This window comes from uncultured Flavobacterium sp., from assembly GCF_963975515.1.
Taxonomy (GTDB): Bacteria; Bacteroidota; Bacteroidia; order Flavobacteriales; family Flavobacteriaceae; genus Flavobacterium.
Genome location: NZ_CAXBGY010000002.1, coordinates 115343 through 346028, shown reverse-complemented (window position 1 = coordinate 346028; position 230686 = coordinate 115343). Strand labels below are relative to the sequence as shown.

202 protein-coding genes, 4 tRNA genes and 1 pseudogene (2 of these 207 cut by a window edge) are annotated in these 230686 nt (G+C 30.3%); 95 read left to right on the top strand and 112 right to left on the bottom strand.

The window, feature by feature from the left end; translation table 11 throughout:
* Positions 1-856, bottom strand: the 5' portion of a protein-coding gene (locus tag AAC008_RS03980; RefSeq protein ID WP_339887553.1) for a mevalonate kinase. It extends 83 nt beyond the left edge of the window; only the first 856 of its 939 coding nucleotides appear in the window; the start codon lies at positions 854-856; its stop codon lies beyond the left edge, outside the window.
* Between the two features lie 35 nt (positions 857-891).
* On the bottom strand, positions 892-1968 hold the full coding sequence (gene mvaD, locus AAC008_RS03975; protein WP_339887552.1) for a diphosphomevalonate decarboxylase: 1077 nt from the start codon (positions 1966-1968) through the stop codon (positions 892-894).
* Between the two features lie 80 nt (positions 1969-2048).
* Between mvaD and AAC008_RS03970 the strand changes: the two genes are divergently transcribed.
* Both AAC008_RS03970 and AAC008_RS03965 read left to right on the top strand, forming a co-directional pair.
* Positions 2049-2525: a TspO/MBR family protein gene (locus AAC008_RS03970; protein ID WP_339887551.1), complete on the top strand. Its 477-nt coding sequence runs from the start codon at positions 2049-2051 to the stop codon at positions 2523-2525.
* A gap of 115 nt (positions 2526-2640) precedes the next feature.
* On the top strand, positions 2641-3201 hold the full coding sequence (locus tag AAC008_RS03965) for a hypothetical protein (RefSeq protein ID WP_339887550.1): 561 nt from the start codon (positions 2641-2643) through the stop codon (positions 3199-3201).
* Positions 3202-3231: 30 nt separating this feature from the next.
* On the opposite strand, the gene AAC008_RS03960 is transcribed toward AAC008_RS03965, so the two are convergent.
* The 13 genes from AAC008_RS03960 to AAC008_RS03900 form a co-directional block, all read right to left on the bottom strand.
* Positions 3232-4443 (bottom strand): NAD(P)/FAD-dependent oxidoreductase, encoded by a 1212-nt coding sequence (locus tag AAC008_RS03960; protein WP_339887549.1) that lies wholly within the window; start codon positions 4441-4443, stop codon positions 3232-3234.
* Positions 4444-4636: 193 nt separating this feature from the next.
* Positions 4637-5317 carry a glycerophosphodiester phosphodiesterase family protein gene (locus tag AAC008_RS03955; RefSeq protein WP_339887547.1) on the bottom strand — a complete coding sequence of 227 codons (681 nt, stop codon included), beginning with the start codon at positions 5315-5317 and terminating at the stop codon, positions 4637-4639.
* A gap of 1 nt (position 5318) precedes the next feature.
* Positions 5319-6305: a phosphatase PAP2 family protein gene (locus tag AAC008_RS03950; protein WP_339887545.1), complete on the bottom strand. Its 987-nt coding sequence runs from the start codon at positions 6303-6305 to the stop codon at positions 5319-5321.
* A gap of 72 nt (positions 6306-6377) precedes the next feature.
* Positions 6378-7121, bottom strand: coding sequence for a phosphatase PAP2 family protein (locus AAC008_RS03945; RefSeq protein WP_339887544.1), 744 nt, complete (start codon positions 7119-7121; stop codon positions 6378-6380).
* On the bottom strand, positions 7108-7821 hold the full coding sequence (locus AAC008_RS03940) for a hypothetical protein (protein ID WP_339887543.1): 714 nt from the start codon (positions 7819-7821) through the stop codon (positions 7108-7110). Before AAC008_RS03940 ends, AAC008_RS03945 begins: the two co-directional genes overlap by 14 nt.
* A gap of 3 nt (positions 7822-7824) precedes the next feature.
* The gene (locus tag AAC008_RS03935) at positions 7825-8574 is read right to left on the bottom strand and encodes a hypothetical protein (protein ID WP_339887541.1); all 750 of its coding nucleotides are present in this window, start codon (positions 8572-8574) and stop codon (positions 7825-7827) included.
* A gap of 184 nt (positions 8575-8758) precedes the next feature.
* Complete coding sequence (locus AAC008_RS03930) at positions 8759-10201, bottom strand: alpha-amylase family glycosyl hydrolase (RefSeq protein ID WP_339887539.1); 1443 nt, start codon at positions 10199-10201, stop codon at positions 8759-8761.
* A gap of 7 nt (positions 10202-10208) precedes the next feature.
* Complete coding sequence (locus tag AAC008_RS03925) at positions 10209-12044, bottom strand: glycoside hydrolase family 13 protein (RefSeq protein WP_339887538.1); 1836 nt, start codon at positions 12042-12044, stop codon at positions 10209-10211.
* A gap of 50 nt (positions 12045-12094) precedes the next feature.
* Positions 12095-14206 (bottom strand): glycoside hydrolase family 97 protein, encoded by a 2112-nt coding sequence (locus AAC008_RS03920; protein WP_339887536.1) that lies wholly within the window; start codon positions 14204-14206, stop codon positions 12095-12097.
* Positions 14207-14210: 4 nt separating this feature from the next.
* On the bottom strand, positions 14211-16505 hold the full coding sequence (locus AAC008_RS03915; protein ID WP_339887535.1) for a glycoside hydrolase family 65 protein: 2295 nt from the start codon (positions 16503-16505) through the stop codon (positions 14211-14213).
* A 60-nt stretch (positions 16506-16565) separates the two neighbouring features.
* Positions 16566-17231: a beta-phosphoglucomutase gene (pgmB, locus tag AAC008_RS03910; RefSeq protein ID WP_339887534.1), complete on the bottom strand. Its 666-nt coding sequence runs from the start codon at positions 17229-17231 to the stop codon at positions 16566-16568.
* 10 nt (positions 17232-17241) lie between these two features.
* A complete protein-coding gene (locus AAC008_RS03905; protein ID WP_339887533.1) occupies positions 17242-18648 on the bottom strand; it encodes an MFS transporter in 1407 nt (468 codons plus the stop codon).
* Between the two features lie 208 nt (positions 18649-18856).
* Positions 18857-19876 (bottom strand): LacI family DNA-binding transcriptional regulator, encoded by a 1020-nt coding sequence (locus tag AAC008_RS03900; protein ID WP_339887532.1) that lies wholly within the window; start codon positions 19874-19876, stop codon positions 18857-18859.
* A 227-nt stretch (positions 19877-20103) separates the two neighbouring features.
* On the opposite strand from AAC008_RS03900, the gene AAC008_RS03895 reads away from it, so the two are divergent.
* The 4 genes from AAC008_RS03895 to AAC008_RS03880 all read left to right on the top strand — a co-directional run bounded on the left by AAC008_RS03895 (position 20104) and on the right by AAC008_RS03880 (position 28727).
* Complete coding sequence (locus tag AAC008_RS03895) at positions 20104-23022, top strand: TonB-dependent receptor (protein ID WP_339887531.1); 2919 nt, start codon at positions 20104-20106, stop codon at positions 23020-23022.
* A 5-nt stretch (positions 23023-23027) separates the two neighbouring features.
* Complete coding sequence (locus AAC008_RS03890; RefSeq protein ID WP_339887530.1) at positions 23028-24638, top strand: RagB/SusD family nutrient uptake outer membrane protein; 1611 nt, start codon at positions 23028-23030, stop codon at positions 24636-24638.
* A 17-nt stretch (positions 24639-24655) separates the two neighbouring features.
* Positions 24656-25789 (top strand): SusE domain-containing protein, encoded by a 1134-nt coding sequence (locus AAC008_RS03885; protein WP_339887528.1) that lies wholly within the window; start codon positions 24656-24658, stop codon positions 25787-25789.
* A gap of 64 nt (positions 25790-25853) precedes the next feature.
* Entirely contained in the window at positions 25854-28727 is a 2874-nt protein-coding gene (locus AAC008_RS03880) for an alpha-amylase family glycosyl hydrolase (protein ID WP_339887526.1), read from the top strand.
* Between the two features lie 116 nt (positions 28728-28843).
* On the opposite strand, the gene AAC008_RS03875 is transcribed toward AAC008_RS03880, so the two are convergent.
* Positions 28844-28925 (bottom strand) — tRNA-Leu (locus tag AAC008_RS03875).
* 125 nt (positions 28926-29050) lie between these two features.
* Between AAC008_RS03875 and AAC008_RS03870 the strand changes: the two genes are divergently transcribed.
* From AAC008_RS03870 to AAC008_RS03845, 6 genes are all read left to right on the top strand, one after another.
* Positions 29051-30439, top strand: a complete 1389-nt coding sequence (locus AAC008_RS03870; RefSeq protein WP_339887525.1) for a dipeptidase — start codon at positions 29051-29053, stop codon at positions 30437-30439.
* A 452-nt stretch (positions 30440-30891) separates the two neighbouring features.
* Entirely contained in the window at positions 30892-37362 is a 6471-nt protein-coding gene (locus tag AAC008_RS03865; protein ID WP_339887523.1) for a T9SS type A sorting domain-containing protein, read from the top strand.
* Positions 37363-37689: 327 nt separating this feature from the next.
* Positions 37690-38061 carry a BlaI/MecI/CopY family transcriptional regulator gene (locus AAC008_RS03860; RefSeq protein WP_339887522.1) on the top strand — a complete coding sequence of 124 codons (372 nt, stop codon included), beginning with the start codon at positions 37690-37692 and terminating at the stop codon, positions 38059-38061.
* Positions 38058-39698, top strand: a complete 1641-nt coding sequence (locus AAC008_RS03855) for a M56 family metallopeptidase (RefSeq protein ID WP_339887521.1) — start codon at positions 38058-38060, stop codon at positions 39696-39698. The genes AAC008_RS03860 and AAC008_RS03855 overlap by 4 nt, the downstream gene beginning before the upstream one ends.
* Before the next feature lie 187 nt (positions 39699-39885).
* Entirely contained in the window at positions 39886-40986 is a 1101-nt protein-coding gene (locus tag AAC008_RS03850) for a DUF4407 domain-containing protein (RefSeq protein WP_339887520.1), read from the top strand.
* A 73-nt stretch (positions 40987-41059) separates the two neighbouring features.
* Positions 41060-43240: a choice-of-anchor L domain-containing protein gene (locus AAC008_RS03845; protein ID WP_339887519.1), complete on the top strand. Its 2181-nt coding sequence runs from the start codon at positions 41060-41062 to the stop codon at positions 43238-43240.
* A gap of 71 nt (positions 43241-43311) precedes the next feature.
* On the opposite strand, the gene AAC008_RS03840 is transcribed toward AAC008_RS03845, so the two are convergent.
* The 8 genes from AAC008_RS03840 to ruvC form a co-directional block, all read right to left on the bottom strand.
* On the bottom strand, positions 43312-44016 hold the full coding sequence (locus AAC008_RS03840) for a PH domain-containing protein (RefSeq protein WP_339887709.1): 705 nt from the start codon (positions 44014-44016) through the stop codon (positions 43312-43314).
* Positions 44017-44147: 131 nt separating this feature from the next.
* Positions 44148-45092 (bottom strand): zinc metalloprotease, encoded by a 945-nt coding sequence (locus AAC008_RS03835; protein ID WP_339887518.1) that lies wholly within the window; start codon positions 45090-45092, stop codon positions 44148-44150.
* Between the two features lie 157 nt (positions 45093-45249).
* A complete protein-coding gene (locus tag AAC008_RS03830) occupies positions 45250-45621 on the bottom strand; it encodes an MmcQ/YjbR family DNA-binding protein (protein WP_339887517.1) in 372 nt (123 codons plus the stop codon).
* A gap of 20 nt (positions 45622-45641) precedes the next feature.
* On the bottom strand, positions 45642-45995 hold the full coding sequence (locus tag AAC008_RS03825) for a VOC family protein (RefSeq protein ID WP_339887515.1): 354 nt from the start codon (positions 45993-45995) through the stop codon (positions 45642-45644).
* Positions 45989-46747: a cyclase family protein gene (locus AAC008_RS03820; protein ID WP_339887514.1), complete on the bottom strand. Its 759-nt coding sequence runs from the start codon at positions 46745-46747 to the stop codon at positions 45989-45991. The genes AAC008_RS03825 and AAC008_RS03820 overlap by 7 nt, the downstream gene beginning before the upstream one ends.
* An 88-nt stretch (positions 46748-46835) precedes the next feature.
* A complete protein-coding gene (hemW, locus tag AAC008_RS03815; protein ID WP_339887513.1) occupies positions 46836-47969 on the bottom strand; it encodes a radical SAM family heme chaperone HemW in 1134 nt (377 codons plus the stop codon).
* Between the two features lie 31 nt (positions 47970-48000).
* On the bottom strand, positions 48001-48873 hold the full coding sequence (locus AAC008_RS03810) for a DUF6252 family protein (protein WP_339887512.1): 873 nt from the start codon (positions 48871-48873) through the stop codon (positions 48001-48003).
* A gap of 32 nt (positions 48874-48905) precedes the next feature.
* Positions 48906-49460 carry a crossover junction endodeoxyribonuclease RuvC gene (ruvC, locus tag AAC008_RS03805; protein ID WP_339887510.1) on the bottom strand — a complete coding sequence of 185 codons (555 nt, stop codon included), beginning with the start codon at positions 49458-49460 and terminating at the stop codon, positions 48906-48908.
* Between the two features lie 104 nt (positions 49461-49564).
* Between ruvC and AAC008_RS03800 the strand changes: the two genes are divergently transcribed.
* Both AAC008_RS03800 and AAC008_RS03795 read left to right on the top strand, forming a co-directional pair.
* Positions 49565-50440, top strand: a complete 876-nt coding sequence (locus AAC008_RS03800; RefSeq protein ID WP_339887508.1) for a hypothetical protein — start codon at positions 49565-49567, stop codon at positions 50438-50440.
* Positions 50437-51540 (top strand): glycosyltransferase, encoded by a 1104-nt coding sequence (locus AAC008_RS03795; protein WP_339887507.1) that lies wholly within the window; start codon positions 50437-50439, stop codon positions 51538-51540. The genes AAC008_RS03800 and AAC008_RS03795 overlap by 4 nt, the downstream gene beginning before the upstream one ends.
* A gap of 169 nt (positions 51541-51709) precedes the next feature.
* On the opposite strand, the gene AAC008_RS03790 is transcribed toward AAC008_RS03795, so the two are convergent.
* The 8 genes from AAC008_RS03790 to AAC008_RS03755 all read right to left on the bottom strand — a co-directional run bounded on the left by AAC008_RS03790 (position 51710) and on the right by AAC008_RS03755 (position 57131).
* On the bottom strand, positions 51710-52186 hold the full coding sequence (locus AAC008_RS03790; protein ID WP_339887506.1) for a hypothetical protein: 477 nt from the start codon (positions 52184-52186) through the stop codon (positions 51710-51712).
* Between the two features lie 31 nt (positions 52187-52217).
* Positions 52218-53339, bottom strand: coding sequence for a tetratricopeptide repeat protein (locus AAC008_RS03785; RefSeq protein ID WP_339887504.1), 1122 nt, complete (start codon positions 53337-53339; stop codon positions 52218-52220).
* A 6-nt stretch (positions 53340-53345) separates the two neighbouring features.
* Positions 53346-54626: a M56 family metallopeptidase gene (locus tag AAC008_RS03780; RefSeq protein WP_339887503.1), complete on the bottom strand. Its 1281-nt coding sequence runs from the start codon at positions 54624-54626 to the stop codon at positions 53346-53348.
* Entirely contained in the window at positions 54619-54984 is a 366-nt protein-coding gene (locus tag AAC008_RS03775) for a BlaI/MecI/CopY family transcriptional regulator (RefSeq protein WP_339887501.1), read from the bottom strand. Before AAC008_RS03775 ends, AAC008_RS03780 begins: the two co-directional genes overlap by 8 nt.
* 176 nt (positions 54985-55160) lie before the next feature.
* Complete coding sequence (locus tag AAC008_RS03770) at positions 55161-55598, bottom strand: energy transducer TonB (RefSeq protein WP_339887500.1); 438 nt, start codon at positions 55596-55598, stop codon at positions 55161-55163.
* A 6-nt stretch (positions 55599-55604) separates the two neighbouring features.
* Positions 55605-56090 carry an energy transducer TonB gene (locus AAC008_RS03765; protein WP_339887499.1) on the bottom strand — a complete coding sequence of 162 codons (486 nt, stop codon included), beginning with the start codon at positions 56088-56090 and terminating at the stop codon, positions 55605-55607.
* A 2-nt stretch (positions 56091-56092) separates the two neighbouring features.
* Positions 56093-56671, bottom strand: coding sequence for an energy transducer TonB (locus AAC008_RS03760; RefSeq protein ID WP_339887498.1), 579 nt, complete (start codon positions 56669-56671; stop codon positions 56093-56095).
* 13 nt (positions 56672-56684) lie between these two features.
* Entirely contained in the window at positions 56685-57131 is a 447-nt protein-coding gene (locus AAC008_RS03755) for an energy transducer TonB (RefSeq protein WP_339887497.1), read from the bottom strand.
* Positions 57132-57200: 69 nt separating this feature from the next.
* On the opposite strand from AAC008_RS03755, the gene AAC008_RS03750 reads away from it, so the two are divergent.
* Positions 57201-57698 carry a DUF456 domain-containing protein gene (locus tag AAC008_RS03750; protein WP_339887496.1) on the top strand — a complete coding sequence of 166 codons (498 nt, stop codon included), beginning with the start codon at positions 57201-57203 and terminating at the stop codon, positions 57696-57698.
* Positions 57699-57761: 63 nt separating this feature from the next.
* On the opposite strand, the gene AAC008_RS03745 is transcribed toward AAC008_RS03750, so the two are convergent.
* From AAC008_RS03745 to AAC008_RS03710, 8 genes are all read right to left on the bottom strand, one after another.
* Positions 57762-58181 (bottom strand): T9SS type A sorting domain-containing protein, encoded by a 420-nt coding sequence (locus AAC008_RS03745; protein WP_339887495.1) that lies wholly within the window; start codon positions 58179-58181, stop codon positions 57762-57764.
* A 71-nt stretch (positions 58182-58252) separates the two neighbouring features.
* Positions 58253-58708, bottom strand: a complete 456-nt coding sequence (locus AAC008_RS03740) for a hypothetical protein (RefSeq protein ID WP_339887494.1) — start codon at positions 58706-58708, stop codon at positions 58253-58255.
* A 230-nt stretch (positions 58709-58938) separates the two neighbouring features.
* Positions 58939-59012 (bottom strand) — tRNA-Asp (locus AAC008_RS03735).
* An 86-nt stretch (positions 59013-59098) separates the two neighbouring features.
* Positions 59099-60025, bottom strand: coding sequence for a DUF58 domain-containing protein (locus AAC008_RS03730; protein WP_339887493.1), 927 nt, complete (start codon positions 60023-60025; stop codon positions 59099-59101).
* 356 nt (positions 60026-60381) lie between these two features.
* On the bottom strand, positions 60382-60699 hold the full coding sequence (gene trxA / locus AAC008_RS03725; RefSeq protein ID WP_026717477.1) for a thioredoxin: 318 nt from the start codon (positions 60697-60699) through the stop codon (positions 60382-60384).
* Positions 60700-60817: 118 nt separating this feature from the next.
* Positions 60818-61402 (bottom strand): peroxiredoxin-like family protein, encoded by a 585-nt coding sequence (locus tag AAC008_RS03720; RefSeq protein ID WP_339887492.1) that lies wholly within the window; start codon positions 61400-61402, stop codon positions 60818-60820.
* A gap of 69 nt (positions 61403-61471) precedes the next feature.
* The gene (gene dnaE, locus AAC008_RS03715; RefSeq protein ID WP_339887491.1) at positions 61472-66007 is read right to left on the bottom strand and encodes a DNA polymerase III subunit alpha; all 4536 of its coding nucleotides are present in this window, start codon (positions 66005-66007) and stop codon (positions 61472-61474) included.
* A gap of 152 nt (positions 66008-66159) precedes the next feature.
* A complete protein-coding gene (locus AAC008_RS03710) occupies positions 66160-66612 on the bottom strand; it encodes a DUF6252 family protein (protein ID WP_339887490.1) in 453 nt (150 codons plus the stop codon).
* Positions 66613-66789: 177 nt separating this feature from the next.
* On the opposite strand from AAC008_RS03710, the gene AAC008_RS03705 reads away from it, so the two are divergent.
* Genes AAC008_RS03705 through AAC008_RS03695 form a run of 3 tightly spaced genes read left to right on the top strand, consistent with a single transcriptional unit; the run spans position 66790 to position 68657 of the window.
* On the top strand, positions 66790-67353 hold the full coding sequence (locus AAC008_RS03705) for a 30S ribosomal protein S16 (protein WP_339887489.1): 564 nt from the start codon (positions 66790-66792) through the stop codon (positions 67351-67353).
* 12 nt (positions 67354-67365) lie between these two features.
* A complete protein-coding gene (rimM, locus tag AAC008_RS03700; protein WP_339887487.1) occupies positions 67366-67890 on the top strand; it encodes a ribosome maturation factor RimM in 525 nt (174 codons plus the stop codon).
* 59 nt (positions 67891-67949) lie between these two features.
* Positions 67950-68657 carry a methyltransferase gene (locus AAC008_RS03695; RefSeq protein ID WP_339887486.1) on the top strand — a complete coding sequence of 236 codons (708 nt, stop codon included), beginning with the start codon at positions 67950-67952 and terminating at the stop codon, positions 68655-68657.
* 163 nt (positions 68658-68820) lie between these two features.
* Here AAC008_RS03695 and AAC008_RS03690 read toward each other — a convergent pair whose 3' ends face one another.
* The gene (locus tag AAC008_RS03690) at positions 68821-69222 is read right to left on the bottom strand and encodes a hypothetical protein (RefSeq protein WP_339887485.1); all 402 of its coding nucleotides are present in this window, start codon (positions 69220-69222) and stop codon (positions 68821-68823) included.
* Between the two features lie 558 nt (positions 69223-69780).
* Entirely contained in the window at positions 69781-70278 is a 498-nt protein-coding gene (locus tag AAC008_RS03685) for a hypothetical protein (RefSeq protein ID WP_339887484.1), read from the bottom strand.
* A gap of 254 nt (positions 70279-70532) precedes the next feature.
* On the opposite strand from AAC008_RS03685, the gene AAC008_RS03680 reads away from it, so the two are divergent.
* The 3 genes from AAC008_RS03680 to AAC008_RS03670 all read left to right on the top strand — a co-directional run bounded on the left by AAC008_RS03680 (position 70533) and on the right by AAC008_RS03670 (position 73669).
* Complete coding sequence (locus tag AAC008_RS03680; RefSeq protein WP_339887483.1) at positions 70533-71711, top strand: acyl-CoA dehydrogenase family protein; 1179 nt, start codon at positions 70533-70535, stop codon at positions 71709-71711.
* 217 nt (positions 71712-71928) lie between these two features.
* Positions 71929-72711 (top strand): DUF3050 domain-containing protein, encoded by a 783-nt coding sequence (locus AAC008_RS03675; protein WP_339887482.1) that lies wholly within the window; start codon positions 71929-71931, stop codon positions 72709-72711.
* A gap of 61 nt (positions 72712-72772) precedes the next feature.
* Positions 72773-73669: a metallophosphoesterase gene (locus AAC008_RS03670; RefSeq protein ID WP_339887481.1), complete on the top strand. Its 897-nt coding sequence runs from the start codon at positions 72773-72775 to the stop codon at positions 73667-73669.
* 79 nt (positions 73670-73748) lie between these two features.
* On the opposite strand, the gene AAC008_RS03665 is transcribed toward AAC008_RS03670, so the two are convergent.
* The 11 genes from AAC008_RS03665 to AAC008_RS03615 form a co-directional block, all read right to left on the bottom strand.
* Positions 73749-74078 carry a ferredoxin gene (locus AAC008_RS03665; RefSeq protein WP_339887708.1) on the bottom strand — a complete coding sequence of 110 codons (330 nt, stop codon included), beginning with the start codon at positions 74076-74078 and terminating at the stop codon, positions 73749-73751.
* Positions 74078-74662 (bottom strand): hypothetical protein, encoded by a 585-nt coding sequence (locus tag AAC008_RS03660; protein ID WP_339887480.1) that lies wholly within the window; start codon positions 74660-74662, stop codon positions 74078-74080. Before AAC008_RS03660 ends, AAC008_RS03665 begins: the two co-directional genes overlap by 1 nt.
* Before the next feature lie 7 nt (positions 74663-74669).
* A complete protein-coding gene (locus AAC008_RS03655) occupies positions 74670-75728 on the bottom strand; it encodes an NAD(P)/FAD-dependent oxidoreductase (RefSeq protein ID WP_339887479.1) in 1059 nt (352 codons plus the stop codon).
* An 81-nt stretch (positions 75729-75809) separates the two neighbouring features.
* Positions 75810-76049 carry a NifU family protein gene (locus tag AAC008_RS03650; RefSeq protein ID WP_339887478.1) on the bottom strand — a complete coding sequence of 80 codons (240 nt, stop codon included), beginning with the start codon at positions 76047-76049 and terminating at the stop codon, positions 75810-75812.
* A 1-nt stretch (position 76050) separates the two neighbouring features.
* Positions 76051-77193, bottom strand: a complete 1143-nt coding sequence (locus tag AAC008_RS03645; RefSeq protein ID WP_339887477.1) for an Mrp/NBP35 family ATP-binding protein — start codon at positions 77191-77193, stop codon at positions 76051-76053.
* A 128-nt stretch (positions 77194-77321) separates the two neighbouring features.
* On the bottom strand, positions 77322-78614 hold the full coding sequence (locus AAC008_RS03640) for a TolC family protein (RefSeq protein ID WP_339887476.1): 1293 nt from the start codon (positions 78612-78614) through the stop codon (positions 77322-77324).
* The gene (locus AAC008_RS03635) at positions 78607-81039 is read right to left on the bottom strand and encodes an ABC transporter permease (protein WP_339887475.1); all 2433 of its coding nucleotides are present in this window, start codon (positions 81037-81039) and stop codon (positions 78607-78609) included. Before AAC008_RS03635 ends, AAC008_RS03640 begins: the two co-directional genes overlap by 8 nt.
* 18 nt (positions 81040-81057) lie before the next feature.
* Positions 81058-83487 carry an FtsX-like permease family protein gene (locus tag AAC008_RS03630; RefSeq protein WP_339887474.1) on the bottom strand — a complete coding sequence of 810 codons (2430 nt, stop codon included), beginning with the start codon at positions 83485-83487 and terminating at the stop codon, positions 81058-81060.
* A 49-nt stretch (positions 83488-83536) separates the two neighbouring features.
* A complete protein-coding gene (locus AAC008_RS03625) occupies positions 83537-84337 on the bottom strand; it encodes a DUF2807 domain-containing protein (RefSeq protein ID WP_339887472.1) in 801 nt (266 codons plus the stop codon).
* 10 nt (positions 84338-84347) lie between these two features.
* Complete coding sequence (locus tag AAC008_RS03620) at positions 84348-85049, bottom strand: ABC transporter ATP-binding protein (RefSeq protein ID WP_339887471.1); 702 nt, start codon at positions 85047-85049, stop codon at positions 84348-84350.
* A 17-nt stretch (positions 85050-85066) separates the two neighbouring features.
* Positions 85067-86311, bottom strand: a complete 1245-nt coding sequence (locus tag AAC008_RS03615; protein WP_339887469.1) for an efflux RND transporter periplasmic adaptor subunit — start codon at positions 86309-86311, stop codon at positions 85067-85069.
* Positions 86312-86449: 138 nt separating this feature from the next.
* Between AAC008_RS03615 and AAC008_RS03610 the strand changes: the two genes are divergently transcribed.
* Positions 86450-87799, top strand: coding sequence for a sigma-54 dependent transcriptional regulator (locus tag AAC008_RS03610; protein WP_339887467.1), 1350 nt, complete (start codon positions 86450-86452; stop codon positions 87797-87799).
* A 4-nt stretch (positions 87800-87803) separates the two neighbouring features.
* Entirely contained in the window at positions 87804-89132 is a 1329-nt protein-coding gene (locus AAC008_RS03605; RefSeq protein ID WP_339887466.1) for an ATP-binding protein, read from the top strand.
* Between the two features lies 1 nt (position 89133).
* On the opposite strand, the gene AAC008_RS03600 is transcribed toward AAC008_RS03605, so the two are convergent.
* From AAC008_RS03600 to trmB, 3 genes are read right to left on the bottom strand one after another with little or no spacing between them, the layout of a single operon-like run.
* Entirely contained in the window at positions 89134-89469 is a 336-nt protein-coding gene (locus tag AAC008_RS03600) for an MGMT family protein (RefSeq protein ID WP_339887465.1), read from the bottom strand.
* Between the two features lie 4 nt (positions 89470-89473).
* Positions 89474-90100 (bottom strand): LysE family transporter, encoded by a 627-nt coding sequence (locus AAC008_RS03595; RefSeq protein ID WP_339887464.1) that lies wholly within the window; start codon positions 90098-90100, stop codon positions 89474-89476.
* A 9-nt stretch (positions 90101-90109) separates the two neighbouring features.
* Positions 90110-90784, bottom strand: coding sequence for a tRNA (guanosine(46)-N7)-methyltransferase TrmB (trmB, locus tag AAC008_RS03590; RefSeq protein WP_026717507.1), 675 nt, complete (start codon positions 90782-90784; stop codon positions 90110-90112).
* 102 nt (positions 90785-90886) lie between these two features.
* Here trmB and AAC008_RS03585 point away from each other — a divergent pair, with 102 nt between their 5' ends.
* Both AAC008_RS03585 and AAC008_RS03580 read left to right on the top strand, forming a co-directional pair.
* Positions 90887-91705, top strand: coding sequence for a UDP-2,3-diacylglucosamine diphosphatase (locus AAC008_RS03585; protein ID WP_339887463.1), 819 nt, complete (start codon positions 90887-90889; stop codon positions 91703-91705).
* Positions 91706-91726: 21 nt separating this feature from the next.
* The gene (locus AAC008_RS03580; protein ID WP_339887462.1) at positions 91727-92770 is read left to right on the top strand and encodes a glycosyltransferase; all 1044 of its coding nucleotides are present in this window, start codon (positions 91727-91729) and stop codon (positions 92768-92770) included.
* On the opposite strand, the gene AAC008_RS03575 is transcribed toward AAC008_RS03580, so the two are convergent.
* Together AAC008_RS03575 and AAC008_RS03570 are read right to left on the bottom strand one after the other, a co-directional pair.
* Positions 92753-93796, bottom strand: a complete 1044-nt coding sequence (locus AAC008_RS03575; protein ID WP_339887461.1) for an ATP-binding protein — start codon at positions 93794-93796, stop codon at positions 92753-92755. The two genes, AAC008_RS03580 and AAC008_RS03575, sit on opposite strands and share 18 nt — an antisense overlap.
* Positions 93786-94478, bottom strand: coding sequence for a response regulator transcription factor (locus AAC008_RS03570; RefSeq protein WP_339887460.1), 693 nt, complete (start codon positions 94476-94478; stop codon positions 93786-93788). The genes AAC008_RS03575 and AAC008_RS03570 overlap by 11 nt, the downstream gene beginning before the upstream one ends.
* A gap of 177 nt (positions 94479-94655) precedes the next feature.
* Between AAC008_RS03570 and AAC008_RS03565 the strand changes: the two genes are divergently transcribed.
* The 5 genes from AAC008_RS03565 (at position 94656) to AAC008_RS03545 (ending at position 101237) form a co-directional block, all read left to right on the top strand.
* On the top strand, positions 94656-97424 hold the full coding sequence (locus AAC008_RS03565) for a TonB-dependent receptor (protein ID WP_339887459.1): 2769 nt from the start codon (positions 94656-94658) through the stop codon (positions 97422-97424).
* Positions 97425-97572: 148 nt separating this feature from the next.
* Positions 97573-98718, top strand: a complete 1146-nt coding sequence (locus AAC008_RS03560) for a hypothetical protein (protein ID WP_339887458.1) — start codon at positions 97573-97575, stop codon at positions 98716-98718.
* A 108-nt stretch (positions 98719-98826) separates the two neighbouring features.
* Positions 98827-99165, top strand: a complete 339-nt coding sequence (locus tag AAC008_RS03555; protein WP_339887457.1) for a T9SS type A sorting domain-containing protein — start codon at positions 98827-98829, stop codon at positions 99163-99165.
* Positions 99166-99270: 105 nt separating this feature from the next.
* A complete protein-coding gene (locus AAC008_RS03550; RefSeq protein ID WP_339887456.1) occupies positions 99271-100116 on the top strand; it encodes a T9SS type A sorting domain-containing protein in 846 nt (281 codons plus the stop codon).
* 140 nt (positions 100117-100256) lie between these two features.
* A complete protein-coding gene (locus tag AAC008_RS03545; protein WP_339887454.1) occupies positions 100257-101237 on the top strand; it encodes an acyl transferase in 981 nt (326 codons plus the stop codon).
* A gap of 28 nt (positions 101238-101265) precedes the next feature.
* Here the strand turns inward: AAC008_RS03545 and tyrS are convergent, their stop codons facing one another.
* The gene (gene tyrS / locus AAC008_RS03540; protein WP_339887453.1) at positions 101266-102573 is read right to left on the bottom strand and encodes a tyrosine--tRNA ligase; all 1308 of its coding nucleotides are present in this window, start codon (positions 102571-102573) and stop codon (positions 101266-101268) included.
* A gap of 168 nt (positions 102574-102741) precedes the next feature.
* Between tyrS and AAC008_RS03535 the strand changes: the two genes are divergently transcribed.
* A complete protein-coding gene (locus AAC008_RS03535) occupies positions 102742-103737 on the top strand; it encodes an NAD-dependent epimerase/dehydratase family protein (protein ID WP_339887452.1) in 996 nt (331 codons plus the stop codon).
* Here the strand turns inward: AAC008_RS03535 and AAC008_RS03530 are convergent.
* Genes AAC008_RS03530 through AAC008_RS03520 form a run of 3 tightly spaced genes read right to left on the bottom strand, consistent with a single transcriptional unit; the run spans position 103712 to position 106179 of the window.
* A complete protein-coding gene (locus tag AAC008_RS03530) occupies positions 103712-104107 on the bottom strand; it encodes a DUF4296 domain-containing protein (protein ID WP_339887450.1) in 396 nt (131 codons plus the stop codon). The two genes, AAC008_RS03535 and AAC008_RS03530, sit on opposite strands and share 26 nt — an antisense overlap.
* Before the next feature lie 6 nt (positions 104108-104113).
* A complete protein-coding gene (locus AAC008_RS03525; protein ID WP_339887448.1) occupies positions 104114-105457 on the bottom strand; it encodes a dihydroorotase in 1344 nt (447 codons plus the stop codon).
* Positions 105457-106179 (bottom strand): polyprenol monophosphomannose synthase, encoded by a 723-nt coding sequence (locus tag AAC008_RS03520; protein ID WP_339887447.1) that lies wholly within the window; start codon positions 106177-106179, stop codon positions 105457-105459. Before AAC008_RS03520 ends, AAC008_RS03525 begins: the two co-directional genes overlap by 1 nt.
* 103 nt (positions 106180-106282) lie before the next feature.
* Here AAC008_RS03520 and AAC008_RS03515 point away from each other — a divergent pair, with 103 nt between their 5' ends.
* Together AAC008_RS03515 and AAC008_RS03510 are read left to right on the top strand one after the other, a co-directional pair.
* The gene (locus AAC008_RS03515) at positions 106283-106948 is read left to right on the top strand and encodes a DUF4271 domain-containing protein (RefSeq protein ID WP_339887446.1); all 666 of its coding nucleotides are present in this window, start codon (positions 106283-106285) and stop codon (positions 106946-106948) included.
* A gap of 12 nt (positions 106949-106960) precedes the next feature.
* A complete protein-coding gene (locus AAC008_RS03510) occupies positions 106961-107719 on the top strand; it encodes a uroporphyrinogen-III synthase (protein ID WP_339887445.1) in 759 nt (252 codons plus the stop codon).
* 70 nt (positions 107720-107789) lie between these two features.
* On the opposite strand, the gene pckA is transcribed toward AAC008_RS03510, so the two are convergent.
* The gene (gene pckA / locus AAC008_RS03505) at positions 107790-109415 is read right to left on the bottom strand and encodes a phosphoenolpyruvate carboxykinase (ATP) (protein ID WP_339887444.1); all 1626 of its coding nucleotides are present in this window, start codon (positions 109413-109415) and stop codon (positions 107790-107792) included.
* A 73-nt stretch (positions 109416-109488) separates the two neighbouring features.
* Positions 109489-109872, bottom strand: coding sequence for a DUF423 domain-containing protein (locus AAC008_RS03500; protein ID WP_339887443.1), 384 nt, complete (start codon positions 109870-109872; stop codon positions 109489-109491).
* Positions 109873-109992: 120 nt separating this feature from the next.
* Here AAC008_RS03500 and AAC008_RS03495 point away from each other — a divergent pair, with 120 nt between their 5' ends.
* Entirely contained in the window at positions 109993-111363 is a 1371-nt protein-coding gene (locus tag AAC008_RS03495; protein WP_339887442.1) for a saccharopine dehydrogenase C-terminal domain-containing protein, read from the top strand.
* Between the two features lie 103 nt (positions 111364-111466).
* Positions 111467-111937: an Lrp/AsnC ligand binding domain-containing protein gene (locus AAC008_RS03490; RefSeq protein WP_339887441.1), complete on the top strand. Its 471-nt coding sequence runs from the start codon at positions 111467-111469 to the stop codon at positions 111935-111937.
* Positions 111938-111997: 60 nt separating this feature from the next.
* Here the strand turns inward: AAC008_RS03490 and AAC008_RS03485 are convergent, their stop codons facing one another.
* The 4 genes from AAC008_RS03485 to AAC008_RS03470 form a co-directional block, all read right to left on the bottom strand.
* Positions 111998-112690 (bottom strand): zinc metallopeptidase, encoded by a 693-nt coding sequence (locus AAC008_RS03485; RefSeq protein WP_339887440.1) that lies wholly within the window; start codon positions 112688-112690, stop codon positions 111998-112000.
* A 118-nt stretch (positions 112691-112808) separates the two neighbouring features.
* A complete protein-coding gene (locus AAC008_RS03480; protein WP_339887439.1) occupies positions 112809-113474 on the bottom strand; it encodes a hypothetical protein in 666 nt (221 codons plus the stop codon).
* Positions 113475-113543: 69 nt separating this feature from the next.
* Positions 113544-114140, bottom strand: coding sequence for a hypothetical protein (locus AAC008_RS03475; protein ID WP_339887438.1), 597 nt, complete (start codon positions 114138-114140; stop codon positions 113544-113546).
* Between the two features lie 256 nt (positions 114141-114396).
* Positions 114397-117411 (bottom strand): class I tRNA ligase family protein, encoded by a 3015-nt coding sequence (locus AAC008_RS03470; RefSeq protein WP_339887437.1) that lies wholly within the window; start codon positions 117409-117411, stop codon positions 114397-114399.
* Positions 117412-117586: 175 nt separating this feature from the next.
* Between AAC008_RS03470 and AAC008_RS03465 the strand changes: the two genes are divergently transcribed.
* From AAC008_RS03465 to AAC008_RS03430, 8 genes are all read left to right on the top strand, one after another.
* Positions 117587-118462: a permease-like cell division protein FtsX gene (locus AAC008_RS03465; RefSeq protein WP_339887436.1), complete on the top strand. Its 876-nt coding sequence runs from the start codon at positions 117587-117589 to the stop codon at positions 118460-118462.
* An 80-nt stretch (positions 118463-118542) separates the two neighbouring features.
* On the top strand, positions 118543-118788 hold the full coding sequence (locus tag AAC008_RS03460) for a DUF3098 domain-containing protein (RefSeq protein ID WP_339887435.1): 246 nt from the start codon (positions 118543-118545) through the stop codon (positions 118786-118788).
* A gap of 76 nt (positions 118789-118864) precedes the next feature.
* Positions 118865-119662: an undecaprenyl-diphosphate phosphatase gene (locus tag AAC008_RS03455; protein ID WP_339887433.1), complete on the top strand. Its 798-nt coding sequence runs from the start codon at positions 118865-118867 to the stop codon at positions 119660-119662.
* Entirely contained in the window at positions 119662-120351 is a 690-nt protein-coding gene (gene truB, locus AAC008_RS03450) for a tRNA pseudouridine(55) synthase TruB (protein WP_339887432.1), read from the top strand. Before AAC008_RS03455 ends, truB begins: the two co-directional genes overlap by 1 nt.
* A gap of 70 nt (positions 120352-120421) precedes the next feature.
* Complete coding sequence (locus AAC008_RS03445; protein ID WP_339887430.1) at positions 120422-120589, top strand: hypothetical protein; 168 nt, start codon at positions 120422-120424, stop codon at positions 120587-120589.
* The gene (locus tag AAC008_RS03440; protein WP_339887429.1) at positions 120562-120894 is read left to right on the top strand and encodes a type II toxin-antitoxin system RelE/ParE family toxin; all 333 of its coding nucleotides are present in this window, start codon (positions 120562-120564) and stop codon (positions 120892-120894) included. Before AAC008_RS03445 ends, AAC008_RS03440 begins: the two co-directional genes overlap by 28 nt.
* Before the next feature lie 5 nt (positions 120895-120899).
* Positions 120900-121436 (top strand): hypothetical protein, encoded by a 537-nt coding sequence (locus AAC008_RS03435; protein ID WP_339887428.1) that lies wholly within the window; start codon positions 120900-120902, stop codon positions 121434-121436.
* Positions 121436-122053, top strand: coding sequence for a YiiX/YebB-like N1pC/P60 family cysteine hydrolase (locus AAC008_RS03430; RefSeq protein WP_339887427.1), 618 nt, complete (start codon positions 121436-121438; stop codon positions 122051-122053). The genes AAC008_RS03435 and AAC008_RS03430 overlap by 1 nt, the downstream gene beginning before the upstream one ends.
* Before the next feature lie 19 nt (positions 122054-122072).
* On the opposite strand, the gene AAC008_RS03425 is transcribed toward AAC008_RS03430, so the two are convergent.
* The gene (locus AAC008_RS03425; RefSeq protein WP_339887426.1) at positions 122073-122678 is read right to left on the bottom strand and encodes a thioredoxin family protein; all 606 of its coding nucleotides are present in this window, start codon (positions 122676-122678) and stop codon (positions 122073-122075) included.
* 87 nt (positions 122679-122765) lie between these two features.
* On the opposite strand from AAC008_RS03425, the gene AAC008_RS03420 reads away from it, so the two are divergent.
* The 8 genes from AAC008_RS03420 to AAC008_RS03385 all read left to right on the top strand — a co-directional run bounded on the left by AAC008_RS03420 (position 122766) and on the right by AAC008_RS03385 (position 133798).
* A complete protein-coding gene (locus AAC008_RS03420) occupies positions 122766-123545 on the top strand; it encodes a patatin-like phospholipase family protein (protein ID WP_339887425.1) in 780 nt (259 codons plus the stop codon).
* A 120-nt stretch (positions 123546-123665) separates the two neighbouring features.
* Entirely contained in the window at positions 123666-124373 is a 708-nt protein-coding gene (gene pyrH, locus AAC008_RS03415) for a UMP kinase (protein ID WP_339887423.1), read from the top strand.
* A gap of 82 nt (positions 124374-124455) precedes the next feature.
* Entirely contained in the window at positions 124456-125019 is a 564-nt protein-coding gene (frr, locus tag AAC008_RS03410) for a ribosome recycling factor (RefSeq protein ID WP_339887422.1), read from the top strand.
* 69 nt (positions 125020-125088) lie between these two features.
* A complete protein-coding gene (locus tag AAC008_RS03405) occupies positions 125089-127572 on the top strand; it encodes a DUF5686 family protein (protein WP_339887421.1) in 2484 nt (827 codons plus the stop codon).
* Between the two features lie 75 nt (positions 127573-127647).
* Positions 127648-130065, top strand: a complete 2418-nt coding sequence (locus AAC008_RS03400) for an efflux RND transporter permease subunit (protein WP_339887420.1) — start codon at positions 127648-127650, stop codon at positions 130063-130065.
* A gap of 30 nt (positions 130066-130095) precedes the next feature.
* Entirely contained in the window at positions 130096-131541 is a 1446-nt protein-coding gene (gene asnS, locus AAC008_RS03395) for an asparagine--tRNA ligase (protein WP_339887419.1), read from the top strand.
* 182 nt (positions 131542-131723) lie between these two features.
* A complete protein-coding gene (gene rpoN, locus AAC008_RS03390; RefSeq protein ID WP_339887418.1) occupies positions 131724-133181 on the top strand; it encodes an RNA polymerase factor sigma-54 in 1458 nt (485 codons plus the stop codon).
* 119 nt (positions 133182-133300) lie between these two features.
* Positions 133301-133798: a hypothetical protein gene (locus AAC008_RS03385; protein ID WP_339887417.1), complete on the top strand. Its 498-nt coding sequence runs from the start codon at positions 133301-133303 to the stop codon at positions 133796-133798.
* Here the strand turns inward: AAC008_RS03385 and AAC008_RS03380 are convergent.
* From AAC008_RS03380 to AAC008_RS03330, 11 genes are all read right to left on the bottom strand, one after another.
* Positions 133793-134467, bottom strand: a complete 675-nt coding sequence (locus AAC008_RS03380; protein ID WP_339887416.1) for a porin family protein — start codon at positions 134465-134467, stop codon at positions 133793-133795. The genes AAC008_RS03385 and AAC008_RS03380 overlap by 6 nt on opposite strands.
* A 75-nt stretch (positions 134468-134542) precedes the next feature.
* Positions 134543-135019, bottom strand: a complete 477-nt coding sequence (locus AAC008_RS03375) for a biopolymer transporter ExbD (RefSeq protein ID WP_339887415.1) — start codon at positions 135017-135019, stop codon at positions 134543-134545.
* Between the two features lie 13 nt (positions 135020-135032).
* Entirely contained in the window at positions 135033-135653 is a 621-nt protein-coding gene (locus AAC008_RS03370; RefSeq protein ID WP_339887414.1) for a biopolymer transporter ExbD, read from the bottom strand.
* Between the two features lie 4 nt (positions 135654-135657).
* Positions 135658-136083: a hypothetical protein gene (locus AAC008_RS03365; RefSeq protein WP_339887413.1), complete on the bottom strand. Its 426-nt coding sequence runs from the start codon at positions 136081-136083 to the stop codon at positions 135658-135660.
* Positions 136084-136106: 23 nt separating this feature from the next.
* Positions 136107-136916, bottom strand: coding sequence for a MotA/TolQ/ExbB proton channel family protein (locus AAC008_RS03360; RefSeq protein WP_339887412.1), 810 nt, complete (start codon positions 136914-136916; stop codon positions 136107-136109).
* A 76-nt stretch (positions 136917-136992) separates the two neighbouring features.
* Positions 136993-137080 (bottom strand) — tRNA-Ser (locus tag AAC008_RS03355).
* A 71-nt stretch (positions 137081-137151) separates the two neighbouring features.
* A complete protein-coding gene (locus tag AAC008_RS03350) occupies positions 137152-138183 on the bottom strand; it encodes an asparaginase (RefSeq protein WP_339887411.1) in 1032 nt (343 codons plus the stop codon).
* A complete protein-coding gene (locus AAC008_RS03345; RefSeq protein ID WP_339887410.1) occupies positions 138170-139309 on the bottom strand; it encodes a 1-acyl-sn-glycerol-3-phosphate acyltransferase in 1140 nt (379 codons plus the stop codon). Before AAC008_RS03345 ends, AAC008_RS03350 begins: the two co-directional genes overlap by 14 nt.
* A 65-nt stretch (positions 139310-139374) precedes the next feature.
* Positions 139375-140157 (bottom strand): TatD family hydrolase, encoded by a 783-nt coding sequence (locus tag AAC008_RS03340; RefSeq protein WP_339887707.1) that lies wholly within the window; start codon positions 140155-140157, stop codon positions 139375-139377.
* 23 nt (positions 140158-140180) lie between these two features.
* Positions 140181-140912: a tetratricopeptide repeat protein gene (locus tag AAC008_RS03335; RefSeq protein ID WP_339887409.1), complete on the bottom strand. Its 732-nt coding sequence runs from the start codon at positions 140910-140912 to the stop codon at positions 140181-140183.
* Positions 140913-140916: 4 nt separating this feature from the next.
* Complete coding sequence (locus AAC008_RS03330) at positions 140917-141498, bottom strand: sigma-70 family RNA polymerase sigma factor (protein ID WP_339887408.1); 582 nt, start codon at positions 141496-141498, stop codon at positions 140917-140919.
* Between the two features lie 233 nt (positions 141499-141731).
* Here AAC008_RS03330 and AAC008_RS03325 point away from each other — a divergent pair, with 233 nt between their 5' ends.
* The 7 genes from AAC008_RS03325 to AAC008_RS03295 all read left to right on the top strand — a co-directional run bounded on the left by AAC008_RS03325 (position 141732) and on the right by AAC008_RS03295 (position 151955).
* On the top strand, positions 141732-142175 hold the full coding sequence (locus AAC008_RS03325; protein ID WP_339887407.1) for a hypothetical protein: 444 nt from the start codon (positions 141732-141734) through the stop codon (positions 142173-142175).
* A gap of 105 nt (positions 142176-142280) precedes the next feature.
* Complete coding sequence (locus AAC008_RS03320; RefSeq protein WP_339887406.1) at positions 142281-142871, top strand: hypothetical protein; 591 nt, start codon at positions 142281-142283, stop codon at positions 142869-142871.
* Positions 142872-142910: 39 nt separating this feature from the next.
* Positions 142911-143909: a hypothetical protein gene (locus tag AAC008_RS03315; protein ID WP_339887405.1), complete on the top strand. Its 999-nt coding sequence runs from the start codon at positions 142911-142913 to the stop codon at positions 143907-143909.
* Between the two features lie 83 nt (positions 143910-143992).
* On the top strand, positions 143993-145999 hold the full coding sequence (locus AAC008_RS03310) for a PKD domain-containing protein (RefSeq protein WP_339887404.1): 2007 nt from the start codon (positions 143993-143995) through the stop codon (positions 145997-145999).
* A 128-nt stretch (positions 146000-146127) separates the two neighbouring features.
* A complete protein-coding gene (locus AAC008_RS03305; RefSeq protein ID WP_339887403.1) occupies positions 146128-148710 on the top strand; it encodes a CHAT domain-containing protein in 2583 nt (860 codons plus the stop codon).
* Positions 148679-149116, top strand: a complete 438-nt coding sequence (locus tag AAC008_RS03300; protein ID WP_339887401.1) for a retropepsin-like aspartic protease — start codon at positions 148679-148681, stop codon at positions 149114-149116. Before AAC008_RS03305 ends, AAC008_RS03300 begins: the two co-directional genes overlap by 32 nt.
* 64 nt (positions 149117-149180) lie before the next feature.
* Positions 149181-151955 carry a T9SS type A sorting domain-containing protein gene (locus AAC008_RS03295; protein ID WP_339887400.1) on the top strand — a complete coding sequence of 925 codons (2775 nt, stop codon included), beginning with the start codon at positions 149181-149183 and terminating at the stop codon, positions 151953-151955.
* 100 nt (positions 151956-152055) lie between these two features.
* On the opposite strand, the gene odhB is transcribed toward AAC008_RS03295, so the two are convergent.
* Together odhB and AAC008_RS03285 are read right to left on the bottom strand one after the other, a co-directional pair.
* Positions 152056-153282 (bottom strand): 2-oxoglutarate dehydrogenase complex dihydrolipoyllysine-residue succinyltransferase, encoded by a 1227-nt coding sequence (gene odhB / locus AAC008_RS03290; protein ID WP_339887399.1) that lies wholly within the window; start codon positions 153280-153282, stop codon positions 152056-152058.
* A gap of 60 nt (positions 153283-153342) precedes the next feature.
* Entirely contained in the window at positions 153343-156114 is a 2772-nt protein-coding gene (locus tag AAC008_RS03285; RefSeq protein WP_339887398.1) for a 2-oxoglutarate dehydrogenase E1 component, read from the bottom strand.
* Between the two features lie 166 nt (positions 156115-156280).
* Here AAC008_RS03285 and AAC008_RS03280 point away from each other — a divergent pair, with 166 nt between their 5' ends.
* Positions 156281-156802, top strand: a complete 522-nt coding sequence (locus tag AAC008_RS03280) for a hypothetical protein (RefSeq protein WP_339887397.1) — start codon at positions 156281-156283, stop codon at positions 156800-156802.
* Between the two features lie 3 nt (positions 156803-156805).
* Entirely contained in the window at positions 156806-157525 is a 720-nt protein-coding gene (locus AAC008_RS03275) for a hypothetical protein (protein ID WP_339887396.1), read from the top strand.
* On the opposite strand, the gene AAC008_RS03270 is transcribed toward AAC008_RS03275, so the two are convergent.
* Together AAC008_RS03270 and AAC008_RS03265 are read right to left on the bottom strand one after the other, a co-directional pair.
* Complete coding sequence (locus AAC008_RS03270; RefSeq protein ID WP_339887395.1) at positions 157522-157872, bottom strand: hypothetical protein; 351 nt, start codon at positions 157870-157872, stop codon at positions 157522-157524. The genes AAC008_RS03275 and AAC008_RS03270 overlap by 4 nt on opposite strands.
* Positions 157873-157878: 6 nt before the next feature.
* A complete protein-coding gene (locus AAC008_RS03265) occupies positions 157879-158853 on the bottom strand; it encodes a polyprenyl synthetase family protein (protein ID WP_339887394.1) in 975 nt (324 codons plus the stop codon).
* A gap of 235 nt (positions 158854-159088) precedes the next feature.
* On the opposite strand from AAC008_RS03265, the gene AAC008_RS03260 reads away from it, so the two are divergent.
* The 4 genes from AAC008_RS03260 to AAC008_RS03245 all read left to right on the top strand — a co-directional run bounded on the left by AAC008_RS03260 (position 159089) and on the right by AAC008_RS03245 (position 165344).
* Positions 159089-159697 (top strand): TetR/AcrR family transcriptional regulator, encoded by a 609-nt coding sequence (locus AAC008_RS03260; protein ID WP_339887392.1) that lies wholly within the window; start codon positions 159089-159091, stop codon positions 159695-159697.
* Complete coding sequence (locus tag AAC008_RS03255; RefSeq protein ID WP_339887391.1) at positions 159697-161037, top strand: TolC family protein; 1341 nt, start codon at positions 159697-159699, stop codon at positions 161035-161037. Before AAC008_RS03260 ends, AAC008_RS03255 begins: the two co-directional genes overlap by 1 nt.
* A 7-nt stretch (positions 161038-161044) precedes the next feature.
* A complete protein-coding gene (locus tag AAC008_RS03250) occupies positions 161045-162106 on the top strand; it encodes an efflux RND transporter periplasmic adaptor subunit (protein WP_339887390.1) in 1062 nt (353 codons plus the stop codon).
* Positions 162107-162173: 67 nt separating this feature from the next.
* Entirely contained in the window at positions 162174-165344 is a 3171-nt protein-coding gene (locus AAC008_RS03245) for an efflux RND transporter permease subunit (RefSeq protein WP_339887388.1), read from the top strand.
* Between the two features lie 132 nt (positions 165345-165476).
* Here the strand turns inward: AAC008_RS03245 and AAC008_RS03240 are convergent, their stop codons facing one another.
* Positions 165477-166232: a TlpA disulfide reductase family protein gene (locus tag AAC008_RS03240; protein WP_339887386.1), complete on the bottom strand. Its 756-nt coding sequence runs from the start codon at positions 166230-166232 to the stop codon at positions 165477-165479.
* A 70-nt stretch (positions 166233-166302) separates the two neighbouring features.
* Between AAC008_RS03240 and AAC008_RS03235 the strand changes: the two are divergent.
* A pseudogene (locus tag AAC008_RS03235) lies at positions 166303-166992 on the top strand (efflux RND transporter permease subunit); the annotation flags it as partial.
* 459 nt (positions 166993-167451) lie between these two features.
* Here AAC008_RS03235 and AAC008_RS03230 read toward each other — a convergent pair.
* The gene (locus AAC008_RS03230; RefSeq protein WP_339887385.1) at positions 167452-167898 is read right to left on the bottom strand and encodes a DUF1573 domain-containing protein; all 447 of its coding nucleotides are present in this window, start codon (positions 167896-167898) and stop codon (positions 167452-167454) included.
* Between the two features lie 149 nt (positions 167899-168047).
* On the opposite strand from AAC008_RS03230, the gene AAC008_RS03225 reads away from it, so the two are divergent.
* Together AAC008_RS03225 and AAC008_RS03220 are read left to right on the top strand one after the other, a co-directional pair.
* Positions 168048-169319, top strand: a complete 1272-nt coding sequence (locus AAC008_RS03225; protein ID WP_339887384.1) for a HAMP domain-containing sensor histidine kinase — start codon at positions 168048-168050, stop codon at positions 169317-169319.
* Positions 169312-169995 (top strand): response regulator transcription factor, encoded by a 684-nt coding sequence (locus tag AAC008_RS03220; RefSeq protein ID WP_339887383.1) that lies wholly within the window; start codon positions 169312-169314, stop codon positions 169993-169995. Before AAC008_RS03225 ends, AAC008_RS03220 begins: the two co-directional genes overlap by 8 nt.
* 1 nt (position 169996) lies before the next feature.
* Here AAC008_RS03220 and AAC008_RS03215 read toward each other — a convergent pair whose 3' ends face one another.
* The 3 genes from AAC008_RS03215 to hemB form a co-directional block, all read right to left on the bottom strand.
* A complete protein-coding gene (locus AAC008_RS03215) occupies positions 169997-170413 on the bottom strand; it encodes a c-type cytochrome (protein ID WP_339887382.1) in 417 nt (138 codons plus the stop codon).
* Between the two features lie 75 nt (positions 170414-170488).
* The gene (locus AAC008_RS03210; protein WP_339887381.1) at positions 170489-170998 is read right to left on the bottom strand and encodes a DinB family protein; all 510 of its coding nucleotides are present in this window, start codon (positions 170996-170998) and stop codon (positions 170489-170491) included.
* The gene (hemB, locus tag AAC008_RS03205) at positions 170998-172011 is read right to left on the bottom strand and encodes a porphobilinogen synthase (RefSeq protein WP_339887380.1); all 1014 of its coding nucleotides are present in this window, start codon (positions 172009-172011) and stop codon (positions 170998-171000) included. The genes AAC008_RS03210 and hemB overlap by 1 nt, the downstream gene beginning before the upstream one ends.
* Before the next feature lie 151 nt (positions 172012-172162).
* Here hemB and AAC008_RS03200 point away from each other — a divergent pair, with 151 nt between their 5' ends.
* Together AAC008_RS03200 and AAC008_RS03195 are read left to right on the top strand one after the other, a co-directional pair.
* Positions 172163-172795 (top strand): hypothetical protein, encoded by a 633-nt coding sequence (locus tag AAC008_RS03200; protein ID WP_339887379.1) that lies wholly within the window; start codon positions 172163-172165, stop codon positions 172793-172795.
* A gap of 8 nt (positions 172796-172803) precedes the next feature.
* Entirely contained in the window at positions 172804-174657 is a 1854-nt protein-coding gene (locus tag AAC008_RS03195; protein ID WP_339887378.1) for a hypothetical protein, read from the top strand.
* Positions 174658-174710: 53 nt separating this feature from the next.
* Here AAC008_RS03195 and hemF read toward each other — a convergent pair whose 3' ends face one another.
* The 7 genes from hemF to hemA form a co-directional block, all read right to left on the bottom strand.
* Entirely contained in the window at positions 174711-175613 is a 903-nt protein-coding gene (gene hemF / locus AAC008_RS03190) for an oxygen-dependent coproporphyrinogen oxidase (RefSeq protein WP_339887376.1), read from the bottom strand.
* A 173-nt stretch (positions 175614-175786) separates the two neighbouring features.
* A complete protein-coding gene (gene hemE / locus AAC008_RS03185) occupies positions 175787-176812 on the bottom strand; it encodes a uroporphyrinogen decarboxylase (protein WP_339887375.1) in 1026 nt (341 codons plus the stop codon).
* 45 nt (positions 176813-176857) lie between these two features.
* Positions 176858-177514, bottom strand: a complete 657-nt coding sequence (locus AAC008_RS03180; RefSeq protein ID WP_339887374.1) for a uroporphyrinogen-III synthase — start codon at positions 177512-177514, stop codon at positions 176858-176860.
* Positions 177515-177517: 3 nt separating this feature from the next.
* Entirely contained in the window at positions 177518-178225 is a 708-nt protein-coding gene (locus tag AAC008_RS03175) for a TrkA family potassium uptake protein (protein WP_339887373.1), read from the bottom strand.
* Between the two features lie 11 nt (positions 178226-178236).
* Positions 178237-179979: a potassium transporter TrkG gene (locus tag AAC008_RS03170; RefSeq protein WP_339887372.1), complete on the bottom strand. Its 1743-nt coding sequence runs from the start codon at positions 179977-179979 to the stop codon at positions 178237-178239.
* A gap of 49 nt (positions 179980-180028) precedes the next feature.
* On the bottom strand, positions 180029-180952 hold the full coding sequence (gene hemC, locus AAC008_RS03165; protein ID WP_339887371.1) for a hydroxymethylbilane synthase: 924 nt from the start codon (positions 180950-180952) through the stop codon (positions 180029-180031).
* A gap of 4 nt (positions 180953-180956) precedes the next feature.
* Entirely contained in the window at positions 180957-182213 is a 1257-nt protein-coding gene (hemA, locus tag AAC008_RS03160; protein ID WP_339887370.1) for a glutamyl-tRNA reductase, read from the bottom strand.
* A gap of 229 nt (positions 182214-182442) precedes the next feature.
* Between hemA and AAC008_RS03155 the strand changes: the two genes are divergently transcribed.
* The 6 genes from AAC008_RS03155 to AAC008_RS03130 all read left to right on the top strand — a co-directional run bounded on the left by AAC008_RS03155 (position 182443) and on the right by AAC008_RS03130 (position 188646).
* Positions 182443-183315 (top strand): helix-turn-helix transcriptional regulator, encoded by an 873-nt coding sequence (locus tag AAC008_RS03155; protein ID WP_339887369.1) that lies wholly within the window; start codon positions 182443-182445, stop codon positions 183313-183315.
* A 122-nt stretch (positions 183316-183437) separates the two neighbouring features.
* Positions 183438-184475, top strand: a complete 1038-nt coding sequence (gene hemH / locus AAC008_RS03150; protein ID WP_339887368.1) for a ferrochelatase — start codon at positions 183438-183440, stop codon at positions 184473-184475.
* Complete coding sequence (locus AAC008_RS03145; protein WP_339887706.1) at positions 184475-185827, top strand: MATE family efflux transporter; 1353 nt, start codon at positions 184475-184477, stop codon at positions 185825-185827. Before hemH ends, AAC008_RS03145 begins: the two co-directional genes overlap by 1 nt.
* Positions 185817-186359: a CopD family protein gene (locus AAC008_RS03140; protein WP_339887367.1), complete on the top strand. Its 543-nt coding sequence runs from the start codon at positions 185817-185819 to the stop codon at positions 186357-186359. The genes AAC008_RS03145 and AAC008_RS03140 overlap by 11 nt, the downstream gene beginning before the upstream one ends.
* Before the next feature lie 15 nt (positions 186360-186374).
* Positions 186375-187844, top strand: coding sequence for an ATP-binding protein (locus tag AAC008_RS03135; RefSeq protein WP_339887366.1), 1470 nt, complete (start codon positions 186375-186377; stop codon positions 187842-187844).
* A gap of 25 nt (positions 187845-187869) precedes the next feature.
* Positions 187870-188646 (top strand): enoyl-CoA hydratase-related protein, encoded by a 777-nt coding sequence (locus AAC008_RS03130; RefSeq protein WP_339887365.1) that lies wholly within the window; start codon positions 187870-187872, stop codon positions 188644-188646.
* 36 nt (positions 188647-188682) lie between these two features.
* Here the strand turns inward: AAC008_RS03130 and AAC008_RS03125 are convergent, their stop codons facing one another.
* From AAC008_RS03125 to AAC008_RS03100, 6 genes are all read right to left on the bottom strand, one after another.
* Positions 188683-189327, bottom strand: coding sequence for an HD domain-containing protein (locus AAC008_RS03125; RefSeq protein WP_339887364.1), 645 nt, complete (start codon positions 189325-189327; stop codon positions 188683-188685).
* Between the two features lie 69 nt (positions 189328-189396).
* A complete protein-coding gene (locus tag AAC008_RS03120) occupies positions 189397-190386 on the bottom strand; it encodes an acyl-ACP desaturase (protein WP_339887362.1) in 990 nt (329 codons plus the stop codon).
* A gap of 3 nt (positions 190387-190389) precedes the next feature.
* Positions 190390-191124, bottom strand: a complete 735-nt coding sequence (locus tag AAC008_RS03115) for a lysophospholipid acyltransferase family protein (protein WP_339887361.1) — start codon at positions 191122-191124, stop codon at positions 190390-190392.
* 91 nt (positions 191125-191215) lie between these two features.
* On the bottom strand, positions 191216-191662 hold the full coding sequence (locus AAC008_RS03110) for a hypothetical protein (RefSeq protein ID WP_339887360.1): 447 nt from the start codon (positions 191660-191662) through the stop codon (positions 191216-191218).
* 109 nt (positions 191663-191771) lie between these two features.
* Positions 191772-192182, bottom strand: a complete 411-nt coding sequence (locus tag AAC008_RS03105; protein ID WP_339887359.1) for a BrxA/BrxB family bacilliredoxin — start codon at positions 192180-192182, stop codon at positions 191772-191774.
* A gap of 137 nt (positions 192183-192319) precedes the next feature.
* On the bottom strand, positions 192320-193486 hold the full coding sequence (locus AAC008_RS03100; protein ID WP_339887357.1) for a lycopene cyclase family protein: 1167 nt from the start codon (positions 193484-193486) through the stop codon (positions 192320-192322).
* Between the two features lie 115 nt (positions 193487-193601).
* Between AAC008_RS03100 and AAC008_RS03095 the strand changes: the two genes are divergently transcribed.
* The gene (locus AAC008_RS03095; protein ID WP_339887355.1) at positions 193602-194087 is read left to right on the top strand and encodes a PAS domain-containing protein; all 486 of its coding nucleotides are present in this window, start codon (positions 193602-193604) and stop codon (positions 194085-194087) included.
* Positions 194088-194108: 21 nt separating this feature from the next.
* Here AAC008_RS03095 and AAC008_RS03090 read toward each other — a convergent pair whose 3' ends face one another.
* Entirely contained in the window at positions 194109-196355 is a 2247-nt protein-coding gene (locus AAC008_RS03090; RefSeq protein WP_339887354.1) for a TonB-dependent receptor, read from the bottom strand.
* Between the two features lie 89 nt (positions 196356-196444).
* Here AAC008_RS03090 and AAC008_RS03085 point away from each other — a divergent pair, with 89 nt between their 5' ends.
* From AAC008_RS03085 to AAC008_RS03070, 4 genes are all read left to right on the top strand, one after another.
* Positions 196445-197092 carry a metal-dependent transcriptional regulator gene (locus tag AAC008_RS03085; protein ID WP_339887353.1) on the top strand — a complete coding sequence of 216 codons (648 nt, stop codon included), beginning with the start codon at positions 196445-196447 and terminating at the stop codon, positions 197090-197092.
* A gap of 2 nt (positions 197093-197094) precedes the next feature.
* Positions 197095-197913, top strand: a complete 819-nt coding sequence (locus AAC008_RS03080; protein WP_339887352.1) for a ZIP family metal transporter — start codon at positions 197095-197097, stop codon at positions 197911-197913.
* Positions 197914-198023: 110 nt separating this feature from the next.
* Entirely contained in the window at positions 198024-198431 is a 408-nt protein-coding gene (locus AAC008_RS03075) for a hypothetical protein (RefSeq protein WP_339887351.1), read from the top strand.
* A gap of 31 nt (positions 198432-198462) precedes the next feature.
* A complete protein-coding gene (locus AAC008_RS03070) occupies positions 198463-198816 on the top strand; it encodes a hypothetical protein (RefSeq protein ID WP_339887350.1) in 354 nt (117 codons plus the stop codon).
* A gap of 10 nt (positions 198817-198826) precedes the next feature.
* On the opposite strand, the gene AAC008_RS03065 is transcribed toward AAC008_RS03070, so the two are convergent.
* The 4 genes from AAC008_RS03065 to AAC008_RS03050 all read right to left on the bottom strand — a co-directional run bounded on the left by AAC008_RS03065 (position 198827) and on the right by AAC008_RS03050 (position 202088).
* Positions 198827-198949, bottom strand: a complete 123-nt coding sequence (locus tag AAC008_RS03065; RefSeq protein WP_339887349.1) for a FeoB-associated Cys-rich membrane protein — start codon at positions 198947-198949, stop codon at positions 198827-198829.
* 1 nt (position 198950) lies between these two features.
* Positions 198951-201068 (bottom strand): ferrous iron transport protein B, encoded by a 2118-nt coding sequence (gene feoB / locus AAC008_RS03060; RefSeq protein WP_339887348.1) that lies wholly within the window; start codon positions 201066-201068, stop codon positions 198951-198953.
* A 1-nt stretch (position 201069) separates the two neighbouring features.
* The gene (locus tag AAC008_RS03055) at positions 201070-201303 is read right to left on the bottom strand and encodes a FeoA family protein (RefSeq protein WP_339887347.1); all 234 of its coding nucleotides are present in this window, start codon (positions 201301-201303) and stop codon (positions 201070-201072) included.
* 89 nt (positions 201304-201392) lie between these two features.
* The gene (locus AAC008_RS03050; protein ID WP_339887346.1) at positions 201393-202088 is read right to left on the bottom strand and encodes an SCO family protein; all 696 of its coding nucleotides are present in this window, start codon (positions 202086-202088) and stop codon (positions 201393-201395) included.
* A 120-nt stretch (positions 202089-202208) separates the two neighbouring features.
* Here AAC008_RS03050 and AAC008_RS03045 point away from each other — a divergent pair, with 120 nt between their 5' ends.
* The 3 genes from AAC008_RS03045 to AAC008_RS03035 are packed head-to-tail and all read left to right on the top strand — an operon-like array spanning position 202209 to position 210510.
* The gene (locus AAC008_RS03045) at positions 202209-205604 is read left to right on the top strand and encodes a T9SS type A sorting domain-containing protein (RefSeq protein ID WP_339887345.1); all 3396 of its coding nucleotides are present in this window, start codon (positions 202209-202211) and stop codon (positions 205602-205604) included.
* A gap of 4 nt (positions 205605-205608) precedes the next feature.
* Positions 205609-208437 carry a M4 family metallopeptidase gene (locus AAC008_RS03040; RefSeq protein ID WP_339887343.1) on the top strand — a complete coding sequence of 943 codons (2829 nt, stop codon included), beginning with the start codon at positions 205609-205611 and terminating at the stop codon, positions 208435-208437.
* Positions 208438-208440: 3 nt separating this feature from the next.
* A complete protein-coding gene (locus AAC008_RS03035) occupies positions 208441-210510 on the top strand; it encodes a M13-type metalloendopeptidase (protein ID WP_339887342.1) in 2070 nt (689 codons plus the stop codon).
* 59 nt (positions 210511-210569) lie between these two features.
* Here AAC008_RS03035 and AAC008_RS03030 read toward each other — a convergent pair whose 3' ends face one another.
* Together AAC008_RS03030 and AAC008_RS03025 are read right to left on the bottom strand one after the other, a co-directional pair.
* Positions 210570-210914, bottom strand: a complete 345-nt coding sequence (locus AAC008_RS03030; RefSeq protein WP_339887341.1) for a membrane-binding protein — start codon at positions 210912-210914, stop codon at positions 210570-210572.
* A 156-nt stretch (positions 210915-211070) separates the two neighbouring features.
* On the bottom strand, positions 211071-212066 hold the full coding sequence (locus AAC008_RS03025) for a TlpA disulfide reductase family protein (protein ID WP_339887340.1): 996 nt from the start codon (positions 212064-212066) through the stop codon (positions 211071-211073).
* A gap of 136 nt (positions 212067-212202) precedes the next feature.
* Here AAC008_RS03025 and aspS point away from each other — a divergent pair, with 136 nt between their 5' ends.
* The 5 genes from aspS to umuD all read left to right on the top strand — a co-directional run bounded on the left by aspS (position 212203) and on the right by umuD (position 216379).
* Complete coding sequence (aspS, locus tag AAC008_RS03020) at positions 212203-213954, top strand: aspartate--tRNA ligase (RefSeq protein ID WP_339887339.1); 1752 nt, start codon at positions 212203-212205, stop codon at positions 213952-213954.
* Complete coding sequence (locus AAC008_RS03015; protein ID WP_339887337.1) at positions 213955-214188, top strand: hypothetical protein; 234 nt, start codon at positions 213955-213957, stop codon at positions 214186-214188.
* A gap of 76 nt (positions 214189-214264) precedes the next feature.
* A complete protein-coding gene (locus AAC008_RS03010; protein WP_026717616.1) occupies positions 214265-214465 on the top strand; it encodes a cold shock domain-containing protein in 201 nt (66 codons plus the stop codon).
* 118 nt (positions 214466-214583) lie between these two features.
* The gene (locus tag AAC008_RS03005) at positions 214584-215849 is read left to right on the top strand and encodes a Y-family DNA polymerase (protein WP_339887336.1); all 1266 of its coding nucleotides are present in this window, start codon (positions 214584-214586) and stop codon (positions 215847-215849) included.
* A 101-nt stretch (positions 215850-215950) separates the two neighbouring features.
* Positions 215951-216379, top strand: a complete 429-nt coding sequence (gene umuD / locus AAC008_RS03000) for a translesion error-prone DNA polymerase V autoproteolytic subunit (RefSeq protein ID WP_339887335.1) — start codon at positions 215951-215953, stop codon at positions 216377-216379.
* Positions 216380-216413: 34 nt separating this feature from the next.
* On the opposite strand, the gene AAC008_RS02995 is transcribed toward umuD, so the two are convergent.
* Positions 216414-216493: transfer RNA gene (locus tag AAC008_RS02995), tRNA-Leu, on the bottom strand.
* 148 nt (positions 216494-216641) lie between these two features.
* Between AAC008_RS02995 and AAC008_RS02990 the strand changes: the two genes are divergently transcribed.
* The 3 genes from AAC008_RS02990 to pth all read left to right on the top strand — a co-directional run bounded on the left by AAC008_RS02990 (position 216642) and on the right by pth (position 218961).
* Positions 216642-217583, top strand: coding sequence for a ribose-phosphate pyrophosphokinase (locus AAC008_RS02990; protein WP_339887334.1), 942 nt, complete (start codon positions 216642-216644; stop codon positions 217581-217583).
* A 27-nt stretch (positions 217584-217610) separates the two neighbouring features.
* Positions 217611-218213 (top strand): 50S ribosomal protein L25/general stress protein Ctc, encoded by a 603-nt coding sequence (locus AAC008_RS02985; protein ID WP_339887333.1) that lies wholly within the window; start codon positions 217611-217613, stop codon positions 218211-218213.
* A 181-nt stretch (positions 218214-218394) separates the two neighbouring features.
* A complete protein-coding gene (pth, locus tag AAC008_RS02980; protein WP_339887331.1) occupies positions 218395-218961 on the top strand; it encodes an aminoacyl-tRNA hydrolase in 567 nt (188 codons plus the stop codon).
* Positions 218962-219013: 52 nt separating this feature from the next.
* Here pth and AAC008_RS02975 read toward each other — a convergent pair whose 3' ends face one another.
* Positions 219014-221722: a reprolysin-like metallopeptidase gene (locus AAC008_RS02975; RefSeq protein ID WP_339887330.1), complete on the bottom strand. Its 2709-nt coding sequence runs from the start codon at positions 221720-221722 to the stop codon at positions 219014-219016.
* Between the two features lie 138 nt (positions 221723-221860).
* Between AAC008_RS02975 and AAC008_RS02970 the strand changes: the two genes are divergently transcribed.
* From AAC008_RS02970 to AAC008_RS02955, 4 genes are all read left to right on the top strand, one after another.
* Positions 221861-223915: a M43 family zinc metalloprotease gene (locus tag AAC008_RS02970; RefSeq protein WP_339887328.1), complete on the top strand. Its 2055-nt coding sequence runs from the start codon at positions 221861-221863 to the stop codon at positions 223913-223915.
* A 97-nt stretch (positions 223916-224012) separates the two neighbouring features.
* Positions 224013-224945, top strand: a complete 933-nt coding sequence (locus AAC008_RS02965) for a bifunctional riboflavin kinase/FAD synthetase (protein WP_339887327.1) — start codon at positions 224013-224015, stop codon at positions 224943-224945.
* Entirely contained in the window at positions 224945-226237 is a 1293-nt protein-coding gene (locus tag AAC008_RS02960; RefSeq protein WP_339887326.1) for an HTTM domain-containing protein, read from the top strand. Before AAC008_RS02965 ends, AAC008_RS02960 begins: the two co-directional genes overlap by 1 nt.
* Before the next feature lie 74 nt (positions 226238-226311).
* Positions 226312-226755 carry a hypothetical protein gene (locus AAC008_RS02955; RefSeq protein WP_339887324.1) on the top strand — a complete coding sequence of 148 codons (444 nt, stop codon included), beginning with the start codon at positions 226312-226314 and terminating at the stop codon, positions 226753-226755.
* A 66-nt stretch (positions 226756-226821) separates the two neighbouring features.
* Here the strand turns inward: AAC008_RS02955 and AAC008_RS02950 are convergent, their stop codons facing one another.
* On the bottom strand, positions 226822-230686 hold the 3' portion of the coding sequence (locus tag AAC008_RS02950) for a GEVED domain-containing protein (protein WP_339887323.1). 1199 nt of this gene lie beyond the right edge of the window; the window shows 3865 of its 5064 coding nt (coding positions 1200-5064); its start codon lies beyond the right edge, outside the window; its stop codon occupies positions 226822-226824.

The window sequence follows — 230686 nt, the reverse complement described above, 5'->3', positions numbered from 1 at the left end:
ATCCGCCACCACCAGAACCACAAAGTTTTAAGTAATAATCGTTTGTTTCAATTCCGTTTTGCCACAGTGTGTGAAATTGTTCTGGTATCATAGGTTTAAAGTGGTTTAAAACTACTTTCGATAATTTCTTTGTATTAGCAAATAAAGATTTGATATCACCATGTAAAAAGTTTTCTACACAAGCATCTGTATGTTTAATGAATTGAGATTTTAACATTTTTCTGAAACCTTGATCTTTTAAGTTTTCCATGAAAATACTAACCATTGGTGCAGTTTCTCCTACGATTCCTGAATCTAGTAAAAATACAGCTCCTTTCCCATTTATACTTTGCGTTGGAATTCCAGTAGCTTCAATATTATCTTTTGAATTGATAAGAATTGGCAAACTCAAATAGCTATTTAAAGGATCTAATCCCGAACTTTTTCCATGGAAAAATGATTCCATATTAGAAAAAATTGCCTTTAATTGTAATAATTTATCTCTAGTTAAATTTTCTAAAACTGTAATTTTATCGAAAGCATATTTATCATAAATAGCAGCTACTAAAGCACCACTACTTCCAACACCATATCCTTGTGGAATACTTGAGTCAAAGTACATTCCGTTTGAAACATCATTATTTAAAGCTACATTGTCAAACTGAACTAATGATGGTTGCTCAACTTGCAATTGAGTTAAATATTCAGCAAAACGCACTAGACTTTTATTTGAATTTATAGCTTCTTGAGATGGGTTTGCATCTGTTTTTAAAGCTCCATTATAAAAATTATAAGGAATTGAAAGCCCTTTTGAGTCTTCAATAATTCCGTATTCTCCAAAGAGTAATATTTTTGAGTAAAATAATGGTCCTTTCATATTCTTTTTAGATTGGGTTATGTAAAGTTACAAAATTATTTTGATTCTGCACCATTTCCAATTTGGTCGCAAATATACTGCCCATTTTGACAAAAGGCAACTAATTCATCCTTAATAAATTGTAAAACATTTAAACTAACGTTTTCGGGATACAATACATGTACATTAGCTCCAGCGTCTAACGTAAAACAAACTGGAATATTATTTTCGTTTCTAAATTTCCAAATTCTATTTATGATTTCTAGTGTATTTGGTTTCATCAAAATAAAATAAGGGATTGAAGTCATCATCATAGCATGAAGTGTTAAAGCTTCACTTTCAACAATTTTAATAAACTCTTCTATATTTCCTTCTGATAGAATTTTAGTAATTTTAGCTAAATTATCATGAGCTTGTTCAAAACGCTTTTCAGCATAAGGATGACCAAACATTAATTCATGTCCAACAGTGCTTGAAACTTGTTTTTCTCCTTTATCAACTAACAAAATTGTGTCTTGATAGTTTTTAAAATTTTCATGAATATCATTAAATTCAACTCCAAATAAATCAGAACTTTCCTTAATAGTCTCATTTTTTCCCCAAGCTACAACTTGTCCTTTTATACTTCTGCAAGCGCTTCCACTTCCTAATCGAGCTAAAAAAGATGCTTTTTTGGTAAATAAATCTTCTGTTAAATTTGGGTTTATTTCTTTTTCCAAAAGCATTACATTCATCGCTAAAGCTGCCATTCCTGATGCAGAAGAAGCAATTCCAGAACTATGTGGAAAAGTATTTTCAGTATCAATAACAATATGATATTCCTTTAAATAAGGGCAATACTTTTCAATTCGTTGAAAGAATTTTAAAATTTTTGGTTTAAAGTCTTCTTTTGGCTTTCCTTCAAATAACAAATCAAATGAAAAATCATAATTTGTCACTTTTTTGGTAAAATTTACTTTAGTAATAGTTTTGCAATTGTTTAACGTAAAACTTATTGATGGATTAGCTGGAATCTGATTTTCCTTTTTTCCCCAATATTTTACTAGAGCAATATTACTTGGAGCGCTACACTCAAAAGCAATGTGGTCAAGACTTGAATAATTTGAAACAATAAAATCCTTTTCGGAAAACATAGTATAAAATTTTTACAAAGATACTTTATTTGTCTATTTATTAAATTGATATTTCGTTAATTTGTACAAAACATTTTAAGATGAACAAATACGTTAAAATAATAATTACAGTTGCAATCTGTTTAACCGTTGGATATTTATCTTCAATGGTTACCCAATCAAGTATTTCAACTTGGTATCCTACAATAATAAAACCATCTTTTAATCCACCAAATTGGGTTTTTGCACCTGTATGGACTTTACTTTTTATTTTAATGGGAATTTCAGCTGGATTAATTTGGGATAAAATTGATTTAGATAAAGAATTAGTAAAAAAAGGGTTGTTCTTTTTTGGAGTTCAATTGGGTTTAAATGCTATGTGGAGTTATTTGTTCTTTGGGTTAAATAATCTTTTATTAGCGAGTCTTGAAATAGTTCTACTTTTACTTATCATTTATGAAACGTTTCTGATTTTCAAGAAGGTAGATAAAAAAACATCTTATTTACTTATTCCTTACATGTTGTGGGTTGCTTTTGCTACACTTCTAACCGTTACAATTTATTTTCTTAATAGATAATTACAGAAAACAAACATCATCTGTTTAATTTTCAGATATTTAGTGTTGTTGTTTTGAGTTTTTTTCATATTTTTATAGTGTCTAATTTATTTAAATACATTTATATATAAAATTTATGGAAACAACTTGTTTAATAATCGCATTAATCCTAGGGGTAATTTGCGGAATTGTTGGATACTTTATTGGCAAAAGCAATCAAAAATCTTTTAAAAATGAAGGTTACAGCTACAAAAGTGATTTAGATGCTTGTAATCAAAAAAATAGCCAACTTCAAATTAATATTGACTCTTTAAAAACTCAATTAAATCAACCAACAATACAAAAATCTAATATTGTTTCTGAAACAACTAAATCTGCAAAATCAGCAATAATTGTATTTAATGCAGATGCCGCAAAAGCCGTTTTTGGAAAGAAAATTAAACAGGATGACTTAAAACTCGTAGAAGGAATTGGACCAAAAATTGAAGAGTTATTTAAAACTTCTGGAATACTATCTTGGAAAGCTCTAGGAGAAACATCTGTAGATAGATGTAACAAAATACTTCATAAAGCAGGGGAAAGATATAGAATACATGACCCAGGAACTTGGCCTAGACAAGCAAAATTAGCTTATGAAGGCAAATGGCAAAAACTAAAAGATTGGCAAGACAAACTTGACAAAGGAAAAGAAAAATAAAACATGAAACCTTGTGAAAGCAAGGTTTTTTTACGCAATTGATTGAGCTACAATAAATCCACCAGTCCAAGCATTTTGAAAATTGAATCCACCAGTTATAGCATCAATATTTAGAATTTCTCCAGCAAAATATATGTTTGGAATTACTTTACTTTCCATAGTTTTGAAGTTGACTTCTTTTAAATCGATTCCACCAGCTGTTACGAACTCTTCTTTGAAGGTGCTTTTTCCGTTTACTTGAAATTCTCCAGCAGTTAATTGATTTGCTAAAGCGTTTAATTCAGTTTTATTACAATCTGCCCAAGTAGTTTCTGCTGAAATCCCTGATGCTAGAACTAAACGTTCCCACAAACGGTTTGGCATTTCTATTGGTGACTTTTTCGAGATTACTTTTTTAGCATTTTCTAATTTAATATCTTTTAATAAATCAATTGCTTCTTCAAAAGTTGCTTCGTTCAACCAATTAACTAAAATGGCAAAATGATAATTTTTGTCAAATAACTCTCTTGCTCCCCAAGCCGAAAGCCTTAATATTCCTGGCCCAGACATTCCCCAATGTGTGATTAATAAAGGCCCTGAAGCTTCTAATTTTGATTTTTTTACTTTGACAGATGCAAATGTTGACAATCCCATTAAATCTTTTAATCTTGCATCTTTAATGTTAAATGTAAACAAAGAAGGAACGGCTGAAACAATTGAGTGACCAAGTGATTCAAGCATTTCCCACATTTTTGGGTTGCTTCCTGTTGTTATTACCACTTTTTCTGCTAAAAAAGTATCCGTTTTAGTCTGAACTTTAAAATCAGTTTCTGTTTTATAAATTGACTGTACACTTTGACTAATTAAAATATCAATCCCTAAATCTTGAGTGGCTTTTGTAAAACAATCGATTATGGTTTCTGAAGAATCTGATTCTGGAAACATTCTTCCATCTTCTTCTATTTTTAGAGTTACACCGTGCTTTTCGAACCATTCAATTGTATCTCCAGAACAAAATTGATGAAATGGTCCACGTAATTCTTTTTCACCTCTTGGGTAAAATTTGACTATATCATTCGGCACAAAACACGCGTGCGTAACGTTGCACCTTCCTCCACCGGAAATTCTGACTTTTTCCAAAGTCGTTTTTCCTCTTTCGAGAATTGCTACTTTTAAACTTGGGTTGTTTTCAACAATATTGATTGCTGTAAAAAATCCTGCTGCTCCACCACCTATGATAACTATGTCGTAATTAGAATTCAATGTTTTATTTTTTTTGCAAATATCGTGATTTATAAACGAATTATGCGCTGGATAGTAATGAAAAGCCCGTAAAGAACAAAAACCAATAGAACTTGACTTGGAAAAGCGACCAAAGGAAGCTCTTTGCAAGGCTTAGTTATATGATTTTTGTTCTGCGGACTTGTAATGTATAGCCAGATGAAGCTCTAAAAAACTAAAGACAAGCATGAATTCTGTCTGGAAAATTGCAAAACATTCCGTCTACACCAAAATATATTGCTTCTTTAATATCTATTATTTCGTTTACTGTGTAGGTATAAACTAGAAATCCATTTTTATGAATTTCTTCTACTTCATGCTTTGTTAAAGTGTAAAACCATGGGTTTATTGCAATAGCTTTTAGTTTTTTTGCCAAAGGAATTGCAATCAAGTGATTCTGTTGAGATAAAAGTGCAATAGGAATTTTAGAATTTATTTTTCGCATTAGTTCTAATTCATTCCATTGAAAACTTGAAATTAGAAAATGATGGTTTGGGTAATTCTCCAAAATTTTATGAGTTGGCAAAGCAGTATTTTCTCCTTTTAACTCGATATTTATAGGAACCCTTTTATTGATAAATTCAATTACCTCGATTAGTGTTGGAATTTGATGATTGCCAATTAAATTGATATTTTTTACTTCTTCTAAAGTTAAATCTTCGATGTTTTCTAAGGAAGAAGCTAAACGTTTTAGGGTTTTATCATGAAAAACTACTAACTCACCAGTTTTGATAAGATATACATCAATTTCTATCATATCTACAAATAAGTCTAATGCTTTTTGAAAAGACAACAATGTGTTTTCGGTTTCGTATCCCATTGCTCCGCGATGTCCTATAATTAATGGTTTTTTCATATTAAAATGTCATAGCAACTCCAACTACACTAAATTGATTTGTCTTTTTAAAAGAATAATCAAATTTATAAGTAGTTTTATTTTCTAGATTATTTTTATTAACTTCTTTAATAATTCTTCTATTGGCAACGGTTTTTCCCATAACATATCCAATTAAAACTGCAATTGGATAATCGGATGTCCAATGTACTTTACCACTGACCATATTGAATGCTAAAATACCACCTAAAGTATAGCCAACAGGTTTTATCCATTTTATTTCTGGATAATTTGTAGATATTACGGTAACTGTTGCAACATAAGTAGCTAAATGACCAGAAGGCATTGCATCATAATCTGGAGTGTTTTTTTGAAAAGCATTAAAGCTTGGGAATGGTTTCCAATCACCTCCATCATTTCCATCTCTAATGGCTGCATTTGGACTTTGCCTGCCTGTTATTCTTTTAATTGTTTGAGTTGTTACTCCAACAGATAATAAAACTTCAATTAATTCATTTGAAGTATTTAATGCTCTATAATCGTCTTTTCCTATTTTTCCAATGGCGTAAAACATTCCACTTAGAAGCATCGTTGTTCCACCATTTCCAACATAATAAACGCCAGAAGGTATGTTTTTAGGAATAATTCTCAATACTCCAAAAACTTTATGATATTGTGCATCTTCATCCCAACTACCTAATTTTTCACCAAAAGCACCTGCATCATCTAATATTTTTTGATCGTAAGGTAAAAGAACTAATGTTGACCCTAATACCAATGCATCATATTTTAGATTTTCTTTTTGAACTGTAAATCTTCCTAATTGATACAAATCATCTGGAATGTATTTAAACATTTGCCATGTGGTTGGCTTTTTATAACCATAAGTTACCTCATCGTTAATTCTAAATTTTTGGATTTCAACAGAAGTGGTGTCTGATTGTTGTGCCGAAAGTTGACAAACAAACAATATAAAGAACATTTGAAATAAAGTTGTTAATTTATCCATATATTAAATTAATAGTTAAAAATACAAATTAAAACTTATAATTATATCCTATTTATGAACTAGCTTTCATTTTTAAAATTGAATTGTACATGATAAACCCGCTTGTTTTCCATTATAAAAAGGTATCGCTAAAGCCGTTTTATTTTTTGCTTTGAATATTTTTTCATTAATAACTGGAAACAACCAATAAGCTGCTTTTGTGCTTAAAATTCCGATTCCTGCTCCCATTGCAACATCAGTAAGCCAATGTTTATTGTTATACATTCTAAAAGCTCCTGTTCCTGCTGCAACAACATATCCAGAAACTCCATACCAAACCGATTTGTCTTTATATTCTTGCCACATAAATTCGGCTCCAACAAATGCAGTTGCAGTATGTCCTGAAGGAAATGAATCAAAATTACTTCCATCTGGTCGCTCTACTTTAGTTAAGTGTTTTAAACTTGTTACCGTAGTTGCCATAATTAAATAAGAAGTCCCTAGAATAATAGTTCTGTCTTTAATATTGTTTTTTCCTTGAATTCCTGCTAAATTTAGTCCATAAACTGCTGCGGCTGGTGCATATTGAGAGAAATCATCAATAGATGTTTTTTTATCAATATCATCAATAACTTCTTCTCTAATGTTTGTGTTATAAAGTTTTATTTGATCACTTTCTATGCCTATAATAGCATAAGTCATTAAGGCACTTGGAATTATTAATTGCTTAAAATTAAATTTATTGTCTTTATTAATTTCTGTACTATCAATTGATTGTTGAGCAAAAGATAATTGTAAGCCTAAAAGACAAATTATGTATAATTTATATTTGTTCATTGCTTTGTTTATTAGTAAAATAGGTGATTGAAAATAATGCAATAAGAAAAATACTTGTATATACATTTCCTAAATCTAATCCTTGTGGTTTTGAAATGTAATTTCCGAATGTTGCTCCTATTGGATGAATTAATATAATTGTAATCCAGTAGAAAACTTCTTTTGAAATCTTTTTAAGAAATAAAAGCACAACAAAAATAAGCAGTAGTATTACAAGTAAAATTGTTCCTCCTGCTGCACCTAATGAAGTATCGTTAGAGAGAAAATCTCCTGAAGTAGTTCCAAAGGTGCTTGAAAACAAAATAGCTAACCAATATAAAAACTCAACTTTCATCTCAGTAAAAGGATTTTTACTTTTAGACAAAAAATGAATTCCTATTAAAACAAGAAACAAAGTTGAAATTACTAGCAATGAGCCATAGATTGTTCCTAAATCTAATTGAATACAAATTAAATCAGCAACATTTGTTCCTGCAATATTTCCTACTATTATAAGAAACCAATATAATAAAAGCCTGTGTTTTTTGTTTTTAATTTCATAAATAATTAATGCAACGAACAATGAAACTAATATAATAGAACCAACTTTGTAACCTAATTCTAAATCTCGTGAAATATAATTGCCTACAATTTCTCCAGTTGTTGTTGCAATAATCATTAATAGCCAGTAGATAATATTGACTTGGGGTATATTTTTCATTTTTTAACTATGAGTTTTTTTTAATTGTTTATGAGAAAAATAAATCATGATTACCATAATAAATATAGAAACTAATGAGGCTTGCAACGTTCCTAAATCCAATCCTCCTTTTGCAATTGGTTTCGTTAAAAAGTCACCAAATGTTGCACCAAAAGGACGAGTAAAAACGAATGCTAACCAAAATAAAAATACTTCATTCAACTTGGTTAAATAATGTAATAAAACCACTATAATTATGATTAGAGCTGTTAACAATGCTCCTTGCAAATAACTCAACCCAATTACATCACCTAAATAATCCCCAAAAGCAGTTCCTAAACTATTAGAAAACAGTACAGCTATCCAAAAGAAAATTTCTTTTTTATTTTCAATGATTTGACTAACTTTTAGATTCTTATATTTATTATACCAAAAACATAATGTGATTATCAAGCCAAAAAACAAAAGTAAACTTCCGTAGGTATACCCTAAATGCAAACTTCTGTCGATAAAATCTGAGATTTCAGTTCCTAATGTTGTAGTAGCAATTATTAATAACCAAAAAATTATCGGTTTGTAATTTGTGGCCTTTAATTGAATAAATAGCAATGCTAAAAAAAAGATTCCAGTAATAACAATTCCAGTTGAATAACCTAAATTTAGTGTCATTGAAATAAAGTCACCCAAAGTTTCTCCAAGTGTTGTGGCCACAATTTTCATTAGCCAAAATAAAAGTGTTATTTCTGCTACTTTATTTATTGTTTTTGTTCCCATAATTTAAGCTTATTGCTATTCTTAAAAAGTATATTTATCACTCTTTAGAATACCAAAATTATGTTTATATTCGGGTGAAGTCCTTAAAATTGACTTAAGATTAAACTATGATTTGCTTAAAATAAAAAAGGGGCAATAAAAAAGCACCAACTTTAATTGGTGCTTTTTTTATTATAAGTGTAAATTATTCTGTTAATATATAATATTGCCAAGGTTTTAAAGGATAAATTTGTTTTTCATCTAGCCCAATAGTTTCACCCGTAACAACATCTTTAAAAGTTCCTTTTAATGGGATACTTACATCCACTGGTTTTGAAGATAAATTTGCCATATAAATTACTTTTTTACCTTCTTTTTCTCTTTCAAAAACTAATACTTGTTCGTCTTTCGAAGATTTTATTCTAGTATAAGTTGCTTTGTTTTTTCCACCATTTAAGGCAATGTTTGTATTTCTTAAAGTTCCTAATTTCGCTCTCAAGTCCCATTCTTTTCCTTTTGTTTTTGGAATAGAATCTTTTTCAAAGAATTTTAAACTGTGGTTTAATCCGTATTCATTTCCGTTATAAATTAATGGCATTCCTGGTGTTAAGTATGACAAAGCTGTCATTGCTTCTTCTGCTTTTCCTAATCTACTTTGAACAGTTCCACTCCAAGAATTCTCATCGTGATTGTCCACAAAACTCATAAGAATATCATTTGCTTCATATTTTTTAATATCTTCCAAAATAAAATTATCCCAGTCTTTTACGCTTTTTTTGCCTTGAGCAATGTCTTTCATTAAGTGATGACTTGTCCAGTTATAAGCCATATCGAATAAACCTTCTTTAAGCAATTCAGGTTCCCAAGCTTCGGCTAACATAAAAATGTTTTTCTCTTTTCGCAATGCTGGAATCGTTTCTTGCCAAAAATCTAAAGGTACATTACTTGCCACATCACAACGGAAACCATCAATGTTTTCGTTTTTAATCCAATGCATCATATCGGCAGTCATAGCTTTACGCAAATCTTTATTGTCGTAATTCAAATCAGCAACATCTGTCCAACCCCAAGATTTTCCTGTTTCTGGGTTGATTGGATCTATAATTTCTCCTTTTGCATTTTGAGTGTAATATTCAGGATGTTGTTTTATCCAAACATGATCCCAACCTGTGTGATTTGGCACCCAATCCAAAATAACATACATTCCGTTTTCGTGAGCTGTTTGAACCATTTTTCTGAAATCTTCAATTGTTCCAAATTCTGGATTTACTGCTTTGAAATCAGAAACTGCATAATAACTTCCTAAATATTTATGTTGCTCTTCTTTTGGCATTTCTGAAGCAAATTTGCTATCATCTCCACCAGTTGCTTTTCTTTTAGTTTCTGAAATAGGAAAAATAGGCATTACCCAAATAATTTTAACTCCTAATTCTTTTAATTTCGGAATGTCTTTTGTGAATTCGTTAAAAGTTCCTTCAGGTGAATATTGACGAATATTTACTTCATAAATCACTGCGTTTTCTTCGACTTCTGGAGAAAATTGAGCGATTTCTGAATTTACGTTTTCCGTTGTATTTGATTCTTTGTTTTCTTTTTTACAACTAATTAAAGTTGTCAAAAGTAATGCTGTTATAAGTATTTTTTTCATGCTATATTTATTTCAATTCTAGTATTAAACTTGATTTTCCTTCAATGGATACTTCATTTTTCAAATCGAAATTTTGATTGGACAAAACGTCTTTTCCTGAAGTATAATTTTTTAAATTTTCTTCAAAACGTAAAAGATTTAATTTCTGAACATCTTTTGAATTATTGACAATTACCATCACACTTTCTGAATCATTATAACGAAAATAAACATAAACATTGTTTTCTGGAATGTAGTGCGTTAGTTTTCCTGTGTGAATTACGGCTTTGTTTTTTCTCCAATTCAATAACTTTTTAGAGAAATCGAAATATTGTTTTTGAGAAGTTGTTCTACCTGAATTTGAAAAAGCATTGTTAGTATCTGCTTTCCATCCACCAGGAAAATCTTGACGAATGTCTGCATCACCTTTTCCTTTATCTCCAGCCATTCCAATTTCTGAACCATAATAAATCTGAGGAATTCCTCTCATGGTAGCGATTATCGTCATTGCTAATTGATACTTTGTAAAGTCATTTTTATAGATTTCATTAAAACGTCCTGTATCATGATTTTCAAGAAAAATTAATAAATTATTTGGATCTGCGTACAAAAAGTCATTTACAAAATTCTCGTAAAACTTAATCATTCCATCACTCCAAGATGGATTATCTTCATAAAAAACATTTCCAAAAACATCATGTAACGTAAAATCCATTACACTTGGTAAATAGGAATTATAACTTTGAATTTTAGCAATTGGACTGTCTTTTTGCCAATACGAAATTTGGGCTTGATCGTGCATCCAAACTTCTCCAACTATATTAAAATAAGGGTATTCATCCATAACAGCTTTGGTCCATTTTGCAATTCCATCTTTATCACAATACGAATATGTATCTACTCTGAAACCATCTAGATCAGCAAATTCAACCCACCAAATCGCATTTTGAATAAGATAATTTAACACCAAAGGATTAGTTTGATTTAAATCGGGCATACTTGGCACAAACCAACCATCCATACAATATTTTGCATCTCGTTTTGAACCATTAATATCATACTGAGTAGTCATGCGATAATTACTTTGTTTGTAACCAGGGAATTGATGAAACCAATCGTATGTTGGCATATCTTTAAACATCCAATGTTCTGCTCCCCAATGATTGGTTACGTAATCTTTGATTAATTTCATATCACGTTTGTGCATTTCAGAAGCTAATCGTTTGTAATCATCATTTGAACCGTAACGAGCATCTATTTGATATACATCAGATTGTCCGTATGTATGATACGAATACCCTTTATCGTTATCTTCACACATTGGTGTGCTCCAAATAGCTGTTGCTCCTAATTCGTTGATATAATCTAAATTATTTATGATTCCTTGCACATCACCACCGTGTCTTCCTCCAGGCAATTCTCTGTTTGCCTTTTCTTGTAATTTTGAAGAAGAATCGTTGGATTCATTTCCGTTGGCAAAACGATCAGGCATTAATAAATAAATAACATCTGAAGCATCAAACCCTTTTCTTAAAGCCGAATTTTCTCTACGTTTTTTGATTTCAAAATCTTTAGTAAATGATTTTTTACCGTTTTTGAATATGAATTTTAAAGTTTGAGCCGCGACGTTTTTGGTATCAATAGTTACGAAAAGGTAATTTGGATTTTCGGTTTTTGTCACATTTGTTATAACTACACTATTTGAAACTGAAACTGTATTTTCGGCAATATTTTTTCCGTAAAATAACACTTGAACTTCACTTTTATTCATGCCTTCATACCAAAATGGTGGTTCCATCTTGTCGATTTGGGCAAATGTGAAAGTTGTTATTAAAAGGAATAAAATTATTATTTGTTTTTTCATGATTAACTATTTTAGATGCTGAATCGAGTTCAACATGACAAAGGTGTAAATTATTTTACCTCAACAATACTAATTCCGTAACCACCAGCTGCAGCTGAAGTCATTTTTAATTTTGACTTACTAGTTACTTTTTGTTTTGTGATTTTATAAGCTTGTGGATTGGTTTTATAATCAGCATCTTTTGCATCAGCATAAATTGTTGCTTCGTATTTTTTTCCTTTTTCAAGGAAATCTAATTTTATGGTTGATGTTCTTGCATTGTTTCCGTTTGAATTTCCAACAAACCAATTGTTTGATTTTTTGTCTTTTCTAGCAATTGTGATGTAATAACCTGGTTCAGCTTCTAAATATTTTGATTCTGACCATTCAACTGGAACATCTTTAATGAATTGAAAAGCATCAAGAAAACGATTATAATTTTCTGGCAAATCTGCTGCCATTTGAAGTGGTGAATACATCACAACATATAATCCCAATTGATTGGCTAAAGTTGTGTTTACGTGCGAATTATTGTTTGGGTTTAATTTTGCAATATCCATTTCAAAAACTCCAGGTGTGTAATCCATTGGTCCACCCATTAATCTTGTAAATGGTAAAATGGTTGTGTGATTTGGTTTTGAACCTCCAAAAGCTTGAAATTCTGTTCCACGAGCTGATTCATTTCCAATTAAATTTGGATAAGTTCTCGCTATTCCTGTTGGACGAACTGCTTCGTGAGCATTGACCATGATTTTATAATCTGCTGCTTTTTCAAGGGCATATTGGTAATGATTGATAATCCATTGGCTGTAATGATGTTCTCCTCTTGGCAACATATTTCCAACGTAACCGCTTTTTACCGCATCATATCCGTTGTCTTTCATAAACTGATATGCTTTATCCATGTGACGTTCGTAGTTTCTTGCAGAACCTGAAGTTTCATGATGCATAATCATTTTAATTCCTTTTGATTTTGCGTAAGCGTGAATTTCTTGCACGTTAAAATCTGGATAAGGAGTTACAAAATCAAAAACATAATCTTTTGATTGACCAAACCAATCTTCCCAACCTTCATTCCAACCTTCCACTAAAACAGCATGAAATCCGTGAAGTGCCGCAAAATCTATGTATTCTTTTACATGTTTGTTATTGGCTGCGTGTGTTCCGTTTGGTTTTGCTTTTGAATAATCGGTTACACCTAATTGAATTGCTGGAAAATCATTTGTATAGGACCATGAACTTTTTCCGGTAATCATTTCCCACCAAACACCAATATATTTTACTGGTTTTATCCAAGAAGTATCTTCAATTTTACAAGGTTCGTTTAAGTTTAAAGTCATTCTTGAAGCTAAAATATCTTTAGCATCATTGCATATAACCATTGTTCTCCATGGAGAAACACAAGGTGCTTGCATGTACCCTTTATCTCCTTTTGCATCAGGAGTTAAGTGTGATTGAAAAACAAATGTTTTGTCATTCAAATCTAAACTCATGCACGAATAATTAATCAAAGCTGCTTCGTGAAGATTGATGTAAATTCCGTCTACAGTTTTCATCATTAAAGACGTTTGAACTCCAGTATCAGAAAATTGTTTTTGGGAAGCGTTATCAGTTACAGCTTTTTTGAATAAACCTCTAATTTCAGATAATTTGCTTTCAGTATAATCATATTCTTGCGTATCATAATCTCCTGGAATCCAAAAAGCAGTGTGATTTCCTGTCATTGCAAATTCAGTACGTTCTTCTTTTATGATAAAATATACTAGGTTTTTTTGTTGTGGAAATTCATATCTAAATCCTAAACCATCATTAAATAAACGAAAACGAATAATCATTTCTCTTTCTGTTTGGTTTTGTTTTAAACTGATTGCTAGTTCATTATAATGATTTTGAATTTGCAATTCTTCTCCCCAAACTGTGTTCCAAGTTTCATTGAAAGTTGAAGGTGTTGAACTAACAACTTTGAAATCATTCAACAATGATTTAGTATCGTTTTTTAATTCCAATCCTAACTTACTTGTTTTTACAACTTCCTTATTTAAATAGAAAAGTTGATACGTTGGCGTTCCATCATTTAATAAAGAAAATTTCATGGTGAAATTTCCGTTTGGTGATTTGAATTCTTGTGCGTTTCCAAAAATTGAAACTAGGATTGTGAAAATTAAAACTAAAAACTGCTTCATTGTATTATAATTTAACTAATTGTGATTTTCCGTTTACTAAAACTTCAATTTCTTGATTGCCTTCAATGCTTACTTTTGTTTCCTTGTGATTAACTTCAACTTTAACAATCGAACTTCTGAAATTCACTTTGAACGAATAAGCTTTCCATTCTTTAGGGATTTTTGGTTCAAAATGTAGCGCGTTATTTTTAACTCTCATTCCTCCAAAACCTTCTACAATACTCATCCAAGTCCCAGCCATTGATGTGATGTGTAAACCTTCATGAACCTCTTTATTATAATCATCTAAATCCAAACGTGATGTTCGTAAATAGAATGTATAAGCTTGTTCCATTCGACCTAAAACAGCAGCTTGAATGGAATGCACACAAGGAGAAAGTGAACTTTCATGAACAGTAAAAGGTTCGTAAAAATCGAAATGCTTTTCTAATTGTTCTTTGGTAAAATGATCTTCAAAAAAGTAAAAGCCTTGTAAAGTATCAGCTTGTTTTATATATGGTGAACGCAAAATTCTATCCCAAGACCATTTTTGATTTATCGGTCGTTGTGACTTATCTAAATTAGCAACCGTTATTAAATCTTTGTCTAAAAATCCGTCTTGTTGTAAAAATACCCCATGTTCTTCTGAATAAGGAAAATACATATTATCCGCTACTTTTTTCATTTCTGAAATTTCAGCAGCAGCTAGATTTACCTTATTTAAAATTCGAGTGTAATCTGATGGATATTCCTTTTCGATTTTTTGAATTTGTTCAATCGTATAATCGATACACCATTTAGCAATGTAATTTGTGTACCAATTGTTGTTTACGTTGTTTTCGTATTCATTTGGACCAGTCACACCCAAAATTACATATTGATTTTTAGCTGTTGAGAAATTAGCTCTTTGATGCCAAAAACGTGCAATTCCGATTAAAACTTCTAAACCTTTTTCTGGAATGTAAGAGTAATCTCCTGTATAACGATAATAGTTAAAAATTGCAAAAGCAATAGCACCATTTCTGTGAATTTCTTCATGTGTGATTTCCCATTCATTGTGACATTCTTCACCATTCATGGTAACCATTGGATATAAGGCAGCACCATTTTTGAATCCTAAATTATCTTTAGCATTTTCGATGGCTTTTTCCAGATGATTATATCTATATTCTAATAAATTCCTTGCTACTTTTTGATCTTTTGTAGCCATATAAAACGGAATACAATAGGCTTCTGTGTCCCAATAAGTTGAACCACCATATTTTTCACCAGTAAATCCTTTTGGTCCAATATTTAATCTAGAATCTTTTCCTAAATAGGTTTGATTTAAATGGAAAATATTGAAACGAATTCCTTGTTGTGCTTTGACATCACCATCAATGGTAATATCACTCATTTCCCAAATTTTTGCCCAAGCATCGATTTGATTTTGTAATAATTTTTCATAACCTAGTTCAAGACCTTTATCAATTATATCCTGAGAAGCTTTAACTAATTGTTGTTCGTCGTGATTTGTAGAAACTGTATAACCTCCTAATTTTTGAATAGCTATAGTTTGTCCTGTTGTTGCAGCAAATTCATAGGAGAATTGTGTTTTGGTTTCTGTTTTTTCAATGTTTGTAGGATTTACATCCGATATTTTTCCATTTACCACAAAGGTATTGTGCATAAACGTACAAGCAGAAAAATTAGTCTTCAAGGTTTTTGATATAATAAATCCTGAATTTTGTTTGTTTTTGATTTCTAAAATATCCCAAAATTTATCATCCCAATTGGTGTCTTCATTAGTGATTCCAGCATCAACATAAGGTTTGAAAACTATTTTCGCATCTTGGTTCAGCGCTTTTACTTCGTAATTAATTACACCTAATTCGTCTAAATCTAAAGATAAAAATCGCTTTACATTTACACCAACTTGCGTACCGTTTTGCAAAGTAGCTTCAAAAGAACGTGAATAAACACCTTCTTTCATATTTAATTCTCTTCTAAAGTTGTTCACTTCAGAACAAGTTGCCAGATCTAGATGTTCACCGTTGATTTCGATATCAATTCCGATCCAATTTGGAGCATTTAACACTTTGGCAAAGTATTGTGGATAACCATTTTTCCACCAACCTACTCGAGTTTTATCTGGATAATAAACTCCAGCAATATAACTTCCTTGAAATGTTTTACCTGAATATGATTCTTCAAAATTAGCACGTTGCCCCATCGCACCGTTACCAATACTGAATAAACTTTCAGATGATTTTACTCTACTTGCATCAAATCCTTCTTCAATGATGGACCAATTATCTGGTTTTATATAATCTTGGTTCATTCTATTTCTTTGTTTAATTGTTTATTTGTTTAACTGTTTAATTGATAAAACATTTAAATTTTAAACACATTTTTCATTTATTAAATTTTCTATAAAGCTTAAGTCTATAAAAGTAAAGTCGTTGAAGATGTAATCTGCTTCGTGAAGCACATTAGTTTCACCTATTCCAATACTTATCATATTGGCTAAATTTGCCGCTTGAATTCCAGCTACAGAATCTTCAAATACAATACAGTTTTCAGCTATATCATTTACTTTTTTTGCTCCTTGAAGAAATACTTCAGGATCTGGTTTTGCATTGGACACATCATTCCCATCTACAATAGCATCGAAATAGTGCATAATTTTTGCTTTTTCTAGAATTGGTTTTGCATTTTTACTAGCAGAACCTAATACTATATTTTGTTTGTGTTGTTTTAAATACTCTAGCACTTGCATAACACCTGGAAGAATTTCACTTTCGTCCATTTCTTCTATATATGTAAGATATTCTGTGTTTTTTTGAAGTAGCCACTCATTTTTTTGGGTTTGAGTAGCTTCAATATTTCCTAAAGCTAAAATTAGATCTAATGATCTTACACGACTAACTCCTTTAAGTTGTTCGTTGTGTTCTGGTGTAAATTCGATTCCTATTTGAGCCGCTAATCGTTGCCAAGCCAAAAAATGATATTTTGCTGTGTCAACAATTACTCCGTCAAGGTCGAATATGAATGTTTTTTTACTCATTGTTTAATTTTTAACCTGAAATTGCGTTTTTGTCTGTGATAAATAAATTGCAAAATCCTGCAATAATTAATGAAATTCCAGCCAACAGCATAGCATTTATGTGTTCGCTCCCAATTAATTTATATAAAAAGTTTATCCCTCCAAGTGCAGCAATAATTTGTGGGACAACAATAAACATATTGAACAATCCCATCATCATTCCCATTTTTTTAGGATTTACTGAACTTGACAACATGGCATAAGGCATTGAAAGAATACTTCCCCAAGAAAAACCTATTAGTATAAAAGAATATAGTAAGGTTGATGGCGTTGCATAAAACATATAAATAAATCCTAAACCTCCTAAAATTAGTGAAGCCATATGAATAAATTTTCTATTAATTTTGTTTTTCATAGTGTAAAAAGACAATAACAATGCAAAAGCCATTGAAGAAAGTCCGTAAACACCTGTTGAAGAACCAACTAAGTCGGCTGCATCATTATAAACTTTATCTTTTCCCTTATATTCTATTTCTTTTTCTGAATTTAAGAAAAGAGGTTCTTTTTTTTCGTCTTTTATAACTTCTCCATCCAAATTTAATTCTGCATATTCTTTAATATCCGGCTTTGGTGCATTATAGACATGTTCTGTTAAAGCAGGCATAGATAAGCTCCACATCGTAAAAAAGGCAAACCAACTGAAAAATTGAATTAAACCTAATTTCTTCATAGTTGAAGGCATATCTTTTAAACTTGCCAATAAATCTGGAATAAATCTAGCCTCTTTTTTTTCCGAAAGAAATTCTTCTAAATTTTCTGGTGGATCTTCTTTTGTAGTTAATAGTGTATAGACGATACTTGTAACAAATACAAAAGCACCAATTGAAAATGCAACTACAACAGATTGTGGAATAACTCCCGCAGAAGCCTCATTTGAAACTCCTAATTTGTTTACTAACCAAGGTAAATTACTAGCAACCCATGTTCCAATTCCGATAATTAATGTTTGAACAACAAATCCATTTGAACGTTGTGATTCAGGAAGTTTATCAGCTACCAAAGCACGAAAAGGTTCCATGCTAATATTAATGGAAGAGTCTAAAACCCATAATAATCCTGCAGCAATCCATAATGCTGGGGAATGTGGCATGAAAAACAAAGTGATTGAAGCTAAAATGGCTCCGATAAGGAAATAAGGTTTTCTTCTTCCAAATCTTGGGCTCCACGTATTATCAGATAAATATCCTATTATAGGCTGAACTACAAGCCCTGTTAAAGGTGCAGCAATCCATAAACCTGGAATATCATCTACTTCGGCACCAAGAGTTTGAAAAATTCGAGACATGAATCCACCTTGTAAGGCAAATCCAAATTGTATTCCTAGAAACCCGAAACTCATGTTCCAGATTTGCCAAAAATTTAACTTACGCTTCTCCATTATCGTATTTTATTGATTAATAAAACGATAAGCGTTTTTTAATTGCTTATCAAAACTTAATTTTATTTTCGAAGTAAAGTTATAAGCTTTGATGTCACAAATATATATTTTATTTTAATTGAAAAAACATTTTAATGAGATTTAACAAATCCATTTTGCATATAAAATATTTATATATAATTGAATAACAGTATTTTAAAAAACACTATCACGTTGTAGTAGATTCTCTTAAAACCAACTCTGTTTCAATTATTTCTGTTGTGTAAAGCTCATCTTCTTCTTCTTTTTCGAGTCTATCAATTAGCATTTTTGCGGCTTTTCTCCCCATCTTAATCCCGTTTTGACTTACTGTTGAAATACTTGGCGTTGAAAATTGAGAAATAATTCCATCTGTAAAACCAATAACCGAAAAATCATCCGGAACTTTTTTACCTTGCTTATTGGCTAATTTAATGGCTGTTACAGCAAAAAGCTCATTTACTGCAAACAAAGCATCAAATTCTTGATTTTTAATTAGTGATTCAATCTTATTAGAACAATTATCTATGTCTTCAATTTTTACTATTAAATCTTCATTTATTGGAATGCTGTTTTCTTTTAGCGCTTTTAAATAACCATCTGTTCTTAATTTACCAACACTAACATAATCTACCGTTGTTAGTAATGCTATTTTTTTAAATCCTCTAGAAATAAAAAATTGAATAGCATCATAAGCAGCTTGTTGATCATCAATTATAACTTTATCACAGAAAACATCATTGGTAACTCTATCAAACATTACAACAGGCATTCCTTGACTAATAATTTCTTGAATGTGATGAAAATCTTTTTTTTGTTGGGTCTCTTTCGAAAGTGATAAAATAAAACCATCTGTACTTCCATTGGCTAAAAGTTCCATATTAATTACTTCTTTATCGAATGACTCATCAGACAAACAAACAATTACATTATACCCATTTTCGTTAGCTACTTGTTCAATTCCGCTAATTACTGTTGCAAAAAAATGATGCACAATTTCGGGAATAATTATACCAATCGTTTTAGTTTTTTTGTTCTTTAAGCTTAAGGCTATGTTGTTTGGTTTATAGTTGTATAATTTTGCGAAAGCTTGGACTTTTTGCCTCGTGTCTTCACTAATTTCATGACTATCTTTCAATGATTTAGAAACCGTTGAAATAGAAACATCTAATTCTCTAGCTATTTGTTTTAAAGTGACTTTTTTTCTCATTATGCTCTTTGAGGACAATTAATATAACACTAAAAGTAGTTTATATTTTTCATATTCAAAATTTTAGTAAGGAATATTGCAGAAATTAATAAAGTTTTCAACACTATAACGTTTTCGTTGCTATGTAAATGGATTGTCGTTTTATTATCTCAGTATTTTACATAAATTTAACATTCGAAGTAAAGTTATTAAGCAATTTTTAACAAAAACTAACTTAAACAAATTGTATGAAGACAATACAAAAAAAACTATTCATTCTACTATTTATTTTGCCTTTAAGCATCTTTGCTCAAAGTACTTTAAAAGGTACTATCTTAGATAACTTAGGGCAAACTTTACCTGGTGTGAGTGTTGTAGTTAAAGGAACCACAAATGGTGTTGCAACAGATTTTGATGGTAATTTTACGCTAACAAATCTAAAAAAAGGAGATGTTGTTTCCTTTTCTTATGTAGGATTCACAACACAGGATTTAGTGTATAACAATCAAAAAGAAGTATCCATAACTATGTTAGAAGACGCTACACAATTAGCTGATGTAGTTGTAATAGGATATGGAACTGTTAAAAAGTCTGACGCTACAGGATCAGTTGCCACTGTTACTACAAAAGACTTTGTAAAAGGTCCTGTTGTTTCGGTTGACCAAATGATACAAGGTAAAGTTGCAGGTTTACAAATTACTAATGGAGGTGGCTCTCCTGGTGAAGGTTCTACTATTAGAATTAGAGGTGGCTCATCATTAAACGCAAATAATGACCCTTTAATTGTTATTGATGGATTACCAGTAGATGGTGGATCAAGTGGTGGAAGAAATTTCTTATCTACCATTAATCAAAATAATATTGAATCAGTAACCGTTTTAAAAGATGCATCAGCAACTGCAATTTATGGATCAAGAGCTTCAAATGGTGTAATTATCATAACTACAAAAAAAGGTAAAGCTGGTGAATTAAAAATAGAATATAACGGCAACTTTTCTTATAGTGAATTAGTAAAACAAGTTGATGTATTAAGTGCTGATCAATTTAGAAATTATGTTAATGCCAATGGCAACACAAGCCAACAAGCATTATTAGGGGCTTCAAACACAGATTGGCAAAATGAAATTTATCAAACCGCAATAGGAACTGACCATAATATTGCTTTATCTGGTGGAGTTGATAATGTAACTTACAGAGCATCTGCTGGATTCACTGATATGAATGGTATTTTAAAAAGAGATAATTTCCAAAGAACTTCATTAGGTCTTAGTTTAGTTGGAAAATTCTTCGACAATCATTTAAAAGTAGAAGTAAATAATAATACTGCTTCTATGAAAAACAATTACAGTAATAGAGGTGCTATTGGATCTGCTGTTTCTTATGACCCTACTCAAAATCCTTATAATGCTGATGGAACTTATTTTCAATGGTTCAATCCAAATGGAGAAATTAACACTTTAGCTGGTAGAAATCCTTTAGGTGAACTTTATCAAAATAATAATTTAGGAAATCAATTTAGAAGTGTTGGAAACATTCAAACTGAATATAAATTACACTTTTTCCCTGATTTAAAAGTAGTAGCTAATCTTGGTTATGATGAGATTTCTGGAAGAACTTATGGAAATACATCTCTTGATTATGCATATAATTCTGCTGGTAATTACTATGACAACAATGACACATTCAATAATAAATTAATGGATTTATTCTTTAATTATAATAAAGATATAAAATCAATTGATGCTGTTGTAGATTTTACTGCAGGTTATTCTTATCAAGATTTTAAATTTAAAAATGCAGGAGAAAATTATGAAGCCGCAAATAATATATTAAAAGTAAATGCCACTTCAAGAGGAAGAAGAAATTTACAATCATATTTTGCTAGAACAAATTTAAATTTTGCAAATAAATATTTACTTACGTTATCTTACAGAAGAGATGGGACTTCTCGTTTTACTGAAGAAAACAGATGGGGTAACTTCCCTGCAGCTGCTTTAGCTTGGAAATTAAACGAAGAAACGTTTATTAAAGATATAAGAAGTGTCTCTACATTAAAATTAAGATTAGGATGGGGAATTACAGGTCAACAAGATGTTGGAAACAACTATCCTTCTATTCCTTTATATCTAACTTCAGATGTTAATTCTCAATACCAATTTGGGAATCAATTTTACTCTACGGTAAGACCTCAACAATACAATAAAAATCTTAAATGGGAAGAAACTGAGACAAGAAACATCGGTCTTGATTTTGGCTTCTTAAAAGATAGAATAAGTGGTTCTGTAGACATCTATGAAAAAAGAACTAAAGATTTAATTGCCTTTGTTCAAAATCCAGCTTTCTTTGGGTTTTCAAATGCTGATAATTACAATATAGGTAAAATGAATAATAAAGGAATTGAAATTTCAGCAGCAGTTATTCCTATAAGAACTGATACTTTTAATTGGACAATTGGAGGAAATATTACATTACAAAACTCTGAAGTTGATGATTTATTTTTAGATCCTAAGTTTTTCAATGGTGTAGCTACAGGTGGATATTCTGGTGGCGTAGGAAACACAATACAAAATCATCAAGTAGGCTATGCACCTAGCTCTTTCTACGTATACGAACAAGCTTATAATGCTAATGGACAACCAATTGACGGTGTTTTTATTGACAGAAATAATGATGGCTCAGTAAACGAACAAGATAAATATAGATACAAAAAACCTGCATCAGATGTATTCTATGGCTTTTTTACCAATTTAAGTTATAAAAATTGGGACATGTCAATGTCTTGGAGAGGAAGTTGGGGTAATTACAATTACAACAATGTAGACTCTCAATATGGCTGGAGTAATCAGGTTTTAATTAGAGATACGGATTTAGGAAATGGAGTAACTAATTTATTAGAAACTAATTTTACTTCTGCTGATTCAAAAAGATACGAATCAGATTATTATATTCAAGATGCTTCTTTTGTCAGATTAGACAATGTTACAATAGGATATAATTTTACTAATTTCTTAAATACTAAAGCAAATGCAAAACTTTCTTTAGGAGGTCAGAATTTATTATTATTTACTAATTATAAAGGTATAGATCCTGAAATATCCGGCGGTATAGATAATAACTTATATCCAAGACCAAGAATGTATACATTAGGATTAAATGTTAATTTTTAAAAAAAATGAAAATGAAAAGAACAAAAATAAAACTACTTAGTATTGCTGCTTTTTTCTTGATTATATTAGGTACTTCTTGTACAGATGATTTGAATCAAGTTCCTGAAAGTAGTAATCAACAAAGTGACGAAGAATTATTTAGTAATCCAGATTCTTATAAACAGTTTTTAGCAAAATTGTATGCTGGATTAGCTACAACTGGACAAGAAGGACCTGCAGGAGCAGCAGACATTTCTGGTATCGACGAAGGTTTTAGTCAATATTTAAGAGGATATTGGCAAATGCAAGAATTAACAACTGATGAAGCTATTATTGCGTGGAATGATCAAACAATTAAAGATTTTCATAATCATTCTTGGACATCTTTAGATGTGTTCATCAATGCTACCTTTAACAGATTAGCGTTTCAAGTTAATGCTTGTAATGAGTTTCTAAGACAAACTACCGATGAAAAATTAGATAGTAGAGGAGTTACAGGTGCTTTAAGAGATGAAATTAAAACTTTTAGAGCGGAAGCAAGATTCTTAAGAGCATATAGCTATTGGAATTTAGTTGATTTATTTGGTGGGGCTTCAATAGAAACCGAAGAATCATCAACAGAATATCATGTCCCAACTTATGCTTCAAGAGCAGAAATTTTTCAGTATGTTGAAACTGAACTTGCAGATTTGGTAAATGATTTAAAAACACCTAATTCAAACGAAAAATACAGAGTTGATAAAGCTGCAGCTTGGATGTTACATGCTAAACTTTTAATGAATGCACAAGTTTATATTGGAACTGATAGATATGTAGACGCAAAAGCATTAGTAAGTAAAGTTATTAATGAAACAACTTACTCTACTCACTCTAATTACGAACAATTATTTTTCGCAGATAATGACCTAAATGGTGCAGAAAAAGAATTTATATTCTCAATTGCTTTTGATGGAATCAACACAAAAACTTTTGGAGGAACTACCTATTTAACTCATGCCCCTGTTGGAGGAAGTATGCCAGCAGCATCTTTTGGTATAAACGGTGGATGGGCAGGAATTAGAACAACTTCTGCTTTTGTAAATAAATTCCCGAGTTCTGGAAATGATGTTAGAGGAAATTTCTACACAACTGGACAAACTCTTGAAATTGCAAGTGTTGGTACTTTTACTGATGGTTATGCAATTCAAAAATTTAGAAATATTGATGTAAATGGAAATCCTGGTTCTGATGCTTCTGGCGATTTTGTTGACATTGATTTTCCAGTATTCAGATTAGCAGATGCTTATTTAATGTTAGCTGAATGTGAACTTAGAACTGGTGGAAGTGTTTCGCAAGCAACAGTTGATAATATAAACGACTTAAGAGTTAGAGCTTATGGTGACACTAGTGGAAATATATCAGCAGGTCAAATAAATTTAAATTTTATTTTAGACGAAAGAGCACGAGAGTTACATTGGGAAGGTCATAGAAGAACTGATTTAATTCGTTTTGGAAAATTTACAGGAAGTTCATATATATGGCCTTGGAAAGGTGGTGTAGCTACTGGCGCACCAACTTCAGCTTTTAGAAATTTATTTCCAATACCTTCTTCAGCTTTATCTACAAATCCTAACTTACAACAAAACCCTGGTTATTAATAAAAAATTATATAAAAATGAAAAATATAACAAAAACAATTTTTGCTTTTTTAGCAGTTTTAACAATTGCTTGTACTACAGATGACGTACAAGACAGACCAGTAATTGAGGGTATTGACGCACCTCAAATTACAGCACCAGAAAGTGGTGCAATATATGTTTTATCTCCAGGAAATGAAAGCTTACAAGCAGATAGATTTGTTTGGACTAAAGCAAATTATAATGGAGATGTAGTTATTAACTACACATTAGAAATTGATAATTCTGGTGGCGATTTTTCTGCTCCACAAACTTTAGGTGGTACAGTTGGTGATCTACAGTTGTCAGTTGATGAAGGTACTTTAAACCTAGCTTGTTTAAATTTGGGTGCAACTCCATTTGTTGCCAACAATTTTGATGTACGTATTGTTGCTGATGCAAATGGCTTTTCACCAATGGCTTCAAATGTAATTTCTATTACAGTTACTCCATCTGGTTGTTTAGGTCAGTATGCTGTAGGTGCTGGAATCCCATCTGCTGGATGGGGATGGGATTCTCCTTTAACTCTTAATTGCAACAATAATGTTCTAACAGCTAAAACTGATTTAATTAATGATACTTTTAGATTTTTTACAACTGAAGGAGATTGGAGCTCAGGAAGAAATTTCCCTTATTATCAAGATTTAGGATATGTTTTTTCATCTGTTTTAATAAATGCAGGAGATGGAGATAATAATTTTATGTTTACTGGAACTCCTAATTCTTATCGATTAAAAATTGATGAAAATAAAAAAACAATAACTGTTGCTAGAAGTACGGTAAGTTCAGGTTTCGAACCAACATCAACATGGTTAGTTGGAGCTGCAACTCCAGGAGGTTGGTCGTGGTCTGATGACAATGAAACGGAATTTCCTTTAATTTCAGACAATGTCTATGAAGTACCAGTAATACTTACTTCTGGAGAATCTTTCAGAGTCTTTTTAGGAAATGATGGTGGTGATAGTTGGGGATTAGGTGACAGAAATTATCCTTGGTATGTTAACCAAGGGTACACAATAAGCACTGAACTTGAAAATGCTTTAGATGGAGATAGTAACTTTAGATATACTGGACCTACTGGTATGAGATTATTAAAAATTGATGCAACAGCAAAAACAATTACCTTAAATTAATTGTTTAAATTTTAATTCAAATATGGGCTGTTTTTACAGCCCATATTAATATAAATAAATCGCTATGAATAAAAAAATACTCTTAATATTTGTTATTTTTATAACATCTCTATCAAATGCTCAAGTAACCATTACACCTTCAAGTTTTAATGTAACTGATCCAATAACTATTACAGTTAACTTAGCTCAAAGCAGTTGTAATTCAATACCAACTTCTTCGACCAAAGTTTACATGCATGCAGGAATAGGAGATGATACAAATGCCTTTGGATTTTCCGTAGTTGGAAACTGGGGACAAGATGACGGAATAGGATTAATGACCAATCAAGGTGGCGGAATTTGGAGCATAACAATTACACCAAGTACTTATTTTAATTTGAATACAACACAACAAACTAATGCTACTAAACTTGGTTTAGTTTTAAGAAATGCTGCAGGAAATCAAGAAATGAAAAAAGCACCTAGTTGTTCTGATTTTATTTTTAATGTGGGAACTTTTCAAGTTAATTTAACTTCTCCAACTAATAATAGTACAAGCATAATTACTTCTGGAGGAAATTTAAATATTACAGCTACTAATACAAGTGGAAATGCTTCCTATAATTTAATGGCTAACGGAGTTTCAATAAACACAAATGCTGCAACAGCAAACTATTCATTTAATCATACTAATATTACTGAAAATACTAACTATGAATTAGTAGTTACACAAAATTCAACCGTAATAAATAGGAACTTCAATATAATTGTAAACCCAACTACAATTACACAAGTAATACCTTCAGGCTTAGAAGATGGAATTAACTATAACTCATCAGATGCAACTAAAGCAACTTTAGTATTGGATGCACCAAATAAAGATTTTGTTTATGTTGCCGGTAGTTTTAACAATTGGCAACCCAATGCAACCTATGCCATGAAAAAAGATCCTAGTTCTACTAAATTTTGGTTAGAATTAACAGGATTAACTTCAGGTCAAACTGAAACTTATCAATATTGGGTAGTTGATCAAACTCCTATTGCAAATTCACCTTTATTGGTTAAAACTGCTGACCCATACTCTACTCTTGTTTTGTCTCCTTATGATGATCCTTATATTTCAGCTGCTTCATATCCAAATATGCCAACTTATCCAGCTGGACAAGAAAGAGAAGTTACAGTATTAAAAACAGGACAAACTGCTTACAATTGGCAAGTAACTAATTTTACTAAACCAAATAAAGATAACTTAGTAGTCTATGAAGTGTTGATTAGAGATTTTGATGCCAATAGGAATTTTCAAGATTTAATTAATAAAATTGACTATTTCAAGAACCTAAAAGTTAATGCTATTGAATTATTACCTGTCATGGAATTTGAAGGTAATGAAAGTTGGGGTTATAACACTTCTTTTCACATGGCATTGGATAAATTTTATGGAAATGGTGATAAATTAAAAGAATTTGTAGACTTATGCCATCAAAATAACATAGCTGTAATTCTTGATGTTGCCTTAAATCATGCTTTTGGAAGAAATCCAATGGTAAGAATGTGGATGAATGATCCAGATGGTGATGGTTGGGGAAGTCCAAGTTCAGAGAGTCCTTATTTTAACCAGGTGGCAACACATAGTTATAGCGTTGGAAATGATTTTAATCACCAACAAGCAAGAACAAAAAACTATGTAAAAAGAGTTGTTAAACAATGGATTCAAGAATATAAAATTGATGGATTTAGATGGGATTTAACCAAAGGATTTACTCAAAATGCCACAGGAAGTGATTCTCAAACAAATGCTTACCAACAAGACCGAGTTGATGTTTTAAAAGAATATGCTGATTATTCATGGTCACTTGATCCAACTCACATTGTAATTTTCGAACATTTAGGACAAGATAATGAAGAACAACAATGGGCTAATTATCGTTTAAATGAAGGGAAAGGAATCTTAATGTGGGGTGAATTATTTGAACCTTACAAGCAACTAGAACTAGGTTATACTTCCAATGCAAGTATTACAAGAATGGGACATGTTAGTAGAGGCTTTAATGGTAAAAGATTAATTGGATATCCAGAAAGTCATGATAAAGATAGATTAGTATATGAAGCCATAACTTATGGAAATAGTAGTGGAGCAAACCCAGTTAATGGAAATCTAACAAACTCAATAATGAGAATGTCTGCTATTGGAGCAACTAGTATTTTAATTCCTGGTCCAAAAATGATTTGGCACTTTGGTGCATTAGGAATGAATAATTCAATATATACTTGTTCAAACGGAACAGTAAACACAGAAACTGATACAACACCTGGAAATTGTAAATTAGATACAAAACCACAACCACAATGGACCAATAACTGGTTAACAGATCCAGTTAGAAGCGTTGTATATAATAATTGGGCAAAATTCATTGACTTTAAGAAAAACCTACCTGTTTTTAATGGTGACTACACCATTAGCCCTGATGGAAATAATTTTAAACAAAGAATATATGTTTATGACAATTCATTACCCTCTACAGAATTAAAAAACGTTGTAATATTAGCTAATTTTTCAGTAGATGCACTAGATGTAACTCCTAATTTCCCTTATATTGGAACATGGTACAATCTAATGGACAACTCTCCTTTGAATATTACAAGTACTTCTGCCGTTATCAACATTCCATCTGGTGGGTTTAGAATATATGGTAACCAACCTGCAATCTTAAAAGATGAAAACTTTAATTTTGATACTAGTTTCATAGTGTATCCAAATCCAGTTAGTGACTCATTTGCAGTTTCTATTAATACAAAAAAGATTGAAATTTATAATGTGGCAGGACAACTAGTAAAAACATTTACTAATAAATTTAGTGATGAATCATTATCGGTTTCAGATTTACAAAAAGGAGTTTATCTAGTTAAAGTAATTGATAACAACAATAATCAAGCAACTAAAAAATTCATCAAACAATAAAATAAATGTCGAGTTAGTTTATTTTAAACGCAAAACCTTCTAAGAAATTAGAGGGTTTTGTCTTTTTAAACACTTTTATAAATTAAAAAAGTCCAAACTTTCGTTTGAACTTTCTGTGCGGGTAATAGGACTCGAACCTACACGCCTTGCGGCACCAGATCCTAAGTCTGGCATGTCTACCAATTTCACCATACCCGCTAATATTGGTTTCTCGTATTATGAGGGTGCAAATATAAAAATAATTCTTATATATAAATTAAGAAATGTAAATTTTTTTACCATCTATTTTTTTGTATTTTTGACATTATCATTAAAACCTCAAAATGAACAACATAAAACAATACGTTCAAGAAAATAAAGAACGCTTTCTAAACGAATTAATCGAACTATTAAAAATTCCATCAGTAAGTGCAGATAGTGCTTATTCTCACGATGTTATTGCAACTGCTGACGTTGTTAAAGCAAGTCTAGAAAAAGCAGGATGCGACTTTGTAGAGATGTGCGAAACTCCTGGTTATCCTATCGTCTATGGAGAAAAAATAATCGACAAATCATTACCAACTGTTTTAGTTTATGGACACTATGACGTTCAACCACCAGATCCAATTGAATTATGGACTTCTCCTCCATTTGAACCTGTAATTAAAACTACAGATATTCATCCAGAAGGTGCCATTTTTGCTCGTGGTGCTTGTGATGACAAAGGTCAAATGTACATGCACGTAAAAGCATTCGAATACATGATTGCTAATGACTGTTTACCTTGTAACGTAAAATTTATGATTGAAGGTGAAGAAGAAGTGGGTTCAAAAAGCTTAAGTTGGTTCGTAGAACGCAATCAAGAAAAATTAGCAAATGATGTTATTTTAATTTCTGACACAGGAATGATTTCTAACCAACAACCATCAATTACAACTGGTTTACGTGGTTTAAGTTATGTTGAAGTGGAAGTTACTGGTCCAAATCGTGATTTACATTCAGGTTTATATGGTGGTGCAGTTGCGAATCCTATAAATATATTGACAAAAATGATTGCTTCTCTTCATGATGAAAACAATCACATTACAATTCCAGGTTTCTATGATAATGTTGAAGAATTATCATTAGAAGAAAGAGCCGAAATGGCAAAAGCCCCATTTTCATTAGAAAAATATAAAAAATCTATTGACATTGGAGACATTCATGGTGAAGCAGGATATACAACAAACGAAAGAAACTCAATTCGTCCTACATTAGATGTAAACGGAATTTGGGGTGGCTATACAGGTGAAGGTGCAAAAACAGTAATTGCAAGTAAAGCCTTTGCTAAAATTTCAATGCGATTAGTGCCAAACCAAGACTGGCAAGAAATCACTGAATTATTTAAAAAACATTTTGAAAGCATTGCTCCAAAAAGTGTAACCGTTTTAGTAAAACCTCATCACGGTGGACAAGGTTATGTAACACCAATTGACAGCATTGGGTACAAAGCTGCAAACATGGCTTATACAGAAACATTCGGAATTCCAGCAATTCCTGTTCGTTCAGGAGGAAGTATTCCTATTGTTGCCTTATTTGAAAAAGAATTAAAATCAAAAACAATCTTAATGGGCTTTGGTTTAGATTCAGATGCAATTCATTCACCAAACGAACATTTTGGAGTTTTTAATTACTTAAAAGGTATTGAAACAATTCCTTTGTTTTATAAATATTTTGTAGAACTTTCTAAATAAAACCAATCTGTCATTCTGAAATTGATTCAGAATCTAAAAATAAAATCCGTTTATTCTTTATTGAGTAAACGGTTTTTTTTTATTTGGGCGTTACCTTGTTGTTCAAACCCAAAGTAAAATGCAAAATAGTTTTACAACAAGGTCAGGCTATACGCACTCGCTTTTATTGTTTTAACAAACAATAAAGAGCTCAAACAATTGCTCTTATCCTTAACGCAGAATCGTTATTAAATACATTTATTTATATCTTATGGAAAAAAGAAATAATTATATAAAAAATAAATCGCATTTTCTTACAAAAATTAATTAGTAAATATTCGAAAAAAATTAACTTATATTTTAAAGAGTTCGTATTTATTGATGCTTTAGATTCCTTAAAATATATTTTTTACTTTATTAAATTGAAAATGATTTAACATTACATTTGCGATATACACTAATTATCATCAAATATGACAAAAAATTACGATTCCGTTGTAACTCGATTATTGAAGAGTTCAACAATTTCTTCTAAACAAGAAGTAACATCGTACAACACAAAAAAAAGAACCTATCTTTCTTTTTTAACTGTGTTTGTAATGTTGTTTTCTTTTGCTTTTTCTCAAGCTCAATCAATATCTAACTACGCTTTTAGCTCTGCTAACAATGCAAGTTTAGAAAACTTGACAACAGGTGCAACATCTATATTGACAGGAAATCAAGACGATGTAGCAACAACTATTCAAACAATTGGGTTTGATTTTTATTTTATGGGTAATAAATACACTCATTTTAGCGCAAACTCAAATGGTCAAATAAGACTTCATGCATCTGCAACTGAAACAGCAATTTCTGGGGGTGGAGTTTCATCTTATGTTGCTAATACAGTTACTCTTGCACCAATGGCAGGTGACAATGAAGTTAATGACGGTATAAAAATGAAATTGATAGGAACCGCACCAAATAGAAAATTGGTAGTAGAATGGACACAATTTTATGCACAATACAATAATATTACTAATGCTGGTAACATGCAGCTTTCATTAAATGAAACAAGCAATGTAATAGATTTCATTTACGGAGAAATTTACAACTCTACCACTTCAAGTCAATCAAGATCAATTTTTATCTCTTCTGGAAATACAGCTACAGCTTCTGGACATGTTTTAGTTGGAGCAATTCCAACTTTTACAGCCGCAACTACTCCTGTTACAAATGCATTTGCTGCAAGTACAGTTACTACAGGTGTTGCATCACCATTAATTGCTAATTTAGGATCATCAGCAAATGGAAGTAGATTAATTTATACTTTCACACCTTTTGTTGGAAATCCAAATCCACCTATAACATTTACAACCACAGCTGTTTCTCAAATTGCAACAACTGTAAATTGGGTTGATAATTCTACAAATGAAGGGTACTTCACAATTGGAAGATCAACTTCTGCAAGTGGGCCATTTATTATTGTTGGAAATGTAAATTCAACAACAGGTAATAGTATTGGTACATCATATGGCTATACCAATACAGGATTAGTTGAAAACACGACTTATTATTACGAAATAAAAGCTCAAAATGAAAGTGGAGGAAAATCTAGTGCACTAACGGGCTCAGAGATTACTTTATCAGCAGGAAATGTTTCAGCAATTGCAACTGGACTTTGGAGTGAAACCTCAACTTGGTCAACGGGTCTAGTACCTACAGCAACAGATAATGTAACTATTCCAACAGGTCTAATTGTAACACAAGACGTTACAGCAGCAGCTGCTTATTCATTATTAGTACAAGGAGATTTAATTTATACAGCAATTACAGCAAGAATACTTACTGTTACTACAAATACAACAGTAGCAATAGGTGGATCAATTAAATCCGCAGCAACAGGAACTGTTACAACACACTCTTTAGTTGTCGGTGGAAATTTGACAAATAACGGAACAATTGATTTTAGCACAAATACAAATACTGCAGGAGCAACTATTACTTTTAATACTGCTGGAAATGCAAACTTTACTTTAGGAACAACCTCTATTACCAATTTAAGAAATAGTGCAGGTATTACCCTAAACAAAGGAACAAACATAACTAATATTTTAACATTTAGCCCTGGCGGAACCTTAACGGTTCAAGGAGCAAATGCACTTGGTTTTATGGTAATTACTAATGGATTACTAAAATTAGATGGTACAAATACTTTTAATAATCCTTTATTTGCAACAAACGGTTATTCAATAGCTGCAACAGCTGGTTATTGGCAAAATAACCCTAATGCAACAGTTATTGGGCTAGGTGGGTCTCCAACTATTACAGGTTTATTTAGATTATCAAGTGGAACTTTTAATATTGGAACTGGAACTGGAAATTCAATGGGATTTGGCACCAACAGTACAATAATTATTGAAGGTGGTATAATAAATGCCGCTTCAAGATTTGGAACAACTGGATCAACTACTTTAATTAATTATACACAAACTGGTGGAGTTATTAATGTTAACCTTGTAGGAAACACAAGTACAACCCTTGCTTCATTTGACTTAGGTACAAATGCCGCTTCTGTTATTAACTTTACAGCTGGAACAGTAAATGTGGTTTTAACTAATACTGCAGCTTCTGGTCCAAGAGACGTAAGAGGAACAAGTGTTTTTACACCTAATTATGTTGGAAATGGTATGATAAACTTTGGTACTGCAACCTCAGGAGCAACTCCATTAACTTATTATGTTTCTGGTGCGGTACCTGCTTTTACCATAAGTACTACATCTGCAATTCACAATTTATCAGTTGCAGCTGCTAATACTCAATCTTTTGGAAATGTTACTATTCCAACTGGATCAACTTTTAATTTAAATGGATTTCAATTTATATTAAGAGGAACTAATGTAATAAATAATGGTACATTAACAGGAACAACTACTGGAAGTAGTCTTTACTTCTTTGCAGGAACTTCTCCACAATCTTATAGTGGGTCAGGAGTTTGTACTGCTGGTCTTTTATCACTATCTATTGACACTGGGGTAAATACATTTACAATAGACACAGCATCTTCAGGATTGAATCCTTTACGTGTGAATATGTTTTCTGGAAACATAATAAATAGTAATAAAATTACAATTGGGACTGGTCTTGCATTATCTACAGCCATTCAGACTGGCGCAACAGCTTCAACTAACCCTGGAGGTAGTTTTGATGTCTCTCCTACTTGGAATTTAGGAACTGGAACTCATACTTTGCTTTATTCACAAGAATCAGTAGCAAGAATTTCAGGATTTGAAGTAAATCCAACAAGAATTGTAAATGCATTATCTGTAGACAATACAAATGGTGTTACAATAACTGGTGGGGATTTAACAACAATTAACACTCTTGCACTAACAAATGGTATTGTATCAACAGGTGTAAACACATTAACTGTTGGAAACATAACAACTGTTGGAACATTAACAGGTGGTAGCGCTACTGCTTATGTAAATGGATCTTTATCAAGATCGATAGCCAATGCAAATGCTAATACTACTTATGTAACGTTTCCTATCGGAAAATCTGGCATTTATACACCTATTGCTTTAGCACCTGCTACTACTTCTATTGCTTTATTTAAAGCAGAATCGTTTGGAAGTAATACAGGTACTTCTGACGCTTCTATTATAGGACTTTCTACTACCAGAAGATTTCAAGCTTTACCAGTTTCAGGAACATTTACAGATATTAATGTTCGTTTAGCGGATGCATCTATTTCTTCAACTAATATTCCTGTACAAGCGCCAACTGCTGCTGGGTCATATAGTGCTGCTTTTGGTAGTGTTGCTACATATACAGCTGGAACACCAAATACAATTCAATCTAATTTTCCGGCAACTAGTGCAAACTATACTGGGTTTTTATCATTTGCTAATTCTAATGCATGTAGTGGAACTCCAGCTCCTGGAAATACAGTTGCTTCTTCAACAAGTATTTGTTTCGGAGAAAGTGTTACTTTAAGTTTACAAAATACAACAAATGGTTCTGGAGTAACTTATCAATGGAAATCTTCTTTAGATGGAACTACTTATTCTACTTTAGTAGGAGAAACAAATTCTACATTAACTGTTAGTCCAACTGAAGTTACATATTATATTTGCGATGTAACTTGTTCAACTGGTCCTTCTACTGGAACTTCAGTTGCAGTTCAGGTTACTTTTACAAATAGCATTACAGCTACAACACCTGGAACGAGATGTGGAACTGGGACTGTGGATTTAGTTGCAACACCAAACACTGGAGCTTCAGTTAATTGGTATGCTGCTCAAACAGGTGGTTCATTATTAGGTTCAGGAACAACATTTACTACACCAAGTATTACAGCTACAACAACTTATTACGCAAGTGCTAATACTGCTACACCAGGAAATGCTACAATTGGAACTGGTACTGCTCTAACAGGATCAACTTCTCAAAATAGCATCTTCTGTAATTATTGGGCTACTGGTTGGAGACAAATGGTATACACATCTGCAGAACTTTCTGCTGCTGGATTATCTGCTGGAAACATAACTTCGTTGACTTTTAATATAGCTTCATTACCTAATCCTGCAACTGTAAATAATTTTGCTATTCAATTAGGTTCTACAACTAATTCAACCTTAACAGCGTTTACTACAACAGGTTTAAGCAGCGCATTTGGACCAGTTAATTATACTCCTGTATTAGGATTGAATACAATTACTTTATCAACTCCTTATAATTGGGACGGTGTGTCAAATATTCTTATAGATATAAGAGAAGATGGTCAATATGCTAGTGCAAATAGTCAAACATATGTTACGACAACTGCAACTAACACAGTAGTACATGGATACGCTAGTGGAACTACACCTAATCCTGCATATTACACATCAAGTCCTACAGCTACTGCTAGCAACACAAGACCTAATGTTATTTTTAACGGCCAAGTTGCTTGTTCTTCTATAAGAGTACCTGTTATCGCTACGGTATCATCACCTCCAGCATTAACATTAAGTGCAGCAACAACTACTATTTGTGAATCAGACACTTCGACTTCTGTTACAATAACATCTGTAATAGGAGATTATAACACTTATGTTTGGTCTCCATCTACTGGAGTAACAGGTAATGAAACAACTGGTTGGACATTTAACCCAAGTGTTACAACTATGTACACATTAACAGCTACTCAAACAAGTGGTAGTTTATGTTCTACAACTGCAAACTTTACTGTTACTGTAAACCCAAGACCTTCTATAATGACTGTTGCTGACGCAACTGTTTGTGTAGATGCAATTCAAAGTTTAGTTTTATCTGGAGGTACAATTGGTGTTGAAGGAAAAGTAGGTTCAGGAACTTCTACAAACACGGCTTCTACACCTTTCAGAGGTTTTTACGGTGGCTCTAAAACTCAAGCTTTATATACAGCATCTGAATTAACCGCTTTAGGAATGGTTGCTGGACAAAACATCAATACTATAGGATATGTTGCTTTATCAGGAACTCCGTTAGTGTTGAATGATTTTACAATTAATGCAGGATTTGTAGCTAGTTCTACTTTAGGGTCTAGTTTTATTGCTGGAGCAACAAATGTGGTTTTAGCACCCGTAAACTATACTCCAACAACTGGAACAGGTAATTTAGATTTTACTTTATCAACACCATTAACTTGGGATGGAGTTTCTAATTTATTAATTGAGACTTGTTTTAATAATAACAATGGTGGTGGTGCTTCTGCAAATTCTATATCATTAGAATCTACAATTGTTGCTTCTGGTTTAAATTTATACCGCTCACAAGACAACACTGTAGATGTTTGTTCAAACACTGCAACTACTACATCAACAACTACAAGACCTAACCTTAGAATTTCTTCGATAGAATCAGCTAATACTACTTGGTCACCAGTTAATAATTTATATACTGATGCTGCTGCAACTTTAGCTTATGTGGCTAATTCTAATGCAACAACAGTTTATTTTAAATCTTCAACTGCTGCAGCTGCAACAACGTATACTATTACTTCTACAACTTCTCTAGGATGTTTTAGAACTACAACTGCAAATGTTACTGTTAATGCATTAACATCAAATAGTACTACAATATCAGCTTGTGACTCTTATACTTGGGCTGAAAACGGTATGACTTATACTGCAAGTGGAACATATACATCAGTTACTGGTTGTAATACAGAAACTTTAAATTTAACAATTACAACAGGTTCATCATTACCAAACGAAGTTGTATCAGCATGTGATACGTATACTTGGGCTGCTAATGGAACTGTTTACACAACTGGCGGAACTTATACTTCTACTACAAATTGTGTAACAAGAACTTTAAACTTAACAATTAATGCAAGTTCTACTTTACCAAATGAAGTTGTAGCAGCTTGTGATACTTATACTTGGGCTGCTAATGGAACTGTTTACACAACTGGTGGAACTTATACTTCTACTACAAACTGTGTAACAAGTACATTAGACTTAACAATCAATGCTTCACCAAGTAACGCAACTACGCAATCAGGTGATACATTATCTGCAACTGAAACTGGAGCAACATACCAATGGTTACTTTGTGATGGATCGTTTACTCCAATTAGTGGAGCAACATCTCAATCTTACTTAGTTACAGCTATTGGAAGTTATGCAGTTGATATAACTAAAAACGGTTGTACTGTTAGAAGTGCATGTGTTAACGTTACTGCTTTAGGTAATGCTACTTTTGATTTAACAAAATTAAGTTACTATCCTAACCCAGTTTTAGATATGTTTACTGTTCGTTATTCTGAAAACATTACTTCTATTGATGTATATGATTTAAGCGGAAGAAGAGTAAAAAATAGTACTTCAAACAATACTGAAGTTACACTTTACATGTCTGATTTAGCTGCTTCAGTTTATGTCGTAAAAGTCTTTACAGAAGGCAAATCGTCAGAATTTAAAATAGTTAAAAAATAAAACTTGAATAATGACTTTGTAAGAACATAGTCAAAATTAAATATTTTAAAATCCGTTTATTCTTCATTGAGTAAACGGATTTTTTTATTTGGGCGTTACCTTGTTGTTCAAACTTAAAGTAAAATTCAAAATAATTATACAACAAGGTCAGGCTATACGCACTCGCTTTTATTGTTTTGACAAACAATAAAGAGCTCAAACAATTGCTACTATCCTTAACGCAAAATCATTTTCAAGTGAAATTAAATGTTAAATTTTGACTCTACACTTGTAGAATCAAAATATTATTCTACATTTGTAGAGTTAATTCTAAAAACATAGAGCAAAATGCAATTATCAAACACAGAAGAACAACTAATGGAACACCTTTGGAAACTTGAAAAAGCTTTCATGAAAGATTTATTAGAAGCATATCCTGAACCAAAACCAGCTACAACAACAATTGCAACCTTATTAAAAAGAATGACGGATAAAAAATTTGTAGCTTATACTCTATTTGGAAACTCGAGAGAATATTATCCTTTGGTAAAAAAATCAGATTATTTCTCTAAACATGTAAATGGATTAATCAAAAACTTCTTTAACGATTCGGCCTCTCAGTTTGCTTCGTTTTTCACCAAAGCAACGAATTTATCTGAAAAAGAATTAGAAGAATTAAAAAAAATAATTGATGTAGAACTTCAAAAAAAGAAAAAATGATAAATTTCCTTTTAGAATCAACCGTTAGTTTAATTGCATTTTTAACATTCTATCATTTGTTTTTAGAACGCGAAAAGATGCATCAATTTAATCGATTTTACTTATTATTTTCAATCGTAATTTCTCTTATTATTCCTTTTATTTCTATCGAAATTATTCAAGAAATTGAGAATATTCCATTAGCAACAAATTTTCCAATATTTATTGATTCCGAAAATAATATTCCAATAAATGAAACTACAAACTACACTCCTATTCTATTATGGAGTTTATATATCATAATCTCTTTCGTTCTACTATTTAGATTTCTAAAAAACATTCTTTACTTCAAGAAAACAATTCAATCTAATGAAACTGTAAGCTATAAAAATGCCACTTTAGTTTTATTGAATCAAGAAACAATTCCGCATACATTTCTAAATTATATTTTTATAAACAAAGAATCATATAAAAATAGAACTATCGAAAATGAATTATACGATCACGAATTAACGCACGTAAATCAAAACCATAGTTATGATATTTTAGGAATAGAATTCTTGAAAATTATCTTTTGGTTTAATCCAGTGTTTTATATCTACAAAAAAGCTATCCAACTCAATCACGAATTTATTGCAGATGAGAAAGTTGTTAAAACACATAAAAACGTTTCATTTTATCAATCTTTATTGTTGAATACAAATGGAAACGCAACCTATTACTTGGCCAGTAATTTGAATTATTTAATCACTAAAAAACGTCTTATTATGATGACAAAAACCACTTCCAAATTTTCTGGTTTTATAAAAAAAGCTGGAATCATTCCATTATTGACTTTAATGATTTATTTTCTTTGTACGGATTTAGTTGCACAAGAAAAAAAACAACCTGATTCTAATTTACTTAATAAAGAATTAGATTCTTATTACGATGACACGAGAGTAATTATCAAAGATAAAGATGGGAAAATCATCACAGATAAAAAATATTCTGAATTATCTGAAGAAGAAAAAATGCAAGTTCCTCCACCACCACCAAAACCTGAAAAGTTAGTAGTTTCTGAAACTCAATTTAAAGATTTTAAAAACCAAACAAAATATGCCATTTGGATTGATGGAAAACACGTAAATAACTCTGAATTAAATAAATATAATTCTTCAGACTTTGTGTATTTTAACAACAGTCATGTTTATAAAAATGCAAGAAGCAAAAAATTTCCTCAAGAAAATCAGGCTAGTTTATATACTGAAAAAGGATTCTCAGAAGCATTTGAAATGCAAAACGACAAAATGGGTGGAACAATTGAAATTAGTGAAAATAAAATTAATTTATATCCTAAAATTGAAAAAGTTAAAAAAATAGAAGTAGCTAAAGACACTAATAAAGTTGGTTATATTTCTTCAAATGAAAAATTAGACTCAGAAAACATAAAAGTGAAACCTGCAACTTTAGATGAAACAGAAAAAGCTAATATTTTAAAAGTAGACAAGCTTAGTGATTTTGACACAAAAGACAAAAAAGAAGGTTATATTTATATGAATAATGCTACTTACTTTTTTTCCAAAAACGATAAGGGTGAAATAGAATACTTTAACCGTTGGGGAAATCGAGTAAACGAAAAAGGAGAAAAATTAGCTGAAACAAATAATAAAAAATAAATTCTTATAAACAAACTTAACTGGTTTTTGAAATCTTTTAGTTTTAGAATTTAAATCCGTTTATTCTTCATTGTGTAAACGGATTTTCTATTTCCAAAAAACTAATTATCAACAATTTACAACATCTCGTAACTTTTGGCGTTAAATTTGTACTAATCATTATCAATCAAATCAAAAATCAATCCTTATGTTAAAACGTTTTTTTATTCTTTGCTCTGGTGTCGATAAAGACATTGTTCAAAATTGTTCTGATGGAGAACAAAACAAATATGCCGGAATTGGAGCCACTGTTTTCTTTACAGCAGTTATGGCTTTCATAGCTGGTTCTTATGCGCTTTACACTGTTTTTGACGACTATTATGTTGCTGTTTTCTTTGGTTTAATTTGGGGCTCACTAATCTTCAATTTAGACAGATTTATCGTTTCAACAATCAAGAAACGTGATAATTTTATGGATGAATTTATTCAGGCAACTCCACGAATTATATTAGCTGTTATTATTGCTATTGTAATTTCAAAACCTTTAGAAATCAAAATATTTGAAAAGGAAATTAACACGGTTTTATTGAAAGAAAAAAATGCTATGATGTTGGCCAACAAAAAAGAAGTTGCCAATTATTTTCAAACGGATTTAGACAAAAACAAAGCTCAAATTGATAGTTTAAAATCAGACATATCTAAAAAAGAAAAAGAAGTTAACGATTTATATACAGTTTACATTACAGAAGCTGAAGGAACTGCAGGAACAAAAAAATTAGGAAAAGGTCCTGTTTACAAAGAAAAAAGGGATAAACATGATGCTGGTTTACAAGATTTAGCGGCTTTAAAAACAACTAATCAAGCAAAAATTACTGATTTAGAAGCTAAAGCAAAATTACTTCAAGTAGATTTGGATAAAAAGATAACAGAAACGCAACCAATCATTGATGGTTTTGATGGTTTAATGGCAAGAATAAATGCTTTAGACAAATTACCATGGTTGCCTTCGTTTTTTATAATGTTGCTGTTTTTAGCTATTGAAACGTCTCCTATTATTGCAAAATTATTATCTCCAAGAGGTGAATATGATTTCAAGCAAGAAGACAAAGAAATGGGAATCATAAATGTCTTAGCTCAGAACAAATACCAAAGCGAATTGCAAAAGAAAACCGATGCTGAAATTTATGATAAGGTTTACGCTGATATTAAAGACGACAAAGAACTTTATAATTACAAGAAAAAAGGTGCAATGGAATTGCTAAAACTTCAAGCTGATGGTTTTGTAGACAAACAGAAAAAAAGTATGTGATTTATATTACATAAAATTTTATAGTTGTTTGAAGGATAATATTTTATATATTTGATATTCAAATAACTATTTTATGAAAACAAAACTACTTCTTCTATTATTTGTAACTTCTTTTGCTTTTTCACAAGCAGTTCAAATTACTCCCTATAATAGTTCTGTTCCTATGCAGGATTTAGTCAACAATGTGTTTATAAATACCAATTGTGCTATTGCAACAAATGTTCAAAGTCAAGGAGTTTGTGGAATTGGGATATTTACTAATACAAATCCGAATTTTCCTTTTCAGAACGGATTAGTTTTAAGAAATGGTAATGCTTCTTTTTCTTCAGGTCAATATACTAGTGCTAATACCTCATCTATTTGTTCAAATCTTGGAGATGTTGATTTATTAGCAATTAGTCAAGCTAATGGAAATACAGGAAGTATTAATGATGTTACTTATCTAAAATTCGATTTTATTGCTCAAACTAATGCTTTTAATTTCAATTTCGTATTTTCATCAAATGAATATGGTTTATATCAATGTTCCTTTGCTGATGTTTTTGCTTTTATTTTAACCGATTTAACAACAGGAATAAGTCAAAACTTAGCTGTTATTCCAGGAACAACAACTCCTGTTTCTGTCACTAACATTAGAGACGTAGCATACAATGCTAGCTGCAGTTCTGTTAATCCAATATTTTTTGACACCTATACTCTAAATCAACCAGCTACTTCAACGGTTATGAATATGAAAGGCTATACTGTTCCAATGTCAGTTTACGCTAATATAGTTCCAAATAATCCATATTCAATTAAGATGGTTATTGGAGACTACAATGACACTGCTTTTGATTCTGCTGTTTTTATTGAAGGTGGTAGTTTTAATGCTGGTAATGTTATGTGTAACAATGATTTAATAAATATGATTTCCTTTTTAGATTCGAATAATAATGGAACAAAAGATGCTGGAGAACCAAATTTTTCTTTAGGAAGTTTTGTGCATGAATTAAATAACAATGGAAATCCAATGCAACTATTTTCTCCTTTTGGAAACAGTTATTTATTTCCTATTAATTATTCAGATACACATGATTTAAGCTATCAAATTGATTCAAATTATGCTGGTTTTTACACAACTTCTACAACATATAATGACTTTTTAATAGCTCAAAATAGTGGAATTACTACTTATTATTTTCCTATCGTAAATACTGTTCCTTATAGTGATGTTGCTGTTGCTATCTCACCAAATGTTAGTGCAGTTCCTGGTTTTACACAAATAAATACCGTTTCATATACAAATTCTGGAACAACTGCTGCAAATGGAACGATTACTTTAAATCATTCATCAAATGTGTCTATTTTAAGTGTTTCAGAATCTGGAGCAATTTCAACTGCAACTGGATTTACTTTCGATTACACCAATTTATTACCTCTAGAAACAAGAACAATTGATGTTATATATAGTATTCCTACAATTCCAACTGTTAATTTGGGAGATATGGTTACAACTGATGTTTCTATAACTTCTAGTTCAACTGAAATTAATTCTAACAATAATATTTTTCAATTGAATGAAGTTATTGTTGGTTCTTATGACCCAAACGATATTATGGAATCTCATGGTGAATTAATTGAAGTATCTGAATTTGATTCTTCAGATTATTTATATTACACAATACGTTTTCAGAATACTGGAACTGCAAATGCGAATAAAATAAGAATTAAAGATATTTTACCTGCTGGATTAAATAAAGAAAGTATTGTGATGGTAAATGCAAGTCATGATTACACTTTAACAAGGTCAAACAATGAATTAGAATGGTTTTTTAATAATATATTTCTAGTTCCACAAATAGTAAGTGATGAATTAAGTCAAGGTTTTGTAACTTTTAAAATTAAACCAACTGCTGGTTTTACAACTGGAACAACAATTGATAATTCAGCTGAAATTTATTTTGACTTTAATCCTGCAATTATTACTAATACTTTTCAAACTCAATTTGTAAATGCTTTAAATGTTGAAAACAAAACTTTATCAAATTTTGTGATTTATCCAAATCCTACAAATGACATACTAAATATTCAAAATAGAGAGAATTCAATTATCACTAAAGTAAATGTGATTGATTTATTAGGTAAAACTATTTTTACTTCTAAATATGAAATTTCAAATGTAACTGTTGATTTATCAAACTTAAATTCAGGAATTTATTTTGTTGAAATTTATTCTAATGATTTAAAAACGGTTCAAAAAGTAATTAAGAAATAAGTCATAATTCATATCAAACAAAAAACCCGATAACTAAAATTATCGGGTTTTTTTATATCTTTTTATACAGTCTACATGTGGCTCAAAACCTCTTTTTTTAAGGCATCATATTCTCCTTGCATAATTAATCCATTATCAAGTAAACGTTTATAATTTTGAAGCTTTTCAAACAATTCGTCTTGAGATAATTCGCTTAGTTTTTTTTCTGATGCAGTAGTAGTTGCTGGTTCTTCATACGTTTCATAAGTTGGTGTTTCTTGAGCAACAGGTACGATTTCAGCAAAATGAGTCACTTCTTCTGCGACTACATCTTCAACAACATCTTCTTGTTCAATAACTGGTGTTTCTAGTGTTTCCGTATTTGAATTGTTTATTGATGAATTTTTTAAAGCATCTAATTGTTCTTTTGCGAAAGTATAAAGTTTACGTGCTTGATTTTTTGGCAAATAATCAATATTCAACGTCAAGTCTGATTTTGTATTGAATGTAAAATCTGAACCTAATAATCCTTCTTTTACGAACGTTCCGGCAATATCATCCCAATCATAGTCAATGAATTCCATTGATAAGCCTAAATTCTTAGGTTTACAGATAATAATTCTCTTATTAGTAACCACAACACTATCAGGAAAAACAGTAATCGCAGGTTTTTTTTGAACTGCAATATAACCTACCTCTTCATTAGTCATTAAAAGATTTTCTAATTTTGAAGTAATTTTCTCAATCGCTTTTGGATCTTGGTCTTCGTTCAATATTTTCTTTAAATTATCTAGCATCATATCTTAATTTGTAAAGCAAAAGTATCTCTATTTTTTTACATTTTTATATTCACCTAACACTTTTAATAAAAAAAACCGAATAATTATTTACAATCAAACGGTTTAATGGGTATTTAAGGTATTAAAGATTATCTAAAAGAAGCTCTAGGTCCGGTTGAACCAAAAGCTGCAGCCATTCTTGAAACTTGACCACTAGAAAACATATACATTCCTCTATCATCTGTATAATCCATATAATTCATATACATTTCTAAAGGTTGTCCAGAACAGGTACTTCTATGACCAACCGCAGGAACACCTGAATTTGCATCATTATGAGTAGGAGTATCTGAAACTAAGTCGCTTCCACAAGTAGTATCTCCCCAAATATGACGTAAATTCATCCAATGTCCAACTTCATGAGTTGCAGTTCTTCCTAAATTAAATGGAAATGCAGCCGTTCCGTTTGTTCCAGTATATTTTGAATCTACAACAACACCATCCGTAGCAGAAGCACCACCTGGAAACTGAGCATATCCTAAAATTCCACCTCCAATAGTACAAACCCAGTAGTTTAATTTTGTAGTTGGAGAAGTTGGGTTAAGACCTCCTTGACTAGATTTTTTCATCGCGTCATTAGTTCCCCATGAAGTTTTTGTAGTTGATTTTCTGTAAACAGCATCTAAAACAAATCTAACATTTATAGCACCTCTTACGCTATTATAAGGATTGCTTGAATTATAATCCGTGTTTGTTCCAGTAAAATCTTTATTTAATACATCAATCTGTGATTGTAATTGTGCTTGAGAAATGTTTTCTGCACTAGTTCTATATAAAACATTAAATACAACAGGAATTTCTAAAACCCCATTTACAATTCTGTTTTCCTTTATAAACTTCTCTGCTTCGATCTCAAATTGCGCCATACGTTCAGCTAATTTTGGATCATTTTGTAATTGCTTCTCAAGTATTTCGTGAGAAGCACATCCTCTATGGGCATTTGCATCTTCAGTAACTACAGCATTAGTGTTTTCGTCGTTGCTACAAGAAAAAAGAACTACTAATGCAAGTGCCGATAAAATAATTTTTTTCATAATTAAAAATTTGGTTAGGTTAGTATTTTAATTATGCAATCTTATAACTAAATTTTTGATTATATAATACTAATATTAAAATAAAACTGTTGTATGTTAATTATTTTTATCATAATATTGCGGATTTGTTAGTTTCTTTAAAAGAAAAACATAACAACTAATTTTCTACATGTTCAATTTCAGTTTTAATTTTTTTAGTCAAGCTACTAAATACCAATTCGTACGAATGGTTTATTAAATGTATAACTTTTTCATCTGGAACATCTTGATTAATTGTGACGGTATTCCAATGCACTTTACTCATGTGAAACCCAGGATTTATACCTTCAAATTTTTCTCTTAAATCTAAAGCCACCTTTGGATCACATTTTAAATTTATAGCTGGAATTTCTTTTTCCCAATTGGATAACGAAGTTAAGGCAAACATTTTTCCTCCAACTTTAAAAACCAAAGTATCTTCATCAAAGGGAAAGTGTTCAGTTACTCCTTTTTTGGATAAACAAAATTCGTAAAGTTGTTGGATGTTCATAATAGATTATTGAATATAAATTAAACTGATTGCCCAAAAGTTAACAAAGTTCCATTTGGATCAATGATTGCAAACTCCTTTTGATTCCATGGTTTTGTTTCTAATGTTCCGTTTGGATAAATTTCTACTTCTAATTTTTGTAATTTTTGATAATAGTTTTCAATGTCAGAATCTATTCGTAGATAAATCATAAAATCTGATTTTTCTGGAATTAATGTTGGAAAGGAAAAGAAGTGAATTTCAATAGTATCACAACTCAAAAGTATATAATCTCCATAATCTGAAAGCAATGAAAAACCCATTTGATTAACATAAAAATCAATCGTTTTCTGCTTATCAATAAAAGGCAATTTTGGAATTACTTTTGTTAACATAATCTATACAATATTGGTTTACTTGGACTTGCATCATTTTCAAACGAAGCGAATTGTAGATTTAATAAATACTTACCATCATTTACATTTTCGTCAATGTAAATTAGCTCAGTTATAGTGCAATCCATTCTTACATCATCATTCAAATTATTGACGTCTTTTACATTCCAAAATGCTTTGTGAGCCATTAATTTCCCTTCATCATGTTCTTTGTCTACACTTGGCAAATCAATTAATAAATGCTGAATTCCTTTTTCTCTAATAAAAATTGCAACTTCTTCAGCTAAATAAGGTGGATTGGTGTTAGAATATTTTAAATGTTTTTTACTTTCAGAATTTGGAAGGGTTCTGATGATGATTGCTTCAGAAAAATTTCCGTTTAAAGCTTTTTCAACTTGAACTTTGGTGATGATTAAATCTTCTCCTATTTTTTCTGGTTGAACCGAAATGACATCAGCTAAAAAGAAAAACTGCTTCAAACATTGATTAATGCTATAAAAATCTCTTGTAATATGTCCTAAACATTCTGTATGCGTTCCATGTGCATGAGGATTAAAGAAAATATTATTGAAATTGGTAGATGATTTTCCTTCAGAAACTTTACCTATCCAATCGTCCATTTTTACAGGTTCAATTTCTGGTTTTCCTTGATACCATGCAATTGGATTTTCATCGTTGTTGGTTAATGGAATTGATATATCAATTGGTTTTGATAGGTCGATTGTGTATTTATTGTCAATAATAGCTTTCATTTTAACGCAAAGTTTTTAAAGTCTTTCGCAAAGTTTACAAAGCTATTTCTAATACTTTGCGAAAACCTTTGTGTTCTTTGCGTTTAAACTAATCCAAATTTACTAAAAACAAATCACTTGCAATTCCATCACATAAAAATTTTCCCTTTTTAGTCGTTTTTAGAATATTATTTTCGATTTCCAACAAACCATCATTAATAAATCGTTGACTTTGTATATTCAAATAATTTAGAAATTCTTGTCCGAATTCTGATTCAATACGTCCTAAAGAAACACCCCAAATTGTTCGTAAACCTGTCATTACATATTCATTATAACTGTCTTCCCTAGTTAGTTTTTCTGAAGTTAAAGGCAATTTGTTATCTTGAATAGATTTGATATATAATGTGTTATTGGCAACATTCCAACTTCTTGAAGTTCCATTAAAACTATGTGCTGAAGGACCAATTCCAATATATTTTTTTCCTAACCAATAACTCGAATTGTTTTTTGAAAAATAATTCTCCTTTCCAAAATTGGATAATTCGTAATGAATGAATCCTTTTTCTTGAAGGGTTTCGACTAAAATATGAAAATGTTCTTGAGCAACTTCATCTTTTGGTGCTGAGATGATTCCTTTTTTGATGAAAGTATCTAAAGCTGTTTTGGGTTCAACCGTTAAAGCATAACTCGAAATATGTGGAATATTAAAAGAAAGTGCTTTTTCAATGTTTTGCTTCCATTTATCATTACTCATTCCTGGAATTCCGTAAATTAAATCTAAAGAAATATTATCGAAGTATTTTGTTGCAATTTCTAAACAATTTGAAGCTTCATTAGAATTATGAGCGCGATTCATCATCTTTAAATCATCTTCAAAGAAAGATTGAATTCCTATGGAAAGTCGATTAACTCGATTATTAGATAATTCGATTATTCGTTCTTCTGTTAAATCATCTGGATTTGCTTCAACCGTAATTTCTGGATTTTCTGCTATGTTGAAATGTTTGTAAACTTCATCAATCAAAAATCTCAAATCTGCAATCTCCAATATACTCGGAGTTCCACCACCAAAATAAATGGTTTCAATACTTTCATTTTCAGCTTCATTTTTACGTAAAGCAATTTCTTTAGCTAATGCCAAAATCATTTCGTCTTTCTTCTTTAAACTAGTAGAAAAATGAAAGTCGCAATAATGACATGCTTGCTTGCAAAAAGGGATATGTATGTAGATACCTGACATAAAAAAAGCAAGTTAAACTTGCTTTATTAAATTAGTAATTAGAATATACTGTTTTAAAAGTTCCATTAGTAACTTGTGTCTGATTACTATTTACTGGATTTGTTGCGGTAAAACTAAAAGTTCCTGCTAAAACTGTAAGTTGAGATCCTACTGTTTTCTCAGTAATTGTCAAAGTTCCTGAACAATTATAATCATCATGATAATCTGTTGCAGTATTATAAACTGATAAAATAGCTTTATTATTAGTTGAATTTGACGTAAAAGTATAAGTGCTTGCTGTTGTATTGTTCTGATTTACAATTATTGCAATATTATTTTTATCCGAATTATAGAAATTTAATCTAATGTCTGAACCTGGGAAAAATCCTCCTTCTTGGTCTTCGCTTGAACTATACCAATCAACATTATCAATTTTAGTTCCCATTTTCAATCCTGAAATCGATGGAATAATTACTGTATATTTTACCAGAAAACTTCCAGAAATATTTACATAGGGAGATGATAAATCATGTTCATCTTCATAAATTTTACCTGAAAAATTTACTTCAATAGTTTTATTTGTTTCATCAAAATTGACCATTTCAAAATTAAATGATTCCTGAGAGTAATATGCTTGAGAATATCTAGATGGTATAGAAAAGTCAGATGAATAAGTACTAGCGCTTCCTAAATTTCCTTGTGCATTAAATTCAAATTGCAAACTTTTTCCTTGAGAAGTAGAAGCAGTTACAGCTAAACTATTTTCACTTCTAAAAGCTTGCCAAGATGTTACTGACAATACTTCATTATCGTCTGTATAATTAAAATATTCTGTTGCTGATTGTGGATCGTTGTCACTATCAGATGAACAAGAAAAAACTGAAATGGTTAATGCAATAAAAAGAATTAATTTTAAATGTTTCATATATGTATATATTTATTTTTATCAAATATATATTATTTTTTAACTCTATTCTCATTTTGTTTTACAAAAGCATCCCAACCCGTATAACTTTTTTCTCCAACGGTTTTTCCTGAATTGAAAAAGTGACAAACGGCTGCTGCTAATCCATCAGTTGAATCTAGATTTTTGGGTAAGGTTTTTAAACCTAATAATTGTTGGAGCATTTTGGCTACTTGTTCTTTGCTGGCATTTCCGCTTCCGGTGATGGCCATTTTTATTTTTTTAGGTTCGTATTCTGTAATGGGAATATCTCTTGAAAGTCCAGCTGCCATAGCAACTCCTTGTGCTCTTCCTAACTTTAACATGGATTGCACGTTTTTACCAAAAAAGGGTGCTTCAATGGCAATTTCATCTGGATGATAGGTTTCTATTAGTTCAATTGTTCGTTCAAAAATGATTTTTAATTTTTGATAATGGTTGTCGTATTTGGACAATTGCAATTCATTTAGTTGCAAAAATTCCATTTTTTTGTTGACTATTTTTATCAATCCAAATCCCATGATGGTTGTTCCTGGATCAATTCCTAATATGATTCTTTCGTTTGACACTTTTTCTATTTCACAGAGTTACACAAAGAAAGCACAAAGTTTCACAGAGTTTTCTTTTCTTTGCAGCAATGATTGCTATTTCTCACAAAGCTAAACAATTCTTTTTGGTTACTGTCAAACTTTTGATTGTAAGTGGAGCAATTTATTATATCTATTGGCATTTTAATGGTGATAAGAAAGTTGATTTCAATCAGATAAAAGGTTACTTGGATTTAAAAACTCTTTTAATTTTAACTGCTTTTTCAAGTGTGAATTGGATTTTAGAAATTTTTAAATGGAGGCATTTGGTTTCATCATTCAAAGAAATTTCATTTATTGAAGCCATGGAACAAAGTTTAGGTTCCTTAACTGCATCAATTTTTACTCCAAACCGAATTGGTGAGTATGGTGCTAAAGTTTTATATTTTCCTAAAGAAAACACTAAACAAATTGTGCTTTTAAATTTTATTGGCAATAGTAGTCAAATGTTTGTCACAACGGTTTTTGGTTTAATTGGGATTTTAATTAGCGACTTTAAGTTTGAAGTTTTTAATTGGTTTTTGGTTTTTGCAGTGATTGTAATTATTTGTTTACCATTGTTATATTTCTTCAGAAATGTTGAAGTTTTTGGGTTTTCTATTCGAAAAATAATTTCATTCTCATTTGATTTTCATCTAAATAATCTTAGATTTTCAATTGTTCGTTATTTAGTATTCTCTTTACAATTTTTGTTTCTATTATTGCTTTTTGACATAAATCTTGACTTTACAACTGCAATTGGAACTATATTTACCATGTATTTTTTAGCTTCTATAATTCCGACTATTCATTTTTTGGATGTTGCCATAAAAGGAAGTGTTGCTTTGTTTTTATTTGGACAACTAGGAATTGATGACTGGAAAATTGCTGCGATTATTTCTATTATGTGGATTTTTAATTTGGTTATACCTTTGCTATTTGGAAGTATTTTTGTTCTTAACTATAAACCATTGAGAAAATGATTTTAATTGGATTTTATACTATTCTATTTATTTATGTGCTTTTTATAGGTGCATTTATTTATGGATTTGGTAAGATGAAGTCTAAAAATCAAATGAATGTAAATCCAAAAACAAGTTTTTCTATTGTTGTGCCTTTTAGAAATGAAGCTGAAAATTTACCTCAACTTTTGCATTCAATTTCGTTGTTGGATTATCCGACAGAATTGGTTGAAGTTATTTTGGTTGATGACGAGTCTGAAGAGGAATTTAGAATTCATAATTTAGAATTTAGAATTCAGATAATTAAGAATATTCGAAAAACTAATTCACCTAAGAAAGATGCTATAAATACAGCGATTGTAGTTGCAAAAAATGATTGGATCATTACAACTGATGCAGATTGTTTGGTGCAAAATGATTGGTTGAAATCTATTGATAATTTCATTCAAACTGAAAATAAAAAAATGGTTGCTGCTGGAGTTTCCTATTTACCAAAGAAAGGATTTCTACATCAATTTCAGAATTTGGATTTTTTGAGTTTACAAGGTGTCACGATTGGAAGTTTTGGAATTGAGAAACCGTTTATGTGCAATGGTGCTAATTTTGCTTATGAAAAAGCATTTTTCAAAGATCTAAATGGCTTTGAAGGAAACTCAGAAATTGCAAGTGGTGATGATGTTTTTCTATTGCAAAAAGCGTTACAATTTGATTCTAAAAATGTTGGATTTTGCACCAATAAAGAAAGTATTGTTGCTACAAAAAGTGTTTTGAGTTGGAAGGAATTGTTTTTTCAGCGTGTTCGTTGGGCAAGTAAATCGAGTGCTTATGTGGATTGGTTTTCTAAGAGTTTAGCACTTGTGGTTTTCTTAACGAATTTGTTTTTTGTTGTAAGTTGCATGTTGTGGGTTGTAGGTTTATTTCGTTATGAAAATCTGCTTTTTTATTTTGGAATTAAGTTTTTGGTGGATTTTATTATGATAATGAAATCGGCTAACTATTTTAATCAACGTATTCGATATGTTTTGATTTGTAGTTTGGTTTATCCCTTTTTTACTAGTGCTGTTGCTTTGTATTCTTTGTTTGGAAAGTATTCTTGGAAAGGAAGAAGTTTTAGAAAATAGTTATCTGTTGTCTAAAATAGCCCTGATAAGAATGGAAAGACTTTTGTGAAAGAGTGCTATTTTTTGTTGTTATAAAAAAGCGACCTAAGAAGCTCTTTTTATGACTTACAAAAAAAGTATTGTTTGCAAAAGCTTGTAATGGATAGCAGGAAATAGCTTCAAAAAAAAACTACTTTTTCTTAATAATTACAGGTAAAATAAATTGGGTTTTGACTTTTACTCCTCTTTTACTTGCCGGCTCAATGGGTGGAAAATTGGCTAATTTATTTTGAATTATACTGTCAATTTCTTTGATATCATATTCTAAACTGTCTTTTGAATGTTGGGTTTCAAAAACGGTTGTTCTATCAGGAAAAACGGTTACTTTTACTTGAATAGTGTCGATATTTGGGTAAAGCATTTGAATGGAATCAACACTGATTTTTTGCTGAATTTCTTGTGACAAATACTTGAAAAAACATTGCTTTTGGGCTTCTTTATTTTGCATGGTATCGCAAGCGTAAACCGATGGATATTCGTCCACTTCGCTCCAATTTATTTTTTGAAGTTCTTGTTGCAATAATTCGGTTTCATCTGGTACTTTTTTATCAAAAAGCTGACAGGAAACTATAAAAAAGAATAAAAATGTGATTCCGATGTTTTTCAAATCTTTTTTTTGTAAAAATACTATCTTTTTTTTATTGCATGTGTAATTCTTGCTTTAATTGAGAAATTCTTTTGGTTATATAATCTGTTTTTGAAGAATGAGCTTTTGGAAATTGTTTTAAAAATCGTTCAAATACTGGTAACACTTTTTTCTTATTGACTTCTTTATAGTCTGTAATGACACATATTTGATAATAAGCCTCTTCGTTTTCTCTGTTCTCATTAAATGCTTTATTATAAAACTTTAAAGCGAAATCTAATTGAATATTTCTCTGATAATAAACAGCCTTGTAGAAGTATTCACTTTCAAAAGTAACTTGTTTTAATTCAATGGTTTTATCTAAATCGTTTTGTGCTTTTTTAAAGTCATTTAAATTACCAAAACACAAAGCCCTTTCAAAATAATAATTAGAATCTTCTGGGTTTAATTCTAATAAATGATCATATATTTCTATTGCTTTTTTATAATTATTTAGCTTAAAATAAGCTTTTGCAATGTCTTTATAAATAAATTCATCGTCTTGATTTAATTTTAATAACCTTTCATAATCCATAATTGCATTTGAATAATCATTAAGAATATAATATAGCTGAGCTCTTAATTTTAGCATATCGATATCATCTGAATTTTGCTTGATGAATCTGTTGCAAATTTTTATTCCTTCTTCTTCTTGTTTAATTTGCGAATAAAAATAAGCTAATTTATAATTGCTTTTATGGTAAGTTGAATCTATATCACTAGCTAATTTATAATTTTTAAATGCTTTTCCGGGTTCGTTTAGTTTTTCAAATGAAAGTCCTAAATAATATAGAAAAATGGGATTACTTTTTTGATTTTGAACCAATTTATCAAATACAATTTGTGCTTTATCATACTTTGAAACCTCTAAAAGTAGTAATCCAAAATCAAAATTTACTGGAATAGAAGTTGAATCTAACCTAATATAATTTTGATAGTATTTTAGAGCTTCATTTTTGTTTCCTTTGGCTTCAAAAACTTTGGCAATTTTATAATTCTTACTATTTTCTGAAGCTAATTTATAAGTGTTTATAGCTTCATTGTATTTTCCTATTGCAACTAAACTATCGCCCAAAATTATGTTTTGAGCATAACTTTGAAGCGATAGTATAAATAGTACTAAAATATATTTCATCGAAAATTACTTTTTAGCAGGCTCAATTGTTGGAGGTGGTGGTGGCGCAATTCTGAACATAATAGGCTGAGCATAAGAAACTTTTACAGCTTTACCTTTATACATTCCAGGTTTAAATTTTGGTAATAATTTTATTATTCGAATAGCCTCCTCGTCTAATAATTTTCCATTTTCAGTCCCTAATACTTTATCAATACTAACGTTTCCATTTGTATCAATAATAAACACAACAACAACTCTTCCCTCATTGTTTTTATCGAGAGCTACTTTTGGATATTGAAAATTTGTTCTAATATGCTCATTCATAGCATTCATAAAACATTCTTTTGCTTCTTTACCTTTGTTTGTCGAACAACCTTCAAATTGTGGAATTTCATCTATAACAGCAAAAGGAATTTCATTGGTTTCCTTAACTGTCTTACTGTTTTTCTCTTGAGCGATTGCAGTTGTTGAAAACAACATAAGTGACACTACTGTCATAGGAACAACTACTAAATACTTGATCATTCCTGCTTTTTTGGATTTTGATTTTTGTAACATAACTAAACGTTTTTTGATTAATGATTGATTGTAAAAATTATTGGTTAATGAAATGGAATTCACTTCAAAAATTTGACATATAAGCGTTTCATAATAACTGCTTTTATTTTCGGAAACACTGTTAGAATCAGCTTCAAATTCATGTATTTCAACAATTCTTTTTTGATAGATGTAAATTATTGGGTTGAACCAAAACACGATCTTCAATATTTCTAAAAACAATAAATCTAAAGAGTGTAATTGTTTTTGATGTACTTTTTCATGTTTTATTATTGCACTTAAATTCTGGTTTTCCTTACCTATGAATATATAATTTAAAAAAGAAAATGCTTGATTTGAATTTTCAATTCTATACACTTTAGCTTTTTCTAAAACTTCAATAGTTGCTTGTTGTTTTACTTTTAAAATTTTAACTAATTTGACTATAAAAAATGTCAGAAATAGTAAAAATCCAATTCCGTAAATAAAATTTAAGCTTGTTAAAAAAGATATATTTGTAAATTGATTTTCTACTAAATCATTATTTGTCAATACAATTTCCTTTAATTGAAAAAAATAGTGTTGTTGTACATTTCCTTCTATCGGAATTTTTATCAAAGGAATTAAAAGTGATAAAACTGTACTTCCTAAAAGATAAAATCGATTGGCTTTAAAAAAGGTTTCCTTCTTGAAAAACAATTCAAAAACTAACAAAAAAAGCAATTGCAAAACAATTGTTTGTAGACTATAAATTAAAAAATCATTCATCTTCTTTATGTTTAATTTCTTTAATAATTTGTTCAATATCTGCTAAATCAACATCATTTTTCTTAACAAAAAAAGAAACCATATCTTTAAATGAACCTTGGAAATAGTTTTCGACTAATTTATTTATAGATGAGTTACTGTATTCATTTTTCTTTAGAATAGGAAGATAAATATAGCCTTTTCCTTCTTGCTTATGATTCACAAAACCTTTAGTTTCAAGTATTCTTATGATCGTTGAAACAGTGTTGTAAGCAGGTTTTGGTTCAGGTAACTTATCTATAATGTCTTTTACATTAGATTCTTTTAAATCCCACAAAACGTGCATTATTTCTTCTTCTGCTTTGGTAAGTTGTTTCATCTTATGCTGAATTTATATCAGTATCTTTTTTATGTTATTATTAGTTTTTTTTGAACTAAGTTTTTAGTTTGATAATTCAAATGTAAACTAAATATTTAGTTTAAACTAATTTTTTAGTTGAATAATGTATAAAAAAAGCATCAAAATTATTTAATGCTTTATTTATGAGGATATTACTATAATTTAAAAACAATTGGCTGAGCATAAAAGACACCTACAGGATTACCTTTTTGCATTCCTGGTTTGAATCTTGGCAAAAGGTTTATGATTCTTTCTGCTTCTTCCGACAATAATTCACACCCTTCTGATGCTATTGTTTTTGAAATAACAACATAACCTTCATGGTTAATAAGAAACCTTACAGTAACTCTTCCCTGAATATTGTTTCTTACAGCTCTTTTTGGATACTTAAAATTCAATTTAATGTGATTATTCATTTCTTGCATAAAACAATTTTTTTCTTCACTTTTCGGAATATCATTACAATTTGGAAACATAGGAATTTCTTCCAAAACTGCAAAAGGAACAGACTTACCTTCTTCCTCTTGAGAGAAACAATTTACCGATAACAAGAATATCAAAATTAATGTAGCTGCTTTAAAAACTGATTTCATGATTGATTATTTTTTCTTTTTTGACGGTTCATCTAATTTAAATCTTATCGGTAAAGAGAAAGACACATTTACTGGTTTTCCGCGTTGAATTCCGGGTTTGAATTGAGGTAATAAATTAACAATTCTCATTGCTTCTTCTTCTAATATGCTGGCTCCACTTGGGCCTCTAGCTTTTACTTTTGTTACATTGCCTTCAAAATCAATTACAAATGCAACATAAACTTTTCCTTGTATGTTTTGTTCTCGTGCTTCATCTGGATACACTAAATATTTACGAATATGATTTTGAATTTGTTCATTAAAACAAGCTCTTAATTCATTTGACTTCAAACCTTCACAACCTTCAAATTCTGGAATTTTTTCTATTATTTGAAATGGTATTTCAGGTTCTGATTCAGATTCGGGAACTACAATTTCTTGCGAATAACTTATACCAATATTTAAAATAAATAGAAAAAAAACGATTTTTGAAAAATAATTTAAATTATTCATCTTTAATTCAACTTAAACATTATTGGAATAGACATAGTAACTTTTACTGCCGTTCCTCTTTGTATGGCTGGTGTTTGAGCTTTTGGAACTAAACTCAATATTCGAATGGCTTCTTCTTCTAGAATCAAACCATACTTTGGTCCGTTAACATTTTTAATATGAAAGTTTCCTTCTTGATCTATTTCACAATAAGTATTTACTTTTCCTTGAATTTCGTATTCTTGAGCGAATTCTGGATATTTAAAATTCTTTAAAATATGAGCTTGAATAAATTCATTAATATCAACTAAATTTTCTTTTAACATATATTTTGGAGTAGATTCTGTTTGAATTGAATCTGAACGATCTACTACATTATATACTTTATTATAATCAATTGTTGGTTGGGTTTTACTTTTTACATCATTTGTAAAAGCCTTTTTTTGGGAACTATTTTCTTTTATTTTAATTAAATAATTTTGCCAAACAACATCTTTTTCACTTCGAGGTTCTATACCTTTCTTTACAAAACTATTGTTATGTTTATAACCCGAACAACTAATAAAAAAAGACAATATTATTGATAAAAAAACTATTCTCATAATTGGTATTTTATTAATTCAACTTAAAATTTATTGGTTGTGCATAACTAACTCCAACAGGTTTTCCTTTTTGCTCTCCTGGTTTAAATTTTGGAAGTAGTTTAATAATTCTAATTGCTTCATCTCTTAATAATTCACATCCAACAGGCGTCTTTGTATCTATTATAGAAACATTCCCTTCAAAATCTATTAAAAATAAAACGAATATTCTTCCTTGTATATTGTCTCTTCTAGCTTTTTTAGGGTAGTTAAAATTGTTCATTACATGATCAAACATCTCTTGATTGAAACACTCTTTTGCTTCTTTAATTGAAGCATCAATACATTTAGGAAATCTTGGTATATCTTCTATTACAGCAAATGGAACATTTATGGATTCTTCTTGTGAAAAACAAGTTAAAGAACAAAAAAACATCAATATCAAAAATAAATTCCTTGATGAAAACAATAAACTATTCATAAATTATCTTTAAATTAGGTAATAAAACAAATATATACTTTTTTTGTAATAAAATAAATCAATTCTACTATGGAATATGTTTTGCTGATTTTTGGTTTAGTCTTAATTCTTTTTGGAATTATTGGAAGTATTTTACCTGCTTTACCAGGAGCACCTATTAGTTGGGTTGGGCTTTTACTTATTTATTTGATACCTGAAATTAAAATTAATTATTGGATTTTAGGAATTACGTTACTTCTCACAATTATTATTGCTGTTTTAGATTATATCTTACCCTCTAAAGGAACAAAACATTTTGGAGGAACAAAATATGGAATTTGGGGAACAAACATTGGATTGATTGTAGGATTATTTTTTCCACCATTCGGATTTGTAATTGGTCCTTTTTTAGGAGCTTTTGCCGGAGAACTTATATATAACTCAAAAGACACTAAAGGTGCTTTTAAAGCTGCCGTAGGTTCGTTTTTAGGCTTGTTAGCTTCAACTTTTATGAAAGTACTTTTTTGTTTGTTGTTGCTTGGAATTTACCTTGTAGTATTCTTTTCAAATTTGGAAGTCTGGTTTTAAACAAAAAACCACCTAAAATTTTCATTTCAGATGGTTTTTTAAAACTTAACTTAATCTAAATTCTTAATTCACAATTAGCTTGCGCTTGACAACTAATTTGTTTTGTTTTTCTATTTCAATGAAATAAATTCCAGTATTTAATGAAGATAAATCTATTGATTTAGTTACTTCATTTACTTTATTTAATTGAATTACTTGTTTTCCTAGTATGTCAACCACGCTTATTTTTTCAATAATTTCATTTGTGTTGTCTAATGAAATTGTTACTTGATTTTTAGCAGGATTTGGATACATTGTAATATTACTTTCATTAAAAGTATTTGTTTGCAAAGAACAAGTGCTTGACTGAACTACAGTAAAACTTGTCGAACCCAAACATCCTAAAGAGCCTGAACTTGTAGCATTAACACTATAATCTCCAGGATTTACCGTTGTTATTTCATACGTAGCATTTGTTGCTCCTGATATTGCTATTCCGTTCAACGACCATTGATATGTGTAATTTGAACTAGATGATAGTCCACTATCTAACGTTAAGCTGCTAACAAGATTTCCTATGCTATTATCAATACAAATAATATAGAACCTGTATTTGATGTAATTACTGGTTCAGGTAACAAACCTACGGTTACTGTGAATTCTGTTGTAACATAATATTCTGGTGAGGTATTCCAAGGGTCATCATGTGCTCGCTCTACTCTAACATAAATACTTTGCGGATTTGATGTATTTTGAAATGAAGCTAGATTATTTATAGAGTTACCTCCAAAGTTTGCATCTATAAAGTTTGTGTGTAAAGAAATAGATATTGGTGGAACTGTTTGAGTTCCTAAAACATCTGGTATTACAGCAGTTAAATCAAACTGTTCAATACTATCATTGTTTCCAAAATAGTCACATTTTGTAAAAGTATCTAAAACTGCTTGTGAAATTGGATTTGCTACTGGAATTATTTGAGCAAAAATATTGGTAAATGCAAAAAAGAAAAATAAGAGTAATGTTTTTTTCATGTCTTTAGGTTTTAATTTGCTAATATATATATTTATACAGGTACAAATAAAAAATTAAAATTTCTATAAAAAACAAAAAAGCCATTCCGAGTTAACGGAAAAGCTTTTCATCGGTTTAACTACTAAACCATGGTCAACGTTACAAAGGCTGACCAAACAACACAACTAATCTTTGATACTTATTTTGGGCAAAAAAGCGATTCATTTCTGAATCGCTTCTCCCAATTTCGCGGTCTGGACGGGACTCGAACCCGCGACCCCCTGCGTGACAGGCAGGTATTCTAACCAACTGAACTACCAGACCATTGCTTCATTGCGGTTGCAAATATAGGACGCTTTTTTAATTATACAAACGTTTTGATGAAAAAAAATCAATTATTTTTTATCTTTTTATCCAAACTTTTGTTTCTCAATAAGATATGTGGTTAAAATTTTTTCAAATCCTTCTTCAATAGAAACAGGAATGTACTGAATTTGGTATTGCATACATGTATTTGCTATTGTCTTATTGTATTCAACTATCTTTTTTTCGTATTCTTCTTTGATATTTTCTGCAAAAAGGTTGATTTCTTCTCCAGTTTCTACGTCAATAAATTTTCTTGGCTTGTTATCGTAGTCAAAATCTACCTCCGTTTTCTTATCATATACATGAAACAAGACCACTTTATGCTTATTATGCTTTAAATGCTGTAGTGCTTTGAATATTTTTTCTTCGTCTTCTTTTTGAAACATATCAGAAAACAATATAATCATAGACCTACGATGAATATTCTCTGCGATCTGATGTAAGAACGTAACTGTATCGGTTTGTTTCTGCTCTGGCTTGCTTATTAAAATTTCTTCCAGCTTGCTTAAAATCATTCTGTGATGTCTATCACTTCCTTTTTCTGATGCATAATATTCGTAGTTATCAGAATAAACACTAATTCCGACTGCATCGCGTTGCTTTTTTAATAAATTCATTAAGACAGCTGAAGCTAAAACTGAAAAACCTATCTTATTCTTGTAAAATAAGTCGTTCTCTGCCAGTTTTGGGTAATGCATGGAAGAAGAGTTGTCCAAAATTAAATGACAGCGCAAATTGGTTTCTTCTTCGTAGCGTTTAGTATAAAGTCGATCTGTTTTTGCAAAAAGCTTCCAATCGATGTGACGAGTACTTTCTCCTGGATTATAAATTTTGTGTTCGGCAAACTCGGCAGAAAACCCATGAAAAGGTGATTTGTGCATTCCAGATATAAAGCCTTCTACAATTTGATTGGCTAAAAGCTCTAAATGTTCAAAACTTGCTATTTTTTGGATTTGGGATTCTATCTTCATGTCTCAAAGATAATTAAAGTTTTTTGGATTATGGATTTTCGGATTGTGGATTTTCGGACACTTAATAAATAAACAAATGACAACTCTTTTAGCCCTGATGGGAATGGCATCCTTTTATTGCGAAACGAATTATTGTTTAAAAGATCACTTCGTTCCTCGTAATAAATATAGAATGGACAGCAGGAATTACATTGGCAAGTACAAGACGACGATTTGCTTCTGAAGGGATTAAGGTTTTATTTATTGCCAATGGTTATGAAAAGCCACCCCGCCCTTTGGGCACCCCTCCAAAGGATGGGAATAAAAAAAAAGGCTCAACTTTCGCTGAACCTTTTAATACTATTAATCTTTAAATATTATAGTAATGCATCAATTGCATCAGTATACGTTTTCTTTGGAGCTACTCCAACTTGACGACCTACTACTTCTCCGTTTTGGAAAATTAATACCGTTGGAATGTTACGAACTCCGTATTTTGCAGCAAATTCTTGGTTTGCGTCAACATCAACTTTACCAACTACTGCTTTTCCTTCATATTCTGAAGAAACTTCATCGATAACTGGTCCAACCATTCTACATGGTCCGCACCAAGCTGCCCAAAAATCTACTACTACTGGTTTATCTGATTTTAAAACTACTTCGTCAAAAGTAGCATCTGTTATTGCTAATGCCATTTCTTTTATTTTTAATGTGGTTATTAATTAGTTTTGAGTTGTTTCGAACTGAAATACAAAGTTAGAAATAAATATACCAACTTTTTATAATTTGCATAAATTTTACTTATAGTTTTATTTATAAATTCTTTAAAACCGCTAATAAAAGTTCTCCTTTTAAACGTGTTGCATAATTTGGATTAATATACATGAATTCGATTTCTTGTTTTTCGTTTAAAACATAAACTGTAGGAACTGGTAAAAACGAAGTGTTTTTGTCATCTGAATATTTACCTAACATTTTTCCGTATTTTTCTGGCGCTGCAAATGCAATTCCAATGGCTTGAGAAAATTTTCCTTCACTGTCTGAGTATAAAGCGTAGTTTAATTTATCTTTTGTTTCTGTTTCTTTTAGAAAACTTGGTGAATCTGGACTTATAGCTACTATTTGGTACCCTAAACTTAAAATATCGCTTTCAATTTCTTGCATATCTGCTAGTTGATTGTTGCAATATGGACACCAACCCCCACGATAAACAACCAAAACTGTTTTTTTATTGAATATTTTATCTGTTTTTACTTTCTTTCCATCAATACCAGATAGCTCTGTATTTGGGATTTTTTCTCCAATTAAAAGTGGACTTACATTTTCTGGTGCATCTGCAATTTGTGCCTGAGAAGTTAATGCTAAACTAAATAACACTATAGCTGCTAATTTTTTCATGGTTTTTGTTTTATTTATATTTGACAAAGATAAAGTCTTCTTCTTTTTTATGATGTTTGATGGCTAACATTAATTCAACTTAAAGTTGATTTGCATTTTTTCTAGCTCAGCTAACAACTCATTAGAAATTTGAATTTTCAGCTTTCTACTTGGCATACTCAACTTAGTTACGACTATAATTTCTTCTTCAATAGTCGTTTCTACAACTGTTGCGGTTTCCTCTTCGTCTGTTCCTTCGCTAAGTAGTAATTCTTCTTCATTTTCATCATCAGAAGGTTCAAAAGCTTGAATTTCCGAAACCACTTCTTTTTTGATTTTCTCTAATTCCATAACCTCAATCGTGACTTGATGATCTCCTTTTGCAGTTGAAAACAACTCAGATAAAGATTGAATCATTTTTTCTTGAAGTTCTACAATACTGAACTGTAGGATTAATTTTTTAGCATACGTCGTTAAAACATCTTGAAGCATTTTGACTTCTAGAAACTGTAATCTTGGATCTCCTTTTTTCCCTTCTTGATTTGTCCAACCTTCTTTTACATTGAATCGAATAAAAGTGAAGTTATTTTGAATTAAAAAATGTCTAAATTTTAAATATTCTTCTCCAAAAATCCTAAAATCAAAACTTTCATCATACCCTTCTAACGAAAACATAGCCCAGCCTTTTCCGTTTTTTGCAACCCTATGCTCCACTTTTGTAATAATTCCTCCAACACTAATGTTTTTTCCGACCTGGGTATTTAAATCATTAAGTTCTTGTAATTTAGTAGGGCAATAATATTTCATTTCGTATTTATAATCGTCAAGCGGATGACCCGAAATATAAATTCCGACTACTTCTTTTTCTTGTGCTAATTTTTGCATAGTATTCCACTCTTCACAAGGTGGGACAACTGGTTCTGCAATTTGCACTTCTGAAGCATCACCAAACAAACTTACTTGGGAAGAATTTTCATTTTCCTGAAATTTAGCTCCATATTTTATGGCTTTTTCGAGAAATGTAATTCCATCTCCTTCATCATGAAAATATTGAGCCCTATGTGTTTCTGCGAAACAATCAAATCCACCAGCTAAGGCTAAACTTTCGAAAGCTTTTTTGTTAGCTGCTCTTAAATCAATCTTCTTAGCCACATCAAAAATAGATTTGTATGGTGCGTCTTTTCTGTTTTCTACAATTGTATCAACTGCATTTGCTCCAACACCTTTTACTGCACCAATTCCAAAACGGACGGCATAATTTTCGTTTACCGTGAATTTGTAATAGGATTCATTAACATCTGGGCCAAGAACTTCTAACCCCATTCGCTTACATTCTTCCATGAAAAATGAGACTTGTTTGATATCATTCATGTTATTGGAAAGTACCGCAGCCATATATTCTGCTGGATAATGTGCCTTTAAATAAGCTGTCTGATAAGCAATCCAAGCATAACAAGTTGAGTGCGATTTATTGAAGGCATAACTTGCAAAAGCTTCCCAATCTTTCCAAATTTTCTCTAAAACCGTTGCATCGTGACCTTTTGCAGAAGCTTGTTCCACAAATTTAGGCTTCATTTTATCAAGAACTTCTTTTTGTTTTTTACCCATTGCTTTACGCAAGACATCGGCTTCACCTTTCGTAAAATCAGCTAGTGATTGTGACAAAAGCATGACTTGTTCTTGGTAAACTGTAATTCCGTATGTTTCTCCTAAATATTCTTCACAAGCATCTAAATCATATTTTATTTCTTCTTCACCGTTTTTTCTTCTAACAAATGATGGAATATATTCCAATGGCCCAGGACGATATAATGCATTCATGGCAATTAAATCTCCAAAAACTGTTGGTTTAAGATCCTTCATGTATTTTTGCATTCCAGGAGATTCGTATTGGAAAATACCAACTGTTTCTCCTCTTTGGAATAACTCATATGTTTTTTCATCATCAATAGGAAATTCATCTGGATCTAATTGAATTCCTGTTCGATATTTAACAAGTTTAACCGTGTCTTTAATTAAAGTTAATGTCTTTAATCCCAAGAAGTCCATTTTCAGCAATCCAGCGCTTTCTGCAACCGAGTTGTCGAATTGTGTAACATATAAATCAGAATCTTTTGCTGTTGTAACCGGAACGAAATTGGTAATATCTGAAGGCGTAATAATAACTCCACAAGCATGAATACCTGTGTTTCGCATTGAACCTTCCAAAATTTTTGCTTGTTGAATGGTTTCTCCAGCTAGATCTCCATTATTAGCAATTGCTATTAATTCTTTTACTTTATCAAACTCATCGGAACGTAATGCTTTTTTAACATCCTCTTCTTTTTCAGAAATAAACCTTGCTAAATTCCATTTTGAAGGCATCATACCAGGAATTAACTTGGCAATTCTATCTGCTTCAAAAAGTGGTAAATCTAGCACACGAGCTGTATCTCGAATAGCTGATTTTGTTGCCATTTTACCATAAGTAATAATTTGAGCAACCTGATTTTTTCCGTATTTATTAATTACATAATCCATTACACGGCTACGACCTTCATCATCAAAATCAATATCAATATCAGGCATAGATACACGATCAGGGTTTAAGAAACGCTCAAAAAGTAAATCGTATTTAATTGGATCAATATTTGTTATTCCTAAACAATAAGCTACTGCTGAACCAGCGGCTGAACCACGTCCTGGACCAACAGAAACATCCATTTTTCGTGCTTCTGCAATAAAATCCTGTACAATTAAGAAATAACCTGGATAACCCGAATTTGAAATCGTTAATAATTCAAAATCTAATCGTTCTTGAATTTCAGGTGTGATTTCGCCATATCGTTTTTTAGCACCTTCTATCGTAAGACTTCGTAAATAATCATTTTCCCCTCTTACTCCATTATCATTTACATCTTCTGGATTTATAAATTCTTCTGGAATATCGTATTTTGGAAGTAATACATCTCTATAAAGTGAGTAAATTTCGACTTTATCTACAATTTCTTGAATATTAACTATGGCTTCTGGTAAATCAGAAAAAAGTTTTTTCATTTCGTCTTGTGACTTGAAATAATATTCCTGATTTGGCAATCCATAACGATAACCACGTCCACGTCCAATTGGTGTAGCTTGTTTTTCACCGTCTTTTACACACAATAAAATATCGTGTGCATTAGCATCTTCTTTATTTAAGTAATATGTATTGTTTGTTGCAATTAATTTGACCTTATGTTTTTCAGCAAACTCAATCAAGGTTTTATTCACACGATTTTCATCTTCTTGATTGTGACGCATAATTTCTAAATAAAAATCAGCTCCAAATTGTTCTTTCCACCAAATTAAGGCTTCCTCTGCTTGATTTTCACCAATATTTAGAATTTTACTCGGAATTTCACCATATAAATTCCCAGACAAAACCATAATATCTTCTTTGTATTGCTCAACAACTTTTTTATCTATTCTTGGTACATAATAGAATCCTTCAGTGTAAGCAATGGAAGACATTTTAGCTAAATTGTGATACCCTTTTTTATTTTTAGCCAATAGCACAACTTGATATCCATTATCTTTTTTGGTCTTATCCGCGTGATTTTCACAAATGTTGAATTCGCATCCAACAATAGGTTTTATTTCTGTTTCTGAATGTTCTTCACCAGCTTCAATGGCTGCTTCAATTTTAGCTTTCGCTGCTTTATTATGATTCATAACAGCACTTACAAAATGGAAAGCTCCCATCATGTTTCCAGTATCTGTTATGGCAACAGCTGGCATTTTATTTTTGGCAGTTTCAACAACTAAACCAGGAACACCAATAGTAGATTGTAAGACTGAAAATTGGGAATGATTGTGTAAATGAACAAATTTAGCTTCTTTTAAATCGCTTTTATCTGTTTCTGAAACAGTAGTTTGCGTGTTTTCTTGTTCAATTTTTTGAAGTCGCTTTCTAATATCTTCAGAAGCTTTCTTTAAATTGATATGTTTCAATCCAATTAACTGAATTTCTCCTAAATTATGTTCTTTGAATCTATGAAAATAATCAGGACTTACATCTAATTGTTCTTTTGTAAAAACTTCACGTTTAATTAATTCTAAAAAACAACGTGTTGTTGCTTCTACATCGGCAGTTGCGTTATGTGCTTCTGAAAAAGGTTGATTGAATAAGTATTGATGTAGTTCAGTCAATGTTGGCAATTTGAATCTGCCTCCACGACCACCAGGCAACTTAATTAATTCAGCTGTAACTTCAGTACAAGTATCTAAAACTGGCATTTTTGACATATCTGAACCAACGTTCATACGATGAAATTCACATCCCATGATATTGACATCAAAACCTAAATTTTGACCTACAATATATTTAGTTTTCGAAAGTGCAATATTAAACTTCTCTAACACTTCAATTAATGGAATCCCTTGTTGTTCTGCTAATTCTGTTGAAATACCATGAATTCGTTCTGCATCATAAGGAATGTTATATCCATCTGGCTTTACTAAATAATCCTCATGTTCAATTAAATTTCCCATTTCATCATGCAACTGCCAAGCAATTTGAACACATCTTGGCCAGTTATCAGTATCCGTAATTGGAGCCGACCAACTTCTTGGTAATCCGGTAGTTTCGGTATCGAAAATTAAATACATCTGATAAAAGATTTTTGAATTGAGTTTATAGATTTTAGATTTAAATCTACTTTTCAAAAATACTATTTCAGAATTTAGAAATCAATTTTAGTTATTAACAAAAACAAAAAAACCACGCAATTAGCGTGGTATTTTATAAATTTTATTTGCAATTATTTTACAGGAACACTATAAATAACACCATTAGTATACCCAGCTTCAATTCCGTTTGCATTAACAGCTCTAAATTTGAAAGTTCCAGATAATTTTCCGGTTACGGTTGGACTTTCAGTAATTTTTAACTCACCACTCCCAACATTAACACCGGTTTCATATGAATCAGTAACGCCATCAATTGTAATGTCATAAGTCGCTACATTAGCTGTATTTACTCCAAAAGTTCTTACTCCAACATTAGCAGAAGAAACTTCAAAAGTTACAATTTCAAATTGAGAATATGCCTCAACAGTCATAGAACCATCTGGATTTAAAATTACTCTTGCATCATTTGCTCTCCAATTTTCTCCATTTTTAATTCCTTGAAAAGAAGGATCATTAAAAGCTACATCATCAGTACAAGAAGCAAATGTGACTAATATTGTTAAAACTAAAATTATTTTCTTCATTTTTGATATTTTTTAGTAGGTATTGAAACATATAAACGTACAAATGTAAAATTTTGTATTAAAAAAACGAACAAAAAGTAATAATTTTTAAAATATAAATTTAGTTAACTAAAAGTTTTATATATTTGCACCCTTAATTAACAGAGGTCGAGAACCTCAAAATTTAATCACAAGATTATGTCTGTAAAAATTAGATTACAAAGACACGGTAAAAAAGGGAAACCTTTTTACTGGATCGTAGCAGCTGATGCTAGATCAAAAAGAGATGGTAAGTTCTTAGAGAAAATCGGAACTTACAATCCAACTGCAAACCCTGCAATCATTGATTTGAATGTAGATGCAGCTGTTCAATGGTTACACAATGGTGCACAACCAACTGATACAGCGAAAGCAATTTTATCTTACAAAGGAGCTTTATTGAAACACCATTTAGATGGAGGAGTTCGTAAAGGTGCTTTAACCCAAGAGCAAGCTGATGCAAAATTCACTGCTTGGTTAGACGAGAAAGACGGAACTGTTAGTGCTAAAAAAGACGGATTATCAAAAGCAAAAGAAGATGCAAAAGCGAAAGCTTTTAAATTAGAACAAGAAGCTAATGAGAAACGTGCTAAAGCTGCTGCTGAAGCTGCTCAACCAACTGAAGAGGTAGTTGAAGAAGTAGAAGTTGCAACTGAAGAAACTGTAGCTGAAGTTGAAGAAACTCCTGCTGTAGAAGAAAACAACGAAGAAACACAAGCTTAATTTAGTGCGATAATGCAAAAAGAACAATGTTTCTATCTTGGCAAAATCGCTAAAAAATTCAGTTTTAAAGGTGAAGTCTTAATCTATCTAGATACAGACGAACCTTATTTGTATGAAAATTTGGAATCAGTTTTTGTGGAATTACACAAAAACTTGGTTCCATTTTTTATTTTAAAATCTGGCATTCATAAAAATAATTTCTTGCGTGTACGCTTTGAAGATGTAGAATCTGAAGAAGATGCAGATGCAATTATGAATTGTGAAGTTTATCTCCCTATGTCATTTTTACCTAAATTAGAAGGTGATAAATTTTATTATCACGAAATTACTGATTTTCTTGTGGAAGACATTCGTTTAGGGAAAATTGGAAATATCAAAAGAGTAAATGACAGTAATCACCAACCCTTATTAGAAATAATGAATGGTGAGGTAGAAATTTTAGTTCCGTTAATTGATGACTTTATTATAGAAGTTGACAGAAAGAACAAAATTTTTAAAATGGATATTCCTGAAGGACTTGTGGAGATGTATCTTTAAAAAAGTGTTCAGCGCTCAGTTATTAGTGTTCAATAATTTTTATTAAATCAATAACCATTTTGTTTCAATTCAAACAATTTAACGTAGAACAAGACAAATGTGCCATGAAAGTGGGTACAGATAGCGTTTTGCTTGGTGCTTGGTGTCCAATTGACAACAACCCTAATTCGATTTTAGATATTGGTGCTGGAACTGGAATTTTATCTTTGATGTTAGCTCAACGAACTAATGCTAAACAAATTGACGCAGTAGAAATTGATGAAGATGCGTATGAACAATGTGTATCAAATTATGAAAATTCCCCTTGGAGTGATCGATTATTTTGTTTTCATGCTGGATTAGACGAAATAGTTGAAGATCCAGAGGACGAATATGATATTATTATCTCCAATCCTCCTTTTTATGCTGAAGATTTTAAAACAGATAATACTCAAAGAGATCTAGCTAGATTTCAAGATGCAATGCCTTTTGAAGATTTGGTTGAAGCTGCTGATTTATTATTATCTGAAAACGGAACTTTTGCTGTAGTTATTCCCTTTAAAGAAGAAGAACGTTTTCTGAATTTATGTGCAGAATTTGAACTTTATCCTGTAAAAGCTACTCACGTTAGAGGTTCTCAAAAAACACCAATAGTTAGAAGTTTATTAGCTTTTAAACGTTATGAATTATCTGTTTTAGTGGCTGATGAATTGGTTGTTGAAATCAATCGTCATGAATATACGAATGATTATATTAATTTGACTAAAGATTTTTATTTGAAGATGTAGAGTTTTATTAGCGAAAACACTATCAATAAAGACATATATAGGTTATGGAACTGAATCCACGAATTACATTTTATACTTTGTTCTTAAATAAATCTCATTTATAAAAACAGAAACTCTCTCGTCTTGAAGCTGAGTAAAGGTACAGATAGCGCTCTTAAAAAGTTTATTTATTTTTTTTTATATCGGAATTATTAAGATAATTATCAATTAATAAAGAGCAATTGTCATAATTAAAAGATGTGTTTTCTACAACATTTTTTGCTCCAAACTCAACACCTTGTTTGCCTTTGGCTTTTTCATCATTATTATATCCAGCAATGTTAGTTGATATCATATATTTATCATAATCAGAACTTAGCAAGGAAGCAAGATCTGAAGCTTCTAACTTATTTAACCCTTTAGATTCTCTATAATCATTTATTAGCTTTGTAGTCAATAACTCACTATATTTATTTGATTGAATAGATTCTACAACTCCTTTTTCTGAACTTGAACATGAATTAGTTCCTAAAAATATTGGTAATAAAAATGCCAATATTAATAATTTGGCGTAAAGTCTTTTCATGATAATTAGATTTATGGGGTTAATCTTTGTCAAACATATTAAATATATCGATTAAATGCAAATATAATCGATTAAAAGCACATTGTGTTCTTTTTGAAATTAGAGATTAATGGTTTTTTGATCAAAAATCAGCACAAAAAAAATTTTTCTCACCCACTTATTAGCTGATTAAAAACTGAATAAAAACAACTTCTTCAAGATTTATTTACATTTAAAAAATAAATACAAAATACTTATTATCAAATACTTAATAAAAAAAACAACTTCAATAAAATTTATTTCAATAAGAAATAACTCATTTAGCTATGGTTTTTTTAAAGGTCCTTTTTTTTAATAAAAAATTATAAATGTTGTTTTATAACATTCATTCTTTAATTTGTTAAATTTTTTTAAGTGAATTTAAAAAGGCCTCATAACTGATTTTTACAATAAAAACTTGTAAATACATTCTAAAAGAAAAGCGAATCAGTTATTAAAAACAACCGTCATGAATATACAGATGCTAATATTAATTTGACGAAGGATTTTTATTTGAAGATGTAGTTTGTGATTAAGGTTTTAATTGGTGTTTTTTATAGCCTCACCATTTTCTCCACACATAGGAGGCATTCCTTTTCTTTCATATTTACTATTCCAATAAATATATTCTTTCTCATATTCAGTCATTCTAGTTTCTGAATATTCCTTTTCTACAATTTCATTTATTTGCTCAAAATAGTTTCTTGGAGAGTGAACAAAAATAAAATAAGCTTTTGCCTTATATACTTTTAACCTTTTATTATTTGGAAAACCATATTTTTTTGTTATTTCAATAAGTTTATTTGTATTTACTTCATCTTTTTTTTTAATCTCAATCCAAAGACTATCTATTTTATATTGATATTCATCATACTTTAAGCCTAATAACTCCTTTTTTATAGCCATGGACTTCATTGTAGTAAACCTATCTTGTTTGTAAATTGAATCTAAATTATACAAAGCCAATCTGTCTTTTTGATCATTTTCTGCCATAATATCAATTTCATCATTCAACATCTTTATTTCTCTGTTATTCAAATTGTATTTGTTTGAACAAGAGTTTAAAAAAACAATGCAGAAAGTAAAAAATAGTATTGGATTTTTCATACTATAAAAATAATACTTTTCTTAATTAATTTCATTTTTAAATAAAAGTTTATCCTGTTATTAAAAATTATAACATTCGTTCTTTAAATTGTTAAATTTCTTTATGTAAATTTGCAAACGATTTCGTTAGGAAGATTTTCGGATTTTCAAACGATAGATTTTCAGATATAAAAACACAAAAACATATGAAACCAGATTTATTTCAAGCACCTGATTACTATAACTTAGACGATTTATTAACCGAAGAACACAAATTAGTTCGTGATTCTGCTCGTGCATGGGTTAAGAAAGAAGTTTCTCCTATCATTGAAGATTACGCTCAACGTGCCGAATTCCCTAAACAAATTATTAAAGGTTTAGGTGAAATTGGTGGTTTTGGTCCTTATATTCCAGAAGAATATGGTGGAGCAGGTTTAGACCAAATTTCCTATGGTTTAATCATGCAAGAAATTGAAAGAGGTGATTCTGGTGTGCGTTCGACTTCATCAGTTCAATCTTCATTGGTAATGTATCCAATTTGGAAATACGGAAACGAAGAGCAAAGAATGAAATATTTACCAAAATTAGCTACAGGTGAATTCATCGGATGTTTTGGTTTAACAGAACCTGACCATGGCTCAAATCCAAGTGGAATGACTACTAATTTTAAAGATATGGGTGATCATTATCTTTTAAATGGCGCCAAAATGTGGATTTCGAATGCTCCTTTTGCAGATATTGCAATTGTTTGGGCAAAAAATGAAGAAGGAAGAATTCACGGTTTAATCGTGGAACGTGGAATGGAAGGTTTTACAACTCCAGAAACGCATAATAAATGGTCACTTCGTGCTTCTGCAACTGGTGAATTGATTTTTGACAACGTAAAAGTTCCAAAAGAAAACTTATTACCAAACAAATCTGGTTTAGGTGCTCCACTTGGATGTTTAGATTCTGCTCGTTATGGAATTGCTTGGGGTGCTATTGGTGCTGCCATGGATTGTTATGACACAGCTTTGCGTTATGCTAAAGAAAGAATCCAATTCGACAAACCAATCGCGGGAACGCAATTACAACAAAAGAAATTAGCTGAAATGATTACTGAAATCACAAAAGCACAATTATTAACTTGGAGATTAGGAGTTCTTAGAAATGAAGGTCGTGCTACAACTGCTCAAATTTCGATGGCTAAAAGAAACAATGTAGATATGGCAATTAATATTGCTCGTGAAGCCAGACAAATTTTGGGTGGAATGGGAATTACAGGTGAATATTCAATCATGCGTCACAGTATGAACTTGGAATCTGTAATTACTTATGAAGGAACACACGATATTCATTTATTAATTACTGGAATGGACATTACTGGAATTCCGGCTTTTAAATAAAATTTCAAAGTTATTCTGTCATTCTGAACTTGATTCAGAATCTAAAAATGAGAAGCTGAATCAAGTTCAGCTTGACAAGACTACACTAATTGAATTAAACAATAAATAAAATTTATATAAAATGCTTCTCTTTGTCGGGAAGCATTTTTACTTTTGTATAGCAATTAAAACCGTTTGGTTTAGTTATTGCGTATATAATAGCACTAAACACATTGTCATGAATACAAATACTATTAACAAAGCTATACTACCTTATAAAGAACTATTACTAAATCATTCTTTATATAATAACGTAAAATCCATTGAAGATTTACATCATTTTTTAGAAAATCATGTGTATGCTGTTTGGGATTTTATGTCTTTGTTAAAAGCCCTTCAAAATACTTTAACGTCAACAACTACACCTTGGATGCCTGTTGGAAATCCAGAAATCCGTTATTTAATTAATGAAATTGTTGTGGCCGAAGAAACCGATTTATCATTAGATGGAAAACGCCAAAGTCATTATGAAATGTATTTGGATGCAATGGAACAATGTGGTGCAAAAACTGCTGAAATCAATGCCTTTTTAGAAGAAGTTGAAAGTACAAAAAACATATTTGTTTCTATTAAACAAAGTAATTTACATCCAAATGTGAAATCTTTTTTAGATTTTACTTTTAGAGTTATCGAACAAGGAAAACCTCATGAAATTGCGGCTGCTTTTACTTTTGGAAGAGAAGATTTGATTCCGAATATGTTTACCGAGATTTTAAAGAATTTTCAAAAGAATTTTCCTGAAACTGACTTATCAAAACTGATTTATTATTTTGAAAGACACATTGAATTAGATGCTGACGAACATGGGCCAATGGCAATGCAAATGATTGATGAATTATGTGGAACTGACGAGAAAAAATGGAAAGAAGTTGAAGTTGTTTCGATTGATGCCTTAGAAAAAAGAATTGGTCTTTGGAATGCTATTGAAGAGCAAATCGTTGAAAAAGAGGTTTTAGTTTAAAAAACATCCGTAATTTCAAATTAATTCCTACTTTAGGGTTTTGAAATTGGAATTCACATTTATGTCATCACAAACAAGACTAGACAAAGCATACAAAGAAGCCAAAAGAATAGGTTTTGATAACACTTCAAAATTTATTTTGTTTAGTGATTGTCATCGTGGTGATAGTAGTTTTGCTGATGATTTTGCCAATAATCGAAATATTTATTATCACGCTTTAAATTATTATTTCAAAGAAGGGTTTTCATACATAGAACTTGGTGATGGTGATGAATTATGGGAAAACATGTTTTTTAAGGATGTTTTTGAAGCCAATAAAAATGTGTATTTATTAATGCAAAAATTCTTTAATCAAAATCGTTTGCATTTGATTTTTGGTAATCACGATTTTGTTTATAAAAACCCAAATACAGTAAAAAAATTATTATCTGAATATTTTGAACCTAAAGAAGGTAAAAATATTCCACTATTTCCAAATATTAAATTTGAAGAGGCAATAGTTTTAAATCATAAAGAATCTAATACAGAATTATTTTTAACGCATGGTCATCAAGCTGATTTTATGAATTATGTGGGTTGGAAATTCAATCGTTTTTTAGTACGAGTTTTATGGAAACCATTGCAAGTTTGGGGAATTAAGGATCCAACAAGTCCAGCCAAAAATTATGTTGAGTTAGTTAAGGTTGAACGAAGAATCAAAAAATGGATTGCTGATAACGGAAATAAAATTACCATAACAGGTCATACGCATCGACCACGATTCCCAAGTCCAAGTGAAAATGCTTTACATTATTTTAATGATGGAAGTTGCGTTCACCCAAGAAGTATAACCGGAATCGAAATTGCTGCGGGAACTATATCCCTAATAAAATGGCAAATTGACACCAAAGAAGACGGAACGCTTCAAATTGTTAGAGAAATTTTAGAAGGACCAGCTCGTTTGGAGGATTATAAGTAGAAAAAGGTTAAAAGTTTAAGTAGTTAGAAGGTTAAAAGGTATTGTGGTAAGATTTTAGTTCAGCGTGACAAGGAAATGATTATTGCTCTGGTGCAATTTCTATTTCTAAACCATCTAATTCTTCAGATAGATGAATTTGACAACCTAATCTGCTGTTGTCTTTTACATGATAAGCTTCTGAAAGCATGGCTTCTTCGTCATCATTGCGTTCTGTTTTTAAAACATCATTCAACACATAACATTGACAGGATGCACACATGGCCATTCCACCACAAACGCCTACTGTTCCTTCTTCTGCTAATTCATAAGAACGAATTAGTTCCATAACATTCATGTTCATGTCTGTTGGTGCTTGAACTTCGTGTTTAACTCCGTTTCTGTCTGTGATTTTAATTATTACATCATTCATCATTTATTTTCTTTTAAATAATTAAGTAAATATTCTTTATAATGTAAATACTTTTTCTTTTGTTTTTTAAATTTTTCTAACAATTCTTTATCATCAGAAATTATGTTCTTTAAACTACTATTTGTTAATTTCAATATTTCCCCAGTTTCAAGGTTTAAAGTTTTTTCAACTCTTACATTCATTTGAATATCTAAAACCTGACTGGATTCTGTTGCATAAAAATAACTATACCGATTAATAAAATCGAGCTTGTAAAATTCATTTTTATTAATTTTAGTAGCATAATCAGAAGTTATGAAAACATTTTTTCCATCCGAAAAACCAAAAACATCTCCAATTTCTCTAGCTTTTTTTCCTTCAACATCAATATAATAGGTGTTTAAGTATTCCAAAGAACCATTAGTATTATATTTAATTGTTTCAGTTTTAATTCCTCCTAACAGCTGAACTGAAGGACTGTTTTCTCTTAATTCTTTATAATCTTTATAAATCCCAGCTTTTAAAGTAGAATCTTTTAAAATTGGATATTGAGAAAAACTAGAATTAAAAAAAAATAAAAATAAAAAAAAGAATATGTCTCTCATAAATAAATTAGTCGATTGATTTAACTACTGCTTTTTCAGCTTCTTTTCTTGTTCCATCAAATCCATCAACTCCTGAAACAGTAGTATATTTTAACACATAACGTTTTCCTGGATTGATTCTGTTATAAACACTTTGACACATTAACGTTGCTTCGTGAAAACCACAAAGAATCAATTTTAATTTTCCTGGATATGTGTTAACATCACCAATTGCGTAGATTCCATCAATATTGGTTTGATAGTCTAAAGCATTGTTTACTTTGATAGCGTTTTTCTCAATTTCTAATCCCCAATTGGCGATTGCTCCTAATTTTGGAGTCAATCCGAAAAGAGGAATGAAATAATCGGTTTCAACATTCATTCTAGCACCATTGATTTCGATGTCAATAGATTCTATTCGTTCCGCTCCACAAAAACCAACAACTTCAGCTGGAGTTATTAATTTTAATTTTCCGCTATTTTTTAGTTCTTGTACTTTTTCTACTGAATCTAAAGCTCCACGAAATTCATTTCTTCTATGCACTAATGTTACTGAAGAAGCAACATTAGTTAAGAAAATACTCCAATCTAATGCAGAATCTCCACCACCAGCAATTACTACATTTTTATTGCGATATTTTTCTGGATCTTTAATAAAATAATCAATTCCTCTATCGTTTTGTTCGTAGAAATCAACATCTTTTAATAGTGGCTTTCTTGGTTCAAAAGTTCCTAAACCACCTGCAATTGCAATGGCTTTTGCTTTATGTTTTGTTCCTATGTTTGATGTAACAATAAACGTTCCGTCTTCTAATTTTTCAATAGTTTCGGCAGTTTCTCCTAAAGTAAATCCAGGTTGAAATTGCTTAATTTGTTCCATTAAATTAGTTACTAAATCACCAGCTAATACTTCTGGATAACCTGGAATATCAAATATTGGTTTTTTTGGATATAATTCCGCTAATTGACCACCTGGTTGAGGCAAAGCGTCTATAATATGGCATTTTAATTTTAATAATCCTGCTTCAAAAACGGTAAAAAGTCCAGTTGGACCAGCTCCAATTATTAATATATCTGTTTCAATCATTTTTTATTAGTTGCAAAGTTTAAAGTTGCAAAATTGCAAAGTAATATGCTATTTTAATATGATTTATATCATACTTACAAATTATGCTATATTTTCTACTGTTTCAATTTGAGGAACAACTCTTTTTATTGTAGATTCAACTCCAGCTTTCATTGTGCTTTGATTAATACTACAACTATTACACGCTCCTTCTAAACGAACTTTTACATGTTTACCATCAATAATGTCCATTAATGTAATATTTCCTCCATCTGAAATTAAAAACGGGCGAATTTCGTCTAAAGCCTTTTCAACACTTACTTTTAAATCTTCTGTGTTCATATTATTTTCCTTTTACAGCAGAACAACCTGCCATTGTAGTCATTTTTATTGCTTCTGTAGGTGCTAAATTTTCATTTCTTTTTATAGTTTCTTGCACAACATTTTTCGTGATTTCTTCAAAAATTCCTTCTAAAATTGAACCTGTTTGTAAAGCTGCTGGACGTCCATAATCTCCAGCCTCACGAATACTTTGCACCAATGGAACTTCTCCTAATAACGGAACATTTAAGTCCTCAGCTAGGTTTTTGGCACCTTCTTTTCCGAAGATATAATATTTGTTATTTGGTAATTCTTCTGGTGTGAAATAAGCCATATTTTCAATAATTCCTAATACAGGAACATTTATAGCTTCAGACATAAACATTGAAACTCCTTTTTTAGCATCTGCTAAAGCAACAGCTTGTGGTGTACTTACTACAACTGCTCCTGTTACGGGTAACGATTGCATAATTGATAAGTGAATATCTCCTGTTCCTGGAGGTAAATCGATAAGCATAAAATCTAATTCTCCCCAATGTGCATCGAAAATCATTTGGTTTAATGCTTTTGAAGCCATTGGTCCACGCCAAATAACTGCTTGGTCTGGTTTTGTAAAAAATCCGATTGAAAGCATTTCTACACCATAACTTTTTACAGGTTCCATTTTTGATTTTCCGTCCACTTCGATTGAAGCTGGTTTTGCTGTTTCAACATCAAACATAATTGGCATTGATGGTCCATAAATATCTGCATCTAAAACACCAACTTTGAAACCCATTTTTGCTAAAGTTACAGCTAAATTTGCCGTAATTGTTGATTTTCCAACTCCACCTTTTCCTGAAGCAACTGCAATAATATTACTAATTCCTGGAATTTGTTTTCCTTTGATTAAGTTTGGATTTTCTGGTTTTTCAGGTGCTTCAACCTTTATGTTTACTTTTATTTTTGCTTTTTCATAGACTTTTTCGTGTATCACTTTCATGATATCTACTTCAGCTCTTTTTTTGATATGTAATGCTGGTGTTCTTAATAATAAATCAACAACAACCTCATCGCCAAAGGTGATTACGTTTTGTACTGCGCCACTTTCAACCATATTTTTACCCTCACCAGCTACTGAAATAGTTTCTAATGCTTTAAGGATTTCTTTTCTATCTAATTTCATCTTAACTTTTTTAAATCGAAATAGTTTAGTCTTTATTTAAACTAAATATCAATTGCAAAGATAGTTAGAAGTTTACTAGTTTGAAAGTAACAAGGTTTAAAGTTTTCTTATAATTGAATTGGTAGAATTTATAATTGATTATACTTAATCAAATTTATTTTTATAGCTGTAAATTGATGCTGTAATTTGTTTTTTAAAACATCATATTCAGATTGCAATAATTGATTTTTAACTGTCGAAAAGACGATTGCATCTATTTTTCCAGCTTCAAATTTTGATTGAGAAGTTTTAAATGTCTTTTGAGTTAACTCTTTTATTTCTAGTAATTTAAAATCTAATATTGTTATTTGTTTGATTTTTTCTTCTTCAATTTGAATTTGTTGTTTCAATTTTAAATCTTCTTGATTTAATGCAACTTTTTGTTTTTCGTTTTCCAATTGCAAAGCTTTTACATTTTTAGAATTTCGAAAACCATTAAAAATAGGAACGCTTATTTGCAACCCTACTTGTTGGTTTTTATTATCGGAAAATTGGTCATTAAAACTATTTACCATAACATCAGGTTGATTTAATGGTTTGTAATAAAAAGTTGAATAATTATAAAAAGCACTTAATGTTGGCAAATTGGTTCCTCTTACTTGTTTGATTCTCTTTTGACCTAATTCATAAGTAAGATTTGCTAGTTTTATCTTTGGATTATCAAATTCTGCATTGTTTTCGTTTGATTCTGTTTTCAAATAAGGCATTAAAATACAATTCTCAATTTCATTAACATTTAACAACTGAAATAATTGTGTTCTTTGAATTTGAGCCAGTTGTTTTGTCTCAAGTATGTTTTTTTCTTCAAGAGCTACACTCAATTGTATGTCATACAAATCACTTTTAGGTTTGCTCCCAATTGTTTCTTCTTTTTGAATTCTGTCTAAGTTTGATTTTGCGTTAATCAATTGGTTTTCTTGAATTTTTAACAACTCTTGTGTGTATAAAGCTGTAAAATAACTTTCTACAATTTGAAGTTTGTATTCGTTTTCCAAGACTTCTTTTTCAACTTTTGCTCTTTCAATATCTAACTTTGTGAATTGTGATGTTGCAATTGTATTGAAATCAATTAAATTCATTTTAGCACTCAAAAAGAAATTGTCATTTTGAATGTTTGAGCTAACTCTTCCATTTGTTGAAGGATCAATTGTTGAACCAAAATTATAACTCTGATTGGCATCAAAACCAATTGTTGGCAATAAGTTATTTGCTATAGAATTATGCCTTTTTTGGGTTCGTTTGATTTCAATTTGCTTGATTTTTACTTCCAAACTATTTTCCAACCCTAATGCAATGCATTGCTCTATTGTCCAACTGTTTTCTTGCGCAAAAGAATTTGCAGTTAGAAATAAGAAAAGAAAAAATGTAATTGACTTATTCATATTTCAGGTATTTTAAAACATTTACTTTTGTAGCTAAATAAGCTCTTGAAAGCACTACCAATAAAGTCAGAAACAATAAAACTACAAACCCAACGGCAAAAGGAATCCAAGAAATTGAAATTCTAAAAACAAAATTATCCAACCACATTGTCAATAAATAATAGACTGGGAATAATGCAATTAAAAATCCTATTACACAAAATAACACATATTGTTTTGATAATTCTTTGAGTAAAACTGATGTTTCTGCACCTAAAGTTTTTCGTATGGCAATTTCTTTCATTCTTCTTTGAATGGAATAGGTTGCCAAAGCAAATAAGCCAAAAAGAGCGATTAAAATTACTATGAAATTTAACAATGAAAATAGATTCTTTTGTTTTACATAATTTTCATAGGTTCTGGCATATTGCTTGTCCACAAAATCATAATTAAACGGATATTCTGAATCTACATTTTTTACCCAAAATTTCTCAATGTCTGAAATAGTTTGACTCAAATTATCACTATTGACTTTTACATGCATTTTATTTGCATTTTGAAGCATCCAATCTATAGTTTTAAAATGAAAAAACACCATTGGAGGAACTTCTTCTTGTGGACCAAATAAATTAAAATCTTTCACTACTCCAACAATTTTTAGTTTATGATTGTTCCAGTCTACTTCTTTGCCAATTGGATTTTTCTCACCCATAATTTTTAAAGCCGTTTCGTTGACAAGCATTGAATTTATAGTATCAGAAGCAAATTTCTCAGATAAAAAACGACCGTCTTTCAATTGAATTTTCATCATTTCTAGCATTCCAAAATCAACACCCATATTCCTTCCTTGAATTGTATTGTCGTTGTATGTAAAACTTGATGTAGAACCATTCCCTGAACCAAAAGTAAATGCTCCAGTTGCTACTTGCTCAACTCCTTTAATTTTAGAAAGCTGGTTTTTAATCATGTTATAACGGTTATAAATTTTTGTTTTATAACCATCTTCTCTCCAATTATAAACATTACGATAACTTATTGAAAGCACCTGATCTCCTTTAAAACCCAAATCTTTATTGCTTATATATTCAATTTGTTGGTAGACTATGTATGACCCAATTATAAAAAAAGTAGCAATGGCAAATTGAATAATCAACATTCCGTTACGCAACCAAATTCCACTTTTGCTTCTTCCAAAATTACCTTTCAAAACTTTTAATGTTTCAAAATTAGAAACATAAAGTGCTGGAAAAATACCTGCTAAAATTATTGTGACCACAAATATTAGTATCAATTGAAAGTAAAATTGATTTCCAAAAATGATTAATTTTTTATCTAAAAAATCATTATAATAGGGCAAAGCTAGTTCTACAACTACCAAAGAAAGTAAAATTGAAAACAAAACAGTTAATATAGTTTCAAATAAAAATTGTTTCACAATATTGCTTTTTGATGCACCTAAAATTTTACGTACACCAACTTCTTTTGCTCTATTGATAGCGTTTGCTGTGGCTAAATTGACATAATTCACAATGGATAAAACCAAAATTAATATTGACAACCCTAACATAATTAATAAGAATTGATAATTTCCTCTACCTTCTGCATACCCTTCTGAAATAGAATGCAATCTTGCGTTTTCTAATGGTTCTAATATTATTTTTAATTCATCTTTTCCGTTCTTTTTTTCATATTCTTCTACTGTAATTCCTTCATGTTTTGCACTTTTAACAACTCTGTTTTCATATAATAAATGCTCCATTCTAGCAATTACTTTTTCACTATCGTCTGAGTTTTTAAGTTTTAAAAGTAGACCATAACTAAAGTTTCCCCATTGGTTATTGTCCTCATCCATTCTGGTTTGAATGAGATTAGTAACTGCATCAGGAGCCATAGATGACTTGCCAGGAACAACATAAACTCCTCTTACCACTAATTTTCTACCAGAATAAGTAACTATTTTGTTTATTGGATCTTCGTTTCCAAAAAGTGTTTCAGCTGTTTTTTTAGAAATAGCTATACTTGTATTATCTTTTAAAGCCGTTTTGCTATTGCCTTTTATAAAAGTAAAAGGGAACATTTCAAAAAACGTTTTTTGTGCATCTGTAATTTTAAAAATTTCTTTCTTATCTTTATACTGAATGATCTCTTCAAAATACCAATTGTCGAAATAACAATAGCTTTCTAATTCAGGAAAGTCTTTTTTAAAATAGCTTTCAAAGGGCACAACATTACTTGCCCAATAATCAGTAGCACTGACTTTACTTATGGATTGAAATACATTTTCTTTACCAGGATTCCATTCGTTATAGCTTTGCTCATCATTCCAATACAAAATTGCAAAGATTAATCCAGCAATTCCAATACTTAATCCTAAGATATTTAGAAATGTAAATAACTTATTGTTTTTAATATGATATATGAAAAGGTTTGTCCAATTTTTTAACATGATCTATTTTTTAATAAATTATTCGTATTTTAAATATTTTAAAACATCAACTTTCGTTGCCACATAAGCTCTAGAAAGCACAACGAAAAGCGTTAAAGACAGTAAAACAACAAAACCTATACTAAAAGGAATTAATGAAATGTCTATTCTAAAAGCAAAATCTTCTAGCCAAAGGTTCAATAAATAATAGGTTGGAAATAAAGCAATCAAAAATCCTAAAACACAAAAAATAATGTATTGTTTTGATAGCATTTTTAATAATGAATTTGTTTCAGCTCCAAGTGTTTTTCGAATCGCAATTTCTTTCATACGATTTTGAATTGAATACGTTGCTAAAGCAAATAATCCAAACAAAGCGATCAGAATAACTATGATATTTAATACTGAAAATAAGTTTTTTTGTTTTACAAAATTACTATAAGATCTTTTGTATTCTTTATCTACAAAATCATAAGAAAAAGGATAATTAGCATCTACTTTCTTTAACCAAAACTTTTCAATATCTACTAAAGTTTGTTCCATTTTTTCTGATTCAGCATCAATATAAATATTGTTTAAAGTGCCCATAAACCATGGAATTGTTTTTAAATGAAAGAACGACATAGGTGGAATAACTTCACTTGGATTGCCTATGTTAAAATCTTTAACAACACCAACAATTGTAACTTCTTTTCCGTCCCAATCTACTTTTTTTCCAATTGGATTTGGTTCATTTAATAATTTTAAAGCAGTTTCATTAATTAGCATCGTATCGATTGTATCTTGTGCAAACTTTGGACTAAAATAGCGTCCTTTTACCATTTTTATCTGCATCATTTCAAGCATTCCAAAATCTACTGGAATATTTTGTCCGCTAACACTAACATCTTTATAAGAATAATCAATAGTTGTTGGAGCTCCATTACCAAATTCAAAAGCACCACCAGCCACTTGTTTGACACCTTTTATTTTTAGTAATTCATTTTTAATGGTTGTATATCTATCAAATCGAAACTTATCATTAATTTCTTCTGCTTCACCATACACATTTCTGTATTTAATATTTACAATCTGATTTGCCTTGAAGCCCAAATCTTTAGTATTCATGTAATTTATTTGTTGGTAAACGATATATGAACCTACAATAAAAAAGGCAGCAATTGCAAATTGTAGAACTAGCATTGCGTTACGCAACCAAATCCCTGATTTACTTCTGCTAAAATTACCTCTTAATACTTTTAGCACTTCAAAATTTGAAACATACAAGGCCGGAAAAACTCCTGCAGTTATAATTAGAACCATAAAAATAACGCCCAATTGAACTGCAATTTCTAGTGGTTTAATGCTTAATGTTTTATCTAAAAAATCATTATAATAAGGAAGAGCTAACTCTACTAAAACCAAAGAACATAAAATTGAAAAGAGCACTATTATTAAAGTTTCAAAAACAAACTGTGCAATAATATTCGTTTTTGATGCTCCTAAAATTTTACGAACACCTACTTCTTTTGCTCTTTTGACAGCCCTAGCTGTTGATAAGTTTACATAATTAAAAATAGATAAGAATAGTATAAGTAAACTCAAACCCATCATAATAACTAGAAACTTATAATTTCCTTTTCCTTCCGCTAAACCACCCGTTTTTGTGTGCAGCCTTACTTCTGACAAAGCTTCTAATGACACCTTAGAAACTCCGAATTTTTCGATATACTCATCTGTAGAGATTCCTTGCTCTTTAGCCCAACGAACCACCATGTTATCATAATACAACTGATTTATTGTGGCAGTTATTTTATCTTTGGACTCTATGTTTTTAGCCTTAATTAATAGTACAAATTGAAAATTACCCCAATGATTGATGTATTTTTTGATTCGTGATTCCATAAAACTAATTACACATGAAGGCAAATAAGATGATTTTTTGTCAAGTTTATAAACTCCTCTTACGACTAATTTTTTACCTTGATAGCTTATTTCTTTATTCAAAGCTGGTTCATTACCAAATAACTGGGTTGCCATTTCTTGAGACAAACAAATACTATTTTCATCTGGGAATGCGTTTTTAGCAGTACCTTTTACAAACTCAAATGGGAAAAACTCAAAGAAGTTTTTTTGTGCTGAAAGAATCTTGTTTGAAAGGATTTTTTTCTTTCCAAATCTAACGATATCATTATCATAATCTCCACTTATGTAACAATACGATGCTACATCTGAAGATTTACTTATTAGATTAGAACCCACAGCTGCTGAACCTGAAGTCCAAAATATATTTTCATCTACTTGATTAACTAGTAAGAAAATATTATTTTTATTTGGATTCCAATCGTCAAAACTTTTTTCGTTATTCCAGTATAAAATGGCAAATATTAACCCTGCAATCCCAATACTCAATCCTAAAATATTTAGACTGGTAAAAAGCTTGTTTTTTTTAATATGAAATAAGAAAATATGTAACCAGTTTTTTAACATAACTATTCGTTTTTTACTGAAACTAGTTCAGTATTGATGATTTTGATGATTATTTTTTTGAAACAGAACCAGACGAGCTCTCTTCTTTAGAAACTTGTGAGGCACTTCCATAATATACTATTGAAGCACTTGACGATGCTTTTGCTATTAAAGATTTAGAAACATTTATGGTTACATCCGCAGATGAGCTTGCTTTAATCAATGCTGTTTCAACCTTAAATTCTTTTAGATTACAAGAAGATGAACTACTCGCTTTTACTGAGATTTCTGTTGCGTTACCCGATAAATTTACGTCACTTGAACTGCTTGATTCGATGGCAATTGTAGTTGTATTTACACTTCCCGAAAATTCACCACTTGATGAAGAATCGATAACTAAATTTGAGCAATTAAAGTTTCCAGAAATACTTCCAGATGAACTAACTGCTATATTTAAATCTGTACTTGTATTTGTGTTTGTAATTTTGATATCCGCAGAAGAACTTGCTTTAATTTCTTCTAAGTTTGGGCCGGAAACTGTAATTTTCAACACTGTGAATTCAACTCCGTTTATCCAATTTACATTATTTCCTTTAGATTTTTTTTTAGTTTTTCCTTCCTTTTTATAGTCTTTTGTATCTACATACAATTTTAAAGTTCCATTTTCAACTTCTGTTTTTAAGTATTTTAAATTTTCATTATCGTCTGTTTCTACTAGTATACTTTTAGTATTTGAAATTGTATAAGACACTTCAATAGCGTTTGATGCTTGTAATTTAGAAAAATTGCTAACTTCTCTGTTTTCTGACACTTGAGCCAAAGTAATTATGCTTACTAAGAAAAAAGTGATTGCTAAAATTATTTTTGTCATGACTAAAATTTTAAGTGGTTAAAACATCTATTTTTTTATTATTTAGTTTTTCAGAAAGCACCATTCCGTCTTTCATTAAAATAGTTTTTTGAGAAAAAGAAGCATCATAATCTGAATGTGTAACCATTAATATTGTTGCTCCTTGTGCATGCAAGTCTGTTAAAAGTTCCATTACTTCGTTTCCGTTTTTAGAATCTAAGTTTCCTGTTGGTTCATCAGCCAAAATAATTTTTGGGTTGTTAATCAAAGCTCTTGCAACAGCGACTCTTTGTTGTTGTCCTCCAGAAAGTTGTTGTGGATAATGTTTTAAACGATGCGAAATTCCCAAACGTTCTGCGATACTTTCTACTTTTTGTTTTCTTTCTGAAGAGGAAACGTTATTGTAAATTAAAGGCAATTCGATATTGTCATAAACCGAAAGTTCATCAATAAGGTTGAAATTTTGGAATACAAAACCAATATTTTGCTTTCTTACTTTTGACTTTTCTTGTTCTTTTAAGCCCATCATTTCTTGATTAAGTAATTGATAACTTCCGCTTGTTGCACTATCTAAAAGACCAACAATATTTAAAAGTGTTGATTTACCACTTCCACTTGGTCCCATAATAGTTACAAATTCTCCTTGATTGACTGTGATTGAAACCTCATTTAATGCTTTTGTTTCTACTTCTTCTGTTTGGAAGACTTTTGAAAGGTTGTTGATTTTTATCATGATTATTCGTTTTTGATTTAATTTGATTCAATATTTAAAATTTCTACTTCTTTGTAATCTTTATAAGTTGATGTAATGATTTTTTCTCCTGGTTTTAAGCCTTCTAAAACTTCGTAATACAAAGGGTTTTCTCTGCCTAGCTTTATATTTCTTCTTTCGGCTTTGTTTCCGTTTACTACAAAAATCCATTTCCCTGAAGTTTCTTGATAAAAACTACCTTTTGATAGTAAAGTCGTTTTTGTTTTTTCAGATAAATTTATTCGTACTCCAAAAGATAGTCCTTGATTTAATTCTAAGTTTTCATTCTTTATAAAATTCAATTCTACAATAAAACGTCCACTTTTAATCTCAGGAATCACTTTAGCAATTTGAACTTCTACAGTATTTCCATTAAAATCGACACTTCCTTTTTGTCCTTCAGAAACACGGTTTAAATAAAATTCATCTACATCTGCTACTAATTTATAGCCTTGCATTACATCTATAGTTCCAATGCTATTGCCTTGTGTAAATGTTTTTCCTAAAATAGGTTCAAAGGAAGAAAGTCTACCAGAAAGTGGTGCTGTAATTAAAAAATTGTTTTTGTTTTTTCTTAAAATTGACAGACTTTGATTCATGATTCCAATAGATTGGTTCATTTGTCCAATTTGGACTAAGTTGGCTTGTTTTTCTTTAGTAACACTTTGTTTTATAATACTCATTCTTTCTTTTTGAAAGCGATAATTTTCTTGCGTTACTTTCCATTCGTTTTTGGCAATAATTTCTTGTTCAAACAATTTTTTATTTAAGTTGTATAAATTTTCAGCGTCTAAATAATCATGTTCAATAGCAATTAAATCTTTGGCTAAATTTAGTTCTTGATTTCTTAGATCTAATTTGGCTTTGTTTAAATTATTAATTTGTTCAATAATAGCCGTTTCTTGTTGCATATAATTCAATTCCGTATTTGGATTATACAAACGAACTAATGGTTGCCCTTTTGTAACCATGTCTCCATTTTCAGCAAAAATTTCTTGTACAGCTCCACCTTCAATAATATTTACTAACATAGAATTAAGAGGAGTAACTTTTGCTTGAAACAAAATAAAATCTTCAAAAAAATCATCTTCTACCGTTTTTATGGTAATTTCTGATTGTTTTACATTTAAACTTCGTTGTTTGGTTAAAGCAGTAAAAACAAAATATCCTAAAACTAAAATAATTGGGATAATGAGCAATAGCTGTTTTTTTTTGTTATTTTTACGATTGATGACAGTGTCCATATTGATAATTTTATAAGATATATAGCAATTTTGTGCCACAAATTTAAAATGCACAACTATCTAAACTGCAGTTACTTATATTTTACTTATTATTCTTAGTGTTCGTTTTTGAACACCTTCTGTACGAAACCGAACACCATGAAAAAAACACAAGCTTCTATTTTAGTAATTGATGACCAAGAAGATATTCTTTTTAGTGCAAAAATGTTATTAAAAAAGCACTTTGAAACCATTTATACCATAAGTAATCCCAAAAATGTTATTCAACTTTTGGCTGAAAACGATATTGATTTGGTTCTTTTAGACATGAATTATCGCATTGGTTTTGAAGATGGAAAAGAAGGTCTATATTTATTAAAAGAAATTAAGAAATTAGCTCCAAATACGGTTGTAATCTTAATGACTGCTTTTGGAAAAGTGGAAACTGCTGTTGAAGGTTTAAAATCTGGTGCGCTTGATTATGTTTTAAAACCTTGGGATAACGAAAAAATGCTTGAAACTATTAAAAAAGGCATTCAAGAACGAAGAAAAGTTGTTTCCAAAGTGGTAAAAAACGAAAATGACACTTCTTATTTTATTGGAGAATCAAAGGCTATTACAAAAGCTTATTCACTAGCTGAAAAAGTGGCTAAAACTGATGCCAATGTACTTGTTTTAGGAGAAAATGGAACTGGAAAATTCGTAATGGCTCGTTATATTCATCAACATTCGGATAGAAAAAATGAAGTTTTTGTTCCTGTTGATTTAGGTTCATTAAACGAGAATATTTTTGAAAGTGAACTCTTTGGTTATGCTAAAGGTGCTTTCACTGATGCCAAAAATGATACTGTCGGAAAATTTGAAGCGGCTCAAAACGGAACTCTTTTTTTAGACGAAATAGGTAATGTTCCCATTCATTTACAATCTAAATTATTACAAGTTATTCAGACTAAAATGGTAACTCGTTTAGGAGAAACGAAGCAAAGACCTTTAAACGTTCGGATTATCACAGCTACAAATTTAAATCTTAAGGAAGAAATTCAGCAAAAAAACTTTAGAGAAGATTTGTATTATCGCATCAATACAATGGAGATTATGTTGCCTGCTTTGCGTGATCGAAAAGAAGATAAAATTCCATTAGCTCAATTCTTATTAGACAAGTTGACGACAAAATATGAACGCAATACAATTGTTTTCAATGAAAAAGCTTTGGAACAAATAGAAAAACATTCTTGGAATGGAAATATTAGAGAAATGGAAAATCGAATTGAACGAGCGGTTATATTATGTGAAAACAACACCATTACAGCAGCTGATTTGGATTTAGAAATTGCCACTACTTTTGATGAAAACAGTGATGATATTCAACTTTCTGATATTGAAAAATTAGCCATTGAAAAAGTCTTGGTGAAAAATGAATTTAACATCAGTAAATCGGCTGAAGAACTAGGTTTATCAAGAGCTTCGTTGTACAGAAGAATGGAGAAATATGGTATAGAAAATAATTAATACAATGAAGACCTTTAAAATTTACAACCAACTTTTTATTAGAATTTTAATTCTTTTGATAGCATTTGGCATAACATTTTATATTTATCAGGAAGGATTAGTTTACACTGCTGTTTTCTGTGTTTTTATCTTGTTTTTGGCTATTATTGAAATGTATTTATTCATAAAAAACGCTTTTCTTTTATATGATAGAACTATTGCTTCAATTTTAGAAAATGATTTTTCATCTGATTTTTCTAAGCATAAATCTTTTGACAATTATAAACGCTTATTTAAGTTGTATGCTGTTATGAAAAGCAAGCAAAATGAACAAATTTCTAAAGACATCATATATCAATCTATATTAAATAATATTGAAACGGGAATTTTAATTCTTCAAAAACAAGATGAGAATTGGACTGTTTTTTTAATGAATGATTATTTTTCGAGTCATTTTAATGTGCCTAAAGTTTCTAAGTGGAAATATCTTAAAAATCAATTTCCCGCTTTATGTGATTTGATAGAAGCGCAGAATTTTGAAGAAATAAAAACAACCCTTCAAATTAGAGTTAACGGAGAAGATTCTCAGACTTTTGTAATGCAAACTTCAAAAAGCAAGACCTTTAATCAAGAATATTATGTGGTTTTATTAGATTCGATTCAGAAAGTAATTGAGAAAAAAGAGAAAGAAGCTTGGATTAATTTAATGAAAGTCATTTCTCATGAGTTGCTAAATTCATTGACTCCAATTCGTTCCTTATCCCAAAACTTGCATGAATTAGTACAACAAGAAACTTTTTCAGCTGAAGACTTAGACGACATGAAACAAAGCGTTGTCACAATGTTGAATCGTAGTGATCATTTGCAGCAATTTGTTGAAAGCTATAGAAAATTAGCCATGCTTCCAACGCCACAAAAAGAAAAAGTTGAAATTAGTGAACTAATTCAGCAATGTATTGAATTAATGAATCCTTTGTTTAAGCAAAATAACATTGAATTTATAAACGAAATCAACCAGAAACGTTGGCTTTCTATAGATGCTTATCAAATGGAACAAGTGTTTATTAATTTGTTTACCAATAGTATTTTTGCCTTGGAAAATCATGATAAGAAACAAATAATTGTTTCAGCAGAAGCCAAAGAAAAACGCTTTTTTATAAAAATTACCGATTCTGGAAATGGAATTGATGCTGAAATTGAAGATAAAATATTTTTGCCTTTTTTCACTACTAGAAAAGAAGGTGCAGGAATTGGCTTGACCTTGTCTAAAAATATTTTAGAAGCTCATGGTGGTTATTTAGCTTATCAGAACAATGACAATCATACTACATTTATGATTTGTTTGGTAGATTGATTTAAAAATCAGGTTCCCAAAAATGCTTTTCAAAATCTATGATTTGATTATCCACTACTTCAATTCCTTCTGATTCTAGCAATTGTTGCATTAAGTTTGTTCCGTCAAAATGATGTTTGCCCGAAAGTAATCCAACTCGATTGACAACTCTGTGTGCAGGAACATCTTCCATGTTATGTGAAGCATTCATTGCCCAACCAACCATTCGTGCTGAGCGAGCTGCTCCAAGCGCTTTTGCAATTGCACCATAAGAAGTGACTTTACCATAAGGAATTTGTCGAGCGACTTCATAAACTCGTTCAAAGAAATTCTCGTTATTTGGTTTTTCTTTTAGCAAATGATTAAGTTGAAAACATTTTATATAAAGAAGAAATTGCTACAATTCCAGTAACTGCAGCAATTAAAAAATTGATGTTGTTGGTAATAAAACCTACTTTATGTTCTACTTTTTTGAATAAAATCGCATATAAGTAGAAAATAAAATAAGTTCCTAAAGCAGCTGCAATAGAAAAGATTATTATCGACAACAAAGAAAAGTCAAACACATTTTTAGACGCTAATGTTAAACTAACAAATGCGTAATAAGGAATTGCAAACATGTTTAAAGACGATAATGTAACTCCGTAAATAAGTCTGTTTTTTTTGTCTTTGATTTCTACTTCAACTTGAGGTTTTTTAGCTTTTAAGCCTGCATAAAGAAATGCTATTGTTAAAAGGATAAAAATTACAACTCCAAATTTCTTTAAATTCTCACTAATCACTGGGTGACTATCTAAAAATTTTGCAAAATAAAGCCCTGTGAAACATTGAATTAAAACTACCAAAACAGCTCCATAAGCGAATAGTAAAGCTTGTTTCTTATTTTCGGTTATGCTTAATTTTGCTATGGTCATGTTTAGCATTCCTGGTGCTATGATGCCAACCGCTGCAATTAAAAAACCTAAAATAAAGGGTAGAATTATGCTCATAAGTGTTTATTATTTGATTCTGAATTTAATATACGTAATCGCTTTGTTTTTCTCTAAATATTGATTTTCATAAAACGTTTGAATACTTGTAACCTCTGATGGAGAACCTTCATTTACATAGATATCATGATTGGCATAAATTACTTCATGTCCTTCTCCATGTAATAAACCTAACGTATAACCGTGCATGAATTCGCTATCGGTTTTTAGATTCATTATTCCATTATCTTTTAAAATTCTTTTGTAGCGTTGTAAAAACTCAGTGTTTGTCATTCTGTGTTTTGTACGCTTGTATTTTATTTGTGGATCTGGAAAAGTAATCCAAATTTCATCCACTTCATTTTCAGCAAAACAATTTTCAATTAACTCAATTTGAGTTCTTAAAAAAGCTACATTTTTCATTCCTTCATCAACTGCTGTTTTTGCTCCTCTCCAAAATCTTGCTCCTTTAATATCAATACCAATGAAGTTTTTATCTGGACTATGCTTTGCTAAACCTACGGAATATTCTCCTTTTCCGCAACCTAGTTCCAAAACTAATGGATTATCATTTTTGAAAAACTCACTATTCCATTTCCCTTTTAAAGGAAAACTTCCTGATGTTACTTCTTCTCTCGTTGGTTGAAAAACATTTTCAAATGATTCGTTTTCCTTAAAGCGCTTTAATTTATTCTTACTTCCCACTACAATTAAATTTTTGGTAAAATTACTAAAAATAAAGTTTTGATAATCTTTATATAACTTTATTCCCTTCAAAAAGCTCTTTTTTTGTAAAAATATTTTATTTTGAAGAAAAGAAAAGTAGAATTGGTCGTTATTTCTGATGTACATCTTGGAACTTATGGATGTCATGCTAAAGAATTATTAGCTTATTTATCATCTATTAAACCTAAAACATTAATTCTAAATGGAGATATCATTGATATTTGGCAATTTAGAAAATCATATTTTCCGCAAAGTCATCTAAAAATCATTAAAAAAATAATTTCTTTAAGCTCAAAAGGAACAAAAGTGCATTACTTAACCGGAAATCATGATGAGTTTTTGAGAAAATTTACGGATTTACATTTAGGAAACTTAAGCCTTCAGAATAAATTAGTTTTAGATTTAGACGGAAAGAAAGCTTGGATTTTTCATGGTGATGTTTTTGATTCCTCCATTACTCATGCTAAATGGTTAGCTAAACTTGGTGGTTGGGGTTATGACATGTTAATTCTGATTAATCGCTTTATCAATTGGGTTTTAGCCAAAATGAATAGAGAACCATATTCGCTTTCTAAGAAAATCAAAAATAATGTAAAATCTGCCGTTAAATTCATTACTAATTTTGAAAGCGTCTGTACAGAATTAGCTATTGAAAACAAGTATGATTTTGTGATTTGTGGTCATATTCACGAACCAAAAATGGAAAGAATTAAAACAGAAAAAGGTGAAACAATGTATTTAAATTCGGGTGATTGGATTGAAAATTTAACGGCTTTAGAGTACAACAATAAAAAGTGGAAATTATACAAACATGACATCCATAGTGTAGTTGTTGAAGAAGAAAGTTTTGAATATGAAAATAAACTAGCGGAACAATTTATTTCTGTTTTAAAAAATTAAATTTGTAAAGAATTCTTTTAAATGAAAAAAATAATAGTTGCACCACTAAATTGGGGATTAGGTCATGCTACAAGATGCATTCCAATTATTCAGGGTTTACTTGATAATGGCTTTGAACCTGTTATTGTAAGCGATGGCGTTGCCTTAGAGTTATTAAAAAAAGAGTTTCCAAAACTTATTTCTTTTGAACTGCCTTCCTACGACATTCAATATGCCGAAAAAGGAAAGAATTTTAAATGGAAAATGATTGCCCAATTGCCCAAAATTATTTCAACCATTAAAAAGGAAAGAAGTAAAATTAATAAAATCCTTGAAGCTTATAGTTTTGACGGAATAATTTCAGATAATCGATTGGGTGTTTATTCTAAAGACGTTCCTTCTGTTTTTATTACACATCAATTAAATGTTTTGACGGGAAACACATCTTGGTTTACTACAAAATTACATAAAAAATATATTCAAAAATTTAATGAATGTTGGGTTCCTGATGTTGAAAAAGGTCAAAATTTATCTGGTAAATTAGGTCATCCTACAGAATTATTTAAAAATGTAAAATACATTGGTCCCTTAAGTCGATTGTGTAAAAAGCCAATGCCTATAAAATACGACTTGATGGTTTTACTTTCTGGACCAGAACCTCAACGTACACTTTTGGAACAGAAAATTATTGCTGAATTAGAAAACTATCCAAAAAAAGTGGTTTTTATTAAAGGTGTTATTGAAGAAAATCAAATTATTGAAGAAATAGGTAACGTTACTTATTACAATTTTATGAATAGTAAAGCAATTGAAACTACTTTTAACGAAAGCAATCACATTCTTTGTCGTTCAGGTTACACAACCGTTATGGATTTAGCTAAGTTAAATAAAAAGGCATTTTTTATTCCAACTCCAGGCCAGTATGAACAAGAATATTTAGCCGAAAAATTTGATAGAGAAGGAATTATTCCAACTTGTAAACAAGATGAATTTATTATTGAAAAATTAGATAAAATTGATTTGTATAAAGGTTTTACTAATTATAGCAAAAAAATAACTTGGAAAGAATTATTTGACCTTTTCTAGTGTGAAAGAAAACTCAGAACCAACACCAAATTCACTTTCAATATAAATTTTTTCATTATGACCCTCAACAATGTGTTTTACAATAGCCAAACCTAAACCAGAACCACCTTCACTTCGTGCTCCGCTTTTGTCAACTCTATAAAAACGTTCAAATAATCGTGAAATATTCTTCTTTTCAATACCTTCACCATTATCTGTAATTCTAACAATTATTTTATTATTGATGAGATTTTCAATACTCACTTCTGTTGTGCCGTTTTCTTTTCCGTATTTAATCGAGTTCATTACTAAATTGGTTACAACTTGTTGGATTTTTTCTTGATCCGCAAAAACTAAAACCTTATGCTTGTATTTTATATCAAAAGTAAGTGTGATGTTTTTCTTTGCTGCACGCATTTCTAATAAGTCAAATACATTTTGAATTACCTCAACTATATCAAATTCAGATGATTCTAAATGAATTTCACCAGTTTCTAGTTTGGTAATCATATCTAAGTCTTTTACAATATAGATTAGACGTTCTACACCTTTTTCGGCTCTTTTTAGATATTTCTCTCTAATATTTTTATCGTCCATTGCTCCATCAAGTAAAGTAAGCAAATAGCCTTGAACCGTAAAAAGCGGTGTTTTTAATTCGTGTGAAACATTTCCTAAAAACTCTCTTCTATATTCTTCACGGATTTTTAAGGTTTCAATTTCAAGTTTTTTGTCTTTAGCAAATTTTTGAACTTCTCTAGTCAAAGTTGCCATGTCTGTGGTAATTGGCTGGTTTCTAAAAGAACTAGTCTCCAATAAAGACACATCGTCATATATTTTTTTAACTCTTTTAGATATGAATTTTTCTACTCTATATTGTAGCGAAAAAAAAGAAAAAATAAATGTTGCCACAACAATTAATAAAATATGAAAATATGATATTTCTATAATTGCAAAATGTATAAACAGCAATAAAGCCAACAAAAATATACTAATATAAATAGAAGATATTGTAGCAAACTTATATGATTTTTTGAAATTAAATTTCATTAAATTCTATTTTATAACCTACTCCTTTAATTGTTTTGAAAAAGTCGTCTCCAATTTTTTCCCTTAACTTTCTAATGTGAACATCAATTGTTCTTCCTCCGACAATAACTTCATTACCCCAAACTTTATCTAAAATTTCATCTCTTTTAAAAACCTTTCCTGGTTTTGATGCTAAAAGATAAAAAAGTTCAAATTCTTTTCTTGGTAAAATTATTTCTTGACCTTCTTTTACGATTTTATATTCTTCACGATTAATTTCAATTCCATTAACATTTAAAACATCTCCTTTTTCTTCTTTTTCTTTTAATCGTCTTAACAGTGCTTTTACTTTGCTAACTAAAATTTTTGGTTTTATTGGTTTTGAAATATAATCATCCGCACCTGCATCAAATCCTGCTAATTGTGAATAATCTTCAGAACGAGCCGTTAAAAATGTAATGATTGTGTTTTCTAATTCTGGTATTTTTCTAATATTTTCACAAGCTTCAATACCGTCCATTTCAGGCATCATAACATCCATAATTATTAATTGAGGCTTCTCTTTTTTAGCTTTAAGAATTGCCTCTTTACCATTAGCAGCTGTTACAACTTGGTATCCTTCTTGGGATAAATTATAGCCAACAATTTCTAAGATATCTGGCTCATCATCTACCAATAAAATTTTAATTTCTCTTTTTTTCATTTAGTGAATTTGTGTTTTGATAGTGTAAAGATAAAGATAAAATAAGAGCTATTAACCGCTTAACAATAATTTAATGTAGTAACCTTTTTATAACATACAATAAACCTATTCATAACAAATGAGTAACGCTGAAGTAATCTAATGCCACGTTCTTTGCTCAAAATATAAAATCAAAAAATGAGACTACAATTTTTATTATTTACTTTATTATTATCAACATTCTGTTTCGCACAAAAAGCTACAATTTCTGGTGTTATACTAGACAAAGAATATAACAACGAACCACTTGCTTTTGCTAATGTTATGCTGAAAGGTACAACAAGTGGAACTTCAACAGATGAAAATGGAAAATATCTACTAACAGTTTCTCCAGGTAACTACACTTTAGTAGTAGGATTTCTTGGTTATAAGTCTGCCGAAATACCCTTTACAGTTAAAGCAAATGAGAGAAAAACAATCAACTACACTTTAGCATCTGAAGGCGTAATGCTTGAAGACATTGTTTTAACAGCAACAGTAACACAAGAAAGTGTAAAAGCTTTACTACAAGAGCAGCAAAAAGCCGTAGAAATTAAACAATCTATTGGCGCTGAAGAAATTTCAAATAAAGGTATTAGTGATGTTGCTGCTGCAGTAACAAAAACAACAGGTATTACTAAACAAGAAGGTTCTGGAAGTATTTATGTTAGAGGATTAGGAGATAGATATAATTCAACAACAATGAACGGATTACCTTTGCCTTCAAACAATCCATCAAAGAAAAACATCAATTTAGAAATTTTCTCTACTGATATTGTAGAATTTATTGGAATTGACAAAACTTACAATTACAAAAACTACGGTGATTTTGCTGGAGCTAATATAGATATCGTATCAAAAAATTATAAAGGTGATGGTTCTCTAGAAGTAGGAACAGGAATGGGTGCAAATTCAAATGCTGTTCAACAAAATAAATTCTATCTACAAGACGGACCAAGTTTTCTTGGATTTAGCAATGAACCTATACCTAATAGTCCTTTATCTGGCTACAACTTTTCTACCAGTTGGGATAAACAAGCATCTACACCCGTAAATAGTTCTTTTTACATTAGAGGTGGAGATTCATATTCATTTGGAGATTATAGTAAAATTAGTTTTTTCTTAAACGCTTCTTTCGACAATGGATTTACATATAAAGAAGGAGTAAGAAGAGGAAGTGTAAACGTTCAAGGACTTGCAATTAAAAATTTGAATAGAAAAGCATATGAATATCAAACTAATTCTAATGCAATGGCAAACATTAATTATAGAATTAACGAAAATCACAATATTCGTATCAACTCAATGTTAATTAATTCAGCTTCACAAAAACATGAAGAATTTAACGGAATTATAGACGCAAATGGTTCGGCTCAAAACGGTGGTGGCTTTATCCGTCGTTCTACTTTTGACAAAACTTATTTATTAGTGAATCAACTTTTAGGAGATCATAAATTTGGAGAAAGAGTTAAATTTGATTGGGGATTATCATACAATACACTTACTAATGTAATTCCAGATCGTATGCAAAACACAATTGTTCCTTTTTTATATGATGATCCTAACTCTCGTTTAGTAGCTTCTGACGTAAATCCATCAGATAACCAAAGATATTATCAGGAAATGAAAGATGATGAAGTTGCAGGTAATTTTAATTTATCTTACAAGTTTGGAAAAAGCGAAAATGGTGATTATAAAGGAAAATTAATTGGAGGTTATAGTGCCCGTTATAAAGAAATTAATTTTGATGCAACACAAATTAATTTAGCCGTTACAAGAAGTAATTTTGCTTCTCAACCAACTGTCGATTTAAATAATCTTGACGGATATTTTAATCAAGCAAATCTTGATGCTAATTTCTTTTCATTAAAAACTTTTAGAGGAGACATTACAAACGCCAATGCTTTAACGCCACAAAACTTTAATGGACAACAAATTATTTCTGCTGGTTTCGGTGCCATTGAATATCAATTTACTCCAAAATTATATGTAATTGGTGCATTCCGTTCAGAATTTATCATTCAAGATATTGATTATGACACTTCTTTAAAACAAGGTGAAAACAAATTTGACACCATGGAATATTTGCCTTCCTTGTCTGCAAAATATGAGTTAAACGAAAAACAAAACTTAAAATTTGCTGCTAGTAAAACATATACTTTGCCTCAATTTAAAGAAAGAGCTCCTTTCTTATTTGAAGAAGTTGGTCAGTCGTATTTTGGAAATCCTTTCTTATACAATTCAACAGATTATAATTTTGATTTAAAATGGGAATATTTTCCTAAAGGTGGAGAAGTTATTTCGTTAACAGGTTTTGGAAAATATATTCAAAATCCAATTAATGAAGTAACAGTAGCTTCTGCAACAAATGACATCTCTTATGTAAATTCTGGTGAAAAAGCAGTTGGAATTGGAGCTGAATTAGAAATAAGAAAAGACATTTTTAGTCGTGAAGGTTCAAATGATACTAAAACAAATATTTCATCAGGATTAAATGTTTCTTATTTGCACACCAATCAAGATTTAGATTCAGAAAAAGTAAAAAAAGAAACTAACGGATTAGGAGTTGCTTTTACAAATGATAATTCAAGATTAACAGGTGCTTCTGATTTATTAGTTAATGCTGATGTTAGTTTAAACAAAAGCTTCTCTGCTGATCAATCTTTAACAGCAACTTTATCTGGAGCTTATTTCTCTGATAGAATTTATGCTTTAGGAGTAACTGGAAAAGGGGACTTAGTTGATAGTGATGTTATTGCTTTGGATTTTATTTTAAAATTCAAATTAAATAAAAATCTTGGGTTTGGTTTTAGTGCAAAAAACCTAACAGATCCAACAATTGAAAGAAAACAAGACATTCAAAATGTAATTGTTGACTCTTATAAAAAAGGTAGAAACTTTAGTTTTTCAATGAAATACTCATTCTAAACGATTAGTTAACATAAAAGAAATATTAGGGAGGTTTTTATAAGCCTCCCTAATTATTTTTAATAAACTCATAACATTCAGGTAAATTTCAGTTAGCATGCCAATCCTACATTTGTCTTAACAAATTAAAAAACACAAAACACACACAATGAAAAAACTTATTTTATCTACGTTAGCAATTGCTGCCTTAGCATTTACATCTTGTTCAAGAGATGATAATTCAACAGAAACACCAAGTGGTGTAGTTAACATTGATGCTAATGATTTTAAAGGAAAATTAACAAGTGGACAAACAACTACTTTAGACCCTTCTAAAACTTACAAATTAACTGGTTCATTTGTTGTTGAAGCTGGAGCTTCTTTAACTATTCCTGCTGGAACTAGAATTGAAGCTGTTGGAGGAACATCTTCATACATTGCTGTTGCACAAGATGGTTTAATCTATATTACTGGAACTGCAACAAACCCAGTAGTTATGACAAGTGGAAAAACAGTTAAAGCAACAGGAGACTGGGGTGGTTTAGTTATCTGCGGAAGGGCTAAAACGAACAAAGGTGGTTCTAACGGAGAAACTGCAACTTCAGAAGTTGGAGATTTAACTTATGGTGGTAATGAAGACAATGATAGTTCTGGAGTCATCAAATATTTAAGAGTAGAATATACTGGTGCTGCATTTAATGCTGACAAAGAATTTAATGGTATTTCTTTATTCGGAGTTGGTTCTGGTACTACATTTGAATATATTCAAGCTTACAAAAGCGGTGATGACGGAATCGAATTCTTCGGTGGAGCGGTTAATGCTAAATACTTAGTAGCTTTACATAGTGAAGATGATGCATTAGATTTTGCTGATGGTTTCTCTGGTTCTATTGACTTTGCTTATGTAAAAGATGTTGCTAAAGCTGGTATTGAAGGATCAAACAATGGAGACAACGGTAATGCTTTACCAAGTACAAACGTTACTTTAAAAAATATTTCTCTTGTAAAAGGAGCTTTAGCTGGTCAAGAGCACGGAATGTACATCAAAGAAGGTGGTGGAAAATGGACTGCTCAAAACATTTACATACAAGATTTTGCAAAAGGAATTAAAATTAACTCTTCAGATATTCCTGCTAATACAAGTGTAACTAATGGTTTTGTTACATTTAGTCCTATTCAGTTTTCTAATATTTCTGGAGATTTTTCTGAATATTCTGGTTCTAACACTACTTACATGACTCAAGGTACTGCAACTGGTGCAGGAAACAATGGAGATACTCCAACTTGGGCTACAGGATGGACAACAGGTTTGTAATTTCACCAATAATTAAAATATTTAATCCCTCCTCGGAGGGATTTTTTTTGTGGTATACTTATTGTATTATAATTTTTGTATATTTACGGTAACAAAATTCATCCCCAAATGAAAAAAAACTACATTTTAACACTTATTATAGCATTTTGCTTCCTTACTTTCGAAGGTTATTCGCAAGAAAGCAGGTCTGCTATGGGTAATTCTCAAGAACCTACTATTGAAGGATTATCAATCTATCCGAACCCCGTTTCTAACGGAAAATTGTACATTACATCAAAATTGGGATTAGAAAAAGAAATTCAAATCTATGATGTTTTGGGCAAAAAAGTATTTGACACTACTACAAGTGTAAAAGAAATTAACATTTCAAACCTAAATGCTGGTGTTTACATTATTAAAATTAAAGAAAAAGAGGCCACTACTACAAGAAAACTAATTATCAAGTAGTTAGTTACTCTTTTATATTATTTATCCTATATTATTTTTTTGTTAACTCCTTTTTTGTTAGCTAAAAAACCATTACTTTTGTCCTATAATTTAAAATCAAAAAAAATGAAAAAACTTTACTTTTTATCTTTATTATTAGGTTCTGCAATTGGTTTTGCTCAACCAGTATTAACTGCAGTTATTGATGGTCCATGTACAGGAGGAACTCCAAAAATGTGTGAAATTTTCGCAAAAGGAACTGTTGACTTTACTCAATTTACAATACAAAATCAAACTAACGCAGGTACTACTTGGGGGTCTAATTTAGATTTATCACCATTAGGTACAAGAACAAATGTATTTGTTTATGTATTAAATACTGGTAGTTTAGTATTCGCAACTCCAGAATTTCCTTCAGTTGTAGCAGCAAATTCTATTGAAGGTGGTGTTTTAAATTTAAATGGAGACGATAGAATTAGAATAATCAATACTGCGACAACTGCAGTTATTGACCAATTTGGTGTTTCTGATGTAGACGGAACTGGTACATCATGGGAATGGTTAGATACTTATGCAAAAAGAAACAACGGAACTGGTCCTGATGGTGCATTTGTTGAAGCAAATTGGACATTTGCTGCTGTTGATGGTTTAGACGGAACTGGAACATGTAATTCTGCTGCACAGTTACAAACTATTGTTGGATTAGGGAGTTATACTTTATCAACAAAATCTTTTGACGCAATAGCTGGTTTATCAATGTATCCAAATCCAGTTACTGGAAGTGTATTAAACATTTCTTCTGCTGCAAATTTAGACATGAACGTTGCTATCTTTGATATCGTTGGAAAACAAGTTATCAACACAAAAGTAACTAACAATACTGTAAACGTTTCTAGCTTAAACGCTGGTGTTTATATCGTTAAAGTTACTGAAGACGGAAAAACTGCTACTAGAAAATTAGTAGTTAGATAATTCATACTTCAATTTATATAAAGAAAGCATCAACATAACGTTGGTGCTTTTTTATTTTACTAAAACTAAATTAACAAAAACCCTTTCAGAGTTTTAAACTCTGAAAGGGTTGCTTATATTTGCATTATAAAAACTAAAAATTGATTTCCAAAACTGATATATTTACTATTGCATCCAAAAAGGAATTTGAGAAAATCGCTCTAAAGGTTTTCCGATTTCAATTTGATAATAATTTGGTATATCAAGAATTTTGTACGCTTTTGAAAAAAAACAAAGAAAATGTAAAATCTTTAACTGAAATTCCATTTTTACCTATTCAATTTTTTAAAAGCCATGACGTATTAAGTTCTACTGAAGCTATTCAGGCAACTTTTACTAGCAGTGGAACAACCGGAATGCAAACCAGCAAACATTTAGTCACAGATATTACTTTATACGAAGAAAGCTATAGAAATGCGTTTTCTGAATTTTATGGCAATATTGAAGATTATTGTGTTTTGGCTTTACTTCCATCTTATTTAGAACGTGAAGGTTCTTCTTTAATTCACATGGTTGATGATTTGATTCAAAGCAGTCATCATGAAGACAGTGGTTTTTATTTAAACAATTATGATGAGCTTATCGCGAAGTTAATTGAGTTAGATAATTCAGGACAAAATGTGATTTTAATTGGTGTGACTTATGCTTTATTAGATTTGATTGAAATGCATCAATTTCAATTGAAAAATACTATCATCATGGAAACTGGTGGCATGAAAGGCAAAAGAAAAGAAATGATTCGTGAAGAATTACACGATGTTCTTTGCCAAGGCTTTGGTGTTCCTGTAATTCATTCTGAATATGGAATGACGGAATTATTATCTCAAGCTTATTCACTAGGAAACGGAATCTTTGAATGTCCGAATTGGATGCAAATCTTAATTAGAGAAACAGAAGACGCTTTATCTTATGTAAACGAAGGTAAAACCGGTGGAATTAATGTTATTGATTTGGCCAACATCAATTCTTGCTCGTTTATTGCCACACAAGATTTAGGCAAAAAATATCCCAACCATTCTTTCGAAGTGCTGGGACGTTTTGATAATTCTGATATTCGTGGTTGTAACCTTTTAGTAGTTTAACTGTTGAATTGTTTATTTGTTGAATCAATTAAACCACTTTAACCACAAAATAATTTTTCTTTCCTCTTTGTAATAAAACAAATTTGTTACTTACTAAATCATTAGAAGTCAAATTGAATTCTTCTGTGACTTTTTCTTTATTTACCGAAATTGAGTTTTCTTTCAACGCTCTTCTTGCTTCACCGTTTGAAGCTAAAAATCCTGTTTTTTCATTTAATAAATCAACAATGTTTATGGAAGCATTTACATCTTCCAAAGTTATTTCAGCTAAAGGAATTCCTTCAAAAATTTCAGATAATTGATTCTCGTTTAATGTTTTTAAATCAGACATATCTTTACTAAAGAAAGCTCCGGAAGCAAAAATGGCACTATCTAAATCTTCTTTTGAATGTACTAATAACATTAATTCTTCTGCCAAACGTTTTTGTAACACTCTTAAGTGTGGAGCTTCATTATGTTCAGCAATTATTGCATCAATAGTTTCTTTATCTAAAAATGTGAAAATCTTAATGTATTTTTCAGCATCAACATCTGAAGTATTCAACCAAAATTGGTAGAATTTGTAAGGAGAAGTTTTATCAGCAGTTAACCAAACATTTCCACCTTCAGATTTTCCAAATTTTGAACCATCAGCCTTTGTAATTAACGGACAAGTCATTGCGAAAGCTTTAGACCTTTCATCGTTATCAACGTTCATTCTACGAACTAATTCTGTTCCAGTTGTAATATTTCCCCATTGGTCGCTTCCACCCATTTGTAACAAACAGTTGTATTCTTTATTTAAATGGTAAAAATCGTATCCTTGAATTAATTGGTATGTAAATTCTGTGAAACTCATTCCTTCTCCACCTTCATCACCAGACAAACGTTTCTTTACAGAATCTTTTGCCATCATGTAATTTACGGTGATTCTTTTACCAACATCACGAGCAAAATTGATGAATGAGAAATCTTTCATCCAATCGTAATTGTTGACTAAAATTGGAGCATTCGCATCGGTTGCCTCAAAATCTAAAAAGTTAGAAAGCACATTTTTAATGCCATTTACATTGAAATTTAATGTTTCTTCATCTAACAAATTTCTTTCATCTGATTTTCCTGATGGATCACCAATCATTCCTGTTGCGCCACCAACTAACGCAATTGGTCTATGTCCAAAATTGCGTAAATGTTTCAACAAAATAATCGGAACTAAACTTCCAATGTGTAATGAGTCTGAAGTTGGATCAAATCCTATATAAACTGTAGTAGCTTCTTTTAATAATTGCTCTTCTGTTCCTGGCATCATATCGTGCACCAAGCCTCTCCATTGTAATTCTTCTACTAAATTTTTCATTTTATGCTGAATTTATTTCAGCATCTCTCGATTTTTACTGAAATAGGGTTAATGTTAATTTGTGCAAATATATCAATTTTAAAAACCAAACTTCAAATTCCAAATTCCAAATTTTGTGTTATTTCAAAAAATATTCTTAAATTAAAAGAATCTAATTATCTTTACAATATGATATTAGTTACAGGAGCAACAGGTTTAGTAGGTTCGCATTTATTGATTTCTTTATTAGAAGAAAATAATAGTGTAAAAGCTTTGTATCGAAACTCAAAACACATTGAAAAAGTCAAAAATGTTTTTGCTTATAAAAAACAGCTTACATTATTTGATAAAATTAATTGGATTGAAGCTGACATAACTGATATTCCTTCATTAAATATAGCTTTTGAAAATGTAACTACTGTTTATCATTGTGCTGCTCTGATTTCATTTGATCCAAAAGATGAAGAAAAACTACGAAAAGTTAATATTGAAGGAACAGCTAATATTGTGAATTGCTGCATTGATTTTGGGGTAAAAAAACTTTGTCATGTCAGTTCAATTGCTGCTTTAGGTGACACTAAAGATGAAGAAACAAATATCACCGAAGAAACAGAATGGAATCCTGAAAAATTACATGGTGATTATGCCATTTCAAAATATGGTGCCGAAATGGAAGTTTGGAGAGGTTTTCAAGAAGGTCTGGAAGTTGTAATTGTAAATCCAGGTGTTATTTTTGGATTTGGTTTCCCAGAACAAGGAAGTAGCGTGATTTTTAAATCCTTAAAAAAAGGGCTTTCATTTTATACTAAAGGTAGAACTGGAATTATTGCAGTAGAAGATGTTGTAAACTGTATGATTCTTTTAATGCATAAAAATATAAATGGTCAACAGTATACTTTAGTAGCAGAAAATCCAACTTTAGACTCTGTCCTTTTTACAATTGCTGATGGTTTAAAAGTGAAACGCCCATCAATTTACGCAAATAAAACTTTAACAAGTATCGCTTGGCGATTGGATTGGTTGTTGTCTAAAATTATTGGAAAAAGTAGAAGTTTTACAAGAGCCACTGCCAAATCTTCGCATTCTGTAGATATATATGACAATTCTAAAGTTAAAGCTGAATTAAATTATACTTTTAAAAACATGACTTCTTACTTAACTATCTTACCTGAGGCGTATAAATAGGCACGTCCTCTGGAACTTCAATTTTTTTTGATTTTAACAACGTATCAATTTCGTTTTTTTGATTTAGAATACGCTCATTTACTTGTTTATATATTTTTTTAAAAACCTTAATGTCTGAAGCATAATATTTATAATTCTGAAAATAAGTTGTACTATCTAAATTGTACTTTTTATAAACATATTGCTTAATTTTTATATTACTATCACTAAGTGTTTGTGGCTTATAAGTTTCAGCAGCCTGTAAAATTGCAAGTTCATAAATAATGTCTTCCATTGTTTCCTTACTCAATAAATTATCGGGTTTAGACACAGGTTTGTCATTACAAGAGAACAATAAAGCTGAGATGAATATGAATAGTAATTTTTTCATTGTAAATTATTTTCTGTCAAAAAGTAAACGTTGACCGTGGTTTCCTTTTACAACTTTTCCGTTTGAATAAACTATTTTACCATTAACCAATGTATGCATTACACGTGATTTAAAATTTGTACCTTCAAAAGGCGACCAACCACATTTAGCTAAAATATTTTCTTTTTGTACGTTCCAAGGAGCGTGAGAATTAACAATAGTTAAATCAGCAAAATATCCTTCTTTAATAAAACCTCTATTTCTAATTTTAAAAATTTTAGCTGGATTATGACACATTTTTTCAACTATCTTTTCTATAGAAATAAAACCTTTTAAATGCTTTTCAAACATGGCTACTAAAGCATGCTGCACTAATGGTCCGCCAGAAGGAGCTTTTAAATATGAGTTTTGTTTTTCTTCTAAAGTATGAGGAGCATGATCGGTTGCAATTACATCTATTCTATCATCTAAAAGAGCTTCCCACAACGCGTCTTTATCTTTCTGTGTTTTAACCGCTGGATTCCATTTAATTAATGAACCTTTTGTTTCATAATCTTCATCTGTAAACCACAAATGATGTAAACAAACTTCAGCAGTAATCATTTTTTCTTCCAATGGAATTTTATTAGTAAATAGGCTCATTTCTTTTGCTGTTGACAAATGAAAAACGTGTAATCTTGCCCCAGTTTTTTTGGCTAGTTCTATTGCTTTTGATGAAGATAAATAACAAGCTTCTTCACTTCGAATTAAAGGATGGTATTTCATTGGAATATCTTCTCCAAATTCAGCTATATATTTTTCCGTATTAGCTTTTATAGTTGCTTCATCTTCACAATGAACTGCAATAAGCATTTTGGTAGATGAAAATATTTTTTCTAAAACTTCTGGATTATCTACCAACATGTTTCCTGTTGAAGAACCTAAAAACAATTTTATTCCCGCAACATTTTCCGGATTTGTCTTTAAAATTTCTTCTAAGTTATCATTTGTTCCACCCATCATAAACGAATAATTCGCATAAGATGTTTTGGCTGCAATTTGATATTTGTCTTCTAGTAATTCTTGTGTAACTGCATTTGGAACCGTATTAGGTTGCTCAATGAATGATGTTATTCCACCTGCAACTGCTGCTCTACTTTCTGACTCAATGTTTCCTTTGTGTGTTAATCCTGGTTCTCTGAAATGAACTTGATCATCAATAACTCCAGGTAATAAATAGTTTCCTTCAGCATCAATAATGACTGTTTCTGATGATTTTGAACTTATTTGTGATGCAATTTCAACAATAAATTCATTTTCTACCAAAACATCTCCTTCAAAAATCTGTCCTTCGTTAACTATTTTAGCGTTTTTTATTAAAATTGAACTCATTATAATGTATTAAATATTTTTTTTATTCTAAGTAATATTACTCCAAAAACAGCTTCTTTAATAATGCTTCCGCTCATTTTTGATTGACCTTTTGTTCTGTCTGTAAAAATAATTGGTACTTCAACTATATTGAATTTTTTAACAAAAGCTCTATATTTCATTTCGATTTGAAAAGCATATCCGATAAATTGTACTCTATCTAGATTTATAACTTCCAAAACATTTCTTTTATAACATACAAAACCAGCTGTTGCATCAGCAATTTTCATGCCCGTAATTAATCGCACATAAACTGACGCAAAATAAGAAAGTAAAACCCTACTCAAGGGCCAATTTACTACATTAACTCCCTTCGAATATCTTGAGCCAATTGACATGTCAGCTCCGTCTACACAGGCTTGGTATAAATGCGCTAAATCCTTTGGATTATGTGAAAAATCAGCATCCATTTCAAAAACATAATCATAATTATTAGCCAATGCCCATTTAAAACCATGTACATAGGCAGTTCCTAACCCTGATTTTTTTTCTCTTACTTCAATAAAAAGTCTTTCAGAAAATTTTGTTTGCAATTCTTTAACTTTAATTGCTGTTCCATCTGGAGAATTGTCATCAACAATAAGTACATCAAACGCTTTTTCAAGAAGAAACACTGCATTTATTATGCTTTCGATGTTCTCTATTTCGTTATATGTTGGAATTATGACAATTCTTTTGTCCATTATGTCTATAAATTTCTACAAAAGTAAACCTTTTTAAATATATTATTTATTAATAAAATTATAATAATTCAAATCAAGTTAATTTTGTAATTTTACACTCAATATGATAGCATTACAATTACAACAAAGAATTATTGAAAACAAAGACTGGGCAACGCTCCTGTTTTTGCTTTGTTTCGTTGTTATTGCAATTATTAAGTATCTCTTTGAGATTCAATTTAATGAGTTTTTAAGATTGCCTTTTTCTAAAAAATATACTTCAACTTATAAAGACACTTCAAATCTATATAGTACTTTTACTGTATCGTTGTTTTTTGTACAATTAATTTCCTTTTCATTTCTAATTCAAATTATACTTAGCTATTTTGATTATACTTCTAAAGCTAATTGGATTACTTTTATACAGATATTCACAACATTATTTGTTGCTATTTTAATTAAATTTTACATTGAAAAAATAGTTGCAACAATTTTTGATATTGAAGATTTTTTAGAAGTTTTTAACTTGAAAAAAGTAACTTTCAGAACATATATTGGGCTTATTTTCCTTCCAATTGTAATTTTACTTTATTATAATAATTTTTTAAGCGTAGGAATAATCTCAACATTCCTAGCAATCATAGGCCTTGCGATGGTTTATTTTTATTTTTTATCAATTATCACTTATCAAAAACTAATTCTAGGCAAAATATTTTATTTTATTTTGTATCTTTGCACCCTTGAAATAGGCCCATATTATTTACTATATCATTGGTTTACAAAAAAATAGATAAGATTGAATATGTCAAACTTAAAAGTTAAAACGATTTTAGTTTCTCAACCAGAACCTAAAGTAGAAAATTCACCATATTTTGACCTTCAACAAAAGTTGAAAGTAAAAGTAGATTTTAGAACATTTATTCACGTTGAAGGCGTGCCTGCAAAAGATGTAAGACAGCAAAAAATTGATTTAAACAATTTTACTGCAATTATTTTAACAAGCAGAAACGCAATTGATCATTTTTTCAGAATGGCTGAAGAAATGCGCTATAAAGTGCCTGAAGATTTAAAATACGTTTGTCAATCTGAAGCTATAGCTGTTTATTTACAGAAATATGTTGTTTACAGAAAGCGTAAAATTTATGTTGGACAAAAAGATTTTGCAGATTTAACTCCAATATTTAAAAAATATAAAGACGAAAAATTTTTATTACCTGCACCAGATAATTTAAATGATGATGTGCCTCAATTTTTAGATAGCATGAAACTAGATTGGACACTTGGTGTTTTTTACAAAACAGTAATGAGTGATTTATCTGACTTGAAAGATGTTTATTATGATATTTTAGCGTTTTTCAGTCCAATTGGGATTCAATCATTATTTAAAAACTTTCCAGACTTTAAACAAAATGATACTCGTATCGCTGTTTTTGGAGCAACAACCAAAAAAGAAGCTATTGATTCCGGGTTACGTGTAGATATTTTTGCTCCATCCCCTGAAACACCTTCTATGACAGGTGCCCTAGAAAAATACATTACAGAAGTTAATAAAGGAAAATAATTATTCCTTTTTACACCATAAAAAAAGCCTTTCAATTTGAAAGGCTTTTTTATTTTATTTTTTTAAATGACTAAACTTTTGGACCAGCATTTACAAGGTTTTTACCTTCTTCGTTATCTGTATATTGCTCAAAATTAGCGATAAAAAGTTTTGCTAAATCTGTTGCTTTGTTTGTCCAAACAGTTGTTTCTTCATAAGTATCTCTTGGATCTAAAATTGAATCATCAACATTATTTAAAGATGTTGGAACTTCAAAATTAAGTATTGGAATCATTTTAGTTTCTGCTTTTTCGATTGAACCATCTAATATAGCATCAATAATTGCTCTAGTATCTTTTATTGAAATACGTTTTCCTGTTCCATTCCAACCTGTATTAACCATATAAGCTGTAGCATTATTTTGCTCCATTTTCTTAACTAATTCTTCCCCATATTTTGTTGGGTGAAGCGACAAGAAGGCTTTTCCAAAACAAGCTGAAAAAGTTGGCTGTGGTTCTGTTACTCCTCTTTCTGTTCCTGCTAACTTAGCCGTAAATCCAGATAAGAAATAATATTTTGTTTGTTCTGGTGTTAATTTAGAAACTGGAGGCATTACTCCAAAAGCATCTGCTGTTAAGAAAATCACTTTAGTTGCGTGACCAGCTTTAGAAACCGGCTTTACAATATTATGAATATGATTAATCGGATATGAAACTCTTGTGTTTTGAGTTACAGAGCCGTCTTTAAAATCAATTTTCCCATTAGCATCAAGAGTTACATTTTCTAGTAATGCATCTTTTTTAATTGCACCATAAATATCTGGTTCGTTTTCTTTACTTAAATCAATTGTTTTTGCATAACAACCCCCTTCAAAGTTAAAAACACCTTCACTATCCCATCCGTGTTCATCATCACCAATTAACTCACGTTTAGGATCGGTTGATAAAGTTGTTTTTCCTGTTCCAGATAAACCAAAGAAAACAGCTACATCACCATCATTACCTTTATTTGCAGAACAGTGCATTGAAGCAATTCCTTGTAATGGTAAGTAATAGTTCATCATAGAGAACAATCCTTTTTTCATTTCACCACCGTACCAAGTTCCTCCTATCAATTGGATTTTTTCAGTAAGATTAAAAGCTACATATACTTCCGAATTTAATCCGTGAGCTGCATAGTCTTTAAATGAAGTTTTTGAACCGTTCATTACAACGAAATCAGGTTCACCGTAATTTTCTAATTCAGCATCTGTAGGTCTGATAAACATATTTTTTACAAAATGCGCTTGCCAAGCTACTTCCATTATGAAACGAACTTTTAATCTTGTGTTTTCATTCGCTCCACAAAATGCATCTACTACATATAATTTTTTCCCAGATAATTGCTTAACAGTATTTTCTTTTAGTGCATTCCAAGTATCTTGAGAAATACCTTTGTTGTCATTTGCTGCTTTGTCAGATGTCCACCAAATTGTGTCTTTAGTAACATCATCCTTAACGATATACTTATCTTTTGGAGAACGACCTGTAAATTCACCAGTCATTACATTAACCGCTCCAAGTTCTGACAATTGACCTCTTTCAAATCCTTTTAAGTTGGTATCTAATTCATCATTATACAATTGCTCGTATGATGGATTATAAACTATTTCATTTACATTATTAATACCGTATTTTTCTAACGAAATCGTTTTCGTAAACTGAGTGTTTGAATTCATAAAAATTTAGTTATGTTGCTTCTAGTTGAGAGTGCAAAATTAAAAATATTATTTTATATATCGTGTTTTAAAACTATTTTTTAGCAATAATGCAATAAAATAAGTAAATCCATGAAGATATTAACAACAAACCCCCTAATGGGGTTAAAGGTCCAAGAAATTTTGCTTTAATATTTGTAATTGTCGAAGTCGCTAATACGTAAATTGAACCACTAAATAGCACTATTCCAAACAATGTCAATAAAAAAACAACCATTTTCTGCTTATCTGTAACATAATTTGTTTGCGCTACAAATAACAAAAACAACGCATGATACATTTGATATCGAACCCCAACTTCAAACGAATTTAATTGCTCTATCGCTAAAAACTTCTTTAATCCATGAGCTCCAAATGCTCCTAAAACTATTGCCAAAGCTCCTATGATCAAAGCCGTAAGCATTATCTTTTGCGACATATCTTAATTTGTTTCTACAAAGGTATAAAATCAAAACGAAGTCATAAGTGATATAAATCATAAATTTCTTTTAAAAAATATAACAAATACGTAATTTTGTGTGATAATTTAACAACTACAATGAGAAACATACTTCTTTTTGGTGCTGGAAAATCGGCATCATCCTTAATAAAATACCTTTTAGACAAATCAGAAACTGAAAATCTACATTTAACTATTGCTGATTTAAACATTGATTTGGCTAAAAACAAGACCAATAATCACAAAAACGCAACTCCAATTGCAATTGATATTTTTAATGAAACTGACAGAAACAATGCTATTAAAAAAGCAGATATCGTTATTTCTATGTTGCCGGCTCATTTGCACATTGAGATAGCCAAAGATTGTATTTCTTACAAAAAACATTTGGTAACAGCTTCTTATATTAGTCCTGCAATGCAAGAATTGGACGAAGAAGCTAAAAAAAACAACTTGGTTTTTATGAACGAAATTGGGCTTGATCCTGGAATTGATCACATGAGTGCCATGAAAGTTTTAGATGAAATTAGAGCAAAAGGTGGAAAAATTATTTTATTTGAATCTTTTTGTGGCGGATTAGTCGCACCAGAATCTGACACCAATTTATGGAACTATAAATTCACTTGGAACCCAAGAAATGTTGTTTTAGCTGGACAAGGTGGTGTTGCAAAATTTATTCAAGAAGGCACCTACAAGTACATTCCTTACAATAAATTATTTAGAAGAACAGAGTTTTTAGAAGTCGAAGGTTTTGGACGATTTGAAGCCTATGCTAATAGAGATTCACTTAAATACAGAAGCGTCTATGGCTTAGACAACGCTTTAACTGTTTATAGAGGAACGATGCGAAGAGTTGGTTTTTCTCGTGCTTGGGATGTTTTGGTTCAACTTGGAATGACTGATGATTCATATACAATTGAAAATTCGGAAAATATGAGTTATAGAGATTTTACGAATTCTTTTTTACCTTATCACCCAACAGATACCGTTGAAATTAAACTACGTTACATTCAAAAAATTGAACAAGATGATATTATTTGGGATAAATTAGTTGAATTAGACATCTTTAATAGCGACAAAAAAGTTGGACTTAAAAACGCAACTCCAGCTCAAATTTTAGAAAAAATATTAACCGAACAATGGACTTTACAAGCTGAAGACAAAGACATGATTGTAATGTATCATAAATTTGGCTACGAATTAGATGGTAAAAAACATCAAATAGACTCAACTATGGTTTGTTTAGGTGATGATCAAATTTATACTTCTATGGCTAAAACTGTTGGATTGCCTGTTGCAATTGCTACTTTAAAAATTCTAAACAAAGAGATTACAACCTATGGCGTTCAAATGCCAATTACTAAAGAAATTTACTTACCAATCTTAAAAGAACTTGAGAGCTATGGTGTAAATTTCAATGAAATGGAAGTTCCTTATTTAGGCTATAATCCTTTGAACATAAAAATATAAAGACAATTTATCTCATAAAAAAAACCATCTAGTTATTTAATTAGATGGTTTTTTTAGTTTTATTTCAATCAAAACTGTATTTTTACTCTATAATTGGAAGCTTATGAAAGTAAATCACTTACAAATTGAAATTGACGGAATCGACAAAGAAATCCTTCGTGACTTGATGGAAGATGCCAGAAAACCTATTCTTCAAATAGCCAAAAAAGTTGGGATTTCTGGCGCAGCCATTCATCAACGTTTAAAAAAGCTAGAACAAGCTGACGTGATTGTTGGTTCAAAATTTATTGTAAACAACAAAGTTCTGGGCTATACAACAGTTGCTTTTGTTGGAATTTATCTAGAAAAAGCCGCAAATAACGGTGACGCAGTTAGAGAATTAAAAAAAATACCAGAAGTTTTAGAATGTCACTATACCACAGGAAACTGGAGTGTTCTTATTAAAATTATTTGCAGAGATAACGAACATTTAATGCAAATGTTAAATAAAAAAATTCAGACTATTGAAGGTGTTTCTAGAACAGAAACCTTTATTTCCTTAGATCAACAAATTGAGAGACAGATACAGTTATGAATTAAAAAAACCGTCATGTTAATTAAAACAAGACGGTTTTTATTTTTATTTCTTTAAGAGTTAATCTCTTCTTCCTAAAACTTGAAAAGCCCAATACAACAAAGAGGCTAATGCACCTAAAGCAGCAACTAAATACGTTCTAGCAGCCCATTTTAAAGCATCTTCTGCACCTGCATATTCTTGTTGACTTAACATGTTTTTATTTTTAAGCCAAGCTAGTGCTCTATTACTTGCGTCATATTCTACAGGCAGAGTCACAAAACTAAATGCTGTCGCAATAGCCATTAATACTAAACCCGCAGTTGCCACATAAACTCCAAAACTGTTAACAGCCATTAAAATTAAACCTCCAATAACTACCCATTGCGATAATTTAGAAGAAATACTGACTAATGGAACCATTTTAGAACGCATAGTCAACCAACTATAAGCTTGGGCGTGTTGCACTGCATGACCACATTCGTGAGCAGCAACGGCAGCCGCAGCCGCATTTCTTTGATTATAAACTGCTTCTGACAAATTTACTGTTTTATCGACTGGATTGTAATGATCCGTTAATCTTCCTGGTGTAGAAATAACACGAACATCACTTATACCGTTATCGGCTAACATTTTTTCAGCAATTTCTGCACCACTCATTCCATTTCTTAATTGCACTTTTGAATAAAACTCAAACTTGCTTTTAAGTCTTGAACTCACTAGCCAACTAAAAAGAGAAATCACTCCTATTAATATTAAATATCCAAAATTCATATCTTACTTATTTTAAAAAATTAAAGTTACAACTTAAATATCAAATTGTATTCCAATTTTTAGAAATGACAATTTGGCGTTTTATCTTGGTCACATACTTAATGTTTAGAAAGAAATATTATAAAAATGAAATTCCAAAAACAAATCTGTTATTTCCGTTTTCTTTAACTGTGTTTTCAACAGATGCAAAATCTGATTTCCATTTTCCGTTTGTGAAAGCAAATTCATATCCTAGATTAGCTCTTATTTTAGTCGATTTATTTTTAAATAAATACAAAGAAACAGATGGTCCAGCAAAAAACACTTGATTTCTCAACGAAACATGACCATTGTTGTTTAATGGCTCTAAATCATTCAAATCAATTACATTATTCTTGTTGTAAATATCAACTTCAGAACCTGTGGCAGCAAAATTTAGACCACCTGTGAATGCAACTTTTTCATTATTAATAAAATTGTAATGCACTCTTAATCTTGATGTAAATCCAATGTTTTGATTCTCTGAAGCACCTTTGTCATTTTTTGAAAACAAGAATCCGAATTCAGCATCACCTGAAAGTTTTTCTCCAAAAATGTTCATTCCAACTTGAAACTCAGGCACAGTTTCTTTTAATTCAGGCAAATTAGCTGCTTTCAGTTTATCGTTTAAATTATACTTACTTTGAACTTGAACTCCAATTCCAAAATAAAAATCAACATCAACTTTTTCATTTGAATCATTATCTGACTGAGCAAATGATTGAAAACCATAAGTTAACAACAAAACAAAAATAATTTTTTTCATACATAAAGTTTTAAAAATTAATAATTAAATATCTAATCAAATATTTTGCCAAATTAATTTACTTTTTCATTATACATTTTTAACATCTTTATTCTTCTTTACTTCGTCAAAAAGCTGTCTTCTTAAGATTTGTTCTCTTTCCACGTAAGTTTCTTTATAATTTTGGTATTCTTCTTCTAAATCTTTTAAGGTGTTTTTTGATTCTTTAGTGACTTTATTAGCCTTTTTAAAACTTATAAATAAAAGTATCGCTACAGTTAAACTTACTAGAAATAAAGTCCACATAATAACCGAATAATTTGATTTACTTACAGAAAAGCCTAAAAAACCAATAGTAGCTTTCTCACTCATTAATTTTTCATTAGTCGTTTTTATTGTTTTCATTTCTTTTCCCAAAGCCTTTATTATTCCTTCATTAGCTTTTATTTCACTTTCAAGATTCATTTGAATGCTTTGCTCTTGTTTAATGTAACTATTTAACGAAGCCTGAAAATTAGTAATAGTTGCTTTTTTGACAACTTTGTATTCCTTAAAATCATTTGAACTATCAATTAAAGTACTTAAATCATTCGTCAGTTGTTTACTTTTTTCTTGTGCTTTTAGTGTTCCTAAATTGACTGAAAAAACAAAGAGTATAAGAATTGTTTTTCGGGTTAATTTTATCATGATTTTTAGATTTGGGATTAGTAAATTTCAGTGAAATTAAAAATTAGAATTCAATTTTAAATTTAGCCTATAAGTAGTAAAGCAAAAAACCTGATTTTATTGTATAGAATTTAAATTTTTATCAATTTAAAGTGGTTTTAGAGTTTAAAAATTGTTTTTAACGAGTAAAACCAAAGAATTAATCAATACCATAAAAAATCCCAAACATTTTTAATAGCGTTTGGGATTAAGTATTTTAATGTTGTATTTCAAAAAACTATCCAACCAAATTTATAATTTTTCCAGGAATAATAATCACTTTTTTAGGAGTATTTCCTGCTAATTGAGCAATGGTTCTCTCATCAGCCATTACGATTTCTTCAATTTGAGTTGGAGTTAAATCTAAAGGTAATTTCATAGTGAAACGCATTTTTCCATTAAACGAAACTGGATATTCTTTTTCAGATTCTACTAAATATTTTGGATCAAATATAGGAAATGGTTGTTCTGAAATTCCTTTATAATCTTTCAATTCTTCAATTTTTGAATCTTGTAATCTAAACCATAATTCTTCAGCAATATGTGGTGCATAAGGTGACATTACAATTGCTAATGGTTCTAAAATGGCTCTATGATGGCATTTTAAAGTCGCTAACTCGTTCACACAAATCATAAATTGGGAAACCGAAGTGTTGAAAGAGAAGTTCTCTATATCTTCAGTAACCTTCTTGATGGTTTTATGTAATGATTTGTACATTTCAGCCGTTGGTTCATCATTAGTTACGATTGAACCATTATCATCAAAATACAATCTCCATAGTTTTTTTAAGAAACCAAAAACTCCTGTAATTCCAGCAGTGTTCCAAGGTTTTGCTTGTTCTAATGGACCCAAAAACATTTCATACAAACGTAAAGTATCAGCTCCATATTCATTACAAATTTCATCTGGATTTACTACGTTGTATTTTGATTTAGACATTTTTTCTACTTCGCGACCAACGATGTATTTTCCATCTTCTAAAATGAATTCAGCATCTTTATAATCTACATATAATGGATGATTTTTGAATTTTACTATATCTAATTCGTTTGTAATATCGTTTATAACAGCTAAATCAACATGTATAGGGTATTTAAAAATATTTACATTAGAATCTACTTTATTATTCTTCAGCTGATTATTTAAAAAATAAAAATCCTTATCACTTTTAATCAACTCTAATAATTTCGACTTTATTTCATCATCTGAAATATTTTTAGACACAAAAATTGATTTGAAATATTCAGAAGAATTTGGATTGTCTTCTGTAATTTTTTCAATAGAATTAAAACTAAAAGTCAGTCTATAAGCTAAAGCACTCATTCCTAAAATCATTCCTTGATTTATCAATTTTTTGAATGGCTCTTCTGTTGGTGCAAAACCTCTGTCTTTTAAGAATTTGTTCCAAAAACGAGCATACAATAAATGTCCGGTTGCGTGTTCGCTTCCACCAATGTATAAATCTACATTTTGCCAATAGTCTAACGCTTCTTTGCTTGCAAAATCTTCTTCATTGTGTGCATCCATATAACGCATCCAATACCAAGATGAACCAGCCCAACCAGGCATTGTATTCAGTTCTAAAGGAAAAATAGTTTCGTTATCTATTAACTGATTACTAACTACTGAACACTGATCACTGTCCCAAGCCCAAACTGTTGCGTTTCCTAAAGGTGGTTGTCCATCTTCTGTTGGTAAATATTTTTCTACTTCTGGTAAAGCAATGGGTAAATATTTTTTGTCAATCATTTGTGGTAAACCATTCACATAATAAACCGGAAAAGGTTCTCCCCAATATCTTTGTCTTGAAAAAACAGCATCACGCAAACGGTAATTTGTTTTTCCTTTACCTTGTTTTATATTTTCTAAAGCTTCAATCGCTTTTTTTGTTCCTTCTTTATAACCTAAACCGTTTAAGAAATCAGAATCTACTAATTTAAACCCTTCTTTTGCTCCAAAAGCTTCTTCAGAGATATCTTGGTCGAAAATGTTTTTGATTTCAGGCATTCCGTTAGTTCCTTTGAAGAAATTTGCGAAAGCATAATCACGTTCATCACCACAAGGAACTGCCATAACTGCACCTGTTCCATAACCTGCTAAAACGTAATCTCCAATCCAAACTGGAACTGGTTCTTTCGTAAAAGGATGTTCTGCATAAGCTCCAGTGAAAACTCCAGAAATGGTTTTTACATCAGCCATTCTTTCTCTTTCAGAACGTTTTGCTGTTGCATAAACATAAGCTTCAACAGCTTCTTTTTGTTCAGGAGTTGTGATTTGTGAAACCAATTCATGTTCTGGTGCTAAAGTCATAAATGTAACTCCAAAAATGGTGTCAGGTCGAGTTGTAAATACTGAAATTCTGCTTTCTGAATTCTGCAACCTGAAATCTACCATTGCTCCAACTGATTTCCCGATCCAGTTTCTTTGCGATTCTTTTAGCGATTCTGTCCAATCGATTTCGTTTAAACCTTGTAATAAACGTTCTGCGTAAGCTGAAATTCGCATTGACCATTGAGTCATTTTTTTACGAATCACAGGGTGACCACCACGTTCAGAAACTCCGTTTACGATTTCATCATTGGCTAAAACGGTTCCTAATCCTGGACACCAGTTTACTTCCGTTTCTGCTAAATACGTTAATCTATATTTTAATAGTATTTTTTGTTGTTCCTCTGATGAAAACGCTTTCCATTCGCTTGACGAAAAAGAAGCAATATTATCATCACAAACTGCATTTACATTGGCATTTCCGTTATTTTCAAATTCTTGAATTAAAGTGCAAATACTTTCAGCTTTATTAGAAGTATTATTATACCAAGATTCGAATAATTGAATGAAAATCCATTGAGTATGTTTATAATAATCAGCGTTTGAAGTACGAACTTCTCTGCTCCAATCAAATGAAAATCCGATTTTATCTAATTGTTCTCTATAGCGAGTAATATTTTCTTTGGTAGTTTTATCTGGATGTTGTCCGGTTTGAATTGCATATTGTTCAGCAGGCAAACCAAATGAATCGTAACCTTGTGGATGCAATACATTAAATCCTTTGTGACGCTTGTAACGTGCTACAATATCGGAAGCAATATAACCTAGCGGATGACCAACGTGTAATCCTGCTCCTGATGGATAAGGAAACATATCTAGCACATAGTACTTAGGTTTTTCTGAATGATTTGTTGCAGCAAAGGTTTGGTTTTCTGACCAATATTTTTGCCAATTGGCTTCGATTTCGTTTGGATTGTATTTCATTACTTAGGTTAAAAGTTTAAAGGGTTAAAAGGTTAAAAGTTGTTTTTAACTGATTTTGTCCTTAAAAATTAAGGTGCAAATTTACATTTTATAATACTAAAGTTAAAACTTTGTTGTTATATTCTGTATAAACCAAATTTCTTTTTTATTTTTACCACTTAATTAAACATGCAATATGGCTTCATCATTTGAAAAGTATAATAAAAGAAGACTAATTTCATCGTATTTTTCAGTAATCTTAAGTATATTTTTGGTGCTTTTTCTATTAGGAGCATTGGGATTATTTGTGATTAATTCTAAAAAATTGACGAATGATTTTAAAGAAAACATTCCGATGACGGTGTTTTTTAAAAATGAAGCAAAAGACAGTACGTTAAGTGCTTTTGATATAGAGTTAAAAAACTCAACATTCATTAAAGAATACGCTTACATTCATAAAGATAGTGCAGCTAAGAACAACGTTGATATTGTTGGAGAAGATTTCATGGAGTTTTTAGGAGTAAATCCGCTACAAAATTCTTTTGATATTAATCTAAAAGGTGATTACGTTCAGGCAGATAGCATTAAGAAAATTGAAACGCAAATCAAGCAAAACGAAATGGTTTCTGAAATCATTTATGATAAGCAATTAGTTGATTTAGTTAACGACAATATCAAAAAAATAAGCCTTTGGATATTAATTATTAGTGGTGTTTTAGCTTTAGTAGCTATGCTTTTAATTAACAGTTCATTGAGATTATCTGTTTATTCTCATCGATTTACTATTAAAACGATGCAAATGGTTGGTGCTACAAAATCATTTATTAGAAAACCATTTATTTGGAGAAGTATTAAATTAGGATTAATTGGTTCAACTTTAGCAGTTGTTGGATTATTAGCATTGGTATATTATGCTGATTCAAAATTACCTGATTTAGGAATTTCAAAAGATTATCTTTCTTTAGGAATTGTAATTGGAAGTGTTTTCCTTGTCGGAATTGTAATCACTTGGATAAGTACTTATTTTGCCACACAAAGATTCTTAAATTTAAAAACTGACGATTTGTATTAGATTACAGATGTTCAGATTTTGGATTTTCAGATTAAAAAAAATATTAATTAAAAAGATTTCCGTTTTCACGGAAAATGAATATGAAAAACGAAGACAACAAACCTGCTTTTTTATTTGAAAAAGTAAACTATAAAATTTTATTCATTGGAGTTGGAATTATCGCTTTAGGTTTTATCCTAATGATTGGTGGCGGAACTGAAGATCCAAACACTTTTGATGAAGAGGCTTTATTTAGCTTTAGACGAATTAGATTAGCACCAACTTTAGTTTTAGCTGGTTTTGGCGTTACTATTTATTCGATAATGAAAAATCCTTTTAAAAAGTAATTAGGGAAAAGGGATAAGTAATTAGAACGTTTTCTATTGCCTATTGCCTATTGCCTATTGCCTAATTTCTAAAAAAATGAATACACTACAAGCCATAATTCTTGCCATAATTGAAGGATTAACCGAATTTCTACCTGTTTCTTCTACAGGACACATGATTATCGCATCTTCTTTCTTTGGGATTGCTCAAGACGATTTTACCAAACTTTTCACTATTGTAATTCAATTAGGGACTATACTTTCGGTTGTGGTTTTGTATTTTAAACGCTTTTTTCAATCGGTTGATTTTTACTTTAAATTATTTGTGGCTTTTATTCCAGCAGTAGTTTTAGGATTACTTTTAAGTGATTTTATTGACTCACTTTTAGAAAATCCAATTACAGTTGCCGTTTCATTGGTCATTGGTGGAGTTTTACTTTTAAAAGTGGATGATTGGTTTGGAAACACTCCAAAAAAAGAAGTTCCAGAAGAAATTAGTTATCCAACGGCTTTTAAAATTGGCCTTTTTCAATGTTTAGCCATGATTCCTGGAGTTTCACGAAGTGGTGCAAGTATTGTTGGTGGTATGACTCAAAAATTATCAAGAACAACGGCAGCAGAATTTTCATTTTTCTTAGCTATTCCTACAATGTTTGGGGCAACAGTTAAAAAATCATATGACTTTTACAAAGACGGTTTTGTTTTAACGCAAGATCAAATAAATTTATTAATAATCGGAAATGTCGTTGGTTTTCTAGTAGCCTTAATTGCTATAAAATCATTCATTGGTTATTTGAGCAAACATGGTTTTAAAATGTTTGGTTATTATAGAATTGTTGCCGGAATTGCGGTTTTATTAATTCACTTTTTTGTTCAAAAATTAACTGTGATTTAATGACTAAAGAAGACATCTTAAACGGACAAGTTTTGTTGATTGATAAACCTCTAAAATGGTCATCATTTCAAGCAGTTAATAAGTTGAAATATGCTTTAAAAAACCATTACGATTTACCTAAAAAATTCAAAATTGGTCATGCCGGAACTTTAGATCCATTAGCAACTGGTTTATTGATAATTTGTACAGGAAAATTCACGAAAACAATTTCTGACATTCAGGCTCAAACCAAAGAATATACTGGAACAATTACGGTTGGAGCAACTACTCCTTCTTACGATTTAGAAACTGAAATTGATGCCACTTTTCCAACGGAACAAATTACTGAAGAATTAGTTTTAGAAACTGTAAAACAATTTTTAGGCGAAATTGATCAAAAACCTCCTGTTTATTCTGCTATAAAAAAAGACGGAAAACGTTTGTACGAACATGCAAGAGCTGGTGTTGAAGTCGAAATTCAATCTAGAAAAACAACAATTTACGAATTTGAAATCACAAGATTTGCTTTACCAGAAATAGATTTCAGAGTGCAATGCAGCAAAGGAACATACATTCGTTCTCTAGCTTATGATTTTGGATTAGCTTTAAATTCTGGTGGACATTTAACTGCTTTACGCAGAACAAAAATTGGTGATTATAGTGTTGAAAACGCACCAACTCCGGATGATTTCATAGAAATGAAGTTGTAAATATTTGTTATTTTATTGAAACTAAATTAATTATTTTAATATCTTTACTTATAATCTTATTGCTATCGAAATGAAAACTTCTGATAAAAAATCTAAAAATTTAGCAACTCCAGGCAAACCAATGTCACAAGAGGATTTTGTTTCTTTGATTAAAGAAGCAGAAGAAGGTGAGTTTTTAACTGAAAAAGAATTTGACAAAAGATTCGAAGAATGGAAGTTGAAAAGAAAGAAGTCATAAGATCAATCTTTTATTTGAAGGATCTTTTAGATATTTATGAATATGGTGAAGCAACTTTTGGCATCAAATTAGCAACAAATTTCTATGAAGATTTAAAATTAATTGTAAGAAATTTAGATTCCAATTATTTAGTAAATTCTGAATGCAGACATTTAGAAACTAAAACAAAAATTTATAGAAATATCATATTGGGTTCTTATTTAATAATTTATAGAATTACATCAGATAGAATTGAAATTCTTAGAGCATTTCACGGAAGTCGTTCTCCACAAGAAATAAAAAAAGTTAAAAAAATTAGACCTTAATTTACATGAAATTTACTTCATTCGCATTTATACTTTTCTCGTTTTTAGGATTTTCACAAGAAGAAGAAAAACTCTTATCATTTGGTGATTATACACAATTTGAAATCTCAATTCCACTACAAGGAAACAACAATAGAGGTGAAGTTTTCCCTGATGGTAGTACCAATAACAATTGGTTTATTCCTGATGGTGTAAATTCTAATTTTGGTTATGGTTTCCATTTTAATAAATGGATAGGTGTTTCTGCAAATTCAGGAATTGCAATGATGATTTCCGAAAAAATAGTTATGTCTCCTGTCTTTTCAAATTTAAGGATTATGCCTAAAATTAGTTCAGATTCTCGTTTAGGAATTGATATTGGTTTAGGGAAAACGTTTGCTTTAGGAAGAGGAAATTTAACAGGTGATTTTAAAAGACTAAAATTAAATTACGAAAACAGCGACTATCAATATTTTATTGAAGTTGTTAATTACGGAATTGACATTCATAATAAAAGCAATTTAGGAAGCATAAGCTTTGGAATTGCGCTAATCAATTTTTAATGAAAAAGATAATTTTACTATTAATTCTATCCATTTACACAGTTTCATTTGGACAAAAAAAAGCAACCTTAAAAGAAGGCGATATCATTTTTCAATCTATGAATTGTGATTTATGTAAAGCTATTAATGCAGTTACAGAAGGTTTTGATGGTCACGATTTTAGTCACTTAGGAATGATTCACATTAAAAATGATTCGATTTATGTGATTGAAGCTGCTGGAAAAAATGTAAAATTAACACCACTTGAAGTTTTTAAAACCTATACTACAGACACTATGTATGTAGGAAGATTAAAAAGAAAATACCGAAAATACATTCCAAAAGCAATTGAATTTTCAATGTCTCAAATGGGTGTTCCTTATGATGAAGCCTATTTATATGACAACGGAAGTTATTATTGTTCTGAATTAATTTATGATGCTTTTTTAGCAGCTTATGAAAAACCATTTTTTGAATTAACTCCAATGACATTCAAAGAACCGAATTCAAATCAATATTTTCAGGTTTGGATTGTTTATTATGAAAACCTAAAAATCGAAATTCCAGAAGGAGAACTAGGTTGTAATCCTGGTGGAATTTCGACTTCTAATAAATTAAAAATTATTGGTGTGATTTAACTTTTTCCGAAAATTCTTTTTAAACCAATTCCTTACTTTTCATCAATTGCATAATTTCATTTTGAGTAGAAACACCTTTGTCATGTAAATACCATTTTTGCAATTCAACTTTTATAGGTTCATCCACTACTCCATTTGCAGCTTTATAATCAGCAATAAGTTTTCTTGCAGGTTCAGGTCTTGGTCCAAAATCTCCAATTACATTGTTTTCCTCATCAAGAATAATTAATTTCGGAATTGCCATTCCACCATTAGTTAAAAAATCATTCATCAAATCATCATTCTCATCTCGAAGTACGATTTTTAAATCTATATTTTTTGATGATTCAGCCATTTTATAAATAATTGGTAAAATCTGTGCTGCATCACCACACCAGCCTTCGGCAATTACTAACCAAGTAACTTTTGTTTCTAATTGATTAATTTGTGTTTGAACATCATCTGTAATTTTAATGGTTTTTTCCAATCGATTCATTCTAGTTTCATTCAATTCTGAATAATGTAATAAATCGTCAGTTTGAGTATTACCTGTAGATTTTCCTTCTGTAATTAATTTTGAAACTATTTCTCTATAAGCATTGTATGTATAACTTTTTGCTAAAGCGTTTACTATATTTTTATTCATGATAATTTAAATTATTTATTCTACAAAATTACCACTAAATTTGGAAATTGAATGTAAGTTATGTTACACAAATACTAAATTAATTAAATGGACTTTACTTCAAAATCGATAGGTTTGGTATTATCTGGTGGTGGTTCTAAAGGAATTGCTCAAGCGGGTGCTTTAAAGTTTCTAGAGGAGCAAAACATTAAACCTTCTCACATAGCAGGAACAAGCGCTGGTGCAATTATTGCCGCTTTATATGCTTATGGCAAAAAACCAGAAGAAATTTTAGAATTTTTTAAATCAATTTACTTCTTTCATTGGAAGCATTTTACTTTCAAAAAAGCTGGAATTGTCGATTCTGAATCTTTTAAAAGTTATTTTAATCAAATTTTTAAAGACGCAACAATTGGAGAGCTAGCTATTCCAACATTCATTACAGCTACTGATTTAGTAAAAGGTAAACTAAAAGTTTTTAGACCTGAAACAAAAATAACAGATGCAGTTTTGGCTTCATCTTCGTTTCCTGGCATGCTTTCACCTTATGAATTAAACGACAAATTATATAGTGATGGTGGAATTCTGAATCATTTTCCAACTGATCTTTTACAAGGAAGGTGTGATTCTATTATTGGTGTTTATGTAAGTCCAATTCAAACCATTGAAGCAAAAGATTTGAGATCTATAAAATCAGTGACCACTAGAGCTTTTGACTTATTATCTGCTCAAGGAAATTATCAAAAATTTAATTTGTGTGATTGGGTAATTGAACCTAAAGAATTAGCCAACTTTAGCACTTTTGAAACTAATAAAACAAAAATGGATAAAATTTTTGATATTGGCTATCAAGCTGCAAAAAACTCATTTGAAGAATTGAATTTATAATTTTAAACTAGATTTTTTTTAAATTAGATAATAACTATATTTGCAACACAATTTTGAACTAAATTCAGAATAAATGACTCGAGCTTGCAACAGCATGTCTCCGTTAAAATACAAACATACATGAAATACAAAAGAATTCTTCTAAAGTTAAGTGGTGAAGCTTTAATGGGTGACAGAGCTTACGGAATTGATCCAAAACGTTTAGCTGAATATGCTGCTGAAATCAAACAAATTCACGAAAAAGGTATAGAAATTGCTATTGTAATTGGTGGAGGAAATATCTTTAGAGGTGTTGCCGGTGCTAGTAATGGAATGGACAGAGTTCAAGGTGATTATATGGGAATGCTTGCAACTGTTATTAACGGAATGGCCTTACAAGGTGCACTAGAAGAGGCTGGAATGCAAACTAGATTACAAACTGCTTTAAAAATTGAAGCTATTGCAGAACCTTACATCAAAAGAAAAGCTACCCGACATTTAGAAAAAGGTAGAGTTGTAATTTTTGGTGCTGGAACAGGAAATCCTTATTTTACAACAGATACTGCTGCGGTTTTAAGAGGTGTAGAAGTAGGTGCTGATGTAATTTTAAAAGGAACTCGTGTTGATGGTGTTTACACATCTGACCCAGAGAAAAACAAAGATGCTATAAAATTTGACTCTATTACATTTGAAGATGTAATTGCAAAAGGATTAAACGTAATGGATTCAACAGCTTTTACATTAAGTCAAGAAAACAAATTACCTATTATAGTTTTTGATATGAACATTGAAGGAAATTTACTAAAAATTTGTGAAGGACAAACAATAGGAACAACGGTAACAATATAAAATAATTATTAGACTGTTAGATTATTCGATTGTTCGAAATATCTAATCTTCAAATAATCGAATAACCTAAAATATTATAAAAATGACTGAAGAAATTAACTTTATTTTAGAAACAGCAATCGAATCTATGAATAGTTCAATTGCTCATTTAGAAAAAGAATTTTTAAATATTAGAGCAGGAAAAGCTTCACCTCAAATGTTAGGTGGTGTTTTTGTGGATTATTATGGTTCACTAACACCATTAACTCAAATAGCTAATGTTAATGCAGCTGATGCAAGAACATTAACAGTTACTCCATGGGAAAAAAACATGATGCAACCTATTGAAAAAGCAATTCAAATTGCTAATTTAGGATTAAACCCAATGAACAATGGTGACACCATCATTATCAACATTCCAGCTTTGACAGAAGAACGAAGAAGAGATTTAGTAAAACAAGCTAAAGCTGAATCTGAAGACGCAAAAATCGGAATAAGAAATGCTCGTAAAGACGCTAATAACGACATCAAAAAAGAAGAAAAAGATGGTTTAGCTGAAGACATTGCTAAAACAGCTGAAGATGAAGTTCAAAAATTGACAGATGCTTACATTAGAAAAATAGATGAGCATTTAGTTAATAAAGAAGCCGAAATAATGAAAGTATAAATTTTAAGTCCTGATTAACATCAGGACTTTCTTTTTTAAATATCTTTGTATTCAATCGAAAATTTTTAAATGCGATATTCATATCTATTATTTTTACTATTACTTACAAACTTTATTTTTGGTCAAACAAAAATCAAAGGGCAAGTTATCGATTTTGATACAACCATTCCAATTGCTTTTGCAAAAATAACTTACGATAAAACAACTGTTTTTGCGGATTGGGAAGGTAAGTTTTCATTAGAAATTACGGATTTCAAAAAACCTTTATACATTCGCTACAAAGGATATTATGAAAAACCTGCTTACGCTTCAAATGATGGAAAATTATTTATTATAAAATTAACGCAAGACATCAATAAAATTAAAAACGAATATTATTCTCTTAACAAAGTAAATCATATTGTTAAAAAAGTTATTGAAAATAAAAAAAATACACAACCAGAAAAAGCACTTGATTCTTACGAATATAAAAATTACGAATACATTCAAATAACGGCAAATCCTGATAGTATTTCCGGGGAAATTGATAAAATCTACAAAAGAAATCTTTTTGGAAAAGAAATTCTAAAGCTAGATTCAACAAACTATAAATTCAAAAAATTAGTTGAAAAAAGTCATATTTATCAAACTGAAAAAGTCAATTTAATTCAGCATAATCAATATTCTAACAAAGAAACCGTTTTAGCAACTCGAATGGCTGGTTTTAAAGAACCTTTATATGAATTTCTTGGCCTAAAATTAATTTCGTATTCAGTTTACGAAAATCCATTCGAACTTTTAGAAATTCCTCTTCAGAATCCAATTTCTAATTACGGTAGAAAATTATATACTTACCATTTGTTAGATTCAACAGAAATTCAAAATCGAAAAGTATATCGAATTTATTTCGAACCAAAAAAATTAAGAGCCAACCGATTAAGGGGTATTTTACATGTTGATGCAGAAAATTTTTCGGTAGCAAAAGCTCAATATCGAATTTATGGAATTGTAAATGTAGACGCTACATACACTTTTAATTACCTTAAAAAAGAGAACATTTGGTTTCCCGAAAAAAGAAAAATTATTTTAAGTAAAGGAAGTAATTCTGAAGATTTAACAATTCTTGGTGGAACGATGAAATTTAGATCAAGTTTAGAACAAAATTTAGGCAATAATGCTTCTGATAGGACTATTTTAATTCTCGAATCAACTCCTTTTGACATAAAAATAAACGAACCTGTAGTGCTAAAATTTGACGGAATAAAAGTATATGTTCCTGAAAGTAGTTTGAAAAAATCAGAAAAATATTGGAATTCAATTGCAAAAGACACCATCGATATTCGAAAAATGAAAACTTATACTTCATTAGACAGTTTATCACAATCTAGTAATATTGAGCGTAAAATATTTTTAGGTAAAAAAATAATTAATGGTTATTTGCCTATAAGTTATGTTGATTTAGATTTGAGAAGTATTTTAAAATACAACAATTATGAAGGTTTTAGAATAGGATTAGGAGCAGTTACAAACAATAAAGTTTCAGAAGATTATAAAGTTGCTTTTTATGGCGCTTATGGTTTTAAAGATGAAGGAATTAAATATGGCATCACTCCTTCATATTTATTAAATAAATTAGATGAAACCTGGCTGAGTATTTCTTATATAGATGATGTTAGTGAAATTGGTCAGACTACCTTTGCAACTGATTCAAGAAGGTTTCGCGTTTATGATCCAAGACCTTTTAATATTTCTACTTTTTATAACAACAGGATCTCATCTGCTTTCATTGAAAGTAAAATTTTACCTAAAACATCTGCTTATTTCTCCATTTCTCAAAGCGAAATAACTCCATTGTTTGACTATACTTTTATCAACAACGGTCAAAGTTTTTCTAATTACAATCTAACTTCAGCCCAATTTTCTATTCAATGGAACCCTTTTAGTAGTTATATGCAAACTCCTTTGGGTAAAATAGAAATCGAAAAAAGACATCCTAAATTTTCTTTACAAATAACACAAACAATACCAGAAATATTCGGAAATAATTTTGATTTTACTAAAGTTGATTTTAAAACTTTTTATGAAATTCCGTATTTATCAGGACAAAAAAGCTCGTTTCTTTTTCAAACTGGTTTAGCTTTTGGCGATATTCCTTTAACACAATTATATGCAATTGCACCAAATAATTTGAATAAAGATGCTATTTTAAAACGAATCACTTTTGCAGGTAAAAATAGTTTTGAGACCATGTATTACAATGAGTTTTTCTCTGATAAATATGTTTCTATGCAACTTAAACACACGTTTAATAGAATTAATATTGGCTATAAACTAAATCCTGAATTTACAGTTGTAACACGAATGGCTTTTGGAACAATTGACAATCCAGAAAATCATGTTGGTTTGCCTTTTAATTCTTTAGAAAAAGGCTTTTTTGAAAGTGGTGTTGAATGTAATAAATTATTTAAAGGCTTTGGCCTAGTTGCCTTTTATCGCTATGGAAATTATCAATTAGCTAACTTTGATGATAACATTGCTATTAAGATTTCTTATAATCTCGATTTAGGACTTTAATTTATTGCAATTCTTTGGTTTGAAAACTAACTATTTAATCAATAATACTTACCTTTGCAGACTAAATTTTAGATGATGTTTAAATGGCTAAATAGTCGTTTTTGGAATTATATTGCAGGACGAATTTTACGTAACAGAGTTGCTCTACTAATATTAGTTGGGCTTTTCACCGTTTTTATGGGTTTTCAATGGCAAAATATGCGCTTTACCTTTACTGAAGCAAATCTTTTACCAGACGACCATGAAGTTAATAAACAATACCAATCATTTTTAGACAAATTTGGAGAAGAAGGTAATCTAATAGTTGTTGGATTTAAAGATTCTACTTTTTTTTCAGCTAAAAATATAAAAATTTGGGAAGATTTTGTTGCTGAAATTAAAACCGACAAAGCTGTTGACTTAACACTTTCTATAGAAGATTTACAAGTTCTTGAAAAAGACACCGTTGATCAAAAATTCAAATTAGTCCCTTTTATCAATAAAAAATCTATTATAGATTCTTATGTAAAGAAGAAGGAAAAAGAACTTTTTAACGATTTACCTTTTTATGAAGGCATGTTATTTAATAAAGAATCTGGAGCGGTTCGTTTTGCCATTTATATTGACAAAAAAATTGTAAATACTGCTGCTCGTAAAGATTTTGTTTTCAAACATTTTAGTCAAGAAAAAATTGATGCATTTGAAAAAGAAACAGGTCTAGACATGCATGTTTCTGGAATGCCATACATCAGAACTTTAAATGCTCAGAGCATAATTGACGAAATAGGATTGTTCGTTATTGCTGCTTTATTAGTTACCTCATTATTGTTTTTCTTCTTTTTTAGAAGTTTTAGAGCAACTTTAATTTCAATGTTAGTCGTGATAATTGGCGTAATGTGGTCTTTTGGAACATTAGGTTTGTTGCATTATGAAATCACTGTTTTAACAGCTATTATTCCACCATTAATCATTGTAATTGGAATTCCAAACTGTATTTTCCTAATTAATAAATACCAACAAGAAATAAAAATTCACGGAAACAAAGCAAAATCTTTGCAACGTGTAATTTCAAAAGTAGGAAATGCTACTTTGATGACTAACTTAACTACTGCAGCTGGTTTTGCTACTTTCATGTTTACTGATAGTAAATTATTGACTGAATTTGGTATTGTTGCGTCATTAAACATTGTTTTCTTATTTATACTTTGTTTAATTATTATTCCAATTATTTATAGCTACATGCCTTTGCCTAAGGAAAAACACTTAGAACATTTAGGTAAAAACTACTTGAATTCATTCATCAAATGGATTGAAAATATAATTAAAAACTATAGAATTGCAGTTTTTGCAACGGCTATTATAGTGCTAGTTTTGGGGGTTATTGGTATAAATCAAATAAAAGTTTCAGGAAGTATTATTGAAGATATGCCTAAAAAAGCGCCTTTCTTTAAAGACATTCTATTCTTCGAAAATGAATTTGATGGTGTAATGCCATTGGAAATCATGATTGATACCAAAAAACCAAAAGGAGCCATGAAGTCGGTTACCTTAAAAAGAATTAATAAACTTCAAGAAGAAATTGAAGAAATTCCAGAATTATCAAAACCAGTTTCTATTGTTAACTTGGTTAAATATGCCAAACAAGCCTACTACAATGGAAATCCAGATTATTACGAATTGCCTACTAGCAAATTAGAAGAGGGTTTTGTATTAACTTATGTTAAAAATTCAACAAAAGAAAGCAGTGAAAATCTTTTAAAAAGTTATGTTGACAGTACCGGACAATATGCACGTGTAACTACATTCATGAAAGATATTGGCACCGATAAAATGGCTAAAATTGAAGAAAGACTTCAAGAGAAAATAGACAAAATTTTTCCAAAAGAAAGATACAATGTTACTTTAACAGGAAAAGCATTTGTTTTTGAAAAAGGAACTCATTATTTGGTTCACAATTTAGTTTTATCATTATTATTTGCCATCATCCTGATTTCTTTATTAATGGCTTATTTGTTCCGTTCCTTTAAAATGATAATTGTTTCGTTATTACCAAACATATTACCGTTGATTATGACAGCTGGTTTAATGGGTTATTTAGGAATTCCAATAAAACCATCAACTATACTAGTATTTAGTATTGCTTTCGGAATTTCTGTTGATGATACCATTCACTTTTTAGCTAAATATCGTCAAGAATTAAAGCAGAACAACTGGAAAATAAAAAAATCGGTTTACAACACGGTTAAAGAAGCTGGTGTAAGCATGTTTTATACTTCAGTAGTATTATTCTTTGGATTTTCAGTATTTACCTTATCAAGTTTTGGTGGAACAATTGCTTTAGGTAGTTTAGTTGCGCTGACATTATTATTTGCTATGATTTCTAATTTAATCTTATTGCCAGCATTATTACTATCTTTAGAAAAAACAATAGCCAACAAAGAAGAATTTATAGAACCAACAATAGATATTTTATCAGAAAACCATTCTGAGGACGAAATATCAAATCAAGATTAATTTTTATATTTATAATTAAATTAGAAAAGAATGAAACATACTAAAGTTATCGACCTTTTAAACAGTAAAAAAACGTTGCATGAAGTAACTGCAAAAGGTTGGGTTAGAACATTTAGAAACAATCAATTTATAGCGTTGAATGACGGTTCAACCATCAATAATATTCAATGTGTTGTCGATTTTGAAAATACACCAGAAGAAACTTTAAAAAGAATCACAACTGGTGCTGCTGTTTCAGTAACTGGGATTTTACAAGAAAGTCAAGGAAAAGGACAATCAGTAGAGATTCAAGTTACTAAAGTTACTATTCTTGGTGATTCAAATCCAGAAGAATATCCAATTCAACCAAAAAAACACTCTCTTGAGTTTTTAAGAGAAAACGCTCATTTACGTGTAAGAACAAATGCTTTTGGAGCAATTATGAGAGTTCGTTCTGTGTTGTCGTTTGCAGTGCACAATTACTTTCAAGAAAAAGGATTTGTTTATGTAAACACTCCAATTATTACTGGTAGTGATGCAGAAGGTGCTGGTGAAATGTTTAAAGTAACCGCTTTACCTTTCGACAAAACACCAAGAACAGAAGAAGGAAAAGTAAACTACAAAGAAGATTTCTTTGGAAAAGAAACAAACTTAACGGTTTCTGGACAATTAGAAGCTGAAACTTATGCTATGGCTTTAGGTCAAGTATATACTTTTGGACCAACTTTTAGAGCTGAAAACTCAAATACATCGCGACATTTAGCAGAATTTTGGATGATTGAACCAGAAGTTGCTTTTAATGATTTAGATGCAAATATGGATTTGGCTGAAGATTTTATTCAGTATGTAATCAAATATGTTTTAGAAAAATGCCAAGATGATTTAGCTTTCTTAGAACAACGTTTAACAGAAGAAGAAAAATCTAAACCTCAAGCTGAACGTAGTGAAATGAGTTTGTTACAAAAATTAAACTTCGTTTTAGAAAACAACTTTAAACGTGTTTCTTATACTGAAGCTATAGATATTTTAAGAAATTGTACTCCAAATAAAAAAGGTAAATTCAATTACATCATTAAAGAATGGGGAGCAGATTTACAAAGTGAACACGAACGTTATTTAGTGGAAAAACACTTCAAATGTCCTGTAATTTTGTTTGATTATCCTGCAAATATCAAAGCATTCTACATGAGATTAAACGACAATACTGAACCCGGAAAAGAAACAGTTCGTGCAATGGATATCCTTTTCCCAGGAATTGGTGAAATCGTCGGTGGTTCTCAAAGAGAAGAGCGTTATGATGTTTTAGTAAAAAAAATGCACGCTTTAGGAATTGAAGAAGAAGAATTATGGTGGTATTTAGACACTAGAAAATTCGGAAGTGCGGTACACTCAGGATTCGGATTAGGATTTGAACGTTTAGTTCTTTTCGTAACTGGAATGTCAAATATTAGAGACGTAATTCCTTTCCCAAGAACACCACAAAATGCAGAATTTTAAAAAATTAGGTTAAGAGTTTAAAAGGTTATAAGGTTAAAAGTTTGATGTAGTATTAACATTCAAAATTTAATTAATTAAGAAATATTAAAATGTTATGAGTTTGTAGATTTAAATTTTGTGCTTTATATGTACAAACCCTTTTAAACTTTTAAACTCATAACCTTTTAACCAAAAGAAGAAAAATGCTTAAACACAGTTTACAATTTAAATTATCACAGAAATTATCTCCACAACAAATTCAGTTGATGAAGTTAATTCAATTGCCAACGCAAGCTTTTGAACAACGTTTGGAAGAAGAATTAGTTGAAAATCCTGCTTTAGAAAATGGAAAAGATGAAGTTGATGAATATGATGATGATTTTAATGATTCCTCAGACGATTATGATGATGATAACGAAAGAATTGATACTGACATAAACATTGATGAATATTTAAGCAATGACGAAACTCCTGATTACAAATATCAGGCAAATAATTATAGTGATGACGATGAAGATAAAAGCAGACCAATCGCTGCTGGAATTAGTTTTCATCAAGATTTAATCAATCAATTGAATACGTTTATTCTTAATGATGATGAACGAAATATAGCCGAATTTCTTGTAGGAAGTATCGATGATATGGGTTATATCAGAAGAACTATTCAAGATATGGTTGATGACTTGGCATTTACACAAGGTGTTTATACTGATGAAAAAACGGTTGAACGCATTCTACTTGTTGTACAAGAATTAGAGCCTTCTGGTGTCGCTGCTCGTGATTTACAAGAATGCCTATTGCTTCAATTAAAACATAAAACACCTAATGAATCTATCGATTTAGCTACTCAAATTATTGAAGATCAGTTTGATGCTTTTTCTAAAAAACATTACGAAAAATTACTTCAAAAATTTGATGTTTCAAAAGACCAATTGCGAAAAGCTATTGATGTTATTGAAAAATTAAATCCAAAACCAGGTGGTTCTTACGGTGGAAATCTTAAAATGACAGAACATGTTGTGCCAGATTTTACTATTAGAATTATTGAAGGCGAATTAGATTTAACTTTAAACGGAAGAAACGCACCAGAACTTCATGTGTCTAAAGATTATCAAGACATGTTAAAGACTTATAAAGACACAAGCGAAAAGTCAAATTCTCAAAAAGATGCTGTTCAGTTTATCAAACAAAAATTAGATTCAGCTAAATGGTTTATTGATGCAATTAAGCAACGTAGTGAGACTTTATTTGTAACTATGAATGCTATTATGCATTATCAAGAAGAATTCTTTTTAGATGGTGATGAAACAAAACTTCGTCCAATGATTTTAAAAGATATTGCTGATTTAGTTGGATTAGATATTTCAACCGTTTCTCGTGTTGCTAATAGTAAATATGTTGATACACCTTACGGAACAAAACTTATCAAAGATTACTTTAGTGAATCTATGACTAATGATCAAGGGGAAGAAGTTTCAACAATTGAAATTAAAAACATCTTACAGCAAGTTATCGAAAACGAAGACAAGAAAAAACCTTATCCAGACGACAAATTAGCTGAATTATTATTAGAAAAAGGGTATCCAATTGCTCGTAGAACTATTGCGAAATATAGAGAGTTATTAGATATTCCTGTTGCTCGTTTGCGTAAGAAGATATAATTCCAACTATGGATTTAAAAAAAATATTACCTTCATTTTCATATATATTTCATCCCATATTTGTGACATTTTATGGTGTTTTACTGTATATATGGCTATCTTGTTTAGGTCTTAATTCATTGTCCTTAGTATTATTAATTCAAGTTGTAATATTGACCATGTTATTGCCTTTATCAATATATTATTTACTAAAAGCAACTGGTTATATAAATTCATTTACAGAAGCAACTATCCATGAAAGAAAAATTCCTATACTATTACAAGCACTATTTTTGTTTTTACTAATAAAATTTAGTGGCTTTATTGAAGATTTACCCGCAATATACTTTTTCTTAATAGGTGGATTAATAGCTTCTATAATAGCTTTTGTACTAACATTTATAAACTTTAAAGTCAGTTTACATATGATTGGCGTTAGTTCCTTATTAGCTTTTATAATAAGCCTATACGTTTATTTGAATGTTCCAATCATTCCTTTAATTGCTTTAATGATACTATTTGTTGGAAGTGTTGCATCTTCAAGGCTTTATATGAAATCTCATAATTATTTAGAACTTTTTGCTGGTTCTATGATTGGCCTATTATCTCAACTATTTTTGTGGCAATTTTATTTATAAAATATAGAAAACAAATCCGATATTTAATGAGCTAAGTTCTAATTTTTTATCGTTTAACTGAACATCTTTAAAAATTGGAGAAAGTGAATATTGTACATAGATATTTCCGGTATTATTCCCTACAGACAAATAAGTTGCATATTTAATTTTAGATAAATCACTATTATTTCTAACAGTTATGTCTTCCGTTGGTGATTTAAAAACAGATTTACTAGCAAATAAATAAGAAATCTTAAATCCAGCATAAATTCTCCAAAACTTATGACTTTCATAAGTAGAATTTCTCCAGCGAATTTCTATGGGTAAGTCTAATTGATGTAATACTAATTTATTTTTATCGAAAGAATCATCTATGGTATAATTTATATCATTAGTTGAATTATCAATTTTAATGTTGTTCTTTAAATTATTGTATGAATATCCTAAACCTGGAGCAATTGCCCATGTTCTCTTTTTATTAAAAGGCATATCACGAAGAAATCCAACAGATATTCCAGAGGACAATGAGTGTTTACTAAAGCTAGCTGGTCTATTCTGCACAAGATTGAGCGAAAAAGTTGTATACATTTGATCTTCTCTGTATAAAGAGTCAACTACTGTACTTTTCTCTTCTTGAGAAAACACTACACTAGTAAAGAGAATAAAAAAAGACAACAATAGGTTTTTCACTTTCTAATTTTTTATAAAAATAATAAAAAAAGGCATCCAATTGGATACCTTTTAAAGTTTATTATAGCATTATAGTTATCTTTTAGTTACACTTCCTTGTGTAGTTGTGTAATTAACTTTTAATTGTTCTGCTTTTCTTAATTCTTGTTTGATATCTGTTACTAATCCCATTTTTACATCTTTATCAATTTTTAATGAAGCTGTTAAATATGGTTCTGCGTCAGAGTTTCTAGCTGCTCTTTCTGATGTAACAAAACTTTGAATTTCGTTAGCATTAGACAATCTATCATTTAATTGTATTCTGGCATTGCTACCGTAAGTACTTTGGTATCTTTCGCTAGGTTTTCCAGCATAAATATACATTACATACTCTTTTTTAAACAATTTAGATGTTTGATCAGCTTTTGGCAATTTATTCTCTATCATTAAATCACTATCTTTCATAGTAGTAGCAACCATAAAGAAAAACAATAGCATAAATACAATATCTGGTAAAGATGCTGTTGAAATTGCTGGCATATCGCCCGATTTTTTCTTGTTAAATTTAGACATTTTCTAAAATTTATTAGTTACGTTTTGGTTCTGCTTCTGAAAGTCTTTGAGGAAATAATTCTTGAATATACTTAACTTTTTCCCCTAACTCTTCTAATTCCTTATCTGAATAATCCCCTTTTGAAGCTGGATCACTAAATATATATTCTAATTCTGAAAAAGAAATACCATATTTTTTTAAGCTTTCTCTATTTCTTAAAATATTATAAGCGGCAACTAATTCATTTTGCACCGCAATATAAGTTTCGTAAGTAGTTTCAGCATCATTAGATAATGAGATAACAGCTTTTGTTGGATTATCTGAAGAAGATCCGTCTTTTGATCCTTCACAATAAGAACAAGTTCCATCGCCATTATTTTCTAAGAATTTAACAGCTTTTTCTCTTAAATCTTTTAGTTCCATTAGTTCCTCATTAACCAATAATTGATTGTTCATATTAACTAAAACAGTTAAAATGTTACGTTGATTAATAGGTGGAACATCTGGCTCATCTTGCATTGGCGGCAATTTTCTATTGATTCCTTGATCTACTCCAATAGTTGTAGTAACCAAAAAGAAGATAAGCAATAAGAAGGCAATATCTGCCATAGAGCCTGCATTTACTTCTGGTGGCGTACCTCTTTTCTTTGCCATATTATTATTTTTTTGCGTTTTTAAACATGAAAAAGAATAAAGATCCTATAGAAAAAATTCCTAAAAAGTAAGACATATTTAAACCTGTGCTTACAAATTTAGAGGCACTCCCACTAACCAATAATTCTTTTTTTACATTATACACATCTGAACCATCTGCTAAGATGTAAGACAATACTAAAACTCCAGCAAAAATTCCTAAAGTTATCATTGCTCTTTTTAAGGCGTCTTTATGTGTTAATAAATTCTTAAATACATATATTAAAACTACTGCAACACATGCAAATAGAATTACATAAGATAAATATATAAGGGGTGAAATCCAACTGCTGTTAACCGCATCACTACTAGCCATTATTAGTGCTAAAAACACTAGACTTAGTACTGCTATAACAAGAGCTGCTATTTTGATTACTTTATGTAAATTCATAACAGTTATATATTTATAGGTTATTATTTTTTATAGTCTGATAACATATCGATTAAACTGATAGAAGCATCTTCCATGTCGTTTACGATTGAATCAATTTTTGCAGTAATGTAGTTATAGAATACTTGAAGTATCATTGCAACAACAAGACCAAATACAGTAGTTAATAAGGCAACTTTAATACCTCCAGCAACTAAAGATGGCTCCATAGAACCAGCAGATTCGATGTTATCAAATGCTTCAATCATACCAATTACAGTTCCCATGAACCCTAACATCGGTGCTAAAGCGATAAATAAAGAAATCCAAGAAACGTTTTTCTCTAATTGTCCCATTTGAACTCCACCATAAGCTACAACAGCTTTCTCAGCAGAATCAACTCCATGCTCATATCTGTCTAAACCTTGGTAATAAATAGAGGCAACTGGACCAGCAGTATTTCTACATACTTCTTTTGCAGCATTAACTCCACCAGATTTTAAAGCATCTTCTACATCAGCAACTAATTTTTTAGTGTTTGTAGTAGATAAGTTTAAGTAGATAATTCTTTCAATAGCAATTGCTAGACCTAAAATTAAACATAATAATACGATTCCCATAAACCCAGGACCACCTTCAACGAAACGTTGTTTTAATTTTTGGGTAAATGATACTTCTGCAACTGGTGCATCTTCTTCGGCAGTAGTTGCAACTGCGTTTGCTTCGTCTGCTTGAGCTGCAACATCTTCAACTTGTGTTTGTGCTGCTGCTGTAGAATCTGTAGCTTCTTGTGCTTGTACGCTTCCGAAAGCCATAATCCCTGTGATTGCTAAAATAGAAAATAATCTTTTCATTGCTCTTGTTCTTAAAATTTAATTAGTTAATTTGGTTAAAAGTATAAAATATTTATTAATTTACAAATTGTTTGTGCGGAGAGGAAGGGATTCGAACCCTCGATACCCTTTTGGAGTATACATACTTTCCAGGCATGCTCCATCGACCACTCGGACACCTCTCCAATGGAGAACTGAATTTGAAGGTGCTAAATAACATAAAAAATTTCACGTGAGAAAATTTTGTTCATTATTTTTATATCATTTCCCCTCTTATAGGTGTTTCAAAAATGGTTTTGAACACTTTAGGAGACACCTTTTGACCTAATAAGTACATTAATTTTGTAATAGCTGCCTCAGAAGTAATATCTTTTCCTGAGACTATTCCTATGTTTTTTAATTGTGTACTAGTTTCATATTGCCCCATGTTCACACTTCCTCCACTACATTGGGTGACATTAATAACGCAAATATTGTTTTTTATTGCATTCGCCAACAAAGAAATAAACCAATCTGTTGAAGGAGCATTTCCTGAACCATACGTTTCTAAAATAATTCCTTTTAAATTTGGCGTTTTTAAAACTGATGATAACACATTTTTACTAATTCCTGGAAAAAGTTTTAAAACAGCAACATTATCATCAAATGTTTTATTAACTTTTAACTTTTTATTGCCCTTATTTTTTAATAGTATATCTCTATTTACTTTTAAATGCACACCAGATTCAGCTAATTCAGGAAAATTTGGTGATGCAAATGCATTAAAATGTTCGGCACTTATTTTTGTAGTGCGATTTCCTCTGTATAATTTATATTCAAAATACAAACAAACTTCATTAAAAACTGCTTTTCCTTTTTCTTGTAACGAAGCTATCTGTATAGCCGTAATTAGATTTTCTTTAGCATCTGTTCTTAAATCACCAATGGGTAATTGTGAACCCGTAAAAACAACAGGTTTTGCTAAATTTTCTAGCATAAAACTCAAGGCCGACGCACTATAAGACATTGTGTCAGAACCATGTAAAACAACAAATCCATCAAAAGATTCATATTTATCCTCTATAATAGTTGCTATGTTTTGCCAATCTTGAATGCTAATATTTGATGAATCTAAAGGTTTTTCAAATGAAACTGTGTCAATTTCACAGTCTAACAATTGCAATTCCGGAATTCGTTTTAATAATTTTTTAAAATCAAACGCTTTTAAGGCTCCCGTTTCATAGTCTTTAATCATACCAATCGTTCCACCAGTATAAATAAGTAATATTTTAGGATTAGACTGTGGCATTATTATATTTCAATTTGTTTACAACTGGATTAGCATACATGGCTAAAAATCCTTCTTTTAAGACCGTTGAATTATCATCTATTCGCAACTCTAGCCTTCTTTGAAACAATTGTTTTTCTTCTATTGTATATTTTTTTTCAAACTGATTGGTGCTGTGTAACATATCATAGGCAATATAATTAGTTGGCCACAGTTTATATGAACTTAAAATTGAATCATCAATTTTTTGGGTCAATAATTGAATTTGTTTATTTGGATTTTGTTCAAGAGAAACAACTTCATCTATTTCTGAATCTAAAACATCACCAATATGTATATGAATTCTTTTCTTTTGTCCGATAATTCCACTTAGTAAGGTGATAAAATCTTCATTTTTTTCCTTAATATATATTTCTTGTTTGGCTTCGGCTAATAGTTGAGGCATTTTTAGTGCATCCGTTGGGTCATATTCGTATGAAAGTGAAACAGGAACAATCTTAATTTTCTTAAAATAATTCATGATGTTTTTTTCGTCAGAACCCATCGACAACATCTTTAAAACTCCAGAATTAGTTGCGTCATTACCATCTTTTGTTCTTCCTTCACGTTGAGCAATCCAAACTGAACGATTCTCGTGTAATAACAATTGTGCAATATATTCTGACATGTTTTTAGAACTCATCAACAACTCTCTTGGAGAAAGCCCTCTTTGAACTACAAAATTTCTGTTTAGTTTTGATAAAGTATGTAAAAATGCTTTTTGCACTAAATTGTCTCCAATAGCAGAAGCAGTCATTGTTAAGCCATGTTCAAATAAAGCTACATTTAATAATGAAGTATCTAAAATTATATCTCTATGGTTTGAAATAAAAAGATATGAAGTATTTGGTTCCAATTTTTCAAAGCCAGAAGTTGTTAATCCGTCTGAACTTTTTTCTAAAACTTTTTGTACAGATTTATATATGAAATTACATTGAAAGTCTCTAATAGAATGTGTTTCACTCAATTTAGCCTTCCAAACTTCTTCCTCTACACCTGGAAACGTAAAATCCATTAACGCTTTCATCATAGGATGATTTAATGAAGATTTTAAAGCATTATTTACTTCACTATCATAAAAAGGTCGAATAGCATCAAACTTTGACATGTGTTAATTTTAATTTTAAGAAAACAAAAGAACAAAAAATTTATGAATTTAAAGGTAATTTTAACTTAAATCCCAAAAATAGCTTTTGAGTTTTCGGTTGTAATTTTTGCAATTTCTTCAACTGAAACGTTATAAATTTCAGCTAATTTTTGTGCAATTAGTAAGGTATAACTACTTTCGTTTCTTTTTCCACGATAAGGAACTGGTGCTAAATAAGGCGAATCTGTTTCCAAAACAATATGTTGTAAATCAATTTGATTAAGAAATTGATCAATTTTTCCGTTCTTAAAAGTTGAAACGCCACCAATTCCTAATTTCATACCAAGTGAAATAGCCAATTTTGCTTGTTCCAAATTTCCAGTAAAGCAATGAAAAATTCCAAATAATTTATCGTCTTTTTCTGACTCTAAAACTTCAAAAACTTCGTCAAAAGCATCACGACAATGAATGTTGATGCCTAAATTATATTTTTTGGCTAATTGAATTTGATGCTTAAAAGCTTGTTGTTGTTGATTTAAAAATGTTTTATCCCAAAATAAGTCAATCCCAATTTCTCCAATAGCATAGAATTTTCTTTTTTCTAATTCAGCTTCAACGTGAGCTAATTCTTCTAAATAATTTTCTTTTACATATGTAGGATGCAAACCCATCATTAAGAAAATATTTTCAGGAAATTGGCTTTCCAAATCATACATTTTCTGGGTATAACTTGAATCAATTGAAGGAATAAAAAATCGAGAAACTCCAACTTCTATTGCTTTTTGGATGATTTCTTTTCTGTCTTCATTGAATTGTGAAGAATATAAATGAGTATGTGTATCAGTTAAAATTAATTTCAAAGTCTTTATTTTCAAAGTTTCAGATTGCAAATTTAATCTAAATCTTTTAGTAATTCTTGTGCTTTTTCATAATCTTCTGAATCTGAAGAAATTTGACTTAAGTAGTTTTTACATGCTTTAAATTCTTTTAATTTCAATTTTGCCAATGCTAAATACCAAATAGCTCTTTGACTGTAAACTGAAGTTCCTTCTTTCAAACTATTAAAAACTACTTCTGCCTCATGTGTTTTATTAATTTCCAATAATGATATTCCGTAGTAAAATTCAATCTCAGGAGTTTTGTTTTCGATTACAATTTTTTTAAATAACGGAACAGCTTCTCCATAATTTTTGTTGTTAAAGGCTTCTTGAGCAGTTTTTAAATCTTGAATTACTGAACCTCTTTCTACAAAATTCGCATTCTCATGTTGGTTATAATCTGAATACGAAGGGTTGTCTCCACTGTTAATAAACCAAACCCCAATAAACACAACAAACATAGCTGCAATTGCAAGCCATTTTGATTGTATCGAAATGACTTTTGACTCTTTTTTTTGTGGTTTTACTGCAAAATGTTCTTCTGAAATTGACTCTAAATTTTTCTTAAAATCAACGCTATCATTTGAAAACTTAATTTCTAAAAACTGAGTTGTTTCTTTATATAATTCAAATTGTTTTTTAAAAGCTTCGTCATTATGAAGCTTATTATCAAAAGTAATTTTCTCTTCTAATGCCATTTCATTATTGAGATAATTTTCAAATGCTATGTATAATTCTTCTTGCATCACTTTAGTATTTTAAAGATTGGTATCTGTTAGATTGTTGGATTAATTCTGTCAATTGACCGGTACAAATGGATTTCTTCTTTCTTACATAAGCATAAGTCACATTCATTTTACTAGCTACTTCTTCCATGGTTTTGGTTACGAAACTCAATTTCAAAACTTCTTGACATTTTTCTCCTAATTTTTGAAACATTTCATCAAATAAGGATTGTTTTTCGTCTTCGGTTTCAGTTTCGATAGCTAATTTTTCAACGTCTTTGTCTATAGATACATTTTCATCTTTAATTGTTACCTCTTTATTAGAAGATTTTTTTAATTCATTGAGCCATTTTCTTTTACATAATAAAAAAAAGTAAGCATCAAATGGGCAGGTTAATTCTAACCCTTTTGTTTTTGCTTGATTATATATAGTAATTAAAACTTCTTGAATTACATCTTGAGCTTCATCTGAGCTTCCACTATTCATCTTTATATAATAGGTGACTTTAGGAGCAAACTTTTTATATATAGATTCCACTATAGATGAATTGTTATTGAGCAAGCCATCTATATAAACTTGGTCGTGATGTAAAATTTTTGAAGCCATGAAGTCTTTATTTATCAGCTAATATAAAAAGAATTAAAAAATAATTTGATTTAATGGGTAACAATTTTCTAAGCTACTTTATATATAGATGTAATCGTTCTTCAAAATCTTGTTTTTAAAATGTTTTCCAAAAGAAATTTAAAATAAATCAAAAACATGGGTAACAAATTAAAACTTGAATTGATATAACATTAGATAACAAAAATTAACAATAATATTAAAACTTAGAAATTATGAAAAAATCAATCTTTACAATCGCAATTTTAGCTTTATCTTTTTTAAACGTAAACGCTACAGAAGTAACAACAACTTCAAACAATTTAGAAATTACAACATCAATTTCAAGAGAAAACATCGTAGAAGTTTATGATTGGAGTGTAAAAACTACAAACGGGAATTACGCAGGAACCTCAAACTCTTTAGAAGAAGCTCAAAAAATGATACTACTTGTATCTGCAGGAGAAGTTGTTTTAGACAAAAAAATTGAAACATTCTTTCAGTTAAGAGATGAAGTTTCAAACAGCAACTTAAGATTATTCTTTTGGGAAGTGGAAACTACAAACGGAAAAGCAAAAGGTTTTTCAAGTTCTGAAAATCAGGCTAAAAGAATGATAGAACTAGTTAGTACCGGTGATGTTTTAAACTTCAAAATAATAATTGCAGCTGAATACAAATAAAAAAAACAAATCAACTAGGTAACAATTGAGTTGCCTAGTTGATATATAATTAGAAATCAATATTAACAGAATCTGAAATAAATTCAGATTAAAAAAATAGAAATTATGAAAAATTTAAAAACCATCTTCTTATCACTAATTATACTGCTTTTTGTTAGTTGTGATAATGACAATGATCCAAGTAATAATGTTTGTGACACAAATTATGTATCAACCCCAATTAGCAATGCCTTCTCAACAGCAAATGGCTATGATGATTTACCCGAGTTTATGGATTTAGAAACTCATGAATACGATATTAAAATTAATGCTTCCGGTGAAATTTGTAGCATTGGATATCAAAATCCAAGCACTTATACTGGTGGCTACACTATGGAAATAATAAACACAACTACATCGGCTTCTTATAGTGGTATACATACATTTTCACAAGCAAATTTAGATTATCAATCTATTCCAACTCCTGTCTTGGTGAATTCTGGTGACATTATTAAAGTAAAACGAACAATATTACCAGGATGGACAATGTTAAATGAAACTATAGGTAGAGTTTTAAGAAAATCAGATTTCTCAAATGTTCCTTATCCAATTGTTCTAGGAAATGTGGAATTTTTAAACTCTAATTTCTATGGTTCTGGTGGTCCAATACCAGACATTGCTCAACCGTATATTGCAATAGGATTTAAAATAAATTAAACAAAATATTAATATTAAACTTTAGAAATTATGAAAACAATGAACACAAAAAACGTATTAATGGCAAACAGATTATTCATAATGCTTTTTGCTTTTGCAATGACCTTTACAAGTTGTAATTCAGATGAAGATCCAACTTCTCAAAACTATGTTCCTTCTCCTACTGCTTTTAACTCAATTAGACAAGCAGCTTTAGAAGATATGACTCAAAACTTTCAAATTGACGCTTCAAATGGAATGGCAACTTTAACTTCTGCAAATGGAGTAGAAATAGATATTGATGCCAATTGCTTAACATTAAACGGCAATGCAGTAACAGGAATGATTGATATTGAATATGTAGAGGTTTTTGACGGAGGACAAATGCTTGTTACTGACAAAACTACAATGGGAAAGTTACCAAATGGCGATATGGCAATGCTGATTTCTGGTGGTGAATTTTACATTAATGCAACCCAAAACGGACAACAATTAGACTTAGGCTGTTCCTTGAATTTAAGAATTCCTGCAGCGTTGACTGCTCCCGACAATGGAATGTCATTGTGGGAAGGAACAATTGATAATGATGGTAATTTAGAATGGGAAGAGCTTGATGCTGCACCAGGTCAAGGTGAAGTTTTCTTAGAACAAGGAACAACAGGAGCTCAAACATACTATGCGTTTTTTAATAATTTTGGATGGACAAATGTGGATAGATTTGCTAGTAACACTGGTCCAAAAACACAAATTTTAGCTGGAGTTCCTTCTGGATATAATTTTCAAAACAGCGCAATTTACTTACATTATGATGGTGAAGGAAATGCGTTAGCAAAACTTGATACTTATGATGCTAATTCTGGATTATTCTCTGAACATTATGGTCAAGTTCCTATTGGATTAGCTTGTCATATCATTTTTGCAACTGAAGAAAACGGTCAATGGAGATATGCTATTAAACCAGTAACCATTTCAGCAAATGCAGTTTACACATTTACTTTAGCTGAAACAACTGTAAGTTCAGAAGCACAACTTGTAGCTGCTATAAATGCCCTACCATAAATTTAGTTATGTTTTGTTTTTTGGAAAAAGTGATGATTAACTCATCGCTTTTTCTTATTTTTATAACTTAAAACCTAGAAGTTATGTTAAAAATTAGCACATTACTTTTATTTCTAGTTTCCCTATTGAGTTTTTCTCAAATAAAACCTCTAGATACTACATCTAGAAAAGCAATTATAATTCCTGTTCAAAATAATAATTCTTTTACTTTTAAATCTGAGAAACCTTTATTAAACCAAATTGCTGGTGCTCCAAAAGCATTTTACAGTCATTATTGGGAATTTGGGGATGGAAATTTTTCCACAAAAGAAGAACCAAATCACACCTACAAACAAGCTGGTGAATACGAAGTCAAATTATGGGCAACTAATAATTACGATTCAGGAAAAACACCTTCAACGCGACCACAAAAAGTAAAAACAAATGATAAAGCTGATGCTTCTGAAAATGAAGTTCAACTTATGGATGACAATATTGTTTTAAGAAGGAATCGTGAACCTTTGCCTGACGAAGAATTTGAAGTTATCATGAGTTATAAAAATGATAAAGACTACGTTACCAATGGAAAAATCTATTTTTATTATAACGAAAAAGAATTTAAAAATGACAATTTTGAATTGGTTGAAACTCGAAATTATCACAATGAAAACATTCAAGAAATTTCAAGTGATTTAGTGTACAATGAAGATTTTGATACTAATAATTCGTCTTATGCTTCAATCGAAAATATAATCTATTCTACTTCTAAATTTCAAGATACTACTGTTAGAAAAAATTTGGCTATTTCATTAGAAGAAGCCAAACAAAAATTCAAAAAAGGAAAGACCATTACGTTCAATAATATGAATCCAAATGAGCAGCGTAATATCTTTTTCACTTTAAAAACAACTCCAGAAATGATTAAAGATACAAGTGCTATTTTAAAAGTGCGAAGTATTTATGTTCCTGATTCAAACTATGAAAATCACAAAATAAAAGACATGGAAATGGAAATTGTGACTTCTCATGATCCCAATAAAATGTCTACAAACGGAATGTTTATAAATTATAGATTAGTCCGATTTAAAAGAGTAAAATTCAAAACTCGTTTTCAAAATAATGGTGAAGGTCCAGCAACAACAATACGCTTAGAAACTGATGTTCCTGATATGTATGACAAAAAAACTCTTCAAATAGAAGGAATGTATCCCGAATGTCCAATTTGTCCAAAAAATCAAGAAGTTCGTTATAGTTGTTTAGATACAATTGTCGCTCAAAAACAAATAATATTCACTTTCAAGAATATTTATTTACCAGGAAGCGAACAAAAAAACGTAACTGAAAAAGACTCTACTAAAGGTTTTGTAAAATACAGTTTAAAGTTTGGAAAAGATTTTCATAAAGTAAAAACCAAAAGTAAAACAGCCATAATTTTTGATAAAAACGATCCAATTATCACTAATTATTCCGTTACGAGATTTAATCCCGGAATTTCAATTGGTGCCAAAACAGGTTATAATTATTTTCCGAAATTAGAAAATGCTAAAAGTTATTTTGTAGGTGCAACGATTTCACCCTATAAATCTTATCGTTGGTATTGGCAATCTGAATTACTTTTTAATAAGTTAGATTTTGATGAAGCTATATTAACATCAGATTTAAGTCAGGTAAATTTTAATCCACCTATTCAAAACCCAGACGGAACGGTTTCTGATATTGGTTATGAGAGAAAAATTACTTCAAGTCAAACGAATAGAATAGTGACAGATATTGTTCCTGTTTCCCTAAGATATAATGTCAATAATTTTATTGGAATTGGTTTTGGTCCTCAATTTTCTACTACACTTTCATCTACAAAAGAAACTAGCGAAACCTTTCAATATTATAGAGCTATACAAGACGCAACTGGATTTGTTCCTGGTGAAGAAATACTTCAATTAAAAAGAGAAACAAATACATCATTAAAAGAAAAAACCGAAGTTCAAACGCAATTATTTGCCGATGTAACACTAGGTTTTGCTCGCATTGGTCCAAGTGTAGGAATTCGATATTATAAAAACTTTAAAAACGATTTTGATTCGTGGCAGTTTTATGCAATTTGGAAATTTTAGTTTTTGAACCACATAGGCACATAGATTTGTGATACTTGTGAAAAATATTTAGCCAATTTATTAATACATAGATTATATATTCTATGTAAAGCGAAGCGTCTTTTCAATAAAAATAATTCTATGTGCCTATGTGGTTCAAAAAACTAACAAAACTTAAAATTTTATTCTTTTTATTCTTTTTTACTTCTATTAGTTTTTCACAAACTTTAGAAGACCAAATCTATGATGCTGTAGATACATTCGTTGCAAATCCAAATAAAAATTCTTTAGTGATTCTAAATGGAAAAGAAAAAGAGTTTTCTATCAAAGTAAAATCCTATGATGAACAATTAGCATTAGTGATTTTATATTGCAATAAAGGTTCGTTTGAAATGAAAAACAACCTAGAAAAAAATGCTATAACTTCTTATGAAAAAGGCTGGAAATTATATGATATAAACAAACTTTCTAATTATGATATTGTTGAATTTTGCTTAAAACCTTTAGGAACTTTATATACTAAATCAGGTAATTTTACTTTGGCAGAAAACATCATAAAAAAGTATATTTTCATTGCCGAAAAAGAAAAGAATCAAACTACAATTATTTCTGGTTACATTAATTTATCCATAGTTTATAAAAGTATTGGTAGTTATCAAAATGCGATTGATTTACTTCAAAAAGTTGCTAAAAACAAAGCTATTTCTTCGCTTCAAAACAAAAGAATAAAAGAAGAATTAGCTGTAAATTATATCGGTTTAAAAAAGTTTGAAAATGCAAATCAATTACTTCAAAACTCTTATTTAAACGATTATCAAAGTTGGAAATCAAAATCATTTTTGGCTCTTCAAAACAATAATAGTAAAGAAGCTATTTCTTATTTTGAAAAAGCGAAAACTGTCTTTTTTAAAACCAATAATTTCACAGCAAGAGAAGTTGCCAAAATGCATGTTGATGAAGCTTCTATTTATCGTTTTTTAAAAGAAGATAAGAAATCTAAAATCATACTTTCAAAAGCATTACAAATTCTGTTGCCTTTAGAGAAAAAGATGCTTTTGCCTGAAAAAAGTAGTTTGTATGCGGAAAATACTTTCTTATCTATTTTTGATGAAATGGCTGAAATAGAAACAAATTCACAAAAGAAAATTGACTATTATAATCTGAGTTTTTATGTAAGCGATTTGCTAAAAGGCAACATCGTTTCGCAAGAATCTTTAATTATTCAACAATTTGATGATAGAAAACGAACCGAAAAATGTTTACAAATCTTTTGGAGTGAATATCAAAAAACCAAAGATAATGCTTGGATTGAAAAAGCCTTTTTGTTTGCCGAAAAAAGTAAAAATGTAGTTTTAAAAGATAAATCAAACCTAAAGACTTTATTAGAGTTACATCCAAAAAACAAAGATTTAATCACTCAAAGCCAACTGACTTCTCAACAAGAAACTTTGATTAATAAGCTAATTCGTTTGCAAATCACTGGAGATAATCCAAACGAAATTGAAACTATAAATTCCAAATTAGCTTCTATTAGTATGGAATTGAAAAGTCAAAACGAAAAAATTCAGAAGCAGTTCAAGAATGATATAAAAAACCCATTTAAACTTTCTGATTTATTTAAAAAAATCGAGAATGATAAAACGCAATTTGTATATTTCTTTTGGGGAAATGAATCAATTTACGAATTTCAAATAGTTGATAAAAAATTAACTTGGAATCAAATTAAAATTGATGAAAGTTTTGCTTCAACTTTAAAGAATTTCATTCACTTTTTTGATGATGCTTCTGTGATAAATAATGATATAAGTTTATTTTCTAAAACGAGTTTTCAATTGTATGAAAATCTAAAACTTTCAACTTTACAAAAAGATAAAAACACGATTATTATTCCTGATGGGTTATTGAATTTTGTTTCCTTTGATGCTTTGGTAACTCAAAAAACGACTTCTAAAAACTATAGTAAAATTCCGTTTTTGGTGTTTCAAAACAAATTGGCTTATCAAACCAATGCAACTTTTTATATTGAAAATATTCTGAAAGAAAAACAAAACACTATTCTTGGTTTTTTTCCAATTTTTGAAAATACTAATGCAGAATTATTGTATTCTAAAGAAGAAGCAAAAGCTTTACTTCCTTTCAAGGCAAAACTGTTTATGAATGAAAGTGCGACAAAAGCTAATTTTTTGAAAAATAGCAGCAATTATAGCATTCTACATTTATCAACACACGGAACAAGTGGTACATTTAATGAACCCGCAACCTTAGTTTTTTATGATGAATTAATGCTGATTAACGAACTATATGCTTTAGAAAATTGCCATCCACAACTTGTAGTTTTAAGTGCATGCGAAACTGGAATTGGAAAACTTCAAAAAGGAGAAGGTGCTATGAGTATTGCAAGAGCTTTTCAATATGCTGGAGCCGAAAATATTTTGTTTAGTCTGTGGAAAATCAACGATTATGCAGCTGCTCAATTAATGACAAATTTTTATACTTCATTTGCGAAAACCAATTCATTTTTTGAATCCAATTATCTTTCAAAAATGGATTATTTAGAAGACATAGATATTTCAAATGCTAAAAAATCTCCTTATTATTGGAGTTCGTTTGTGTATTTTGGTGCTGTTGATTCAGAAGAAAAAAGTTATTTTTATTACTGGCTTTTTGGAGGAATTCTAATTATTATTTTACTTTTGATTTATGGAAGAAATTCAAGATTTTTTAAAAGGTAAAAAATACAAAAAAATAAAGTTTAAGGTTTTAAAAACACAACATTTATTGGTTACTGCCAAAATAAATGACATTAAAGGAACATTCATTTTAGATACTGGCGCAAGTAATAGTTGTGTGGGTTTTGATGAAATTATTAAATTTGAATTATTAGCTGAAAATTCTGAAACCAAAGCTGCTGGTGCTGGTGCAACTGGAATGATTACACAATTATCAAAAAAGAACAAATTACAAATGGGAAGATGGAAATCTGAAACCTTGAATTTAGTAGTTTTTGATATGAGTCATGTTAATGAAGCTTTAGTGAGTTTTAAAACCAAACCCGTAAACGGAATTATTGGTGCTGATATTCTATTAGAAGGAAAAGCGATTATAGATTATGCGAATTGTTATTTGTATTTGAAATAAAAAACTCTAATTTATTTTTTAAAAACAAATAATTTCTTACATTTAATTTTATAAACTTATGAAAATGAAGAAACTATATATTTTATCGATTTTATTTACACTTACTCTGTTTTTGATTGGTTCAAAATCAATAGCTCAAGATATTGATCTTACAATAAAACATAATACTGGAAACAATGAATATGAGGTTTATGCTAATCCTGGATTTACTCAAAGTAACTTTACATGGGGACCATCTCAAATAACAGTTGTAAAACCAACTTCAGGTTCACAAATGCAAAATATAATTTCAAGCAATGCTGGAACTTGGACTAATTCCAATACTATAAATTACAATGGAACAGAGTATTATATTTTTGAAAACAGTGGAAGTTTAACTAATTTATACATAAATCAAGAAATCCTACTCTTTTCATTTTCATCAAATTACGGATGTGAAAATGGAATTAGACTTTTTAACAATGGCAGTGATCCTACTTTAATCAACAACTATGATATGCCAAACACAATTGAGAATGGCAATTTAGTTGATGTATATAGTTCCAATTATAATAATTACGGAACTTTTTGTAATTTCATTGATGCTGTTAATGACCCATTTGGTCCTTTGGATAATCAAGTTAGTAACACAATTCAAATATTGGATAATGATACTTTAGGTGGAATTCCTGTGAATCCAAATGATGTTATAGCAACTATTAATTCTTTCCTACTAAATGGAATTACTTTTTATTCTAATCCTGGTGTTATTATAATTCCTGCTGGAGTACCTGTTGGTGATTATATTATTTATTACACAATTTGTGAGCTTGCTAACCCAATAAATTGTGATACTGCAGAAATTACTATTAAAATAGTTAATTCTACAAATAACAGTATTGATGCTGTAAATGATACTTCAAACCCAGTAAATGGAGCTAATGGGGTAATAAATATTTTAAATATTTTAAATAATGATACTGTCAATGGTGTTGTGGCAAACCCTAGTAATGTAACTATAACATATAGCACTCCTTTTCAAAATTCTCAATATGGTGGTGTGATTTTGGATTCAAATACTGGATTAGTAAATGTATTGCCTAATACCCTACCCGGAATATACACTGCTACTTATACTATTTGTGAAATTGCAAATCCAACAAACTGCGAAACAGCAAATGTAATTATTACTGTTGCTTCTACATCTAACCTTATGATTGTTGCTAATGATGATGATTCTTTCGCATCTATAAATGGAACAATTGGTGCTACAAATTTTATAAACTTCTTAAGTAATGATACTTTAGATGGAAATCCGGTAACTATTGCAGATGTTTCATTATATGTATTAACTCCAGCTACTCATCCTAATATTATATTAGATATTAACACTGGTAATGTAAATGTAGTTCCAAATACTCTAGCGGGAACATATACTATCACTTATATGATATGTGAGGCAGCAAATCCAAGTAATTGTAATGTGGCTAATATAACTTTATTAGTTACAAATGGAGCAGTAAATTATGATAATTTAAAATTAATTGCATTCTACGATTACAATAACAATGGTGTTCAAGATACAGGTGAATTAGATATCTCAAATGGTTTTTTTGGCATTCAAAAAAACACTAACCCTATTATAAATCAATATGGCAGTTTGGCTTATGTTTATGATTTAAACCCTGCAAATATTTATAATTTGAATTATACTCCAATTAATTCAAATTATGATTCTTGCTCAACAACATACAGTAATATTTCAATAGCAACGGGTTCTGGTGAAACAATTTTATATTTTCCTGTAACAGTAATTCCTTATATTGATATTAGCGTAACAATAAGTCAAAATACACCTATTCCTGGTTTTACACAACATAGTTCAATTTATTATAATAATCATGGTAATCAAGTGATTCCTTCCGGAACAATAACTTATACAAAAGATAGTGCTTTATCAATTAGTTCTATATCTCAATCTGGTACTGTTGCAACTCCAACAGGATTCACTTATGACTTTGTTAATTTATTACCCGGAGAAACTCGTTCAATAATTATAATTTCTCAAGTTCCAACAATTCCAACCGTTTCTCTTGGGCAATTGGTTTCTTGTTCTGCTTCAATTACTCCTACAGATGTAGTCCCTAATAATAATTCTGCAACAAATTCAAGACCAATCGTAGGTTCTTATGATCCAAATGACATTACTGAAGTTCATGGTGAAGAAATTGTGCATTCTACATTTACATCAAACGATTATTTAACTTATACTATTCGTTTTGAAAACACAGGAACTGCTAATGCAATTACTGTAAAAGTTGATGATGTTTTAGATACTAAATTAGATGAAACTTCAATTAGAATGATTGGTTCTAGTCATGCAAGTACGTTACAAAGAATTGGTTCTAATTTAAGTTGGACATTTGATGATATTCAATTACAGCCTTCAATTCCTAATACAGAAACCGGAAAAAGTTATATTGTTTTTGAAGTAAAACCAAAACCTGGTTATGCTGTTGGTGATGTCATACCAAATACAGCAAATATTTATTTTGATTTTAATCCAGCTATTGTCACAAATACTTGGGATACTGAATTCGTTACAACTTTAAGTAATGAGGTTTTTGCTTTCGAAGATTTTACGTTTTATCCAAATCCAACAAAAAACAACATAACTATTGCTAATAAATCGATAATTGATTCGGTTGAAATTACTTCAGTTTTAGGTCAAAAAGTAATGACAAAAAACATAAATGCTCTTTCAAGTGAAATTGATTTATCTTCTCTTTCAAACGGAATTTATTTTGTAAAAATATTGTCAAACAATCAAATTAAAACGGTTAAGGTTATTAAAGAGTAATTACTTAATTCATGTGAAACAAAAAAATCCCAAAATTCTTTATTGAAATTTGGGATTTATATTTTAGATTCTGAATCGACTTCAGAATGACAAACTTATATTATAATTCTAAAGCTTTCTTAGGATTATTGTCTAATAATAACTCCATTGGGTTTTCTAATGCTTCTTTAACAGCAACTAAGAAACCAACAGATTCACGACCATCAATAATTCTGTGATCATAAGATAAAGCTACATACATCATTGGATGAATTTCAACTTTACCATCCACTGCAATTGGACGCTCAATAATATTGTGCATTCCTAAAATTCCAGATTGTGGTGGATTGATAATTGGTGTAGATAACATACTTCCAAAAACACCACCATTTGTAATAGTAAATGTTCCACCAGTCATATCATCAACAGTAATTTGCCCATCACGAGCTCTTAACGCTAATCTTTTAATTTCAGCTTCAACACCTCTAAAGGTTAAGTTTTCCGCATTTCTAACCACAGGAACCATAAGTCCTTTTGGTCCAGAAACAGCAATTGAAATATCTACAAAGTCATAAGCAATTTTATAATCACCATCCATCATTGAATTTACATCTGGATATAATTGTAAAGCTCTTGTGACTGCTTTTGTAAAAAATGACATATATCCTAAACCAACACCATTGTGCTTAGCTTTGAATTCGTCTTTATATTGATTTCTAATAGTATTAATTGGCGTCATGTTAACTTCGTTAAAAGTCGTTAACATAGCTGTTTCGTTTTTAGCAGCAACTAAACGTTCAGCCACTTTTCTACGTAACATTGATAATTTAGATCTTTCAGAACCACGAGATCCACCAGTTGGAGTTCCCATTGAAGGTACTGCATTTACTGCATCATCTTTAGTGATTCTTCCATCTTTTCCTGTTCCAACGATATCAGAAGGTTGAATGTTTTTTTCGTCTAAAATTTTTCTTGCTGCTGGAGAAGGAGTTTGAGAAGCATACGTTTTTTCAGCAACTGGAGCTGCTTTAGGCGCTTCTGGTTTTTTCTCTTCAACTTTTGTTTCTGTTTTAGCTTCAGTTTTAGCTGGTGCATCACCTTCAGGTTTTGCTGCACTTGTATCAATTAAACATACAACTGCTCCAACAGCTACTGCATCACCTTCTTCAGCTTTTAGTGTAATAATTCCACTTTCTTCTGCAGGTAATTCTAAGGTGGCTTTATCTGAGTCAACCTCAGCAATAGCTTGATCTTTTTCTACGTAATCGCCATCTTGTACTAACCAAGTTGCAATTTCTACTTCTGTAATTGATTCTCCCGGTGATGGGACTTTCATTTCTAAAATCATTTTCTTTTAGTTTAAAAGTTTACCCTTAAAATAACTAAGGGTTGTATTTGTGTTGTTATTTTATTGAAATAATGTTTTATCAAAAATCATGGCAATAGCATTTTTTTGACGCTTTTTAGAACGTTCGTAACTTCCTGCTGCTGGTGCACTGTAAGCTTTTGGTGATGCTAAACGAAGTTTAACCAAGTCAAAATTCATTAACATAAAACTGTAAGCTCCCATATTTTTAGGTTCTTCTTGAGCCCAAACATAGTCATCAACATTAGGATAACTTGCAATAATTTCTTTTATCTGATCCATTGCTAATGGGAACAACTGCTCTAAACGAACAACAGCTACATCATTTCTACCTAACTCTTCTCTTTGTGCAATAATGTCGTAATATACTTTTCCTGTACATAATACTAAAGTCTTAATTGCTTTTTTGTCGGCAACATTTGGATCATCTAGTATTTCTTGGAATTGTCCATTTGCCATTTCATCAGCTTTTGAAACTGCTAATGGATGACGTAATAAACTTTTTGGTGTAAACACAATTAATGGTTTACGGAAATTAGTTTTCATTTGTCTTCTCAACAAGTGGAAGAAATTCGCTGGAGTCGTACAATCTGCAATATACATATTATGTTTTGCACACATTTGTAAAAAACGTTCCATACGAGCTGATGAGTGTTCTGCTCCTTGGTTTTCATAACCATGAGGTAATAAGAATACTAATCCGTTTTGGTTGTTCCATTTGTCTTCACCAGCAGAAATATATTGGTCAATCATAATTTGTGCACCGTTAGAGAAATCTCCAAATTGTGCTTCCCAAATCGTTAAGGTGTTTGGTGAAGCCAATGCATATCCATATTCATAACCCACTACACCATATTCTGAAAGGTGTGAATTGTAGATGTAAAAGTTTCCTTTCTTATCTTTTATTTTATCAATTAAAACTACTTCTTCTTCTGACTCTTCAACTTTAACTATAGCATGACGATGAGAGAATGTTCCTCTTTCAACATCTTGTCCAGTAATTCTAACATCAAAACCTTCTGTAACTAAAGAACCATAAGCTAATAATTCACCCATTGCCCAGTCTAAATTATCCGACTCGAAATACATATTCTTTCTATCGTTGATAATTTTCTTGATTTTGCTAATGAATTTTTTGTCTTCTGGTAATTCTGAAATTGTTTTTGCAATCGCAGTTAATTTAGTTTTATCAAAAGTTGTGTCATATTTTTTAAGCATTCCATCATCCGAAACTTGCTCAAATCCTGTCCATTCATTTTGCATGAAAGGAGTGATAACAGTTAAATCTTTCTTACGAGATTCTTCTAAGTTTTCGTCTAATTTTGCTTTATATTTTACTTCTAATTCTTTAACATATCCAGCATCAATAATACCTTCTTGTCTTAATTTTTCAGCATAAATGTCTCTTGAGTTTTGATGTTTTGCAATAGCTTTATACAAAATTGGTTGCGTAAATTTAGGTTCATCACCCTCATTATGACCGTACTTTCTGTATCCTAATAAATCAATAAATACATCAGAACCAAATTCCATTCTATAATCTAAAGCAAATAACATTGCATGAACTACAGCTTCAGGATCATCAGCATTAACGTGAAGAACTGGTGACAAAGTTACTTTTGCAATATCTGTACAATATGTAGACGAACGAGCGTCTAAATAATTGGTTGTAAATCCAACTTGATTGTTTATTACAAGGTGAATAGTTCCTCCTGTTTTAAAACCATCTAAATTAGCCATTTGAATGATTTCATAAACAATTCCTTGTCCAGCTATTGCAGCATCACCATGAACGGCAATTGGCAATACTTTAGAAACATCATTTGGATATAATCTATCTTGTTTAGCTCTTGTGATTCCTTCGATAACTGCACCTACTGTTTCAAGGTGTGAAGGATTTGGCGCTAAGTTTAAGTTTATTTTTTTTCCTGAACTTGTACTTCTTTCTGAAGTTAAGCCTAAGTGATATTTAACGTCACCATCAAAAGTGTTATCTTCATCGTAGTCTTTTCCGTCAAATTCAGAGAATATATTTTGTGTATTTTTTCCGAAAATATTAGCTAAAACATTTAAACGACCTCTATGAGCCATTCCCATTACAAATTGTTCAACACCTCTTTCAGCTGCAGCTTCAACAAGCGCATCTAATGCTGGAATAGCAGACTCACATCCTTCTAATGAAAAACGTTTTTGACCAACATATTTAGCATGTAAAAACGTTTCAAAAGAAACTGCTTCATTTAATTTTCCTAAGATATTTTTCTTTTGATCTGGAGTAAAATTAGGTTGATTGTCATTTAAATCTAATCTATTTTTTACCCAAGTCAGTTTTTTAGGCTCACGAATGTACATATACTCAACACCAATTGATTGGCAGTATACTTTTTCTAAATGTTTTAAAATATCAGCCAAGGTACTAGCTGGCATGTTAATAATCTTAGCAGCATCAAACACCGTAGTTAAATCAGCATCTGATAATTCAAAATTTTCTAACGCTAAAGTTGGTGTGTATGTTCTTCTATCTCTAACTGGATTTGTTTTTGTAAACAAATGACCACGAGTTCTGTACCCATCAATTAAGCGAAGGACATTAAATTCTTTTTGTGTTTTTTCGGCAACATGATCACATGAAAAATCTCCATTAGTGATTTGTTGAGCTATATTTTCAGTACCATAGTTTGCTTGCGCAAAGTCAAATCCTTGGAAAAAACTTCTCCAACTTGGTTCAACACCGTCAGGATTTTCTAAATATTGTTCGTATAAATCGGCAAAGAAAGCCGTATGTGCAGCGTTTAAAAAGGAAAACCTATCCATATTGTGGTCTTAAAAGACATTTTTGGTTAAATAATTAGACAAAAGTACAATAATTGCAAATATATTTTACTTATTTTTGAATACTTTTATGAAATATTTAGAAATATAGGGTAACAATTTAATATAACAATGTATTTAATGTTATAAACTATAAAAAATGAAAAAAATGAAAAATTACAATCAAAAAACTATTTTTACTTTAATCACTTTAATTATTTTTACATTGGGATTTTCTCAAGATTCTAATCAAAAAAGTGAATTTTGGAGTAGAGTGCAATTTGGTGGTGGACTTGGATTGGCTTTTGGAAACAATTCAACTAATATTTCAGTTTCACCAAGTGCAATTTATAACTTTAATGAAAAAGTAGCTTTAGGTGCTGGACTTCAATATAGCTATATCAATCAAAAAGATTTTTATACAAGTCATTTGTATGGTGGAAGTATTATTGGACTTGTAAATCCTATACAAGAAATTCAATTGTCGGCTGAATTAGAAGAATTAAGAGTAAATACTGATTTTAACAATCCTAGCTTTATTAATGATAATTATTGGAATACTGCCTTGTTTTTAGGCGCTGGTTATAGAACAAATAATGCCACAATAGGTGTTCGTTATAACGTTTTACATAATGATAATAATAACATTTACACGACTGCTTTTATGCCTTTTATTAGGATTTATTTTTAAATCATGAAGCTTGTTTTTTCATTAAAGAACTTTATTATCTTTTCAGTAGCTTTTTTTTTATTTACAATAATTGGAACAATTTTACATGAATATGGTCATCTTTTAGTTGCAAAAAGTTTGGGTTATGAAACTAAACTCCATTATGGTAGTATGAGTTATCAAAAATATAACTCAAATATTAATGATACAATTATTGAACTATTTGAAAGAAACAAATATGCTATTCAAAATAAAAAAGATTTTACAGAAAAATTAGAGTTTTATACATTAGTAAATAAACAACAAAAAGATAGTTTTTTAATTAGAATTGGCGGGCCATTTCAAACTATAATTACTGGTTTAATTGGTTTTTTTCTTTTATATAAAAGAAATAGACTTTCTACTAGCCACTTTACGAAAATTGACTGGTTTCTAGTTTTTTTATCCCTTTTTTGGTTAAGACAAATTTTCAATCCAGTATTTTCAGTTTTAAAAAGATTTTTTAGAGGAAATGGAACACTTTTTGGAAGAGGTGATGAAACTGAAATTGCTAAATACCTTAATTTACCAATTGGTACAATCGATGTTATACTTGGTTTAATTGGCTTATTTATATGTTTCTTTGTTGTTTTTAAGTTAACCCCAATAAAGCATAGATATACATTTATTTTGAGTGGATTAATTGGCGGTTCTCTTGGATTCTATATTTGGATGTATAAAATTGGACCTTTAATTTTACCCTAATACTTATTCCTAAACCATACTTTTTGCCACTCTCTTTTTAAGATTAGAAATGTGACTTGTTCCGCTAATTGTATTAAATCTGAACCATCTAATTTTTTGATTTCAGATTCAGAAACATCTATAATATATAGTAGATTTAAATATTCTGCAAATTTGAATTGGATTAATTTCAGTATTTTTTCGTGTACTCTTTCTTTAAAATGTAATGGAAAAACATCCAGCGGAATATCTATAGATTCATTAGCCAAAGCAAAATCTTTATTGGTTTGTTCGATTAATTTAAAATATAAATGTTCCTCTTCTGCTTGAGAAATTAGAGAATCAATATTTTTGGGAAATTCAAACATAGAAATCTAAACGTTACGATTCATTAATTTCTCTCCAAAAACATATAGGATTTGTTTTTTCTCTTCTGAAATTTTCATTTTTTCTAAAGTTTCAAACGCTTTTAAAGTATATTCTTTTATTGCTTCTTGAGTAGCTTTACTTGCTCCAGATTCGTTAAAAACAGTTTTTACTGTTTCAATTTTATCAGAATTATCTTTTGGCTGAACAGAAAACAAATGCATCAATTGTTCATTATCTTCCTTCTCTCCAAATTCCAAAGCTTTTAGATATAAAAATGTTTTTTTATTTTCAATAATATCACCTCCAATTTGTTTCCCAAAAGTCTCCGGATTTCCAAAAGCATCCAGATAATCATCTTGTAACTGAAAAGCAATTCCTAAATTCAATCCAAAATCATAAATTAAATCAGTATTTTCTTGAGAAGTTTCAGCTACAATTGCTCCCATTTTCATTGCTGCACCGACTAAAACGGCAGTTTTATATTCAATCATTTTTAGATATTCTGGAATTGTAACATCATCACGAGTTTCAAAATCCACATCATATTGCTGTCCTTCACAAACCTCCAAAGCTGTTTTGCTAAATAATTTAGCTAAATCTCTAAAAACGTTTGGTTCATATTCTTCAAAATATTGGTAGGCCAAAATCAACATTGCATCACCAGAAAGAATTCCTGTATTGATATTCCATTTTTCATGAACGGTTACTTTCCCTCTTCTTAAAGGTGCATCGTCCATAATGTCATCATGAATTAATGAAAAATTATGAAAAACCTCAACAGCTGTTGCAGCTTGTAAGGCTTTTTTATAATCACAATCAAAAATTTCTGCAGTCATTAATGTTAAAACGGGACGCATTCGTTTCCCACCTAAACTCAAAATATATTGAATAGGCTCATATAAATTTTTAGGCTCTTTTGAAACTACTAATGAATTAAAATGTGAAGAAATAACTTCTTGATATTCTGAAATGGAATGCATCTTTTTGATTTAGGATTATAAAACTTCACAAAAGTAAAATATTTATAGCTAATATTCACCTAATGAAGGAATCAATAATTGGAATGTTTCCTAAATGTTAAATTTTGTTAAAAACTTTGGAAACTTTTTTGGTATTTAAAGTTTCCTTTGTAAGTTTGCACCCGAATTTAGAAACCTAAATTTGTATTAGAAGTTGAGTTAAACACAAAAGATACCGAAACAAGTTCGGCATAAGATGAAAGATCAAATTTTAAATAAAGCAACCGAAATGTTTCTTACACTTGGATTTAAGAGTGTAACTATGGATGATATTGCTTCTGAAATGGGTATTTCGAAAAAAACAATTTATCAACACTTCTCTAATAAAGATAGTTTAGTTAAAACTGTTACCATTAATTTATTCGAAAAAATATCTTGTGGAATAGACGAAATTATTTTAGCCAATAAAAATCCTATAGAAGAACTTTTTGCGATTAAAGATTTTGTAATGCAAAACCTAAAAGACGAAAACACTTCCCCAATTCATCAATTACAAAAATATTACCCAAAGCTTCATAAGTCATTAATGATGAAGCAATTTGACAAAATGGGGACTTGTGTAACCGATAATTTAGAAAAAGGTATTCAACTGGGATTATTTAGAAAAGAAATTCATAAAGAATTAATAAGTAGATTTTACTTTGCAGGAATGACAAGCTTAAAAGATGTAGAACTTTTTAATCCAAATAAATATAGTTCAAAAACAGTACAATCTTGCTACTTAGAATATCATTTAAGAGGAATTTGCACCCAAAAAGGAATAGAATATTTAGAAACAATAATAAAAACCCAATTAAATAAATAATGAAAAAAATAATTTTATTAACACTGCTTACTTTTAGTATAGCCACAAATGCTCAGGAAGTTAAAGAACTAACTTTAAAGGAAGCTATAAAATTTGCATTAGATAATAAAGCAGATTCCAAAAAAGCTAAATTAAACATCAAAAATAGTGAATATCAAATTCAAGAAATTCGCTCAAGAGCTTTACCTCAAATATCAGCTAATGGTAACGTGACTTATAACCCAATATTACAACTAAATGCTTTGCCTGGAGACTTTTTTGGAACTCCTGGCACAACAATTTTAGCACCTCTTGGTCAAAAATGGACATCTACGGCAGGTATTTCACTTACTCAATCTTTATTTGACCAATCAGTCTTTACTGGTTTGAAAGCTGCCAAATCTACTAGAGAATTCTATCAAATAAACGAAGAACTAACAGAAGAACAAGTTATTGAACGAGTTGCCAATGCTTATTATCAAGTATATGTACAGCAACAAAAATTAACAGTAACTGACAACAATCTTGTAAACACTAACAAAGTAAAAAACATTATACAAGGACAATTTGAAAATGGTTTGGCAAAAAAAATTGATTTAGATAGAATAACTGTTCGTGTAAACAACATAAATTCGCTACGTCAACAGATTTTAAACGCCATTACTCTTCAGGAAAATGCCTTAAAATTCTACATTGGAATGCCTATAGAAAACAAAATTAGTATTCCAAAAACAGAATTTGAAGTAATTCCACAAGACTTAACAATTAAAAATAGTTCAACTGATAGAAATGAATATTTACTATTAAAAAAACAAGAACAATTATTAGAATTTCAAAAAAAATCAATACAAGCTCAATACTATCCAACTTTGTCCTTTACTGGAAATTATAACTACATTGGCCAAGGTCCAGAAATGCCTCTTTTTGCAAAACCAGCAGATGGTGTTTATTGGTCGGATTTTGCTTCGATTGGTTTAAACCTAAAAGTTCCCATATTTACTGGTTTTGGAACAAGAGCAAAAGTCAGACAAGCAAACAACGCTATTGAAAACCTAAAGGTAGATATTGAGGAAACAAAACTATCGTTAGATTTAGGTTTTGAAAATGCTAAAAAACAAATTGAAAATAGTTTAATAACTATAAACAATCAAAAAGAAAATGTACAATTAGCACAAGAAGTTTTAAACAATACAAACAATAATTATACGCAAGGTTTGGCTTCATTAACCGATTTATTAGATGCTGAAAACGCACTAGTTGATGCGCAAAATAATTACACAAATGCAATTTTAGAATACAAATTAGCAGAAATTCAATTAATAAAATCAAAAGGAGAACTAAACACATTAATCAACAATTAATATTAAAATGAAAAAAATTATAATAACAATCGTAGTAATCGCTGCCACATTAGGAATAATTGGTTATGTATTGACAAATAATAAAAAGAAAAACGAAGCTGAAACGGCAGTTGTAGCAGAGAAAAATACCTCGATTTCGGTAAAATCAGATACTATTAAAAGTGAAATTGTATCGACAGATTTTATTGCAAACGGAATTTTCGCTCCTTTGCAAGAACTTAGCTTTTCTGCTGAAAATTCTGGAAGAGTAACCAAAGTTTTGGTAAAAGAAGGAAGTGTTGTAAAAATAGGACAAACTTTAGCTGTTATCAAAGCCGATAAAATTTCTGTTGATGTACAAAGTGCAAAAGCAAATTACCAAAATGCATTGGCAGACAGCCAACGTTTTGAAAACGCTTTCAAAACAGGTGGTGTAACAAAACAGCAAGTGGATCAAGCAAAACTAGCGTTGTCTAATGCAAAAGCTGCTTTAGATCAAGCTAACATCAACTTTGGAGACGCTACAATAAGAGCAACAATCAATGGAATTGTAAATAAAAAATACATCGAACCAGGTTCTGTAGTAGCTCCTGGAACACAATTATTTGATTTAGTTAATGTTTCTAAATTAAAACTAAAAGTAGCTGTTAATGAAAATCAAGTGGCTTCTTTAAAAGTTGGTTCAACTATAAAAGTAAAAGCGAGTGTTTATCCAGATAAAGAGTTTTCAGGAAAAATTACATTTATTGCTCCAATGGCTGATGAATCTTTGAATTTTCCAATTGAAATTGAAATTACAAACAATGCCAACAACGATTTGAAAGCTGGGATGTACGGAACGGCAAATTTTGAAACCAATTCTACACAAAAAACACCTATTAGAATTGTACCACGAAATGCTTTTGTAGGAAGTGTAAGCAACAACCAAGTATTTGTTATAAAAGATGGGACTGCTAAACTTACTAAAATTGTTTCAGGAAAAATTTTCGGGGAAAAAGTAGAAGTTCTTGAAGGATTGAACGATGGTGATGTTGTAGTTGTCAGTGGACAAATCAATCTTATAGATGGTGCAAAAGTGGACACAAAATAGTGAATTTTTTTGAATTGTAAATCAAAAATATTTACATTTTATACCCTAAACTTTAATTTAAAAATAAATGAAATTAGCAGAAATATCCATAAAAAGACCTACGATAATCGCAGTCTTATTTATCATACTAACCTTAGGAGGTATATTTAGTTATACCCAATTGGGTTATGAATTGGTTCCTAAATTTGAGGTAAATGTAGTAACAATATCTACAGTTTATCCAGGAGCTTCTCCATCGGAGGTAGAAAATACGGTGTCTAAAAAAATAGAAGATGCGATTGCATCATTAGAAAACGTAAAAAAAGTAGAATCTAAATCCTACGAAAGTTTGTCATTGGTAATGGTAACGCTTACCGCTGATGCAGATGCAGATTATTCGTTGAACGATGCTCAACGTAAAATCAATGCCATTTTGAAAGATTTACCAGAAGATGTAGATCCACCATCTTTGGTTAAATTCTCAATCAGTGATTTACCGATTATTACCATTGGAGCTACTTCAAGCATGGATCAAGTAGCGTTTTATGATTTACTCGACAAAAAAATACAACCTGTGCTTTCTCGTGTAAGTGGTGTAGCGCAAGTTAATTTAGTTGGTGGAGAAGAAAGAGAAATTCAAATTAGTTTAGATGCTAAAAAATTACAAGGATACGGGATTTCTGTTCCTCAAGCACAACAAATGATTTTATCTTCGAATCTTGATTTCCCAACAGGAAAAATCAAAACAAGAGAAAACAGTACTCTAATTCGTTTGTCAGGAAAATTCAAGAACGTTCAAGAGCTTCGTGATTTGGTTATTTCAACTAAGAACGGAATACAAGTGCGTTTAGGAGATATTGCAGACGTTCAAGATTCACAAAAAGAAGTGGAAAAGATTGCTCGTGTTAATCAAACAAATGCTATTCTTTTGCAAGTCATTAAACAATCCGATGCCAATGCAGTTGCTGTGAGTGAGGAAATCCAAAAAGCAGTAGCTCAAATTGAAACAGATTATAAATCAAGCAACGTAAAACTAAACATTGCTGATGATACAACTGGATTTACATTAGTAGCCGCAAACTCAGTAATGAAAGATTTATTTATTGCGATTTTCTTGGTGGCTTTCGTAATGTTGTTCTTTTTACATAGTTTTAGAAATGCATTAATCGTAATGGTTTCGATTCCGGCATCTTTAATTGCTACTTTTATCGGAATCAGTTTATTAGGTTACACGCTAAATTTAATGAGTTTACTGGGATTATCACTTGTGGTAGGTATTCTTGTGGATGATGCGATTGTGGTTTTGGAAAACATTCACCGACACATGGAAATGGGTAAAAATAAAGCCCGTGCTGCTTATGATGGAGCTTCTGAAATTGGTTTTACCGTAACTGCCATTACCTTAGTAATTGTTGTGGTATTCTTACCAATTGCAATGAGTACTGGTTTGGTTTCTAACATCATTACCCAATTTTGTATGACGGTTGTTATTGCAACTTTACTCTCATTATTAGCTTCATTTACAATTGTACCTTGGTTATTTTCTCGTTATGGAAAACTAGAACACATTACAAACAAAACATTTTTTGGAAGAATCATACTTTCTTTCGAAAGAGGTTTGGATAAATTCATCCATTGGGTAACTGGAATTTTAGAATGGTCACTTGTTCATAAACTAACTACATTATTTATTGTATTGGTTTTATTTTTCGGATCAATCGGATTAGTTGTCGGAGGTTTTGTTGGTGGAGAATTCTTTGCTAAAATCGACAAAGGCGAATTTATGATTCAAGTAGAATTACCAAAAGATGCCTCAATCGAACAATCTAATTTTGCTGTTCAAAAAGTAGAGAAATTTTTAGCCAACAAAAAAGAAGTAACAGGTCTAATTACTACTGTAGGACAAACCAGTGATGGTTTTGGAGGTTCTCAAACTACACTTTATAAATCAGAAATTAAAGTTACCTTAAATGACAAATCGGAGCGAGAAGACAATACGTTTATTTATGCTGCAAAAGTAAAACGTGAATTAGAGAAAGAAATAGTTGGTGCAAAAATAAAAACCGTTCCAGTAGGACTGTTTGGAGCTGATCAAGCACCTATATTACTTACAGTTACAGGGGCTTCTCAAAAAGACGCTATGGCTTTCGCTGAAAAAGCAATCGTATTACTTCGTAAAATTCCTGGAGCAACCGAAATGAAATTGACCTCAGAAGATGGAAATCCTGAGATAAACGTTCAGGTAGATCGTGATAAAATGTCTGCTTTAGGACTGGATTTAAGTACAGTTGGAATGACAATGCAAACGGCTTTCAACGGAAACACCGATGGTAAATTCCGTTCTGGAGAATATGAATATGATATCAACATCCGTTACGACGAATTCAACCGTTCTAACTTTACCGATGTAAGTGAATTGATTTTCATTAATAATGCAGGACAACAAGTAAAATTGTCTCAATTTGCAAATGTGACGCAAAGTTCTGGTCCAAGTTTATTAGAAAGACGTGATAAATCACCAGCAGTAAGCATAGAATCACAAGCTGTTGGTCGTCCGTCTGGTACAATTGCCAGCGAATGGGAAGCCGAATTCTCTAAATTAGAACGTCCTGCTGGAGTAAACTACATTTGGGGAGGTGATATGGAAAACCAATCAGAAGGTTTTGGAACATTAGGATTTGCTTTGTTAGCGGCAATTATCTTGGTTTACTTGGTAATGGTAGCGCTTTATAACAGTTTTGCAACACCGTTCGTTGTATTATTTTCTATTCCACTTTCGTTTATCGGAGCTTTATTGGCCTTAGCCTTAACAAACAACTCTTTGAACGTATTTACCATCTTGGGAATTATTATGTTGATTGGTCTGGTGTGTAAGAATGCGATTTTATTGGTCGACTTTGCCAACCACCGAAAAGAAGCCGGAGAAACCACTCGTAATGCTTTGATACAAGCCAATCACGCACGTCTTCGTCCTATTTTAATGACAACCATTGCGATGGTATTTGGTATGTTACCTATTGCATTAGCATCGGGTGGAGCAGCAGAAATGAACAACGGTTTAGCTTGGGTAATTATTGGAGGATTAGTCTCTTCTTTATTCTTAACCTTAGTTATCGTTCCTGTTGTATACTCAATATTTGACAGTATTAAAAATAGATTGCGTAAAGGAAAGATAGAAACTGACTATGCCGAAATGATGATTGAAGATTATGATCATAAAGAATTAAGCGAAGACGGTTTTACTGCCAAACATACATAAATAATAAAAAGCGCCTCTAATTTAAAGAGGCGCTTTTGTTTAATAATCTGTATAGCTATTTTAAGAACAAGACAAAATGACCATAAAAAACCAACAGAACAAACTGTTGGCTTAATTAAAATCCTTATAATTCTATTTCACTAATTCACTTAATACTTTATCTAATTCTTCAGAAGAAGGTCTATCTGCGTTTGCATTTAAAACATTTCCTTTTGGATCAATTAAAATAAATCTTGGTATTCCGCTTATGCCAAAATCCTTAACAAATTGCGAATTCCAATCATTATCCGCAAATAATTGAACACCACCTAAATTTTTATCGGTTACAAATTTTTTCCATTTATCATAATCTTTTTTAGTGTCAATAGAAATGCTTACAAACTCAATATTTTTACCATGATATTTTTCTTCTATCTTTTTTAAGAATGGTATTTCAGCTCTACAAGGAGCACACCAAGTTGCCCAAACATCAATATAAACGTATTTTCCTTTAAATTCTTCTAACTTAGTAACGCCTCCTTTATGATTTTCATAAGCAAAAGAAGGAGATGGATTGCCGTTAAGTTTCTTTATCAATAAATTCTCTGTATACATTCTTTGCATTCCAGAAAATTGTTGCGTCATCATTTTCTTAACTGTAGCTTTAAAAGTCTCATCTAATTTTCCTTTTTCTAAAGATTCAAAATCAGCTGTCTTTTTAGCTTCAAACATTTTATTAAATTCTTCAGTTTCTTTGTCAAAAGCAATTAATTCAAATTGTTCATCTTTTAATGCTTTTTGAACCATAAAATTATTTTCTTCTGCTCCTTGTCCTTTATAAACAATTGTTTCGTCAAACTCCTTAGTGTTCATAGTCATCGATAAGTTATCACCATTTTTTAAATACATTAAAGATGATTCAACTCCATCTGTGAATTGATGAATTCCATCTGCTGTTTCAAAAGCAGCTTCAAAAACAGTTAAATTTGATTACACAGGACAATTAGAAGAACAAGGAAAACAAATGACTTTCTTAATGGGAGCTTTATTCACAGGTTTATTCTTGATTTTCTTAATCTTAATTTTCCAATTCAACTCGGTTTCAAGACCTGCTATTATTATGGTAGCCGTATTTTTGAGTTTCATTGGAGTGTTTTTAGGACTAATGATTACTGGGAAACCATTCGTAATTATGATGACCATGATGGGAATTATTTCGTTAGCCGGAATTGTAGTAAATAATGGTGTAGTACTACTTGATTATACCGATTTATTAATTGCTAGAAAAAGAGAAGAATTAGGGGTTGACAAGAAAGAACTTTTAAGTAATGAACATGTGTTTGAAGCTATTGTAAAAGGTGGTAAAGCTCGTTTAAGACCCGTATTATTGACAGCAATAACAACGGTTTTAGGATTAATACCTTTAGCTACAGGATTTAATGTTGATTTCTTTAGTTTATTTGAAACGGGTAATCCACATATCTATGTAGGTGGTGATAACGTTATTTTCTGGGGACCATTAGCATGGACGGTAATCTACGGATTAATCTTCGCTACGTTCTTGACTTTAATTGTTGTTCCTGTTTTATTCTATTTAGTTAATAGAGTTAAAAACAGAATCAAAAATAGAAAAAATCACACTAAAACTATTGAAGAAATAGGCGGTTAATTAAGTATAAATTAATAATGAAAAACTCCTTAGATTAACTTCTAAGGAGTTTTTTTATTACATCAATTTGTTGTTTTAGCGACATAAATTCTATAGTAACATCTTTCATGTTGCAAAGTTCTATTAAATTAAAAACTTCTGCTTTATTTATACTATAATTTGATACAATCAGTATTAATTTATCTTTAAGTAACTTTATTCAAACTCTTTATTTTCCAATTAAAGATTAACAATTCTTAGTAAATGTTGTTCTTGTTTCAGAAATTTATTTTGGTTTCAATTCTTAAACAGCTTCTAATTAAAAGGTATTGAAAACCTTAATTAGTTTCCTTTATATTGCTCATTCATTTTGTTTTTCTATTAAGATGTCTGTTTGGAAATTATATATAACAAAAAACCACCAGTTTTCACTGATGGTTTTTTCCTTTTAAAAGATGAATAATAAAAAGTGTTGTATTTTTAGTTTAAAACTGCTTTAATTTCTTCTACAGCAGGTGCAGCGTCAACTTTACCTTTAATAGTTAATGATTTTGGTAATTGAGAATCACTAGTAGTAACTGTTATTGATTTTGTGAAAGCTCCAGCAGCAGATGCATTATATGTTGCAGCAACCATTCCTTTTTCCCCTGGTTTAATTGGAGTTTTAGTGTAATTAGCAGCAGTACAACCACAAGAAGGTCTTACATTTGTAATTAAGATTGTTTCTTTTGTAGTATTTGTGAAAGTAAACTCATACGTTGCTGGTTTACCTTGAGATAATGTACCAAAATCATGTATGTCATTTTCCCATTTAAGATCAGATGCAGCTTGTTTTGTAACAACATTTGTAGATTTTATTTCTGGACTTTGAGCAAAAGATAAAGCAGAGATGAATAAAGCTACTATTGTTAATTTAATTGTTTTCATAATTATATGTTTTAATAATTTGTTTTTATTTTACCTTTACAAAACTAAATATATTTTACAACGCTTTTGTTAATCACTTTTTAATAATTGTTAATGAGTTGTTAATGGCGTGATTTTTATATCATTTATGTGCTAATATAGCATCAATTATGAGACTAACAAAATTTAACATTGTAATATTCATAGGCTTTCTGGCAATTGTTGGAGTAATTATTATGCAATTATTACTTTTAAACAAGGCTTTAAAGTTTGAAAAGAAAGAATTAGAAAGTAAAATATTTTTTGCACTTCAAGATGTTGTTGAACGTATATATTCAGATAACAAATCGAATTTAATGTTTAATAAACAAATTCAAAAAGTTTCAGATGATTACTATATAGTAAATGTAAATGATGTTTTCGAAAATAAAATATTAGAACATTATTTAAAGGTAGAATTTCAAAAAGTAAATATTGATTTAGATTTTGAATATGCTATTTATAATTGTGGTTCTGATAAAATGGTTTACGGTAATTATGTTTCTTCAACAGGTAAAACAGCCGATAAATGTGAAGAATGTTTTTCGACCAATAGTGATTTAATCTATTATTTTGCCATTCGTTTCCCTGATATAAACAAAACGTTTTATGGCAATTTACAACAATATTGGATTTTTACTTTCGTGTTGTTCTTTGTTTTAATTGTATATGTATATTCAGTTTTTATCATGTTACAACAAAAAAGATATACAGAATTACAAAAAGATTTCATTAATAATATGACACATGAATTTAAAACACCATTATCTTCCATTTTAATTGCGTCTAATTTTGCTAATACTCAAAATGAAATAAAAGATAACCCTAAACTATCTAAATACATTCAAATTATTATTAATCAAAGCAATAAATTAAATCAACATATTGAAAAGATTTTATATGTTGCCAAAACAGATAGTAAGCAAATTGATTTAGTAAAAACAGATGTCGATTTGACCAAAACTATTGAATTAGTAAAAGAAAATATAGAACTAAAACATCAAAAAGAAAACATCTTTAAAATAGAATTAGATAAAAACTATAGTATAAACGCAGATGAATTTCATTTATATAATATTATATATAATATTTTAGATAATGCCGTTAAATATTCTGGAAAAGATATCGAAGTAACTATAAAATCTAAGGAAACAAAAAACGAACTAGAATTAAGTATTATTGATAATGGAACTGGAATTCCTTTAACAGACTTGCCTTTTATTTTCGATAAATTTTATAGAGTAACTCGTGAAGACAATAAAGATATAGAAGGCTTTGGAATAGGGCTTTCGTATGTAAAACGTATTTGTGATTTGCATAAATGGAAAGTTTCTTTGAAGAATAATCCAGATAAAGGAATAACCGTTAAGATTTTAATAAATAAAGAAGATGTAAATGGATAAGAAGCGAATTTTATATGTAGAAGATGATGAAACTTTAGCTTTTTTAACAGCTGATAATTTAGAAAACCATTTTGAAGTTGTTCATTGTGGCAATGGAAAAGAAGCTTTTGATCTTTTTTGTAAAGAGTCTTTTGATTTATGTGTTTTGGATATTATGCTTCCAGATATGGATGGTTTTGAAATTGCTACCGAAATTAGAAAACGAAACCAAGAAATACCTATCATTTTTTTAAGCGCAAAAACTTTAAAAGAAGATAGAATTAAAGGTTTAAAATTAGGTGCTGATGACTATTTAATAAAGCCCTACTCTATTGAAGAATTAATATTAAAGATAGAAATATTTTTAAACAGAAGTCAAAAATCAGTTGATAAAATCATAAAAATGTATCAATTTGGTTCGTTTGAATTTGAACCCGCAAACTATCAACTTAAGAATAGTGAAAAGAATATTACTTTAACTGAAAGAGAAGCTGCTTTATTGCAGTTATTTTTAGACAATCCAAATGATGTTTTAAAAAGAGAAAAAATATTAACAGCTCTTTGGGGAACAGACGATTATTTTATGGGAAGAAGTTTAGATGTTTTCATCTCACGTTTACGAAAAATCATAAAAGAAGAAACCAACGTTAGAATAGAAAATATTCCAAGAGTTGGTTTCAAATTAGTTGTAGAGTAAATTAAAAACTCATCACATAAGTTTCAAGTGCTTTTAATTCATCATCACTCATAGCTTTTGTAATAACAAAATTGGCTTTCATTACTTCATATTGTGAAGGATCAACAAGTGGTTTCCCTTCTTCTTTTAAGAACGATACAATACTTGCGTTTTGTTCTTTGTAGATTTTTGAAATTTCTGCCAAACTAGGTCCAATTACTTTTTCATTAGGTTTGTGACAGGCAAGACAAGCACCTTTTCCTTCAAAAAGCGCTTTTCCTTCAGCTAATAAAGGGTCTTCAGTAACTTCTTCAACTGCAACTTCGGTTGTTGCCTCTTCGGCTGATTTACCAAAATCTTCTTTTGGCTTTTTGTCACCACAACTAGCAAAAGCTATAGCAATTGATAGTGCAAAAATAGATTTAACATACATTTTCATTTTAAAAAATTTAAAAATTATAACAAATTTAAAACATCTAGTTAATTTAGAATGTGACAAATATCACATTCTAAATTACCAACCTACATAACTTGGAGGCTTTATTTCATTTAAATTAAGGTAAACAATCAATTGACCACGATGATGTGTTACATGATCTTGCAATAAATTTAGAATTTGCAATTTTGTCTTTGGTCCTGCAAAAAATTCTACTTTATCCTTTAAATTTTCTGATTTTGTATTTTTAATAACTTCATAAACTTTATCAAATGACATTTCCAACATTGAAATAATTTCGTCTTTTGAATACGTTTTTTCATCTTTCTTTTTATCAAATTTTTCAGAAGTAAAATATGTTGTACCTAACCAATCCATGTTTCCTTTAATGTGAAGCAATTGCTCTCCAAAAGACATTTCTCTTGCTGTGGGTTTATAACTATAATTTTCTTCGGGCATGGCTTTAGCAATTTCAACCAAATAAGTTTTCGAATTTTTCCATTTTTCAAGAAAAACCTCGATTGTTTCATTTTGAGAAAACCCAACAGATGAAAATAGTAAGATAAATAAAAGTATTGCCTTTTTCATTATTTTTGATTTAATATAATTGCTGCTTCTTTGGCAAAATAAGTTGAAATCAAACTTGCACCAGCTCTTTTAATACACATTAATTGTTCCATCATAATTTTATCATGATCTAACCAACCTCTTTCAGCAGCAGCTTTAACCATAGCATATTCACCAGAAACTTGAAAAACAGTTACTGGAATATTCACTGCATCTTTAACTTCTCTAACAATGTCAAGATAAGCCATTCCTGGTTTAACCATAACCATATCAGCTCCTTCTTCAACATCTGAAAGTGCTTCTTTGATAGCTTCAATGCGGTTAGCATAATCCATTTGATAGGTTTTTTTGTCTTTTGGCACTTCGACAGGCTCAGCATTAGACAAAGTGTCTTTTGGAGCAGAATCTAAAGCATCCCGAAAAGGACCATAAAAAGCAGAAGCATATTTAGCCGAATAACTCATAATTCCAACATTATGAAATCCTGCAACATCTAAACCTTGACGTAAACGTAAAACTCTTCCGTCCATCATGTCGCTTGGCGCTACAAAATCAGCACCAGCTTTTGCATGAGAAACAGCCATTTTTACTAATGCATTATTAGTTGAATCATTAGCAACATCTCCATTCTCTATAATTCCATCATGACCATAAATAGAATATGGATCAAGAGCAACATCTGGCATTACAATCATTTCCGGACAAGCTTTTTTAATCTCTTTTATAGCTCTTTGCATTAAACCGTTATCATTCCAAGCTTCTTTTCCGGTATTGTCTTTTAAAGAGTCATCTACTTTTACATATATATTTACAGCTCTTATTCCTAAATCGAATAGCTCTTTAACTTCTTCAACGGTTAAGTCGATAGAACGACGAAATATTCCTGGCATCGAAGGGATTTCAATTTTTATATTTTCTCCTTCCGCAATAAACATGGGAAACATAAAGTCAGCTGGACTTAAACTTGTCTCACGAACTAAACTTCTTATAGATTCATTTACTCTTAATCTTCTACCTCTGTGTAATGGAAACATAATTTTCTATATTTAATACAAAGATAAAAATACTAATTCTTTCTATACTAATTAATAATCTAAAATTAATATTTTAATACTTAGACTTTGAGAAAAATACAAAAATGTTATTTTAAACTCTTTTTGTTAAAATAAATCTTATTTTTGAAACATGAAAAAATTTATTTTTTTACTTCTATGTGTTTTATTAACAAGTTGCTTTCAAGTAACCGAAAAAATAATACACAGAGCTAATCAAAGCGGTGATTATAGCTTGGTTATTGATTTTTCTGATTCTTGGGTAAAAACTAAAGCTGCCATAATGTTAGGCGAAGTTGAAGGAGAAAAAATCCCTAGTGAAGCCGAAATGAAACAAAAATTAGCTCAATTTAGAAATGATGCTTCAAAAATAAAAGGAGCTTCAAAAATCTCTACTTCTTATGATTTTAGTAATTATGTGTTTAAATTAAATTTTAGTTATAATTCTCTTGAAACTTTGAACGCAGTATTAAACACCATAGACAAAGAGACTAAAACAGACCATTTTAAAGAAGTAGACGGTGTCTTTGAACGTATAGCTTCATATCCAATTCCAGAAAAATTAAAAGAAAAGAAAGATAAAAAAGAAGATTTAGAAGAAGCAAAAATTACAGCAGTTTATACTTTTGATAAACAAATTAAGACTGCTCAAAATACAAACAGTAAATTTTCAAAATCTAAAAAAACGGTTTTTTTAAAGCATAATGTATGGAATGTTTTAAATGACAATAGCCTAATGAATAATTCCATCAGTTTTACACCTTAATATTTTTTATGAAAAATTTCTACGCACTATTAATGTTAGTACCATTCTTTGTTTTCAGTCAAAACAACAAAGAAGATTATGATTATTTTGTACAATTCAATACTACTCAATTTGCTAAAAAAGTCAATATTGACAATTTGTTTAGTCATAAATTATTTAAAAGCTTCAATAAAGAACAATCAGATTTTAAATTGAATGATTTTGTTGCCCTATTGGATAAATCTAAAAACGTAACAATTCACGGTACTTTTAAAGACAGTATTTCATATACACAAATTACACTTCCAATTGTGGATGAAAAGAAAATTACAGAACTAGTTCAGCGAATGATGCAAAAAGGTAATGTTTCTAAAAAAGATAAAATTGTAAAAAAATCAAACTATTCAATTTATTCACCAACAAATGAAGATTACTCATTGGCTTGGAATAAAAAAGTTTTAGTTGTGTATGTAAGTTACGAAACAAATCCAAGAAATTATTACGGAAATAATCCTTATGGAAAAGTTTATGATGTTGAAGAAACAGTATATGATGATTATTACGAAGAAGAAGCAGTAGAGGTGGTTGAAGAAGTAGTGGTTGAAAGTACAGAAGCTATAGAAGAAGAATATGCTGTTGAAGTTGTTGAGGTTGAAGAAACGGAAGCAGAAGAAGCTTATGACAATTATTATGACGATGCTTATTACAAAAAAATGAGAGAAGATAATGAAAAAAGAGTAGCTGAAGAAAGAAAGATAAAACATGAAAGACAATCTAATGAAATTGCTAAATTGTTTAAAAAAGGATTAGATATTCCAACTTCTTCAAAAGTAAATAAAGATGCTGATATTTCTGCTTGGATGGATTATCAAGCTTTGACAGGGAAAATGACTTCGTTATATGCTTTTTTTGGTAAAATGACTCCAAAAGCAATTCCGCATGAGTTAACTTATAGCATCAAAGGTATGAATATGGATATGTTTTTTGAGAATGATAAAGCTAGAGTTATACAAACACTTGAATATACAGAACCTTTAGCGAATGTTATGAAAAAAGTGATTTCAAGAAAACCTAACCAGAACATTTACAACTATTTTCCAAAGAACGAGCCTTTAGGTTACTTTACTTATCACATGAGTACAGAAGAAATTCTGAAAAATTATCCAGCAATTATTGAGCAATCATTTTCTAGTTTACCAATTGAAAAAGATGGAATAGATATCGTAATGGATCTTATGACAACTATAGTAGATGAAGAAGCAACTGCAACTTTATTAGATGGTGATTTTGCAATGTTCTTTCATGGTATGGAAAAGTTCAATTACACATATAAATCAGTTGAATATGATGATGATTATGAAGAAATTGAAGTGGAAAAAACCATTGTTAAAACTAAACCTGTCTTTTCTTTTATTTTAACTTCAACACATCCTAAAATGAGTGAAAAACTAATAAAATTAGGTTTAAGAAAAGAAGTGATAGTTCAGGAAAATGGTAATTACAAAGTAAAAGGAAACAATGAGTTTGGTGATATGTATATTGTGAAAGAAGGAGATGTTCTTGTTTTTTCTAATGGATTACAATACTTAGAAAAAGGTTCTCAATCTGATTTTTCTAAAAAAATAGAAAAAGAATCAACTGATTATTATTTCTCTGGAAATTTCAATATTCAAAACTTCATTAAAAGCTATATGTTAGTAGAAGATTTTGGAAGAGATACGGCAAAAGCATTGCGAGTAGCAGATCAATTTAGAAATATTGAAATGAAGTCATCAAACAAATTAGATAGCAATAAAATGACAATAGAAATGAATATGAATTCAAGTTTTTCTAATAAAAACATCATTTTACAAACATTAGATTTAATAGATTATTTGAAATAAACTAATTTAAACTAATAAAAAAGAGCAGTAATTTAAGGATTACTGCTCTTTTTTTATACCCATTCTTTTGGATTCATTAATATTTTAATTAGCTTTTCTTCATCACTTCCTTCTTCAGGATGATGGTCATAAACCCATTGCACATGTGGTGGCAAACTCATTAAGATACTTTCAATTCGACCGTTAGTTTTGAGTCCAAAAAGTGTTCCTTTATCATGAACTAAATTGAATTCTACATAACGACCACGACGAATTTCTTGCCAAGTTTTTTGTGCTTCTGTAAAAGGTAAATCTTTACGTTTTTCAACAATTGGAACATAAGCTTCTAAGAAACTATTCCCAACTTCAGTTACAAAGTTAAACCAGTCTTTCATTTTCATGCCTTCGGTTTCTTTGCAATAATCAAAGAATAATCCACCGATTCCACGAGCTTCATTTCGGTGTGCATTCCAAAAATAAGCATCACATTGTTTTTTATATTTTGGATAAAATTCAGGATTATGTTTATCACAAGCTGTTTTACACGTTTGATGAAAATGAGTTGCATCTTCTTCAAACAAATAATAAGGTGTTAAATCTTGTCCACCACCAAACCAACAGTTGATTACATTTCCGTTTTCATCATACATTTCAAAATAACGCCAATTTGCATGAACTGTTGGCACCATTGGGCTTTTAGGATGAATCACTAAACTCAAACCACAAGCAAAGAAATCGGCTTCACCAACATTGAATAATTTCTGCATAGAATCAGGCAACTTTCCATGAACAGCTGAGATATTTACACCACCTTTTTCAAAAACGTTTCCGTTTTCAATTACGCGAGTTCTTCCACCACCACCTTCTGGTCTATCCCATAAATCTTCACGAAATTTGGCTTTCCCGTCAATAGTTTCCAAACCCTTGCAAATTTGGTCTTGTAGGTTTTGTATGTATGCGAAAAATTTATCTTTCATTGTTAGTTTATTATTTTATAATCAACCCAAATAGCAATTAATATAGTTGAAACTATAAAAATGTAAATAAAGTAAGTATAAACACCATACAGTATAAAGTCCAGTGGGTATAATATTAATCTTATTTTGAATTTTTATCTTCATTTAACTGCTAACTAATTACTGAACACTGACTACTTCTTATACTCTTTAACAGCATCCACAAAAGCCTTTGCATGATCAACAGGAATATTTGGTAAAATTCCGTGACCAAGATTTACAATGTAATTATCTTTTCCGAATTCGTCAATCATTTCGTGAACCATTTTTTTGATAACCGGAATTGGAGATAACAATCTAGAAGGATCAAAATTACCTTGTAATGTTTTCTTTCCACCTGTTAAATAACGTGCGTTTTTAGGAGAAACTGTCCAGTCTACACCAATTGCTGCTGCTTTTGATTTTGCCATTTCGTCTAATGCAAACCAACATCCTTTTCCAAATACAATTACCTTCGTTTCTGGTGCTAAAGCTTCTACAATTTGATTCATGTAATTCCATGAAAATTCTTGATAATCTGTTGGAGAAAGCATTCCTCCCCAAGAGTCAAAAATTTGAACAGCATTTACACCATGTTTTACTTTTTCTTTCAAATATAAAATAGTTGTATCCGTGATTTTTTGCAATAATAAATGTGCTGCAACAGGATTTGAAAAACAAAAACCTTTTGCTTTATCAAAACTTTTAGAACCTTTTCCTTCAACTGCATAACAAAAAATTGTCCAAGGTGAACCAGCAAATCCAATTAAAGGAACTTCGTTATTCAGCTTTTCTTTTGTCATGTCGATAGCATCCATTACATAACCTAAAGTTTCGTTGATGTCTGGAATAAATACTTTATCAACATCTGAAGCTTTACGAATTGGATTGGGTAAAACTGGTCCGATTCCGTCTTCTAATTCCACATCAATTCCCATGGCTTGAGGAATCACTAAAATGTCTGAAAACAAAATAGCAACATCCGGTTTAATGATTCTAATGGGTTGAACCGTTATTTCAGAAGCCAATTCTGGTGTTTTACATCTTGTAAAAAAATCATATTTTTCTTTAATTGCCATAAATTCTGGCAAATATCTTCCTGCTTGACGCATCATCCAAACTGGTGGACGATCAACTGTTTCGTTGTTTAAGGCTTTTAAGAATAAGTCGTTTTTAATCATTTTTTCTAAAGTTTCAAAGTAACTTAGTAGCAGAGTTACTAAGTTTTATTTATAATGTTTTATTACTTCATCAATTACATTTTCAACAGTTGGTTGAGCTGCAATTTGTATGTTTTTTGTTTTACTTTCTAATGCTTTTGCGGTTGTCGTTCCAATGCAAAAACAAGTTTGATTTTCTATTTTGTTTTTTATCAAATAACTTTCAACAGCCGATGGACTAAAAAATAAAATTCCATCAATGTTTTTTTTTATTTTCTTTGGATTTAAAGCTGTTTCATAAACTACTGTTTCATTCCATTTTATATTGTTTTCGTTTAATAAATCAGGAAGTGTATTTCTTCTAATGTTTCCTGAAAAAAAGGTAAACGAATGATTTTTATATTTCTCTTTTATAATAAGTCCTAAATCATTTGCATAATCAGCACTTTCTTCAACTAAATAATGATGTTTTTCAAGGAAAAGCTTTGTTTTTTGTCCAACACAAAATATTTTTTTATCCCTTACTTGGTTTTCTATTCTGCTTTTTAAAACGCTTTTAATAGCATTCTTACTTGTAAAAATGACATACTCATTAAGTTTTTTAAAGTGAAAATCTATTGTTGTAGTCTTAATAAACTTCTTCTCTATTACATTAAAGTTAACATCAGAAAGTTTTTTAATTTCTGATTTTTTTAATTTTTTTGTAGATAGAATTGTCTTCAAAGCTTATAATTTTATTTCACTTTCCTCCTGATCTTCACAATAATAAGAAATGTCTTTATTATTTCCATAGACTACTAAAATATCACACTCTTGTAAAACAGTTTGTGGTGTAGGACGACCAATAGTTTCTTTAATTATGGTTTTTTTACCTATTAAATTACGCTTTTCACGCTTTCTAATTATTGTAATTAATGTTAGGTGATACTTATCAATATCATTCAATTCTGCTAAAGTTTTACCGTGAAATTCTGATTTTGATTTAACTTCAGAAATCGTATAATTGTTATCCAATTGGTAATTTTCTAAAGTAGTTTTAAAGTTAATTTGTTTAGTTAATCTATCCGCAGAATCTTGTTCTGGATGAACAATACTGTGAATTCCCATAGCTTCTAAAACCGTATCATGAATTGGTGACAAGGCACGAGAAATAATCTTAACATCAGAAAGTTTTTTAATAATAGCTGTTGTAATAATAGCTGCACCTTCATTTTCTCCAATGGCAACAACAACTTTATCAGCATCTTTTAATGGAACAGCATCAAAGGCTAATTCATTAGTTGAGTCCATACAAATAACATGTGAAATTTTGTCTTTTAAAAGATTTATTTTTTCCATGTTTTTGTCAATTCCAATAACTTCATTGCCCGTTTCCGTAAGCGATAACGATAATGACATTCCGAAGTTTCCTAGTCCAAAAACGATTACTTTCATTTTGTATAGTATTAATTTATCAAAATATTTTCTTTTGGATACTCATAAAATTGATGATTCAATTGACGAAGTAATCCAACCATTAAGTTGAGCATTCCAATTCTACCAATAAACATTGTTGCAATTATTACATATTTACTTGGTTCAGATAAAGTTGATGTAAAATTCAAACTTAAACCAACTGTACTGTAAGCAGAAAAGCATTCAAAAACAACCGTTAAAAGAGGTGTGTCACTAGGTTCAAATATCAATAATGCCATGATGGAAATTCCAATCACTATTAATGAAATGCATAAAATAGCAAAAGCTCGAGAAGTAGAATCACTACTAATTCTTCTTCCTAGAATCTGAATGCGACCTTTACCCATTGCAACCGCAAAAATGTTTAAAGTTGCTAATGCAAAGGTACTCGTTTTTATACCACCACCTGTTGATGCTGGCGAAGCTCCAATCCACATTAAAAAGATCATAAACAATAGTGAAGGAACATTAAATTTTGTAAAATCTACTGTATTAAATCCGGCTGTTCTTGGTGTGACGGAGTTAAAAGCTGCATTCGTAATTTTTCCAAACACAGTATCATGCATTAAAAGAGTATTATTGTATTCGGATATATATAAAAATATAAAACCTGACAATAGTAAGAATAAAGTAGTATAAATTACCAATCTTGTATTTAAAGTTATAATTCTAACTTGCTTGTGAATTCTACTTTTATCAAATAATTCTAAGACATAAGTTTTTATATATTGATAGAAGTTGAAAACTATGTTGTGCCCTAGTCCTCCAAAAATAATTAAAATCATAATTATCCATTGTAAGAAGTAATCAAACCTTATACTTTCATCAAATAATCCAGCTGAGAAAATTGAAAACCCTGCATTACAGAAAGCTGAAATAGAGTGAAATATTGAAAAGAAAAATTTATTAGTTATATTATCATTATCTAAAATTGAAAAGTAGATAAAAACGGCTCCAATAAGCTCAACAGAAAGTGTAAAAATAACGACATTTAGAGCAGCTCTAAAAACATCTTTAAGTCCTTCAGTAGCGATAAAATCCCTAGTATTTAAACCTTCTTTAAACGATGAACTTCCTCTAAAAAAGAAAGCAAAGAATGATGTAAATGTTAAAATTCCAATTCCACCTAGTTGAATTAAAACTAAAATTATGGATTGCCCAATTATTGTAAAATCTTTTGCTGTATCAACAACGGCTAAACCTGTAACGCAAACAGCACTAGTTGCAGTGAATATAGCATTTGTAAATGAAATTCCATTAGTCGTTGCACTAGGAAGCATTAATAAAAAAGCACCTGTTAAACCTAATATAATGAAACTTCCAACAAAGACAATTGCTGGGTTAAAATAAATATCATAGATATGACGAACCAAAACTAGAAGCCGTATCAAAAAGTAAAAAATTAATCCACCTTCTAATATTGGTTTAACTTTTTGTAATATAAATGAAAAACTAAAATCTAAATTAGATAATGCAACAATTAAGGACGCAAAAAGTATTGAAGATAATAATATAACATTAGCTAATGCTACCTTTTTATTACTTTTAAACTTGTACCTAATGAATTTGAAAAGATTGAAACCTAACAAAGAAAAAGACAAAATAATCAATCCAATTACGTGAGGAGAATTATAATTTTCTTTAAAATCATACCCAAAATCAAACACGATAAACAACAAAACGATGATGTCAAAAAATCGGTAGAGGTAATTGAGTAATGATTCTTTTTCCATTTAATTCTGAACTTGTTTCAGAATCTTTCGAAACTGAAACGTTTACATTTTATTTCACTTTTAATTCTGATCGAAGTTTTTCCATTAAAGGTTTTGCTCCGTTTTCTAAAATATCTTTGGCACATTCTTGACCAAAGTTTAAATAAGACTCAAAATTACAACTTTTTTCAATGGAATACTTTTCTTTTCCGTCTAAAGAGAACAAAACACCTTGAAATTCAATTAGATTGCCATTTTTCACCGCCAATGCACCAATTGGAGCCGTACAACCACCTTCTAAAGTTCTAAGAAATTGTCTTTCTATATAAGTACAAATTTCAGATTCTTTATGGTTTAATTTAGCTAATGCTTCTTTAGTGAAATCATCCTTTTCCATAGCAACAACAACCATTGCTCCTTGAGCTGGAGCTGGAATCATCCAATCTAAATTTAAAAAAGTATCTGGTTTTAAGTTGATTCTTTCTAAACCAGCTGCGGCAAAAATTGCACCGTTCCAGTTGTTATCTTTTAGTTTTTGCATTCGAGTATTTACATTTCCACGTAAATCTTCTACTTTGTGAGAAGGATATTTATTTAACCATTGTGCTTTTCTTCTTAAACTTCCAGAAGCAATTGTTCCTTCTAAATTTAAAAAATCAAGGTTTCCTTTATGAACTAGTATATCTAAAGTATTGGCTCTTTCTAAAACTGCTGCTTGAACAATTCCAATAGGCAAAGCAGTTGGAACATCTTTCATAGAATGAACAGCAATGTCCACTTCACCTTTAAGCATAGCAATATCTAGAGTTTTTGTAAAAATTCCTGTGATTCCCAGTTCATATAAAGGTTTGTCTAAAATTAAATCACCTGTAGATTTTACGGCAATAATTTCAGTTTTATACCCTAAATCGTGAAGTTTGTTTTGAACTGTGTGCGCTTGCCAAAGAGCTAATTCGCTATCACGTGTTCCTATTTTAATAACTTTTTGAGACATTTTGTTATTTTTCGACTGCTTCAATTTGAAAAATCTTATTAATCCACTCAATACTTTCATCAACAACAGTGTCTTCACTTTTTAAGTGATTGGCAAAGTGATTTGTAATTTTCTGAATGATTCTATTACTGATAATTTCAGCTTGTTCTTCGTTGAAGTTTTCTAGTTTTTTTCTTTGGTAATTTAATTCGATCTGTTTTATTGAACCTAATTTCTCTTTAAGAGAATGAATTGTAGGAGCAAACTTTCTGGTTTTTGACCATGTTAAAAATTCAGCGATTACATCTTCTATTATCAGTTCTGCAGCTGGAATATGTTCTTTTCTTTTTTCAATAGTTTCATCAGTAACTTGAGACAGATGATCTAAATGAACTAAAGTAACGTTTGGATTAGCTTTAACATTTTCATCCACATTTTTTGGAATCGATAAATCTAATATCAACAATGGTTTTTTCAACTTTAATATTTCAGCATCAACAGTTGGATTTTGAGCACCAGTTGCAACCACTAAAACATCTGTTTTTTGAATTTCTAGTTGTAAATCTGCATAATCTTTAACAATTAAATTGAATTTACCCGCAACTTTTTCTGCAGTAGCTTTTGTTCTATTGATAAGAACTATATGCTCATTTTTAGTGTGTTTTACTAAATTTTCACATGTATTTCTACCTATTTTACCAGTTCCAAAAAGTAAAATGTTTTTATTTCCAATATCAGAAACATTATTCATAATATATTGAACAGAAGCAAAAGAAACAGATGTTGCTCCTGAACTTAAATCCGTTTCATTCTTAACTTTTTTACTAGCCTGAATAACAGCATTTACTAATCTTTCAACATATGAGTTAGCTAAACCTAATTTCTTACTTTCATTAAAACTTTGCTTGATTTGCGAGATAATTTCGAAATCACCTAAAATCTGACTATCTAAACCTGTTCCTACTCGAAACATATGATTTAAAGCCTCTTTGTTTTTATAAACGTAAGCCACTTGCTGAAAATCTTCAACTGTTCCTTTACTATTCTCACAAAGTAGTTTGATTAATTGAAAAGGGTGTTCTGCAAAACCATAGATTTCTGTTCTGTTACAAGTTGAAGTAACTAGCAGACTTTCTATTCCATCATTTTTGGCTTGATGTAATAAATTCGTTTTGGCGTTTTCATCTAAACTAAATTTACCCCTCATTTCGGCATCAGCTTTTTTGTAGCTTAGTCCAACGGCATAAAAAGAAAGATGTTTTCCTATTGTAAAAGTATCCATATAATTTACTTTACCTAAAAGTAGTACAAATGTAGTTTTATGATTTTTATAAAAGTAACGCTAAAAGTACTTTTTGTAACGATTGCAGAATTTTTCGTTAAAAAAGTATTTAAAAAATAAAAAACACTTAAATTTGCAGTATAATCAATGTTTGAAGAGCAATTAGTTTAGAACGGTTCTAAATAAACCCAATCAATAATTGACAAACAAATCTAAAAAAAATATCGCTATGAGTACTGCAGAAGAGATAAAAATTGAGCCTGATTTTATTTTATTGCGTTTTCAAAATGATACTGATGAAACGCAACGTTTTGAAAAACAGGTTAAAACGGGATTAATTCAATTTCATTTTAATGTAAAAGGTAAAGGAAAATTTATTTTCAACAATGGAGGTTATGCTTTGGATTTGAAGGAAGAAAAATCTCTTTTGTTATATAATCCTCAAAAAGAACTACCTCTTCATATGGAAGTAGCTCCAAAATCTTGGATTATATCTGCTTTAATTTCAATTAAAAAATTTCATACTTTATTTTCAAATGAAGCTGAATATATTCCTTTTTTAAGTGACGAAAATATTGAAAAAAAATATTATGGTGAAGAAGATATAAGTCCAGCAATGGCAATTGTGTTAAATCAAATATTTCACTATAACCAAAACTCTTCTATCAAAAACTTATATTTAAAAGGTAAAGGCTACGAATTATTGAGTTTATATTTTAATAGAAATGAAGATCCAAACGCAGAACAGTGTCCGTTTTTAATTGATGAAGAAAATGTATTAAAAATTAAAAAAGCTAAAGAAATCATAATTGCTAACATGGCTGAACCACCTGGTTTACAAGAATTAGCAGATCAAGTTGGGTTGAACATTAAAAAATTAAAAGTAGGTTTCAAGCAAATTTATGGCGATAGTGTTTATAGCTTTTTATTTGATTATAAAATGGAATATTCTCGTCATTTATTAGACAGTGGTTCTTATAATGTAAATGAAGTTGGATTAAAAATTGGCTACAGTACATCAAGTCATTTTATTGCAGCCTTTAAAAAGAAATTTGGAACAACACCCAAAAAATATTTAATGAACTTAAACTTGAATGTTTAATAAAAGCATTGATTTAAGTAATATATCAATAGAGAAAAAATAGAATAATAGTAAAGAATAAAGAACAAGACTTTTTACTTTTATAAAGAATAAAAATGATTGTTTAAATTACAATTTAGAAAATGAAAAAAGGAGTATTATTAGTAAACTTGGGTTCACCAGAAAGCCCAACACCAAAGGATGTAAAGCCATATTTAGATGAATTTTTAATGGACAAATACGTAATTGACGTTCCATTTTTATTAAGAGCTTTATTGGTAAGAGGAATTATTTTACAAACAAGACCTAAGAAATCAGCTGCGGCTTATGCAAAAATCTGGTGGGATGAAGGTTCACCTTTAATTGTCTTATCAAAAAGATTGCAAGCTAAAATTCAAAAGCAAGTTAGTATTCCTGTTGAATTAGCAATGAGGTATGGGAATCCTAGTATTGAAAGTGGTTTGCAAAAATTAAGTGATCAAGGAATTACGGAAGTTTTATTGTTTCCATTGTATCCTCAATATGCAATGGCTTCTACTCAAACTATTTTGGTTTTAGCAGAGAAACTACGTAAAGAGAAATTTCCTCATATGAGTTTTACAATAATTCCTGCTTTTTATAATCAGAAAGACTATATCAGAGATTTATCAAATTCAATAAAAAGACATTTAGAAGGTTTTGAATATGATCATTTATTATTCTCATATCACGGAATTCCAGAACGTCATATTCGTAAAACAGATGTAACAAAAAGTCATTGTAAAATTGATGGAAGTTGCTGTAATACACCTTCACCAGCACACGAATTTTGTTACCGTCATCAATGTTATGAAACAACAAAATTGGTAGTTGAATTTTTAGGTCTTGAAGAAGGAAAATACAGCCAAACTTTTCAATCGCGTCTAGCAGGTGATAAGTGGTTGACTCCTTACACTGATGTTGAAATTAATAAAATGCCAGAAAAAGGGATTAAAAAATTAGCCGTTGTAACTCCAGCTTTTGTTTCAGATTGTTTAGAGACACTGGAAGAAATTGCGATGGAAGCTAATCATCAATTTAAAGAAAATGGTGGTGAAGAATTCTTAGCTATTCCATGTTTAAATGATGACGATGATTGGTCAAAAACTTTGAGCCGTTGGGTGGATCAATGGGCCTTTCAAAACCAAGAGCAAATAGTATAATGGCACTTTCTTCAACAGAATTAGGTACATTAAGTATAAAACAATTACTGATTAAACAATCAGTTCCTGCTTCGATAGGCATTTTATTTATGTCTGTTAATATTCTTATTGACACCATTTTTGTTGGACAATGGATTGGCTCATTAGCAATTGCTGCTGTTTCAGTCGTTTTACCTATAACATTTCTAATTTCTTCATTAGGAATGGCATTAGGAATTGGAGGAAGTTCTATAATTTCAAGAGCATTAGGTGCTGATAATCATGAAAAAGCCTTAAAAACTTTTGGAAATCAGGTTATGATGACACTTAATTTGGCCGTCATTGCTGTTATAATTGGTTCTTTTTATTCAGAAGAAGTCTTATTACTTTTTGGTGCCAATGGTGAAATTATGAAACCCGCCAAAGAGTTTTTTATACCTGTATTGTATGGAGTACCTTTTTTAGCTCTTTGTATGATGGGAAACACAGTAATCAGAGCCGAAGGAAAACCTAAGTTTGCTATGATTGCAATGATAATTCCAGCTTTTAGTAATATAATTTTAGATATAATTTTTATAAAATTTATGGATTTAGGAATGTTTGGAGCTGCACTAGCAACATCTATTTCCTACTTCATGTGTTTTGCTTTTATTCTGTGGTTCTTTATTTTTAAAAGTGAATTGCGCTTACATTTAAAACACTATGCCTTAAACTTTAAAATTGTTTCAGAAATTACTTCTCTTGGTTTTGTAACTTTTGCAAGACAAGGAGTTGTTGCTATTTTATCCATAATTTTAAATCACACTTTATTTATTTATGGTGGAGAACATTCTGTAGCCGTATATGGAATTATAAGTCGAATGTTAATGTTTGCATTATTTCCAATATTAGGAGTTACGCAAGGATTTTTACCAATTGCAGGCTATAATTATGGAGCAAAAAACTATGTTAGAGTAAGTGAAACTATTTCGACATCCATAAAATGGGCGGGAATTTTAGCAACCTTAATTTTTATTGTAATTTTAACGTTTGCAGAACCTATAGTTGCTGTTTTTTCTACAGATGAAAGTATCATAAAAGAAACACCAAATGCATTGCGATTGGTTTTTGCAGCATCACCAATTATTGCTATTCAGTTAATTGGAGCAGCTTATTTTCAAGCAGCAGGAAAAGCTTTTCCTGCACTTTTGTTGACATTAACCAAACAAGGGTTTTTCTTAATTCCTTTAATCTTAATATTACCAAATTATTATGGTATTTTTGGAGTATGGATTTCATTTCCAATTGCTGATGTTTTATCAACTTTAGTGACAGGTTTCTTTTTAAAACGAGAAATGAATCGCAAATTAACACACGTACAAGATGGAATATGATTATATAAAAGCATTACATTTAATCTTCGTAATCACATGGTTTGCTGGACTTTTTTATATAGTTCGCTTATTTGTTTATCACGCGGAAGCCAAACAAAAACCACAACCAGAACAAGATATTTTAATAAAACAATATCAAATAATGCAATATAGGCTTTGGTATATTATTACTTGGCCAAGTGCTGTCTTAGCTAGTTTATTTGCTTTTTATTTATTGTATTTAAATCCAAGTTGGTTATCGCAACCTTGGATGCATGTAAAGTTGGCATTCGTTTTGCTACTTTATATTTATCATGCAAAGTGTCATCAAATATTCAAGCAATTACAGAAAAATGAAGTAAAGCACACCTCCAACTTTTTCAGAATTTGGAATGAAGGAGCTACAATAATTCTTTTTGCAATTGTATTTTTAGTCATTTTAAAAAGTGCTATTAATTGGATTTTTGGTGTAATTGGAATTTTTGTGTTTTCGATTTTAATTATGTTAGGATTTAAATTATATAAACGCATTCGAGAAAAGAATAAAAGCTAGTGACATGAAATAATTATGGATAGAATTTTCAATATAAAACACCTTTCTTTAAGAGTTAGAATATTTCTTTCCATGATATTCTTAACTCTTATTGCGTCTATTTTAATCGCGGCTGTTTCTATCTATCAATTTAAAAAGGAAGCTAGACTATACCATCAAGATCGTCTAGAAAGAAAAGAAAATGCAATAGTCGAACATATTAATTATGTCCTTCAAAACACAACTTATCCATTAACAACAAAGAATATTCCGTTAATTTTTAAAGAAAAAATAGGTGAAATATCAGACGTTCATAGTATGGAGTTAAATCTTTTTGATTTAAGAGGAAATTTATTAATCTCTTCTAAAGCTGGATTTAAACAAGACAAAGAAACCTCAAAAATAAATCCTTCTACACTTAAAATATTTGAATCTGCAATTGACAAAAGATATGTAGAATTTCAAAAAATAGATACTATAAATTTAAGAAAATCATTCACATATATTAAAGACAACAAGTTTAAACCTTTAGCTATTTTAAACTTACCTTATGAAGAAGATACAGATTTTTATGATAATGAATTAAAGAATTTTTTAATTCGTTTTGGCCAGGTATATGCTTTTATGTTTTTAATCGCAATTGCTTTGTCTTATTTTTTATCAAGTTATATCACAAAATCATTAAAAATCATTAGCGACAAAATTCAAGAGACAGAATTAAATCAACTAAATGAACGTATCGTTTTAGAAGATGGTAGTCAAGAAATCAACTTACTAGTTCAAGCTTATAACAATATGGTTGACAAATTAGAAGAAAGTGCTACAAAATTGGCTCAAAGTGAACGTGAACAAGCTTGGCGCGAAATGGCAAAACAAGTAGCACACGAAATCAAAAACCCATTAACACCAATGCGATTAACAGTTCAAAGTTTTCAATTGCGTTTTAATGAGAATGATCCTGAAATAAAACAAAAATTAGATGACTATTCAAACACATTGATTCAACAAATTGACACAATGAGTTCTGTTGCGAATGCATTTTCTAATTTTGCTACTATGCCAGCACAACAAAATGAAACTTTAAATGTGGTTAAAATTGTAGAATTATCTTTAGATATTTTTAATGAGGATTTTATTCGTTTTTCGAGTTTGGAAGATGAAATTATTACACGTTTAGACAGAACACAATTAATTAGAGTGATAACCAATTTGGTTAAAAACGCTATTCAATCTATTCCTGACGAACAAGAAAACAAACATATTGAAGTAGATGTATTTCGAGAAGAAGGAAACGTAATTATAACAGTAAAAGACAACGGAAAAGGAATTTCAGAAGAAAATAAAGCTCGAATTTTTGAACCAAAATTTACCACCAAATCTAGCGGAATGGGTTTAGGTTTAGCCATAATTAAAAACATAATTGAAAATTACAACGGAACAATAACTTTTGAAAGTAAGGAAAATATCGGAACAGAATTTTTTGTTTCGTTCCCTATTACAACATAAATAAAAATAAATTAAATCATATAAAATGGAAAATATTTTAATAGAAAAACAAGACAATATTGCAATAGTAACTATTAATAGACCCGAAAAATTAAATGCTTTAAACAAAGCAACTATACAAGATTTACATGATGGTTTTAAATCCTTAAATGAAGATAAATCTATTAAAGTAATTATTGTTACCGGAAGTGGCGAAAAAGCTTTTGTTGCTGGAGCAGATATTTCAGAATTTGCGAACTTTTCAGTAGAAAATGGTGGTTTATTAGCCGCAAAAGGACAAGAAATATTGTTTGATTATGTTCAAAACCTTTCAACTCCAGTAATTGCTGCCGTTAATGGTTTTGCACTTGGTGGTGGATTAGAATTAGCAATGGCTTGTCATTTTAGAGTAGCATCGGATAATGCAAAAATGGGTTTGCCAGAAGTAACTTTAGGTGTAATTCCAGGTTATGGAGGAACACAACGTTTACCGCAATTAGTTGGTAAAGGAAGAGCTATGGAAATGATTATGTCAGCAGCTATGATTGATGCAGAAACAGCTAAAAATTACGGATTAGTAAATCATGTTGTACCACAAGCTGAGTTGATAGAATTTACAAAAGGAATCGCATCCAAAATTGCTAGAAATTCATCAGTAGCAATTGCAAAGGCTATTGAGTCTATTAATGCAAACTATAAAGATGGTGTTGATGGTTTTGAAGCTGAAATCAAGAATTTTGGTGCTTGTTTTGGAACAGAAGACTTTAAAGAAGGAACAACAGCCTTTTTAGACAAAAGAAAAGCAGTTTTTCCGGGTAAATAATTAAAAAATAAAAAAGGAGCTTAATTGCTCCTTTTTTTATTTCTCTCCATCCCATTCCGCATAAAATTGCGATAAGAATTTCTCCATAAATTGATGTCGTTCTTTAGCAATTGTTTTACCTGAATCTGTATTCATTTTATCCTTTAGAAGCAATAATTTTTCGTAAAAATGATTTAAAGTTGGTGCTTCACTATTTTTATATTCTTCTTTACTCATGTTGAGTTTTGGAGCAATATTTGGATTAAAAATAGGACGATTTTTAAAGCCTCCATAATTAAATGTACGAGCAATTCCAATAGCACCAAGTGCGTCTAATCTATCAGCATCTTGAACAATATCTAATTCCTTTGAACTAAATTTTTTGTCAAAATTTCCACCTTTAAAAGAGATGTTGTCGATTATGTTAAGTACATGAATAATTATTTCGTCTTTAACCTTCTCTTTTTCAAGAAAATCTCTTGCTAGTTTTGGGCCAAGCGTTTCGTCACCATTATGAAATTTACTATCTGCAATATCATGTAATAAAGCTCCAAGCTTTACAATTTCTAAATTACAATCTTCATTTTCGGCAATTAGCAGAGCATTTTTATAAACTCTTTCAATATGAAACCAATCATGACCTCCTTCAGCATTTTGAAGTTTTTCTTTTACAAAAAGAATTGTTTTATCTATTATTGACATTTATATACATTTAAAAAATTCCAAAATCACTTAAGAAGTTGGAATTTCTTATTTTTAATATTAATTTTTTTATGTAATTAAAGCTGGTTTAACCCATTTAAAAACATGACCTTCTTCTGGAATAACTATTCTTTCAGAAACTCTTGCCATACGAGCTGGAAGTTTCATTAAGAAGTCTCTTGCTTTTTCAGCTTCATCTGTAAGACCTGTAATTTTGTCAATTTCCCATTTGTCAATTAACTTTTGCATAATATCAACATAATCAGCTGCAGTGTAAACTCCTATTCTTTGTGCAGAATCTGAAAACTGTTCAAAAGCAGAACTTATTTTTTGTCCACTTTCTCTCAAAAAACCTGCAGGCATGATAATTTTGTGTTTCATCATGTATTGAAAAGCCAACATCATTTCACTTGGATCTACTTTAAAAATCTGTGTTACAAATTCGCTATAAGCATGATGGTGACGCATTTCGTCTCCAGCAATTAAACGACACATTTTAGAAAGTTTGTTATCACCATATTTTTTAGCCATTTGAGCTACTCTATTATGTGAAACATAAGTAGCTAATTCTTGAAAACTAGTGTAAACAAAGTTTTTATATGGATCTCTTCCGGTTCCAATATCAAATCCGTCGTTGATTAAATGTTGAGTTGTCATTTCAACTTCTCTCATATTTACCCTTCCAGATAAATACAAATATTTGTTTAAAACGTCTCCATGACGGTTTTCTTCTCCTGTCCATTGTCGAATCCATTTACTCCATCCGTTTCGTTCTACATTATCAATCCCTTCAACATCCATTAACCAAGATTCGTAAGTAGGCAAAGCTTCTTCAGTAATTGTATCACCTACAAGCGTTACCCAAAAATCATATGGTAAGTCTTTAGCAATTTCTCTTAATTCTCTAACTTCTTCATAGAAGTTTTCATTTTGAGAATCAGGCAATAAATCTGTTGGTTGCCATATTTTTTCAACTGGGATTAAATATTCATCCACAAAGCTATCAATCCTTTTTTCTAAAAATTGCATAACTTCTAATCTTACATTTTGTATTGACATATCTTATATTTTAATAGATTGAACTATTGTTTTTTCTGTTTTTTCTGAAATTTCTTCAAAAGAATAATCCGAAATTTTTAAAGCTTGATGTATCTGAAAATTTATTCTATTACCCAAACCTAAAGGAAATTGTCCAAATTTAGTCATTTTCCACGAATTATTTATTGTAATTGGTACAAAGTAAGCATCTGGTGCAAATTTGTATAACATTTTTAAACCATTGATAGAAAAAGGTTTAGGAATTCCAGTTTTACTTCTAGTTCCTTCTGGAAAAATCACCACAGAATAATTATTTTTATTGATGAATTCACCACATTTTTTAATCTCGGTTAAGGCTTGTTTGGGATCTTTTCTATCAATAAGAGCAGAACCTCCTTTCCTTAAATTGTAAGAAACACTTGGAATACCTTTTCCTAATTCTTTTTTACTAATAAATTTAGGATGAAATTCTCTAAAAAACCAAAGCATAGTTGTTATATCATGTAAACTTTGATGATTTGCCACAAAAATAATTGGAACATTTTTAGGAATATTCTCTTTACCTAAAAGGGTATATGTTGTTCCTAAAATATGTGCGGTTCTAAGTAAAAATAAATTCATGTAAGCCACACTTACTCTGTGTGCATTATAACCAAATACGTTAAAACAAATCCATTGAATAGGATGAAAAATCACTAACCAAATAAAGAAAAGTGTTGCATAAAGTATAGAAAGAGGATATGAAATTAACTTTTCCATCAAAAAAAAATAATTTCTACAAATGTACTATTATAAAATAAAAAAACCATCACTTAAAGCATGGTTTTAGTATGCTAGCATAGTGTTTTGCTTATTGAAAAATTATTGGTTTAGTTGTTTTTGGAATTTTTACAATATGAAAAGGATGTGCCACATCAGCAGTTACACCAACTTGTAGGTTTTCAACAGTAACAATAATGTTGTTAGCACTTTCCTGAATATTTGTAATATCAATAGTTGTTGTACTATTAAATACTTCAGTAACAAAAATAATTATGAAATTTTGAAAATCAATATTTGTTTCAGAAAAAGCAGTGCTGTTTATAACTCCAATAGTTGAAAAATTAGTCATCAATGTCTGCCAATCAGAAGTATTTGAAATCACAATATTCTCATTACCATAAATATTATTATAATTCAAATGCCCTTTAATTATTTCAGTAGGAATTATAGTTTGAGGATAAACAATTACATCATCATTGTCATTAGAACAACTAAAAATAAAAAATGAAATTAGCAATAAAATAGTAGTCTTCATAACTTAAATTGTTTAATTATAAGATGCAGTTTTTAAACATTGGTTGCGTAAAATAAAAAATCCCTAACTAAAATATAGAAAGGGATTAAATTTTTTCAATGAAAATTGATTAACAATGTTCGTTGAATGCGTCTTGTAAGTTTTCTGCAATTAATTCAGCTGGACGACCTTCAATATGATGACGTTCTAACATATGAACAATTTCACCGTTTTTAAACAAGGCAATACTTGGTGATGATGGAGGAAAAGGGAACATTTGTTCTCTTGCCGCATCAACCGCTTCTTTATCTACACCTGCAAATACAGTTACTAATTTTGAAGGTTTTTTAGCACCTTCTAAACTCATTTTAGCACCTGGACGAGCATTTCTAGCAGCACAACCACAAACCGAATTTACTACAACTAAAGTAGTTCCTTCTGATTGAATTGCATTCTTTACTTCGTCAGCACTATATAAATCTTGAAAACCAGCGTCATTTAATTCAGTACGCATTGGTTTAACCATTTCTTCTGGATACATAATTTTTGATTTAGATGTTCGGATATTCCCATTAAAGATTTTCCGATTATTTATTCTTTACAAAGATACAATGATTTTTAAAGATTTATTTTAAAGAAACTATAAAATTTAATTATTGTGCAATAGATAATAGTATATTAAAAAATTCTTCCAAACAAAGCTTTCATAAATGGAATTTTTGGACATTTTAAAATGACTTTTAAATCTTCTAATAATGAAGATTCTTCATCTAAAAACTTTAAGATTAAACCTGATTTTCCGCTTTCAAATAAACCAGAAAACAACTTTGAACCTATTGCATTGTTTTTAAATAAAACATCAATAAAAAGCAAATCATAAAACCAGAATTTGTCTTTTTTATGAAAATTAGTAAAGTCTGATTCTGTTTCTAAAAACTTGACTAATTGTTTAGATTTTTTAGTCACATTTTTAAACGTAAAACCTGTACTTGCTTTTGTCCAACCACCAGCAGAACCAATGTTTATTACATTTTTTGAATTATGTTTCCAAAAAGGGTAACTCGTCATTGGAATATTTCCCTGTTCTTTTTCGATTATTTCGTATTCAGTAATTCCTAAATTTTTAATGTACAATTCAATTTCATTTTCATACTCTTCTTTTGCAAGTAAATCTTTTGAAAACAAAGTATATTCTAACAAAGCTTCATTTTTGGATGTTGGTAAAACGTACATAAAACGAGTATTTCCTTTTTGTTTTATAGAAAAATCCATAAAAGTCGCTGCATTTTCATCAAAAACGGGTTCCTTGCTTTTAATAAACCAACCAATAAAATGTTGTTGTAATAAAGGATATTTTTCTTGCGAAGTAATTAAAGTTGAATTAAAAATAGAATTAAAAACCTTATTACAAGTAAAACTATTTTGTTCCGTTTTAACCAAACAATGATTTCCCAATTCAGAAAAATCAGTAACTTTTTCTTGTAAAAAATGAATGTTTTCATGCTTAGAAATTTCAGCAAAAATGAAATTATACAAATCTAAACCTTGAATCATTTTATAGTGATATGGCTCAATATCTAATTTCTTTCTAAAATTTTCATTGGCAAAAAGAGTTGTATCCCATTTTTTAGAAATTATTTCTTTTAGAACTTCCCCTTCTTTGGAGGGGTGTCCGAAGGACGGGGTGGCTTCCCAAAAACACCAAGTTCTATCATTCGTTTTTTTAGCATCACTATCAATTAGAAGAATGGTTTTGTCTTCTATTTTATTAGACAAAATCATTTCATAAACTGTCAGTAAAGCAGCTAATCCAGTTCCTGTAAAAATGTAATCGTAATGTTTCATTTGTCAAAGATATTGAAACCAACTTGTATTTTAAGTATCAAACAAACGTTAAACCTTATAAAAACTAAACTTTCAATATAAAAAATAATTAGTTTTGAACTTTAAATAGAATTTTATGTTACACGAATACGACAAAGCTTGGGCTAAATACCAAGAGGGTTTAAATATTTTACCTTTACCAATGACTTGTTGGGAATTTTATAACCTTCCTCGAGCAGAAGAAAAAGAGTTTAATGATATTCAAACTTTGTGGTCTGAAAAAGTGATTTTTGCCAAAACAAAAAAGAATCAAAATTTAGCTATTTTAGTTACTGATGCAAATTTAAAAATTGTTTTTGCTTCTAGTAATATTACGCTAATGAATGGTTATGACTATAAAGAAATTAAAGGCAAATCGCCAAGAATGTTTCAAGGTGAATTGACTTCTGTTGAAAGTAGAAAAAATATTAAAATAGCTGTAGAAAAGAAATTACCTTTCAAAGAAAATATAATCAACTACAAAAAAAACGGTGAAACTTATATTTGTCAAATAGAAGCTTATCCTAAATTCGACAACAATGGCAATTTTGTAAATTATATCGCATTTGAAACTGCTGCTTAAAAAATTTGGTTTTTTTTTAATTTAATCAATTCGATACCTTAAACCTAAAAACATTCTAATTCCTTGATTTGGTCCATAAACATAACTTGGATCAAATGTTAATGCATACGGATTATTTCCTGTAGAAGTTGCGTTTCCATTACTATCAAAAACAACATTTTTGTCAAAAGGATCATTAGCTCTTGCAATCAAAAAAGGATTATTTTTATTTGGTGTCCAATCTAATAGGTTTTTAACGCCACCATATAATTCAATTCGGTTAATCTTTTTATAGGTAAATTGAATATTTTGAATGCTCCAAACAGGTGAATATTCACTTCTTGGATCTAAACTTCCTAATAGAGGCAAACGCATTGGACCATATAAATTTCCTGTATAATCAATAGATAAATACCATTTAGCAATATCATAAGTAATTCCCCAAGTAGCGCTAATTTTTTCTGTTAATATTGGCGTTGAAGTTATTCCGTTTCTTTTATTTTTAGATTCTAAAACCGTAAAACCCATCATAGTTTTTAAACCAAAAGGAAAAATTAATTCTAAATTTCCTGTTACTCCATAAGTTTTAGAATACCCATTTAAATTTGAATAAATTATTTGATTTGGATTTGTATCATAATCAGGTAAAATTTGATTTTTAAAATGTGTATACCAACTAGAAAACTCTATAACAGAATGAATTCCGCTCTCAAATTTATACTTCTTTAAATAATTAAAATTAATATTATACGAAGTCTCAGGATTTAAATTTTCTGTAATAATAACATCTCTAGAACCTGTTAATGCAGCATGCTCTTCGGTAAATAAATTTACAACTCTAAAACCTGTTCCTGCATTTATTCTAAAAACATCATCTTTAGAAGGTTTCCATTTATAGGCAATTCGTGGAGTAAATATTGAAGCATGAACTGAATTATAATCAAATCGAGAACCTAACAAAACACTGTGTTTTTCGGCTAATTTTATCTCATCTTGAATAAATAAACTGCTAATTTTACTTTTTTCAGAATTTATCGTAGCAGTTGTATTGTCATTATAGTATTGATAACGAAATGCAGCACCAAGAAGTAAATCGTGATTACTAATTTTTTTATCCCAAGTCAACTGACCGTAAGCAATTTCTTGTTGAGCTAAAAAAAGAATATCTCCATAAACTGAATTTTGATCATGGTTTGTATAAGAAAAAGAAGCAAACATGTTTTCTGAAACGGGCAATTGATATTTACCTAGCACTTCAAATCTTTTAGTATAAATACTTTCGCCATATACTTGATCACCTCCTCTAAAACTTTTATTCCATTGTAATTCTCCACCCCATCTATCTTCATAAAAAAAACGACCTGCAAAAGTTAATTCTTTATCATTTTTTCTTTTAATGGTAAACTTATTAAAGACAGAAACTCTATCCTGAAGCGTAACATCAGTAAAGTTGTCATTATTATTATCAATAGGGTTATTGTAATTAAAATAGTTAATCCCTAAAAGAGAATTTACATTTTTACCAATTTTATATTTAGCTCCAATATCGATATTGTTTTCTAGCCAAGAAGTACTAAACACATCAGCATAAAATAATGGAGCAGTTTCTGGACTTTTAGTAATAATATTTATCAAGCCACCAACAGCTTCACTTCCATATAAAGAAGAAGCTGGTCCTTTTACAATTTCAATTCTGTCTATTAATGAATTTGGAATTCCAGATAAACCATAAACCGTTGAAAGACCACTAACAATTGGCATTCCGTCTATAGTAACCATAGTGTACGGGCCTTCTAAACCATTAATATGAATGTCTCCAGTGTTGCAAATGTTACAATTTAATTGAGGACGAACACCATTTACATTTTGCAAAGCTTCAAAAATATTTGAAGTTGGATTTTTCTTTAGGAACACAGCCGTATAAACTTCTACAGGCACAGGAGATTCTAATCTCGAAACAGCTTTTAAAGTCCCGGTTAATACAACTTCATCTAAAGTGTCAATCTCATCTAACTTGCAATTTAAAATTAGTTTTTTTTGATTAAAAACAGTGATTGTCTTTTTGATAGTTCTAAATCCTGTATAAGAAAACTGCAAAGTATATTTTCCGTTAGGAATATTTTCTAGTAAATATTGACCATTGTCATTAGTTGTGATTCCTTTGCTTAGTTCAATTAGGTAAACTGTAGCAAAAGGTAAACTTTCGTTTTCTGAAGTAACTTTCCCTGTAATTGATGTTTGAGAAAAAGTACAAATGGAAAATAAGAGTAGTATAAAATATATTTTCATGTAACTTTAAATTAATTTTTAGGCAAAACTAAAAATAATATTCGCGCCATCAAAATAAATTTTTATATATTTGTATAAAATTTATAATAATGACTACTTCAGAAGAAAATTATTTGAAGGTAATTTATCACTTATCCGTTGTTTCTCCAAAAGGAGTAAATACCAATGCAATTGCAGGAATGCTTGAAACAAAAGCGTCATCTGTAACCGATATGCTGAAGAAATTATCTGAAAAAGATTTAATAATTTATAAAAAATACCAAGGAGCATCTTTAACCGAAAAAGGAACATTAACGGCTAAAATGATAGTGAGAAAACATCGTTTGTGGGAAGTTTTTTTGGTAGAAAAATTAAATTTTAGTTGGGATGAAGTCCATGAAGTTGCAGAAGAATTAGAACACATTCAATCAGAAAAATTGATAAATAAACTTGATGCTTTTTTAAATTTTCCTGAATTTGATCCACATGGTGATCCTATTCCAAATGCAGATGGTGAAATTAAAAAAGTCCAAAAACAATTATTGTCTGATGCAAAAATTAATGTTTCCTATAAATGTGTTGGAGTAAAAGATTCCTCAGCAGAGTTTTTACAATATTTAGACAAACAAAAAATTGCTTTAGGTTCAACTTTCAAAATTTTAGAAAAAGATACTTTTGATGATATTCTACAAGTCGAAATTAATGGTGAAAAAATTACGATTTCAAATAAAATAGCTACTAACCTATACGTACAATAATTATGTTTCAAGATTTATTAACTTATTTAGAAAGCATTGATCCCATATTGGCTGCTTTTTATGCTACAATGTTCACTTGGTTTGTTACCGCTTTAGGAGCTTCTTTTGTGTTCTTTTTTAAAGGAATGAATCGAACATTTTTTGATGGAATGCTAGGTTTTACAGGTGGAGTTATGGTTGCTGCAAGTTTTTGGAGTTTGTTAGCGCCATCAATAGAAATGAGTGAAGGAGAAGGATTTATTAAAGTAATTCCGGCTGCAATTGGTTTTGCACTTGGAGCACTTTTCATTTTTGCTTTAGACAAAACTTTACCTCATTTACACATTAATTTTAAAGAAACAGAAGGAATAAAATCACCTTGGCAAAGAACCACTTTATTAACGTTAGCCATAACAATGCATAACATTCCTGAAGGTTTAGCTGTTGGAGTTTTATTTGGTGGAGTTGCCGCTGGAATTCCAGAAGCATCTATTGCAGGAGCAGTAACTTTAGCTATCGGAATTGGAATTCAAAATTTCCCTGAAGGAATTGCAGTTTCTATGCCATTACGTAGAATGGGAATGAGCCGCAGAAAAAGTTTTATGTACGGACAAGCATCTGCTTTAGTAGAACCAATTGCTGGAGTTTTAGGAGCTGCAGCTGTAATATTTTTTACACCAATTTTACCTTACGCTTTAGCATTTGCAGCTGGTGCGATGATATTTGTTGTGGTTGAAGAAGTAATTCCGGAAACGCAACAAGCTAATAATACTGATATTGCAACTTTAGGATTTATTGGTGGATTTATTGTAATGATGACTTTGGATGTTGCTTTAGGGTAAATTTATTTCACAGAGATTCACAGAGAAATGGAAGATTCACAAAGTTTTATATCTTTGAGAAACTCTGTGTGAATACTTTATGTAACTTTGAGAAATAAACTTTTAGTCTAATGAAATACTTTACACCAATTATAATTCTTTTTATTTTCATAAGTTGTGCTTCAAAACAAGTTGCAAACGAAAACGAGATTCTTATCAACTCAACCTCATTAACTAATGTTGGGAATGATTATGAAATGAAAATCTCTAAAATCATTTCAGATTCGCGTTGTCCTGAAGGAGTAGAATGTATTTGGGTTGGTGAAGTTCAGTTGGAGATTGAGATTTATAAAAATCAAAAACTTGAAAATACAGAAAGACTTTCTATCAGCTATAAAACATTGGAACAAAACAAACAGTTTTTTGCTGAATACATTTCGACAGTTAAAAAAATAAAAAATATTTTGGTTCAACCGATAAAAAAGGAAGGTCAAAATATTGAATTAAAAGAGTATGTTTTGAAAGTTGAGTTGGAGTAGATTATATGTGTAGAATTATTAAAAACATATCATGGTAAAGAAATTTATTTTTAAGAATAAACATTTTATTGTTTTATTTACTTGTTTTACTTTTTTGTTGTTTAGGTATTTTTATGATGATGATAAAAGGCATCATGATTTGAAAGAGTTAGCTTATGAAAACATATTAAAAGAAACAATTCCAGAGGGTTTTGTTATTAGTAAATTTACAGACACAACTTATGGAGCTAGAAATGCAACTATTATAAATGTTGGTGGTTTAAATTATAATGTTAATGAGTCAATTTACAACAAAATTAATATTGGAGATAAAATCAAAAAAGAAATTAATAGTGATAAAATATACATCAATAATAAAGAATATGAATATTACTTTGCTAATTAACTAATTTCACTTAATGACAAGCACAGTCATCACCACAAGATTTTGATTTCTTATTAGATTTTTTCCAGAAGAATTTTTTTACTAAAAATCCAACAGCTATAAAAAGCGCTATGTAAACTAATATTTCTTGCATATTATTTTAATAATTGATAAGCAATTAAAGCTACAAGATAAGCAAATCCACTCATAACCACAAGTTGGATTACAGGCCATTTCCAAGAGTTAGTCTCTTTTTTCACAATTGCTAAAGTACTAATACATTGCATCGCAAAAGCATAAAACAACAATAACGAAATTCCGGTAGCAAAATTAAACACTTTTTCACCTGTCACAGGATTTATTTCTGCTTGCATTCTTTTTTTAATGGTGTTTTGCATATCATCTTCATCATCGTTTGCACCAACACTATAAATTGTAGCCAATGTTCCTACAAAAACTTCTCTTGCAGCAAATGATGTAACCACAGCAATTCCAATTTTCCAATCGTAACCTAAAGGTTTTATCGCTGGCTCAATGGCTTTACCCATAATTCCAACATAAGAATGTTCTAACCTATATGTATTGACTTTAGTTTCAATTAAACTTGGGTCTAAATCAAGATTATTGGCTAAAATATCTTTTTCAACTATTTGCTTTGCATTATCAAAATCTTTAGTTGGCCCATGAGAACCTAAAAACCAAAGAATAACCGATAAGGCTAAAATAATTTTTCCAGCACCAAAAACGAACGCTTTTGTTTTTTCCAACACATTGATTGCAACATTTTTAAACATTGGAATTTTATAACTTGGCATTTCGACTACAAAATACGTTTTACAACTTAATTTCAAGAATTTATCTAACAACCAAGAAGAAAAAATGGCCATGAAAAAACCAATCAAATAAAGTAACATTAAGGCTAAACCTTGTAAACTTAGGAAACCTAAAACTTTTTCTTCAGGAATTATTAAGGATATTATAATGGCATAAACAGGTAATCTAGCGGAACAAGTAGTAAATGGTGTTACTAAAATTGTGATTAGACGTTCTTTCCAATTTTCAATGTTTCTAGCACTCATAATGGCAGGAATCGCACAAGCAGTTCCAGAAATTAAAGGCACAATGCTTTTTCCTGACAAACCAAATCTTCGCATGATTTTATCCATCAAAAACACAACACGACTCATATAACCGCTTTCTTCTAAAACAGAAATAAACAGAAATAAAAAGGCAATTTGCGGAATAAAAATAACGATTCCACCAATTCCTGGAATAATTCCTTCACTAATTAAATCAGTGAATTTTCCAACTGGTAAATGTGTCTTAGCGTAGTTTGAAAAATGGGCAAAAGATTCATCAATAAAATCCATTGGAATCGTTGACCATTCAAAAATAGATTGAAATATCGCAAATAATATAAAGAAGAAAATTACGTAGCCAAATACTTTATGTGTAAGTACTCTGTCTAATTTTGCTTGAATTCCTGATGCTTTAGATTTATCAATTTTTTGACCAGTTTTTAAGGTGTCATTTATAAATTGATATCTTTTTATAGTTTCTTTTTGTTGTAATCGTTTTAAATCGGAATGTGATTTTGTAAAAGCACTTTTAATTTCATTACGTTCTAAATTCAAGAAATTTACATCTTGAGTAATCACTAACCAAAGTTTGTATAACAGCTGATTTGGAAATGTTTTTCTCAACTTATCAAAATATTCTGGATCAATTGAAGATGAATTTAAACAAGGTTCAATAGATAAATCTTCATAATTTAGAATTAAATTTTTTAAAGAATCAATTCCGGTTTTTTTTCTTGAACTTACTAAAGCAATTTTAGTATTTAATTGTTGTTCCAAAAAAGGAATATCCAATTCAATTCCTTTTAACTTCATTCGGTCACTCATATTGATGACCAAAATGGTTGGAATTTCTAAATCTTTAATTTGAGTAAAAAGCAGTAAATTACGTTTTAAGTTTTCCACTTCAGTTACAACTACTGCAACATCAGGAAAATCTGCATCTTTTTTGTTTAATAATAATTCAATGACTACGTTTTCGTCAATCGAACTTGCGTTTAAACTATAAGTTCCAGGTAAATCGATGATTTTTGCTCGAACATCATTTGATAGTTTAGCAAAACCTTGTTTTTTTTCGACCGTAATTCCAGGATAATTTCCTACTTGTTGATTTAAACCCGTTAGTTGGTTAAAAACAGATGTTTTTCCGACATTAGGATTTCCTATTAAAGCAACTTTGATATTTTTTTGAGCCATATTAAATTTGCTCTTTTATAATGCTGATTTCTATAGCTGTTTCTAATCGAATTGCTACATGAGCGTCATTAATACAATAGTATAATGGATCTCCAAGAGGTGCAATTTGAATTAACTCAATACTATTACCAGGCAAGCATCCCATTTCTAGTAGCTTTAACGGAATTTCTTCAATGTTAAAGTCTAAAATAGTTGCTCTTTCACCTTTTTTAAGTTGTGATAAATTAATTTCCACGCTTATTTAGATTGAATTAAAATACAAAAGTAAAAATTTAATACTGATTAATACTGATAATTATCATATTTTAACTTTAGTCCGAAGTTTTATTTCTCTTTTTCAGAAAGCCATTTGATGTCTTCAAGAAGTTGGGTTACGTTTTTTGTTCCGTCATCCGTTGGTTTGTCAAGATTTGTTCCGTCATAAAAACCTCTAATTCTACCCTTTTTATCAATAAGCACAAAATTTTCCGTGTGAACCATATCGTATAATTCTTCAGGTTTTCCAGTTTCTACAGCTAAATAAGATTTTCTAGCTATATAATAAATGTCTTTTTTGTTTCCTGTGACTAAATTCCACTTACTATCAATAACTCCTTTTTCAAGCGCATATTTTTTTAAAACAGGAACACTATCAATATCTGGAGTCACACTATGAGAAAGCAACAAAACATCTGGCATATCTTTAATTTTATCTTGAAGCCAAACCATATTTTCAGTCATTATGGGGCATATTGTTGGACAAGTAGTAAAAAAGAATTCAGCTACATATATTTTATCTTTATAATCTTCTTGCGTAATTATTTTACCATTCTGATTAATAAATTTAAAATCAGCAATTCTATGATTATATCCTACATGCTGAATAGTTGTATCAACTAACTGAGGATTTACATCTCTTGGTGTAAAAATTGGTAAAGTTTTTTGAGGTTTTAATAAAGTATAAATTCCAAAAAAAACAATAGTCGATATACTTAAGAATATAAATATAAACACTTTATACTTTTTTAATGTTGTAATCATTTTTTTTTGCAAAAATACAAAACCCTGAGAAAATTATGTAAGATATCTAACGAACAGTTGTTAAAAATTAATTTATATTAATTTCTTTATATATATTTGTTAAATATTCAAAATTTTACAATGAAAAAAACAATTACTTTATTTACAATGTTAATTTCCTTATTAGGATATTCACAATATAATTCTTCTGCACCTTGGCTTGTTAATAAAGAAGAAGCAAAACAAGGAAATTTAACAATAGAGCAGTTAAAGAGCTCTTTTGATGCATATTGGTTAACTCATGACAAAAACAAAAAAGGTTCAGGTTATAAACCTTTTATGAGATGGGAGTACCATTGGCAAAATAAAGTTGATGTTAATGGAAATATAATAACTCCAGAAGAAATGTGGGCTGCATTTAATCAAAAAAAAACAGCTACAATTAATAAAAATACACAATCCTTACCCGTTAGCAACTGGCAACCTGTTGGCCCTTTTTCTCATTTAAATACAGGTTCATGGTCTTCAGGCCAAGGTAGAGTAAATATTGTACATGTTGACCCATCAAACTCTAACACTATATATATAGGTACACCAGCTGGTGGAATATGGAAGTCTATTGATTCTGGTACAACTTGGACAGCATTGTCAGATAATCTACCTCAGATTGGAGTTTCTGGTATTGCAATTGATTATTCTAATTCTAACACCATTTATATCGCAACAGGTGATAAAGACTCTTCGGACACCTACTCTATTGGAGTTTTGAAATCGATTGATGGAGGTTTAACTTGGAACACTACCGGTTTAACTTTTACAAACACTTCTACTTTAGCAGGTGATATTTTAATACACCCAACAAATAATCAAATTTTATGGTGTGGTACTAGTGTTGGTCTTTATAGAACAACTAATGCCGGACTAAATTGGACTGTTGTTCAAACAGGAAATTTTTCACAAGGTTCGTTAAGATTAAAACCTAATGACCCTACAACAGTTTATGCCGTTTCTAACAATAGATTTTTTAAATCAACAAATACTGGAAGTACTTTTAGTGTCATTACTACAAGTTTACCTTTCAATTCAGGAAGAATGTTATTAGATGTAACTGCAGCAAATTCAAATTACATTTATATTTTAAGTACTTTAACTGGAGGAGATTTTCAAGGAATATATCGATCAATGGACGGAGGGTCATCTTGGACAAAAACCTCAGGAACTACAGATGTTTTTGATGGTTCTGGTCAATCATATTATGATTTAGCACTTGCTGTTTCTGATGTAAATGAAAATGAAATTTATACAGGTTGTTTAAATGTATGGAAATCATCAAATGGAGGAAGTACATTTTCAAAGCTTAACAATTGGAGTTCTCCATTTGGAGCGTCTTATACACATGCTGATATTCATTATCTAGGCTTTCAAGGTGGAAAATTATACTGTGGTAGTGATGGAGGAGTTTATGTTTCAAACAATGGTGGAATTGTTTTTACTGATAAAACAGCTGGAGCACAAATTAGTCAATTCTATAAAGTTGCCGTTTCTAAACAAACCTCTGCAAATATTGTAGGAGGATTACAAGACAATGGAGGTCACGCTTTTAGTGATGGTGCTTGGAAAAATTATTATGGGGCAGATGGAATGGATGCAGCAATAAGTCCAATTAACCAAAATTTATATTATGGTTTTATTCAAAATGGAGGAAATATGTACATTAGTAGTAATGCAGGTAACTCTCTTGGATCAAGTGTAAGTTCTCCTACTGGTGTAAGTGGAAATTGGGTTACTCCATTAATGATTAATTCTATCGGAGAAGTTTTCTCTGGGTTTAATGGTTTATACAAATTAAATGGATCAACTTGGACTCTTCAAAACACTAATAGTGTAGGTTCTGGAAATCTAGAATTAATAGCTATCGATCCTTCAAATGATAATATCATGTATGTTACTAATGGTTCTTCATTATATAAAAGTACTGATAAAGGAATTACTTTTACAACAACTTATGTTGCACCTGGTACTATTAGGGCTATTGATATACATTCAACTAATAGTAGTATAATATATCTTACAACATCTGGTAATTTCGGTCAAGCATTAAAATCAACAAACGGGGGAACTTCATTTACTAATTTTTCTACTGGATTGCCAAATATTGGAAAAAATACTATTGTTCATCAAGGTCGAAATACAGATAATCCTTTATATTTAGGAACAAGTTTAGGTGTTTATTATATTGATGACACCATGACGGCTTGGGAAGCATTTGATACAAATCTACCAAACGTTTCTGTTACTGATTTAGAGATTAATCTAGAAGATAATATGTTAACCGCAGCAACTTATGGAAGAGGTATTTGGCAAACAAACATCCCTATTCAAGTGCCAGCAACTGACATTAAACTGGTTGCTATTCAAAACCCAAATAATATCGACATTAATTGTGGAAATTCAATTGTACCACAAATTCAGGTTGAAAACAATGGAACAAATGCAATTACAGTAATAAACATTAATTATTCTATTGATGGAAGTGCTAATACATTTACTTGGAATGGAAATATAACTTCTGGTCAAACTGCATTAGTTTCATTACCTTCACAGACATTATCAAGAGGTGTTCACAACATGAGTATAACTTCAACAACTCCAAATGACGCTTACTCCGATAATAATTCAGGTTTAATAACATTTTATGTAAATGATTCAGGAGTAGTTGGTCAAACAAATGCCTTTACAAATACTTCAGATGAATTAATCACCTACAATGAAGGAAGTGCTGGTTCACAATGGGTTACAGGAACAAGAGGTTTTGGACCAATGTCTTCAGGTGGAAACACTGTTTATACAACAAACTTAACTGGTAATTATCCAGATGCCGTAAAATCATACATAGTTTCTCAATGTTATAATTTAACGAACATAACAAATCCTCAAATTCAATTCACAATGAAATATCATTTAGAAGAAAATTGGGATATTGTTTATGTAGAATACTCAACAAATTTTGGGCAAACATGGTCTTTATTAGGACAACAAGGACCAAATTGGTATAATAGCAATAGAACTAATGCATCATCTGGTTCTGCAGATGATTGTCAAAATTGTCCTGGTGGTCAATGGACAGGAACAAACACAACATTAACAACCTACAGTTACCCATTAAACGCTTTAAACAATGAGCAAAATGTAATTTTTAGAATAGTATTTCATTCAGATGCTGCTGAAAATCAATTAGGTGTAAATGTTGATGATTTTGTAATTTCAGGTGTTTTATCTAAAGCAAATTTTGAATTAAAAAATATTTCAGTTTATCCAAATCCATCTGAAGGAATTTTTAACATATCTTTAGGTGATATAGAACCAACATCTATTGAAGTGTATGATTTAACAGGCAAAATTATTTTATCTAAAAAAGATCTTTTAATTAGTAATTTTGAAACTTCAATAAATTTATCAGATGCTTCTCAAGGAATTTATTTTGTTAAGATAAATGCCAACAATCAAAATATCGTTAAAAGAATTATTAAACAATAAAAAAATGAAAACAAAAATACTAAGTTTGATAATGTTGTTGAGTTCAGGTGTGTTTTTTGGTCAAAAAGACAATCTGCAAGAAGCAAAAGCACATCAAAAAACATTAAAAATAAACACTGTAAATACAAATTTAGATGGAGCAATTAAATTGTTTTCAAAAGAATATGGTTTAAATGAAAATTATTCATACACTAAATTGTATTCAACAATTGATGAAAGAGGATTTAAACACGATAAGTTTCAACAATTTTACAACAATATAAAAGTAGAATTCGGAACAGTAATTACACATTCTAACGATAACAGTGTATATTTTGTTAATGGAGAACTTTATAACACAAACGACTTGAACATAACTCCAACTGTGTCTAAACAACAAGCATTTAACAAAGCGTTACAAAGTGTAAATGCTTTAAAATACATGTGGGAAGATACTGAGCAATCACGTTTAATGAATTATAAAAAACCAGAAGGATCATTAGTTATCTTTCCAAATGTCTTGTCAGAAAAAAGCCATTTAGCTTATAAATACGATATTTACTCTATTAACCCTGTTGCTAGACAAGAAGTGTATGTTGATGCACATTCTGGAGAAATTCTTTTTTCAAATCCTATCATTAAACATGCTGATAAAATAAATGCAAATAGTGAAGTGAAAAAACCTTTTTCAAAGTTAAATGCTCCTGAAGTACTAGTTCAAGGAACAGCTGCAACTAGATATAGTGGTAGCAGACAAATTGAAACTACATTGTCTGGTTCAAATTACATTTTACAAGATGCAACCAGAGGAAACGGAATAAAAACATTTAATTGTCTAAAAGGAACGGTCTATCAAGATGTAGATTTTACAGATAATGATAACAATTGGACTGCAGCCGAATACAATAATGCAAATAAAGACAATGGAGCATTAGATGCACATTGGGGTGCAGAAAAAACATACGATTTTTGGAATAATATATTCAATAGAAATAGTTATGATAATAATGGAGCTGTAATTAAAAGTTATGTGCATTTCGATAATAATTATAACAACGCCTTTTGGAATGGAGCAGCAATGACTTATGGTGACGGAAGCGGTTCAACAAGTATTTTAACTTCAATTGATGTATGTGGTCACGAAATCGGACACGCAATTTGTACTTATACTGCAGATTTAGTATATCAAAATCAATCAGGTGCTATGAATGAAGGTTTTTCTGATATTTGGGGTGCTTGCATTGAACAATACGGAAGAACTGGAGGTTTAACAGCTACAATTCCAAGTTCAATTTGGTTAATTGGTGAAGATTTAGGAAATGCTTTTAGATCTATGAGTAACCCAAATTCTAAAGGTGACCCAGATACTTATTTGGGAACTTATTGGTATAGTGGAACTGCAGATAGCGGTGGAGTACATACAAATTCTGGAGTTTTAAATCATTGGTTTTATATTTTAACAGCAGGTAAATCAGGAACAAATAATGCCCCTACACCTGACACATATAGTGTTACAGGAATTGGAATGACTAAAGCAGCGGAAATAGCCTACATTGCAGAAAGAGATTATTTAACTCCAAACTCAACATATGCTGATGCAAGAATTGCAACAATTGAGGCAGCAAGTACAATTTATTGTGCTAACAGTCCTGAAGTAATTGCTGTAACAAATGCTTGGTATGCTGTAAATGTTGGAGATCAATATGTAACTATTTCTAACGATATAGCCTTACAGACAATTACTGGGGTAAGTATGGTTTCGTGTGGAGCAAGTTTGTCACCAATTTTAAAACTTAAAAATCAAGGTTTAAATGCTATAACTACTATTTCAATTTCATACACAATTGATGGTGGAACAGCGATAAACCAAACATGGAACGGCAACTTAGCCCCTTGTAGCGAAACAACTTTTCCATTATCTGTTTCGGGATTGACAAGAGGAACTCATGTAATGAACGTTACTTCAACAATAACTAATGACGGTAGACCCGAAAACAACACAAAATCTGTACTATTATTAGTTAATGATGCTGGAGTTGTCGGAGTTACGAATCCTTTTACAAATGCATCAGACGCTTTAATTACATATAACGAAAACGAATCTTCTTCAATTTGGGTAAGAGGCATTAAAGGCTTTGGACCAATGACCTCTTCAGGAAATACGGTTTATACTACAAATCTAACTGGTAATTATGTTGATCAGAAAAAAGCATATATCATTTCTCAATGTTATAATCTTACAAATGTCTCTAGTCCTCAAATAAGTTTTGCGATGAAATTTGACTTAGAACAAGATTGGGATATTGTTTACGTTCAATACACAACAGATATGGGACAAAACTGGTCTGTATTAGGTCAAATGGGAACGAATTGGTATAATAGCAACAGAACACCTCAAACTACAGGAAGTGACTGTAACAATTGTGTTGGCGCACAATGGACAGGAACAGACACAACATTAAAAACATATTCTTATCCTTTAACATCATTAGTCGGACAATCAAATGTAATTTTTAGAATTGTATTTCATTCCGATGAAGCCGTTAATCAAAAAGGAGTTAACATTGATGATTTTGTAATCAGCGGAGTTTTAGCAAATGAAAGTTTTGAATTAAACTCAATTTCAATTTATCCTAATCCTTCAAATGGAATTTTCAATATTAACTTAGGAGAAACTAATCCATCGTTAATTGAAGTATATGATTTAACAGGTAAAATAATTTTATCGAAAAAAGACATAATACTTTCAGATTTAACAACAACCATTGATTTATCATCAGCTTCACAAGGTGTTTATTTTGTAAAAATTGTTGCAGATAATCAGCAAATAGTCAAGAGAATTATTAAACAATAAAATATGAATAATAAAATTTTAAAAGGAAGTATCAGCTTCCTTTTTTTAACAGCAGCATTTTACTCTTGTAAAACAAGTCAAGATGTGACAAAAAAAGAAAATCCAGTTGGAATCAACACGTCTTTCATGGATAAATCCGTGAAACCTTCAGATGATTTTTTTAGATATGTTAACGGAAGTTGGATGGATAACACTGAAATTCCGGCTGACAGAACACGTTGGGGAAGTTTTGACGAACTTCGTAAAAATACAGACGAAGACGTTATGGCTATTCTTAAAGAAGCTATTAACGACAAAAGTATTGACCCAAATTCTGATCAAGCCAAAGCTATTAATTTATACAAATCAGTCTTAGATACACTAGCAAGAGACAAACAAGGAATTGAGCCTTTAAAGCCCTATTTAGCTAAAATAGATGCTGTTAAAAATGCAAACGAAGTTGTAAATTTAATTGCAGAATTTGATGATGAAATTAACTTAGGATTCTTTGGTGTCTATGTAAGTACAGATGCAAAAAATAGTAAAAAAAACGTAGTCTATGTTGGCACAGGAAGTTTAGGTTTACCAGACAGAGATTATTACGTTTCAGATGCACCTGACAATATCGAAAAACGTCAAAAATACCAAGAACATACTGCTAGAATGTTACAGTTTTTAGGACAGTCAGAAAGTTCAGCCCAAGCTGATGCTGTAAAAATATTAGCATTAGAAACTAAAATGTCAACAGCAACTTTAGACAGAGTTGAAAGAAGAGATAGAAGAAAAACTTATAACCCAATGACAGTTGTAGAGCTTCAAAAAATGGTTCCAACAGTAAATTGGAATAATTATCTTGAAACAATCGGAATCGGTAAATTAGATTCTATTGTAGTTTCGCAACCAAAATATTTAGAGACTTTAGAAACTATTTTTAACGAAAATAAATTAGCTGACTGGAAAGCTTACATGAGATGGACTTTATTAAGAGGTTCAGCAGGCTCACTTTCAACAGAAATTGATAATGCTAATTGGGAGTTTTATGGAAAAACTTTAACAGGAGCAGTTAAACAAAGACCAGCAGATGAAAGAGCTTTGGCTACTGTTAACGGAAGACTTGGAGAAGCTTTAGGAAAATTATATGTTGCCAAAAAATTTCCACCAGAAGCTAAAGCTAAAGCAGAAGCAATGATTGCTAACGTAATGAAAGCTTATGAAAATAGAATTGATGGTTTACCATGGATGACAAAAGGAACAAAAGAAAAAGGTAAAGAAAAATTAAACAAGTTAACCGTTAAAATTGGTTATCCTGATAAATGGAAAGATTATTCAGCTTTGGAAGTAGTTAGTCCAGAAAAAAGAGGCACTTATTTTGAAAATTCTAGACTATATGCAAAATGGTCTCACAAAAAAAATATTGAAAAACTAAACGAACCAGTTGATAAAACAGAATGGGGAATGAGTCCACAAACAGTGAATGCTTATTTCAATCCATCAAATAATGAAATTGTATTTCCAGCAGCAATATTACAACCACCTTTCTATGACTATAGAGCTGATGAAGCGGTAAATTATGGTGGAATTGGTGCAGTTATTGGTCATGAAATTTCTCATGGTTTTGACGATTCTGGTTCAAGATATGATTCTGATGGAAACTTAGTAAACTGGTGGAGTGATGAAGATTTAGCTCAGTTTACAGGATTGGGAACAGCTTTAGCTGATCAATATTCAAACTTACAACCTTTACCGGGAATTTTTGTAGATGGTAAATTTACTTTAGGAGAAAATATTGGAGATTTAGGAGGTGTAAATGCCGCTTATGATGGTTTACAAATTTATTTGAAACAAAACGGTAATCCAGGTTTAATTGATGGATTTACTCCAGAACAACGTTTCTTTATTTCTTGGTCAACCATTTGGAGAAGTAAAATGCGTGATGAAGCAATTAAAAATCAAGTGAAAACGGATCCACATTCACCAGGACAATACAGAGCTTACGTTCCTTTACAAAATGTAGATGCTTTCTATAAAGCTTTTGATATAAAAGTTGGTGATGGAATGTATATCAATCCAGAAAATAGAGTCAAGATTTGGTAATAAAATCAAAAAGCTCCTTGCAATGCAAGGAGCTTTTTTTTAAATGAACCAATTAAGTTTTAATTTTTAACTAAAACTTCTCTAGACCATTTTCGAACTTCAGCAACTCTATTGTCAGAATAATCAACTTCACTTAAAGTCTCTTCGGTCCAAAAAAACCATTTTCCAACTTTAACTCCATTTCTATATTCTCCAATAGCTTCTTTATTTCCATTCTCATTATAAGAAACCCATTTACCCTGCAATTTTCCATTTAAATAGTTTCCTTGCTGTTTAACTTGACCGTTATCGTGAAAATATGTTGCTTTAACTTCATTGCCTATTATCTCATATTTTGGCTGGATTTCTTGTGCATAAAAAACACCAGAAACCAACAATACTGCTATAATTATTACTTTTTTCATCTTCTTTCTAATTAATAGTTTAATATTACTCTATCAAATATATGAAATAAATTTACAATAAAGAAACATTTTCTTAACAATTTGGTAACATTGATAAATTAGTCATAAAAAAACCCAATAGATATGCTATTGGGTTTTTTTAGAATTTTAAAACTATTATTTCACTAATTCACTTAATACTTTGTCTAAATTTTCAGAAGAAGGTCTATCAGCATTTGCATTAACAACATTTCCATCAGGTCCAATTAATATAAATCTTGGAATACCGTTAATTCCAAAATCTTTAACAAATTTAGAATTCCAGTCATTATCAGCAATCAATTGCACTCCACCTAATTGTTTATCTTTTACAAAATTTCTCCATTTTTCATAATCTTTTTTAGCATCAATAGAAACACTAACAAACACAATATTTTTACCATGATATTTTTCTTCTATTTTCTGTAGAAAAGGAATTTCTGCTCTACATGGAGCACACCAAGTTGCCCAAACATCAATATACACATATTTTCCTTTAAAATCTCCTAATGAAGTTTCACCACCTTTATGATTTTCATAAGTAAAAGTTGGTGAAGGGTTTCCATTAAGTTTTTTCATTGCTTCATTTTCTTTATACATACTTTGCATTCCTGCAAATTGTTGCGTCATCATTTTCTTAATAGTTGTTTTAAAAGTATCATCAAGCTTTCCTTTTTCTAAAGATTCAAAATCTGCTTTCTTTTTAGCTTCAAACATTATGTTAAATTCGTCACTTTCTTTATCAAAAGCAGTTAATTCAAATTGTTCATCTTTCAAGGCTTTTTGAACCATAAAATTATTTTCCGCTGCCCCTTTTCCTTTATAAACAATGGTTTCGTCAAACTCTTTAGCATTCATTGTCATTGACAAATCATCACCGTTCTTTAAATACATTAAAGACGACTCATTTCCGTCAGAAAACTGATGTATTCCATCAGCTGTCTCTATAGAAGCTTCAAACATTCCTTTTTTATTAATCGGAATAGCTTGTTTAAAACGATTTGGACCATAAATAGTTAAAGTATCACTATTTCTGTTTTCAATTTTTGCTGTAAATTTTACAGTACTTTTCTTTTCCGTTTGTGCAAATGACACAAAAGTCGAAAGCAATAATAAGTAAGTTAATTTTTTCATATTGATTTAATAATTTACGTAAAGTTATATTTTTTATTTGAAAAAAAATTAAAAAAAAGTTAAAACACAGCTTTTAAAAACATTTTAATAAGACAAAAATTGAATTTTATATTACTTTTGCAAAAATAGTTCAACAATGTATAGAAGTCACAATTGTGGAGAGTTAAATGCTTCACACGTCAATAAAGAAGTAACCCTTGCTGGTTGGGTTCAAAAATCTAGAGATAAAGGGTTTATGATATGGGTAGATTTAAGAGATCGCTATGGAATTACTCAATTAATTTTTGACGAACAAAGGACAGACAAAGCAGTTATTGAAAAAGCAAAATCTTTAGGAAGAGAGTTTGTAATTCAAATAAAAGGAACCGTTATTGAACGTGTTTCCAAAAATCCAAACATGGCAACAGGTGATGTTGAAATTTTAGTAACTGAACTAACAATTTTAAACGAAGCACAAGTTCCTCCTTTTACTATAGAAGACGAAACTGATGGTGGAGAAGATATTCGTATGAAATATCGTTATCTAGATATAAGAAGAAATCCTGTAAAGAATAATTTATTATTCCGTCACAAAGTATCCATGGAAGTTAGAAAATATCTTTCCGACCAAGGTTTTTGTGATATTGAAACTCCTTACTTAATCAAATCTACTCCAGAAGGTGCAAGAGATTTCGTCGTGCCAAGTAGAATGAATCAAGGACAATTTTATGCTTTACCACAATCTCCTCAAACCTTCAAGCAATTATTGATGATTGGTGGAATGGATAAGTATTTTCAAATTGTAAAATGTTTCCGTGATGAAGATTTACGTGCAGACAGACAACCCGAATTTACGCAAATTGACTGCGAAATGGCTTTTGTTGAACAAGAAGACATTTTAAATATGTTTGAAGGTTTAACACGTCATTTACTAAAAGAAATAAAAGGTGTTGACGTAGAGAAATTTCCAAGAATTACCTATGATTACGCTATGAAAACCTACGGAAATGATAAACCAGATATTCGTTTTGAAATGAAATTTGGGGAATTAAATGAAGTAGCTCAACATAAAGATTTTCCTGTTTTCAATGCTGCCGAATTAGTTGTCGGAATTGCTGTACCAGGTTGTGCAAGTTATACAAGAAAAGAAATTGATGCCTTAATTGAATGGGTTAAACGCCCTCAAGTAGGTGCATCAGGAATGGTTTATGTAAAATGTGAAGCTGACGGAACTTTCAAATCATCTGTAGATAAATTCTACAATCAAGAAGATTTAAAAAAATGGGCAGAAGCTACTAATGCAAAAGCTGGTGATTTAATATTAGTCCTTTCTGGACCTGCAGATAAAACGCGTTCACAATTATCAGCTCTTCGTATGGAAGTTGCTACTCGTTTAGGCTTACGTAAATCAGATGAATTTGCTCCTCTTTGGGTTGTAGATTTTCCTTTATTAGAATGGGATGAAGAAAGTGGTCGTTATCATGCAATGCATCACCCATTTACTTCTCCGAAACCAGAAGACATTAAATTAATTGACACTGAACCCGGAAAAGTGAGAGCAAACGCTTACGATATGGTTTTAAACGGTAACGAGATTGGTGGTGGTTCTATTCGTATTCACGACAGAGAATTACAGTCAAGAATGTTTGATTTATTAGGTTTCACTAAAGAAGAAGCAGAAGCACAATTCGGATTTTTAATGAGTGCTTTTGAATACGGTGCACCACCTCATGGAGGTTTAGCTTTCGGATTAGATAGATTAGTTTCTATTTTAGGTGGGCAAGAAACGATTCGTGATTTTATTGCTTTCCCAAAAAATAATTCAGGAAGAGATGTAATGATTGATGCTCCAGCAAAAATTGATGACACTCAATTAAAAGAATTATCTATCAAATTAGATTTAAAATAAATGAAATACATTGTTAGAATATTACTAGTAATTGTTATTGGATTCATCTCTTTTGGTTATTATCATAAAAATAATGGCAGCGCAGAAGGTGACAAATGGGTTGGAATTGGAGTTTTAATTCTTGCTTTTATTTTGATGCCAGTATTCATTTATCATAGATACAAAAACAAAAAATTAAAAGATTTTGAGCTGAATTTCAACTTCAAAGATGAGGAAGATACTGAAAATCAATAAATTTATTGAAAAAACTCTTTTTTATTTCAATTAAAAAATTATCTTTGGGCATTATTAATAATTTTTACAATACAACATGAGAACAGGAAAAGTTAAGTTCTTCAATGAATCAAAAGGTTACGGTTTTATTACAGACGATGAAACAGGAAAAGACATTTTCGTACACGCAAGTGGAATGAGAGTTGAATCATTAACTGAAGGCGAAAGCGTTAGTTACGAAGAAGAAGAAGGAAGAAAAGGTAAAGTAGCTGCACAAGTTGTAGTTATCGAAGACTAATATATATTATTTTTTGATTACCCAAGTACAAACGCTCTGCAATGCAGAGCGTTTTTTTTGTGCATAATTTTAACGTACGTTTTATAAATTTGGAGATGATATGCTTTAAATTTGTAAAATGTATGCTTTAGTCGATTGTAATAATTTTTATGCTTCTTGCGAACGTGTTTTTCAACCACAATATGTTGGCAAACCTGTTGTTATTTTATCAAATAACGACGGTTGTGTTATTTCCAGAAGTTACGAAGCTAAAGAATTAGGAATTCCAATGGGCGCACCCGAATTCAAAATTAGAAAAGAATTAAGAGAAAAGAATGTAAAAGTGTTTTCTTCTAATTACGCTCTGTATGGCGATTTGAGTAATCGTGTCATGAAAATTCTTGAAGCTTTTACTCCAAACATAGAAGTTTATAGTATCGATGAATCCTTCCTGAATTTCGATGGAATGAACATTAAAGATTATCATACTTACGGCCTTCAAATAAAAACAAGAATTAACAAATGGTTGAGTATTCCTGTATGTATTGGCTTTGCTCCTACTAAAGCCCTTTCTAAAGTTGCCAATAAAATTGCTAAAAAATACCAAGAACGCACACAAGGAATTTATGTAATTGATACCGAAGAAAAACGCATCAAAGCCTTAAAATGGACAAAAATCGAAGATGTTTGGGGAATTGGTTATCAATTAACCAAAAAAATGAAAGCTAAAAACATTTTAACAGCTTATGATTTCACCTTGCCTCATAACGAAACCTTCATAAAAAAAGAAATGGGAGTTGTAGGCTTACGTTTAAAATATGAATTGGAAGGAAAATCTGTTTTACTATTAGAAGATGCACCAACACAAAAAAAGCAAATAGCAATCACCAGAAGTTTTGAAGGAACAATTTCAACTTTTGATGAAATGAAAGAACGTGTTTCTACTTTTGCAACTGTTTGTGCCGAAAAATTACGCAAACAGAATTCGTGTTGTCATAGTGTTATTCTTTATTTACGAATTGACAAACATAAAGTAGAACGAAGTCGCTATAATTTTTACAAATTAGAAACGATTCCTTTTGCTAGTAATTCAAACATCACAATAAGTAATGTGGCTGTAAAATTATTAAAAGAACTTTTTCAAGAAGGTGAAATTTATAAAAAAGCAGGGATTATTGTTTCTGACATCATTCCCGAAAACCAAAAACAATTTCATTTATTTGAGGAAGAAAATCCAAAACATCAAATCTTAATGAAGGTTATGGATGATTTTCATAAAAAAATAGGTGAACGAAAAATTAGATTAGGCAATCAAGATTTACAACATACTTGGAAAATGAAACAAAAGCATTTATCCAAAAAATACACAACAGATTTTAAAGATATTTTAGAAGTGAAGTGTTAAGAAAATAGATTTTCGGGCATTGGATTTTTAGAAAACAGTTTAAAAAAAGTATAAAAAATTCTTTAATTTCTTAAATCTTAGTTCCAAAAAAAAAAGAATAAATGAAAAATAAAATACAATTCTTTCTTCCAGATTTAGAAAACCAAATTGAACTTCCTTATATTTCTAGCGGAATAAAAGCAGGATTCCCTTCACCTGCAGCCGACTTTGATGAAAGTAAAATTAGTTTAGATAATGTATTGGTCAAAAACAAAGAAGCTACTTTTTACGCCAAAGCAAGTGGCAATTCAATGACTGGTGCAGGAATCGACGATGGCGATATTTTAGTAATTGACAGAAGTTTAGAACCGCAAAACAACAAAGTCGCTATTTGTTTTATTGATGGTGAATTTACCGTAAAAAGAATAAAAATAGAAGGTGATAATGTTTTCTTAATGCCCGAAAATTCAAACTACAAACCCATACAAATTGCCGCAGAAAATGATTTAATCATTTGGGGAATTGTTACGTATGTGATAAAAAAAGTATAAAAAAAACCTCAAGAATTAACTTGAGGTCTTTTAGTACCCTGGGTGGGAATCGAACCCACACTCCGAAGAACACGAGTTTGAGTCGTGCGCGTCTACCAATTCCGCCACCAAGGCTGCTTTTAAATAAGATTGCAAATGTAATAATTATTTCACTAAAAATATAAAAATACTTCAAAATATACTTTCAGAGTCAAAATTAATTTCTAAATTTGCACCTCGCTAATGCGACACACAACTAACTAACTACTAAACAACCCATTAAATGTCACATCAAGAACCTGAAGCAAAAATATTTGCTTGTTCCCAAAGTGTACACTTAGCCGAACAAATTGCTGAAAAGTATGGCATTCCGCTAGGTAAAGTAACGTTCTCAAAATTTAGTGATGGTGAATTTCAACCGTCTTACGAAGAATCTATAAGAGGATTACGCGTATTTATTGTTTGCTCTACATTTCCAACAGCAGATAATTTAATGGAATTATTATTAATGATAGATGCTGCTAAAAGAGCTTCTGCCAGACATATAACTCCAGTTATTCCTTATTTTGGATATGCTCGTCAAGACAGAAAAGATAAACCAAGAGTACCAATAGGAGCAAAATTAGTTGCAAAACTATTAGAAACTGCTGGTGCAACTCGTATTATGACAATGGACTTACACGCAGATCAAATTCAAGGGTTTTTTGAAAAACCAGTTGATCACTTGTTTGCTTCAACTATATTTTTACCTTATTTAAAAGGTCTAAATTTAGACAACTTAACCATTGCTTCACCAGATATGGGTGGATCTAAAAGGGCTTATGCGTATTCTAAATTTTTAGAGTCAGATGTAGTTATTTGTTACAAGCAAAGAAAAGCTGCAAACGTTATAGGCACCATGGAACTAATTGGCGACGTACAAGGGAAAAACGTAGTATTAGTCGATGATATGATTGACACCGGTGGAACTTTAGCAAAAGCTGCTGATCTAATGATAGAAAAAGGAGCCATTAGCGTAAGAGCTATATGTACTCACGCAATTTTATCAGGTGATGCGTACGAAAAAATAGAAAATTCTAAACTATTAGAATTAATTGTTACCGATTCTATTCCATTAAAGAGAGAATCAAAAAAAATAAGAGTAGTAAGTTGTGCTCCATTATTTGCAGAAGTTATGCGCATGGTACAACACAACAATTCCATTAGTGGAAAATTTTTAATGTAAAATATTAATTAATTATATATATTTAAAATGAAGTCAATTACAATTGAAGGACAAGAAAGAGAAAGCGTAGGTAAAAAGGCAACTAAAGCCGTACGTGATGCTGGAATGGTTCCGTGTGTTATATACGGAGGAGACCAACCAGTGCATTTTGCAGCAGACGAAAGAGCATTTAAAGGTTTGGTTTACACTCCAAATGCACATACCGTTGCAATTGATTTAGCTGGAAAAAAAGTAAATGCAATTTTACAAGACATTCAGTTTCACCCAGTTTCAGACAAAATTTTACACATCGATTTCTTCCAATTACAGGATGATAGAGAAGTTATTATGGAAGTTCCTGTAAAAGTTATAGGAAAATCTCCAGGTGTTATGGGTGGTGGAGTTTTACGTTTAGCGCAAAGACGTTTAAAAGTTAAAGCATTACCTAAAAATTTACCAGATTTTATCACTGCTGATATTACTCCACTTGAAATGGGGAACAAATTATATATCACTAAATTAGCATCTGATAATTTCAAATTTATGCACCCAGACAACACAGTTGTTTGTCAAGTGAGAATTTCTCGTGCTGCTATGAAAGCTGCTCAAGAAGCTGCAAAAGCAGAAAAAACTGCAACTAAGAAAAAATAAAAATTTTCAAACTATATCAAAAGCATCAGTTTCAAAACTGGTGCTTTTTTTTTGGCTATTTTCTCCATAAAACTATTTTCAGCATTTGAATCCTTATAATTTTTTAAAAAAATAGTATTTTTACAAAATGAAATGGCTTTTTAATCTCTTCAAACTAAAACAAACAGAAACAATTGATCCAATGAAAAAATTTTTAATTGTTGGCTTGGGAAACATAGGTTCAGAATATGTAAATACGAGGCACAATATAGGTTTCAAAATATTAAATCATTATGCAAAAAAAGAAAATGTAGAGTTTCAAACCGCTAAACTTGGAGAACTTGCTCAGCATAAAATTAAAGGAAGAACTCTTTACCTACTAAAACCAAACACTTACATGAATTTAAGTGGGAAAGCCATTAAATATTGGATGGAAAAAGAAAACATTCCTAAAGAAAATTTATTGGTAATTACAGATGATTTAAACCTTTCTTTCGGCACAATTAGAATAAAAGGAAAAGGAACAGATGGAGGTCATAATGGATTAAAAAATACTCAACTACTATTAAATTCATCTGAATATCCTAGATTTAGATTTGGCATAAGTGATGAATTTAAAAAAGGACAGCAAGTTAACTATGTCCTTGGAGAATGGAGTGATGAAGAAAAATCTAAACTAACTGAAAGATTTGAATTATCTTATGAAATAATAAATTCTTTTGTTTTAGCTGGTTTAAATGAAACCATGAATTTATTTAATGGAAAATAAAAAAGGATGCTTAAAGCATCCTTTTTTATATTTAAAGTGTTGAAAATTATTATTATTCAACAACTATTTTCTTAACTTCTTTTCTATTTCCGTCTTGAACAGTTACAAGATAAATTCCAGAAGAAGCGTTGTTTAATTTTAATTCTTGATTAAACAATCCATTATTTTGGAAAGATTTAGTATACACTTGTCTTCCTCTTAAATCATGAACTGTAACATTTACATCATTACTCGTCTCAGAAGAGAATTGAATTGTAAAGTTACCATTGTTTGGATTTGGGTATAATGAAAAGTCAGTTAATCCAAATGTTTCAGATTTTAAAACTGGTACCAATTCTGATTTACATAAATTAAATGTAACATCATTAAACGTACCTACATTCCCATCTCCAACCACAACATCGGTTAAGAAAAACACCCATTGACCTGCAGAATTTAATCCTATAAATGGAGCAAATGGATCTAAAGGCAATGTTGGAGCCATACTAGTTGTATTAGCACAGTTTACTGCAGTACCTTGAGAGTCATATAGTAAATTAATATTAGCACTTCCTGTACAAGAACCAGAACTTAATCTAGTAACACCAGTAGTTTGAGAAGGATGTCTATAACCAAAATAAAGATTTCCTGCATTTGGGTGCGTTAAATTTGGTCTAATATTAATATCTGTTAATGTAAATGAATCTGTAATTGTAAATCCTAAACCAGCGTATGAAGCTGCATTTTCAGCGATAGGTGTTCCTACTTGAAAAGTATAGTCTGTACAACTATTTTGAGTTTGATAAGTATAGTTTCCAATAGCGATATTTTTAGTATTAATATCATAATAAATATTACCCGTTGGCTTTACCATAACTCTACAGCTTGGTTGAGTGATGTTTGGTACAGTAATAGTGTATGTTCCATTATTTGGCACACCTGAAGCTAAAGTAGTTGTATAAGTTTGACCTCCGTCTGTAGATAATAAAATATCAACATTTGTAGAACCCACTAAAGAAGTTGTGTTATTTACCGTCCAAGTAATTATTTGTGAAGAACCTTGAGCCCACACAAGTTGATCAGTATTCTGAGAAGTTACATCAAATGGACCTGCAGAAGCAGAAACCGTTAATAACATTTCATCAGTACCAGTTTGACCACCACCGGCAACATTGTCTCTAGCTGTTAAACTAAAAATCATAACTCTAGCAACAGAGTTTACCGATTCCCAATCGGCAGTTAATGTGTTGTTTAAGACACTACCTATTTTAGGCATATATCTAAATGGAACTGTTTCTGGATCTCTAGATCTCCAGTTTGGACCATTCGTTTTTGTAGGGGAAACCAACGACCCTGTTGCTCCAAGTCCCGGAGAAGTTGCATCATTATTTTGCTCCCAACAATAAGTTAAAGGATTACCACCAGAATCTGTTGCAGAACCTGTTAATATAAATGGTGTACTTACAGGAATTGTCCAATCACTACCTGCATTTACAACTGGAGTTCCATGAGTAATCGTTGTATTTACAGTACATGTCTTTGATAATAAATTTGTTTGAATTTGTAAAATACTTCTATATGTAAAATAATCGTCAGAATGTGCTTGTACATCAGTTGCCCCAGTAATACCTGCATAACCCATAATAGTTGAACCAGAACCTGGCTCTACATTTACAGCATTATTTTCCGTTCCATGTGAGAAGGTATGATTACCTCCTAATTGGTGCCCAATTTCGTGAGCTACATAATCAATGTCAAAATTGTCTCCTAATGGAACTCCATCTCCTGGAGAAGTAAATCCACTTCCTTTACTTCCATCAGTACTACAAACACAACCTATACATCCAGCATTTCCACCACCTCCAGATGCACCAAATAAATGTCCAATGTCATATGTTGTTACACCTAATACATTTGTTAAAGTTGTTTGCAATTCACCATTCCAAGCTCCTCCAGAACCTGCTGCAGCCGCTGAATATGGATCCGTAGATGCATTGTAATATATTACACTTGTACTGTTAGCAGTAATATTCATATGTATTGCTAAATCTTTCTCAAAAACTCCGTTTACCCTTGTCATAGTTGCATTAAAAGCAGCTAATACTAAACCTGATTGAGCAGCACTTGTAGCTCCAAAATAGTTAGAATATTCTGCTGTACATGACATTGCTAATCTAAAAGTTTTTAAAGTTCCATTACTGGCTCTTAAAACATTTGGATTAACTTGTAAGTCAGAAATTATTTCTTGATCAACAGTAGAGCAGGTAAAAGGTAGATTTCCTTTTATTCTTGATGAATTATACACTGCATAAACCATACCATCAGCTGAATATTGTTCTATAAATTCATTGCGTTTTCCTGCTCTAAAAACCATTGCTTGGATTCCGTTTGGATCAACACTTAGTCTAACTTGAGCGTATTTATCATCTATTCCAATTCCAACATAAGAACGAATGTCTGGATATTGAACTTGTAAATCTGAATCAAAATTTGAAGCTTCAAAAAACTCATATCTTTCCATATTACCGTCAATATTAGGTAATGAAATTATAGTATTTGATTTTTTTGCAGCAAATCTATCAGGTGAAGATTGCAATAATTGCTTCAATGTTTGCACATTTGTTTGAAACAATTTAAATTCTTGTGGAAAAGATTGTCTTTCCACGTTTTTGTTCACTTTAGTTACCTCTTTTTTTGATGCTGATTTCCAACTAGTATTGGTTTGAGCATAAAAACTAGATGAAATAAGTATACTAAATGTAAATAGTAATAGTTTTTTCATGATTAATTTTTTAATAGTTAACACAAATTTAATTTAAAATAATCTATTTATCTTTCTTTATTTGTTAAAAGTTTGCAAAAATAGTTTAATAAAATTAATTTTTTTATATTTACTACTAATTAAAACTATAAATACATTATGAAAAAAATTACTTTAATTTATTTATTTTCATTTCTCTTTTGTTTATTGAACGTTTCATTGGTTCAAGGTCAAGAAAAAATGAAAACAGCATTTGGAAAAGTAATCAAGGCATCGTCAATCAATCCTAGTACTGGACATGTAAGGTGTTTTACCGAAGAATATGAAAAATACCTTCAAGAAACCAACCCAAAAAGATTAACAGACGCTCAATTTGAGGCTTGGTTAGCTCCTTTAATTCAAGAATATAAGGCTAATCAAACACTAAGCTCTGAGTCTGGCGGAATAATAACAATTCCTGTAGTTGTTCACGTTATACACAATGGAGACGCTTATGGCGTTAGTGAAAACATTTCAGATGAGCAAGTACAGTCGCAAATTACTGTGATGAATCAAGATTTTAGAAGAATTGTTGGAACACCTGGATACAATACTAACACTGTTGGTGTTGATACTCAAATTCAATTTGCCTTAGCTAAAGTAGATCCAAGCGGAAATCCAACAAACGGAATAGATCGTCAAAATCTTTGTCAAGAATCATTCTCAACTGGAGAAATTAACTCTACTGTAAAGCCAACAACATTTTGGGATCCTACTTTATACATGAATATGTGGTCAGTAAATTTTACAGACGCGTCTTTATTAGGATATGCTCAATTTCCTGATGCTTCTGGTTTAGGAGGCTTAAATGCATCTGGAGGAGCTGCTAATACAGATGGTGTAGTTGCTGGATACAAGTTTTTTGGAAGTTCTGCACTTGCAAGTGGTGCCTTTCAAGCTCCTTATGACAGAGGAAGAACTATGACTCATGAAGTAGGTCACTGGATTGGATTAAGACATATTTGGGGAGATGGTGGTTGTAATGTGGATGATTTTTGCGCAGACACACCAGCAGCGGCTTCATCAAATTTTGGTTGTCCTGTTGGAACAGATAGTTGCCCTGCAGCCGGAGTTGATATGATTGAAAACTATATGGATTATACAGATGATACTTGTATGAACATTTTTACACAAAATCAAAAAGACAGAATGGTTGTGATTATGAACAACTCTGCACGTAGAGCTAGTTTAAAAACATCCACTAAAGATATTGCAATAACTTTATTTGCAAATGATGCAGAAGTAAATATTGAGAAAAATTGTTCGAGCGCTAGTGCAACATGTGCCACTGGTTCTGGTCCTTCTCAAAAAATATCATTATACAATAGAGGAACTGCTACTTTAACATCGGCTTCTCTTACTTATAATCTTAATGGAGGAACAGCACAAAGTTTTAATTGGACTGGAAGTTTAGCTCCAAATAAATATGCAATTGTTGATTTACCATTAACAAACCCTACTAACGGAACTTTTAATGTTTCTATAGTAAATGCAAATGGAGCGGCAGATCAAAGAGCTAGTAACAATACAAAATCTGCTGCATTCACAGCGCCTACTGGTCTTCAAAGTTTTGCTTTTACGAATTTAAAATTTAATTTAGTTGGTGATAGATATGGATCTGAAACTACTTGGAATTTAAAAAATTCTGCGGGAACAACTTTATACAGTGGTGGACCTTATACAGATTTAGGTACGAACGTATCTCAAGTATTAGTAACAAACCAACCATGGACACTAGCAAATAACGATTGCTATACTTTTACTATTAATGACTCTTATGGTGATGGTATATGTTGTTTGTATGGCTCTGGAAGTTGGACAATTACAGAAAATGGAGGTGCTTCTGCACCTGTAGCTTCTGGTGGGACTTTCACCGCTACTCAAACTAAAAGTTTTAACATCGGAACTTTAAGTTCAGTAGATTTTAATAATTTAAAACAAATTACTTTATATCCAAATCCAACAAATAACATATTAAACATTAGTATGCCTACTGGATCTGAATTACCAAGCGCAATTGAAATACACAATAGCTTAGGACAAACATTAACTAAAAAATCTATCTCTACCGAAAGTGATTTAGCTTTTGATGTTTCTAGCTTAAATAGTGGTGTTTATTTCATAACTATTCAAAAAGAATCTGAAAAAAGAACATTACGATTTATCAAAAATTAATACTTTGATTAATTAAACTAAAAGGGCTGAGTTTTCAGCCCTTTTTTTATTTTTTCTATTTTATTATCATTATTTTTGCAAAAGATAATTTCAAAAATTGAATACATACCAATCCATATTTGATTACAATAAGAACAAGAAAAGTATTTTGACTTTAGGCACCTTTGATGGTGTTCACATAGGTCATCAAAAAATACTACAAAAACTTGTAAAACAAGCAAATGCTAATGGCTTAGAAAGTATTTTGCTTACTTTTTTCCCTCATCCTAGGATGGTTTTGAAACAAGATGAAAAAATTCAGCTGTTAAACACAATTGAAGAAAAATCAAAATTAATTGAAGAAACAGGTGTTGATAATTTAATCATCCATCCTTTTGACTCAACCTTTTCTGAACTTTCTGCAGAAGAATTTGTGAAAAAAATTCTCATCGACAAATTAAACTTAGCCAAAATAATAATTGGTTATGATCATAAATTTGGAAAAAACAGATCCGCTGACATAAATGATTTAATTATTTTAGGAAAAAAATATAATTTTGAAGTAGAGCAAATTTCAGCAAAAGAAATTGATGATATCTCCATTAGTTCTACAAAAATCAGAAAAGCATTATTGAATGGAAACATTGAATTAGTAACCAGTTATTTGGGTCATAATTATTCTTTCTTCGGTACAATTGTAGAAGGAAAAAAAATTGGAAGAACCATAAATTACCCAACCGCTAATCTTCAAATTTCTGAAGACTACAAACTAATTCCGAAGAATGGTGTTTATGTTGTCTCTAGCAATATTGACAACAAAACTATTTTTGGAATGATGAATATTGGAAACAACCCAACTGTTCATGGTGATTCTGAAAGTATTGAAATACATTTTTTTAATTTTAATGAAGACATTTATACCAAGAAAATTTGCGTGAATTTATTATCTCGAATTAGAGACGAACAAAAATTTGATTCATTAAATGAATTAAAAAAACAATTAGATTTAGACAAAAAATATTCGGAAAATTACATTTTAGAAAATGTATAATGCCAAATATTTATAAAAATATAGACAACTCTCCATTAATTCTTTTTCGAATCTTATTTGGTTTTTTAGTAGCTGCCGAAAGCTTTGGCGCTATAGTGTCAGGTTGGGTTAAAAGAGTTTTTATTGAAACCCATTTTACATTTACTTTTATAGGTTTTGAATGGCTAGAAGTATTACACGGAGATGTAATGTACTTATACTTTATAGTCATGGGAATATTAGGCATTCTAATAATGCTTGGTGCCAAATATAGATTTGCAATTATTTCATATACAATTTTATGGGCTGGTGTTTACCTAGCTCAAAAAACATCTTATAATAATCACTATTATTTACTATTGATTATTAGCTTTTATATGTGTTTTTTACCTGCCAATCAATACAAATCTTTTGATGTAAAATGGAATCCAAAAATCAAATCCGATGTAATGCCTTATTGGGTTTCGCTTCTGTTTATCATTCAAATAAGTATTGTTTATTTTTTTGCTGCAATTGCTAAATTTTATCCGGATTGGTTGGATGGTACTTTTACCAAAAATTTACTGATTGGTTCAATAGAAAATCCTTTTATTAAAAATATATTTTCTAAAGAATGGTTCTATTTGTTTATTGCTTATGCTGGAATCTTATTTGATTTATTAATCGTTCCTTTCTTATTGTTTAAAAAAACCAGAACCATTGCATTTATAGCTTCTCTACTATTTCATATCTTCAACTCCATAACCTTACAAATCGGAATTTTTCCTTTTTTTGCACTAGGCTTTATACTTTTCTTCTATGAACCAGAAATTATTAGGAAAATATTTTTTAGAAAAAAGAAAGCTGTAGTACTTGAAACAACTTCTTTAAAGCACAAAAATATTCTACAATTCCTATTAATACCAGTTTTAATAATTCAATTCATATTGCCTATGAGACATCATTTTATAAAAGGTGATGTATTAGTTACAGAAGAAGGTCACCGTTTGAGCTGGAGAATGATGCTTAGGCAAAAAAGCGGTTATATTCGATTTAAAATAATTGAAAATGACACTAAACAAGCGACTACTTATTATTACAATAAAAATTTAACTTACAAACAAGTAAATGCTTTAAGTACAAAACCCGATTTTATTTGGCAATATTGTCAACGCATTAAAAGCGAATATAAAGGTAAAAATATTTCTATTTTTATTGAATGTAAAAATGCTATCAATCAAAAACCGTACAGAACCTTAATTGACCCTAAACAAGATTTCGCAGTTGCTAAATGGGATTATTTTTTTCATAATGAATGGGTTGTTTTAAGATAATTTAACTAAATTTTAAATATTGATTATCAGTGTTTTTGTTTTTTTTACTTAAATTTAACACAAAACAACAAATTATGACAAACAATATTGAATTTAAAAATGGAATTTTAATCTTTCTTGGCATTGGGATATTTTTTCTTGTGTTGGACGTATTAGGATTTGCCGATAAAAATTATCTTAGAATTTTAAATGCTTTTATTGTTCTTTTTGGAATTAATCAGACAATAAAAACAAAAATTAAGAATGGCAATTCTGATTACTTAGAAAATTTGTTTTCAGGTTTTAAGACGGGTATTATTGGTATTGTTTTGGGTATAATTAGTTTAATTATATTTATTTACATTAAAGGTGGCGAGGCATATTTAGACAAACTTTCTGACACGTTCTTCTTTGGTAAAGACAACAACATTATTAAATATTGTAGTATATTGTTTTTCGAAGGAATTGCTTCTAGTTTAATTGGTTCTTTTGTATTAATGCAATATTGGAAAGGAATTGAATCAAAACCAAAAGGTTAAAAAATATTTTAAACAAAAAAGGGATTGCAAAATTGCAATCCCTTTTTTGTTTAAAATATTTTCAGATTAATATATTATTTTCTTTGTAATTGTTTTTCCGTCTTCAAAAGTAGTTTTTATTATTAACGCTTCTTTTGTTGCCATCAATTTATCAAGAACAACTTCTGTTGAATTGATATTATTTTTCTCGTAAATTTTTCTTCCTAACATATCAAAAACCAAAACTGATTTAATATTCTGAGAAGCTAAAAGAGAAACCTTTTCATTAGAAACAATTACTAAATCATTTGTACTTTCAAATTCCTGGTTACTCAACGTTGTATTTGTATATCTTAACACAAATCTGTCATTAAACTCACCAACAACTGTAGCAAATATATAAGGAGCTTGTCTTAAATCGTGAATTACATTTAATACTTTATCTTCTAAATAAATATGCTGTGATACGTCTGAGAACAACCCATCAACTGATGCAATTGCAACAGTATAATTTCCAGCTGTTTCAACAAACATTCCCACTGGAACTTGATCATTAGTATCAAATGGCACAGGTCTACCTTGAATTGTTTGTTTTTGAGTATTAATTAAGGTGTAAAGTTTAAATGCATCTGCCTCAATTAAAGCATCAAACATTCTGTCTTTTGCCAAAGTTGCGTCAGGTACATATCCAATTAACGTTCTAGAAAGTTCGTTGTTTGGCGAAATTAAATCTAACCAGATTCTGCTTTTTTCTGTAGAATTTGTTACCTCACTATTTCTAAAAAATGCAGAATTATCATACACAACTCCAGCTGCAGTTCTTCGGTACGAATTTTTAAAAATAACACTCGAACTTGCAGCAGTTATAGTATTTGTTGGTGGATTAACATCTGTTTCTCCATCCTCTAACATTCTAATAAAAAATCCTTGACCAGAAGCAATATTTCCATCAAATGCTCCCGGTGTTGTAGAACCAGTTCCGTTTGAAACAATATAGTCACTATCTGAATAATTATAACCAAAATTTTGATAAAACGGACTTGGATTTGTGTTAATAGGAACAGAACCATGTGTCCATAATCTAACACTACCTTCAATATTTGTGTTTTCTGTAACGAATGAACTTGCAGACATTGCTGAAGGGTATGGATTTCCAATTAAGTTCCAAGTGTCATCAATTCCTGTTGTAGAGCCTCTAGCAATTCCAATACTTACTGAACCATTGTTTGGTTTTCCTCCTTGAAAAACGACCGGTAAAGCTACAGCTGTTGCAGACCCATTAGAAGCTCTTGCGATATATCCTTTACTAGTAATCATGTTTCCTGAAGCAGCTAACCAATTTCCTTGTGTACTATTTGCATTTGTAGCTGTTGGATCCCATTCCAATCTATGGCTATTCGGCAAATTACTTACCGCAAAACCATTTATTGGAGAAGACCAATACACATAATCTAAATTTTTAGCTTGAGCTATTCTATTAACTTGGAATTTTGTTCCAGTATATGTTCCTATATTAGTATCTGTTTCTTTAATTTGAACGATACTTCCATTATTTTCAACAACAATATTACCATTATTAATAATATTAAAATCAATAACAACATAACCTGATCCTGAAACGGTTAATGTTCTGGTAGCATTTACTTCTAAAGTACAACATTCAAAATTACCATTCGTACCTGTAGTATAGTTTCCATTTAGAATTGCTTTTCTAGCTAAAGTTGGTGCTCCATAAGTCCAAGTTGTACCATTCCAAGTAGTAATATCATCTTTTATTTTTACAGCATTTGTTGCAGTAAAACATGTTGCTGAATTTTCTCTAACTTGACAATAATATTGATAATTATTTAAACCCGATGTTGAAGAAATTGATAACGTAGCACTTGTTGCTCCTGTATAAACTCCAGAATTTGTTAATAAAGTCCAAGTTGCAGAACCAGGTACGTTGACATACCATTGGTAAACTAAACTAAAACCCCCAGCAAAACCTTCTGTAGCAGCTGTTGCTAAAACTACAGACCCACAATTTGGAGAATATGCTGGTTGAGCTGTTATTAATGGACTATTGCCTCCAGAAGCTGCAGGCAAAACTGCAAGACCAGTTGCACATTGCCCTGTAGCAAGCGATATCGATGTCCAATCTGATGTAACATAAATACTATTTGCAGTGTAAGCACCTGATACTCTTTTCATAAAATATCCAGCAGATGAGGAAGGAACATTAACGTCGTCAATTACTATTGATCCAGTAGCATTTCTTAACTGTATACCATCATTCGCATTAAATCCACTATTTATAGACCCATTTGTTGAGGCAGGCCCACAGTCTGAAGGTGTAACCTTTATAATTCCAATTGCACCTGGAGCTATTGAACCTGTTAAAGTTGCATAATTACTATACGTTCCACTAACTGCTGTACCTGCTCTATAAATTCTATAGTTACTCAAAACTTTAGTTGTGGCAGTTCCATTATAGAGTGTAATTGTTCCTCCGCTTCCAGACTCTTCATCGTGAATTTCATATAAAATTAGGTCATTATATACAGATGTACCTTCACAAGAAGATTTATCATTTTTATTTATCGTAAAAGTATTTACAATTGCACAAGGCTGAGAATCAAAAACCGTTATATTTCCGGTTGTTGCTCCAGAAGGTATTATCGCAATTACTTGTGTTGAAGTTGTTGATATAATAGTTGCACTAATTCCTGAGAAATTTACAGTTGCTCCTGCTAAACCAGTTCCATTTATGGCAACTTCTGTTCCAACTGGACCAGAGATTGGTGTAAATGATGTAACTGAATGTGTTGGAATACATGTATTTATAACTTGAATAGTATAATCTTCTATTGAACCATAATTAAAAGTTGCACAAGGCAGCGTATTTAATAAAGTTCCTCCTTCTCTTTGAACAATTCTCATTCTAAAAAAGCCTAGTGGTTGTGACACAGGAACACTAATTGTGAAATTTTGGATTATATTACCACCAGAAACTGCTAACAAAGTAGTTCCAATAGTTTCACCTGGATCATCAAAATCACCGTCTTTATTCCAATCTATCCAAACACCACCTGCTCCATTGTATTGAATCCCATCATTACAATCTCCAAATTCTACTGTTAATGTATTTGAAGTACCAACTTGTAAATCGGCTGACATGGCTGTGTAATTATTAACTCCACTAGTACATACATTGGTCGTATTATTTGTAATTGAATTATTAACCCCTACTAAAGTAACATTTTCAATTTCAGAATCTAAATTACTTGTTGCTCCAGAAACGCAATACGTTATATTTGGAGTACAATTAACTGTTATACCACTGCTCCAAACTAAACCATTTCTTGTAAAAACTTTAAAGACATAGGTATCTCCATTAGTTAATCCGGTTACTGTTACTGAATTTCCGGTTCCCTTATAAATGGTAAAACCACCATCAAATGGTGTACCACCACCAAAAGTTGTAATTGCATTATATGTTCCTCCGTTTCCTGTTGGAACTGCTGAAGTAAAAATACCGTCGGTTACATAAACAAATATATTGTCACTACATCCAACAGGTGATGTCCAATTTATAGTTGCTGTTCCATTTGCGCAAACAGAAGTTGTTACTCCTGTTACATTATTTGGCGTTGCTGTTTGAATGGTATGTGTTCCACTTGCAAAAGCAGTTCCTGATTTAGTACCTGCTGTAAAAGTTAAATCAGCAGTAGTTATTGCATTTACTATAATAGTATTCCCAACTGTAGCAGCACATGGAATATCTGTAGTTATAAAAATTGTACCCGTAGTTCCTGTTGGTATTGTTTGACTAAAACCATTAAAAGTATGAGAACCAGCTCCTAAACCTGTAGTTAAATTATTTAAAAAAGTATCAGTTGCGCTACTAAATATTGCATCAGTAGAATACCAAGCTTTAAAATTCGTAATACTTGAAGTTGCAGCTGATCCT

Bases quoted from the DNA above. Each gene is read 5' to 3' on its own strand.
- AAC008_RS03480 (WP_339887439.1), bottom strand. From the start codon at position 113,474: ATGAAAAAAATTATTTTTGTTTTGTTGTTAACTTATGGTTTTCAATCA.
- AAC008_RS03890 (WP_339887530.1), top strand. From the start codon at position 23,028: ATGAAAATGAAAAGAACAAAAATAAAACTACTTAGTATTGCTGCTTTT.
- AAC008_RS03610 (WP_339887467.1), top strand. From the start codon at position 86,450: ATGAAAAAAACACAAGCTTCTATTTTAGTAATTGATGACCAAGAAGAT.
- AAC008_RS03270 (WP_339887395.1), bottom strand. From the start codon at position 157,872: ATGTTTGAATTTCCCAAAAATATTGATTCTCTAATTTCTCAAGCAGAA.
- AAC008_RS03780 (WP_339887503.1), bottom strand. From the start codon at position 54,626: ATGAATGATTTTTTAATTTATAGTCTACAAACAATTGTTTTGCAATTG.
- AAC008_RS03630 (WP_339887474.1), bottom strand. From the start codon at position 83,487: ATGTTAAAAAACTGGTTACATATTTTCTTATTTCATATTAAAAAAAAC.
- frr (WP_339887422.1), top strand. From the start codon at position 124,456: ATGACTGAAGAAATTAACTTTATTTTAGAAACAGCAATCGAATCTATG.
- pyrH (WP_339887423.1), top strand. From the start codon at position 123,666: ATGAAATACAAAAGAATTCTTCTAAAGTTAAGTGGTGAAGCTTTAATG.
- AAC008_RS02970 (WP_339887328.1), top strand. From the start codon at position 221,861: ATGAAAAAAATTACTTTAATTTATTTATTTTCATTTCTCTTTTGTTTA.
- AAC008_RS03485 (WP_339887440.1), bottom strand. From the start codon at position 112,690: ATGAATTTTGGATATTTAATATTAATAGGAGTGATTTCTCTTTTTAGT.
- AAC008_RS03705 (WP_339887489.1), top strand. From the start codon at position 66,790: ATGTCTGTAAAAATTAGATTACAAAGACACGGTAAAAAAGGGAAACCT.
- AAC008_RS02955 (WP_339887324.1), top strand. From the start codon at position 226,312: ATGACAAACAATATTGAATTTAAAAATGGAATTTTAATCTTTCTTGGC.
- umuD (WP_339887335.1), top strand. From the start codon at position 215,951: ATGAAAAATAAAATACAATTCTTTCTTCCAGATTTAGAAAACCAAATT.
- AAC008_RS03030 (WP_339887341.1), bottom strand. From the start codon at position 210,914: ATGAAAAAAGTAATAATTATAGCAGTATTGTTGGTTTCTGGTGTTTTT.
- AAC008_RS03660 (WP_339887480.1), bottom strand. From the start codon at position 74,662: ATGAGAGACATATTCTTTTTTTTATTTTTATTTTTTTTTAATTCTAGT.
- AAC008_RS03500 (WP_339887443.1), bottom strand. From the start codon at position 109,872: ATGTCGCAAAAGATAATGCTTACGGCTTTGATCATAGGAGCTTTGGCA.
- AAC008_RS03620 (WP_339887471.1), bottom strand. From the start codon at position 85,049: ATGATAAAAATCAACAACCTTTCAAAAGTCTTCCAAACAGAAGAAGTA.
- AAC008_RS03315 (WP_339887405.1), top strand. From the start codon at position 142,911: ATGAACACAAAAAACGTATTAATGGCAAACAGATTATTCATAATGCTT.
- AAC008_RS02990 (WP_339887334.1), top strand. From the start codon at position 216,642: ATGTCACATCAAGAACCTGAAGCAAAAATATTTGCTTGTTCCCAAAGT.
- AAC008_RS03170 (WP_339887372.1), bottom strand. From the start codon at position 179,979: ATGGAAAAAGAATCATTACTCAATTACCTCTACCGATTTTTTGACATC.
- AAC008_RS03710 (WP_339887490.1), bottom strand. From the start codon at position 66,612: ATGAAGAAAATAATTTTAGTTTTAACAATATTAGTCACATTTGCTTCT.
- tyrS (WP_339887453.1), bottom strand. From the start codon at position 102,573: ATGAAAAATTTAGTAGAAGAATTACAATGGAGAGGCTTGGTGCACGAT.
- pth (WP_339887331.1), top strand. From the start codon at position 218,395: ATGAAAAAATTTTTAATTGTTGGCTTGGGAAACATAGGTTCAGAATAT.
- AAC008_RS03835 (WP_339887518.1), bottom strand. From the start codon at position 45,092: ATGAAAAAAATTATTTTATCGGCACTTGCATTAGTAGTTCTTTTTTCT.
- AAC008_RS03740 (WP_339887494.1), bottom strand. From the start codon at position 58,708: ATGAAAAAAACATTACTCTTATTTTTCTTTTTTGCATTTACCAATATT.
- AAC008_RS03195 (WP_339887378.1), top strand. From the start codon at position 172,804: ATGAAAAATTTCTACGCACTATTAATGTTAGTACCATTCTTTGTTTTC.
- AAC008_RS03535 (WP_339887452.1), top strand. From the start codon at position 102,742: ATGATATTAGTTACAGGAGCAACAGGTTTAGTAGGTTCGCATTTATTG.
- AAC008_RS03250 (WP_339887390.1), top strand. From the start codon at position 161,045: ATGAAAAAAATTATAATAACAATCGTAGTAATCGCTGCCACATTAGGA.
- AAC008_RS03125 (WP_339887364.1), bottom strand. From the start codon at position 189,327: ATGTCAATAATAGATAAAACAATTCTTTTTGTAAAAGAAAAACTTCAA.
- hemC (WP_339887371.1), bottom strand. From the start codon at position 180,952: ATGTCTCAAAAAGTTATTAAAATAGGAACACGTGATAGCGAATTAGCT.
- AAC008_RS03520 (WP_339887447.1), bottom strand. From the start codon at position 106,179: ATGGACAAAAGAATTGTCATAATTCCAACATATAACGAAATAGAGAAC.
- AAC008_RS03690 (WP_339887485.1), bottom strand. From the start codon at position 69,222: ATGAAAAGACTTTACGCCAAATTATTAATATTGGCATTTTTATTACCA.
- AAC008_RS03940 (WP_339887543.1), bottom strand. From the start codon at position 7,821: ATGAAAAATATACCCCAAGTCAATATTATCTACTGGCTATTAATGATT.
- AAC008_RS03760 (WP_339887498.1), bottom strand. From the start codon at position 56,671: ATGAGAATAGTTTTTTTATCAATAATATTGTCTTTTTTTATTAGTTGT.
- odhB (WP_339887399.1), bottom strand. From the start codon at position 153,282: ATGATTTTAGAAATGAAAGTCCCATCACCGGGAGAATCAATTACAGAA.
- AAC008_RS03530 (WP_339887450.1), bottom strand. From the start codon at position 104,107: ATGAAAAAATTACTATTCATATTCATCTCAGCTTTATTGTTCTCTTGT.
- AAC008_RS03580 (WP_339887462.1), top strand. From the start codon at position 91,727: ATGAAAAAAATAATAGTTGCACCACTAAATTGGGGATTAGGTCATGCT.
- mvaD (WP_339887552.1), bottom strand. From the start codon at position 1,968: ATGTTTTCCGAAAAGGATTTTATTGTTTCAAATTATTCAAGTCTTGAC.
- AAC008_RS03765 (WP_339887499.1), bottom strand. From the start codon at position 56,090: ATGAATAATTTAAATTATTTTTCAAAAATCGTTTTTTTTCTATTTATT.
- AAC008_RS03345 (WP_339887410.1), bottom strand. From the start codon at position 139,309: ATGTCAAAGTTTGATGCTATTCGACCTTTTTATGATAGTGAAGTAAAT.
- AAC008_RS03820 (WP_339887514.1), bottom strand. From the start codon at position 46,747: ATGAAAGCTATTATTGACAATAAATACACAATCGACCTATCAAAACCA.
- AAC008_RS03065 (WP_339887349.1), bottom strand. From the start codon at position 198,949: ATGCAAGAAATATTAGTTTACATAGCGCTTTTTATAGCTGTTGGATTT.
- AAC008_RS03200 (WP_339887379.1), top strand. From the start codon at position 172,163: ATGAAAAAATTTATTTTTTTACTTCTATGTGTTTTATTAACAAGTTGC.
- AAC008_RS03435 (WP_339887428.1), top strand. From the start codon at position 120,900: ATGAAATTTACTTCATTCGCATTTATACTTTTCTCGTTTTTAGGATTT.
- AAC008_RS03025 (WP_339887340.1), bottom strand. From the start codon at position 212,066: ATGAAAAAATTAACTTACTTATTATTGCTTTCGACTTTTGTGTCATTT.
- AAC008_RS03375 (WP_339887415.1), bottom strand. From the start codon at position 135,019: ATGTCTAAATTTAACAAGAAAAAATCGGGCGATATGCCAGCAATTTCA.
- AAC008_RS03325 (WP_339887407.1), top strand. From the start codon at position 141,732: ATGAAAAAATCAATCTTTACAATCGCAATTTTAGCTTTATCTTTTTTA.
- AAC008_RS03635 (WP_339887475.1), bottom strand. From the start codon at position 81,039: ATGTTAAAAAATTGGACAAACCTTTTCATATATCATATTAAAAACAAT.
- AAC008_RS03100 (WP_339887357.1), bottom strand. From the start codon at position 193,486: ATGAAACATTACGATTACATTTTTACAGGAACTGGATTAGCTGCTTTA.
- AAC008_RS03430 (WP_339887427.1), top strand. From the start codon at position 121,436: ATGAAAAAGATAATTTTACTATTAATTCTATCCATTTACACAGTTTCA.
- AAC008_RS03870 (WP_339887525.1), top strand. From the start codon at position 29,051: ATGAACAACATAAAACAATACGTTCAAGAAAATAAAGAACGCTTTCTA.
- AAC008_RS03220 (WP_339887383.1), top strand. From the start codon at position 169,312: ATGGATAAGAAGCGAATTTTATATGTAGAAGATGATGAAACTTTAGCT.
- AAC008_RS03440 (WP_339887429.1), top strand. From the start codon at position 120,562: ATGGAAGTTGAAAAGAAAGAAGTCATAAGATCAATCTTTTATTTGAAG.
- AAC008_RS03085 (WP_339887353.1), top strand. From the start codon at position 196,445: ATGACTACTTCAGAAGAAAATTATTTGAAGGTAATTTATCACTTATCC.
- feoB (WP_339887348.1), bottom strand. From the start codon at position 201,068: ATGGCTCAAAAAAATATCAAAGTTGCTTTAATAGGAAATCCTAATGTC.
- AAC008_RS03310 (WP_339887404.1), top strand. From the start codon at position 143,993: ATGTTAAAAATTAGCACATTACTTTTATTTCTAGTTTCCCTATTGAGT.
- AAC008_RS03095 (WP_339887355.1), top strand. From the start codon at position 193,602: ATGTTACACGAATACGACAAAGCTTGGGCTAAATACCAAGAGGGTTTA.
- AAC008_RS03425 (WP_339887426.1), bottom strand. From the start codon at position 122,678: ATGAATAAAAATATAGTAAACGCTTTAGCAAAAAGTTATACATACAAT.
- AAC008_RS03075 (WP_339887351.1), top strand. From the start codon at position 198,024: ATGAAATACTTTACACCAATTATAATTCTTTTTATTTTCATAAGTTGT.
- AAC008_RS03560 (WP_339887458.1), top strand. From the start codon at position 97,573: ATGAAAAAACTTATTTTATCTACGTTAGCAATTGCTGCCTTAGCATTT.
- rpoN (WP_339887418.1), top strand. From the start codon at position 131,724: ATGCTTAAACACAGTTTACAATTTAAATTATCACAGAAATTATCTCCA.
- AAC008_RS03655 (WP_339887479.1), bottom strand. From the start codon at position 75,728: ATGATTGAAACAGATATATTAATAATTGGAGCTGGTCCAACTGGACTT.
- AAC008_RS03930 (WP_339887539.1), bottom strand. From the start codon at position 10,201: ATGAAAAAAATACTTATAACAGCATTACTTTTGACAACTTTAATTAGT.
- AAC008_RS03105 (WP_339887359.1), bottom strand. From the start codon at position 192,182: ATGTATCCAGAAGAAATGGTTAAACCAATGCGTACTGAATTAAATGAC.
- AAC008_RS03010 (WP_026717616.1), top strand. From the start codon at position 214,265: ATGAGAACAGGAAAAGTTAAGTTCTTCAATGAATCAAAAGGTTACGGT.
- AAC008_RS03070 (WP_339887350.1), top strand. From the start codon at position 198,463: ATGGTAAAGAAATTTATTTTTAAGAATAAACATTTTATTGTTTTATTT.
- AAC008_RS03475 (WP_339887438.1), bottom strand. From the start codon at position 114,140: ATGATAAAATTAACCCGAAAAACAATTCTTATACTCTTTGTTTTTTCA.
- AAC008_RS03925 (WP_339887538.1), bottom strand. From the start codon at position 12,044: ATGAAAAAACAAATAATAATTTTATTCCTTTTAATAACAACTTTCACA.
- AAC008_RS03525 (WP_339887448.1), bottom strand. From the start codon at position 105,457: ATGAGTTCAATTTTAATAAAAAACGCTAAAATAGTTAACGAAGGACAG.
- AAC008_RS03110 (WP_339887360.1), bottom strand. From the start codon at position 191,662: ATGAAGACTACTATTTTATTGCTAATTTCATTTTTTATTTTTAGTTGT.
- AAC008_RS03245 (WP_339887388.1), top strand. From the start codon at position 162,174: ATGAAATTAGCAGAAATATCCATAAAAAGACCTACGATAATCGCAGTC.
- AAC008_RS03445 (WP_339887430.1), top strand. From the start codon at position 120,422: ATGAAAACTTCTGATAAAAAATCTAAAAATTTAGCAACTCCAGGCAAA.
- AAC008_RS03495 (WP_339887442.1), top strand. From the start codon at position 109,993: ATGAGAAACATACTTCTTTTTGGTGCTGGAAAATCGGCATCATCCTTA.
- AAC008_RS03035 (WP_339887342.1), top strand. From the start codon at position 208,441: ATGAATAATAAAATTTTAAAAGGAAGTATCAGCTTCCTTTTTTTAACA.
- hemH (WP_339887368.1), top strand. From the start codon at position 183,438: ATGAAAAAAGGAGTATTATTAGTAAACTTGGGTTCACCAGAAAGCCCA.
- AAC008_RS03210 (WP_339887381.1), bottom strand. From the start codon at position 170,998: ATGAAAAAGGCAATACTTTTATTTATCTTACTATTTTCATCTGTTGGG.
- AAC008_RS03080 (WP_339887352.1), top strand. From the start codon at position 197,095: ATGTTTCAAGATTTATTAACTTATTTAGAAAGCATTGATCCCATATTG.
- AAC008_RS03260 (WP_339887392.1), top strand. From the start codon at position 159,089: ATGAAAGATCAAATTTTAAATAAAGCAACCGAAATGTTTCTTACACTT.
- AAC008_RS03950 (WP_339887545.1), bottom strand. From the start codon at position 6,305: ATGGATAAATTAACAACTTTATTTCAAATGTTCTTTATATTGTTTGTT.
- AAC008_RS03565 (WP_339887459.1), top strand. From the start codon at position 94,656: ATGAGACTACAATTTTTATTATTTACTTTATTATTATCAACATTCTGT.
- dnaE (WP_339887491.1), bottom strand. From the start codon at position 66,007: ATGTATTTAATTTTCGATACCGAAACTACCGGATTACCAAGAAGTTGG.
- AAC008_RS03680 (WP_339887483.1), top strand. From the start codon at position 70,533: ATGAAACCAGATTTATTTCAAGCACCTGATTACTATAACTTAGACGAT.
- AAC008_RS03490 (WP_339887441.1), top strand. From the start codon at position 111,467: ATGAAAGTAAATCACTTACAAATTGAAATTGACGGAATCGACAAAGAA.
- AAC008_RS03640 (WP_339887476.1), bottom strand. From the start codon at position 78,614: ATGAATAAGTCAATTACATTTTTTCTTTTCTTATTTCTAACTGCAAAT.
- AAC008_RS03865 (WP_339887523.1), top strand. From the start codon at position 30,892: ATGACAAAAAATTACGATTCCGTTGTAACTCGATTATTGAAGAGTTCA.
- AAC008_RS03335 (WP_339887409.1), bottom strand. From the start codon at position 140,912: ATGCAAGAAGAATTATACATAGCATTTGAAAATTATCTCAATAATGAA.
- AAC008_RS03855 (WP_339887521.1), top strand. From the start codon at position 38,058: ATGATAAATTTCCTTTTAGAATCAACCGTTAGTTTAATTGCATTTTTA.
- AAC008_RS03895 (WP_339887531.1), top strand. From the start codon at position 20,104: ATGAAGACAATACAAAAAAAACTATTCATTCTACTATTTATTTTGCCT.
- AAC008_RS03465 (WP_339887436.1), top strand. From the start codon at position 117,587: ATGGCTTCATCATTTGAAAAGTATAATAAAAGAAGACTAATTTCATCG.
- AAC008_RS03755 (WP_339887497.1), bottom strand. From the start codon at position 57,131: ATGAATAGTTTATTGTTTTCATCAAGGAATTTATTTTTGATATTGATG.
- AAC008_RS03650 (WP_339887478.1), bottom strand. From the start codon at position 76,049: ATGAACACAGAAGATTTAAAAGTAAGTGTTGAAAAGGCTTTAGACGAA.
- AAC008_RS03305 (WP_339887403.1), top strand. From the start codon at position 146,128: ATGTGGTTCAAAAAACTAACAAAACTTAAAATTTTATTCTTTTTATTC.
- AAC008_RS03785 (WP_339887504.1), bottom strand. From the start codon at position 53,339: ATGAAATATATTTTAGTACTATTTATACTATCGCTTCAAAGTTATGCT.
- trxA (WP_026717477.1), bottom strand. From the start codon at position 60,699: ATGGCATTAGCAATAACAGATGCTACTTTTGACGAAGTAGTTTTAAAA.
- AAC008_RS03795 (WP_339887507.1), top strand. From the start codon at position 50,437: ATGATTTTAATTGGATTTTATACTATTCTATTTATTTATGTGCTTTTT.
- AAC008_RS03135 (WP_339887366.1), top strand. From the start codon at position 186,375: ATGGATAGAATTTTCAATATAAAACACCTTTCTTTAAGAGTTAGAATA.
- AAC008_RS03845 (WP_339887519.1), top strand. From the start codon at position 41,060: ATGAAAACAAAACTACTTCTTCTATTATTTGTAACTTCTTTTGCTTTT.
- AAC008_RS03145 (WP_339887706.1), top strand. From the start codon at position 184,475: ATGGCACTTTCTTCAACAGAATTAGGTACATTAAGTATAAAACAATTA.
- AAC008_RS03130 (WP_339887365.1), top strand. From the start codon at position 187,870: ATGGAAAATATTTTAATAGAAAAACAAGACAATATTGCAATAGTAACT.
- AAC008_RS03965 (WP_339887550.1), top strand. From the start codon at position 2,641: ATGGAAACAACTTGTTTAATAATCGCATTAATCCTAGGGGTAATTTGC.
- AAC008_RS03155 (WP_339887369.1), top strand. From the start codon at position 182,443: ATGAGTACTGCAGAAGAGATAAAAATTGAGCCTGATTTTATTTTATTG.
- AAC008_RS02985 (WP_339887333.1), top strand. From the start codon at position 217,611: ATGAAGTCAATTACAATTGAAGGACAAGAAAGAGAAAGCGTAGGTAAA.
- hemF (WP_339887376.1), bottom strand. From the start codon at position 175,613: ATGAAAGATAAATTTTTCGCATACATACAAAACCTACAAGACCAAATT.
- AAC008_RS03670 (WP_339887481.1), top strand. From the start codon at position 72,773: ATGTCATCACAAACAAGACTAGACAAAGCATACAAAGAAGCCAAAAGA.
- hemB (WP_339887380.1), bottom strand. From the start codon at position 172,011: ATGTTTCCATTACACAGAGGTAGAAGATTAAGAGTAAATGAATCTATA.
- hemW (WP_339887513.1), bottom strand. From the start codon at position 47,969: ATGTCAGGTATCTACATACATATCCCTTTTTGCAAGCAAGCATGTCAT.
- AAC008_RS03750 (WP_339887496.1), top strand. From the start codon at position 57,201: ATGGAATATGTTTTGCTGATTTTTGGTTTAGTCTTAATTCTTTTTGGA.
- AAC008_RS03255 (WP_339887391.1), top strand. From the start codon at position 159,697: ATGAAAAAAATAATTTTATTAACACTGCTTACTTTTAGTATAGCCACA.
- AAC008_RS03900 (WP_339887532.1), bottom strand. From the start codon at position 19,876: ATGAGAAAAAAAGTCACTTTAAAACAAATAGCTAGAGAATTAGATGTT.
- hemE (WP_339887375.1), bottom strand. From the start codon at position 176,812: ATGATTAAAAACGACTTATTCTTAAAAGCCTTAAACAACGAAACAGTT.
- AAC008_RS03330 (WP_339887408.1), bottom strand. From the start codon at position 141,498: ATGGCTTCAAAAATTTTACATCACGACCAAGTTTATATAGATGGCTTG.
- pckA (WP_339887444.1), bottom strand. From the start codon at position 109,415: ATGAATTCAAACACTCAGTTTACGAAAACGATTTCGTTAGAAAAATAC.
- AAC008_RS03645 (WP_339887477.1), bottom strand. From the start codon at position 77,193: ATGAAATTAGATAGAAAAGAAATCCTTAAAGCATTAGAAACTATTTCA.
- AAC008_RS03810 (WP_339887512.1), bottom strand. From the start codon at position 48,873: ATGAAACATTTAAAATTAATTCTTTTTATTGCATTAACCATTTCAGTT.
- AAC008_RS03880 (WP_339887526.1), top strand. From the start codon at position 25,854: ATGAATAAAAAAATACTCTTAATATTTGTTATTTTTATAACATCTCTA.
- AAC008_RS03275 (WP_339887396.1), top strand. From the start codon at position 156,806: ATGAAGCTTGTTTTTTCATTAAAGAACTTTATTATCTTTTCAGTAGCT.
- AAC008_RS03605 (WP_339887466.1), top strand. From the start codon at position 87,804: ATGAAGACCTTTAAAATTTACAACCAACTTTTTATTAGAATTTTAATT.
- AAC008_RS03955 (WP_339887547.1), bottom strand. From the start codon at position 5,317: ATGAAAAAACCATTAATTATAGGACATCGCGGAGCAATGGGATACGAA.
- AAC008_RS03460 (WP_339887435.1), top strand. From the start codon at position 118,543: ATGAAAAACGAAGACAACAAACCTGCTTTTTTATTTGAAAAAGTAAAC.
- AAC008_RS03225 (WP_339887384.1), top strand. From the start codon at position 168,048: ATGAGACTAACAAAATTTAACATTGTAATATTCATAGGCTTTCTGGCA.
- AAC008_RS03240 (WP_339887386.1), bottom strand. From the start codon at position 166,232: ATGTATTTAAAAAATGGTGATAACTTATCGATGACTATGAACACTAAG.
- AAC008_RS03400 (WP_339887420.1), top strand. From the start codon at position 127,648: ATGTTTAAATGGCTAAATAGTCGTTTTTGGAATTATATTGCAGGACGA.
- AAC008_RS03050 (WP_339887346.1), bottom strand. From the start codon at position 202,088: ATGATTACAACATTAAAAAAGTATAAAGTGTTTATATTTATATTCTTA.
- AAC008_RS03045 (WP_339887345.1), top strand. From the start codon at position 202,209: ATGAAAAAAACAATTACTTTATTTACAATGTTAATTTCCTTATTAGGA.
- AAC008_RS03215 (WP_339887382.1), bottom strand. From the start codon at position 170,413: ATGAAAATGTATGTTAAATCTATTTTTGCACTATCAATTGCTATAGCT.
- AAC008_RS03860 (WP_339887522.1), top strand. From the start codon at position 37,690: ATGCAATTATCAAACACAGAAGAACAACTAATGGAACACCTTTGGAAA.
- AAC008_RS02960 (WP_339887326.1), top strand. From the start codon at position 224,945: ATGCCAAATATTTATAAAAATATAGACAACTCTCCATTAATTCTTTTT.
- aspS (WP_339887339.1), top strand. From the start codon at position 212,203: ATGTATAGAAGTCACAATTGTGGAGAGTTAAATGCTTCACACGTCAAT.
- AAC008_RS03935 (WP_339887541.1), bottom strand. From the start codon at position 8,574: ATGGGAACAAAAACAATAAATAAAGTAGCAGAAATAACACTTTTATTT.
- AAC008_RS03015 (WP_339887337.1), top strand. From the start codon at position 213,955: ATGAAATACATTGTTAGAATATTACTAGTAATTGTTATTGGATTCATC.
- AAC008_RS03970 (WP_339887551.1), top strand. From the start codon at position 2,049: ATGAACAAATACGTTAAAATAATAATTACAGTTGCAATCTGTTTAACC.
- asnS (WP_339887419.1), top strand. From the start codon at position 130,096: ATGAAACATACTAAAGTTATCGACCTTTTAAACAGTAAAAAAACGTTG.
- AAC008_RS03360 (WP_339887412.1), bottom strand. From the start codon at position 136,916: ATGAAAAGATTATTTTCTATTTTAGCAATCACAGGGATTATGGCTTTC.
- AAC008_RS03595 (WP_339887464.1), bottom strand. From the start codon at position 90,100: ATGAGCATAATTCTACCCTTTATTTTAGGTTTTTTAATTGCAGCGGTT.
- AAC008_RS03090 (WP_339887354.1), bottom strand. From the start codon at position 196,355: ATGAAAATATATTTTATACTACTCTTATTTTCCATTTGTACTTTTTCT.
- AAC008_RS02975 (WP_339887330.1), bottom strand. From the start codon at position 221,722: ATGAAAAAACTATTACTATTTACATTTAGTATACTTATTTCATCTAGT.
- AAC008_RS03945 (WP_339887544.1), bottom strand. From the start codon at position 7,121: ATGAACAAATATAAATTATACATAATTTGTCTTTTAGGCTTACAATTA.
- AAC008_RS03665 (WP_339887708.1), bottom strand. From the start codon at position 74,078: ATGAATGATGTAATAATTAAAATCACAGACAGAAACGGAGTTAAACAC.
- AAC008_RS03850 (WP_339887520.1), top strand. From the start codon at position 39,886: ATGTTAAAACGTTTTTTTATTCTTTGCTCTGGTGTCGATAAAGACATT.
- AAC008_RS03885 (WP_339887528.1), top strand. From the start codon at position 24,656: ATGAAAAATATAACAAAAACAATTTTTGCTTTTTTAGCAGTTTTAACA.
- AAC008_RS03840 (WP_339887709.1), bottom strand. From the start codon at position 44,016: ATGCTAGATAATTTAAAGAAAATATTGAACGAAGACCAAGATCCAAAA.
- AAC008_RS03730 (WP_339887493.1), bottom strand. From the start codon at position 60,025: ATGAAGATAGAATCCCAAATCCAAAAAATAGCAAGTTTTGAACATTTA.
- AAC008_RS03915 (WP_339887535.1), bottom strand. From the start codon at position 16,505: ATGAACCAAGATTATATAAAACCAGATAATTGGTCCATCATTGAAGAA.
- AAC008_RS03775 (WP_339887501.1), bottom strand. From the start codon at position 54,984: ATGAAACAACTTACCAAAGCAGAAGAAGAAATAATGCACGTTTTGTGG.
- pgmB (WP_339887534.1), bottom strand. From the start codon at position 17,231: ATGAGTAAAAAAACATTCATATTCGACCTTGACGGAGTAATTGTTGAC.
- AAC008_RS03005 (WP_339887336.1), top strand. From the start codon at position 214,584: ATGTATGCTTTAGTCGATTGTAATAATTTTTATGCTTCTTGCGAACGT.
- AAC008_RS03300 (WP_339887401.1), top strand. From the start codon at position 148,679: ATGGAAGAAATTCAAGATTTTTTAAAAGGTAAAAAATACAAAAAAATA.
- AAC008_RS03040 (WP_339887343.1), top strand. From the start codon at position 205,609: ATGAAAACAAAAATACTAAGTTTGATAATGTTGTTGAGTTCAGGTGTG.
- AAC008_RS03140 (WP_339887367.1), top strand. From the start codon at position 185,817: ATGGAATATGATTATATAAAAGCATTACATTTAATCTTCGTAATCACA.
- AAC008_RS03550 (WP_339887456.1), top strand. From the start codon at position 99,271: ATGAAAAAACTTTACTTTTTATCTTTATTATTAGGTTCTGCAATTGGT.
- AAC008_RS03285 (WP_339887398.1), bottom strand. From the start codon at position 156,114: ATGGATAGGTTTTCCTTTTTAAACGCTGCACATACGGCTTTCTTTGCC.
- AAC008_RS03510 (WP_339887445.1), top strand. From the start codon at position 106,961: ATGTCAAACTTAAAAGTTAAAACGATTTTAGTTTCTCAACCAGAACCT.
- rimM (WP_339887487.1), top strand. From the start codon at position 67,366: ATGCAAAAAGAACAATGTTTCTATCTTGGCAAAATCGCTAAAAAATTC.
- AAC008_RS03115 (WP_339887361.1), bottom strand. From the start codon at position 191,124: ATGGAAAAGTTAATTTCATATCCTCTTTCTATACTTTATGCAACACTT.
- AAC008_RS03515 (WP_339887446.1), top strand. From the start codon at position 106,283: ATGATAGCATTACAATTACAACAAAGAATTATTGAAAACAAAGACTGG.
- AAC008_RS03230 (WP_339887385.1), bottom strand. From the start codon at position 167,898: ATGAAAACAATTAAATTAACAATAGTAGCTTTATTCATCTCTGCTTTA.
- AAC008_RS03470 (WP_339887437.1), bottom strand. From the start codon at position 117,411: ATGAAATACAATCCAAACGAAATCGAAGCCAATTGGCAAAAATATTGG.
- AAC008_RS03420 (WP_339887425.1), top strand. From the start codon at position 122,766: ATGGACTTTACTTCAAAATCGATAGGTTTGGTATTATCTGGTGGTGGT.
- AAC008_RS03555 (WP_339887457.1), top strand. From the start codon at position 98,827: ATGAAAAAAAACTACATTTTAACACTTATTATAGCATTTTGCTTCCTT.
- AAC008_RS03825 (WP_339887515.1), bottom strand. From the start codon at position 45,995: ATGTTAACAAAAGTAATTCCAAAATTGCCTTTTATTGATAAGCAGAAA.
- AAC008_RS03920 (WP_339887536.1), bottom strand. From the start codon at position 14,206: ATGAAGCAGTTTTTAGTTTTAATTTTCACAATCCTAGTTTCAATTTTT.
- AAC008_RS03370 (WP_339887414.1), bottom strand. From the start codon at position 135,653: ATGGCAAAGAAAAGAGGTACGCCACCAGAAGTAAATGCAGGCTCTATG.
- AAC008_RS03280 (WP_339887397.1), top strand. From the start codon at position 156,281: ATGAAAAATTACAATCAAAAAACTATTTTTACTTTAATCACTTTAATT.
- AAC008_RS03320 (WP_339887406.1), top strand. From the start codon at position 142,281: ATGAAAAATTTAAAAACCATCTTCTTATCACTAATTATACTGCTTTTT.
- AAC008_RS03175 (WP_339887373.1), bottom strand. From the start codon at position 178,225: ATGAAAGTAATCGTTTTTGGACTAGGAAACTTCGGAATGTCATTATCG.
- AAC008_RS03575 (WP_339887461.1), bottom strand. From the start codon at position 93,796: ATGAAATTTAATTTCAAAAAATCATATAAGTTTGCTACAATATCTTCT.
- AAC008_RS03675 (WP_339887482.1), top strand. From the start codon at position 71,929: ATGAATACAAATACTATTAACAAAGCTATACTACCTTATAAAGAACTA.
- AAC008_RS03720 (WP_339887492.1), bottom strand. From the start codon at position 61,402: ATGAAAAAATTAGCAGCTATAGTGTTATTTAGTTTAGCATTAACTTCT.
- AAC008_RS03350 (WP_339887411.1), bottom strand. From the start codon at position 138,183: ATGCCACAGTCTAATCCTAAAATATTACTTATTTATACTGGTGGAACG.
- AAC008_RS03570 (WP_339887460.1), bottom strand. From the start codon at position 94,478: ATGAAAAAAAGAGAAATTAAAATTTTATTGGTAGATGATGAGCCAGAT.
- AAC008_RS03905 (WP_339887533.1), bottom strand. From the start codon at position 18,648: ATGGAGAAGCGTAAGTTAAATTTTTGGCAAATCTGGAACATGAGTTTC.
- AAC008_RS03615 (WP_339887469.1), bottom strand. From the start codon at position 86,311: ATGGACACTGTCATCAATCGTAAAAATAACAAAAAAAAACAGCTATTG.
- AAC008_RS03455 (WP_339887433.1), top strand. From the start codon at position 118,865: ATGAATACACTACAAGCCATAATTCTTGCCATAATTGAAGGATTAACC.
- AAC008_RS03830 (WP_339887517.1), bottom strand. From the start codon at position 45,621: ATGAACATCCAACAACTTTACGAATTTTGTTTATCCAAAAAAGGAGTA.
- AAC008_RS03120 (WP_339887362.1), bottom strand. From the start codon at position 190,386: ATGTCAATACAAAATGTAAGATTAGAAGTTATGCAATTTTTAGAAAAA.
- AAC008_RS03625 (WP_339887472.1), bottom strand. From the start codon at position 84,337: ATGACAAAAATAATTTTAGCAATCACTTTTTTCTTAGTAAGCATAATT.
- AAC008_RS03265 (WP_339887394.1), bottom strand. From the start codon at position 158,853: ATGCATTCCATTTCAGAATATCAAGAAGTTATTTCTTCACATTTTAAT.
- AAC008_RS03770 (WP_339887500.1), bottom strand. From the start codon at position 55,598: ATGAAATCAGTTTTTAAAGCAGCTACATTAATTTTGATATTCTTGTTA.
- AAC008_RS03365 (WP_339887413.1), bottom strand. From the start codon at position 136,083: ATGAATTTACATAAAGTAATCAAAATAGCAGCTCTTGTTATAGCAGTA.
- hemA (WP_339887370.1), bottom strand. From the start codon at position 182,213: ATGGATACTTTTACAATAGGAAAACATCTTTCTTTTTATGCCGTTGGA.
- truB (WP_339887432.1), top strand. From the start codon at position 119,662: ATGACTAAAGAAGACATCTTAAACGGACAAGTTTTGTTGATTGATAAA.
- AAC008_RS03405 (WP_339887421.1), top strand. From the start codon at position 125,089: ATGCGATATTCATATCTATTATTTTTACTATTACTTACAAACTTTATT.
- AAC008_RS03295 (WP_339887400.1), top strand. From the start codon at position 149,181: ATGAAGAAACTATATATTTTATCGATTTTATTTACACTTACTCTGTTT.